Raw genomic sequence first — 230,686 nt, 5'->3', positions numbered from 1 at the left:
TCCGGGAGGCCGATCGCGACCAGCCTGGCGGTGGCGTTTACGTCAATGCCGAGCCGGCGCGCCCGCGCCGTCAAATCGTCCACGTTGCGCCAGTTGCCGGAAACGATTTCCATGAACAATTCGCTGGAAGTCTGCGATTCCGTCTGGAACCGTAAATGGCTGCGCATCAACTGGACGCTGAGCGCGAACCGAGCGCTCTGAAGAAGAAGATGATCGAGGTCGCCGAAATTGGCGTCGAGCGAAAACACGATCAGCGCCCCTACCGTCTTGCCATCCACGACCAACGGCTCCACCGCCGCCGGCAGGTTGAGGTGATGGCCGCCGCAGTTCAGGTACAGCTTGCGCATTTCAAGCCCGGCCTGGTCCGAGATATCGCGAGCAAGACGGAGAAACTGGCGGCTCATGCAATCGTCCATCTCCTCGCGCCAGCGGTCGGTGTCGATGAGGTCCGGCTTGGGCGAACGTCCGGCAACGACCAGGTTGGCAGTCAGATCCACCACGACGATTGCGTTCGGCAGGAAGGTTTCGACCATGGAAGCCGCGGATGCGACGGAACCGTCCGACAGGACCTGGTGCATCAGGGAGGAATGCGCGGCAAGTGCGTTTTGGAGTTGCGCGGCGGCAGCATGTTCCGCCCTTAGCCTGTGGGCCTTGTCCACGGCTATGGCGCCCAGATGGACGATCGTCTGCAGGAATGCGAGATCGGCCGCTGACAGATCGACAACGTCGCGCGACTGCACCGACAAGACCATCGCGCGGTCTTCCATGTCCCGGCAGCCCAGAGGCAAAACCACGACAGTGCGATAACCGCGCTGGATTGCCTCTTCCCGATAGCCCGGAAATTCGATGCTCTCCTGGGCATCGCGAATGATCACCGGATCATTGCGGGTCAACGCGATGAGGGATGGACTTGTCGCCAGCGTCCAGCGGTTGCGATAGGACTTCGTCAACTGGCTAGGATCATGCCGGGTCACGACCACAGCATTGCCATCCGCCTGATCGATGCTCATCACCGCCGCCATCGACCAGGCATCGTGTTGGCATGCCGCATCGACAAGGTGCTGCAGCGTTGTCTCGAGGTCGACGCTGGAATTGATGAGGCTGGTCACGTCGCGCAGGACGCGTGACAGCGGGCGATCCAAAGCGCTCAACAGAACCTCGCTGCTTGCCGGTACTCGATCGTTACATAGCCTTCCTGGTCGATGGCGCGCCACAGTCATATTCGTTACCGGGGGTCATGCCGCCGCCATATGGCCGGCATGGATAGGATCGACCTTGCCGGCTGTTCGCGAAAGGTTTGGCAGGCCTTCAAAGCGACATGATGACCGACTTGGTCTCCGTATAAAGGTTCAGCCCTTCCTGTCCCCGTTCCCTGCCCCAGCCGGATTGCTTGAAGCCGCCGGTGGGTATCGCCGCGTCCACCGAGCCGTGTACGTTGACCCCGATCCGGCCCGCGCGAATTCGCCGTACCATCTTGTGGGCGACGCTCAGGTCCCGCGTCCAGACGCTGCCAGCTAGTCCGAAGATGCTGTCATTCGCCTGCCGCGCGATCTGTTCCAGGTCGTCGTCATCGAAGCTCATGGCGCACAGGACAGGACCGAAAATCTCTTCCTGCACCACCGCCATGTCGGGTCGGGTATCGGTCAGCACCGTCGGCGCAATGAAGTTGCCTTCATTGCCTATCCGCGTGCCGCCAAACGCCACCGTTGCACCGGCGCTCCTGCCCTGCTCGATATAGCTCATGACGCGGTCGCACTGGACCGGGGAAATGACCGGCCCCATCTGGACGCCTTCGCTGAGGCCATGACCAACGCGGATGTTCCCCGCCCGCTGGCCGATCCCATCCACGATCTGGTCGAACACCTTCTTGTGGGCGAACAGCCGCGATCCTGCGGTGCAGACCTGGCCGCTATTGGCAAAAATGCCCTGCGTGACACCGGGAATGGCAACCGACATGTCAGCATCGGGAAAGACGATGACGGGCGACTTCCCTCCCAATTCGAGCGACACTTTCTTCAAATTGCCCGCGGCAGCCTTGACGATGATGCGGCCGACCTCGCTGGAACCCGTAAAGGCAACCTTGTCGATCTGGGGGTGCGAGGCTATCGCTGCGCCCGCCGTAGGTCCAAAACCGGTCACGATATTGATCACGCCGGCGGGAATGCCGGCCTCCTGGACCAGTTCACCGAAGCGCAGCGCCGTCAGCGGCGTCTGCTCCGCCGGCTTGAGCACGATCGTGCAGCCGGTGGCCAGCGCCGGAGCTACCTTCCAGGCCAGCATGAGCAGTGGCGCATTCCACGGAATGATCTGCCCGACGACGCCGACCGGCTCGCGCACCGTGAAGGCATGGTACTTGTCCGGCGCAGAGATCGAAATGGTTTCGCCTGTGATCTTGGTCGCCCAGCCCGCCATGTAGCGGAACATATCCACGCTGAGCGCGACGTCGGAATTCCGGGCATTGGCAAGCGGCTTGCCATTGTTGAGAACCTCCAGTTCGGCCAGTTCATCGGCGTTCTGTTCCAGCAGATCCGCCAGTTTCCAGATGAGACGTCCACGTTCGCTGGGCGTGATGCGGCTCCATGGGCCTTCTTCAAAGGCCCGCCGCGCAGCTTTGACGGCATTGTCGATATCGGCGGCGCCGCCCTCCGGAACCTGTGCAATTATGCGTCCCGTGCCCGGATCATATGTGTCGAAAATCTTCCCGGACTGAGCCGGCACCCATTTTCCATCGATAAGGAGTTTTTTCTCCTGGCGTAAAAAGGAAGCCGCCTTCTCTCCAATTCGGAACTGATCAGCATGTGTGTTCATCGAATTCTCCATAGGTATCGGGAAGCGCCTTGCCCGGATTCGTTCAAGGGCGTCCATCTGAAGCGCCCTCGTTAAAGCTTGTCACTCGATCACGAAGTGGTCGGGTCCGACCGCGCGAGGCTGCCGCTTCGGCGGAATGAAATCGAGCGGCCGCACGGGAGACGGCAATTCCGTCACCGGCTTGCCGATCAAGCGGTGCCTGTCCGCGGCCGGCTCCGGGTTCGGCACCGCTGCCATCAGCTTCTGGGTATAGGGATGTTTCGGATTCCCTATCACCTCGCGGCTGGGCCCGATCTCCACGATCTCGCCAAGATACATGACCGCCACGCGGTGGCTGACACGTTCGACAATGGCCATGTCGTGACTGATGAAGAGGTAGGACAACCGCAGGTCCTCCTGCAACTCAAGCAGCAGGTCGATCACCTGCGCCTTTACCGAAACGTCGAGCGCCGAGACAGCCTCGTCGGCTATAATGACCTTCGGGTCGAGCATCAGGGTCCGCGCAATGCAGATTCTCTGGCGCTGTCCGCCGGAAAACTCGTGCGGAAGACGGGTGATCATCGACGGTTCGAGGCCGACACGCTCCAGAAGATGTTTCGCCTTGTCCAGGGCCTTGGCCCTGGTCGCCAACCCATGGCATAGCAGGGGCTCCGCCAGGATCGCACCGACGTTTTGCTTCGGGTCCAGGGAACTGAAAGGATCCTGGAAGATCATCTGCACATTGCGCCGGAGATCCGAAAGATCGGACCTGTTGTCGCGCCGCACCGTGCGTCCGTCGAAGACCACCTCGCCGGAATCCGGAGGATTGAGAAACAGGATGCTGCGTCCGGTCGTCGACTTGCCGCAGCCGGATTCGCCAACCAGCGACAGCGTTTCTCCAGGCATGATGTCGAAGCTCAGACCCTCGACGGCATGGAGACGCCCCACCTTGCGACGCATCGCCCCGCCACGCACGTCGAACCGGGTCACCAGCTTGCGCACGCTCAAAACCGGCTTCGGCACAGCATCCTTGGCGGGCGCGCGGTAGGAGCGGGCGACGCCTTGCCCCAGGCGGGGGACCGCGTCGATCAGCATCCTCGTATAGTCCTCGCGCGGACGCTCGAAAACGTCCTTTACTGCTCCCGTCTCCACCACGCGTCCCTTGTGCATGACCATGACGCGGTCGGCGATGTTGGCCACTACGCCCATGTCATGCGTGATGAACAGGATCGCGGTGCCGGTATCGCGCTGGACCTCGTTCAGGAGATCGAGGATTTGCGCCTGTATCGTCACGTCGAGCGCTGTTGTCGGCTCGTCGGCGATAAGCAGCTTCGGCGAGCACGCCAATGCGATGGCGATCATGATCCGCTGCCGCATCCCCCCGGAGAACATGTGAGGATAGTCATTGAACCGCCGCCGCGCGTCAGGAATGCGAACGCGGTCGAAAAGCCGGATGCCCTCCTCCCGCGCCTCGGCATCGCTCAAGGGTCGATGCTGGCGCAGCATTTCCTTGATTTGGGTGCTGACCTGCAGAACCGGGTTCAGGCTCATCATCGGTTCTTGGAAGATCATGCTGGCAATGCCGCCACGCACCCGCCGCAATGTCGATGTCGACGCCCCCACCACTTGCTGGCCATCCACGATGACCGAACCGGTCACTTGGGTATTGCCGGAAAGCAGTCCCATGATCGTCATGGAGGTGACGCTCTTGCCGGACCCCGACTCGCCGACAAGCGCCAGCGTCTCGCCAGCATGGATGGCCAGATCGACATCATGCACCACCTGATGCTTGCCGAAAGCGACGTTGAGGCCTTTTACCTCGACCACTGGATCGGATTTCCGTTCACTCATGAGTTTGGCGCCGGTGCAACAGTGAAGCCCGCCTGCGAGCGAGAGCGCTCCGAAGTTGGAGCCCAGGTGAGCATTTCGAGCGCGTACAGCGCATCCAGCGTCTCGCGCGACAGGGGAATGCCCTTCTGGTGCGCCATGGCGATCTTTTCCCGAGGCCGAACGACAACGTGCCCGGACGCCTTCAGTTCAGGCCTGCGGGCGCTGACCATGAGAAGCGCGCAGCCCGGCGTCAGCCCGGCGGCGTCGATCGATTCCAGAACCGCCGTGTCCTCACCGAGGAGCGCCGCCAGGGCATCCCGGCCCCGGCCCGAATAAAGCACACCCTGTGCGTCGGGTTCAGCCAACAGCCAGTCGAAGGTTCCATCCCTGGCGATGATGCCGATAGAGGAGAGATTGTAGTCCATCGCACCGACCAGCGTGGCCGGAACAAGCGACAGCTCGGTCGCCGCCAATATCCGGCACATTTCCCATTTGGCGCCGCCTGCATGCGCGGCGAGAGCATCGATCGCGGCAGGTCCCGTTTCCAGAAATGAAACGCCGGCGGCGTCCAGCATCGTGAGCCCGTTCGATTTCCGGTAGCGGAAGCCATGGGAGGGCCGCGGTCCCGCCTGGCGAATTTCATCCAGAATAGCCGGATCGAGCGCCGCACCTGTTGCGACGAGATGAGCGCCCCGGTCAGCGGTTCCGAACGCGTAGCCCAGCGCCCTGAGCGACCACGGCAGGACGCGAGTCAGTTCGGAATAGGCAACAAACATGCTCGTGCTCACAGGGCGACCTCATTCTCATGCTTGCGAACCCGGGAACCCGGCCTGTCAGGCTCGAGGAATTCCGAAGGCAGCGGCTGGTCTTGGAAGAAAGTCCCCCGCACATAGCGGATGCTGAGCGGCGTCGAGCCCCGAATGCCCAGCGACGCAAGGAAAAACCGTATGAGATCGGCGGGGACGAAATCGCGATGCGCGAGCGGATCGCGTATTTCCGCATAGAGCAGGCCATCCAGATATTGCACCCGCGAAATGGCGTAATGCAAGTCCGGATGGTCGAGGACGACGTCGCCGGCGCGCTCCTTGTCACCACGGCTGACCAGCACCGCCGCCAGCCTCTGGATCAGTCCGATATGATCGATGAAGGATTCGAAACGCTCGTGCGGGTCGATGACCCGCTCGCCGCGCCTTTGTTCGCCATTGTCGATCGAATGGTACCAGAAGTGCTGATGGGTTTCGGCAAGCGTGCGGTCGGCGGTGAGAGCCCAGACGTAGTTCCTGCGCAGGATCTCGCGCAATTCAGCGACCGTCATTGCTGGCTGCAATTGCCGCTTGCGGGCTGCGCCGATCTGGAAATAGGGCGCGATGGCGTCACAAAAGTCCGGTACCACGTCGAGAAGTACGCTGTGGAACTGCTCACTGGTCTCGCCATCCATGACTTCTGCGACGTGCGCAGCAACGTCGCCCCAGCACCGAAACTGTCCTTCGCGCAGGCTTGCCGATATGCGTGTCAGGTTCTCTATGATGGTTTCGTTGGCCACCACGTAGTCCTGCGTCTGTGGGTCGGTCTGCGCATAGATGCGGATGGTGCTCTCTATCGAGCCGCGGACAACTGAAATGCTTCCCGCATCGACCGGCAGGCTTTTTGCGTAGCCAAGAGCCGCCTCGCGTACGGTCACCCATGTGGCGACCCAATGCGGCCAGCGCTGGAGGGCAACGCACATGCCCTGGCCTGAGGAGTTGCCTATTCCAAGCCCGCGCGCGATCGAAATGTCGAGCTGCGCTGCGTCCGGATTGCGCCGCCGCGCCACGGCATTGACGAGATCGATGGAGACGAGCCGCACCAGGTAGATGGCGAAGATATCCGCAAAGAACGGGTGCGCCAGCGGATGCCCCTCGGGAATGCCCGGATAGGAAACCGTGCCATTCCGGCCGCTGCTTTGAAAGCCACCGTTCCGCATGAGATAGGCGATGCCGAGCTCGGGGGCGGGCTGTTCGCCGCGGGACAGTGCTTCGACTACGGCGTCGAAATGCCGGCTGCTGCGATTGGCCGGGGTCCAGCCGACCACATCCGAATCCGTACGCATCTGGCCTTCAGCCTTGATGTCGAACGTTTCAAATTCCCGCTCGATACGCTGTTGGCTGGCAAGATTGACGAAGAGCGCGCCGAACATGTCACGGTCCGCGCCATCGGAGCGGCGTCCGACTTTTTCGATTCCGTCCCATGGATATGCTCGGGCAATATAGGAGAAGGAATGGCCTTCCGCGTCGATCCGGTAGACGAATCTCGCCGCGCCGTCATCGCCGCATTCCGCCGAGATCATCCTTATCTGCCAGCGTTCGCGAACGATCCTGCGCAACAACATGTCGGCAAAACTGACGCGCGAAGCCTTGAAGCAGCGAAGGTTCTCCACACGCATCAGAACATCCGCCGGCCGCATCCATCGCCGCGCTTTCAGGGCACCTTCCCGGCCGGCAAACTCCTGCAGGCGTTGTTCTATGAATGCCGGCAGCGGCGGCTCGATCTGGTTAGACGTCATTTCCCTGTTCCAATCAGCGATCATTGCGGGACGCGGCCTCGTTCATGCTCGACCCGACAAGATAAAATGTAAAAACTGTAAGGGCGACGGCAGCGCCCGGCCCCAGGCTGAGCAGCGGCAGGATCGGCAGGAACATCGAACCGTCGCGTACCATGCCGCCCCAATCCGGAGCCGGCGGAGGAACGCCCAGCCCCAGGAAGCTGAGGCTTGCGGAGGTGAAGATCGCGAAGGCCACATTGATTGCGAACTGCGCCCACACCACGCGCATCGTGTTTGGCATGATATGATGGCGGATGATCCAGAAAGAGCTTGCGCCCGTGGCGCGCGCAGCTTCCACGAAGACCATTTCCCGGACGACGAAGACCTGACCACGAACCAGCCGGGCGACCGTCGGCGCGGTGACGACACCCAGCGTGACCGCCAGGTTGACCACCGATGGCCCGAGCATCGCGGTGATGATCAATGCGAGAACGAGCCCCGGCAAGGCGATGAAAATGTCGATGATCTGGACGAGGACAAAATCGATCCAGCCACGGAAAAATCCGGCGATCAGGCCAATGGGGGCGCCGATCAGCACAGCCACTATGGCCGCCGAAGCGCCTACCTGCAGTGAAACCCTTGTTCCGTAGATGACGCGCGACAGCACGTCCCGGCCAAGTTGATCCGTGCCAAGGATGTTTTCAGCCGAAGGCGGGCCGAGGACGTTTACCGTCGCGGCGGTCGGGTGCAGGGGCGCGATCAAGGGCGCGAACACCGCGATCAAAGTGATGATCACCAGAAGCGTCAGGCCAAGGACCAATCGGAATGGAAGTTTTCTCATTGGATGCTAAGCCGATGTTCGCACGAGCGGATTGACGAGGCTGTAGGTCACGTCCGCCACAAGGTTGAGGATCATCACGCCGACGATGATCACCATTCCAACCGACAGCATGACAGGAAAATCCCGGGACGAGATCGCTTCCACCAGAAGCCGGCCCATGCCCGGCATCGAAAAGACGGTTTCGGTGACGACCGCGCCGCCAACCAGTTGTCCAAGCGAAAGACCGGCATAGGTGATCAAGGGCAATATGCTGTTGGGCAGAATGTGCCGGTAGGAAATGCGCGCCTCGGACAGCCCCTTCGAACGCGCGGCCTGGATGTAGAGGCTGCCTTTCACCGACTGGTATTCGGCTTTATAGACGAGCGTGAAGGAGCTGAAATAAAAGGTCGTAAGCGTGATGACGGGCAGGATCATGTGGATGAGATGCTGCCCGGCGCCCCGTGACCACGGCGACCATCCGGTCGTCGGCAGCCAGCGGAGCTGAACCGAAAAAAGGTAGATCAGCAGCAGTCCGAGAAAGAAATTGGGCACGGTGATGCCGACGATGCTGACGGCGGCGGTGAGCCGGTCCACCAGCTTTTTCATGAACGTCGCCGAATTGATCAGCGTGGCCCCCAGGAATGCGATGAGGATCGCCCAGGATGCCAGCTCAAGCGTTAGAGGAAGGGCATCCGCGATCATTTGCGCGACAGGCTGTTGGGTGGAATAAGACCGGCCCAGGTCGCCCGACAATGCGGCGCTGATCCAGTTCCAGTAACGCGACAGGATGGGCTGGTCGAAGCCTAGCTTCGCGTTGAGTTCGGCGATCGATTGAGGGGATGCGTTCTCCCCCAGCATGATCGCCGCCGGCGTCCCCAGAAAGGACGTCACCGACGTGAACAGCAGAAACGTCAGAACGATAACGTTCGGAACCATGATCGCTATGCGGGAAAGTACAAGCGCAAGCATGCCGGCCTCAGTTCATCGCGAAGGATTGAAGAAACGCCTCCGAGGCGCCCGTCTCGCAAAGCGGGCGGTTGGGGCACATCCGATGGGCGGCGGTCATAATGGCGATCAAGTTCCTCTACCGGTTGCAGGCGGGACCGGGTCCACCCGCGCCAGAAGCCGCGGCGCGGCGCGCCGCGGCAAAGCATGAAGATCAGGCCTGCGTTTTCCAGACGTAACGGAACCGCGGGATCTCGTCCGGCATCGGAGCGAACCCTTTGACGGTGTTGCGCATGGCGTTGAATTCGATGCTGAACCCGACGGGCATGTAAGGCAGATCGGCAGAAATCTGACGCTGGATCTTTTCGTACAATTCCTTGCGGCGCGCCTGATCGGAAATTACCCGCGCTTCATCGATCCATTTGTCCACTTGGTCATTCTTGTAGCCCGTGGAGTTCGCGGTGCCTTTGCTGGAGAAGAGATAGTGGATCAGGCCGTCGGGATCCGCCCGTTGCGTCCAGCGCATCGGCGTGAAGCGTATCTCGCCGGAGACCGCCTTGGCGTAGTAGTCGCTTTGCGGGACCGGCTCGAGCTCAATGTTGAGGCCGATCGCGTCGAGGTCTTCCTTGGCAAGTTCGGCAAAGCGTCGCAGCGTATCGCCGCTTGGCGCCGCAAGCTTGATGGTGGTGCCCTTCAGGCCGGAATCAGCCACGATCTTGCGCGCCTTTTCCGGATCGTATTCGTAGTGCACCAGATCGGTCGGGGTCCACCACAGGCCGTCTGGCGTGAAGCTGTCAGAAATCTTGCCTTGTCCGGCCCATATGATCTGGTTGATACGGTCGCGGTTGAGGCCATGCGCAATGGCCTGGCGCAGTTCCGGCTTGTTATATGGCTCGGCGTCCCACCGCCACTGGTAGGAATACCAGACGCCACCCTTCGACGGCACAAGCTCGATGTCCGGGCTGGCCTTGGAAAGGCGCGTATCCAACGGATCAAGCTGGCTTATGAAATCCAGTTCGCCGATGGCCATGCGCTGAATGCCGACGACGTTCGTCGGAATGTCATGGAACGTGATGCCGTCGAGATATGGCATTCCCTTCTGCCAATAGCTGTCGTTCTTGGTGAGCGCGATGCGTGACCCGCGCACCCATTCGCCGAAAACGAACGGACCGGTCCCGACAGGATTGGAACCGACGTCGCTGCCGTATTTCTTGGCCGCAGCTGGCGAAGCCATCAGCCCTGCGCGGTCGGCAAACAGCGCCAGCAGCGGCGGATAAGGTTCCTTCATGTCGATGGCGACGGTGAATTCGTCCAGCACTTCGACATTCTTGACGCCTTCCAGCAACTTGAGCTGCGATGAGTTGCCTTTCGGATCGAGACGTGCATCAAGGTTCCATTTCACGGCCTCGGCGTTGAACGGTGTGCCGTCATGGAACTTCACGCCTTCCTGCAGCTTCAGGACCACGCGCTTGCCGTCGTCCGAAAACTCCCAGCTTTTCGCCAGGGCAGGCTTCAGGGAGAAGTCCGCCTCGGTCTCGAGAAGCGTATCGAATATCAGGAAAAGGATCTGCCGCTCGGTCCATTGCGACGACTGAAGCGGGTCGAGCGTGCGGACGTCGCTGATGAAGCCGACGTTGAGCGTGCCGCCGGTGACCGGCTGGGTATCTTGAGCCAGCGCTACCGCCGGCAAAGAGGCCACGATTGCGAAGCCGCTGACGGCGGCCATAAATTGCCTTCTATCCATGACAAATCCTCCGTTGGTTCAGTTCCCGATATTATCGGCATTGCCGTTATTGGCCTCCGGGCAAGGACCCGGAGGCTTGCGCGTCATTTGCTCTCGGCTGGCAGCGGCCGGCCGGCCTGATCGACTCCCATGATCCGCATGTCGTTGAACCGATCGCCGATGCGATGGTGCGGACGCCCGCCGCTCGCGGCGCCCAAGGCGATGACGATCTCGTCATGCGCAGGCGCGTCGGGAATGGTGAATTCCACGGTCAGAAAATGAGCGCGGCTTCCCTTCTTCTCAGCGTCCTTGTGGGTCAAGGGAACGGTGAGCGCGGTGCCGGCGCCGGCACGCTTGTTCGTGAACGGGAGAAAGGAATCGCCACCAGCGGCGATGCGGAAGACATTGCCGAAATGCAGCGTGTGGATCAGGCCGGCCGCGTGTTCGACTTCGCCGTCCGTCCCGGTCACCGCGCACTTTCCAAACGCTTCTATCCTGTCCGGACCGCCCATGATCGCCACCAGGCGAGGCACGAGGGCATCCGTGAGAGCCTTGGCGTGCTCCATGATGTGCGGCTGCAGGTCCTCGACGAATGCCGATCCTGCCCAGGGATTGCGGATTACCGCCGCGCAGGCGGCCATGCGAAGCGGAACCGGCGCGACGCGCCCCCCTTCGACAAGCGTGTCCTCGACGAAATCGACGATCTTGCGGATCAGGACCCCAGTCATTTTTCCACTCCGCCGGCTGCGAGTTCGGCAAGCACGCGGTTGGCGATGCGATGGCATTCGACGCCGACAGGAACGCCGCAATAAATCGTGAGATGGGTTATCAACGCGTCCAGCTCGTCACGGGTGACCCCGTTGCGAAGGGCGCCGCGAAAATGCAGTTCCCACTCATGCATGCGGTTGAGCGCGGCAATCATGACGATGTTCAGCATGCTGCGGGTCCTGGCATCCAGCCTGTCGTCACCCCAGGCCGTTCCCCAGCAATATTCTGTGATAAATGACTGAAACCCCTTGGAAAACTCGGTTGCCTTGCTCAGCGAATTTTCAACATATTCGCTGCCGAGCGTCGCCTTGCGCCGCTCCAGCCCACGCTCAAATAGCGTCTCGTTCATTCGTCTTCCCTTCATTTTCAGCGTGGACGCAAAAGGAACTCGCGGACATGGTCGGACACCAGCTTGGATGCCTCGACCAGGACGCTGTGCTTCAGGCCGGCCAGAATGCGTAATTCCGAATCGGGGATCAGCCGGTGCATCGTCTCGGCCATCCGGACATTCGACCCCTGATCGAATTCGCCCGTCATCACCAGCGTTGGCTGTCTGATCTCGGGAAGCCGATCCACCAGTTCGGTCAGGCCGAACACCCGATACGCCTCCAGGTAAGACGGCACGTGGACAGCCTTGAGCTCGGCAATTCGCCGCTCGATCACATCGGGATGGCGCTCGGCGAATTCCTTGGTGAACCAGCGGTCGTGCGCAGCACCAACGACTGCGTCCATACCGCCGTCGCGGATCATCTGCAGGCGCGCCACAACCTTCTCACGTTCGGCGGGGGTGCGCCCCGCAACTGCGGAAAGAAGCACGACGCGCTCAAACCGGTCCGAATAGGAACAGGCCAGTTCTTGCGCGATCAAGCCCCCCAATGAAAAGCCGACCAGATGGGCTTTGCGCACGCCGGCGTCGTCCATCACCCGAACGATATCGGCGGCAAACTTCTCGACGGAATATTCCGAATCGATGTGCGCGGACTGACCATGACCGCGCAGGTCGGAGCGAATAATGTCGAAGCTGCCCTCCAATTGGAGGCTGACGTCCTCCCAGCTTTGCAGGTTGGCGCCGACACCGTGCACCAGCACGAGAGGATGGCCCTTACCGCTTCTCTCATAGGCGATGAGATCGTCTTTGGTGCGCATCGGCGCCATCCCAGGTCCCTCGTTCGAACTCGATTTTTTTGGTATACCGACAGACAGGCATATGGTCAACCGTATTTGAATCGGCTACTTGTGATGAAAGAGTCGAACGCGTAGCTGTCATGGAAGGAACGACGGGAGAGGACGCCGCGATGCATGAATGGACGGACTGGTCGATTGCGGATTCGCCGACATTGCGCGAGCAGACCGTTGTCACGCTGCGCGAGGCGTTGTTCAACGAAGTGTTCAAGCCGGGTGACAAGCTGGTGGAACGGAAGCTCGCCGAGCAGACCGGCGTAAGCCGCACAAGCATTCGGGAAGCGCTGAGCCAGCTTGAGTCCGAAGGGCTTGTGACTCGGGTAGCCGGCAAGGGCATGTTCGTGACCCGCTTGTCGGAACGGGAAGTCCGGCAGATCTACGAGGCCCGCGCAATCCTGGAATCGGCCATGGCGCGCCTGTTTGTCGAACGGGCCAGCCAGGAACAAATGGACGAATTGGCGCGGCGTATTTCGGAAGCAGGCGAAACCGACACCTCCGAGCTTGCCAGGCAGCATGCCGAGAAGCTCGACGCGGTGTGGGACATCATCATGCAAGGCGCAGGCAACGACATCACCAGGCAAATGACCTTTCTCCTGCATGGCCGCGTCACCTATCTGCGCACCGTCACCACCCGCGTCGCCTCGGCTGAACGGCGCAGGAATACGATGGCCTTGCTCCACGGCATTTTCGACGCGCTGCGCGCGCGCGATGCCGACCTCGCCGAAAAGCTCACGCGCGGGTATGTCGAAAGATCCGCGGCTTTCGCGCTGTCGCTGCTGCGGGACTCTGGGCAGAACGCCAAATCCTCATCACGCAAGCAACGGATCGACACATGAACTATGTCAGGCTCGGCAAGAGCAATCTGAAGGTATCCCGGCTATGCCTCGGCGCGATGGGATTCGGATCCGCGGGATGGCGGGCCTGGGTGCTCGATGAGAAGGCGTCGGCGCCGATCGTTGCGCGCGCCCTCGACCACGGCATCAACTTCTTCGACACCTGCGACTTCTATTCGGCTGGCGAGAGTGAACGCATTCTCGGCCAGATACTCGTTCTCAAGCAGCCGCGCGACAGCTTCGTCATCGCCACCAAGGCGGGAAACCCGATGGCCGCGCATTGCAACGGCCGCGGCTACTCCAGAAAGCACCTGTTCAAGGCAATCGACGATTCGTTGGTCCGCCTTGGAACCGATCACGTGGACCTCTTCCAGACGCATATCTGGGACAAGGACACCGACCTCGACGAACTGGTCGATGCCATGGCGGATATCGTGCGCGCCGGAAAGGCGCTCTATGTAGGCGTCACGACGATGCCCGGCTGGACACTCGCAAAATGCCGTGCGGCTGCCAGCGCACGCGACCTTCCGGCATTCATCTCGATGCAATGCGAATACAATCCCGCTCACCGGGAGTGCGAGCGGGAACTGCTTGCCTACTGCCGCCACGATGATGTTGCCCTGATACCGTTCAGCCCGATCGCGCGCGGCTTCCTTGCCGCGGACCGCCGCAATCCCGGCCAGCAGACGGCGCGCACGAAAAGCGACGACTATACGCAGAGATATTACCACCGCGACGGCGACCACGCCGTGCACGAAGCCGTCGCTGCCGTTGCCGCCGACATCGGAAAGACACCGGCGCAGGTGGCTCTCGCCTGGACATTGGCGCGCCCCGGCATTACCGCGCCCATCTTCGGAGCGACCTCGACAGACCATGTCGACGAGGCAGTCGCGGCATTGGACATAGTGCTTACGCCCGAACATATCGACCGCATCGACGGGGCCTACGAGCCACGGCCGCTGAACGCCTCAGGCCACTGAATGAAGCACAATGCTTGCGGTAAGCTGATATGCTTGTGACATTGCACTCGTCCGCGCAGGTTTCAAAGGAGCAAATCCGCCGTGTATGATCTGCGAGTCCATGCTCCGCCGCGCCTGTACACGCAGGTGGCCGATACCATCCGCAACGCCATCGTCGTCGGAGAACTGGCGCCGGGAGAGCGGCTGGTGGAGCGCACGCTTTGCGAGCGCATGGGCGTTTCACGGACGTCGCTCAGGGAAGCGATGCGCGAGCTCGAGAACGAGGGCCTGGTCACGAACCTGCCCAACCGGGGGCTTATCGTCTCTGTCGTCGATCCCAAGATCGCGAAGGACATTTTTGACCTTCGCGAGGCGCTGGAGGCGCTTGTATGCAGGTTGTTTTGCGAGAATGCGACTGACGATCATATCACGCGTTGTCGGGGCGTGTATGACGAGCTGATGGAAACCTATCGCGTCGGTGTGGCGCGCGAAATGATAGCTGCAAAGACTAGATTCTACGACGTCTTGATAGCGGGCGCGAACAATTCCGAGGCGGAACGGATGCTTCGCAGCATCCATATGCGGGCCTCACAGTTGCGCATGATTTCTCTTTCCGATGCAGAGCGGCGAAAGGCATCTCAGGAAGAGCTGGCAGCCCTGCTCGACGCCCTGGTGAACCGCAGGGCATCGGATGCCGAGCGGCTTGCAAAAAAGCATGTACGCAAAGCCGCCCAGTTCGCGCTCGGGATGATCGAACAGCTTGAAAACCAATCCGTCAGCTGATCGGCGGCGCTTGAAAGCGCGAGACGCCGCCCGTCCGCCGCTACCCGCGGCGACGGTGAAGGAGAATTATGTCGTGGCGGGCGGCATCCGTACGCGCTATTTCGAAGCTGGCAGCGGACCGGCCGTGATCCTTCTGCACGGCTCGTCACTGGCGATCGATGCCTGGTCCACCTGGCACAACACCATCCCGGCACTCGCGCATGACTTCCGGGTGCTGGCGCCCGATCTGGTCGGCTTCGGTCTCTCGGATGCGCCGGTGGACGGGAAACACGTTCCCCGCCTCGAAAGGCGGCATCACGTTTCAGCCTTCATCGAAGCGCTCGGCATTACCCGATGCGCGCTCGTCGGCCATTCCGAAGGCGGTTTCATCGCGGCAATGCTCGCCGTTGAAAAGCCGGGTCTGGTCGATAAGGTGGTCGTCGTGAGCAGCGGTGCGACCTCCCCGCGCCTCGGCGGAAATGAGGACCACGCTTGGCAGGCAGCAGCGGCAGCAGCGTATAATGTGCTCGAGGGATGCGACACCGAGGAAGACTTTCTGCGAACCAATGCGAGGCTAAGCACGAAGAATCCGCCGGAGTTCGTGGAGCTGCTAAAAAAGAACTACCGCCTGGCCTGCGAGTCCGGTCAGTTGGAGCGCTTCAAGCAGGCTGCCCGGAAAAAGGACGACACCGAATATACCCAGATCCAGGAGGACCATCTCCTTCCGCATTTGCCCACCATGCAGGCCAAGCTGTTCATAGCCTGGTCAGGCTGCGACGAAACCGTGCCGGTGGCGCGCGGCATCAAGCTGCTGGAACGCGCGCCGCAAGCCGACATGCACATTTTCGCCAATGCCGCTCACATGGTCATGATCGATCGCCCACGCGAATTCAATGGAGTTGTCCGGGACTGGCTTGGCAGCTAGCGCCGGTCAAACCGTCCAGCTTATGACCCACAGCAAGTCGTCCCAAGAGGCCCGCCATGCCGCGGGAGGATGTCCTCGGGCGTGCGCCCTCACTCCCTCGCCACCAGGTAACGCGCTTCCGAGTCATAGAGCAGCCCGCCATAGTGCTGCCCGAGGTCGGACATGCCAGCCGTGGCGCCCACCACCTCCTGACCGCGTGCCGTAGAGCCGCCGGTAATGATGAACGAGGGCGCGCGGCATCCACGGCCATGTTTCGCATAATCCGTTGACGGAAGGCTCAAAGTCCGCGTTCGGCATGTTGCCGCCCGGCAGCGGCACACTCGCGGTCCAGTCGCCCCCCATCTGCGGAAAGATATGTTCGAGGCGATGGGCCGCGCTAGGCCAATTTCCGGAAGGTCGTGATCTTGCCGCCGAAGACATTGAACAGTGGCGTGTCCCCGGTCTCGTCAAGGTCGAAGACGTAGTCGCGCGTAACCGCCGAAGGGTTCCCATTGCCGTCGTCGAACAACAGCCGCACGCCCCAGAACGCATACAGCAAGTCCTGGGGGCGCAGCTTCTCTTTGAAGTAGCGGTTCACGGCCGCGCTCAAACATTCGATCTCGGTCTGGTCGATCTGCACCGCTTCGGCAGCACCCTCTAGGCGCCGCAGTTCGAGGTGCGGCTACGGTCGCGATTTTTGTCTTGATATTTTTATCAAGCTGTGAAATTTTTTTCAATTAAATGCTGGAGGAAGTTTTCCGCACCTCAGAATGCCCTGACAATGGGCATCGGACGGAGAACACGATGGGAGGTTCAATATGCCGGTCCAAGCCGTTTCAACCGAGTGAGCCTTTCCTGCGGGAGACGCCGCGTCCTGGACCTAAAAATCCGGCGTCGTCGTCACACCTTCACAGGCAGGGGAAAGAGTGCATCCGGCTTCAGGCGCTTTTTTCAAAACGACGAGATCAACGCCGCGAGACGCGGCAAAGGTTCCAGAACGTCCGATGACGCGAATAGTGCAGATTTCCGATACCCATCTCAGCCCTGGCAAGCGACACTTCCATGCCAACAGCCAGCCGCTCCTCGACTGGCTGAAGGAAAGCGATGCCGACCTCGTTATCCATACAGGCGACGTCACCGTGGATGGCGCCGATGTCGAGGAGGACATGCGCTATTGCGCCGAGATGATGGACTCCATCGGACTGCCCTATCTCGCCGTGCCGGGCAATCACGACGTGGGCGAGCCCAAGCATCTCTATCAGCCAGTCAACGCAGAACGCCTGGCCCGCTGGCGACGTCATTTCGGGCCGGACTGGTGGCATCGCGACATCGAGGGCTGGCGCCTGATCGGACTCGATTCGATGCTGTTCGGCAGCGACGAGCCGGCCGAAACGGAGCAGATCGCGTGGCTGGAAAACGCCATGCGCGAAGCGTCCGGGCGCCGGATCGGCTGGTTCACCCATCGCCCGCTCTTCATCGGCGAGCCGACCGAAGGCGACGTTGGATACTGGGCGCCCACTCCCGAGCCTCGCGCGCAACTGCTCGACATGGTGCGCCGCTACGACGTGGCCTTCGTGGCCAGCGGCCACCTGCACAAACTCTACGATCGTCAACTCGGCGGCGTCCGGTACCTGTGGGGGCCGTCGTCCGGCTTCCTCGTCGAGGCGCACTTGCAGCCGGAAGGGATGGCCGGAGAAGCCACCTTGGGCGTGCTCGTCTACGACTTTTCCGGGTCCGATTTCACCGTGCGGCCTCATGAAATTCCGGGCCTCACACCCTTTTTCATCGGTGATGTCGTGCATGAGGTCTATCCACCGAGATAGCGCCTCTACCCAATTGTTCGCGAAACGGAGCAACCCCAGTGGCTGCAGTGGAAATAAAGAACCTTTCGAAGTCCTTCGGGCCCCACCGGGTTCTCAAAGACATCAACCTGTCCATCAACGATGGCGAGTTCCTGACGCTTGTCGGTCCCTCCGGCTGCGGAAAATCGACGCTCATCCGCATCATCGCCGGCCTCGAGCCGCAAACCTCGGGCTCGATCCTCGTCGATGGCGCGCCGATCGATCATCTGAGGCCGCATGAGCGGCGCATCGCCATGGTGTTCCAGAGCTACGCGCTCTACCCGCACATGTCCGTCTTCAACAACATGGCCCTGCCCCTGACGATGACCGGGCTTAGCCTCTACGAGCGCCTGCCGCTCGTCCGGCTACTCTCGTCCCGGCGCCGCAAGGTGATGCAGGAGATCGGCAAGCAGGTCAGGGGCATCGCGGCGCAACTTCAGATTGAACCTCTTTTAGAGCGCAAGCCCGCCCAGCTCTCCGGCGGCCAGCGTCAGCGCGTCGCGCTCGGTCGCGCCATGGTGCGCCAGCCCGCCGCTTTCCTGATGGACGAGCCACTTTCTAACCTCGACGCCAAGCTGCGCGTCCACATGCGTAGCGAGCTGGCCGAGCTTCACCAGAGACTCGGCGCGACATTCGTCTACGTCACGCACGACCAGGTCGAGGCGATGACTATGTCAAGCCGGGTCGCCATGATGGAAGGCGGAGACATCCTTCAACTCGGCGCGCCCGACGAACTCTACGACAGGCCGGCCAACGTCCAGGTCGCCCAGTTCATCGGCAGCCCGACGATCAACCTGATTCCCGTGACGGTGGGGGTCGGTGGGCGGCTGGAATTGCTCGGAAAGCCTCTGCCGATCGGCACCGCCCTCCCCGCCGGAGAGAAAGCGACGATCGGCGTCCGCCCGGAAATGATCCTGCCCGGCGCGGTCTCGGGCCAGTCGGCGGACCAGGTCCCGCTTCCGGCGAAGCTGCGGCGCAGCGAGCATCTCGGCTCCGAGAAGATCCTGCATTTCGATGTTCCCTCGCTCCCTGGGATTTTGGTGACCTCGCGCATAGGCGCGGGCGTGCCGGACGGTGAGGTCGAGAACACCGAACTCTTGTTCCATCCCTCGGCCTGCCATGTCTTCGATGCCGCCGGAAACCGCGTGGAACCCCAAGTTTCCCAAGACGCGGCCACCGCCGCCAAGGGAAAGCTGCGCCTCGCAGAGGGAGCGCGCGCATCATGAGCCTGACCGCGGTCCCCGCTCCGCCCGCCCGGCCCGGTGCCCGGCAGGCCTTCATCGAGAGGCTGGTCGCCGGCGGCTTCGCGCTGCCTGCCCTGCTTTTGCTGGTGCTGACGATTCTCGTGCCGCTCGGCGTGCTCGGTTATCTCAGTTTCACCGACTACGAGCTCGGCGAGGTCGATGTCCATTATGTCGGCCTGCAAAACATCACCGACGCGCTGACCGATCCGGAATTCCGCCGCGCACTCAAGAACACGCTCGTCTACGTCGCGATCGTCCTGCCCGGCTCGGTGATCCTGTCGCTGCTCGTCGCCGTCCTCGTTCACCGCCGCAAGCGCACCCGCTCGCTCTACGAAATCATCTACTTCCTGCCTGTGACCTCGACCTTCATCGCCATGGCGACGGTGTGGCAGTTCCTGCTGCACCCCAGCCTCGGCCCGGTGAGCGCGGTGCTGCGCTGGCTCGGCATCGGCGAGGTCGCCTTCCTGAGCAATCCCTCGCTGGCGCTGCCGACGCTTGCCGTGATCGGCATCTGGCAACTGGTCGGCTTCAATATGATCCTGTTTCTGGCCGGCCTCTCGACCATTCCAAAGGACCTCTACGAAGCCGCCGAGATCGACGGCTGCGGCGGCGAAATCGACCGCTTCCTGACGATCACGTGGCCGCTGCTGGGACCGACGACTATGTTCGTCATCGTCACCAGTTCGATCACCGCCTTCAAGGTGTTCGACACGGTGGCGGTGCTGACCCATGGCGGTCCGGTGGGATCGACCGAGGTCCTGCTCTACAAAGTCTACCTCGAAGGCTTCCAGTACTTCCGCATGGCGTATGCGTCGGTCCTCACCTTCATCTTCCTCATTTTCATTCTGGTCTTCTCGATCCTCCAGACCGTCGTCATGGACCGCAGGGTGCATTACTGATGACCGACACAACCATCACTGCTCCCGCGATGGGGGGCACAACAACCACACCAGCTGGCTCCGCCGGCCGACGCTTCGCCTCTCTGTTCATCACTCACGGCATCCTGATCACCGGCGCGGCGTTCATTCTCCTGCCTTTCCTGTGGATGCTGGTGACCTCGATCAAGCCGCCGGAAGAGGTGTTCAACGCCCAGCTCAGGATCTGGCCGAAGCATTTCTACGGCTTCGAGAATTATGCGATGGCGCTGACCAGCGCGCCGCTGCTGCGCTTCGCTCTCAACGGCGTCATAGTGTGCGGCGGCATCCTCATCATCCAGCTTCTGGTCGCCATCCCATGCGCCTACGCGTTGGCCAAGCTGAAGTTCCCGGGCCGCAACCTGCTTTTCGTCCTCGTCCTGCTCGGCCTATGCGTGCCCGAACAGGTGCCGGCGCTGCCGATCTACATCGCGCTGGCGAAGATGGACCTGCTGAATACCTATTTCGCCATGATGGTGCCCTTCTTCCTCTCAGTCTTCGCGATCTTCCTGTTCAGGCAGTTTTTCCGTTCCTTCCCCGACGACATCATTCATGCCGCGCGGCTCGACGGGATGAGCGAGTTCGAGATCGTGTGGCGCATCGTCACGCCCAGCGCCATGCCGGCGATCGCCGCCTTCGCGGTGTTTTCCTTCGTCGCGCACTGGAACGACCTCTACTGGCCGCTAATCGTCATATCCGACGTCAACCTGGCGCCGCCGCCGCTCGGCATGATGTTCTTCTCGGACGCCGAAGCCGGCACCAACTACGGCGCACTGACGGCCGCCGCGACCATCCTGACCGCGCCTCTGCTGCTCGCGTTCCTGTTCGCACGCCGCCGCTTCATCGAGGGCGTCACGATGACCGGCGTGAAATAAAACTGACAACTGGCGCGGCTAGAAGCCCGGTCGCGCCGTTCCCCCACACCTTTCGCGGGGCAAGGCGGCATCATCGCCTCAAGAGCATCGGGCAAATCGCATAACCGGAGGAAAGCCTTAATGAAATTCCTGTCAAAGATCATCGCGGCCTCGGCCGTATTGCTGGGAGCGGCGTCGACAGCGCTGGCCCAGTCTCCCGTGACGCTCGACGTCTACTACGCATTCCCGGCCTTCGCGAAGTTCCATGAGCCGCTGGCCGCGGAATTCATGAAGGAACATCCCGACATCAAGATCCAGTTCCGCGCGCCGGCGGCCAGCTACGACGAAGGCCACCAAGCCATGCTGCGGGCCTCCATCACCAACAACCTGCCCGACGTCTATTATTCGGGCTATCACGTCCTGCATGAATTGGTCGGCAAGCTGAAGGCGCGCAACCAGATATTGGACCTCGGCACGATGATGGACGCTGAGTCGAAGGAATGGCGCGACGCCAACTACGCCGGCAACATTCTCGACCTCGGCCGGGTGGACGGCAAGCTCTACGGACTGGCCTTCAACGCTTCCATGCCGATCATGTTCTACAATGCCGACCTGGTTAAAAAGGCCGGCGGCGATCCCGACAACATGCCTACCGACTGGCCGGGCATTATGGAACTCGCCAAGAAGATCAAGGCCACCGGTTCCGGCATCGCCGGCCTCGCCTACAATATTCATGACTGGCCCGACGAATGGCTCTGGGACGCCATGTTGATGCAAGGTGGGGGCGAGCTGACCAAGGACGGCAAAGTGGCCTTCGGCGACGAGCACGGCCTGAAGGCGCTGGAATATTTCCGCAGCTTCGTCACCGATGCCGGCATGCCGTTGATCGACTGGGATCAGTCGCGCCAGGCCTTTATCGCCGGCCAGATTGGCATCTTCTTCGATACGCCTGCCCGTCTCAGCCAGGATACCGAACTGATCGGCGACCGATTCAAGCTGCGTACCGCGGTCTTCCCGGTCGACGACAAGGAAAAGGGTGGCCTGCCCACAGGCGGCAACGCGGCGGTGATCACTGCCTCCGACCCGGCAAAGCAGAAGGCGGCCTGGGAATTCCTTAAATTCGTCACCGGCCCCAAGGCGCAGGAGCAGGTCGTGAAGATGAGCGGCTACCTCCCGACCAACAAGGCCGCCACCGGGACCGACTATCTCGGCCCGTTCTACGAAGCGAACCCGAATTACGCCACCGTTGCCAAGCAGATGGCACTGTCGCGCCCGTGGCCCGGCTATTCGGCGGGCAACACGGTCCGCATCTGGCGCACCCAGCGCGAGATCATCAGCAAGGTCATGAGCGGCGACGTATCCATCAAGGACGGGCTCGACAGCCTCGTCTCCGAAACACAGGCACTCATGAAATAAGTCGCCATGCCACGCGCGCCGGCCGGCTTCGGCTGGCGCGCCCTTTTTAAGGTGGCGCCGATGTGGCGCCCTTCTTGTGTCAGCCCTCCCTTCACACTGCCGGACCTCCCGATGCTCATTGCACAGATCAGCGATTTTCATATCCGACCCGACGGCCAGATGGCCTATGAGGGTCTCCAGACCAACACCATGACTCGTCGCGCCATCGCGACCGTCGCCGCGCTCGATCCGGCGCCCGATTGCGTCCTCGTCACCGGCGATCTCGCCGATTGCGGTCGCCCGGAAGAGTATGCGCTGGTCGCCGACATGCTGTCGGCCCTGCCCATGCCCGTCTTCGTCATTCCTGGCAACCACGACCGGCGTGAGACAATGCGCGAGGTGATGGCGCCGAAATTCCCCTATCTGAGCCAGTCGCCGGATTTCCTGCATTATACGATCGAGGACCTTCCGGTCCGCCTTATCGGGCTGGACACGGTGCAGCCGGGCGAGGACGGTGGTGCGATCTGCGAGCGGCGCGAAGCCTGGCTCGGTGAGCGTCTCGCCGAGGGCGACGGCCGCCCGACCTTCGTCTTCATGCACCATCCGCCCTTTCCCGTCGGCGTGCACGGCATGGACATCATGATGTGCGTCGTCGGCGACGGCTTCCGCGACATGATCAGGTCCCACGCCGAAATCGAGCGTGTGGCCTGCGGGCACTATCACCGGCCCATCACCACGCGCTTTGCCGGCACGGTCGGCTTCGTCGCGCCGGGCGTCGCGCACCAGGTCGCGCTCGATCTTCGTCCGGGCGAGCCCAATCGCTTCATCTTCGAACCGCCGGCCTTCGCCCTGCACGCCTGGTCGCCGCAGACCGGTGTCGTTTCGCACGTCGTCCCGATCGGCGATTTCGGCCCCGCCCACGATTTCATCACCGATGTCGACTACCCCGGGAAAAACGAGACATGAGCGACTACCGTCAAATCCTGAAAGACGCCGATGCCATCGCACGCAAGGCAGCCGCGACGTTGATGTCGATGCGCGAGGAGCGCCTCGACGTCACGCGCAAGGAAGGGCTGGACATTGTCACCGCCGCCGATCTCGCTTCGGAGCGCATTGTCATCGACGGGCTGCGCGCGCTTACACCGCAAGCTTCCATCCTGTCGGAAGAAGCCGGCACGACGGGAATCTTGGGCGAAAGCCGCTGGATCGTCGACCCGCTCGACGGCACGATAAACTACGCGTCCGGCCTGCCGTGGTTCTCCGTCACCATGGCCTATCAGGAGCAGAGTGTGACGAAGGTCGGCCTGACCGTCGCGCCCGCCGCCGGCTTCGAGGCGCACTACACCAGCGAGGGGATCGCGACCGTCAACGGCAAGACGGCCAATGTGTCGACAACTGCAAGACTGGCCGATGCGGTCATTGCCGTCGTGCTGACGTCGCACTTTTCGGCCGAGGAGGTGGCGCGCACCGCAGAGATCGTGCGGCGGCTCGGCGTCGGCGCGCGCGGCGTGCGCGTTATCGTCTCAGGGGCCTTTGAATATTCGATGGTCGCTGCCGGCCAGCTCGATGCGGCGGTTTCGATCAAGGCCGACGTCGTGTCCTACGCGGCTGCCATGCCGCTGCTACGCGCAGCAGGAGGCAAGGTCACCACGCTTTCAGGTGTCGACTCCACAGACGAGGACACGCAGAAGGTCGGCTCGAACGGGCTCATTCACGACGAACTTCTTGAAGCGCTACGCGGCCTGTGACACCTGGCGCGCAAACCGGAGCGAGCATGCAAGACACATTGATCATATTCGACTGCGACGGCGTGCTGGTCGACAGCGAACCGCTGGCGGCGCTTGCCTACGGGCGGGTCTATTCGAAACACGGCATGGAACTCGACCCGCAGGCGGTCCTGCAATGCGTCGGCATGAAGCAGACCGACATCCTGGAGCGCATCAGACTCACGACCGGCCATCGTCTTGAGGAGCATCAGACCACGGATTTATGGGACGAGGTGAAAGCGCTCTTCACCGAAAGTCTGCAGCCGATGGCGGGCCTGAAGCCCTTCCTTGAACAGCTGTCCAATCCCCGCTGCGTCGCCTCATCCTCCTCGCTGGAGCGGATACATCACAGCCTTTCGGTCACAGGGCTCGCGAGATTCTTCGGCGAGAACATATTCTCATCGTCAATGGTCGCGCGCGGGAAGCCCGCCCCCGACATCTTCCTGTTCGCCGCGGATCAGATGAGTATCGAACCGAAGCACTGCGCGGTTGTCGAGGACTCGCCTTTCGGCGTGCAGGGCGCAGTCGCCGCCGGCATGACGGCGATCGGCTTCATCGGCGGCGGCCACACCTATCCGGGGCATGCCGAGAAACTGCGCGTGGCCGGCGCCCGAACCATCTGCGCCGACTGGGACGAAGTCGCGCGCGAACTCGTTTCTCTGGAGTTGATCGCACCCGTCTCCGTTTAGATTTCAGGCCCAGCGAAAGCCAGGCAGCAGATAATCCGGCACCGCCCTTTCCTGCTCGACACCCTCGAAAGCGCCGCGTCGCCGTGGCTCTCGTAGTAGAAGCGCCTGACAGTCGCATCCTTGATGGTCCGATTCATCCTCTCGACTTGGCCGTGGCGTCAGACGGGAGCGGAGAGTGCGGCGGCGATCCTGTAGTGGCTTCTCGGATCAATGGACTTGAGGTGGGAACGGCGGGACATTGCTGCCCTGGCTCTGCTTCGCACGACGTCAGCCGCACGGAAGACTAGCAGCACCAGCAGCCGAAGTTGGTCCAAAAAGAGGCCGTGCCGTTGACGATCACCGCACCGGCTGAGCCAACGAATCGTCCAATTGCACCGTCGCCGCCACGCCCTGACGAGCGCGAGGCCGCCTTAGATTTCTTTGCTTTCTCTTTTTCACTTGACGCGGTTCTTCGTTTGAAAGCGCACCCGTCACGCAGTCGACCACGTTGAACGCAACAAAGTCCGCTTCCAATTGCTCGGCGAGGCCCGCCGCATCCTCCCTGGGCTTGTCATGGGTGTCGTGCCAGAGCGCGATTCCGATGCGTGCACGCGGTGCGAGTCGCCTCAAGCGCCTCACGACGAACACCGCGTGTTTGAACGAATCGCGGTTGAGGAAGCCCACGACGACTGCGTCGCGAGCTTCAAGCGGAAGTTTCCGGATCCGCGCGGGGAGGAGGTCACGGTGGCTCGCGGCCACGCAATCCGCACCCTCGATCGAAATGACCTGCGCGAGCATCGCAGCGGCCACATCGTCGAGGTCTCCGCGCCCGCCGATACACAGCACTGACTTCCCAGCACCATCCGGGAGATCAGGCGCAAACTCGGCTTGATCCTCATCCTCTTCGCCCGGATCCGCGCTCGCGCCTTCTTTTTCCGCGTGCTCGTCTTCTTCCTCTTCTTCTTCCTCCGCGGCGATCTCGTTGAGGTTGGCCACCAGGGTGCGGGCGTTTTCGGCAAGGTTCGCCAACTGACTTGCCGTCAGTGCGCCCCGAGCCCGGTCCTGTTCACCAAGCAGCAACGCCGGAATCGCAACCGTGCTGTGGAACTCGATCAGGTATTTCTCCTCGAGCATTTCTTCCGCGTTGTCGGTGGCTTCGTCGATATCGTCGGCAAGAAGCCGCTGGTACAGACGCTCCTTCGGGTCAAGCACCGGCTCATCGCCAAACAGGATCTGCAGGAATTCGAACTGGGGCACGTGCCGTCCAAGCACGACAAGGCAGACGGTCAACGGCGTCGACAGCACCAAGCCGACCGGGCCCCATAGCCAAGCCCAGAAAACGGCGGCTACGATGATCGCCAGCGGCGAGAGGCCCGTGTGCGAGCCGTAAAGCCAGGGCTCGACGATGTTGCTGATTACGAGCTCTGCCAAGATGAAGAGAGCGCCAGTCCATACCAGTAAGCTCCAGCCGGGAGCCACTGCGAAGGCAAGAAACAAAGGTATCACCGCCGCGATAACCGGACCGATAAAGGGTACGAAACGCAAGACAACGGCCAACATGCCCCATAGCAGGGCATTGGGAATGCCAAGAAACCAAAGACCTATCGCAAGGGGCACGCCGTAAACGATGTTCACGACCAATTGCATGAGCAGATATTGTCCGACGCGACTGCCTGCATCCTGCAATGCCTGGGTCGTGCGATGGAGATCGCTGTAGCCCACAAGGCGGATGAATCGATCCCGCAATTCTTCACGCTCGAGCAGCATGAAAATCACCACGATGATGACAAGGCCGGTCGTGGCGAGTGGTCCGATCAGCGGCTCGATAATGTTCCTCAGCGTCTCTATCGGACGCTGGGGCGAGAATATCTGAACCAGAAGCGGATCCTGCTGCTTCGTGGTTTGCTCCACATCTGCCTGCCCGCTGGATTGGGATTTGTTTATCTCAGTGTTGACGCGCTCGAACACCTTGCCGAGCCGGCTGATAAGGCCGTCTTCGGATCCTGTTTCTTTCAAAGTCCGAATCTTCTCGAGGATGTTGGATTGGTATGTCGGAATGTCCTGCGCGACCTGGCTCACCTGCGTGGCAACGATCAGGCTGAACAGCGACACGAGGACGAAGGCCGATGCAACCGCGCCAAGCACAGCGATCATTCGCGGCAGCTTCAACTTTCGGAGCAAAGAAACAATCGGCGCCAACGCAAATGTGAGAAGGACCGCTATTGCCAATGGCAGCAGGACCTCCTTGGCGACGTAAAGAATGGCGACGGTAGCAATCATCGCCACGACGGTTGCCAACTTCGATGTCATAAAAGCAGGGGGCATGATGGGACCTATCTGCAATCTCGCGATTTAGAGGACGGCCATGGCCTAACCGCGCAAAGCGTGCGCTGGTCCATATACTGGCACCTCCTCAGCTTCTGGCCAATGACCTGGTTCGTTACACCGCATGTGTGATGATCTCGAACTTTTGCAGGGCATGTAGCCCAAAGGTGTGGATCATCGGAACATCCGCGGCGTCCCTCGCAGGCCCAAAAGATTTCTTTGGCGGCGTGCTTCCTACCCGGCTGGCAATGACCAAGGTCATCACGCATGGCGTGACCGGCGCGTCCGTATTTCGGCCTGGTGACTGGCCAGCGGAATTCGCTGAACGGATCAGCGCTGCGGTTTTGCCGGGTTACAACACGTTCTCCCGAGCCGACACTTTGAAAGCGGCGGATTGTCGGCCGCAGCCGACGCTACCGTGCATTTTCAGCGAGAGGATCCCGACGAGGGTGCCATCACGCGCTACACGGCGGTTACGCGGAAATCCGTTTAGCGATGATCAAGGGAGTGATTGACGAACTCAAAAGCAGGCACCGAAAACCGGTCGAAGCTCGAGTTTGGAAAAGGGCGGCAAGCCGATCGTCGATGGCGAACTCGACTTGGATGCGCTCTCGATGGGGTCGCCGGTTCGACGGCAGACGGCCGTCATATCGGCTTGCCTGGAATCAAGGAACATGGGGGGGAGTCTTTTGTTCGGGAGTTACAGAACCGGATCGATGGGAGCGACTGAAAATGAGACAAGACATTGTGGCTGGCGCGAACTTCCCCGACTACGTTCTTCCCGACCACACCAAGACACCACGGCGGCTGTCGGACCTGCAGGGCGACCAGCTGATGATCGTGATGCTGACGCGTGGGTTCTTCTGTCCGAAAGACCGGCAGCAAATGCTCGAACTGGTGCGGTTTCACTCGCAATTGGTCGTCGGCTACACACAGCTCGTCACGATCACCACGGATGATTGGCATACGACCAACAACTACCGCCAGCAGACCTCCGCGCCCTGGCCCTTTCTTTATGACGAGGAACGGCTCGTGCAGAAGGACCTGGACATCAAGGAATACACCGACACCACGCACGACGTGATGATCCCGCACACGATCGTGCTCGGGCGGGACCTCGAAGTCTTCAAGGTCTACAACGGTTACTATTACTGGGGCCGCCCCTCCACCGCCGAATTGCACGCAGAACTGCGCGAACTGGCGCGAAGGACCTATCGCGACTGGGACATCACCGAACCCGAGCTGCGGGAGAAATGGAAGAAAGGCGATAAATCCGACTTCTACCCCTATGGCGGGAATTCCATCTCCATGGACACACTCATGCTCCAGATGGCCGGCGCGGTCGACCAATATGCCGGTCGGGCAAAGAGAAGCTGAACGGAGGAAGCCAGCATCGCTCGCGGCGGTCTTCTCCCAGTCACGCTTTTTGTCCAGCCGCGCTTGGTAAACGAACCTTTTTCCGATCCGGGCCTGCTACTGGATTTCCGCTTCCGCAACAGGGCCATCCTTTTCTATCTCGGAGAGCTTTCGACGCTTTCGCTGCGCGAAATCCTGCGAATCTCGCACGTCTTCGTGACGCATATGCACATGGATCACTTCGGCGGTTTCGACAGCCTGAGCAGACTGTCGCTTTACAGCGCAAGCCCGGAAGTCCACGGTGAGCAAAATCAGTTGTTTAGAGGAAAGCCGATGGTACCGTTGGCTGGGATCGACACCCTCACCAAGACATCGTTTTCATTATACTTTTTTCGTTAAAAAGCCCAATTTGTATCACAATAGGTAGTACATTCTCGGCGAACTAACGGACCGCAGGCGAGTGTCGGAGCCAGGGCACGATCCTCGCACTATATCGACACCTCGGTGTCCTGCTACCCGCTTCCCTGTGCTGGGCCGAATGCTGATTATCCCACATGAAATTGGTAGGCCCGGAGGGTCACCGTTTTCTACAGGAAGTCAAACGTTAGCGGATGGCTCTCTCGTGTGGTCTAGTGAACCTAAGGACGATGAACGCGACTAATTACAAGCTTCGAGATATCGCCGCCGCAGGTCGCCAGAAACTCCCTGGTAGTGAATGACCGAAATGGGCCGCAAGCGGACTGGCAGCTCCTGCCCTCGCTAATAGGAGGCTGACCTCAATCCAACGAGCATGTTGCTGACAGCTCAGCCTCCGGACGTTGACAGAGCCGGTTTGGGCTCGGCGTTTTCCGGATGATTCTCCCCGTCTGCTCAGCCGCTGCCGAAGATCCGGACCCTTCCGAGCGCCGTAACCGTTATCGACCGCTCAACGCCGTAAAGCTTTTTTCGAAGCGGTCGACGACGTCCTCGATATCGGACATTGCCAAGCAAAGCGGCGGACACATGCGGATGACATTGCGGTACGGTCCCGAGCGGCTGGCGACGAGCCCGTTGCGGCGCGTTTCCTCGAAAATGGCGAGCGTCTCCTCCGGCGCCGGCTCTTTCGTCGCGCCGTCCTTGACGAGTTCGATCGCAAGCATAAGCCCACGGCCCCTGATATCGCCGATGATTGGAAAGCGCTCCTTCATGTCGTTAAGGCGACCCTTGAGCACCGCGCCGACATCCCGGGCGTTCTCCTGGAGTCGTTCCTCTTTTATGACCTTTAGCACGGCTCGGCCGGCCGCGCATGCCACCGGATTGGCGCCATAGGTGTGGAACAGAAATTTATCGGCCATGGATTCAGCGACATCTCGCTTGGCGATGACCGCGCCGAGCGGGATGCCGTTGCCCACACCTTTGGCGACGACGACGATATCGGGCACAATGCCATGGGATTCAAACGCCCAGAAGGCATCGCCGGTTCGGGCGACACCGGATTGCACTTCATCAATGATACAGAGACCGCCGGCCGCGCGGACACGCTCGACAGCGCCGGCAATGTAGCCCGGCGGCATCGGCACGATGCCGCCATAGCCCTGCACCGGCTCGATAATCATGCCGGCCAGCCCGCCGCTGGTTGAACTCGCTATGGCGCGCTCGACCTCGTCGAGATAGGGCTGCAAGCCTTCGCCATGAATGCCGCGATACTGGTTGGGCTCGGCCACGAAAGTGACCCCGCCAAGCTGGGGCACGGGATGGCGAAAACCCGCTATCCCGGTCACCGACTGCGCGCCGAAAGTGGCGCCGTGATAGCTCGAGGCAAGCGCCAGCATGTCGATGTTGCCGGTATGCGAGCGCGCCATCAGCAGCGCAAGATCGATCGCTTCGGCCCCGCTGTTGGTGAAATGTACGACCCAATCGTGACCGGCCGGCATCGTTGCCACCAGTTCCTCCGCGTACTGAGCCGGAACCGGGTGGTAGAACATCGTCGTGCAATGCGTCAGTTCCGCCAGTTGCTCGGTGGCCGCCTTGACCACCTGCGGATGCGCGTGGCCGACCGAGATGCAAAGGTTCATGCCGAGCAGGTCGATGTATTTACGATCCTTCTCGTCCCAGACATACTGGCCCTTGCCGCGCTTGAGGATCAGCGGGTCCTTGTAAGGTACGAACTTGCGCTGCGTGGCCGAATAGAAGCGGTTCCGCCGATCGACGATGGCCTCGGTCGACCAGTCGATGTCCAGGTTGGAATGGACGTGCGGAGCGTTCATGCCGTGTCTCCCGTGTTGCGAACTCCTGGATTGAAAACACGGAATGCGCGGCGCGCACACCGCCAAACCTCCTTATCAGGATAACTGATGGAGTTGATTAGTCATGCGACGAGGGGCGATCGACGGCATAGCAGTCGGCGGGAAGGCCAGGCAGGCGGGTGCTGATCGCGTTGGTCAGCACTTCCGCGGTACGCGTGGCGAAAGCCTCGGGGAGGTTTCCGAGCTCCCGCTCGCGCGCGACCAGAAGGATGTTGCGCGACAGCCCGGTGAACGGCAAGGGATGGACGTCAATCTCCATACCCTCCGCCAGCCCGTCGATGAGCAGGGTCGGCGTCAGGATCGCAAAGCCCATGCCGGCCGCGACCGGCGCCATCACCACGCTGGAGCGGTCACCTTCCATAGCACGCGGGATCTCGATGCGCAGGCGGCTCAGATGCTGGTCGACGCGCAGGCCAACCGGCGTCTCGCGCGAGAAGCGCACGAAGGCGAGCTTCTTGGAGAGCTTGACGATGTCACCGACATCGCCGGCAAAACCCTTTGGCGTCACCAGCAGGAATTTTTCGGTCATCACAGGATAACGTGTCAGTCCCTCAATCTCGAACAGCTCGCCGGAGGTGACGGCGAGGTCGGCGCGGCGGGCCCGCAGCAAGGCGACGTGGTCGGTCGCCAAACCCGCGAACAGGCTGAGCTCGGGAATGCCGAAACCCTTGCGGGCAAGGACCGAAAGCGCCGGCGCCAGCGTTGTCGCGATCGACGCCAGAAGCGCGATGCGCAACAGCGGCAGCGGTGCTGCATTGACGCGCCGCGCGTCGGTGCGCAGGCCCTCGACCTCGGCCAGTATGGCAACGGCGCGGCGATGCAGCGCGATGCCGGCTTTGGTGAGCTCGATCGGCCGCAAATTGCGATCGATCAGGCTGACGCCGAGCGCGCTTTCCAGGTTCTTCAGATGCTGCGAAGCGGCCGATTGCGTCATGCCCAGCATCTGTGCCGCCTGGGTGACGTGCCTGGTCTCGACGATGGCGACGAAAACCTCGATCGATCGGAAAAGGTTGAAATCGAAACTGCCGCTCTTCACCCGCAACTCCGCCCGTGAAGCATCATAAGTTTTCCTAATGTTGCGAAATTTGGGTTGAGCGCAAGTGGTTTAGCGGGAAAAGATCGCGCTGTTCCAATCCAGCGAAGGTATCCCACAAGGTGAATGGCAGCGCACGCATCGTGATCATTGGCGGTGGTGTCATTGGCCTCGGCATAGCCTATCACCTTGCCGAACTGGGCGTGAGCGATGTCGTCCTTCTGGAGCGCCACCAACTGACCAGCGGCACATCCTGGCACGCCGCCGGAATCGTCGGTCCGTTACGCGCCAGCCTCAATCTGACAAGGCTGGCGCAATATGCGACCGAGCTGTTTCCACGCCTCGAGGAACTGACGGGCCAGGCGTCCGGCTACCGCCGCACCGGCGGCCTGTGGCTGGCGCGACGTGCGGAGCGCATGGACGAACTGAAGCGCATCGCGCATTTGGGCGATGTCTGCGGCCTCACCGTTGGGATTGTCGATCAGGCGGGCGTGGCCGAGCACGTGCGCGGCATCGTCACCGATGGCGTCGAGGGCGCGCTGTGGGTCGAGGAAGACGGCCAGGCCAATCCAGTTGATATCTGTGCGGCCTATGCAAAACGGGCCCGCGCCGCCGGTATCCGCATCCTCGAGGGGTTAGCCTGTTCGGGCATCGTGACCCGCAACGGCCGGGTCGTTGGCGTCAAGCTGGCCTCCGGCGCCACCATCGATTGCGAGACCGTCGTCAACTGTGCCGGCGCCTGGGCGCGCGATATCGGCGCGCTCGCCGGCGTTCCTGTGCCGCTGCAGGCCGTCGAGCACATGTATGTCGTGACGGAGCCGATCGCCGGCCTGCAGGATCCGTTTCCCATCCTGCGCGACCTCGACGAAGGCATCTACATCAAGGGTGATTCGGGCAAGCTGGTGCTGGGCGGCTTCGAGCCGAACGCCAAGCTCTTCGACGTTCGCGGACCGGTTGGCGACAGGCCATTCCTCGAACTGCCCGAGGATTGGGAGCAGTTCGAGCCTTTCATGTCGGCCGGACTGAAACTCCTGCCGGCGCTGTCGCAGACCGGCATCAGGCACTTCATGAATGGCCCGGAGAGTTTTACCCCCGACACGCGGCCGCTGATGGGCGAGTCGCCCTATCTGCGCGGCTTCTATGTCGCCGCCGGCTTCAACTCGACAGGCATGATGTCGTCGGCCGGCGCCGGCAAGGCCATGGCCGAATGGATCGTCGACGGCGAGCCCAGCCTCGATCTGTGGGCGCTTGACATCGCCCGCTTCGACCGCGCCGCCGCGGCGCGCTCTTTCGTCGGCGCCAGGATGGAGGAAGCGGTTGCCGACCTCTTCCGCATGCATTGGCCTTACAAGCAGGCCGCCGCCGGGCGCGACGTGCGGCGTTCCGCCTTTCACCGTACGTTCGCCGAAGCGGGTGCTGTGTTCGGCGCGCCGACCGGCTGGGAGCGACCGCTCTGGTTCGGCGGCACGGAGACGCGCGGCTATTCCGTCGGCGCTCAGAAATGGTGGAGCCCGGCCAGGGCCGAAGCCGATCGAATGGCGCAAGGCGTTGGCCTGTTCGAGCTTTCGCCCTTCACCAAGATCGATGTGCGTGGACGCGACGCGATCCAGCTGATGCAAAGCCTGTGCGCGGGGGACGTCGACAGGCCCGAAGGCCGCGCCGTCTATACGCAGATGCTCAACGCACGCGGCGGCATCGAGGCCGATGTGACGGTCACGCGAGTCGACGAGCACGGCTTCCGGGTTATTTCAGGTGCCGCGACCAGACAGAAAGATTTTGACTGGATCGCGCGCCATGCTGAGGATCTTGGTCTCAACGTCTCGGTCTTCGACGCCACGTCCGCAGAGGCCGTTCTCGGGGTCATGGGGCCGAATTCGCGGGCGCTGCTGCAGAGCCTGACCGACGTCGATCTTTCGGACGCAGCCTTCCCGTTCTCGACTTCGCGCCGCATCGACATCGGCACCGCGAATGTGCGGGCGACCCGAGTCAGCTTTGTCGGCGAGCTCGGCTTCGAGCTTTATGTGCCGGTCGAACACGGCGAGAGCCTGCTTGCCATGATCGTCTCAGCGGGCGGCGCCCATGGCCTGACCTTTTGTGGCCACTACGCGCTGGATGGCTGCCGGTTGGAAAAGGGCTATCGCCATTGGGGCCATGATATCGGGCCGAAGGACACGCCGCTGGAGGCGGGCCTGTCCTTCGCGGTGTCCTGGAAGAGGGATGATTTCATCGGCCGCGATGCCCTGCTGAAGCAGAAGGCCGATGGCCTGAAGCGCCGGCTCATGCATTTCGCCGTCGACGGCGACAATCCGCTTCTGCTGCATGACGAACCGATCTATCGCGACGGCAAACTTGCCGGGTTGACGACGTCAGGTGGCCTCGGCGTTCGCACGGGGCTCAGCCTTTGCCTGGGCTACGTTGCCTGTGATCCAGGCGAGACGAAAACGCAGCTGCTTGCCTGCGACTACCAGATCGCGGTGGCCGGTGCGCGCTACAGGCTGCGCCCACTCGACAAGCCACCCTATGACCCAACCGGATCGCGCATGCGCGTAAGCGCGGAGGAAAATTCATGAGACAACAGGCCCGCGTGGTCGTTATCGGCGGCGGCGCCATGGGCGTGTCGCTGCTCTATCACCTGGCCAAGCGCGGCTGGAGCGATGTCATGCTCGTCGAGAGGCAGGAGCTGACAGCAGGCTCGACCTGGCACGCCGCCGGGCTCTGCACGCATTTCGCCCACAATGCGACGATCATGGAGATGCGCGCGCATTCGGTGCGGCTCTATCGCGAAATCCTGACCGCCGAGACCGGGTTGCCGACAGGTTTCCACCCAAGCGGCGCATTGCGCATTACGCGCTCGCCGGAGCGCATGGACGAATTCCGCCATGTGCAGGGGCTTGGCCGGTTCGTCGGCCATGACTTCCACATTCTCAGTCCCGATGAGCTCAAGCAGATCTATCCGCTCTGCCATACCGACGGCATCATAGGCGCGATCTACGAGCCCAATGACGGTCATGTCGATCCGACGCTGGCGACCAACGCAATGGCCAGCGGCGCGCGCTCGCGCGGCGCCGAGATCGTGCGCCACAATCCGGTCCTGGCAATCGAGCGCAAGCCATCGGGCGAGTGGCTGGTCCGCACACAACAGGGTGACATTGTCGCGGAGCATGTGGTGAACGCGGCCGGCACATGGTGCCGCGAGATTGGCGCCATGATGGGGCTCGACCTGCCCGTGGTGCCGATGCTGCACCAATATGTCGTGACCGATACCGTCCCCGAGATTGCCGACCGGATCGCCGCCGGCGCCAAGGAACTGCCGATCATCCGCGATCCGGAAGAAAGCTGGTATCTGCGCCAGGAGCGCGACGGCTTTATCGTCGGCCCCTATGAAAAGTCGGCTCACCCCTGGGCGGTCGATGGCGTGCCACCAGAATTCGGCATGGACTTGCTGCCGCCCGACCTGGATCGGGTCGAGCACATCATCGCGCTGGCGATGGAGCGTGTCCCGGCACTCGCCAATGCCGGCATCAAGACGGTGGTCAACGGGCCGATCACCTTCACGCCGGATGCCAATCCGCTGGTCGGTCCGGCATTCGGCCTCGGCAATGCCTGGCTGCTCACCGGCTCAAGCATGGGCGTGATGGAAGGCGGCGGCGCCGGTCGCTTTCTCGCCGACTGGATCGTCGACGGATCACCGCCAATGGATGCGCTTGCCATCGACCCACGCCGCTTCGGCAATTATGCCGACCGCGACTATCGCATCGACAAGGCGGTGGAAGGGTTCGGCCTGCAATTCGGCATCCACTATCCCAACGAGGAACGCGAGGCCGGCCGCCCGCGCCGCACGACGCCGGCGCTCGAACTTCAGAGAAGCCAGGGGGCAGTGCTGGGCGCCGCCTATGGCTGGGAGCGGCCGAACTGGTTCGCTGCCAACGGCGCCGACCGTGACCCGCCACTGACCTTCCGCAAGCCCGGCTGGTTCGACGCGGTGCGCGGCGAGTGCCGTGACGTGCAGGCCAGCGTCGGCGCCATCGACCTTTCGGCCTTCTCCAAATTCGAGATCGGCGGACCAGGCGCCAGCGCCTTCATGGCTTCGCTCGGCGCCAACCGACCACCGGAACGTCACGGCCGCATCGGGCTCATTCACGCGCTGACGGCAAAGGGCGGCGTGGCGTCGGAATTTACCGTGACCCGACTCGGCGACGATGGGTTCTACTTGACCAGCGCAGCACTTGCGGAGCGACATGACGAAGGTCTGCTACGCTCACGCGCCGCAGCCTTTCCAGGTGTGACGATCGACAACGTCACCGAGAGGCGCGGCGTGCTCGGCGTGATGGGGCCGCGTGCCCGTGACCTCTTGGGAAAGATCTGCGAAGCCGATCTATCGAATGCTGCATTCCCCTGGCTTTCCGCGCAGATTATCCGCGTGGCCGGCATCAAGACGGCAGCGCTCCGGGTCTCTTATGCCGGTGAGCTCGGATGGGAACTGCACGTTCAGTTGGCGCAGTTCGGCAAGCTCTACGAAGCGATCACCAAGGTCGGAACGCAGTTCGACCTGCGTCCGTTCGGCATCTACGCGCTCAACGCGATGCGGTTGGAAAAAGGTTATCGTGCTTGGGGCGCCGACCTGACCACCGAACGTACGCCGCTGGAGGCTGGGCTGGGTGCGCTGGTCAAGACTGACAACCGGACGTTCGTCGGCCGTGAGGCGATGCTGGAGCGCATCGGCGAAAGCGCCTGGTCCATGCTGCTGCTCGAGATCGATGACGACGGCGAGAGGCTGCCGTTCTACGCCCACGCCGTGATGCAGGCGGGGCGCCCGGTCGGGGTCGTTACCTCCGGCAGCCACGGCTTCCGCACCGGCAAGACCGTTGCGCTCGCCTATCTGCGACCCGGTGTTGCGGCTGAAGGCCTGACCGTCTCGATCCTCGGCAGGGAACTGACGGCGCGGGAGCTGAAGAAAGCGCCTTACGATCCGGACAATCTGCGGCTGCGCGGCCTTCAGGCCGATGCGCCGGCCGCCTTCATGCCTGCCTGATCACGGAGACGAAAATGGACAAGGACGCGATGATCGACGCTCCAGCGCCACGAAGCGGGGGCCGAGCGGGAAGGCAAGGCCAGCGCCTGGCCCAGCAGGCGCCGCGGCGTCCCTACATCAGCCGGCGGATCGGCACGTTCAATATCCTCGACGAGGAAGGCCTGAGCCTGATCGAGGCGAATGCCGACCGGCTGCTCAAGGAGGTCGGCATGGAGTTCCATGACGATCCCGAGATCCTCGACATCTTTCGCGATGCAGGCGCCGACGTGCAGGGCACCAGGGTTCGCTTCGAGCCCGGCATGTGCCGCACGATCATCCGCGCCACCGCGCCTTCGCAATTCAAGCAGCACGCTCGCAACCCAGCCAACACGGTGGTGATCGGCGGCGACAACACCGTGCTGTGTCCGTCGTGGGGACCGCCCTTCGTCCACGATCTCGATCGCGGACGGCGCTACGCCACGATCGCGGACTTCCGCGATCTGGTGAAGATCCATCAGATGATCCCGCATCTACATCATTCGGGCGGCGTCGTTTGCGAGCCTGTCGACCTGCCGGCCAACAAGCGTCATCTCGACATGCTCTACACCCACATCCGCCATTCGGACCGTGCCTTCATGGGCGCGTTCATCGGTTCGAGGCGAGCACAGGACGCGGTCGACATGGCCAAGATCGTCTTCGGCGAGGAGTTCGTCGCCAACAACGCTGTGCTCTACAACGTCTCCAACACCAATGCGCCGCTGGTGCTCGACGCCAACATGTCGGGTTCGCTGAAGGTCTGCGCCCGCAACAACCAGCCGGTCGCCTGCACGCCATGGACGCTGGCCGGCGCGATGAGCCCGTGCACGGTCGCCGGCACGCTGGCGCAGGTGCTGGCCGAGGCGCTCGCCTGTCTCAGCCTCGTACAGCTGATCAACCCCGGCGCGCCCTGCCTGATGGGAAGCTTTGCCAGCACGATCTCGATGCAGAGTGGAGCGCCGACATTCGGGACGCCGGAAGCGGGCAAGATGGTGCTCGCCTGCGGGCAGTTGGCGCGTCGCGTCGGCGTTCCGTTCCACACCGTCGGTTCGCTGTCGGCCTCAAAGCTTCCCGACGCACAGGCCGAGCAGGAAGCGACATGGGGCATATTGATGTCGATGTTTGCCGGCGCCAACGTGATCAACCACGCCACCGGCTGGCTCGAGGGCGGACTGGTCACCGGTTTCGAAAAGACGGTCATCGACGCCGATCTCTGCGGCAAGGTCGCCAGCCTGTTCGAAGGCATCGATCTGTCGCTCAATGCGCAGGCGATGGAGGCGATCGAAGCGGTCGGGCCGGGATCGCATTTCCTGGGCAGTGCGCATACGCAGTCCAATTTCCTCTCGGCCTTCTATCGCTCCACCAGCAGCGACAACAATTCCTTCGAGCAATGGAACGAGGACGGCCGGCTCGACGCCGCGCAACGCGCCAACCGGCAATGGAAGAGGCTGCTCGACGACTACCAGGATCCGGGGCTCGATCCGGCGATCGACGAAGCGCTCCGGGCCTTCATCGCCAACCGCAAGACCAGCGAGCCGGACCAGGCTTATTTCTAGAGCAGGCACCGCATCTTTGATGGCCCGTTCGTGAGATGTTGACCGGCCGAATTCCGCGAGAAGATCGTTCCCAAACGGCTTTATCTGGTTCGTCCTTGCACGATACGGTCGATGATCATGGCGCAGAGAAGTATGGCGAAGCCCGCAAGCAGTCCCTGCCCGACAGCTGCGTATTGAAGCGCGTTGAGGACATCTTCTCCCAAACCTTTGGCTCCGATCAGGGAAGCGATGACCACCATTGAAAGGCACATCAAAATGGTCTGGTTTATGCCGGCCATGATCGAAGGCATCGCCAGCGGGAGGTCGACGCGTGTCAGGAGAAACCATCTCGTTGCACCATAGGCTTGCGCGGCCTCTCTAATGGCCGGCGGGACACCCTGCAAGCCGAGCGCGGTCAGGCGCACCACTGGCGGAGTACCGAAAATCAGCGTGGCGATGACGCCGGGCGGCTTGCCGATGCCGAACAATGCGATCACCGGGATCAAATAGACAAATGCCGGCATGGTCTGCATGAAGTCGAGCACCGGCCGCACGGCGGCATAGACGCGCGGTCGGCGTCCGCACCATATCCCAAGCGGGATTCCTATCGCGAGGCAGATAATGGCCGATGTGCCCAACAGGGCGACCGTTTCCAGGCTCTTTTCCCAAAAGCCAAGCACGGCAAGATAGGCGAGCGCAGCCGCGGTGAAGATGGCGACGCGCGGCCCCGCCAGTTGCCAGGCCAGGGCTAGAATGATCGCCATTGTCACTGGCCAGGGCATGCCCGTCAGTCCATAGGCCAAGGCATCGAGCACCAACGATATTGCGCCTGTGATGCCGCCGAAAAAGCCCTCCCCGAGATGCGACACCGCTCCCATCAGGCTGTCCAGACCCGATGACAACGCGGCCTGCCACTCGCGATTCGAGGGCGCGGCAGTCAGCCAGACGGCTGGTGTCGGCGCGGCGAAGCGATAGACCGAAAGCCCATAGGCTGCGATGCAGAAGGCAAGGGCGCATAGCGCCAGCGGATGATTGAGCCCGCGCTGAAGCGTCGGGTTCGAACGCCAGCGCGCGAAGCGCCGCTCCAGCATCCGGTTGGCGAGGAAACCGGCGATCAACCTGGCGAAGAGCAAAGTGACAATGCCGGACCCAATTACAACTGGCGCCTTCGCTTTTGCGGCGTCGGCCCGCATTCTGGCCGTGTTGGCAGCTTTCTCCAGAGCGGCCGCTGATGATTTCAGGCCAGCTGCATTGTCCACCCCCGCTGCCTCGGCGGCCTTTGCCTGTTCCGCGCGCGCCTGTGCCTGCTTGGTGACGCGTTCGGCGCGTGCTTGCTCCCCGGCGCCGAGGTTGCCAGCCGCGCCGACGCCGATCTGAACCACCGCAAGCGTCTCCAGGAAGAAGATGAGCCAGAACAGAAGTGTGATGCCTCGGGCAGCGGCCCACACCGGCCCAAGCAGCGCGGCCGCCAGGTTGAACGGCCAGACGGCACCGGAAGCCCGCCGGATGCGGGCGAACACATCGATATAGTAATCGGGGTTGCGGAGGACGAATTCTCGTACGAGTCCTTCCTCTACCGGTTGGGCGTGCTCTATCGATTGCACAGCGACAGGATCATGGGCGTTCACGGATTTCGCCCTTTCGCAGACCGTGGAGCAGGATCTGCCTGTCGACGATGCCGACGACAGACCCACCGGGATCTGTCACAGCAAGCGGTGCGGCATCCCGTGCCGCGAGTTCGACGAGTTCGGCCAGGGATTCTCGAGAATCCACCCTGCGCAACCGCTCGACGTCCAATTCCGGATGAGACCGGCTCTTGAAACTCTCGACCGACTCCATGATGCGCCCGGCGGTGATCACCTTCAGGCGCGAGATGTCGGCGACGAATTTCGCGACATAGTCGTGCTTCGGAGATGTGACGATCTCCTCGGGCGTGTCGGTCTGGACGATGACGCCATCTTTCATGATCGCGATGCGATCGCCGATCCGGATCGCCTCGTCGAGGTCATGGGTGATGAAGATCACTGTCTTTCCCATCGAGCGCGAGAGGGCCAGGAACTCGTCTTGAAGTTGCCGCCTTATCAAGGGATCGAGCGCGCTGAATGGCTCGTCCATGAGCAGGATCGCTGGATCGGCAGCCAAAGCGCGGGCGAGGCCGACGCGCTGCTGCATGCCGCCTGAGAGCTCATGGCAGTAGCGATCCCCCCAGCCCGACAGGTTCACCTTGGCAAGTGCCGCCTCGGCCGCGTCAAATCTCCGCTGCTTGGTCGCGGCTTGGATCTCCAGCGGGAGCGCGACGTTGTCGCGTACGGTGCGATGCGGAAGCAGACCGAAGCTCTGGAACACCATGGCGATCCTGCGAGACCGCAATGCCCTCAACTCAGCGGGCGACTTGGCCATGACGTTTTCACCGTCGACGAAAATCTCGCCGGCGGACGGCTCGAGCAGGCGGTTTATATGGCGGATCAATGTCGATTTGCCACTGCCCGACAGGCCCATGACGCAGAAGATTTCACCCGGCCGAACCGAAATGTTGACGTTGGCGACGCCCACGACACATCCGAAGCGCCTGGCCACTTCGTCCTTGTCCAGGCGGTCGCGCAAAATCGCCATCATCGCCACTGGCGCGCGGGCGCCAAAGATTTTCCAGACGCCCTTCAAAATGATGGCGGCACCGTGGCTTGCCGCGTCTCCGCGGTCCGCCAGGCCGGGCCCTCCCGGCGCAATGATCGGTGCGGTGTCCACCGGCTACCGCTCCCGTCCGATCACGGATTTGAGCGGCCGGGCAACAGTGCAGGCCGGTTCAGAGCCTGCAATGCCGGCCCTGGCCTTCAATGACCGAACCACTTCGCCACGTCGTCGGGGTGGGCTTTGATCCATTCCTTCGCCACATCGCCTGCCGGCTTCTTGTCGACGATGATTGCATAGGCCCATTTGCTGATGTCGTCCGGATTGAAAGTAATCCGATCCAAAGCGGCGGTCAGTTCCGGTTGCCGCTGGGCCAGCGAACCAGCATAGGCGATGTGCACGGTGGTGTCAGCATATGCCGACGACACTTTCGATTTTTCGAACCATTGAGGATCCTCGCTCGGCTGCAGCATCATGAACTTGGCTGGGTCGTGTTTCGGTTCGGTGAGAAAGGCAAGCTTGTAGCGGGCGAAATTCTGGTGTGGGCCGTAGCAGTAGCCGACCCATGGCTTGTCTGCCTTCGCGGCCCGGTCGAGCGATGCCGCGGCCACCGCTTCGTCGGTCACCTGGAGATCGAAGAAATCGGCGAATCCATAGTCGCGGGCCCGCACCTTTTCGATGTTTGTCGACTGCCAGCCTGACGCGCCGATCCAGATTTCCCCCTTGCCGTCGCCATTGGTATCGAAGATCTTGGCGTTGTCCGGATTGGTGAGATCCGCGACATCCTTGATGCCATATTTGTCGATCGTGACCTGGGTGACGCAGTAGCCTTGCTTGGCTTCGTAGCCGTTCTGCGCGAGTTTCACCGTGCCGGCGCTTTTGACATATTTGTCTACCAGGCCCTGCTGGTTCGGCAGCCAGACATCTGGCCAGATGTCGACCTCCCCTTTGTTGCGATCCATGGCTTCCCAAATGACTGGGACTGCGGTGGTGGTGACGGTGGAAACGTCGAGCCCAAGCTCCTGTTCGGCCGCGTTCTTGATGACGTTCATGACCGCCGTTGCGGTAGCATAGTTTGGATCCGGCATAGTCACGTCTGCACCGAACGCCGACGATACCGGCGCCAACAATAGAACGCCGAGAGATGGTGCAAGAAGTCGGTTTTTCATATCGTTCCCCAGTTGAGTTGCGCTGGTTTTTCTCAGCTTATTGGTCAAGTTAGCGAAACGTGCAGGCAATCCATCCCAAATTGTGCCGCATTAGCAAAAACGATGAAGCGCATAAGGCGGTCGTTGAGATTCCGATACCCGCTCTGTAGGCAGAGGGTGTCTCCATGCTCAGGCCGTCACGTATATGCTCCCTGCCTCGACGGAGACTGGGAACGTCCTCGCGCGAACGGACGGGTTGACCAATGCTGCGCCCGACCTGATGTCGAATTCCCACCCGTGCCAGGCACAGCGAACGATTTCATTCTCACGGTGATAGATGAATTCGGCTCGCTCGACGGGAGCAGTCGTTCCGCATTGCGGTCCCTCACAAAGGGGGGCCCCTCGATGCGGGCATACATTCAGCAGCGCATGGAAACTATCGCCGATCCGGAACACGCCGATCGACAGGCTGCGCACCTTGGCGATGAACGGCGTTCCGACCTGGATCTCGTCGGCGCGACAAATATACGTCTTCTCAGCCATGTCAGGTCGTCACGCTGCAGCAGCGGCTTGCGGGCGGGGAATGCGCTTGTAAACGTCCAGCGCATTCTGGCCGAGCACCTTGCGGCGCCATTCCGGCGGGATGTGCAAAGTGTTGACGTCATCGTAGTCCCAATGGGGGTAGTCGGACGCAAACAGCAGCGTGTGCTCCCCGTCCATGGCCTCCAGGATCGCCCAGAGGTGGTTGACATTCGAAGGCTGCTCCAGCGGTTGGGTGGAGAAACGTATGTTACGCCGGCAATATTCCGACGGCAGCATTTTCAGCCATGGCGTCTCTTTTCGCAGTGCTTTGTAGTCGGCATCCAGGCGCCACAGGACCGACGGGACCCAGGCGACGCCGCACTCGATGATCACGAAGTAGAGGTCCGGCCATTTCTCAAAAACGCCATGGGCAATCATGCTTGCCACATGCGACATGGCCGACATGTGCAGGATCGCATGGGTTTCCCAGAAGAAAGTGGTGGGCGCTGGCGCGACAGCGTTCCAGTTGATGCCGCCATGTCCACCAAGATGTATGGCGAACGGCAAACCGACCTCGGCACAGGCCTCGAAGATCGGGTGATAGAACGGGTCGCCATACGGCCGCACAGAGCCTTGGGAGGCCAGAACTTGCGCCATCCGGGGATGCGCGCCGAGGCGCCGGATCTCCGCCGCCGCAAGGCGCGGGTCTTGCGGTGCGATGATGATGGAGCCCATGAAGCGGCTGTCTTTCGGCAGCCATTCATTGATCTGGTAGTCGTTGTAGGCGCTTACCAGCGCGCTAGCGTAATAGGGATTTGCCAGTGTCGACGCTTCGATGGGCTCGTCGCCAGTTAGGATTGCCACTCCGACATTGTATTTATCGAGGTGCTTCTCCTTCATGATCAGGTAGTTGTCCGCCTCCACCTTCGGTCGCACATCCTTGCGGGAGAAATCCTGCGGATGAAACCAGGGGCGATGGCCGTGCGGAAAAGCGCCGACCGGGCCGGTCTTCTCGCCCTCGATGAACATGTCTTTCCAGACACCGGACAGGTAGGGCTCCAGCACCGTCGCGTTGGACCAATAGTTGTGGCAATCGCAATCGACTATGAACACTTTTCCCTCTCCCTTTGATGCGGCCGTCACAGACCGTGGCTTCTGCACCGAACTTCCGCTTTGATAGTGCTCGGATCAAGCGTATGAACAGCTAGATACGATCGCAAAAATCGATGGCTCGCCTATGCAGTTGGAACAAATAGAGACGTTTCTCGACATCATTGAATCGCGAAACTTCAACCGGTCGGCGGAGCGCCTCGGACTGACGCAATCGACGGTCAGCACCCGTGTCAAGAACCTGGAGGCCGCCGTGGGATCCGAGCTCTTCCATCGCGGCCGCGCCGGTGCCGAGCCGACCGCGGCAGGGCGGCGGTTTGAGGTTTACGCGCGGTCAATGCTGTCGACCTGGTCCCAGGCCCGTCACGACGTGCGCGCCTTTAACAGATTCGAAGGCAGCCTTCGGGTCGCTGCCCAGGTTGGAATGACCCGCTCGATCCTGCCGGGTTGGTTGGAAATGCTGCTGCAAGTCTTGCCGCGGTCCTCGATCCATGTCGAATCCGACTACTCGCCGCAGATGATATCTGATCTGAGCCTGGGAAACCTCGATATTGCTGTTATTTATGCTCCACGCTACCTGCCCGAGATCACATATGACCAACTGATGGTCGAGGAATATACAATGGTCTCGACCAAGGCACGCCGGCTTAGCGATGTAAGCCCGGACAATTACATCCGGCCGGGTTACACCGTTGCGCTCGAGAAGGCTCATGCCGAGGCGTTGCCAAATCTGACTGCGTGCCGGCTTTCGATGGGCTCCGAAACGCTGGCCGACAATATGCTGAGACGCGCAGGCGGCACCTGCTACATGCGCGCCGACGATGCGCGTCGCTTCGCCGCCGAGCAACCCTCCCACATTGTGGAAGGTGCTCCAACTCTGCATCAGCCCGTCTACACCGCAATTCTCGCGCGACGCCGGCATGAGCCAATCATAAAGAAAGGCATTCGCGCGCTTCATCTTGCGGTCATGTCGCTGGAAGGTTGATCGATATTGTCGATCATAGATGCTTGAGGTTCCTCCTGTATCGAACGTAGGCCTGCTGGCATTCTTGGCCCCTTAATGGGAGCCAGATGATGAACGCCCTCGTTTCTTTCGCTCCCTCCTGCCGATCCGACCGCGTCAGCGGACGTCACACGCTGATCTGTCGCGGCATCGTTCAGGAGACGCACGACGTGAAGACCTTCGTCTTTTGTCCAAAGCGCGGGCAGGCCGGCCAGTTCAAAGCCGGGCAGTTTATCACTCTGAACCTCGTGATCGACGGCGCTCCGGCCGTCCGGACTTACTCGATCTCTTCGCCGCCAACCCGGGTGGGAGACGTCAGGATAACCGTCAAGCGCGTCCCCGGCGGCCTCGCTTCCAATTGGCTGCATGACAATCTCGAACAGGGAAGCGAAATAGAGATCGACGGCCCGTCCGGCAGCTTCAACTGGGATGACCTGCGGAGCGACCGGCCGCTTTTCCTCTCCGGCGGCAGCGGCATAACACCGGTGATGTCGATGCTGCGCACGCTCGCCGACAGTGGCTCCGACAAGGATGTCTGCTTCATTCATAGCGCACGCTCGCCGAAGGACATCATCTTCGGTGACGAGCTTGACAACCTGGCACGGGACCATCGCAATTTTCACGTCCATGTCGTCTGCGCCGAAGCTGTGCATAATTGGGCCGGTCCAACTGGATTGGTTGGTGAGTCCATGTTGCTGAAGTTTGCTCCCGACATTAGGGAGCGCACCGTTTATGCCTGTGGGCCCGAGCCTTACATGAACGCAGTCCGGAACGCCCTCAACAGCATCGGCTTGGATCCTGGTCGGTATCATGAGGAGAGCTTTGGCGGCCTGCTGAAGCCTGCACCGGTGTTGCAAACAGCCCAGGCCGCTTCCGTGCGTTTTGCTCGCACAGGTGTCACCCACCAATGCCGTTCGACACAGACCCTGCTCGAAATCGCTCGGAGCGTTGGTCTGTACCTGCCAAGCGCTTGCCAGCAAGGGATTTGTGGGACCTGTCGTGTGCTGAAGGTCAGCGGCGACGTGGAAATGGCTGATTTCGGCGGACTCAGCGCACAGGAGAAGGACGCCGGATATGTGCTCGCCTGCTGCACACATCCCATGGGAGCGGTGTCGATAGACTTGTAACTGCAGGCGCACACCGCGGCCGTGCAAATCACAAAGCAATTCAATACCGATATTGTCGTGGAAGGCACCGAACCGATGACCAATTCGCGTGAGAGATAAGACATAGGCAGCATCGATCTGGTGTTCGACGTCATCGGTGGCGACATCCAGAAGCGGTCTGCAGCCCTGATCCGGGGCGAGGTATGCTGGTGACCGTCGTCGGACCAGCCGAGGCGCAGCCCGCGGATGGGTTGGCGGTCGATTTCGTCGTCGAGTCCGGTCGTGGCCAGTTGAGCGAGATCGTCCAGCAGGTGCGGAACGGACGGCTGCGGACGAACATTGGCAAGGTCGCGATCTCGACGAGGCGATCGCCGCCTCAGGAAAAAATACTGTCAGAGCATTGTCACCCGACAACGCTTCACTCACAACAACGCGTGCATGTCACGACGCGATTCGCGGCCGCCCGGTGGCTGTCGCGACGACGATGGCTTCCACGAAACTGCGCTCGCCTTCGATTGTAGCAGCTCTTATGTCGCGTGCGATCTCGATCCGAGCCTGATCGGCCCCGGCGCGCTCGGCAAGACCTGCCGCCAAGACTCGAATGTGGGCTTCGGCTGCGGCCATCGCCTCGTCCTCGGTGTCATAGTCGTCCAGCCGCTCGCCGGAATTGAGACGGAAAAGCCCGATCTCCGGTTGGCTGACACGCGCTTCCGCTGACATTCGCACCTGCCCAACCACGGCGCCCAACGCATTTGCGACATCGGCGTGTTCGGCAATGCTGCATTCATTGCCGATCAATTGCGGCAGCCCGGCAAAGTGCAGCGAAGCCGACGCCCCGAGGCCGATCACCGGCCGGTCGAGCGCGATCGACAGCCGCGCCATGCCGCCTCGCCCGCCAACCGCCCGCTGAACCAGCGGGTTGGCAACGGAGACGCCGCCCTCCAGCCCGTCCTCGGCAAATACCGATTCAAGAATTACTTCGGCAGAACGCCGGGTGACGGCGGCAAGAACCATCTCGGAAAACGCTTCTGCGCCTTTGGCGACACGATGCCCCTGGCCGTCGCGCTTGCGTGAGAACAATTCGGCGCCCAGTCGAGCCGCGACAGGATCCCAGTTCCCTTGCCGGCCGAGCACATGGGCTGCATCGGATGGCGTGAAGCCGACGATATGCACCAGGCCACGTGCGACGAGGCGATTGAGCGTCGCGACCTGTGACGTCGATACGAGCAACCGGTCGAGCGCGGCGGGAATTGCCGAAATGTCAGCATAGAGCCGCGTCTCGGTAACCGTCAGGCCTGCGGCTAGACGTTCGGGCACGCCTGTGCGCAATGCGAAGCGGCCGTCCAGTCGGCTGGTGTTGGGACTGAGCAATTGCCGCTTGAGACCTTGGTATATGGCATCGCCGTGTTTCACCGCGGCGAGCGCGAGCGGTACCAGCCGCCGGGGCCCGAGCACGATCGTCGAAGCCAACGACTGCTCATGAAGCGAAACTTCCGAATCCCCACCAAGGCCAAAGGTGCGCATGGCGACGGCTTCCACCATGGTTCGCATTCCGCCGACGGTGGCGCCTTCCGGATCGAGCCGCAGGCGGCCGCCGTCCAGGACTGCGATGTCGGTGGTGGTGCCGCCGATGTCGGACACCACCGCATCATCGATGCCGGTCATGTACCGCGCCCCCACCAGGCTTGCCGCTGGTCCTGACAGAATGGTCTCGATTGGCCGAGCGCGGGCGAATTCTGCGGTAATGAGCGCGCCGTCGCCACGCACGACCATGAGCGGAGCGACGATCCCGCGTCTTGCCAGAAAGCTCTCGGTGGCGTCGACAAGGCGATCGATCATCGAGATCAACCGGGCGTTGAGAAGCGTGGTCAGCGCCCGACGCGGGCCGCCGAGTTTCGACGACAATTCATGCGAACAGGTCACCGGGAGCCCGGTGCGCTCGCGGATGACGTCACGTACCGCGATTTCGTGTTCGGGATTGCGAACGGCAAAATAGGAGGCCACGGCGACGCCTGAAACTGTGTCGGCGAGAAACGGCAGCGCAGCCACGAGAGCGTCGAGCACCAGCTCACGCGGATCTCCGTGGACGTCATGTCCGCCCGGGCAAAAGATCACGGGATCGGAGCCGAGGGCTTTTGACAATCCGTTCCGGGCAAGGTCGGCTTCAGTGAAGCCGATCATCACCAGCGCGACCCGCCCGCCCTGCCCTTCGACGAGGGCGTTGGTGGCCAGCGTGGTCGACATCGAGACGAGCTTGATCGCGCTGGGCTCGATGACTGCCTCGGACAAAACAGCGTCTGCGGCGCCGGCGATGCCCTCGGCAAGATCGTGTCGCGTGGTCAGCGACTTGGCCTTGGCCACGATGCCTGTGGATTCCGACCACAGCACGGCATCGGTGTACGTGCCGCCAGTGTCAATGCCCAGATAAAGTGGCGACGGCTGGTGCGCACATGCGTTCATTTTGATCAGTCACCCGACCCAGGTTCCGGCGAAAAATATTTCGCGAGCTTGTCCGCTTCGCCGTCGAACGCCTTGGCGTCGGCGGGTGGATCGCGCTTGATCGCAATATTGGGCCACACAGACGCATACTCGGCGTTCAGCGCGAGCCAATCCTCGAGACCAGGCTCGGTATCGGGAAAAATGGCCTTCGCCGGGCATTCCGGCTCGCAGACGCCGCAGTCGATGCATTCATCGGGATGGATGACGAGCATGTTCTCGCCTTCGTAGAAGCAGTCCACCGGGCAGACTTCCACGCAGTCCATGTATTTGCATTTGATGCAATTGTCGGTGACCACGAATGTCATTCGGTGGCCTTCAGACCAAGCCGTAGGTCATATCGAAGGGAATGCGATGGTCATCGATAGCCCGCACGCCAGCGGTGTTTTCAGCCAGGACGATCGAGGCTTTCCGCTCCTGCTCCGACAGATACGTTCCCCACAGGGTGACCACGCCGTTGTTCACGATCACGTCCGAACTCGAGGGCCACGATTCGGATCGCAAGGCATCGACAATCTCCATCCTGATGCTGCTGTCGTCATGCAAGGCCGGAGCGCGCCACCCTTTCCTGGCAATGACCAGCGCTCGCACCAGATTAGCGCGGCTGACGATCCCAACCACCTGCCGTCGCGCAGCACTGGGGCACGCTTGATCCGATTATGCTCAAGCAGGGTTGCGATCTCGGCGACTGGCGTACTCTCGACCACCGTCGCAACCTGCTGTGTCATGACGTCGATCACATGATCGGAATGAGACTTGACATAGCCTTCCGCCTGAACCGCGTTGTTGGTGAACAAATGAAGCCACCAGGAACAGCCCTGCGGCGCTGTTCCGATCTCCGCCCGGCGGATCAGGTCCCCTTCACTGACGATGCCCAGCAGCGCACCTCGATCAATCACCGGCACGGCGCTGATCCCGTGCGACAGAAGAATACCGGCGACCTCGTCCACCGTACTGTCAGGCCCTACCGCGATGACCGGCGACGTCATGACGTCTTTGGCGATCAGCATTTCGTCCTCCTTCACCGGTCTGCAGGCGGCAGTACCGGCGGCAAGGTCGTTCCTGAGCCTTGCCCGTTGCCAGCATGGAGATGGATCGCGCGACAAAACTCCCTTGCATGGAAAGCGTAAGCTTCCAGATCGGCCGGATCGCCAGCGAACAGCCCCATGTCCTCGGCTTTGTGGAAGAACCAGGGAGCGGGCAAACCAGGATCGAGCGCGTTCACGGCAACAGCCGCAAGCAATGGCAGGCCTTCGTCCGCATCGTCGTCCATCAGTTGTTCGAGTGCACCCCGGATCACGCCTGTTGCTTCCGAACCAACCATGCTCTCGGCCAGTCTTGCATAGGTGATCGGCAGCCGGGTCCGTGCTTGCAGGAGCAGTTCCTCGCGCAGCCGCGTTTTGAGAGCATTGTCATCCACGGGTACGATTGGGATGCCGTCATCTGCGTCAGGGCGATTGGCAGATACCATTCGACCGACGACATGACGCCGAATGTCCGGGCCAGAAAGGATCCTGCCGAAATCGTGTTCAAGCCTGTCCATTATTGTCATTGCCGAGCCCAAGGTGCCCTTCGCGCGATATCGCCAAACAGTCTCCTAGCGTTGAGACCTGCTGGCTGGCACCCAATCTGTCGTTTCGCTACGCACGAGCTTCACTCATCCTTATCTGCAAGACAAACGAAATTTATTGCCGCTTCAGCACAATTATTTTGCACCATGATTCCGATCGCGGTGAGGGGCGCAACCCTTTCCTTTTCGGATTCGATATGCATTTTTTACGGACGCGGCCGTCGCACCCCCAGCGTCCTGGGTTTCAGCAGGCGGCAATTCGCTCCCAAAGCGATCCAGAAGGAGATTTTGAGGATGATCACTGGTGCTCAATGCCGTGCCGCTCGCGCACTGGTCGAATGGACCCGTGAAAAGCTCGCCGGCAATTCAGGCGTGGATGCGCTGGTCATCGAAGAATTCGAGCGCCGGATCAACCTTCCTGACCGAGATATCTGCGACACGCTGCAAACCGCGCTTGAAAGCGCCGGCGCCGTTTTCATTGCCGAGAACGGCGGCGGTATTGGCGTTCGCCTGAAGCTCAACCGCTCGGAAGTCAAGCGGATCGGCGTTCTGGAGAATGAAGGCGGCATTGTCGGAACAGATGCCGTTCCATAAGCAAGACCTTCGGGGCCCAATGAATTCATGGTCGCAGCCCGTCGCTGGACAATCCAGGATCGGCATCGGCTTGATAGTGCACACAAGGGAGATGGCTCTCATGACAGTTATCTGGGACGATCTCACCAAGGAGGAGCAGACGGCACTCAAGCGAATGAACCGCGGACCCTACCCATCTCTATCGAAAGCCTTGGCCGAACGTCTTGTCTTTCTCGGGCTGGCTGAAGAAAGACCCAGCGGGACCGGGATAAACCGGGCCGGAAGAGAGCTGGTGATAAGAACGTTGCTTGGCGCCCGCTCTGACTAGTTTAGGATTGATACCCGCCAAACTGCACCGAGGTGGCTGACTTGACTTCCCGGATTGCTTCACCAACTATGGTCCTATGAACGCCGCAGTCAGAATTCGTCGCGATTTTCTTTTCCGGGTTTGCCCCATAGCGGGAATGTAGCCCCCGGCTCGGCTGCCATGCGTGCCCCGAGCCGAGGGGCGGTGCGATTACCCACATGGGATGGTTCCGCAGGACCTCAAGCCTCCGGAGCATTGGCGTTCCATCAAGATTTTCACGAATTGGCTCGATTCCGGCACCCTCCGTGGCGGCTGGTCCGAGCGGAAGCACGAGTATTCAAATGCAAGACAACACGAAAACGCGGCGCAAGCCGAACATCCGCATCTCACAGTCAGACCATGCGCGTCTGTCGGCGGTTGCGAGCACCGTGGCCGCGCGCAATCCGGAGGCCTCCGATGAACTGCTCGCCGAACTCGAGCGGGCACGTATCGTCGCCGATGATTGGGTCTCCGCCGGCACCGTCCAGATGGGTTCGACGGTGACATTCAAGCCCGATACTGGCAATGCCAAAACAGTCACGCTGGTTTTTCCTGGCGACGCGGACATCTCCGAAGGCAAGGTTTCAGTCCTCACGCCGATCGGCACGGCCCTGATCGGCCTCTCGGCCGGACAGTCGATCATGTGGACAGCGCGCGATGGGCGCCGGCACAAACTGTCGGTGCTTGCCGTAGGCCAACCCGCTGCGGAAGGCGATGCAGTCGATCGGCGCGCACCAGCGTCTTCGGCGATCCCGGCAGACGCCTAGACATGGGCGTTTCCACCCGTCTCCTCAATCACGCAGGCAGCCTGATCGCGGGAGTGTGACCCCTGCGCCGGCCTGTTCTGGTCCGGCACAGGGGTAGCTTCCACATCCGATCAAATGCTTGACGCCGGAACCCTTTCACGGGTCCGTCTTGGAGACGCACCATGCCCACTATCGATAGCTGCCAACTGACCACCAAGGACTTCACGATTCTTGAAGTGATGCAAGAGCGCCATCCCCGCGGCGATGCCTTGTCCGTTGTCCTTCAACGGAAGATTTCGAGCGCAATTGTGATGTTTCGAGAAGACATTCCGCCAACGGTCGTGACGCTCAGCACCCGAGTGACCTATCGTGTAAACGACGGCCCTGCCGAGACCCGCATCGTCGCACATGACGAGATGCGCGGTCTGGTTGGCATGCTTTTGCCGATCACCAACCCGCGCGGCCTGGCGCTGCTTGGTCTGGCCGAAGGTCAGTCCATGTCCATTCCGACCGCGCAGGGCGGCCATGAAACGCTGACTGTGCATGAAGTGGTCTACCAGCCGGAAGCGGCAAGGCGGGAGAGATTGGAGTTGACGGGGGGTGCAGCGCCCGACCCGTGGCGACCGAACGGACCGGTTTTGCGCGTCGCCCATCACTCTGATGAGTCACAACCCAAAGCGGAAAACAGGGTCATGGCGGCTTTCAACGACGGGTTCGACGACCCGGGGCCGTCGGCCGCCTGAGGCCTTGACTATCCAGAACGCTGGGAAAGCGGGTAGACAAGCGTTCCGTCGAGCCTTGCCTCCACACCGTCGGTGAGCTTCGCCGGCTCGACCTTGTCATGGCCCATCAGATGAAAAACGGACTCGCCACGACTGATCAGATAGTCCGCGACGATTCTTCTGTGGCAACGCCACCAAAGCGTTTCCGAGCACATGATGGCGCACCGCTGCTGCCTGCCAAGGGACACAAGCCGCTCCAGGCCGCCATGAAACTCCGCCGACAGCGCGTAGTCGGCGTAGTTGTGAAAACTCTGGTTGATCCAGAATGCATTGAGCGTCGGTGGAATGGGGTGCGCCTTGCCGCGCAGGCCGCCAAGCTCGGCAATATGCTCATATCCGATCGCGAAATCCGCAAGGCTGTCCGGCAGCGTTTCGCTGTTGAATTGCGGATTCGCCCGCGATCGCCGGATGGTCCTTATGTCGACCACGAGGGTAATCTCGCCAACCCGCAACAGGGCGACGAATTCGGCGATCGACCGGGTCGAGTGACCGATGGTGTGGAACGGATAAGGCATGTTCGATCAATCCATGGCGGTGGATTTCTTTCCGGCCGCATGATCAGTGATTTGGAACTGACAGAACACGGTCATTTCACCACCTGCTTCAATCCACGTAGCGCCTCCTGTACGTCGGTTCGCGACGCGCTTGCATCCGGATAGACTGCATAGGCCGGATAGGTGAATTCCGGCGCGCCCTCCACGACCTCCAGCTGCCCGGCCTCGATATGGGGCGCTGCCGCGCCCCTACGGAAATAGCCCATTCCGCCGGCGCGCAGAATGTAGCTCAGCCCAAGCGGACCAAGGCCGACCATTAATCCCGGCTCGCCGAAGGCAGAGGAACTGGCGCCATGTTGGGCCGCAAACAGCGGCCCCCAATCGACATAGACATAGTCCCTTGAGGCGTCCAACTCTGAGTCCCTGTCCGTGCTCCGAACCAAGACGAGCTGCTCCTCCACGAGGAGCTCCACCCTGAAGCCTGGCAGCAGCTTCGGCGCATAGAGCACCGCGATGTCGAGAACGCCAGTCCTGAGCTGCTCGAGGAGCTGGTCCGGCACGCCGACCTGGGCTTGGATGGCGATTTCCGGCCTGGCCTTCTTCATCCAGACCAGCCAATCGAGCAGCAGCGGGTTCCACAGGCTGAGCTCCCCGCCCAGGGCAACGACGCTTGTCCGTCCCGATGGGATGGCGAGCTGGTGGCGTGCTCGTTCCCAGATTTGCACGAATGATTGCGCGAACCGCTCGAACTCCCGGCCCGCCTGCGTCAACTGCGCACCATTGCGATTGCGGACAAAGAGCTGACGTCCGAGCTCTTCCTCCAACGTGCGTATCCGCGCGCTGACAGTGGTCTGGGTGACGTGGAGTCGGTCGGCAGCTCTCAGAAAGCTGCCGGAATGGACGATTTCCAAAAACGTGCGCGCGCGGTCGATGTCCATGCTGGTTCCCGATTAGTGCAATAATCTTGCATCAATACAGCATTTAATTCCGTTTGCCTTCCTGTTTTACGCAGCGCAACGTCCACGTAGGCGAGGGTCTCCGCTGTAACGGATATGGAGCGTGCGATGTCTGATCAGGAGGATGTTTGTCCGGAGACGAGAGAATACGCCTCTCCACCATGCTTTATGCATGAGCTTGTCCCGGGGTACGGCACTGAGCCGGCCGTTCAGGACGCATGGCCCGATGTCTGTCGATGGCGCAAGGCGGAACGCAAGCGTCTAATCGATGAGCGTCTCGCGATCGACGCCGAGGAACGCAATGCGAGGTCTTTACGCATCGCTTCCGTTCTCGACCTGGCCGTCGGTCGGGTGAGCGGGCGGATCGTCAGCGGCTATTGGCCGTTCCGCGGTGAGCCCGACCTCCGCAACTGGGCGATAAAGGTGATCGAGCGCGGCGGGCGGATTGCGCTTCCAGTCGTCATCAAGAAAGGCTGGCCGCTGGAGTTTCGCATCTGGGGGCCGGGAGACCCGCTCGAACGCGGAGTCTGGAATATTCTTGTCCCTCTCATGGACCTGCCGTCCAACCGGATGTGGTCATCGCGCCCGTTGTCGGTTTCGACGAGGCTAACTATCGCCTGGGTTATGGCGGCGGCTTCTTCGACCGGACCCTGGCCGCGGCGCCCAGGCGGCCTCTCGTCGTCGGCGTCGGTTACGCCCGTAGCAGGATCCGAACCATCTATCCGCAGCCGCACGACATTCCGATGGATGTGGTCGTCACGGATGAATGAAAGAGCGCAGGCAAGACCTAGCCCCGTGTGACGGCGGATCGCAGGTGCCGTCCATGGTTGAGGCCGTCTTGCCTGCCGGAAGAGGAGAGCAGGAAGCACATCATGTCCAATCCAGCCTCGACCTTGGATGATCACAAGCCCCGGTTTCTCGTCCGATGGCTGTTCTCGACCAACCACAAGGATATCGGGACGCTTTACCTGCTGTTCTCGATCATGGCAGGCGTCTTCGGTACGGCGCTTTCCGTGTTGATCCGCATGGAGTTGCAGGAACCGGGTTTGCAGATATTTGGCGATCCGGGCGTCTACAATGTCGTCGTCAGTGCCCATGGGCTGGTCATGATCTTTTTCGTGCTCATGCCGGCGCTGATTGGTGGCTTCGGCAACTGGATGGTGCCGATCATGATTGGCGCGCCCGACATGGCTTTCCCCCGCTTGAACAACATCTCGTTCTGGCTGCTGGTGGTGTCATTCATCCTCTTCATCACCTCGATGTTCGTTCCGGGAGCGCCCGGTACGCTCGGCCATGGCGGCGGCTGGACGCTCTATCCGCCTTATTCGACGGAGGGCCAGCCAGGTCCCGCCGTCGACCTCGTTATTCTGTCCATCCACCTTTCGGGGGCCTCCTCGATCCTCGGCGCGATCAACTTCATCACCACCATCTTCAACATGCGCGCACCCGGCATGACCATGCACAAGATGCCTCTGTTCGCTTGGTCGATGCTGGTCACCGCCTTCATGCTTCTCATGTCGCTGCCGGTGCTCGCCGGCGCGGTCACCATGCTGTTGACCGATCGCAACTTCGGGACGACCTTCTTTTCGCCGTCCGGCGGCGGTGATCCGATCCTCTACCAGCATCTGTTCTGGTTCTTCGGCCATCCCGAAGTCTACATCATGATCCTGCCTGGCTTCGGCATCATCAGCCACGTCATCTCGACCTTCGCCAAGAAGCCGATCTTCGGCTATCTCGGCATGGCCTATGCAATGGTGGCAATCGGCGCGATCGGCTTTGTCGTCTGGGCGCATCATATGTATACGACCGGCCTGTCGGTCGACACGCAGCGCTACTTCGCCTTCGCATCGATGGTCATCGCCGTTCCAACCGGCGTGAAGGTGTTTTCGTGGCTGGCGACCATGTGGGGAGGATCGATAGAGTTCAAGACACCCATGATGTGGGCTCTCGGCTTCGTCCTGCTGTTCACCATTGGTGGCGTCACTGGCATCATGGTTGCGAACCCCGGTATCGATCGCGTGTACCACGACACTTATTTCGTGATCGCTCACTTCCACTATGTGCTGTCTTTGGGGGCGGTCTTCGCGATCTTTGCCGGCTTCTACTACTGGTTCCCGAAGATGACCGGCTATATGTACAGCGAAACGCTCGGCAAGCTGCATTTCTGGCTGATGTTCATCGGCGTCAACCTCGTCTTTTTCCCGCAGCATTTTCTGGGCATGGCCGGCATGCCGCGACGTTACGCCGACTATCCCGATGCTTTTGCCGGCTGGAATTTCGTCTCGTCGATCGGTTCCTACATCTCAACGGCCGGGCTTGTCGTCTTCTTCATCGCGGTTGCCGAGGCCTTCAGCCGAAGACGCCAGGCAAGCGCCAATCCTTGGGGCGAAGGGGCGACGACGCTGGAATGGCAGCTGCCATCGCCGCCGCCCTTCCATCAATGGGAGAAGCTGCCGCGCATTGCCTAGTGTTCGCTCCGGTTCCGAACCGGCGCCTGTTTCGACATTCTGTCGGGAGAACGTCATGAACGAAACCACAGATCCAAACAACCAGATCCTGCTCGTGGCGATCATAGCGTTTTATTGGGCATTGCTGGGCAGTTGGGGCCAAACTCTGCCGCGCTCGGGCAACGACAAGGCCAAGCAGGACGATGCGCCGACAGAGCAGCGAACCGGCAGTATCGACGATATATCCTATACGGACACACGCTTGGATGCGATCCGAGAGATCGACCCAACTTTCGACCTTGCCGCGTTTCTGACCGGTGCCAATACGGCTTATGAAGCTATCCTGCGCGCGTATGCGGACAGCGACATCCCAACGTTGAAGCGTCTCGTCGGGCCGGAAGTGCTCGATATCTTCGGACGAGCGATTGCCGGCCGCCGGGATCGGGGGGAGATGCTGCAACTCACCTTCATTGGCACGAAGGAAGCAAAGGTCGTCGACGCTCTTGCGGAGAATAGCACCGCTGAGATTGCCGTTCGCTTCGTTTCCGACGTGGTCAGCGTTACACGCTCGGCCAACGATGCAATCGTCGCCGGCGATCCCCAGCAGATCGTTGAGGTGATCGATACGTGGACGTTCGCCTGTGACACCCAGTCAACAAAGCGCAATTGGATGTTGATCGCCACGGAAGGCGAGTAACGAGTGCATACTCACCCGATGCCTGCCTGACAGCCTTGTCACTATAGATGGGCGGTCAACCCGGAGCGCTCAAGCCGCGCAGAATTTCCAGCTTTTGACAATGTGCATCCACGACTTGTGTATCACGATCAAATCGGCATGACCGGTTCAGTCGATCATTCTCAAGCCGCGAGCGGGTAGCACCGCCAAAGATCCACTCCCTGAACCTGCTGTGGCCTCAGGCGCCGGATATGGTCAGATCCGCATGCATCGCATCGGCCACATCAGCGATTGATCCACCATCAGATCTTTCCGGAAACACGTCAGCCTTCGCCGTTACGCCGTGGCTCGAAAGGAAGGCGACGATATTGTTCAGGCTGTTCCAGGTTTCATCGGTCGCGGCATCCTCGATCGTGATTGCACCAACCCCCTGAGCCATTTGCAAAAATGGCATGGCATCGGTAACCGGACGCTTCGCTTCACGCGTATCCTCCATCCGACAAGAACCTTGTTGCGGAAATTTCCTGGTTGGTCGAGGCGACGAAGACAGGCCGTCCTGCCTGGAGGATCAGGCTACCAGGTGGGTGGAACGATGAAAATTGCCAGAAGAGGCGCCCTCGGGCGACGCTGCAACGATGCCGGCTTGGCCAAGGGGAAAACGTCAACAGACACCCTGCCGCGCAACGCGGCTTCACAACGCGACAACCCTCAATGCCGGAGGTCTACCTGCACAGTTTCAAAAAAGTCGATGATGAACGGAACGATGGTTGTGGTGAGAAGTACGCCGGCCGACGTGATCGTGAATGTCCTCCCTACTCGAACATGATCCGAACGGTGCCTCTTTTGGCAATCAACAGTCTCCGAGCCTCTTGGATCCGCTCAGCCTGTTGTTTGGAATAAGGACCCATTGGCCGAGTCTTTTCATCGCCGCGACGGACCCTGCAGTACCAGCGGCCCCTGTCCGAAAAGATTTCGACCGAGGTCGGCGCCTCATCGGACGCTTCCCTGGCCACACCGGTAGCGAACTTGACGATCTTTGAATGAACGGCGTCCAATCCGTTGGTGGTGCTCGGTTCCTGTTGCATTGTGGACATAAGTCGAACTCCTTTCAGTCACAGCGACGCACCGCTGCGCCATACGGGTTGCACTGTCTATGGATCGCGGTGCCCAAGAGCGCTTGCTACCTTGCCATTTGGCGCTCCATTTCCATCTCCGCCCCTAGACTTTCGATGTCACGGAAGATCGAAGCGACAGCCAGCGTGCGCCCTTCGCGCTTGAAGCGCAGCAGGCAGTCCCTGGCACCGATGTCTCCATCGACAGCAATCTCGTCCCATTGCCCGGCATGGCCGACATAGTTGATAGGAACGTCGTAGTGCTGGCTCCAGAAGAACGGCACGGCCGCGAATTTCTCGCGATGCCCGAGCATGTTCAGGGCCGCGGTTTGCCCCTGCCTCTCTGCAACCACCCAATGCTCGACCCGAATGTTCTCGCCAGTGTGAGGATCCGGCCACCGCGCAATGTCGCCGGCCGCGAATATGTCCGGTGCGCTCGTCTCCAGAAAGGCATTTACGGCGACGCCGCGGTCAAGAGTGAGCCCCGCCCTTTCGGCAAGCCCGGTCCGCGGACGCACGCCGACGCCGGCGACGACGAAATCCGCCGTCAACATGTTGCCACTGCTTAGTTTCACTTTGTTGCCGTCGATGCTGCTCGCGGTGTCCTCGAGATGGAACACGACTCCATGCTCCTCATGGAGTGCGCGGATGAAGTCACCCATTTGCGGACCGAGGACCCGTTCCATGGGTCGTTTATCCGGCGCCACGACATGAACGTCGATATTGCGCGCGCGCAGCGCTGCGGCAACTTCCAAGCCAATGAAACTGGCGCCAAGCACAATGGCGCGGCGCGCAGTCGTGGCTCGCTCGATGATCACCTTGCAATCTGCAAACGAGCGCAGCGTGTGAACATGTGGCTGATCCGCGCCGGGGATGGAGAGGCGCACCGGTTCGGCCCCCGTGGCAAGTAGCAGTCTATCGTAAGGACTCCTGCTTCCATCAGCCAGAATGACCTCGCGAGAACGCAGGTCGATATCGACGGCCTTCGTATCGAGACGCAGGTCGATGTTGTTTTTTGAATAGAATTTCTGGCCGCGCAGCGGAATCCAATCCTCCGGGGCCTTCCCTGCGAGGTAGTCCTTGGAGAGATTCGGCCGGTCGACGGGCGGCGCATGGTCGTCGCTGATCATGACGATGCTGCCCTGGTACTGCTCTCGCCGCAGCATTTCGACCGCCGCGAAACCGGCCGCGCCGCCGCCGACAATGACGACTTTCTCGGGGCCCCCGCCCGCGCTTCCGCCGCGCGGCTTCGGCGCCGTCCGTTTGAGTTTCTCGCCCACGAATATCCGCCCATCGCGCTGTTCCACCGACCAGCAAGCGAGTGGATTGAAGGCAGGCGCTCGCAAGGCTTCGCCTGTGCGCAGATCGAAGCAAGCGTGGTGCCACGGACATCGAATGGAATCCGACACCACAAGACCGTCACCGAGCGGCCCGCCGTAATGTGTGCATGTCGCGCCGATGGCGAAGATCTCGGCCCCGCGGCGCACCAGCAACACCTGCTCGTCGCCGCAATGGCCGACAAGCTTTCCGCCATCCGGAAGGTCGGACAGCGCGATCCCCTGGACCAGATCCGGTCCGTTTGATTTGGTATCAGCTTCAGCCATATTCTCGTCCTTGGCGATCCGTGTCAAAACCGCTCGTGCGGCGAAGCGGCACACTGCTTCGGGGTACCTTCTGCCTGGCTAGTGCGCCTTCAGATTCTCAGCATTATCCGCGCCGACATTCCGACTGCGTCATGTACTGGGCTGAGTGGCTCAGACCGCAGTCTCCCGCTCTCGCGGACATCATGCAAACGAATTTAATCGATAGTTGAGTGCAGTTTTCATGATGGCTTTCCCTCCGCGATTCCACTGCGCACAACTACAAGATCGCCTGCCCAGTCTTTCCCCAGTCGGCAAGAAACGACTTGAGGCCCTTGTCGGTGAGTGGATGTCTGGCGAGGTTTCTGAGTATCGCTGGTGGTACGGTCGCGACATCCGCGCCTGCGATCGCCGCCTGTTTGACATGGAGTGGAGTGCGAATTGAGGACGCCAGGATTTCCGTCGTGAAGGATTTGCCGTTGTCGTAGATCGCACTTCAGGTTCGGGAGCGACTCCGGCTGGCACGGTCATCTGATGAGGCGTTAGCGACTCTCGAAACTGAGCCACATCGGGAATTCCCCGCCAATTTAGATACTTCCGGCCTCGGGCCTGGGGTGATGTCCAGGCAGTTCGGAAATGCCTAGGATTCAGGGGCTCGTCATTCGCCGCTTGGTCGGACAGACCCATTTCTGGTGCGGCACCACGGCGTCTTGCCACGCAATAAGATAGATTGACAATATATCTTATATAGAGGATCACATCGAAGAGCGAACCAAGGCTTCAGCCAGCTTGCGTCGGAGAAAACAGGAGCTTCGGAATGACCGCGAACGGTCGAAGCAAGAGAACAATCGTGGTCGACGGCGTGCCATTGCCCAACATACTCGACGAGGCAATGATCCGCAGTGTAGTCCACGGGTTTTATGACGAAATTCGCCGTGATGACCTTCTCGGTCCCATTTTCCACGATCGGATCGAGCCAGATAAATGGCCGCAGCATCTGGCGAAGATGTGTGACTTCTGGTCCGCTACTCTACTTCGGACATCCCGATACGACGGCAGGCCACTGCCGCCGCACCTGGTCATAGCCGGCCTCGGCGCGGCGCATTTCCGTCGCTGGCTAATATTGTTTCGGACAACGGTGCGTCGCATTTGCCCGGCCGAGGTGGCGACGCTTTTTATGGATCGCGCGCTGCGAATTGCTCACAGTTTCCGTCTCGCGATCGCCTTCAACCGCGGCGAGACCACGATCGGCATCGAACCTATCGTCGAGAGAGACTTGTGATGCACGACCGGTTTGTGAGTGGTTCCTACAATGCACGGCGATCGACAGGGAGCCGTGATTCATGCGGCTGACCAGCTTTTCGGATTATGCATTGCGGATGCTGATGTACACTGCCGCCGCCGGTAGCCGGCTTATAACGATCGAGGAGGTTGCCCGCACCTTCAACGTGTCGAAGACGCATCTGAACAAGGTCGCCAACACCCTGACCCGTGGCGGCTATATGAAGGCAATCCGCGGCCGTTCCGGTGGTCTCATTCTCGGGCGCCGGCCTGAGATGATCCGGATTGGCGATGTCGTGCGGTTAACCGAGCCGGATTTCGCGCTGGTCGAATGTTTCGCGACCGGAAACCGGTGTGTGCTAACCGCCTCCTGCAAGCTTTCAGGCATGTTTGACGAAGCGACAGCCTCCTTCCTGAACGTCCTTGACCGCTACACGCTCGCCGACATCACACTGATGCCCGAAGACTTCCTCGGCGGTCAGATACCACCCGTTCGCACCGGGGCGACACGCAAGACCGTATAGTGTTGCGCGGCTTCGACGCGCGCTGTTTTTGCTCGGATGTGAGATGGGCCATGGCTGAACCAAAGAAGAATGATCAACAGGTCACAAAGGACATTGATTCTGATATCGACCCGGACAACACTCTGCTGCCGATGCTTATCGGTGGGCTTGTCCTGATAGTTATCGGAGCGATCATCGTGATGATGTTTGTGTAGTTTCGCAACGATGGCGTGTGACTTTATCGGCCCGGCTGTTGTCTGGGCGCCTGCAACCCCAATTGCGATTTGGCGGATGGAGAACTGTCGGCCGAGGAGGGGAAGTACAGAGCGCGCGACCGGCGGGCGCTTGGACAGCGCATAGCCGGCGACGATGAGCTGCAGGAGGTATATCGTCGTCTGCGCCAACCCGGCCCCGATGATCCGGCAGAGCCGATCTCCACGGCCGAGATGCGGCGCAAGCGCCTGCTGCTCACCCCGCGGAGACGTACGTCGTCATTGAGTTCAGAACTTGCATTCCGCTTCGTTAAACTACCATTTCGCACTGCTCTTGTTCCGAGCCCCTCATGACGTCGGCGTACCGTTTTGGGTTGAAGTGCAGATAGAGAAACGCTGTGACGGTCACGCAGCCGAGATGCATGATCCATCCGCTGCTGAAGCTCCCGCTCCAGCCATGCAGGAGCGCGGTGGCGAATGGACCAAGCGCGGCGATCAGAAAACCGCCGCCCTGCATCAGCGCAGCCAGCGCGCCCGCCTGCTCCGGCCGCGGCAGATGATCGAGCGCCGTGACGATTGCAAGCGAGAAGCTTCCGCCAAGACCGGCCCCGCATATCCCCACCCACAGAACGGGCGACAGTGCGGGAAAAACCGCAAGTCCGGCAAAGCCCGCCGCCTGCAGCAGCAGCGTCAGCCAGAGCCAGGGACGGCGGTCGATGCCTCGACGCGCCAGGACAGGCAGCACCAGGGCCGAAGCCGCCTGGCAAATGGCCATCACGGCCACAAGGTTGCCGCTGGCGGCACTGCTCCATCCTTGCGCCTGGTAGTAGGGCGCAAGCCAGGCGACCATAGAGGAATAGCCGGAGTTGACCAAGCCGAAGGCCGCCATCAGAACCCAGGTCCGTGGGCGGCGAAGCAGAAAACCGGTCAAGGCGCGATCGGGTCTTGAAGCCTTGGCGTCGGACAGGACGCGGAATGCCGCGCACAGCGCAATGGCGGCGGGAGCCGCGAGCCAGGCAAGGGCTGCCCGCCAGTCGTATCCGTTGTTGACGAGCAGGGGCGCCAGACGTGCGCCGAGCGCCCCACCGCCCATGATCATGCAGGAATAGAGGCCGGTCACGGCGGGTGTGCTGGTCGGGAACTTTGCCTTGATGATCCCCGGAAACGCGGCCTGGATGAAGGCCACCCCCGCCCCGCAAAGTGCCGCCGTCAGGATCAACGACAGGCCGCCGGGCACGACAAGCCTGAGCAGCGAGCCCGCTGTCAGCACCGTTAGCGCCGCGAGCAGGCCCCGGCGCGTTCCGACGGCCGCCTGGATACCCGGTGCAACGAACGCACCGAGGCCCATCAGCAGCATCGGCAACAGCGTCAGCATGGCCAGGCTGCCATAGCCCATCCCGGTGTCGGCCACGATATCGACCAATATCGGTCCCGGCGCCGTCAGAAAGGGACGCAGGTTGATCCCGATTAGCACGACGAGGGCAAGCAGGGTCCATTGCCTGTCGGTTGCAGGCTGCGCGGTCATCGACATTTTCGCGCTGTTCATCTGGCGCCCGCTTGCACCAGCAGGGTTATCATCTGCGCATAGCCGTTCCTGCGCGCGTGCCGCAGCGGTGTCGCCCCGTCCTTGTCGGCGAGATTGACGTTGGCGCCGGCCTCGATCAGCCGCCTCACGATCTCGACATGACGCTGCCCGCCATCGCCGAGGATGATGGCCTCCAGCAACGCGGTCCAGCCGAGCTTGTTGACGTGATCGACATCAATACCGGCATCGATCAGCGCGCCGACGGTCTCGACATGTCCGCGTTCGGCAGCGGGAATGAGCGCGGTACCGCCATAGCGATTGGTGCTCTTCAGGTCGGCGCCGTGCGCAAGCGTCATCTTCAGGATATCGAGATGCCCGCGCGCGCCGGCGTAGAGATATGGACTATCCTGGATATCGTCCTTGGCGTTGACGTCCGCGCCAGCCTCGATGAGAGTCCTGGCAGCGCTGACCTTGTTGCCGTGGGTCGCGACGAGAAGAGCCGTGCGGCCGTTCTCGTCGCGCGCGTCGATCCGGGCTCCCTCGGAAACAAGCATCTTGATCATGGAGACATCGTCATTTGCCGCAGCCGAGTGAAGCCTTGTCTCATTCATGTTCTGCCCCAACGCTATCAATGGAATGCAGGCGACGATGACGCCCAAAAGTCTGCGCTCGATCATCGGCATCAGCCCCCCGACAGGCCAAGGGTGGAAGCCGGGCAGGTTGCCGCGGCGAGCGAAGCTGTCATGCTCCGCCGAGAGGTGGCGAAAGCATCCTGCCTGGGACGGAGCTCCAGGCCGACGAGCAATTCCGCGAGCCTGACAGCCGCCGACACCCCTTCGACGACCGGGACACGGTGAAGGCTCGCCAGTCGCCTCGCCATGTCGGCCATGCCGGCGCAGCCAAGCACGATGGCGTCGGCACGATCGACCCGCAGCGCCTCCTGGATTTCTTCGCTGATGATCGACAAGGCCGCCTCGCCATTAGCTTCCAGCGCCAGGACGGGAACGCCGCTCGCCCGCACGGTGGCGAATGGCGAAAGGCCGTAGCGAACCAGATTGTCCTCGAGAATGGGAACGGAAACCGGCAAGGTGGTAATCACCGTGAAGCGCCTCGCCACGATGCTGGCGACACGGGCGGCAGCCTCGCCTATGCCGATGACCGGCTTGCGCGTCAGCATCCGCGCAGCGTCGAGTCCGGTATCGTCGAAGCAGGCGATGATATAGGCGTCCACGGCGTCACTGCGCTCGGCCCCTTCGATACGGTCGAGAAGACCCGGGACCGCCTTCGCGCCATCGATCGCGCCTTCGATGGAAGCCGGGCCGCTGTCGTTCTGCATGGCGATGATTTCGGTACCCGCCTGCGCGGTTCGCCGCGCCGCGACGGCGATGGATGCCGTCATCGACACGGTCGAATTGGGATTGATGATGCCGATGCGTACCATGCGAAAAATTCCTGAAGCCGCCGCCCGGCCGAACGTGCATCGCTGCCGTTCCGCATCGCTGATGGGACTGTCTCGATATTGAAGCCTATTCGATCAGATCCGTGTCGCGGCTGTGCCGCCAGAACCGGTCCGGGGTCCTGAGCAGATCGCGCAGGCCCAGCCGCTCAATCATCAGTTCCGTCTCCCGTTGCGCAGCATCGAGCACGGCATCCTGATCGACATGAACCGGCTTGCGGTCGCGCAACAGCACGCGTCCGCCGACCAGCACGGTGTGGACGTCGTTGCCGTTGGCAAAATAGGTGACACGGAATTCCGGCATGTTGGCCGGGTAGAGATGCGGGCGCCGCAAGTCGACCAGAATGACATCGGCCTTCTTGCCCGGCTCCAGCGATCCGACCTGATGGTCGAGGCCCAGGACACGCGCGCCGTCGATGGTGCACATCTCCAGCGTCTTGCCCGGCGGAAGCCAACTCGGATCGTGGAAATGGGTGCGATGATAGTGCATGCATTGCTGCATATGACGGAACATGTCCGCGGAGCGGTCCGGCGCCGTCGCATCGGAGCCGATGGCCACCACGACGCCGGCATCGAGAAGTTCCGTGACCGGGCAGCGCGCGAGAATGGCGGCCACGGCGCTCGGATTGTGCACGATGCTCGTGCCGGTTTCGGCGCAGATCGCTATTTCCTCATCAGTCAGGGCGGTCGCATGCGACAGCAGTGTGCGCGGCCCCAGAATGCCGATCTCCCTGGCGATCTTCACGCTGCCCTTGGTATGACCATCCTGGGTGAAGATCAGGCCGCGCTGTTCGGCGATCTGCCTGACCTTGCGCGATTGCGCGATGGCGTCCCCTGCCCCGGGACCATCAAGATGTTCCTGATGCATGGTCGGCGTCAGCAGGGCGAGATGCAGACGATCCTCGTGGGTGCCGTGCCAGCGGTCGGCCAGCTTTTGCGAGGTGGCAAGCTGCTGGTCGAATGACACTGGATAATCGGCACGGCTGGCGCCTTCCCAACGTGCATAGGTCAGGGGGTGCGGCGGGCGCGTGGTGCCGACGGCGACCACGGAGCGCGTGCCGATGCCAAGCACGCCTTCCATATGGGCGTTGCCATAGGCTGGATCGTCGGTGCGCATGACCGAATCGCCGCCGCCCAGCAAGGACACGCCGGTCGTCACGCCGAAACGCAGGCGTTCCAGCGCCGCAAGCTGCGCTTCCGCATGCCAGAATTCCGGCGTCGAACCCACCGTATAGGCACCTTGGCATGCCCTGTACCAGAGGTCGCTGCGGCCGCCGCCCATCGTCTTGATCAGCCCGTGCCCGGCATGGGCGTGGCTGTCGACGAAGCCTGGCATGACGGCCATGCCGCGGGCGTCGATCGTCTCGCGCGCCGGATGGTCCCGCGCCACGTCTTGCGAAGCGCCGACGGCCACGATGCGGTCTCCCTCGATGGCTACGGCGCCATCGGGAATGATCCGCCGATCGGGATCGACAGCGATGACGGTGCCGTTTCTGATCAGAATGTCTGCCATCACAGGCTCGCTTCTCTTTTTTCGCTGCAAAGGATGCGGTCGAGCGAAGGCGCGAGGCGCAGGAGTTCGCGCGTGTATTCGTGAGTGGGCGCGGAGAACAATGTTTCGGTATCCGCGAGTTCGACGATCTCGCCGCCTTTCATCACGGCGACCCGGTCGCACATCTGCCGTATCACCGCGAGGTCGTGGCTGATGAACAGCATCGACAGCCCGGCAAGATCTCGTAGGTCCTTCAACAGGTTGAGAATTTGCGCCTGCACCGACACGTCGAGCGCCGAGGTCGGCTCGTCGCAGATCAGCAGCGATGGCCGGGGGCCGAGCGCCCTCGCAATCGCGATGCGCTGGCGCTGGCCGCCTGAAAAGGCATGGGCGAACCGAGAGCCGGCCTGCGCCGGCAGGCCCACCGCCTCGAGCAATGTCTCGGCGTCCAGGCGCGCTTCCGCCGTGCTGGAGGCAAGCTTGTAGAACAGGATTGGCTCCGCGATCGCCGAATTGATCCGCAGTCTTGGATTGAGGGCCGAATACGGATCCTGGAAGACCATTTGCAGTGACTTGCGCACGGTTTTGTCGCGACGGGCGGCCAATGCCGTGCCCTGAAACTCTATGGTTCCCGAACTCTGCGCCACGAGACCGGCAATGGTGTTGGCGACCGTGGTCTTGCCGCAACCGGACTCGCCGACAAGCCCGAAGATTTCGCCGCGGCGCACCTCGAAGGAGACGTCCTTCACGGCCTTGAAGACCGATGCCTTGCGGCCCGGGATGAACGAGCGCTGGCCGTATTCCACGCAAAGATTGCGTACCGTCAGCGCGGCTTCGCCGTTGCGCCCCGCAGCGGTGCCGGTGTTCTTGGAGCGCACGGCTTCGCGCGCCTCCAGTGTCGTCTTCGTTTCCTCGCTTGGGACCGGCAGACGGTCAAGGCGAATGTCGATCGGCGGAACGGCGGCGATCAGCGTGCGCGCGTAAGGCGCCTTGGGCGCCGTCAGCACATCGCGTGTCAATCCACTCTCGACCACGCAACCGTTCTGCATGATCGTGACCCGGTCGGCAATTTCCGCAACCACGCCCATATTGTGGGTAACCAGCAGGACGCCGACGCGGCGATCATCGGCAAGTTCGCGGATCAACTTGAGGATTTGCGCTTGCACCGACACGTCGAGCGCCGTCGTCGGCTCGTCGGCGACGATCAGCCTTGGGTCGCAGGCAAGTGCGGTGGCGATGACGACACGCTGGCGTTGGCCGCCCGACAATTGATGCGGATAGTTGCCCAGCCGGCGTTCCGGCTCGGGAATGCCGACGGCTCTCATCAATTCGAGCGCACGGGCCCTGGCTTCGCGGCGCCCGATCTTCAGATGCGCCAGCATGCCTTCGCACAACTGGCTTTCCACGGTGAAAAGCGGGTTCAGGCTTGTCATCGGATCCTGAAAGATCGCGCCGACGTCACGGCCTGGAATGATCCCCTTGGTGCGACCGGTTCGGATGTCGATCGACTTGCCCGCTATGGTGATGGTGCCGGAAGCAATCCTGCCGGGAGCCTGCAACAAACCCATCAGCGCATTGCCGACGGTGGTTTTTCCCGCACCGGATTCTCCCACCAGCGCATGTATCTCGCCGGGCCGGATCGTCAGGTCGATGTCGTCGACGGCAGCGAGAATGCTGCCGTTGGCAAGCGGATATTCGACCCGCAGATTCCTGATGTCGAGTGCGTGTGGCGTTGTGTTTTTCATCAGTTCGCCATCAGTTTGGGGTTGAAGCGATCGCGCAGGTAATCGCCGATTATGTTGACTGCCAGAACCAGGACGACCAGCACGACGGCGGGCATAACGGCGATCCACCACAGGCCAGAGAACAGGAACTCGTTGCCGATGCGGATCAGCGTGCCGAGCGAGGGATAAGTGGCCGGCATGCCGGCGCCGAGGAACGACAGGGTCGCCTCGGTCAGGATCGCGCCCGCCAGATTGATGGTGGCGATCACCATGACGGAGCTCATCACGTTGGGCAGGATGTGCCGCATCATGATGCGGCGGGACGGAAGACCGATGACCTTGGCGGCTCGTACATAGTCGCGGGAAATTTCCACCATGCTGGAGGCCCGCACGGTGCGGGCATATTGCACCCATTCGTTGACGGCGATCGCGAAGATCAGGATGACCGGTGCCCAGCTCGAGACCGTATCGGCGCTCAATTGCGCGCGGGCTATGCCGCTGATCAGAAGCGCGACGAGGATCGTCGGAAAGCTCACCAGAACATCGGCGATCCGCATCACGATGCTGTCGATGATACCGCCGAAATAGCCGGCTATCGATCCCAGCGTGACGCCTATGGCAGCGGCCAACAATACCGCCCCGGCGCCGATCAGCATCGATATGCGCAGGCCGAAGAGGATGACCGAGACCAGATCGCGTCCCTGATTGTCGGTGCCCAGCAGGAAGCGCGGATCGCCACCGTCCATGAACACGGGCGGGATTTCCATGTCGATCAGCGAATATGAGGAGACATCGCGCGGATCGATGGGTGCGATCAACGGAGCGAAGATCACCAGCACCAGCATGGTCACCAGGATCAAGCCAGCGATCATGACCGAGATGGGAGGAAGCCTGCGCGACAGAGATACCTGCGTTGCCATCATTTTGTCCTCAGCCGCGGATCGATCAATGCGTAGAGCATGTCGACGACCATGTTGATCACGACGAACAGGAAGCCGACGAACAGCAGATAGGCCGCGAGGACGGGGATGTCCGGATAGCCGACGGCGTTGGTGAAAAGCAGCCCCATGCCCGGCCACTGAAAGACGGTTTCGGTGACAATGGCGAAGGCGATGAGTTGTCCGATCTGCAGCCCGGTGACGGTCACGACCGGCATCAAGGCATTGCGCAGCGCCAGACGGCCGTAGATGTAGCGGCGGGGCAGACCGCGCGCGAAGGCGAAGCGGACATAGTCCGAAGAGAGCACGTCGATCATCTCGGAGCGCACGAGGCGCATGATCAGCGTCAACTGGAACAGCGCCAGTGTGATCGAAGGCAGGATCAGCGATTTGAGGCCGGAGGCCGTCAGGAAGCCTGTCTTCCAGAAGCCGAGATCGACAAGCTCGCCACGCCCCGAGGACGGCAGCCAGCGCAGACTGACGGCGAAGATCAGGATGAGCAGCAGGCCGGTGACGAATGTCGGCATGGATATCCCGACGAGGGTCAGCGACTGGATCAGCCGCGACAGAAAGCCGTTCGGCTTCAGGGCGCAGAGAACCCCCGTCGGGATGCCGATGAACAGCGACAGGAGGGTCGCGACCACGACCAGTTCCAGCGTTGCGGGAAGCCTGGTCAACAGCAGGCTGACGACAGGCTCCTGGTAGCGAAAGCTGGTGCCGAGGTCGCCATGAAGCGCGCGCCCGACGAATTCGAGGAACTGTACGAAAAGTGGCCTGTCGAGTCCGAGAGCGACGCGCAAGGCATCCTTCTCAGCCTGGCTCGCGCCTTCGCGCACCATCGTGGCGACCGGATCGCCGACGAAACGGAACATGATGAAGGCGATGGCGGTTACGGCAACCATCACGAGGATGGCCTGCAACAGCCGCACCGATAGAATCCGGATCATCAGGAAAAACCTTTCAAGAAGCGCGGATCGAGACAGGCGGGGCTTGCGCCACCGCTGGAGCAGCTCGCGATCCACCACGGATAGCAGGCGCTCCAACCGAGTCAGGCGTGTCCGCGAAAGCTCCCTCGCAAGCGCGGGCACGCCTTACCGGCGCATTTTCCTAGTTCATATGCGCGAACCAGGGACGCACATACTCGTCGGGGAATTGCGGCATGTCGACCTTGTCGCTCATCGCCCAGGCGACCGGCTGCTGGTGCAGCGGCAGATAGAGGGCCTCATCATGCGTGATCTTGAAGGCCGCCTTCAGCATATCCACCCGCTTGGCCTCGTCGAGTTCGGTCGATGCCGAACGGGCCAATTGGTCAATCTTGGCGTTGGAAAGCCCGTTGGGGTTGCTGCCGCCATAATTGCCGTCATTGGTCGCCAGCAAGGCTTGCAGCACGCTGTAGCCATCCATCGGCGGTAGCGAGGCCCATCCGAGCATATAGATATCGAGATCGCCCTTATCCATTCGAGGGAAATAGGTCGTCTTGCTTTCGACGTGCACGTCGGCCTCGACGCCGATCTTGGCCCACATCGACGCGATTGCCAGGCAGATCTGTTCGTCGGCGATGTAGCGGTCGTTGGAACAGGCCAGTCCAACCTTGAAGCCGTCGGGATAGCCGGCTTCCGCCAGCATGGATTTCGCCTTCGCGACATCATAGTCCAGCGCTACGTCGATCGACTGATCGTAGCCGGTGACCTGTGGCGCGACCAGTGTGCCGGAGGTGCGCGACTTTCCGCGCATCAAACGCTTCTGGATCGTGTTCAGGTCGACCGCGTGCCAAAGCGCCTGGCGCACTTTCACGTTCAGCAGCGGATTGGGCTTGCCGGGCGCTGCATGAAGCTCCGGCCGGAAGCTGAAGCCGAGAAAGATCTCGCGCAGCGACGGGTTCTCGACAACCTTCAGGCCGGCGGTGTTGGCGACCCGGTCGATGTCCTGCAACGGGACCGGCGCGATCATGTCGAGTTCGCCCGAAAGCAGCGCCGCGACGCGCGTGGCGTTCGAAGCGATCGGGCGGAATTCCACCCCCGTCAGATTGTGCTGCGGCTTGTCCCACCATTCCTTGTTGACGGCGAAGACCGAGCGCGAGTCCGGCTCGTAGCTGACCAGCTTGAACGCGCCGGTGCCATTGGCATGATTGCTGGCGTAGGTGACGACCCCCGTTGAGGCATTGCCGGGCTTGAGGGCATTGTGCTCCTCCATCCATGGCTTGCTCATCATGTAGATGGCGACGAGATCGTTCAGGAGCAGCGGATAGGGTCCGCGCAGGATCAGGTCGACCGTGTAGTCGTCGACCTTCTCGACGCCGGTTACGGCGGAGAGGTTTTCTCGGTTGCGCGCGCCGGGATCGATCTGACGTTGGATGGTGGCGACGACATCGTCGGCATTGAAGGGTTGACCTTCGTGGAACTTGACGCCCTGCCGCAGCTTGAAGCGCCAGCGCGTCGGCGAGACGATCTCCCAGGAGGTCGCAAGCGCAGGCTCGATAGCCATTTCCTTGTTGCGGCGCACCAACCCGTCGAACACCATGTTCTGGACGCTCTGGGTAAAACTGTCGACCTGGGCATTCGGATCGTACGAAATGACGTCGCCGGCCGATGACCAGCGCAGTGTCTGTGCAAGCGAAGGCGCTGTCACCGACATTACCATCGCAAGTCCGGCGAGCAGGACCCTAACGCATTTTCTCATTTTCTTCTCCCATTTGTATACGAAGTTTCCGATCTATTGGATACCATTTATCCCCATTGATATCGTACACACATTGTGCACAATATCAAGGCAGGCATGTTCGATTTCGTTTCTCATGTGCAAAACCGCTCAAGTGACCGTTCCGAAAAGGGATTCCGAATGACCCAGGCCTTGCTGATAGAAAACGGTGTCATCGTCACCATGGATGCGGGGCGCCGGATTTTCTCGAGGGGTCATGTCCTGGTGGAGGATGGCCGGATCGTCACCGCCGGCGACGGCGCGGCCCCCGCCACAGATCAGAAGGTGGCGCGCATCGATGCTTCGGGAATGGTTGTCATGCCGGGTCTCGTCGACACGCACGCGCATGCGGGTCACATGCTGACCAAAGGCCTGGGAGACGATTCCGAAGCCTGGATGACTATCGCGGGGCGTATCTATGCAGAGGCGTCGGATACGGAATTCTGGGCAGCCGAGGCCACATTGTCGGCCCTTGAGCGCATAAAATGCGGAACGACCACCGCTGCCCTGCTGTTTGGCGGCGGGCCGGACATCATGCGCACCGAGGCGCCGGGGGCAGCACGGGCACATCTTGCCGCCATCGCCGAAATGGGAGTGCGCGAGATACTCGCCGTCGGGCCGAACCGGCCGACCTCGTCCCATGTCTATCGGGACCACGCATACGTTCCGTATGTCGAAATCACCATTTCGCCGGAAACCCAGTTGGCAGTGTGCGCGGAAATCATCGATGATTGGGCTGGTCGCGATGGCCGGGTGCGGATTGCGGTCTCTCTCCCGGTATTCACTCGGCGCGAACTTGACGAACAAACGGTATACAATCTGTCCCGCAATGCTCGCGACCTTGCTCGCGCAAAAAACGTGCTGTTCATCCAGGATGGTCATCGCGACGGTTCCATCGCCGCCAATGCGGAACGGCTCGATCTGTTCGACGAGCATTCGCTGCTGGCGCACTGCATCGAACTGACCGAGGCAGACATCGCCGCGCTGAAACGCAGCCACGCCAAGGTGGCGCATAATCCAAGTGCTCTGATGTCGGTTTCGGGCCGTTGTCCGGCGACGGAACTGATGGAAAGGGGTGTCACCGTGTCGCTCGGCACCGACGCGGCGGCGCCCGATCGCTCTTTCGACATGTTCCGCAACATGTTCCAGGCGCACCGCTATCATGCCCGGCACTTCAGGAACGATGCGGTCCTGCCGCCGATGCAATTGCTGGAGATGGCGACCATCGAGGGCGCGCGTGCCCTGTCGATGGAGAACGAAATCGGCTCGCTGGAACCGGGCAAGCGCGCCGACATCATCCTGGTCAACATGCGCCAGCCGCATCTGTGGCCGCCGGCGCACCCCGCGCAGCGGCTGGCACGCTTCGCCAACGGCGCGGATGTTGACACGACGATCGTCGACGGGCGTGTCCTCATGCGTGGACGCCGCCTCGTCGATCACGATGAAGACGCCATTCTGGATCGCGCCGAAGGAGCCTTCCATCTGATGATGAAACGCGCCGGGCTGGCATAGGCCGAGTTCCGGGGCGCAAACAGGGAGACCCAGATGACCGAAGACCTTCTCATTCGCGATGTCAGGCCCTTGGGCGGCGCTGTCACGGACCTCTACATTCGCGACGGTCGGTTCGCGCAAGCAACCAGCGGGAAAGCGGCGCATGAAATCGACGGGCTTGGACAGGTTGCCCTGCCCGGCCTGGTCGAGGCGCACACGCATCTCGATAAGACGCTTGTCGGCATGGACTGGTTTCAGAACCGTGTGGGACCCACGCGCAACGACAGGATCCTGGCCGACAGGAAGGCCAAGCGGGAACTCGGCATCGATGCGCGCAGGCAATCGGCGCGTCAGATCGTGCAGACGCTGGCTTTCGGCGTGACGCATATCCGCAGCCATGTCGATGTGGATACGGAAATCGGCATTACCAACATCGAGGGTGTCGTTGCAACGCGCGAAGCCTTCAAGGGATTGGTCGACGTGCAGGTCGTCGCCTTCCCGCAAAGCGGCATGCTGGGACGCGAAGGCACGCAGGCGCTGATGGAGGACGCATTGAAGGCGGGGGCCGATATTGTCGGCGGCATCGACCCGGCAACGATCGAGCGGGATCCGGTTCGCCACCTGGACGCAATCTTCGCGCTCGCGGATCGATACGGCAAGCCGGTCGACATTCATCTGCACGAACCGGGAGAATTGGGCGCCTTCTGCCTTGAGCTGATCGTCGAACGGACCAAGGCGCTCTCCCTTCAGGGCCGCGTCATGGTGAGCCATGCCTATTGTCTCGGCATGCTGGACACGCATAGGCAGCACACGTTGATCGACGCGCTGGCGGCTGAAGACATCGCCGTCATGACGGTCGGCAGCCCATCCGCGCCGGCGGTTCCGCTGCGCATGATGCGCCAGTCCGGCCTCGTCGTGGCATCCGGTTCCGACGGCATCCAGGGCACCTGGGAGCCATGGGGCAATGGCGACATACTGGAGCGGGCCAAATATCTTGCGCAGCGCAACGGCATGACCAACGATGCCGATCTGGAAGAGACGGCGCGCGTTTGCACCTTTGGCGGCGCGCAAGGTATCGGCCTGACGGATTATGGGCTTTCGCCCGGTTGCCACGGCGATGTCGTGCTGGTTTGCGCGCGGACCCTGGCGGAAGCCGTGGCCCTGACCCCACGGAAGCGCACGGTCATCCGCGGCGGCCGCGTGCTCGTGCGTGACGGTGCGCTGGCCGGAGATCTGCCCGATGTCGCATAGTCGTCGGACGAACCAGCGTGACGACGGACCCGTCCTGCTCACCGCACGATGGGTTGTCGGCCACCGGGACGGGCGCCATGTCCTTCTGGAGAATGGCGAGGTCGTCCATGAGAACGGCAGGATCGTCTTCGTCGGCCATCGCTACGGCGGGCCTGTAAAGCGGCGGATCGATCATGGCAGGGCGCTGATCGGCCCGGGTTTCATCGATCTGGATGCGCTTTCGGACCTGGATACGGGCGTGCTCGGCCTCGATCATCAACCCGGCTGGAAGAAGGGCCGCGTCTGGCCGCGCGACTATGTGGAAGCCGGGCCGGTAGAAATGCTGGCGCGCGAGGAGCTGACGTTTCAAAAACACTATGCCTTCGCGCAACTCATCCGCAACGGCATCACTACTGCATTGCCGATCGCATCGCTGTTTTATCGTGCATGGAACGAGACATCGGACGAATTCGCATCCGCCGCCGAAAGCGCCGCAGAGTTGGGCCTTCGCGTCTATCTCGGGCCTGCCTTTCGCGCCGGCCATTCCGTCATCGAAGCGGATGGCGGCATCGTCGTCGAGGTGGACGAAGAGCGCGGCGCGGAGGGTCTGGACGGGGCCGTTGCCTTTTGCCTGGAGCACGAAGGGGGCTTCGGCGGATTGGTGCGAACCATGCTTGCACCGGACCGTGTCGAGTTCTGGACCGCCGACCTGTTGCGCAGGACCGCCAATGCCGCGCGAGACCTCGGCGTGCCGGTCCGTCTGCATTGCTGCCAGTCTTCATTCGAGATCGAGACAGTGCGTCGCCGGTTCGGCACGACATCCGCCCGCTGGCTCCAGGACATCGGCTTTCTCAGCGAAAGAGCGTTGTTGCCGCATGGCACCCACGCCGACGGCGATGATCTCGAAATCATCGCCGGTTCGGGTGCCACATTGGTGCATTGCCCGCTGGTGATGGCGCGGCATGGCGCGGCGCTCGACAATTTCGCCCGCCTTCGCGGCCAGGGTCTGCGCATCGGCATGGGCACGGACACCTGGCCACCCGACATGGTGCAGAACATGCAGGTCGGCCTGATGCTCGGCCGCGTCATGGCGGGCAATCTGGAGACGCCGAAATCAGCCGATCTCTATGACGCGGCAACGATTGGCGGCGCCGACGCGCTCGGCCGGTCGGACCTGGGACGTTTGCAGGCGGGAGCAGCCGCCGACATCGTCGTGTTCGACCTGTCCGGCAACCATCTGGGACAGGTCCTCGATCCGATCGCCTGCCTGACGACGTCCGCAAGCGGACGCGATGTGCACACGGTCATCATTGACGGGCGCACCGTGATGAGCGCCCGAACCATTCCGGGTTTCGATCTCGATGCAGCCCACCAGCGCGCACAGGCCCAGTTCGAACGGCTTGTCCAGCGTTATCCGCAACGCACCTGGCGACATCCGACGGTCGCCGAGATTTTCCCTCCCAGCTATCGGATGTTCATGGCATGAGGGCTCCAGAAACGACACACAACGATTGGAATAAACCTTGATGGCACGCGAGCCGACGGCATTGGCCCTCGACGCCGGGCCGTTTGCATCTCTAAACTCCGGCTTTGCGGATGCTTTTCTCCTTGTGTGCTTGGATATGAATTTTCAGGATCGGTCATGACAATCAACATTCGCAATAAAAATCCGAAATCCGCCGTATCCAAGTCCGACGCGGTCTATCGCACGTTGAAGCGCGTCATACTCGACCAGGCGCTGACCGCGGGAACAAAGCTGCCTGAGGATTCGATCGGCGAGCGGCTGGGCGTCAGCCGCACCATTGTCAGGCAGGCGCTGGCAAGGCTGAACGGCGAAGGCCTGGTCGAATTGCGCCCGCACAAGGGCGCCTGCGTCGCGCAGCCGAGCCTGGAGGAAGGCCACAATATATTCGAGGTGCGGCGGGCGCTTGAAGCGCTGGTGGTCGACACGCTGATCGGCAAGCTGACGCCGCAAAAGATCAAACAGCTCGAAGCTCATGTCGACGCGGAAGAGATGGCCAAAGCCAACAATGCCGCGTCGTCGATTCAGCTGGCCGGCGAATTTCATGTGCTGCTTGCCTCGCTCACCGGAAACGAACTGTTGCTGCGCTATGTCACGGAACTCGTTTCGCGTTCATCGCTCATCCTGTCGCTCTACGGACGGCCGCATTCGTCCGACTGTGCCGTATCCGAGCATCACGAGATCATTGCCGCCCTGGCCGCGGCTGACCGGAACAAGGCTGCTGCCTTGATGGACCATCATATTGATGCAATCACCACACGTGCACTGCTGAAAGCGAAACCCGAAAATGACTTTCCGGACCTTCTTGCTGCCTATGCGCGGGAGGAAGGGCTATGATTTATTGGATGAATGCCGAAGAGACGAGGAGTGACCCGAAAATGATCAGGACGAAGGTGATGTCAGGTTAAATCCGCCTCCTCATGCGGTCGTGGCGACCAGCACTTCGGTCGGCTGGAACTTCAACACATCGATCAGTCCGATGTCGGAGATGCGCAATTCCGGGATGACGACAAGCGCCAGCAGAGAGTGCTGCATATAGGCATTATTGAGGGCGCAAGCGCGCGTCGATCGACCGGCCGATGGCGTAACCAACGACCTTGCGTGACCAGGCACCAGAATGACCGCGACGTAGACGAAGCCCGCCGCAATCGTCACGTACGTTATGTCGCTCACCAGAGCCGGTTCGGGCCGTCGGGTGTCACGTTCTTCGCCAGGTTCGGGAAGATCGGCAACGCGTGATCGCTGTCCGTAGTGGCGATGAAGCGCCGCCTGATCCTGGGCTGCAGATCGTGCTCGCGCATCAACCGTCTGACCTTCTTATGGTTGATCGCGCGATCCCATCAGCCGGCATCCTTCGGCGATGGAGACACCGCCGGGCCGGTGATCACGGATGTAGTCCCGCTTCTCGGACGTGGTGCGCTTTTCAGAGCCCCCTTTAGAAACTCAATTTCCAAGGCTTGCCGGCCTACCAGCCGCTCCAGCGCTGCGATCCGCGCCTCATAGGTCTGCATCGTGTCGGGCCGCCGCCACGTCTTCGTCGAAGGAGCCGGCCTCGTATTTCTGAACCCAGATGCGGATCAGGTTACGCGGCAGTTCGTGCCGCTTGGCGAGACCATGCAGCGTCTCGCCGGACAGGAACTCCTGCACTACCTGACGTTTGAACTCGATGCTGTGCGTGCGATAAGCCACCATGGGCTTCCATCCTTCGAAAGCCCGGCTTCCAAGTCAATTCTGCTTGTTCATCCTGTCCGGTCCGAGGGGCGCACTCCACACATGGGTCTCATTTAGCCGGTATTTGCACCGTCATGACGCAGAGAAGCTCGAACAGGAGGGTGGCACCGGTTAGCGCGGTGACGCCCGAAGGATCGAGCGGCGGCGAGACTTCGACCAGATCGGCGCCGATGATGTCGACGCCGGCCAGCGCTCGGATCATCTTCTGGGCCTCGCGCGTCGTTATGCCGCCGATCTCCGGGGTGCCAGTGCCGGGGGCAAAAGACGGATCGAGCGCGTCGATGTCGAACGAGACGTAGGTCGGCGCGTCGCCGACGATCGAGCGCGCCTCGGCCATCACCGCGCCCACGCCGCGCTCCATGAATTCCTCGATGAAGATGATCCGGATGCCGGCCTCGCGGGCGAACTCGTAGTTTTCCACATCGGAGATCGCTCCTCGGATGCCGATCTGGACCATGCGCTTGGGATCGAGCAGGCCTTCCTCGACGGCGCGGCGGAACGGCGTGCCGTGATTATAGCGGTTGCCGAAGAACTCGTCATAGGTGTCGGAATGGGCATCGAAGTGAATGAGGCCGGCCGGTTCCTTGGCGATGCCGCGCAGGATGGGCAGCGTGATCAGATGATCGCCGCCGACGACCAGAGACCGGGCGCCGGAGTGGTGGACGTTTTCGAAGAAGGCGCTGATCGTGTCCAGCGAGCCGGGCAGGTCGAGCGGGTTTACAATCACGTCGCCGCAGTCGCCGGCACGCACCTGTTCGAAAGGCGAGACGCCCGTCACATGGTGGACGCGCCGCACCAGGCTGGATTGGTTGCGGATTTCGCGCGGTCCATGGCGCGCGCCCGGCCGGTTGGTGGTGCCGCCGTCGAAGGGGACGCCGATCAGCGCGATGTCGACCTGCTCGGGGGTAGCCATGGGCAGGCGCATGAAGGTTGAAGGGCCGGCAAAACGCGGAACGCTGCCGGAATCGAGTGGCTGGAAATTTGTAATGCTCATGGTCTTGTGTCCTGTTGGCGCATCGGGTCGCTTGACCGCGAGGCGCACTCCGAAGGTGGTGCTATTTCTGTTGAAAGTCGGACCTGTGGGCGTCGCGCCAGGCGTTCTGCTTGCCGGCGCGCTTGGCCGCGAGGCAGAACAGGGCCTCGGCCAGCAGCCGGCCGGCCAGGATGCTGGTGGTGCCGCTGGAAGCATCGAAGTCCGGCGATACCTCCACGAGGTCGAATCCAGCAAAGCCGTCGCGGGCCACTATTCTTACGCCGCGAATGATCTCGCGCGAGGTAAGGCCGCCTGGTTCGGGGCTGTTGGTTGCAGGGGCAAAGGCTGGATCGACGCCGTCGATGTCGAGGCTGATATAGAGGCGCGCGCCGTCGGCGCTGGCGATGGCGCGTGCGCGTTCGGCAACCGTTTCGATGCCGAGGCGCTCGACTTCCTCCATGGAAAACACGGTGATGCCGAGCTTGCGGTAGAGCGGGGTCCATTCGAGCAGGTTGCGGGGGCCGCGCGCGCCGATGACAACGATGCGGCGGGGGGCCACCTTGTCGAGTTCGGCAATGCGCAGCAGGGGCGAGGCGCGGGTGAGGCGGTCGCCGCCGAAGGATTCGCTGAGATCGAGATGGGTGTCGAAGACGATGAGCCCGACCGGGGTGTCGCCGGCATCGGAGACCGCGCGTACCGCCGGATAGCTGATGCCGTGATCGCCGCCGATGGTCAGCGGCACCGCCCCGTTGACCAGCACCGCGGCAAGCCGCGCTTCGAGGCGGGCGTAGCTGGCGGCATTGTCCCCCGGCACTACATCGATGTCGCCGGCATCGGCGACGGTGATATGGGCCAGCATGTCGAGGTCCCAGTCGAAGCTGTAGCTGCCGTAAAGAAGCGAGTATTTGCGGATTTCCTGCGGGGCGCGGCGGGTCGCGCCGCCGCGAAAGGTGGCGATGCCGTCATAGGGCATGCCCACCACCACAGCGTCGGCGGAAAGACCCGCCAGATCGCGCACATAGGGAAATGCCATGAAGGGTGGCACGTCGCCATACATGCGGGGAACACCTGCCGGGCTCAAAGCTTCGCTCATGGTACGGTCCTCCGTCTTGTCGTGTCGATTGTGCCGCTGCCCTACTGGCCGGCGGCGGGCTCGCTCTGGAACAGCATGTTGCGCTGTCTCCAAGTGTCGAGGAATTCACGCAAGCGCGGGCTTTGCGGATCGTTGAAGAGTTTGGCGGGCGGGCCCTGCTCGATCACCTTGCCGCGGTCCATGAAGACGACACGGTCGGCGACCTGGGCGGCAAAGCCCATCTCGTGCGTCACCACCACCATGGTGATGCCCTCGACGGCCAGTTGCTTCATGGTGTCGAGAACCTCGCCGACGAGCTGGGGATCGAGTGCGGAGGTCGGTTCGTCGAACAGGATCACATGCGGCTCCATCGCGACCGCCCGGGCGATGCCGACGCGCTGCTGCTGGCCGCCGGAAAGCTGCGAGGGGTAGCGCTCGGCGAAATCCGCGAGGCCGACCTTGGCCAGCGCACGGCGCCCGCTTTCCTTCGCCTTGGCGGCGGGAGCGCGCTTGGAAAGACGCAATCCCAGCGTCACGTTATCCAGCACTGTCATATGCGGCCATAGGTTGAAGTGCTGGAACACCATGCCGACGTTGCGGCGCACGGAATCGATGTTCTGGTCGCTTTCTCGTACCAGTCCTTCGGCACCGCGCTTGTAGCCGAGCAACCGGCCCTCGATCTCGATCTCGCCGCTCGTATATTCCTCGAGGAAGCTCGCGCAGCGCAGCAACGTGCTCTTGCCCGACCCCGAGGGTCCGATGATGCAGACGACTTCGGAGAGGTTGATGTCGAGCGAGATCCCGGACAGAGCCGCGAATGTGCCGAAATCCTTGGTCAAATTGCGGATCTTAATGACGGGCTCGGTGGTTTCAGTGGCCATCGTTTATTCCCAATTGGTGGTTGAGCGGCCTAGAACCGCACCCGGCGCTCAACATATTTGCCGAGCTGCGCGACTGCCTCGACCAGCAGCCAGTACAGTAGGGCGGCGGCGAGATAAGGTTCAATGACCGCGTAGGTCTCGTTGACGAATTGCGTCGTGTTCTTGGTCAGCTCGGCAACGGTGATGATGGACAGCACCGCGGATTCCTTGATGAGGATGATGATCTGGTTGACCATCGGTGGCGTGATCATGACCAGCATCTGCGGCAGCTTGATATGGCGGATGATCTGCGTGCCTGAGAGCCCGGCCATGCGCGCCGCCTCGATCTGGCCTTTGGAGATCGACTGGAAACCGGAGCGGAAGATTTCGGCGAAATAGGCGGCACCATAGAAGCCGAGGCCGAAAACACCCACCGCTTCGGCACTCAGCCGGAGGCCTATGCTCGGGCCGCCATAATAGAGCACGAACAGCAGGATCAGGATCGGCAGGCCGCGCATGATCTCGATATAGGCCCGAACGGCCCAGCGCAGTGGCGTGAACGGCGTGCTCTCGAGGCAGGCGAGCAACAGGCCGATCGCCAGTCCGAGGGCTGTGGCAAGTGCGCAGATCCAGGCCGTCGTCGCCAGGCCGGCCAGCATCAGTGGTCCGTATTGCACCCATAGGTCGAAGAATTGCGCCATGGCTCAGGCCCTCCGCGCCAGCCGTTGCTCGGCCATGCGGCCGATCAGCGACAGAAGGAAATTGATGACGATATAGATGACGGCGGCGGTGATGTAGATTTCGAACGGGCGATAGGTGGTCGCGACGATCTGCTGGCTTACCCGCATCAGTTCCGTCACAGCGATGACGGAGACCAGCGATGAGTTTTTCAGGATGCTGATGGTCTCATTGACCAGCGACGGGATGACGAGGCGCAATATCTGGGGCACGAGTATATGCTGACGCCCCGCCCATTTGCGTATGCCTACCATGCGCGCCGCCTCCAGTTGCCCTGGTGGAATGGCCAAAAGTCCGCCGCGAAATATCTCGGCCTGGAAGGCGATCGTGTTCAGGGTCAGCGCGAGGATGGCCGCGAGGATGGGCGCTACATTGATGCCGATGAGCGGCAGCAGATAATAGATAATCAGCAACTGCACGAGGATGGGCGTGCCGCGCCACACGCTTTGATAGATGCGCGAAAAGCAGCGCAGCCACGTCTTCTTCGAGGTGACGCCGAAGCACAGGACGAGGCCGAGCGGCATGCCGAGGATGATGGCGACGCCCGACACCAGGATGGTCATGCCCGCGCCCCAGAGCATGATGGGCAGGTTGTTCTGGATGAGGGCGAACATTGCCAAGTCGTCAGACCTTATGGACTTGAGGCCAGGCTTGCAGCCTGTGCGTTTTTAGGCAGGCGAGGCTGGAAAGCCTCACCTTTATCCGGGCGTTGGATGCCGACTCGTCAGCTCTTGGGTTCGGGCAGAGCGTCCGTCGGCAGTTTCATGGTGAAGCCGAACCACTTTTCCTGAAGTTTGGCCATGGTTCCATCGGCGGCGAGCTTGCGGAACTGGTCATCGATGAAGTCGGCAAGCGCCTTGCTGTCGTCGTCCTTGCGGAAGGCCCAGCTGAAATAGGTCGGGTCCCCGAACGTTGTGCGGATGGTTTCGAAGACGTCGCCGCGCTGCGTCTGCAGGTAGAGCAGATTGGGCAGGGAATTCACGACGGCATCCGTGCGCCCGGCAGCGAGATCGGCATAGGCTTCATTGAAGTCGACATAGGTCTGGATGTTGGCGATCGGCGCTAGGCCTTTTGCTTTTAAATTCTCGGAAAAGGCCTCGGTGCCCTTGAGCTGTGCCGAGCCGGCCTGCGTGCCGACATTTTTGCCGCTCAGGTCTTCGGGCGTGTTCAAGGCGGCGTCGCCTTTGCGCTTGACGTAGGAGAACGACGCGTCGGCGATTGGCAGAGACAGCCTGTAGGTATCGTAGCGCTGTTTGTTAACGGTGACGGAGGTTATGATGGCATCGAACTTCTCCGTCTGCAAACCGGGCAGCAAGCCCTGGAACGGCAGGTCGAGCCGGTTCACCTTCACGTCCGGCAGCGCCTTCATGACTTCTTCGAAGAGGTCAACTCCGTAGCCTACGATCTTGCCGTTTTCGACATATTCGAACGGCGGGTAGCGGGCCTCGGACGCGATGGTGATTTCCCCCTTTGCCTTGATCCGATCCAGAAGATCGGCGGCGGTGGCAATGCTCGCCACGGCGAGCGAGAGCGACGCGGCCAACAGCGTCGAAGTGCACAGTTTCAAAGCGGATCGCATAACTTCCTCCAGTTTCGTATGTTCCCGTTTATTATGGATTATTTGGAGTCCGAGGCTTCTGTACGCGCTCAGGAATCTCGCATGCGTGACGAGCCTTAGACCTCCAGGTCGTCAGCCGGCTGCAATGCCGGCCCGATTGTTTGCTTCCCCAGTGGCATGACGGCACGGCACCATCTGGTAGGGCAGCATGGCAGGATTGAATCTTTGATAAACATGGAAGGAATAGACTATACATCGAAGTTGACGATGTAAGGCTGATACCCAACACCGTCTGAGAGGCTCAGGGAGGAGTGTCAGAATGCGTCTGTCGGTTGCCGACATTCGTGCGCTCAGGGTTTTCCGCTCGGTGGTCGAGCATGGCGGATTTACCGGAGCACAGCTTGCTTTGGCGATGAGCCAATCGACGATCAGTTTCCAAATCAACGCGTTGGAGGAACGGCTGGGGTTTTCGCTGTGCCAACGCGGCAGGCGCGGCTTCGAACTGACCGATAGAGGCACCGCGGTCTATGAATATTCCCATTCGCTGACTTCAGCGCTGTCGGCGTTCGAGATGCAACTGGGCGAACTGCGCTCCAAGGCGACGGGTGTGCTGCGCGTCGGGATCGTCGATGCCACCGTTACCGATTCAGCCCTGGGCCTCGATGACGTCATTCATCAGTTTATCAAGAAAGCCAGCGAAGTCGATCTGCGCATCACCATCGGCTCGCCTGAACAGCTTATCGCGGAAACCGCCAAGGGCGGGATCGACTTCGCGATCTCCCCCCGCATCAAATTGCTGCCCGGCTATTCGCAGACCGAGTTCCATTATGAAATCAACTCGCTCTACTGCAGCGAGCGCCACCCGCTGTTTTCCCGCAAGCTGGTGACAAAGGCTGATGTGGAAGCATCGCAGATGGTGGTGCGCCCTTATGCCAACAAGTCGGAATTGCAGCATTTCCCCAACGCGCATGTCGGCGCCTATGCTTCGAATATCGAGGCGCAGGCAATGTATATCCTGAGCGGCCACTTCGTCGGCTATCTGCCGGATCACATGACCGTCACGTTTAGACAGAACAACCGGCTTAAGGCGCTGCTTATTCCCGAGGCGCAGATCCGCTCGCCCTTCGTCATCATCGCGCCAAAGCACAAGAAAGCGTCGCTGTCGCAGAGGATTTTTTTTCAGGAACTGCGCAAAAGGGTGGGGAGTGCCGAAAAATCGGCCGGAAAAGGGCAAGCCGCCGACGCAAAAAACAAGATGCCCAAGGTACGCGGCATGTAAAAACTCCTTTATGCATTGATCCCGAAAAGCGGGAGCCGCTTTTCGGGATCAATGGTCTGGATGCTGGGCTGCGCTTTAAAGGCGCGGCGCCTTGGCGTCGATCCGATAATGCGCTTCGGTTGGAACGCAGCCTTGACCGTTTACCGGAATGAGGTCCTGCGGGCAGGCTGAGAACGCGACGATCAAATCCATTTCCGCGCACATCGACACATAGGAGCCCGGTCCCGCCACCGGTGCCTCGAAGGTGACCGAACCGTCTTCGCCGACGGGAATGTTCATGAACAGGTTGAGCGGCGAAGGGGTTTCGGGTGGCGTCAGCCCGACCGCGCCGAGGGCCGTCGCCAGATTGTCGGTGCAGTTGTCATGGTGCCCGACATGGCCCAACTGCTGGTAGCGATAGCGGTCGCAGGCGGCGATCAGCGTATCGTGCACGCCACCCGACGTGTCCTGTATCAGGGTCAGCATCGGACGCCGCCTGTTGCTGCACAGCGTGTCGCCGTTCTTCGGGTTCACCTTGAGCATGGCTCCACGACTGTGCTCCATCGACATGAATTCCGCGATATCGTCGGCGCAGAAGGCCCAGGTGTCCACCACCTGGGTGCCGTGGGTGTTGATGACGGTGATCACCTGGCCTTGGGCAACGCGCGTCGCCACGCCCTGGCGGGCAGGAATGACGTGAACCTGACCGTTACTTGCGTTTGTTGGCATCGTTGAATTCCTTTCGTTCAGCGTCCGCGCGCTTCGTGTTCGACGAAGATATAGCCGAGAAAGTTCAGGAGTACCTGTGCTGCGAGAAAGCCGGTGATGCCCGAAGGGTCGTAGGCCGGGGCCACCTCGACGAGGTCGATGCCGACGACGTCGCCGCGCTTCACAAGGCCCCGGAGCATTTCCATTACTTCATAATACAGGAAGCCGCCATGGCTAGGCGTGCCAGTGCCCGGCGCAATCGACGGATCGAAACCGTCGATGTCGATCGTCACATAGTAGCGTACGCCTTCCGGAATGGTCGCCAGAACACCTTCGACCCCGAGCTTGCGCGCCTGGCGGACGGAAAGGATCGTCGAGCCGCGTTGGCGCGCATCCTCGTAACCGTCGCGGGCGGTCGAGGAGACGTTGCGGATGCCGATCTGGCTGAGGCCGCTAACATGCGACTGTTCGGCCGCGCGGCGCATCGGATTGCCGTGTCCTTCGCGCACGCCATGACGCACGTCGACAAAGTCGAGATGCGCATCGATCTGCACGATGTGAATGGGGCCATGTTCGCTGAACGCCCTGACGCAGGGAATGTTGATGGCATGGTCGCCGCCCAGAACGACGGGCAGCGCTCCGCGTTCAAGAATCTTGCGGACCGCCATTTCCGTATTCGCGTGGCTGGCCACGGTATCGGTATGCACGATATCTGCGTCGCCTATATCGACGATCCGCACCTTGTCGAGCGGCAGATAGATCTGGTCGTCCTCATGGTCGTAAGCGCCGGCATGACCGAAGGAAAACAGCGTCGAGGCCTCGCGGATGGCGCGGGGGCCGAAACGTGCACCGGAGCGGTACTGGGTCCCCATGTCGAAGGGCACACCCAGCACGGCGACATCCGCGTCGATCTTGTCCCAATCAAGGCAGATCGGCCGTTTACCGAAGGTGCTAAGCCCAACGAAGGGGAGATCGAGCCGCCCACCCTCATACCCGTGTCCAGACATCGAGACTCTCCCTTTCGGATAACCCTCACGCCATCCGGCAGCGACCTTCGATATGAGCCGAAGCGCTTAAGCTGGAGTGAAGCACGACAGGCCTGCGGTCTGTCTGCCTCGTGGCTAGCATGGTCCCGCCACTCCTATCCATCACGAGTATCGGGCGTTCATATCGATTTATCCGGAAATTGGCCGTATTAGGGTTAGAACAAGAGCAGCCCGAAATCGATGGAAGGAAGACTCCCGCTCCGCCGGTGAGCGCTGTCGTTCGAGCTTGCTGTGCCCGAGCAGCACCTGGATGACGCTAATGTCGACATCCTGCTCAAGCAGGTGAGTGGCGAAGCTGTGCCGGAGAGTATGCGGGCTGAGAACGTTCTCACCGCTCCCAAAGCAATATCTCTTGTCAGCCGAGATTTGACGGCCGCGTCTCGCTATTGACGCACAGCTGAAGCAGGCCTACTGGTACATATACCGGACCACTAGACCTCTTCGGATGTAAGGACGGATGGACCTACGAGCGATTCTGACCGACGACGGGAGTGCGCTTGGCGGCGTGCCGAAGCATTCGATGAAGGACTTCGTCGTCCAGAAGATCGCGACATTCATTGCGACCGGCATTCTTGACGTGGGGGACCCGTTGCCAAGCGAGCGTGAACTTGCGGGCGCTTTGTCGGTAAGCCGCGAGACGGTGCGCGGTGCGATCCTAATCCTTTCCACAAAGGGCATCCTTTCCGTCGCCCAAGGCACGCGGACAGTGGTGGCCTCGACGGAAGTCGGGGAACTCGCGGTCCAATCGGCCCGCTATCGCGACATTTCCAGATACAGTCTTGACGACGTGCATGAGGCGCGGTTGCTGATCGAAGATCAGGTGGCGCGGGCCGCGGCTGTCCGGGTTGAAGCCGCGACGCTCGAGACCCTGCAAAAATCGATCGAGGCGCAGGAAGCGGCGATCGACGATCCCGTTCGCTTCCTCATTTGCGATCGCGAATTTCACACGGCCATCTATCGGGCGGGCGGCAATGCCGCGCTGGCGGATATCGCCGCCGATCTCTATTCCTACCTTCTCGACCATCGGCGGCGAGCAGTCGCCCAGCCTTCAAGCATCGCAACGAGCATCGCCGATCACCGTGCCATTCTTGCGGGACTTGAGGCGCGCGATTCCGAGGCGGCCGCAAGGGCCTTCGCGGTCCAAGAAACACGCATCTACACCACGACCAAGCAGCTTTTAACGCAATCCGCTCGAAAGGGATAAGAATAGGGGCGGATTGCCGGGCAACCATGCAGCACAACAGGAGGAGTTCCCATGCTGACAAGACGCCTTTTTGCCACCGCAGCCCTCGCGGGCGTTGTCGCGCTGACCGGCATTGCCGGGACGGCGACCGCCGCTCTCGCCGAATCCAAGGAGTTGGTCTATCTGACTCCAGGCCTTGATCTTGCCTTCTGGCGATACCTCTCCAAGGGCATCGAGAATGTCGCAACCAAGGGAGGCTACACCTATCAGGCGCTGGATTCGGGCAACAATGCCCAGACCCAGCTTAAAAATGCCAAGGACGCGATCGCCCGCGGCGTCGCCGGGATCATCATCTCTCCGACAGACAGTTCAACCGCGCCGGCCGTGCTCGATCTCGCCAAGCAGGCAAACATTCCCGTGGTCATCGCCGACATCGGCACGGACAGCGGCGACTATGTGTCCTTCATCATCTCTGACAATTATCAGGGCGCGAACGGCGTCGGCAAAGCGCTGGCCGAGGCAATGAAGGCCGCCGGCAAGCAGGACGGCAGCGTGGGCATTGTCGGCATCAGCCAGGCCCGCCTCAACGGCCAGGCCCGCACCAAGGGCTTCAAGGACGCGATGACAGAGGCTGGCATCACCAAGGAAGCCGGGCTGCAGCAGATGCAGACCTACACCGCGGACGAAACCTTCAAGTTCACGCAGGATATGACGACCGCGAATCCGGACATGAAGGGCCTCTTCGTCCAGACCGACGGCCCGACGCTGGGCGCCTTGCAGGCAATCAAGGCGGCCCGCCTCACCGGCGACGTGCTGGTCGCCGGTTTCGACGGCGTGCCGGAATTCGTGCCGTTGCTGCAGTCGGGCGAACTGGTCGTTTCGGGCATGCAGCAGCCGTATCTGATGGGCCAGGAATCGGGACGCGCGATGGTCGACCATCTCGGCGGCAAGACTCCCGAAAAGAAAATCCTCGTGCCGATCAAGATCGTGACCAGCAAGAACATCGAGCAGGAGCTTCCAACCATCAAGGAAACGGTCTTCGCCAACGAGATGTAATCGGGGCCTGGCCGACATAGGCCGTCCGGGGGCAACCTCCCCCGGACGCTTTATTCGTACCACTTGGAGTGTGTCCTCGGATGGTAGACAGCAGCAAGATTCCCGAGCCGCTTCTCGTGGCTCGTGGCGTCACCCGCCTGTTTGGGAACGCCTACGCGCTCAGCAACGCGTCGATAGCGCTCTGCCGGTACGAGATCTGCGGATTGCTGGGCGCGAACGGCGCGGGAAAATCGACGCTGTCACGGATCGTTTGCGGACACCTGCCGCCTTCGTCGGGCGAGATACTCTTCAAGGGTGCTCCCTTGACCGTCGGATCCGCGCGCGACGCGCTGCGTTCCGGCATTGCCCTCGTGGCACAGGAAACCAGCCTGGCGCCCGACATGAGCGTGCTGGAGAATATCTTCCTGCCCAGCTACGCGATGCCGGGCCGTCTGTCTTTCAGCCAGTTGCGACACAGGGCGCAGACCATCCTGTCGGAACTTGGCCACGACCACGTACTGCCACTCGACATCGAGGTGCGCCGGCTCTCGGCAGCGCAACGCCAACTCGTCGAAATAGCCAAGGCGCTGGCCCTCAACGCCGATCTTGTCATCTTCGACGAGCCGACGGCCTCCCTCTCGCCGATCGAGGTTGACCGGCTGTTCGAGATCATGGGGCGGCTGAAAAACAGCGGGAAGGCACTCGCCTTCGTGTCGCATCGGCTCGAGGAGGTCTTCGCAGTCACCGATCGCGTCACAATCCTGCGCGAGGGCAAGACCGTGGCCGAAAGCGTGCCCACGGCGGGGCTCACGCAGGCCGACGTCATCCGCCACATGGTGGGACGCGACATCGGAAATGTGTATCGAAAGGCCGTCTCGCGAGTGACCACTAACGAGCAGCCGGTGGCTCTGGAGGTAATTGGGCTCAAAGCCCCGCCTTTCGTGCGTGACGTCTCGTTCACGGTGCGCAGGGGTGAAATTCTCGGCCTCGGCGGGCTTGTCGGAGCTGGACGCTCGGAGAGCGCCGAAGCGATATTCGGACTGCGCCACCGCAGCCGCGGGCGCGTCTTTGTCGGCGGCAAGGAGATTGCCCCCAACAGCCCTATCGCGGCAATCCGCGCCGGTCTCGGAATGGTCGCCGAGGACCGGCGGGCCCAGAACATCGTGCCCGACATGACGGTCGGCGAAAATCTCTTCCTCGCCCAGATGGGCAAGCACAGGGGTTTCGGGCGAGGCCATTCGGCGCGCCGCAAGCAGGCCAGCGAGCTGATTTCGCGTCTCGACCTTCCGACCGACCGCATGGATGCAAACCTTCTGCACTTCTCCGGCGGCATGCAGCAGAAGATCATTATCGCGCGCTGGCTGCTGATCGAGCCCGAAGTGCTCATCCTCGACGAGCCTACGAAAGGCGTCGACATAGGGACACGCCAGGCAATCTACGAACTGCTGCGCGAGGTGGCCGAAAGGGGGATAGCCGTAGTCGTGATCTCCTCGGATTTCCAGGAATTACTGGGGATCTGCGAGCGGGTCGTCGTGGTGAGTGACGGCTATACCATCGCCGACCTGCCCGCCTCGCGACTGAGCGAAGAGAGCCTGACGCTGCTCGCCGCGCCCCGAAGCTCAGCCGAGCGCAACACCGCATTCCTGCGGGATCTCGTCGCCGGCCATGGCGGCACGGCATTCTGGGGGCTGATCGATGACGACCGGTTTGTCTGCCTCGCCCTCGCCGAGGGCACGCCGGATGCAACGATGGGACTCGCGGCCGGGCATGTCTATCTTGCGCACGAGACGGCAATCCCCCTGGCGCTTGGAAGGCGTCAACCCGGCATCGTGACCGAGAATGAGGGCCGCTCTACCTTGCTTGCACCACTGTCCAATCGCCGAGGGCACGATCTGGGATGGATCGGGCTCAGCCTGCCGGCCGACTCCAGGCTGCCGGACGCCGGGGCCCTGTCGGCCCGGATCGCCGGCCTGTTCGATACACCTCAAGACGAAAAGATCGACGCATGAACGCGCCCACACGATCCTTTGCGATGCCTAGATTCGCCAGCACGCTTGAGTTCCGGATGCTCTGCCTCGCCATGGTGCTTGCGGTGATCCTGTCGTTCATCTCGCCGCACTTCTTCACCGAGCGGAACATGTTCAACATACTCGACCAATCGGTGGTGCTTGGCATAGTTGCCGCCGGCATGACCCTGGTGATCCTGACTGGCGGCATCGACCTTTCCGTCGGGTCGGTCGCGGGCGTGACCGGCATCATCCTCGCCCTACTCCTGAAGGAATTCCCCATTCCGGTGGCGATCGCGCTCGCCATAGGTTGCGGCGCCCTGATCGGGCTTTTCTCCGGCGTTCTCATCGCAGTGTTCGGCCTGGCGCCCTTCGTGGTGACGCTCGGGGTCATGGCGATGGGGCGCAGTCTCGCCTACATCGTGTCGGGACAGCGCTCGATTTCGGGACTGCCCATAGGGCTGCAGAATATCGTCTATACGAATCTGTTGGGCATCCCCGCCAACGTCATCTTCCTCATCGCGCTCTACCTCGCCACCTGGGCGTGGCTGACATATTCCAAGGGTGGGCGAACCATCTACGCGGTCGGCTCGAACATCGAAGCCGCCCGGGCGGCCGGCCTTAACACCCTCTTCTACTCGATCTTTCCCTACGTGGCGTCCGGTGCCCTTTCGGCGACGGCGATGACCTTTTCGCTGGCGCAGATCATGTCGGCTGACCCGATCGGGGGGAACCAGCTTGAACTCGACGCCATCGCGGCCGTGGTCATCGGTGGCGCGAGCCTCTACGGCGGACGAGGCACGATATTCGGCACGCTGATGGGGGTTCTGATCATGGTGATGATCCGCAATGGCCTCAACCTGCTCGGCGTCTCGCCGTTCTGGCAGGGGACCGCCATCGGCGCCATCATCATCCTCGCCTTGCTGGCCGAGCGCCTCATCACCTGGAAATCGCGCCGCGTTTGAGACCGGGAGAATCCTATGACACAGTCCGATCCTTCCCGAGCCGTCCGCCTCTACGGCACGGAAGAACTACCGGCAGAGGAGCGGCTACTGAGCGCCGGGCCCCTCAGCGTGCTTTTCGACTGCGCGAACCTGCGCGACTTCCGCATGCATGGCGAAGAGGTGATCCGCGCAATCTCGTTCGTGGTCCGCGACAAGGACTGGGCGACGCTCATTCCGAAGATCACCGACCTGGTCGTCGAAAAGGACGACGATCGCTTTCGTGTGGCCTATCGCGCAAGCGTTGCCAGCAAAGGCGAGACCTTCGGCTATGACGTGGGCATCGCTGGTACCGCGGCAGGCGTTCTGACCTATTCGGCTCGCGGAACCACGCCGACCGGGCTTCTCACGAACCGGACCGGCTTTGTCGTCCTGCATCCCATAGAGGGCATAAGCGGCGCGGCCGCCACGATCACGCACACAAGCGGCGAGAGGGTCGAGACACGGTTTCCTGTGGAGATCGATCCGGTGCAGCCGATGATGGATCTGCGTGAAATCTCGCACCGTACTCCCGGCGGGCTGGAGGTCAGCTGCCTTATGGAGGGCGACGCGTTCGAGATGGAGGACCAGCGGAACTGGACCGACGCCTCCTACAAGACCTATGTTCGTCCCCTCGCTCTGCCCTGGCCATACAGGATCGAGCCCGGCGAGGTCGTCGAACAGAAGATCACCCTGACCGTCAAGGGCTCTCCCAAGGGTCCGTCGCGTCAGGCGGGAGGCATCGCCGCCCTGACGCTCGGCGAGGCGGCGGACGCGATTCCACCTCTCGGCGTCGGATTGCATCCCGATGACGCTTCGGCCGCATTGCGGCATGTCGAGACGCTTGCCCAGCTCGGCGTCGCCCATGTCATCTGCCATTACGATCCGCGGCTCGGCCATGATGCCGAAACGCTGGCGAGGCAGGTCGAGATCGCCATCGCAATGGGCGCCCAACCCTGGCTCGAAGCCGTGGTCGAGCATGCCGACGATGCTGGCGCCGCGGCGGAAATCGACTCCCTGGGCAAGGTGGCCGCGAGGCTCGATCATCGCTTCACGACGGTTCTGGTGTCGCCCGCACCCGATCTTAAATGCACGCTGCCCGGCAGCATCTGGCCGCCAGCGCCGGATGCGGCGAAGCTCTATACGGCCGCGCGCGCGGCCTTCCCCGGATCTCGCATCGGCGGAGGCATGTTCAGCTTCTTCACCGAGCTCAACCGCAAACGTCCCCCGGCCGAGGCGATAGACCTCGTGACATTCACGACGGCGGCGATCTTCCACGCTGGTGACGACCGCTCCTTGATGGAGACGCTCGAATGCCTGCCGCATATTGCCAGGACCGTGCCGGCGATCGCCAAGGGCCGCCCATATTCCGTTGGGCCGTCCGCAATCGGGTTGCGCGACAATCCCTATGGTGAAGCGCCGGTCGCCAATCCCGCCAACATCCGGCAGGCGGTCAATTTCAATGATCCGCGCCAGCGGGGCGTCATGGGAGCGGCCTGGAACCTCGGCTACTTCGCCGCCTTCGCGGAAGGCGGCGCGGCGGCCATCGCGCTCGGCGCCGCGGTCGGCCCGTTCGGCGTCCTCTCCGTGCCGACGTCATTTCCGGAGCCCTGGTTCGAAGGCAAGGGCGAGCTCTATCCTGTCTGGCACATCGTGCGAGGCCTGGCGAAGCTCAAAGGCTACCCGCTCCGTCCGCTGCGATCGTCGGTCCCTGGCGCAGTGCGAGGGATCGCGGCGGTTACCGAAAAAGGCACCGAGCTGTGGTTATGCAACCCCTCGCCCAACGCGCTGGAGGTGCGCCTCCCCGAAGGCTTCGCGCGCGCTGCAATTCTTGAAGCCTCATCTTTCGTCGCGGCATCGCGCCAACCGGATCTGCTCGATCGGCTGACGCATGACGGAACGCAAACCCTGTCGCTCGAAGCCTACGCAGTCGTGCGCGCGCTCAGGCAGGTCTGAAGCGGCATCACAAACCAGTCCCGGAAGAGAACGGAGCATCCATGCATATACTCATCATTGGCGCTGGTGGAATGATCGGCCGCAAACTCGCGGCCGAGCTTTCGCGGACAGCATCGCTTGGAGATCGAAAGATCGACCGGATGACGCTGGCGGACGTGACGAAGCCGCCGGTGCCAACCGGTGACATAGGTTTTGTCGAAGCCATTGCCGCCGATATTTCCGCTCCCGGCGCAGCGCAGGATCTGGCCGCGCGCCGCGCGGATGTGATCTTCCATCTCGCGGCCATCGTGTCCGGCGAAGCGGAACGCGATTTCGAGAAGGGCTATCGCATCAATATGGACGGCACGCGCGCTCTTTTCGAGGCGATCCGGCTGGAAGGAACCCGGCGGAAATATATCCCCAGGCTGGTGTTCACCTCCTCGGTTGCTGTCTATGGCGCGCCTCTGCCCGACCCTATTCCCGACGACTACATCCTTGCCCCGCTGACCAGCTACGGCACCCAGAAGGCGATATCCGAGCTGTTGCTGGCCGACTACTCGCGCCGCGGCTTCCTCGACGGCGTCGGGATACGCCTGCCGACGATCGTCATTCGGCCCGGCACTCCCAACGCGGCAGCCTCGGGCTTCTTCTCCGGCATCCTGCGCGAGCCACTCGCCGGGCAGCGCTCCGTGCTGCCGGTGAAGGAGACCGTCAAGCATTGGCTGGCGAGCCCGCGCTCGGCGGTAGCCTTCCTCATCCATGCCGCGATGCTCGATACATCCGCGCTGGGCGCCCGGCGCACGCTGAACATGCCGGGTGTCGCGGCCACGGTCTCCGACCAGATTGCCGCGCTCCGCCGCGTGGCAGGGGCCGAAGCCGAGGCGTTGATAGACCGCAAGCCGGACGAGGCGATCGAGGCCATTATTGCCGGGTGGCCGAAATCCTTCACGCCCAGGCTGGCCACCAGTCTGGGCTTTGTGGCCGAAAGCACGGTCGACGAACTGATCGCGGTTTACCTGGCGGACGACGCCCCGAAGACCATCCCTTAACCGTTAGGGCATGGTCGCCAAAGTTCCGTGAAAGTTGAAACTGGGAAATTCCGATGCTTCTGGGCTGCATAGGCGATGATTTCACCGGGTCTTCCGACCTGGCCAACACGCTTGCCAAGGGGGGCATGCGCACGGTCCAGTACAACGGCGTTCCCAACACCGCCTCCGACCGCTCGGTTGACGCGGGCGTCGTTGCCCTGAAGACCAGAACGATATCCGCCTCGGAGGCGGTGAAGCAGTCGCTCGCGGCGTTGGAGTGGCTTCGACGCCAAGGCTGCCGCCAATATCTGTTCAAGTACTGCTCGACATTCGACTCGACGCCCGAAGGCAATATCGGTCCCGTGCTGGACGCTCTTGGCGACGCGTTGGGAGCGGCACGCGCGATCGTCTGTCCGGCGTTTCCCGCAACCGGCCGGTCGATCTACCAGGGGCATCTTTTCGTCAACGATCGGCTGTTGAGCGAATCCGGCATGGAGAAGCATCCGCTTACGCCGATGACGGATCCCGATCTGAGACGTTGGCTCGCACGACAGACCAGGCGCGCGATCGGTCATGTCCCCTACAGCGTCGTGGCGGAAGGAAGCGGCCCGATCAGGGATGCTCTGAAGGCGGCATCCGCCAGCGGCTCTCGCTACGTCGTGGTCGACGCCATCCAGGACAAGGACCTTATCGCCATTGGCGAGGCTGCCGAAGCCGATGTTCTGCTCAGCGGCGGTTCGGGAATAGCGCTGGGACTTCCGGCCAACTTTCGTCGGGCCGGGTTGATCGGCACGGCGGCCACGCATTGGAAGGGAATACAGGGGCCAGGGGCCGCGCTTTGCGGTTCGTGCTCGACCATGAGCCGGCGCCAGATTGCCGAGCACCGGAAAAACCATCCGACGCGCATTGTGGAGGTGGATGGGGTCGTGGACGGCACGGCCAATCCTGTTGAATATGCCGAGTGGGCGATCGGCCATCAGCACCACGGCTTGCCACTGGTGTTCTCGTCGGCCGATCCCGAAGCCGTCGCCGCCGCACAGAACCGCTACGGGAAGGAGCGCGTCGCGACGGCGGTTGAAGGTTTTTTCGGCGAACTGGCGCGTCAGCTTTCGGCGCGTGGCGTACGCCGGCTGGTTACGGCGGGCGGCGAGACATCGGGGGCCGTCGTATCAGCGCTCAACATTTCGTCATTCGAGATCGGACCGGAGATCGACCCCGGTGTTCCGGCGTTGAAGGCCCGTGACCCGGATATGGTGCTCGCCCTTAAATCGGGCAATTTCGGTTCGGCCGGGTTCTTCGAAAAGGCAGCCGACGTCCTTACGGGAGGCGTTCTACGATGAGCGATGAAACAAGACTCAGGGATCAGATCTGCAGCATCGCTGCGTCCATGTTCGCGCGCGGCCTCACTGCGGGAAGCTCGGGGAACATCTCCGCCCGCCTCGGCGATGGTCGGCTGCTCGTCACGCCGACAGGATCGTCCTTTGGCGCGCTCGACCCCGCCCGCCTGTCGCTCTTCGACGCTGAGGGACGGTTCCTGGACGGCGACAAGCCGACGAAGGAGATGCCGCTGCATCAGGCGTTCTACGAGACACGCGACGCGCGCACCGGAGCGGTCGTCCATCTTCATTCGACCCATTCTGTCGCGGTTTCGCTTCTGCCCGACATCGATCCCGACAGCGTCTTCAAGCCGCTGACGGCCTATTCGATCATGCGGCTGGGAAAGGTGAAACTGCTGCCCTATATCCGGCCCGGCGATCCGGCGATGGGAGACGCCGTGCGCGGACTCGCTGGGAAACGGTCGGCCGTATTGCTGGCCCACCACGGACCCGTCGTCGCCGGCAAGGATCTCGAAGCCGCCGCCTACGCGATGGAGGAACTTGAGGAAACGGCCAAGCTCACGCTTCTCACCCAGGGCTTGCGGCCCAGGATCCTCGCGGCTCCGCAAATTCGCGAGTTGGTGGAACACTTTGACGTGGAGTGGGACGACTGATGCAACTTTCGGCCAATCTGGGATTTCTCTTTCGTGACCTAGCGCTTCCGGATGCGATCCGCTCGGCCAAGCGGCGCGGTTTCGCGGCGGTCGAGATGCATTGGCCGTACGATACCGACGCATCGGTGGTCGCGGCGCTGCTCGCCGAAACCGGTCTTCCGCTGCTTGGCATCAACACGGCCCGGGGGGATGTCGGGGCGGGCGATTTCGGCCTCTCCGCGCTGCCGGGCCGTGAAACGGAAGCGCGCGCGGCTATCGACCAGGCGATTGAATGGGCAGCCGTAACAGGCTGTCGCAACATCCATGTGATGGCAGGAAAGGCAATCGGTGACGAAGCCTTCGCGACGTTCACCGGCAACTTGCGGTACGCTTCGAAGGCGGCGGCACGGCACAACATCGGCATATTGATCGAGCCTCTGAACCCGCGCGATGCGCCGGGCTATCTCCTCTCCGACCTTTCCACCGCATTGCGTGTGATCGATGCGACAGACGGTGCGGTAAAGGTAATGTTCGACTGCTATCACATGCAGATCATTCAAGGCGATTTGCTTAACTCGGTAAGGCAATTTTCCGACAAGATCGGCCATATCCAATTCGCCGCCGTACCGGATCGTAGCGAGCCCGATCACGGCGAGGTGGACTATGGCTGGCTCCTGCGCGCAATCGCGGACGCCGGCTATGATGGCGCATTCGGCGCCGAATATCGCCCCACTACCGATTCCTTTGCTTGGATGAAGCGTTTCGACCACTAAATGTTTGATCCCGGGCTTTGATGGGGAATCCCTGGCCGGCGAGAATTCCCTTGCCGAGGAACTTAGCAGGGGAAGCGGTTCGGTCCGTGTGGGGGACATTGACGCTCGACTACGCGCCGGCAATCGCCATGACTTTGGGCTGGCTGGCCAATGCGAATGCAGCGAATGAGCGCTGCACCCGTTCCAAATCGAGGCCGTCGGCAATGATGACCAGCCGCGATCTGGGTGCGCCTGACCGTCCTTCTTTCACAACAGGTAGAGACATCATGACAAAGCGAACATTTCTCGTCACCGGCGTGTGGGACGCTGCCGCCATCGACACCAGGCGCCGAATATCAGGTTTCGCTTATATGACAAAAATCCCACCACCTTTCGGCAGCGGACGAGCTTGGCGTGAAGGCCATCGCGAAATGGAAGAGCAGCCCGCCTCGAGGCCATTGGCAGGAGGCGGGCGTGAGGATTAAATATTCGCTTGTGCTAATATAAAAATGACGTAACGTAATGTCCGGCATCTTGAGGATGCGCAACCGTGGGGGAGTACGATGAGAGTTGCTATATTTTGCGCGGCTATCACGATCGCTGCGACTGGTGGCACCATTGCCAAGGAAAAGAAAGTGGTGGTCGGTGATGCTGCGGCCCTGTGCTCTACGAAGCATTCGACCAAGAAGCCGGTGAGAGATCTGGACTGCGGTTTGACTGGCACGGCCAAAATGCCGGATGGAGCAACCCCGGAAAAGCCGCGCCTCGGATACGACACCGATCCGTGGATGGTCATTGGCTTTTAAAGCTGGCTGCAGATAGCCGCCAACTTGCGGCGTGGCCGATGGTGGCCAGGTACTTGGAATGACACTCGTATCAAATTCCAGCACGACCAAACGAATTACCGCAATCCACCAGCAATCCCCAATTGCCGTGAGCCCATCGGGCGCTTGGCGAATTGGGATGTGGTTTCGGCACGACTACCTGCCGACGAAGTAGCTATCTGCGTGCCGATTGTCGCTGATTATCTATGGAATTTTTTTACTTTTGTTTTCAGTATGTTGCGTCGCAGATTGACGTATTTTCGGCGGCGTTTAAGCGGGGGTCAGTAATGATCGGGTGGTGGGCCGAACTCGACAATCCTGCCACGATGCATGACAGAGAACCGCTCGCCAAAATGGGCGACGACGGCAACATGGCATGGTGCACCGGCTGCATACGATCTGAGGCGTCACGTTTGCACTCACAAAAAGCTCCATCTCGGCCCTGCGATATTCATGGATGAGGCGTACGTGTGATGGTTGTGGTAAGGGAATGACGCTTTCTTTTCATGGAGATTGCGATGAGGGAGAGAACGATTGAAAGCGGCCTCAGCCCGCAAATGCAGGAGGCCATTCCGATAATTCGACGCGTTTTCAGACAACATGCGCCGAGGCGGCTTGAGCTTGAGCTTACTGCTGGAAAAGAGTGGTATAATCATTCCCGCTGGTCCTGCATCATTCCGGCAATGCGGTTGATATTAGGACGAAAAAGCTGGCGGATCGCGGGACCGGTATGTTGTCAATCCTTTTAGGATACTTTTTGCAGCAGGAACTTAACTCTGAACTTGGCAAGGCCAAGTATTTAGTCCTGGTGAACGATCAAGGGCCTATGTTTCCGCATATTCACGTTCAGTATAATCCAGGGGCCAGAATGAGCACACCTGGGGACTATGACGGCAAGCGACGGCGAGAGGTCTAGCCGCCCAAAGGAACTCATTTGCGTGCTTGGTTGCCTTTTGCACGCTAGCGCGGACAAAAGCCTCGCCGCGCTCTTGCGCCATGCCGTGGAAGGCATCCTTCAATCCACCGCGGGATGCAAAAGCCGTTTGATGCGCCGGTACCATCCGCCCAAATTACTCGAAGAAATAAGTAAAGCCCCCGTCGGAGGCTCCGACGGTCACCTTCGTCATCTTTTCACCGTCAAGCGACCGGTTGAGCACGCCGCGGCTTAATTCCGGCAGAAGCGTGTTGGTTAAGATGGCATCGATCATCCGCCCGCCGGATTCGATTTCCGTGCAGCGTGCCCTGACCAGATCGATGACGCCGTCGCCGATCACCAGTTCCGCGCCACTGGTTGCACGCAGCCGGTGAGCGATCCTGGCGAACTGATGACGGGTGATCGCCTCGATCATCGAATCCGACAGCGGGTAGTAAGGAATGGTTACCACCCGTCCAAGAAACGCCGCCGGAAAAACCTTCAGCAACGGCCGGCGCAAGGCCGTATCCAGATCTTCGAGGCCGGTCCGAACCGTGCCGTTCCTCGTCCGGTCCATGATGACTTCGGAGCCGACGTTCGAGGTGAGCAGGATCAATGTGTTCTTGAAATCGATGCGCCGCCCTTCGCTGTCGTCCATCATGCCCTTGTCGAAAACCTGGAAGAAGATTTCGTGGACGTCCGGATGCGCCTTCTCGACCTCGTCGAGCAGGATCACCGAATAGGGTTTGCGCCGAACCGCCTCTGTCAGGATGCCACCCTTGCCGTAGCCGACATAGCCGGGGGGCGCTCCCTTTAAAGTCGAGACAGTATGCGCCTCCTGAAACTCCGACATGTTGATCGAGATCAGGTTCTGTTCGCCACCATAAAGCGTCTCCGCCAAGGCCAGCGCGGTTTCGGTCTTGCCGACGCCGGAGGGGCCACAAAGCAGGAACACCCCCACCGGCTTTTCCGGCGCGCCGAGCCCGGCGCGGCTGGTCTGCACACGCTTGGCGATCATCTCCATGGCATGCTCTTGGCCAACCACGCGCTCGCACAGAGTGGCCGCGAGCCGGAGGGCTTTTTCGGTCTGGCTCGACAGCATGCGCCCCGTGGGGATGCCGGTCCAGTCCTGGACCACCGCGGCCACGGCATTTCGATCAACCGAGGGCAGGATCAGCGGCGCCTCGCCTTGCGCCTCGGCCAGTTCAGCCATGCGTTCGCGCAACCGGGTAAGATCGGCGACCGGATCAGGTGGAAGTCCATCGGCAACAGCCGTTTTCACTTTGGGATCGGATGCCTTGTCCTTGGGCGTTTGGATCTCAGGCAACTCAGACTCAGAGGCGTTGGCATCCGCTGGCGTTTCCATCGCATCGAGCGGCATACCGTCGCCGCGCAGCCGGGCACGCAATTCGAGTATCTCGGCAACTAAAACTCTTTCGCGGTCCCAACGTTGTTGCGCGGCAGCCAGCGCGACCCCTGTTTCGGCAAGTCCGGTGTCGACCCGTGCCTGCCGTTCGGTCACCTCGATCCCGATCGCCGCCTCACGATCGATGATGCCGTGCTCGACCTCCAGCGCCTGGCGCCGCCGTATGATATCCTCGAGCTCGGCCGGCGTGGCATGCTGCGAGATTGCGACCCGGGCGCAAGCGGTGTCGAGAAGGCTTACCGCCTTGTCGGGTAGTTGCCGCGCCGGGATATAGCGGTGTGACAGGCCCACTGCCGCCTCGATCGCCTCATCCAGTATCTGCACCCGGTGGTGCTGCTCGAGAGCTCCGGCCACCCCGCGCAACATGAGAACGGCCACAGCTTCGGAAGGCTCGTCGATCTTTACCACCTGAAACCGACGGGTCAGCGCCGGGTCTTTTTCTATGTGCTGCTTGTATTCAGCCCAGGTCGTTGCCGCGACGGTACGCAGTTCACCGCGTGCCAGCGCCGGCTTCAGGAGATTGGCCGCGTCGCCGGTTCCAGCAGGGCCGCCTGCGCCGATCAAGGTGTGAGCTTCATCGATAAAAAGGATAACCGGTGTTTCGGACGACTGCACCTCGTCGATTACAGCCTTAAGCCGTTTTTCGAACTCGCCCTTTACGCTTGCCCCGGCCTGCATCAAACCGACATCGAGCATGCGCACGCTGACGCCCTGTAGCATCGGTGGTACATCGCCCTGGGCAATACGCAAGGCGAAGCCCTCGACGACCGCGGTCTTGCCTACCCCGGCTTCGCCCGTCAGGATCGGGTTGTTCTGCCGCCGCCGCATCAGGACATCAACGATCTGCCTGATCTCGGGGTCGCGGCCGACGACGGGATCGATCTTGCCGTCGCGGGCGCGCTGGGTCAGGTCGGTGGCGTATTTCGCCAGCGCCGAATCCCCACCCGGAGCCCGCCGTGGCATCTCCGTTGCGGAGACCGTGGTCGAGGTGCCAGCTTCGAGTGAGCCCTCCATGACATCGGCGAACCGCGCGATCACCGCGTCGGCGTCGATCTCGTCGAATGCGCCGCTGATCTTCGACAGCAGGCCTTCTAGGACCGGGGTCTTCAGGCAAGCGAGCAGAATATGCGCGCTGCGGACTTCCTCGACGCTGAACTCAAGCGTCGCCAAGTTCCAGGCCTCCTGGATGGCATGAAAGATGTGGTCGGAAAATTCCTCGATCGATGTGGCGCCGTATGGCAGCTTGTCCACGGCGCGGGTCATATCGGCCGTGAGCCGGCTGGCATCCACTCCCGCATCGGCGATGATCATTTGCACGTCCGAGCGATCGGAAAGCACCAGTTGCTCGATGAAGTGGACGAGTTCGACGTAAGGGTTGCCGCGCAGCTTGGCGGTGTCCGCGGCTGCCTTGAAGGCGCGCACGCCGACAGGATTGAGCTTGCCAACCAGTTCCTTACGCTTGAAGCTCTGTGACGACCGGCGCTGTTCCATCGAACCTGCTCCTGCAATCTGCCAGTCGACAACCTGCCACATAAGCCGTCGCTTGACAAAGCGCCCGATGGACGGCGTCGCCAAGGCCGTTCGCGGGGCCGTCAGCCTTTGGAAGCCCAGACCACTGGCGGCAGAAGAATTTCGCGCATCCATGTGGTGCATTTTACCGACTGGGTTCGGCAGTCTCGCCAAGCCATCCCATAGCGAATACGCGGTGGTCAGCTTTCGTTAGTTTTTAAGCAGCGGCTTTAATTGGCGTACGGCACGTCAGTGTGGTAACCTTGGGTCAGGTGCCGTTGAGGGCCGGTCGCTGGGGGTCTGTGTGATTGATGTCGCACTTTGGCTTACTCCGCTCGACGGTGAAAATCCGTCAGGGGAGGATTTGCGCAACGACCCGGCCTTCCATGAGCTGGAGCGACTGACGGAACAGCAGAAGAAAGTCGAGTTCCAAGGCAGCAAAAACACTGAAGTCGACGTTCCGATAGACTGGCCTACCGTGCTTACCAGGGCTGAAGAGCTGCGGTCTCACGGCCGGGACCTGCGCCTTCTCGTCATTGTTACGCGTGGACTGGCCAACGAGCATCGGTTGGCCGGCCTGGCTGCCGGCCTGACCCTCATCGCGCAAACCGTCGATCAGCATTGGACGACCATGCATCCGGCCCTGCGGCCCGGTGCCACGCCGCGCGAAGCAGCCTTGCGCCGCATCAATGCGCTTACCGACCTTCAGAACAGCCAGGACGGTCTACTCAAAGATTTGCGGAAAATGACATTCTTTGCGCCGCGCGCCATTGGGCCGATCCTGGGCGCGGATCTGGAGAAGGGTTCGCTTGACGAGCGGGTCATGCTGCAGGAGGCTGCTTCGGGACTGAATGCGGCCGAGAAGGCGAAGCTGGCAAGCGAGCACAGCCAACTGGTGAACCGGGTGCGCAGCGCATGCGCGGCGCTGATTGATCAGGCCGGGCCAGAAATGACGTTGCTCATAGCCGACGCCCGCGCCGCGATCGCCGCTCTCGAGAGCGTCGAAGCCGCCTTTAACTCCCGCCTCGAAGGCGCTGGCGCCACGCTTCCCGAGTTAAAGCGGTTTCTGCAGCGTCTGCTGACGACCCTCGAACGAAACGCGACCGGTGCCACTGCCGCGAACGGCCTCGCAAAGCCGGTCGCGACGCCAGCAGAACCGGCAGCACGTGTTCGCAACGGCGATGGAGCCGATACGATGGCAAGCGTGGCAAGCTACGCAGAATCCGGCGACAGCGGCCTGCCCGACCGGATCTCCTCGCGCGACGATGTCGTCAAATGCCTCGATCTCGTCGTCGCCTTCTATGACAGCACCGAACCGTCCAGCCCGATCCCGCACCTGGCGCGGCGCGTGCGCCGAATGGTGCATATGGATTTCGTTGAACTGATGGAAGATCTCGCCCCGTCGGGACTGAAGGAATTTCGGCTTCTTGCCGGCGTTCCCGATGTCAAGAAGACGGCACAGAAAGATGAAAGGTAAGACACATGCCAGCCGAAAGCAAAGCCAAGGTCATCGAACGAAATCGCGCGCCACGGGTGCAGATCGCCTATGACGTGGAAACCTACGGCAGCCCGACGACGATCGAACTGCCGTTTGTCATGGGCGTGATGGCCGACCTTTCCGGTGCTTCGCAAACCAAGGAAGCGTCAAAGTCGGTTCTGGACCGCTCCTTCGTCGAGACCGACGCGAACCGCTTCCCCAAGTTCATGGAGGCGCTCGGACCCCGCGTCAAAGCGCGGGTGAAGAACACGCTGCCGCAGGCCGAAGGCCAAGAGCGCGACGAGGAACTGGCGCTCGATCTCACCTTCACCAAAATGGGCGATTTCGCCCCCGACAAGATCGCCGAGCAGGTTCCGCAACTGGCCGAGATCCTCAAGATGCGTCGTCAGCTCGAGGAATTGCTGGGCTTCATGGATGGCCGCGTAGACGCCGAAAAGCGTATCGCGCAGTTGCTGAACAACGAGCCACTTCTTGGCAAGATCGCCAGCCAGGCGCTGACTGACGACGACAAGGCGGGAGAATAAACCATGGCCGAACAGCAAAAGACCGCCACCCTCGCCGCCGAGGCTGAAGCCATAGACCTTGGAGAATTCAGTGGACTCCTCGAGAAGGATTTCAAGGTCAAGAAAGACGACAGCGAGAAGCTGCAGCAACTCGTGCGCAATCTCGCGCTCGCAGCGCAGTCCCGTTCCGACACCACAACCATCTCGTCCAATGCCATCAAGTCGATCAAGTCGCTGATCGCCGGTATAGACAAGATGCTGACGGCTCAGGTCAACGAGATCCTGCACGCACCGGAAGTGCGCGAAATGGAAGGCACATGGCGCGGCCTGTGGTACCTCGTCAACAACACCGAGACCGACCAGAAGCTTAAAATCCGGGTGATGAACATCTCCAAGGAGCAGCTGGCCGACACGCTCGAAGACTACGAAGGCCAGATGTGGGATCAGAGTCCGATCTTCAAGAAAGTCTACACAGACGAATATTCGATGCTTGGCGGTGAGCCGATCGGCTGCGTGATCGGCGCCTACGAATTTTCCAACCACCCGCGCGATGTCGGTCTGCTACGCAACATCTCCGGCATCTGCGCTTCTGCGCACACGCCTTTTATCGCGGCCGCCTCGCCTCGACTGTTTCGTATGGATAGCTGGCAGGAATTGCCGAACCCTCAGGATTTGCAGCAGATCGTTTCCAACCCGGCCTATGCCTCCTGGCAGTCGCTGCGCGAAAGCGAGGATGCTCGCTACATCGGGCTGACCATGCCCCGCGTCCTGGCCCGGCTGCCATATGGCACGGACACCGTTCCGGTGAAGGGCTTCACCTTCGAGGAAGAGGTGCAGGGCGATCACAACAAGTATGTCTGGATGAACGCCGCCTTCCCGATGGGCGTCAACATCAACCGCAGCCACAAGCTGTTTGGCTGGGGTACCCAGATCCGCGGCGTCGAGAACGGCGGAACGGTGCTTAATTTGCCGGTGCACAGCTTCCCGACCGATGATGGGTCGATAGCGATGAAATGCCCTACGGAAGTCGCCATTGATGACCGGCGTGAGGCGGAACTCGCCAAGCTTGGCCTGATGCCGATCCTGCACCGGAAGAACACGGATCTTGCGGCTTTCATCGGTGCCCATTCGTTACAGGACGACGAAACGCGCGCCGGCCGACTGGTGGACCCCGATGCGCAGTCTAATGAGCGGCTGAGCGCCAACCTGCCCTACTTGTTCCCGGTTTCGCGCTTTGCGCACTATCTCAAAGCCATAGCGCGAGACAAGGTCGGGTCGTTTAAGGAACGCTCCGACATGCAGATCTGGTTGACCGAGTGGATCAACCGCTACGTGCTGGCCAACCCGGCCTTTGCCGACGACAAGGCGCGCGCCAAGCGCCCGCTCGCCGCCGCCGAGGTCCAAGTGGACAGCGTGGAGGGGCGGCCGGGCTACTACAACGCCCGCTTCTATCTGCGCCCGCATTACCAGTTGGAGGGCATCAATGCCTCGCTTCGACTGGTGTCGGAACTGCCGTCCGTTAAGACTTGATTGCAGCAACAACAATCTTTTTTTTGACAATGGTGGAGAGAGACAATGCCAGTAAAGATTGATGGTTTTCTGAAGGTTCCCGATATCAAGGGCCCCAGCACCCGCGACGGCCACGATGATGAGATCGAAATCCATGGCGTCGACTACAAGATGGTCGCACCCTATGACCCGAATTCGCTCTCACGTCGGGGGCGCGTGTCCATGGGCATGATCAAGTTCATCAAACACTACGACAAATCTTCGCCTTATCTCAAGAAAGCCTTGTTCGAGAACAAGGCCCTCGATGAAGTGGTGTTCTCGGCACGTCGGACGATCGATGGCGAGACTAAGGATTATCTGGTCGTCACCCTCACCGACGCCTCGATCATGGAATACGACATGTCGCAGGCCGAGGATGAGGAAGACCTGATCCAGGAAGAGGTCAGCTTCGCCTACAAGAAGATCAAGTTCGTCTATGACGGCAATGATGAAGCCGAAATGGATGTCTATGTCGGCAAGTGAGGGTGGGCGACCCGACGCTGGCAAGCAGCACAGTACCGGCAGCTTGCGGGCAAAAAGCGAGGCCGTCCAGCCGTCGCTTTGGGATCGCCTCGTCAATGACCTGCCTGGTCTGACCTCGGAGATAGACGGGCTGCGCCATGTCTTGCTCGACGAGCTTGGCGCCGACCGTGTCGACGCCCTCGTTGGCGCCAGCGCGCGGGCCATCGACGCTGATGCCGAACTCACAGCCGAGCAAAAACGGCGTCTGCATCGATTGGCCTTTCAGACCCAGCATCGGGTCGAGATCGAAAGTCGCGGCGTTGTGGTGTCAGCCCGCGTGCTCAGAGAAGCAGTGCGGCGTGACGTCGAGGCGCTCTTCAACACCGAGCGCTTCGAGGCCACGCCGCTCCTGTCCGATCTGGAAAATGAACAGGTATCGGACAACCCACCGTCGCTCGCAGATTTCCCGGAGGTGCGCCGGAGCGTGGTCAATTACGGCGTCCCCTCCTTCTCGGGCAGGTCTTCGCGCGACTTTGATCGCGATGTGCTGGCGCGTGAGATCCGTGCGGTGCTCGCCACCTTCGAGCCCCGCTTCAAGGAAAGCGCAACAAAGGTCACAGTGACGCTTGGCGACAAGACCGCCGGCCTCAAGATCGAGATTGACGGTGTGCTGATCATAACCCCGACACCGGAACGCATGCGCCTGCGCACTACGATCAATCTCGATAACGGCGCGGCGCGGACCGAAATCAGGGACGCCTGAGATGGATCGGGTCTTCGTCGAATATTACGAGGAGGAGTTGACCCACATCCGCGGCCTTGCGGCCGAATTTGCCGATATGCATCCAGCGGTCGCGCGCAACCTTTCCCTCGACACGGTCCCCTGTCCGGACCCCTATGTTGAGCGGCTGCTGGATGGCGTGGCTTTCCTCGCGGCGCGCACCCGGCTAAAGGTCGACGCCGAGCGTTCGCGATTTTCGCGCAGTGTGCTCGACGTTCTTTATCCCGATCTGGTCACCCCGGCGCCGGCAACGGCGATGGCGGTGCTCAAACCAGGCCAGCAGGTCCAGACCATGCTCGACGGCCACGTCGTCAGGCGCAACACCCGGCTGGTTTCCAGCCTGCGGCCCGGCCTTTCGACGCGCTGCACTTTCTCGACCGCGCAAGAGACGACCCTGTGGCCGATAGCAATCACTTCGGTCAGCTATTTTCAGGACCGCAGCGCGTTGGCGGCGGCCGGGATGGCCACGGTCGGCGGTGTGCGCGGCGAGGCGGCGCTCCGCATCACGCTGGCCCCGACCGGAAAAGGCAAGCTCCACGAATTGACGCTCGACCGGCTCGATATTTATTTTGCCGGGCGAACCAAGGCGCCGCTGCTATTCGACGCGATCTTCGGCACTTGCTCAAGCGTTGGCGCACGCGCTGAGGGCAAGAGCAACCCGTTGTCGCCCTTGCCAGCGCCCGAAATGGTTGGCATCAGCGACGACGAAGCCTTGATGCCGCGTACCCGCCCGACATTCGAAGGATATCGCCTCCTGCGAGAATACTTCATAATGCCCGAGCGCTTCCACTATGTGCGGGTTTCGGGGCTACAGCCTGTCGTGCGTCGATGCGACGGAGGGCTTGAGATCGTCTTCCAATTCAGGCGTCCGGTGCCAGAGTTGGCCGATCTGACATCGGCCGACTTCGAACTTTTCGCAACGCCGATCATCAATCTTTTCGAACGTGAGTGCAACGTCGTCGAGATCGATGCGCGTAAGACACGCCAGGTTTTGCATGCAGACCGCACGAGGGCGCGCGACTTTGAAATCTATCGGATCATTCGTGTTGAGGACGCCGACACCGAAGGCAACGACGCCGAAATTCCGGAACTGTTCAGCCTGGGGCAGAACAGCGGCAGTGGGTGGGTCTACTCAACCGAGCGGCGCCCTCGGCGCGCGACCGAAGACGAACGGCGCGACGGTCTAACGCGCACGTCATACACCGGCGACGACGTTTTCCTGGCCGTATCGCGACCGCTCGCAAGCCCGGCGTACCGACCTCTGAAGCGTCTCGACGTCGTAGCACTGTGCACCAATCGTGACCTGCCGATCCTCGATGACAATCCCACATTGACGCTTGAGGCCGGCGACCCGGTCGAAATCGTCAGGCTCCTTGGAGCCCTGCGTCCACCGCAGCCGGCGATCCCCGCAGCACTGCCCACAGGGGCCGAGGGTGAATCGCGCGCCGACGATCTCGCCTGGCGGCTGGTGGCACAGCTCATGCTCAACTTCCTCAGCCTTGCCAAGGAGGGCCGCGGCGTCGATCCGTTGCATGCGCTTCTCGATATCTATGCCGACCGAGGCGATCCCAGCCTTGCTCGCAATGTACATTCGATCATCCGCATCGACTCGCGGCCCGTCGTGGAGCGGCTTCAGATCGATGGGCCGATGTGCTTCGGACGCGGCACCGAGGTGACGTTGCATGTCGATGAATCCATCCTGGCTGGCCAAAGCACTTTGCTGCTTTCGGCTTTGCTGGCGCGGCTGTTCGCCCGATATGCCGGAATAAACGGTTTCGTGCGGACCCGCACGCGGCTGCTGCAGAAGCAGGAGGATGTGCCATGGCCGATGACGCCCGGCAATCGCTCCCTGATCTAGACAAGCCCAGCCCAAACCCCGCTGAAGGTCTGTCCGAAGGGTTCGACTTTTTCGAATTGCTGCGCCGTCTCGAACAGCAAAATGCCGTGTTCGGCCATTCCGGCCGTCCGGACCGTGAGCCGGCAAGGCTTGGCCAGCATGTGCGCCTCGCCTTCTCGGCCAGGGACCTGGTCCATTTCCGCGAAGCCGACAACGGCAAGCCGGCCCGGGTCACGATTGCAAATCTGGGTCTCTTGGGCCCCGAGGGTCCAATGCCGCTGCATCTGACGCGCTGGGTGCTCGACCGGCTGTCGCAGCGGTGGTTCGCCGGGGCCAACGCACAGCTGACCAGCGACACTACTTTCGTCGATTTCGTCAACATTCTGCAGCACCGCATGATCGCCCTTTACTATCGGGCGTGGGCGGATGCGAATCCGGCCGTTCAGGTTGAACGCGCGGTCGGTGGCCGGGTTCGCGCCATGCTTGCGGCCATGGCCGGTATCGGACTTCCCGGCACCCGAAACATCGATCTCGACATGGTGAAGCTTCGCCAGGCGGCTTCGCTCGCCAGCCAGGTCGAGGGCCCGGAACGACTGACACTGTTCCTGGCGGAAGCCTTCAAGGTGCCGGTAAAGATCAAGGAATTCGTCGCCGCCTGGACAATGATACCAGCAGGCCTCCAGACCCGCCTCGCAAAATCCTTTGCTGTGCTCGGTCGGGGGGCGACGATCGGCCCACGCGTTTTCACCCGCCAAAGCAGGATCGAACTGCGGGTCGGCCCTTTGAAGTATGATGATTTCAAGACATTCCTGCCGGGCAGCCAGCGGCTCAAACTGTTCCAGCACGCGGTTCGCGACATGGTCGGAGAATCTCTCGATGTCGATCTGCGTATCGTGCTTGCGCGTGAAGCAGTGCCGCCGCCCCGTATTGGAGCGGTGCAGCTCGGCCGAACCGCCTGGCTTGCGCGACCCGCTGAACGGGGAGATGCTGATGATATGCGGCTGCGCACAATCGTCGGATGGCGGCCGGAAATGGCGGGGGGCGCGGCATGAGTCTGCTGCTAACGCTAGAGCAAGGGCCACGCACCCAGGCGGTGCGGCAAACTCGCCTGGACGAAGGTGAGCTGGTGATCGGCCGCAGCGCCGATGCAGGCTGGCAGATCGATGATCCCGACATGTTCGTTTCACGCGCTCACTGCAAAATCTCTGGCGGGCGAGATGGATATTTCGTCACCGACACATCGAGCAGCGGTTTGTTCATAAACGATTCCGATAGCCCGCTTGGTCCAGGCAAGTCCGCACGCCTTCAAAGCGGCATGCGGCTCAGGCTGGGCGATTACGTCGTCTGTGTCGACCTGCAGATCGCGGCCGCTCAAGCGCCCGCAGTCATCCAGCCGGTACCAGAACGTCTGCCAGCGGCATCGCGGGCGCCGGTAAGCATCGGCCGCGATGACTTCTTTTCCGCCAAGGTCGAAGAAGCGCCGCAACGGCCTCGACCTGCTGATCTGCCGAACCCATTCGAGCAGCCGATCCCAGGGGCGTTCGAGCGCGCGTCTTCCGGCCAGCGCAACTCGCCTGCTTTCGACGACCCGTTCAGCCTCGATCCGGTTTCAACGCCGGTGTCAAAAAGCGCCGCCGCTTATGTTGAGCAGGGCGGGGTGGCCAGCCGGGCGGATCCATTCAGCTTCGACCGGCCCCCCTCTTCCAGCCACGGAGGCGAATCCGCAGCGGGAAAGCTGTCCGACTTCAACGATGATTTTGGTTTCGGACCGGTCTCCTCGCCCAGTTCGACAAATAACTCGGCCTCGACCGGCCAGCGCGAGCGCATTGCCCAACGGCCACCATCCGCCAATCCCTGGGATATTCCCGCGCAACCGGCCGATGTCCTGCCTCCAGCGCGCATGGGTGCTGCTTCCAAACCTGCCCGCCCGCCGGCAAGCGCGCAGCCCGCCGAGATGGCGCTCCGCGCCGCCTTCTTGCGCGGCATGGGCGTCGAGGAAGCCGATTTCCCCGGGCGCGACAGCATCGTGGAAATGGAGAAGTTCGGCCGCGAATACCGGCTGATGATGGAAGGGCTGATGCAGCTTCTGCGCAAGCGGGCCGAGGAGAAAGGAAATGCTCGCGTCGCCCAGACAATGGTCGGTGCCTCCGAAGTCAATCCGCTCAAATTTCTGCCGTCGGTCGACGACGCCATCGTGACGCTGATCGCCGAGCGCAGCCCCGGATTTCTCGCCGGGGAGGCGGCCATCGCCGATGCAGTTCGCGATCTCGCGCAACATCACGTGCGCGCTTGGCGAGGCATACAGGCCGCTTTGCGACGGATGATCGATCGTTTCGATCCCGCAGCGATCGAGGACGAGCTGAAATCGAATTCGGCGATCGGCACCCTGCTTTCGGGCGGGCGCGGCGCCAAGCTGTGGGAGCTCTATCAAAAACGCCATCGCGAAATCGCCGAAAGCGCGGAAAAGAGCTTCCTTGGCGAGATCGGCACCGATTTTCGAGATGCATATGAGGAGGAGTAAGCCATGATCGACCGACGTGAATTGATGATTGCCCTGGGCGCGACCGGGCTGGTTGCAGCGTGCCAGAGCGGTCCGCCAAAGCCGTCGGTGATCACCGTCAACGTGACCGGCGCGGCCGGCATGAATCCGGGGCCAGGTGGCGGCGACCGGCCGGTGACGGTCCTCGTGATGCGGTTAAAAAGCACCGGTAAATTCAATTCCGCCGACTATTTTGCGCTGCAGGGGGATGCCGGCAGCGCACTCGCAGGAGATCTTATCGGTTCCGACCAGATCGCCGTCGGGCCCGGAAAATCCGCATCCAAGACCATCACGGTCGAGCCGGACGCGACGGCTCTGGGCTTCGTTGCACTGATCCGCGAACCTGGCGGCAGGAACTGGCGGACAACCAAGTCGGTGTCGCCGGGATCAAAGTTCACCATCAATGTCACGTTGGGCAGCGGCGGCATCTCCGCCTAGCGGCCAAGGTAAGGGAGCTCAATGCAGAGAGTAGCGGCATGAGCGATGCAAACAGGGTGCTATGGTCCGAAGGACTTTTCCTGCGAACCCAGCATTTCCAGCAGCAGGATCGTTTCTTCGAGGCGACGGTGCGCGGCGCGTTGCAGGCCGGACAACTGCATACGTTCGGCTTTCGACAGCTGACGCTGGACCAGGCATTGCTGGAAGCCGGCCAGATCGCGATCCTGTCGGCCCGGGGCATCTTCCCGGATGGGACACCTTTTTCCATTCCGGATTTGATGGACGCACCGCGACCGCTGCCGGTCACCCCCGAGACGAGCGCAGGGCCGGTGCTGGTCGCCTTGCCGCTGGAGCCTCCCGGTGGTGTCGGCTTCGATCCGGCACACGCCGCCGCCTCTGGAGCGCGATATCATGGGCGGATTGTTTCGGTGCGCGACGCTGTCCAGGGCGGTTCGGATCCTGAAGAAATCGAAATCGCCCGTCCGCAGGCGCTGCTGCTTGCACCTGGCAAGTCGGTTGGTGGCTACACCGCCTTGCCGATAGCCGACCTCAACGGAGTTCGAGCCGATGGCGGCGTCTCTCTGGACGAGAGCTTCCTGCCACCGGCACTGGTTACCGGCGCGGTGGCCTGGTATCGGCAATTGCTTCTGGAAGTTGTCACCGGCCTCGACCAGATCGCCGAGGCGCATGGCAAGATGGTCATGGGCGGGCCTGGGCGCAGCGTCGAAGACCTGTTGATGCTCAACCTCGCCAATGCGGCGCGTCCGCGACTGGCTCACATGCTGGCGCAGGATGTCTTCCATCCGGCCGAGCTTTACCTGGAACTCGCCGGGCTCGCTGGTTCGATGGCAACTTACGGATCGAGCGCGCGGCGGCTGGGCGAGTTGCCCGCTTACGATCACATGGCGCCCGGCCCTGCCTATTCGGCGCTGGCGGATGCGCTGCGCTCGCTCATTCTCAGCCTTCGCTACATCGAGCCGAAATCGCGTGCGCTGCCCGTCATGCGGCACTCGACCAATGTCTGGAAAATTCGCATCGACAACCCAAAGCTGCTGGTGGCCAGCCGCATCGTCATCCGGGTCGGCTCGGAGCTGTCGGAGGATGCCCTGCGCAAGATCTTCGTCAATCAGGCGACCGTCGGCTCGGCCGACGAGTTCGAGGGCCTGTGGAAATCGCGCTTGCCCGGCATTCCGCTAAAACCGCTTCATTCCCAGCCACGCGAAATCCCTTACGACGGCGATCGACTGTGCCTCGAATTGGATCAGAAAAGCGAACACTGGGCCTCGCTGCTCGACGCACCAGGCTTCGTCATCGGTGTTTCGGGCGTGTTGCCAAGCGAGCCGCAGGTGGACTGCTATTCGGTGAACAGGTGAGATCATGAGCCGCGATGATCCTTTCGGACTGTCGGAGGATCGCGAACGCACTCGCATACGATTGAGCGGCGCGCCGATGCCAAGGCCCATGGCGCCACTTTCGCCGGGCGCACTGGTAAAACGCTCTCGCACCCACCCGAACGCGCTTGTCAACGCCTTTGCGCCCTTGCTCGAGTTCGCCCCCGAGCTCGAAAGCGCAATGCCGCCAGACAATCCGGAAGTCTTGCGCACCCGTTTGCTCGAAGAACTGGTTCGGGCACGCGACACGGCTATGTCGACGGGGTCCTCGATGGAGCGAGCCGACCAGGCAGCCTGGGTGGTGGCTGCGTTGCTCGACGATCTGGCCCTGAACACGCCTTGGGGCGGGGCCAGCGCCTGGCCGCGGCAGCCGCTCGTCGTCATGCTGCGCGGCGATGTCGATGCCGGCACGCAATTCTTCACGCGACTCGACGAACTGGAACGACATCCTAACCGGGACCGAGAATTGCTTGAACTGCAGTACCATTGCCTGGCGCTCGGCTTCCGTGGCAAATATCGCGTGCCCGGCCGCTCAGGCGACCGCTCGCTCAATGCGGTTCGCGTGGCGGCGGCCCGCTTCCTGCGCAATGCCGACGCCGAAGGCGCGCCTTTAGCGCCAAACTGGAAAGGTGTCATCGCCTCCGACCAGCCGCAGCGCTTCATCGTGCCGATCTGGGTCATGGCGCTCGGTGCTGCGGTTGCAGCCGCGGCGATCCATATCGGGCTGTCAATGGGACTGAGCAGCCAGGCGGTCGAGCTTTCCGCACTTGTTCGTGCCCTGCCACCGCCTGCCCGCGGCGACATCACCCGCGCGTCGCCCAAAGTCGACGCCCCGCCACCGCAACAAGTGGATTTTGCGCTGTTGCCGGAATTCCAGGCGGGGGCGCCGGCCGAGCTCAAATCTGCTCTCAGCGGCACCGAGAGTGTTTCACTGGCCAAGCTGATCATCCAGGCCTCCAACCCCGAACTATTCCAGTCATCGCGGCCACAACTGACCGATGGTTTCGAACCCTTGATCGGTTCGATCGCCAAGGTGATCCTCGCCAATCAGGAGCTGATCGGAAACATCACGGTGGTCGGCCATACTGACAGCGTTCCTTTGCAAAAGACCAACCCGCTGTCGACCAACCAGCGCCTATCCGAGGCTCGCGCCCGGACGATTGCCGACATGCTGGTTCAAAACGGAGTGCCGCAGGATCGCGTCCATTCGGAGGGCCGGGCAGCCACCGATCCTGTGGCCAGCGACAGCACGCGCGAGGGGCGAGCCTTGAATCGCCGCGTCGAGGTGCTCGTCGAAAAGAGGCTGTGAGATGTTCATCCTGCGCTTCCTCTGGGCGGTCCTGACATCGCGCTGGCTGTGGACGCTGATCGGCCTGACGCTGCTATCCCTGGTTATCTGGATCTTCGGTCCGATCGTCAGGGTTGGTCCCTACGACCCCTTCGCCTCCGAAAATGTGCGCATCGTCATCATCGCGCTGCTGGTCATCTTCTGGCTGGTCTGGCTGATCGTTGCCCAGCGCCGGGCGATCCGCGCCAACCGCATGTTCGTCGCCGAGATTGCCGCGCCAGCGGTGGAAAAGCCGCTCAGCCCAGGCGAAGAGAACGTCGCCGCCGTGGGCGCCAAGTTCGCCGAGGTGATGACCGAACTGAGGCGCCGCAAGCTGGGCGGGCGCAAGTTCCTGCGCGAGATGCCCTGGTATGTGATCGTCGGGCCGCCGGCCACCGGCAAGACCACCGCCTTGCGGCAGTCCGGACTGAATTTTCCGATCGACCTCACAGACGACTTGCAGGGGGTCGGTGGCACGCGCAACTGCGACTGGTTCTTTTCCGAAAACGCGGTTCTAATCGACACCGCCGGCCGCTATGTCCAGCAGGAGAGCCAGCCGGATGTCGACGCGGCCGAATGGCTCGGTTTCCTCGACCTCTTGAAGAAACATCGCGGCCGCCGTGCGCTGAACGGCGTAATCGTCGCGCTTTCGATCGACGTCCTTTCGGAGGGCGACGAGGCCATCAAGGCGCACGGGCGCAAGATCCGCCGCCGGTTGGCCGAGCTCAACGACCGGCTTGAAATCCGCCTGCCGGTCTATCTGATGCTGACCAAGGCCGACCTGATCAAGGGCTTCGAGCCGTTCTTCGGCGGCCTGTCGACCGCCTCGCGCGAACAGGTGTGGGGGACGACCTTCGCGCTGGATGCGCGCGTCGATGGCAAGACCATCGAACGAGAAATCGCGACGCTGGCGACCGAACTCGAGCGGCGCTTGGTGACGCGCCTGGAGGACGAGGACAAACTCGCCGCCCGTGCCGAAATCTTCAGGTTTCCCGCCCAACTGGCAAGCTTGTCCGAACCGATACAGGTGCTGGTCGAAGCCATGTTCGGCGAAAGCCGGTATGAGGAGGCTGCCTGGCTGCGCGGCCTCTACCTGACATCGGCGACGCAGGAAGGAGCGCCTATCGACCGGCTGACCGCCGCGCTGTCTTCCTCCTTCGGTCTTCCGCCGCGGCGCGCCCTGCCCGCATCTCGGGTCGAGAAACGCAGCTTCTTCCTGAAGAACCTTCTCACTGAAGTCATCTTCAAGGAAGCAGGCCTCGGTACATTCGACCCGCTGGCGCAACGCCGCCGCGCCTGGATCTGGCGCGGCGCCGCTGCCGCATGCTCTGCGGCGGCGTTGCTGGCAGGCGGCCTGTTCACCTGGTCCTATTTTGACAACCGCCATGCGATCTCGGCGCAGGCAGGCCAGTTTGAAGCGCTGCAAACACCACTGACCTCCGCTGCCGCAACCCCGGCATCGGTGGAGCAGCCTGTCATGGACGGCGCGCTCGAGGCGATGGACGCGGTCGCAAATGCCCGGACAGCACCGCCGGGCGCTGCCCACGATCTGCTTGGCCCATCGGCCTCGGCGGAACTGGTCAGGGCACAGGCCGACACTTATGACCACGCCCTCCGCAACGTGCTCGAGCCCCGGATGGTGGCCCTGCTCGAGGCGACGATGTGGCGCCAGATCCGCGATCCCGACTTCATGCTCGGTGCGCTCAAGACCTATCGCATGATGACGGGCCTGTCGCAGATGGATCCAGACTACGCCCAGAACTGGTGGGTGAACAGTCTGCCCGAATTCGCGGCCGCGGCGCCATTTCCGACAGCCGACGCCGAAGAGCATCAGCTTGCCGCGATCCGCCGGATGACGGTCGACGAAAGCTACGTCGCGCCGGACCAGGCCCTGGTTGCCGAAGCTCTGAAAACGGTCTGCACGATTTCGTTGCCGGCGCGTGGCTACAAGCAGTTGTTGGCCGATCCGGCAGTGGCCGGGCTGAAGGAGTGGATACCGGCCAATTTCGCCGGCCCAAACGGCGGCAAGGTGTTTGCACGGCGTTCGGGCAAGACACTACGCGTCGGCATTTCGGGCGCTTTCACCTATTCCGGCTTTCACGACGTCATTCTCGACCGCATCGACGATGTCGCCGCCCAGGCGGCGCTCGATCGTGCGGTTTTCGCCGGCGGTTGCTCGGAAAATGCCGAGACATCCGTCTCGGCGCTGTCCGAGGATATTCTGAAGCTCTACTACGACGACTACATCGCGCAATGGGACAGCTTCCTGCGCGACATGAGGCTTGCACCATTGACCGATCTCAATGTCGCCGGCGAAAACCTGAAAGACCTCTCAAGTGCGGATTCAGCGCTGAAGCGGCTGCTTACGGCGGTCGTTCAGGAGACAGAACTGACCCGTTCCGACGAAGCGCCTGCCGACGACAAGGCGGCAGCCAAGGGCACCTCGAAGCTGCTCGGCAAGCTGGGTAAGCTTGGCAAGCTGGCGACATCGGGTGCGAAACTACTTCCCCGCGCCGGATCCGCCAGTGAGGTGGACCTGACCGGCAATCTGGTGGCCGAACATTTCAAACCGCTGAAGAGCACCATCGCAGAGGTCGACGGCCAGCCACCGGCGCTGGATGCTGCCGTTGTCGCACTGACCGCGCTTTCGAACGTCCTGCAAACGGTCACCGCGAACCCCAATCCACAGGATGCCATCAAGAAACAGGGAGGCCTTGCCGAACTGACGGGCGCGGTGGCAAGGCAGGCCCAGATCCTGCCCGATCCCATCAACAGCTGGTTGGGCGGGATAGCCGGCGACACCAGCAATTTGACTCAGAAGGCGGTCACTTCGGAACTCAACGCCATCTGGCGGGCCGACATACTGCCTTTCTGCCAGGCGGCGCTGAACAATCGCTATCCCTTCAGCGAAGCCAGTGCGGTCGACGTCAACGTGCGCGATTTCGCCCGCCTGTTCGGGCCCGCCGGGCTGATCGACGGTTTCATCAACGACCACCTGATCAATTATGTCGACACGACCGGCGAGCCTTGGAAGTGGCGCGCCGATTTCGGCCTCGACCCTTCGGCGCTGGCGGCGTTCGAGCAGGCCAGGCACATCCGCGACGATCTTTTCCCCGGGGGTGCCGGACCGGTGATGAGCTTCACGCTCGAACCGAAGGATCTGTCTCCCAACCTCACGCGCGTCACGCTCAATCTCGATGGCCAGAGCCTCGTCTACTACAACAACGCAACGCGGCCGCAACCGATGACCTGGCCCGGCAAGGACGGCACCGGGGTCATTTCGCTCGCCTTCCAGCCGATCGACGGATCGCCCGAAATCATGCTCAACGAGACCGGCAGCTGGGCGTGGCTGAGGATGTTGCGCAGCGGCCGATTCACCGGAACCTCGCTTTCGGATGTCTACAGTCTGCGCCTGGGCACGAAAGGCATGTACGCCGATTTCGAGCTCAAGGCCGCCAGCGTCGAAAATCCGTACAATCTGGAAATGTTCAAGAAGTTCACATGTCCGCCGCAGATATGATCCTGCCTGGCTTTTACGGCAAAATGCCCGCCACCGGCGATTTCGTGACACGGCGGCTGCCGGGGGAGTTTGTGCGCGTCTGGGACCGCTGGCTGGCGCAGCACATCGTTCCGCTGATCGGCTCCGAATTTTGGCCAAGCCCAAGCACAACCGCGCTGCGCTTCCTGGCAGGCCCGGCTTCCTTCGGCGCATCGGCAGGCATCATTTTGCAGAGTGCCGACAGAGTTGGCAGGCAGTTTCCTTTGAGCGTAGTTGCGCAGCTTGCTGAGGCTCCCGTTCGGCTGGCCGATGCCGAGGCGTGGTTTTCCAGCATCGAACAGGCGGCCTTCGCCGCCCAGCGTGGCGACCTGACGCCCGACGGACTGGATGCCGCGCTGGGCGCCCTGCCCGTGCTGACTGTCGAGCCGGGCGACGAGGTCATCAGCGGCATGGTGATATGGACCACCCGTTCGGATATTTTCGACATCGATCCGCAATCGCCGCAAGCGACGCTGGAACAGATCTTTGCCGCCAGTTGGGAGACTAGCTGATGCAGATATTGCCAAGACAGTTGAAGGCTCGCTGTTTCACCACCGCGTAAGGATGCGTGGTTCAAATGTGGATATTGTCCAACGAGACGCCATTTGCCGCCCAGGAAAGCTGGACGCGTGACGAGCGCGGACATGAGGTCTGGCTGATCGCGATCAAGGCGTCGTTCGAGATCGATCCTGACGGCAAACAGCGGCTCCTGAAGGATCAGACGCCGGTGAATCTGGCACCCGTTCACGGTGCGGATCCGAACGAGCTTCTCGACGAGACGGACCTCAATCTGGAGAAGAAGCATACGGACGTTTTGGTCGAAGGACACGTCTATACGCCCGGCGGGCGTCCAGCCATTGAGAGCGCGGCGCGCATAAAAATCGGCGACGTGGACAAGACCGTCAATGTCGTGGGCGACCGTGTGTTCATGCCGGGCGCGGTGTCGGTGCGGATGAGCCGGGCGGAACCATTCACGAAAATGCCTATCAGCTGGCGCCGGACCTACGGCGGCACGGATATGGAAGCATCGACGCCGAACTGGGACCAGCGCAATCCGGTCGGCACCGGCTTTGCTGTCGATCCACAGCGGCTGATCAGCAAGACCGGACCCAACTTTGAGTATCCAGATGCTCCCTATCGCGACCACAGAAGCGGTAGACCGGCAGGTTTTGGGCCAGTGGCACGACACTGGCAGCCGCGCATAAAGTATGCCGGCACTTATGGTGACGAGTGGGAGAAAACGCGCGACCCGCTTCTGCCCCGCGATTTCAGCCGCATGTATTACCAGTGCGCCCCGGAGGACCAGCAGACCAGGACACCGCTCATCGGCTATGAAGATGTGCGGCTAGGTAACTTCACCGGGAATGGCTTCCTGCAGTTTCTGCTACCGCGCATCACCTTCGACATGACCACCGAGTTCTACAACCGCCCGGATCGCAAAAACGGCGAAGCCGTCATTCACACGCTACGCATCAAGCCCGATCTCAGGCAGTTCTCGATCACCTGGATGTCGACCCTGCCGGTGCCTTATGACGAGGAGCGGCTGAAGATGACCACCATCGAAGTCAGAGCGCGCACGGGCGTTTCCCGGTCCGTGACCGCGACGGGTGTGTGGCTGTCGGAAGACGTCGAATGATGGCAAGGAGCGGCACCATCGTCGTTGTCGGCGTAGGGGCACGCACGCCGCTCGGCTTCGATGCGACGTCCAGTGCGGCGGCGGTGCGCGCCGGCATCTCGGCCATTCAGGACCATCCGTACATGATCGATCGTTTCGGCGAGCGGATGAAGGTTACGCGTGACGCCGGCGTCGATACGAGCCTTGTCGGTACCGCGCGCGCGGTCGAGATCGCGGTTCCCTCTGCATTGGACGCCCTGCGGCCGTTGCTCGGATCGACGCAGCAGGCCTCGGTTGCGCTCACCCTCTCCACGGGCGAGCCTCGCCCGGGTCAGCCGGAGGGCTTCGCGGCGGAGGTAAATGCGAAGCTGCGAAAGCAGCTGGCCGAGCATATCGTCCTGGAGGGTGGCGGATCGACGGCCGGCGGCCATGCGGGCGGGCTGCTTGCCATCTACCACGCCTGCAAATTGCTGCGGGACGGGAGGGCGAAATTCTGCCTGGCTGGCGGCGTCGACACCTATCTGGAGCCGGAAACTCTGGAGTGGCTGGACGAAAACGAACAGCTGCATTCCGAGAACAACATTTATGGCTTTTGCCCTGGCGAGGCGGCTGGGTTCTGCCTGCTTTGCACGATCGGCACGGCAAGAGCCTATGGGCTGCAGCCGCTGCTTGAGATTGTCGCGACATCGACGGCTGGCGAGGAAAACAGGATCAAAACCGAAACAGTCGTGCTTGGCGAAGGGCTTGGCGCGGCGTTCCGTTTCCTGTTCGAGGAGGCGCCTATCGATCCGGTCGACCGGATAATCTGCGACATGAACGGCGAACGCTATCGTGGCAATGAGTACGGGTTCGCCGTGCTGCGCAATTCCGGACGTTTCAAAGATGCGGCCGATTTCGAAACGCCGGCCGATTGCTGGGGCGATGTCGGCGCCGCTTCGGGACCATTGTTCGTCAGTCTTGTCACGGAGGCCGAGGCGCGAGGATATCAGAAGGGGCCGCTGTCTCTGCTCTGGGCGAGTTCCGAGAATGGCGCCCGGGCGGCAGTGCTGCTCGGCGGACCGAGAAGGTCGAGCTGATGCCCAGCCATATCGTCGTCAACGGGCTGGGGCTAACCTACAAGGGAACGATCGGCCTTTCCATCGCGACCATTCCAGACGTCTGTAAAACACCGAGCCCAGGCGGCCCGATCCCGCTGCCCTACCCGAACATCGCCAATCAGGGGACGCTGAAAGACGGCACGACGACGGTTCTCGCCAAAGGCGGCAAGATGATTGCGGTCAAGGGCTCGCAATATGGGATGAGTTCAGGTGACGAGCCCGGCACAGTGGGCGGAGTCAAATCCAACGTGTTCAAGAAGGCCACTGACTGGATCACCTACTCGTTCGACGTAAAGATGGACGGGAAGAATGCCTGCCGCCACACTGATAAGAAGTTTCACAACGACAAAAACACAGTGGACTTGGCCGGCAATGTCGACCCGATGTTCGCAGTCGGCAATGCTGGAGACAATGCGCTGAAGATCGAGTGCAAGGATGCGCCTAAGAGCAGCGACACGAAATACACCACATGCGAAAAGATGGAGATTTGCGCGAAGTGCAAAGCGATAAATGAAGAGTGCGCAAGGACTCGAAACGCGGAGGCGCCACAACGCTCATCGGCGGGCGTCAGAAGACGGACAGACGCACAGCGCGCTACGGCGCGGCTGGATTCACTTGTAACCATTGAAGACCTAAGGGACGACATCAAAAGTGGGAAGGCGAAGGCGGTCCCGCATGACGGACTTACAAAAAAATGCAAAAAGGAGGTTATGGACAAGGTTAACAATGACATGGTCGGTATCGATATCGATCACTCAGTCGATCTGCAGATCGGTGGCCATCCGACTTCGAGCGCCAATTTGAGAGTAATGTCGAGGGGTCCAAACCGAAGCATGGGCTCACAACTCAAAGAGATGGACAACTCGCATACGGGCGTGGCACCAGACTGCTGTGCCGGAGGGAGTTAAAGGCGATGAGCAAGAATTCAAACATCATTTCGCTGGCAGACCGTCTGCTCGAACTAATGCGTGAATACTACCTGTTGGCGGTTGACAGGGAGTATCCTGGAAAACGCGGCGAACCGGCAAGCGAGGAGCAGATAGCGAAAACAGAAAGTATTCTGGGGCGTCAGTTGCCGGCGGACTTTCGGACGTTTCTGTCCAACTACAATGGATGGTCAAGGTTCGAAGGCGCGGGAAAGATCCTGTCCACAGAGGATCATGGCACTCCGTGGGAAGCGGATATCATTGAAAGTTGGACGAGCATTTGGGAATCGGACGACGATGACCCGTTCAAATCAGATCATTTGCTGGTCGTGGCCGGCGACGGGCTTCCCTATTTCATTGTTCTCGTTCCGAACAGGGAAGACCCGAACGGAGATCCAGTCTTTATCGAATATGAGTACATGAAAATAAATGCGACGTTTAAGACGTTTGAAGAGTACTTGACATATAGAATAGAGGTGACGGAGTCATCAATCGACGAGAAACGCAATGGTCGCGAGGAGGATTGATCGATCGTTCAGCTTCCGCCACCACTGCAGAAATCCTTTTACCACGATGGCGTTGAGCCAGCGATTTGCAAGGTTTTGCTCGACCTAACTGTTTACCTGACAGGGCCTAGCGTCGCGGAACTCGATCATCTTGTTGCGGTGTTTCTTTCCCTTGTGCCTAAGGGATCAGTGCGTATGTACAAGCTCGCCGAGCTCGCGGACTGGAGGAGCACGGATCAACCGGAAACGACAGCCAGCGTGAAGGTCGCGATGGCGGCAGGTCGCTGGCTCCCCTACCTGGAGCCGGCGCGGAAGCGCATACGCGAGGGGCGCGGGTTCGAACTCAGGCTATGGGACGGGCGCGGAATCGAAGATCCGGCTGGAAGCTACAGTCTCTCCCTGTACGGAGTGCATTTCCGCGATCGTGAGGTTATGAGTTGCGCGCGCTTTCTGTTCCCCGTCGGCTTCGACGTCGAGAGGATGGTCGAGGCTTCACGCGATATCGCTGCCCGGGTTCGACTCAAGTCAGGCCACGGGGGGCTGACGTTCGCTTACAACCCGACATACAAGGCGGTTGCGTTTGAAGAGATCTATTATCTGGCCCGGCGATTCTGGGGCATCGATGTCGAAGATCTCGAGGCGACGTTGACGGCACGCTCGCCCGGACTAAAGACGGTCAGTTGGATTACAATGCTAGGGGGCGCACTCGACTTACACCCCGAACTGTCGCAGCGGCTGAAGGAATACTCCCAAAAGAGCCGTCTCGATCTTACCGATCATCACTATGGGTCCGTCGTGGTAATCGGATCGCAGCCTGTTGTTGGAGACGTCAATCGGCCGGGCAGCATTCCGAAAGAATATTTCCAGACTTCCCGCATCCTTGAGCCGGCCTTCATTCAGGATCATCCGGATTTTTACACCGACTTTTTTGTTGACCCCAACACGATGAACTGGATCAGGCGTTTCATCGATCCTGCCGGCTGGCGCTGAGATCCAAGTCAAACCGGCCTTAGCTTGGCCCCCCACGCCTTCACTTTGTCCGCGAACGGCACGCGCGCAACATCATCTCCAAAATGCTCTTCGAAGGCCGGCCCGACATGGCTTGGTTCGGTCGTGAACAGATCCGCTTCGCGCGCCTCGGGGAGAAGCTCTAAAAGCGCGGCACCAGCCGCCACCGAAAGCGCCGGGGTACGCATCTGGCGGATCAACCAGCACAGGACGGTCCGGTCGCCGAGCATGCCTGATCCGCGCACGGCGATGGCGGCGGTTTCGGAGTTCTTCAGCAGCCCGCCCATCCAGGCGCGGACGTCCTGTTCCGGTCCGGCCTTGACGACCGCGCGGAGCGCGGCCAGCGCGTCGGGTCCGCCACCGGCTGCGACCTTCCGGAGTTCAGGGCTGGCGATATCGCCCTCGCCGAGTTCCGTCAGCGACCAAGCCGCCCAGAAACGCGGGGGCTCCTCCCGATCGGAGAGCGCGTTCCGCAACTCGTGAGCCAGATCGGCGCGCTTCAATTTGCCGGCAAGCCGCAGGCTGGTAGCCCGAACGCGCGTATCCGGATCGCGCACAAGTCTTGCCAGCATCTGCTTCGGGTCGACGCCATGCCCGAGGCAGGCCGAGATGCCGAGAAATCGCTTGAAAGCATCCGGCGCCCCGATCCAGTCCCGCACCAGTGAGGCGATGGTTACAGGCTTGTGCCACGCCAACGCACCGACTAATCCACGAGCGTCGTCCTGGCTTTGGCGGCCGAACTCGACCGCCTCGGCCACGCGGCGGTCGTCGTTCTGCTCGATCGCCATCCATCCATAGAGGAACAATTCGCCCTTTTCTGGGAAATCCTCATACGCCGCCACTACAAACGGCCAAGCGGCCGGTCCGGCGATACGCAGACCATCCAGGTTGGCTTCCAAGCGCCGGTCGACGCCGGCGACCACATGAAGATCCGGCGGATCATCCTCCATAAGCGTGTCGCGCTGCGCCCAGAAGAATGCGACCTGCTCGGCGTGCTGCCTGACGACATCCGGTACTATTCGCCGCTGCTCCGGCGCGCCTTCTGGTTTCTTTCCGGTTGCCGCCAACATCAGTTGAGATCGATCGAGCCGCCGCGGATGCGATTGGCGGCGCTCGCCTGGCTGGTGACATAGGTGCCCCGAATGGTAATGCGGCCATCTTTTTCCATGAGGATCGTCGCCTTGCCGCAGCGTAGTTCGATGCGCTCTTCCCCAATGATGCGAATGCGCTCGCCGTCGCGCACGACCTGCGGCGCGGCGGTCTTGCGCGCCGGCTCTACGATGCGGCCGACGATCAGCGGTTTGATGGGGTCGCCCTCCTGAAAGAGCAAAGCCACCTCCGAGCCGACCATATCGGACGTCAGTCCGGTCAGGCTGCGCGCGGGCAAGGCTGTCTCTTCCGGGTTGCCGGGGAACACCACCAGCGGCGACGCGGCATCGTCGAAACCGAGAAAGATGCCGATCACCACACCATCAATGCGTTCGCGAACGTCACTCATCGCTGCCCCTTAATTCTCCGCAATCTTCGAGCCCTTCATCGTGATGTCGCTCGACGCCTTGATGCTGATCTTGCCCGACCCCTTGACCGAAATGTCCTTGCCTTCGATTGCGATCGTGCCGTCTTTCTTCATCATGATCTTTGCCGATCCAGTCTGGATCAGGATCTCGTCCCCTGCGTCTATCACCAGCTTCTTGCCTACCTTGATCGAGCTATTCCCGCTAATGCTGATCGCACTATCCTTTGCGACGCTCAGTGAATGCGCCCCTCCAACGCTCGTGGAATCATCGGCCGCGATGCTGGCGCTGCGCGCCGCGCCGACGCTGAAAGTCTGTGCGCTACCGACGGTGACGCTTTGATCGGCGCCAACATTGACGGTTTGCGCCGCCGCAATCGTCCAGCTGTCGCTCGCACCTATGCTGTGGTCCTGCGCTGCCCCAACCGTCACAGACCGTGTCGCGCCGATCGTGTTGGTCTGCGGCCCGCCGACGCTTCTGGTCTCCGATGCTCCGACTGTATCGACACGCGCAGCGCCGACACTCACCGTCTGTACAATCCCCACTGTCTGAGAATGATTGGCGTCGATGTTTTCCGTCGAGTTCGACACGACATGGATGGTTTCGTTGGCCATGACTGTCAGCGAGCGGTTGGCGCCCACTGTCTCGGTGTCGTTCGAGCCGATGTTGGTGGTCTGGTCGACGCCGATCTTGACCGTCTTGTTGTTGCCGACGTCCTCGTCGAGGTTGTGGCCGACGGAGTGTTTGGCGTCGTGGTCAATGCGGTCGGACTGATCGTGCTGGACCAGCTTTGTGCGGTCATGCTTGATCAGAAGGTTGTGATCCTTCTGCGCCTGGAAATTGACCAGTTCGGAGCCGGCCTTATCCTCGAACATCAGTTCGTTGTAGCCGCCACCGCCTTTGGAAGAATCCGACTTCCAGCCCGATTGTGTGGCGTTGCCAGGCAGGCCGTAGGGCGGCATCTGCGAGGCATTGTAGACCCGGCCGGTGATGATCGGCAGGTCCGGGTCGCCTTCGATGAAGTCGACGATGACCTCCTGGCCGATGCGCGGTATCTGGATGAACCCCCAGCCACTGCCGGCCCAACTCTGCGACACCCGTACGAAACAGGAACTGTTCTGGTCCTTCTTGCCGACGCGGTCCCAATGAAACTGGACCTTCACCCGCGCATATTTGTCGGTGAATATCTCCTCGCCGGATGGACCGACCACCGTCGCCGTCTGCGGGCCGCGCATGATCGGTCGTGGCGTGGTCCGCGGCGGGCGATAGGGCAAGGCTGTCGGCGCCACACCGAGGACCACTTTGAAACTCTCGCTTTCGACGTCGGCCTGGGCTCTATAGCCGGGGTCAAACAGCCTGTATTCGGCGCTGACCACCAGATATTCCTGGTTCTGGTCTTCGCGCGGAAAACCGTCCAGCTTGAACGTGCAGCCGGAATACAAGCCGCGCACGGTGCCGGCCGCGGCGATGCGCTGGTGCAAGGCCTGGATCTCCTCGCGCCGGATCGAAGCCAGGCTGTCGCCCCGGCTTACTTCGAGATGCGCGCCCGGCTGGCGGTAGTTCTCACCCGCGGACAGTTTGTGACTGAACGGCTGGGCCGACTTGGCCATGAGGTCGGCGCCCGGCTTCTTGAAATCATAATCGGTGTGGGCATAGGCGCCTGGGCGCACCGAGCTGCCCGGTATCCATTCGGTGATGTATTCGACGTCGCGCCGGGAGCCCTGACCTTCAAAGTTATAGAGCACTTTCTCGTAGCCCGGCGCAGGCTTCAGCTTGCTCATCGCATCGGCCAGGACAAGCGTATGCTTGCCGTCATCGTGCTCGAAGAAATAGAAGATACCTTCGTGCTCCAGCAGCCGCTGCACAAAGTCCAGATCGGTCTCGTCGTATTGCACGCAGTATTCACGCGCCGGATAGGACCCTTGCAGGCGTAGATCGAATTCGGAAATACCGTATTTCTTGAAGACATCCTTGACGATATCGACGACGCTCTTGTTCTGGAAAATATAGCAATCTGTGGTGTTGCCGAGAAACCAGAGCCACGGCCTCATGACGGCCTCGTAGTAGGCTAGCCGGTCCTCCATGCGGGTGAGCCGAAACTCCGACACGATTCCACTGAGCCAGCGCTTTGGATCGGATTCACCTTCGATCGAGACAGGCCCGCCCAGCATCTTCAACGGGTCGATATCGGAGTCTTTGCTCACGAACCCGACCGTGTAGGCAAAGCAACGGCTGATCTCATCGCGTCCGACAAGATGCGTGAAGGTCAGCAAGTCGGAGCCAACCGGTGTGCGGACAACGGTGGCACGTTCATTCGGCATGGGTCGAGCCCCCTCCTGGACGCGGCCGCCAATGTGATGGATTTGAAGTTCCCGCTATATCAACGGTGTCATTAGCGGTGTTACGTTCAGGAACTTTCCAAATCCGCCACGCCAGGCCATGTTTAGCCTACCACATGTTTTCCCGCTGACCAAAGAGGACAGGCGGGCGACAGAATCTTACCCGCCTTCTCGTCGGCTTGAAACGCCGCTGTCCTGTTTTGCCTGCAAGCTGCTAGAATGTTGGAGTATCGATCAACGATCGACGGCGATCTTGGATGTACATCAGTCTGCGGATCAACAATGTCGACGCCCTGCTCGCTGGCACCTCGACCAGCTACGTGGCGCGTGATAGCGGCTTCGAAATCGGGCGCGATGCTTGTGACTGGACCTTGCCCGACCCCGACAAGTTCATCTCGGGTCGGCACTGCGAGGTTCGATACGAGGCGGGCGCGTTCTGGCTGCACGACATCTCGCGCAACGGGACCTTCATCAATGGATCGAGCCAGCGCATGAGCGGCCCGCATCGGTTGGTCGATGGCGACCGGATGCTGATCGGCCGCTATGTCGTCTTGGTATCGGTCGAAGAAGAGCGCGCCACGGCAGACCACCCCAGCCGCGATTCGACACAGCGGGAAACGCCGGTCGCGACAGGCCGGCCGCTGGAATTCGGAGATGGGCCTTTCTTCGAGCCCGCGCAGCAACGGTCCGCACAGCGCATTTCCGCGCCGACATTCTCGTCGCCTGCCCTTCCCTCAACCAGGGACGAGGTGCTGCGGGAGATCGCGATCGCAGCCGGCATTTCGCCGGAATTGCTTCAATCGCGCGACCCCCATGAAGTTGCCGCCGAAATCGGCGCGGTCTTGCGGGACGTGGTCGAGGAGCTGACCCTGCTGCTGAAAGCACGCGCGGCCGCGAAAATGTTGGCCAAAAGCACACAGCGAACGATGATCAGCGCCGCCGACAACAATCCGATGAAGTTCGTTCCAGGAACCGACGACATCCTGGAAATCATGTTCGCCCGGCGCAGGACCGGCTATCTTGATGCCAGGCGCAGCATCGAAGATGCATTCCGCGATCTCAAGACTCACGAGTTTGCCACTTATACCGCGATGCAAACCGCGCTCTCCCGGCTGCTTGACGACCTGTCGCCCGAGGCGATCGGCAGGAAACTCCCGCCTACCTCGTTTACGAAGAAGAAGAGCCAAGCCTGGGACGTCTATGTCGCGACATGGCGGACCATGGAGGAGGCACATGAAAACGGCATGCTTGATATATTCCTGGCCTATTTCAGCGAGGCCTACGCCAAGGCCGGCAAGCAGAAATAGGAGGTCCCAGGAAGGCACGGCCCCGGGAAACGTATGGCCAAAAAGCATATGGCCAAAAATGCATGGCACGGCAGTCGGCGAAGAAAAGTCTCGCTGACGCCCGGCGTCCGGTTCCAATCGACGATTTCTGAGATTACGATCGCATAAGACAGTTCGCCAAGCGGGTAAGACTCATTGAGCTGAGGGTCTGCGGCAAATGTCATGTCACTGCGTGATAGCATCTTCTAGCCATTGCCACGGCCGGCAGCGGCTGCCTTTCCTTTACCTGGCCGGAAACCGTTCTGCGCCCATCTCACCTCATCGCCGGCGCCCCGCCTGCACGGACGATCTGCGATGAGTTCGAAGGACGACCCCTTCGGCCCGGCGGGCAAGACGGTCATTCGCGCAAATCCGCGGAGCAAGCAAAAATCGACGCTAATTCCCGAGCTGCCCGTCGCGGACAGAGGCCAGTCCTCTCCAATCAAGGATTCGACGGTGTTCGATCCAGGCGGCGGGTGGTCGCCAGGCTGGGCATCCGGAACCGTGATTTATCAAGGTGGCCCCGGCGATGTTGGTGCGCCGACAGGCTCTGCTGGGACTGCGCCGAGGACAGGCATCGAGCAGGAAAGCCTATTCAACGCCGGGAGCGGCATCAAATACGCCGCGGCAAACCCCATTCTCGCCGCGGCGGCACCTTTGCTGATGCTGCTCGGACAGTTCAGGCTCTTGCCCGTTGAAAGACAGGCGGCGCCATTGGCGCAACATGTCACGGAGGCGATTGAGAAATTCGACCGGATAGTTAAGAAGTCAGGCGTTGCCGAAGAGGATGCCCGGATTGCGAAATTCGCCCTCTGCGAAACCGCCGACGATCTCATCGGTAACCTGCCGTGGCCCAGGACTGACGCCTGGGCGCCACACGGGATGCTGCGGCAATTCTTTCACCTCGAGCCCACCGGCACCGGCTTCTACGAAGCGCTGAACAAGATCCTGGCCAGTCCCGAAAAACACTACGATCTGCTCGAACTGATGCATGCCTGCCTGTCGCTGGGTTTCGAAGGCCAGTATCGAGGCGTGACGCGACAAGACAACAATCTCGAACGCGTTCGTCGCGACGTCTACGAGACGCTTCGCTATTTCAGGCCGCGTTCCGGTGGAGACATCTCGCCGCATTGGCAGGGCCTAGCGGCGACGATGGCGCAGTCCTCCGCCCGCCTGCCGCTTTGGGTCGTCGCGGCAGCGGCGACCGCGTTGCTGACAGCGGCGTTCTTCGCATTGCGGGTCTTCATCACCAATGAAGGCGAGGCGGTCGCGGGTGAATTGCTGGCGCTCGACCCATCAACACCAGTCGTCATAGAACGCGCCAGCGTGGCGCCGTTGGCTGAGCCGGCGAAAGTCACCCCACCAGCGGCCACCGCGCAGATTGATCGTATTCGTGCGGCATTGGCCAAGGATCTCGAAGGCGGCGGGCTGACCATCGGCACCAAGGGCGACTTCATCGTCGTGGAGATCAACAATCTCCTGCTGTTCCGGTCCGGCAGGGCCGAGGCGAGGCCGGAATTCCAGCCCATTGCCACCGACATCGCCGCGGCTCTGGAACACGAGCCTGGACCAATCCGGATCGTCGGCCACACGGACAATGTGAAACCACGAAAGTCGAGCGCGTTCAAATCCAACTTCGACCTTTCCGTCGCCCGGGCGAAGGCAGTCGAAGTGTTGATGGCAGTGAAATTCACCGATCCCTCGCGACTGACGGTCGAGGGTAAGGGCGAGGACGAGCCAATCGCCGACAATGCGACACCGGATGGCCGCGCCAAGAACCGCCGTGTCGATGTGATGATCCCCAGGGAGGAAACACTGTGAGCACGGCCCGCTGGAACCACCCATGACGCGTTGGCTGTTGCGGATATTCAGCGTGATCGCGCTGGCCGGCTTCGCCGCGGCACTGTGGTTTGCCGGGCCATTGATCCGCTTCGCCGACACCCGGCCGCTCGGACCTGGGTGGCTGCGCGCGACGATCATTGGTGTGATCCTCGCGCTGCTGGCGCTTTTTTACGCGCTGCGTTTCTGGAAAGCGAGGAAGGCGCAAAAAGCGCTTGAAGCCGTCGTTGCGCACAATGACGACCGCGATGACGGTTCTCGGGTGCTCGAAGCGCGGATGAATGAGGCCGTGGCGGCGCTCAAACGGTCGAGCGGCAAGCGCAACTTTCTCTATGAGATCCCCTGGTACGTTGTCATCGGCCCGCCGGGTGCCGGCAAGACGACGGCTCTGGTCAATTCAGGCCTGAATTTTCCGCTTGCCGGTTCGGGGGACGCCCAACCGGTGGCCGGTGTTGGCGGAACACGTGCCTGCGACTGGTGGTTTACCGATCAGGCCGTGCTGATCGACACCGCAGGTCGTTATACGACGCAGGACTCCAATCCCGAGATTGACAAGAAGAGCTGGCTCGCATTCCTGTCACTGCTCAAGAGGTACCGCACCAGACAACCGATAAACGGCGTCATCCTGGCCATCAGCCTTGCCGATGTGATGAGCTTCGATGATCAGCAGCTTGATGCCCACATCGTCGAGATACGCAGCCGCCTGAGAGAAATTCACGAGACGCTGAAGATCCAGTTTCCCGTCTATCTGCTTTTCACCAAGGCCGATCTGGTTTCAGGGTTCACGGATTATTTCGGCGGTTTCGACGAGGCGCGCAGACGCAAGGTATGGGGCACGACATTCCAGACGGCGGAGCGCGATAGGAACATGGCCGCCGCGGCTCCTGCCGAACTCGATGGGCTGGCGGAACGACTGGCGGACGAGATGGCCGACCGCCTCCAGGAAGAGGCTGATCCGGTCACGCGCATCTCCATCTTCGGCTTTCCGGCTCAGTTCGGCGCGCTGAGGGGGCGCATAACCAGTTTTGTCGCCGGTCTATTCGACCCGTCCCGCAGCCAGGTGAACGCCAGCCTGCGTGGACTCTATTTTTCGTCAGGCACGCAAGAGGGAACGCCCATCGATCAGGTGCTGGGCGCAATCGGCCGCAATTTCGGGGGCAATTCCCGCCCGCATCTTTCCGGAACCGGCAAAAGCTTCTTTTTGCATGATCTGCTGACGGACGTCATTTTTGCCGAATCGGGATGGGTTTCGTATGACAAATCAGCTGCGAGGCGGGCGGCGGTGGCCAGATTTGGCGGCCTCGGTACGATAGCGCTGATCGCTGCTGCCGCACTCGGTACGCTCGCTCTGAGCTTCGCGGCCAACCGCTCGCTGATCGCGTCCGCAATGGTTGCTATGGGCCAGTATCGCGCGACGGCGGAAACGCTGCTCAAGGCGGCCACGGTTACCGATGTGGACCTTGAAAACGTCATCGGCCCGCTCGACCAGTTGCGCGACCTGCCGGCCGGGTTCGAAGCCGCTGAGCTAGCGACACCGATCGGGGAGACGTTCGGCCTCAGTCAGCGGGAAAGACTTCTTTCCGCGTCCCGGACCGCTTATCGGAAAGGCCTGGAACGCATGTTGCGCTCGCGCCTGCTGATCCAGGCCGAGCGAACGATCCAAGCCAAGATGGGCGATCCCGCCGCACTCTACGAGCCGTTGAAAATCTACCTCATGCTTGGTGGCAAGGCGCCGAAGGTCGATGACGCGCTGATCGTTTCCTGGATGAAGCAAGATTGGGAACAGAACCGATACCCGGGCGAAAACAACCGCGAGGGACGAGCGCACCTCGAAAAGCACCTGCGCGCCATGCTCGCCTTGGACGACGCCTATGACCCCGTTTTCGAACTGAACCAGCCCCTTGTTGAAGCCGCACAACGCTCTCTCGAGCGCATGAGCCTTGCCGATCGAGCGACCGCTTTGATCAAGTCGGCGATCTACGCGGCGGCGCTGGATGACTTCTCCGTTTCCCAGCAAGGTGGTCCCGAAGCCCAACTGCTGTTCGAACGTATCGATGGCAGCGAGCTGGCGGACCTTCGTGTTCCCGGTCTCTACACCAGTTCCGGCTTCAACAGGTTCTACCTTGCCCAACTCTCGCGCATTGCGCAGATGCTCGTCGACGAGCAGTGGGTTCTCGGTGGTGGCGGAGAGCAAGGCGACATCGATCAGCAATTGCTCAGGCTCGGCCCCGAACTTCTCGATCGCTACGGCAAGGCGTTCGCCGTCGCGTGGAACAGCGTTCTCGACCAGTTGAAATTCAAGGCGATGCTGACAGACAAGCCGCACTACACCGCGCTTTCAGCCGCTGCCTCCCCCAATTCGCCGATAAAGCGGCTGTTTTCGGCGATCGCCAACGAGACGGCGCTGACACGGGACCCAGGTGACGGTCCTGGCGCCGAGACAGAATCCGCGGCTCAAAACCAGCAACGCAGCGCCGCAGAATTAGCCAAGGGCTTAGCCCGTATCGGCATACACATAGCCAACGGCAAATCGCAAATCCGCGCCGGCGCACAGCCCGCTGACGTACAGAACTTGAATCCGGGCGCGAACATTGAAGCGCGATTCAAATCATTCCAGGTCCTGGTGAACGGGCCCGCCGGACATCGCCCGATCGACGCACTAACCCAGAACTTCAGCGACATCTATCAAAGCCTGCGACTGGCCACCGAAGTTCCTTCGCAGGTGGAGCGGCTCAACGGTAATCTGCAGCTACAGATTGCCACCCTTCGCGCCAATGTCTCGCGTCTGCCCAAGCAACTTGGCCGGATGGTCAACACGACGGCAGATGAGTTCGAAGGTAACGTCGCCGAAACCTCGGTGACAAACTTGAACCAGATACTCGACCAGACGGTCACAGCCCCCTGCGAGGCAGCGATCAACGGCCGTTACCCCTTCGACGGGAGCAGCACCGAGGACGTCGCCATGGCCGATTTCGCGAAGCTGTTCGCCCCAGGCGGACTGATGGACCGGTTCTTTGCACAAAATCTGGCCTCGCTGATCGACATGACCGGCCAGGACTGGCGTTGGAAACAGGATACGCGCTTTGGACGCAACTTGTCGAAATCGACCTTGAAGGACTTCCAGTTGGCTGCGGAAATCCGCATTGCCTTTTTTCCATCGGGCGCTTCAGTACCCTCCGTCAGCGTCACATTCACACCCTTCTCGCTGCATGGCGATGCCGACATGGCCGTACTCGATATCGATGGCCAGACCGTTCAGAGCAACCAAACCGGAAATGGGCCGAGCACGGTGACGTGGCCTACCGGTACGGCTATCCCATCCGCGAGCCTCAGCCTGACGCCAGAAATGCCGGGTCGCCAGTCCGCCATCACCTTCGAAGGGCCGTGGGCCTTGAAGCGGCTTCTGAACAAGGCGGCTATCACGGGCAACGAGGGCAGCATGCAGGCCCGTTTCGTGATCGGCGGGCGCGACGTGACCTACACGATCCAGACAGGGTCCGGCACCAACCCCTTCCTGCTCCCTGCTCTTTCCGGATTCACCTGTCCCAAGGCGTTCTGAGATTGAGATGATCCTGGGCAGTAAGCCGCAGAAGCGCAAAACCAGGCACACACATATTTTAGTTTTCGATACTTTAATGTTTGAGCCTGTGGCAAAGTGGCACGAACGCGCCCGAAGGCGCGTCGCGGAGGACGCTGGGTGAAGCGTTTGGTGGCAAATTGAACAATGTCGCCCTTCCCATTGAAAGCTTCGGCGTGAGCCACAGAGGCTGTGTGCGGGAGCTCAATGAAGACAACTACCTGGTCGAGCCCCAGGCTGGCCTGTGGTTGGTCGCCGACGGGATGGGTGGTCACGACGCCGGAGAAGTCGCTTCGGCCAGTATCGTCAATCATCTGGCAACGATCGGGATTGCCAGCTCCGCACCGGATCTTCGGGCGCGCTTCGAAGACAGGCTGAGCAGGGCTAATGCCGAGATCCGCCGCATCTCCCAGTCTCGCGGGATAACGATCGGCTCAACTTTTGCCGCCCTGCTTGCCATAGACGGGCGGTTCGCCTGCCTCTGGGCTGGTGACAGCCGCGTCTATCTGATCCGCGAGGCCTCGATCTCGCAAATATCGAAGGACCATACCGAGGTTCAGGAACTCATCGATAAAGGCATGCTCACCGAAGCCGAAGCGCTCACCTGGCCGCGCCGCAATGTCATCACGCAGGCAGTCGGCGTCAGCGACGAGATTGTCATCGATTTCCAGCAAGGTGAAATCCTGCCGGGGGACATCTTTGTGCTGAGCACCGATGGCCTGACGGCGCATGTCACCGATGCCGAGATCGAGGCTGCGACAGTGTCCGCGACACCTCAGTCGGCGTGTGAAAACCTGCTGGAAACGGTTCTGGCGCGTGGCGGAACAGACAATGTGACCATCGTGCTTGTCAGGGTCGCGGGCGGATACGATAGCCAGTCGCCCCGTCCAGCTGCGTACAAAGCGCGGGGGCGGGGCTGATGAGCGCCGACGACAAGACGCGGATATCGCCAGGCGCGGCCAACACTGCCGTGGGCACGCAACTGAGCGGTATCTACGAACTTGACGAGCGGATCGCATTCGGGGGCATGGGCGAAGTCTACCGGGGCCACAACATCCAGACCGGCGACCATGTCGCGATCAAGATCGTTTTGCCGGAATTCGCGCGCGACCAAACGATCTTGTCCCTGTTTCGCAAAGAGGCAACTATCCTGAACCACCTGTCGCATGACGCGGTGGTGCGTTATCACGTCTTCACGATCGATCCGGGGATCGGTCGTCCCTACCTCGCCATGGAATTCGTCGACGGAGCGTCGTTGTTCGACATCATGCGACGTGGGGCGATGCCGACGGGAGAGGTACGAAAGCTGTGCCATCGCCTCGCTTCCGGTCTAAGCGCCGTGCACCAGGCCGGAGCAATACACCGCGACCTCTCGCCGGATAACATTATTCTGCCGGGGGACCGGGTTGACCGTGCGAAGATCATCGATTTCGGCATCGCACGCTCGGCGACGGTGGGCGGAGAGACCCTGATAGGCGGAAGGTTCGCGGGAAAGTACAACTATGTTTCGCCCGAACAACTCGGGCTCTACAGCGGCGACGTCAGAGAGCAGTCCGACATCTACAGCCTTGGGCTGGTATTGGTTGCCGCCTTGCGCGGCAAGCCGGTCGATATGAGCGGCTCGCAGTTCGAAGTCATCGAAAAGCGCCGGACCGTGCCTAATCTCTCCGATATCGATGACGATTTTCGCGGCATTGTCGAAGCCATGCTTCAACCGGATCCGCGAGACCGGCCCGTCAGCATGGCCGAAATCGCCAGGATGACACGTGACGACAACGAGGAGACAATCCCGCCGACTTCCCTCGCGCCCCGCGCTCGGCCGGGTTTGCCGCCGATAGGGCAAGCCGCTGCTCCAGCCAGCAAGAATGAGGTCGAGCGGCACGACGACGCAGACGCGACGGGTTCAGGTAGGCCGCGCTTCGTCCAGCATGTGCGGCCCGCGCATTTGTCTGGACCGCCGCGCCCGGCCCCCCTCGGCGCTGCACGTACCGCCACAGCCGAGGCGCCTGGCAAATCCACAAGGACCCGAACGATCGCGCTCTGTGCCTTGGCGGCGCTAGCCGTGGCCTCTGGAGGCGGCCTTTATCTGGGCGGCGTCATGACGCCTGCGACGCCGACTGTCGGCAAGACGTCGCTTTCCGCGGCAGAGCCAGCAAAGCCCGCGCCCCAAACGTCACAGCCCGCCGCTACGCAGAATGCGGCGAACGCGCCCGAGCCGCCAAAGGTTGTTCCGCCGGCGCAGCCGGAAACGCAGGCCGGCACACCGCCCGCCGAGGATAAGCCACATGCTGTGGCAGCTCAAAGACTGCCGTCGGCCAAGCCCGTCGACATACCTCTACGAACCGAGGCGCCGCCGAAGCCAATCGCGACGAACGCGCCGCCGCCCGAAAGGGCATCGCCGGCAATCCAGCCCGACACGACGGCCGGCGATAGGCAAAAGCCGACTTCGCCCGCTACGACCGCTCCAACCCCGCCAGAAGCCGAAACGGTCCAAACTCCGCCGCCGGCTGAGACGGAGGTTGTCGAGACCAAAAAGCCCGAACCACGGGCCAGCCCGCCGGCGGCCCCAATCCCGGAACTGAAATCGAATGCAGGTCCAGCGGTGGATGCCAACGCCAACAGCCAGATTTCTGCGTTGCCGACAGGCAAGCAGCCGAACCAACGCGTTGTAGCGTTGAACGTGCCCAAACCAGCGATCCCCCCGGCGGTCGACGATATCGCTCAACGCGTCGCCTGGGTTCGCGCCTTCGGCGGCGGCGACTGTTTCTATGCCGCCGTCACATCTGCTACCGACAAGGCCGCGGCAATCGAAGGATTTGGCACGGCCGTCCAGCCATTCGAACGCATGCTCGGCGATTTCCAGGCAAAATTCCATGTCGAGCCAGACATCAGCGTCCGCCTCATTGAGCCAAGCCAATGCGAGGTAACCAATTTTCTGCGCTTTCTGGGACAGACCGCGGCCGACCAGCCGCAGCTTGTTCTCGACCGAACATCCGTGCCGAACGGTACGCCGATTAGCGGTACATTGGTAACGCGCAGAGGACTCATCTCCAGCGTTCTGCTGATCGACCACAAAGGCATGGTGTTCAATCTCGACGACCGCATCGTCACCGGGTCGGACAAGGCGACCTTCAGGATCCCGATTGGTCTCGGCGCGGCCGATAAGGCTGCTGGAAAGTCCGTGCCGCAGATAATACTGGTGATCACGGGCCCTCGCGACATTCAGTCGGCTGCCTTCTCCGATCCCACGCCAGCTTCGGCGCTGTTGCCCAAAATCATCGAGGAAGTCGAGACCGACGGATCTCGGTTCTCAGCCACTGCCAAGTATTTCCGGCTCGGCGGATAGCGTGGGCCTAGCATGGAACGCCGCCGCTGGTGTTTGACCACTTGGTCTGCCCTGCCCGAAAAGCAGCAGGTCCGGTTCCAGCCCTATCTGCCCCGAGGGCGCGCATGAAACTCGCGATCATTTTGGGCGCTCCCCTCGCCCTGCTGTTGTCCAGCCAAGCGCGAGCCGAGTTCACGGTCTGCAATCAGACACTCGATGTCGTCAATCTCGCCGTCGGCCAGAAGGTCGACAATGCGGACCAGACCGATGGATGGTGGACCATCGGCGCAAACCAATGCGTGAACGTTATCCGGGAGGAACTGACCAACCGCTACGTCTACATCTATGCAACTGACGTGTTTGGTCATGCCATCCTCGCCGGATTGACCGAAATGTGCATCGAACGGCGACGTTTCTCGATCCGCGGCAGTGACGAATGCTGGCAGCGCGGCCACATCACCGCCCGGTTTCTGGAAGTCGACACCCTCGAACAGGTGCGGTGGACCTTCTTCCTGACCGCAAGCAATCCGTGACACACCATATCGACACGAGCTTCAGACAGAAGAAGCAGGCGCGCGCCGCCCTTCGCAGGCGCACGCTATGTCGTAGATTGATGGTGGGTTTGACCTCGGCTGTGCTGCTTTGCGTGGCCGCCGGTTTTTACCTGACCGCGGACTATTGGTCATTCGGCGACGAAGACGAGGAGTTGCATGCGGTCGAGGGGGCGGACGATGTGCCGGCCGACGCATCCGTCTACGTGCCAGCGCTGATCGATCTGGCGGGGGACCCGATGTGGATCACCCTTGCGCCAGATGCCGGCGCCGCAACCAAAGGCCGAGTGGTCCCGCGTCCGGCAGAACTCGATCAGGCCGACGTTTCTCCCCAGCTCGAAGTCCTGTCAGACGTCATGCTGAGCGCCAGCGAAAAATTCATGACGACGATACCGTCGACGCAGGAGGATTTCGCATTCTTCCAAGCGCAACGAAAAACCGCTGCCGCGCCATCGGGCGATCTGGAGAACGATCTTCAACCCTCGCCTCCCGCCAGGGAACTTGAAGCGGCTTCCGGTCAGAAAGCCGACAGCGACGATCCCGAAGCCGGATGGGGTGAGACGATCGATGCAGGCGATGCAGCCCTGCCGGCATTCCAGAAGACCGAGATCGAGAACAACACGAGCGTCGTAGCCGTCACCAATGAGTACCAGCGATTCGCGGCGACCGAAGACACGTTCGTAAAGGTTCTCAATGATCGCAGTCTGGACAGCGTAGCGTTGGATGCGCACTTCTCCGCGCAGGATGCCAAGCTGGCAGGCGAGGCCCTGAGCGCGCTTTTCCACCGGGACGGCCTGGCAGCGGGTTACGTCGTTGCGATGCGAGGGTTCAGGCCGACGCGCGACACGAGCGCAATGTCCCTGATGCAGGTTTCGATCTACGCCAAGAACCTGTTCGTCGGCACGCTGACGCGCAACGGCGCGGGCGCCTTCGTGTCGGGTGTTGATCCCTGGGTTCGCGAAGATCTGTTCAACTATTCGGGCGCACAGGAAGAAGGTACGCATAAACGACAGTATCGTCTGCTCGACGCCATCTATTCGACGGCAGCCCGCAACAATGTTCCAACCGGCGTGATCGGCGAGGCGATCATGTATCTTTCGAGAGGACAGGATCTGGACGCCTTTGCAAGCGAGGACCAGCGTCTGGTGATGATCTATTCACAGACGCCCAGGGGCAAGGACGAGGGCGCGGGACGGGTTCTGTATGTGGGCGTGCAGGGGAGCGAGAAAAGCCTCGACTGTTTTGTCTTCCAGCAAAGCGACGGCCAGTTTGCGTGTGTTACAGGTGACGATCAGGTACGCTCGCTGACAGTCACCAACGGCATGGTCACGCCGGTGAATGGCGTCATGACCTCCACCTTCGGACCACGAAAGCACCCCATTCTGGGGACCGTGCGCATCCATAAGGGCGTCGATTGGGCGGCACCCGTCGGCACGCCGATCGCAGCCGCCTTCGATGGCGAGATCACCTTCCAGGGCGATGGGGGAAGCTACGGCAATCTGGTCAAGATCTTGCACAAAAACGGTCGCGAGACGCGTTATGCGCACATGCAGAAATTTGCAATCGAAGCCGGCGTCGGCACCAAGGTCAAGGCAGGCGACGTCATCGGCTATATCGGCACCACCGGATTATCGACCGGCCCTCACCTGCATTTCGAGCTTTACCAAAACGGCGAGGCGATCGACCCCTTGGGCACGGTTACCGCGGTCGCATCGAACGATTCCGCGGTCGAAACGCTCACCGAGCGCATCGTTCACGTCGAAAGTGGCGGTAGTGCTCGCGCCAAGAATCCTAATTCTTCCGCGACGGGCGCCGGCCAGTTCATAACCAAGACCTGGATCAGGATGATGAATACCTACCGCCCGGAGCTTGCACGCACGCTGTCGACCGACGACCTACTCGCCCTGCGCTACGACGCCACGATCTCGCGAGAGATGGTGCGCAACCTGGCGCGCGAAGGCGAGGCCTACCTGCGCCAGCGCGGCCACCAAATCACGGCCGGCCGGCTCTATCTCTGTCATTTCCTTGGAATGGAAGGCGCGCATCAGGTTCTGTCGGCATCAGGTTCGGCGCAGCTGAGCGCTGTCCTGGGGTCGGCCGTCATCCAGGCCAACCCGTTCCTCACCGGCAAGACAGCCAGCTACGTGGTGGACTGGGCCGAAAGAAAAATGGGCCAGAAGCTGACTCATCTGGCAACCGACGCCGGGTCACAGACAACGACCACCGAAATCCGTCAGACGTCGCCGGAGTTCGAAAAATACAAACAGGCCATCACTGCTCTCATGGGCTCGATCCCAAATACGCTCTGAGCGTCAGGTCTGGCATGAGTTTCTTGCGCAGAAGGGTTCCCCCTCGGTTTGCCGCGCAGTTTCGACGGTTATTGCGTTTTTATCCGCATTTCCACGCGGCGGTTGGCAGGATCGTACGGGTTGGCGTTGCGAGGGTTCTTCTCGCCCATGCCGACGGCGTTGATGCGCGCGGCCTCGACACCGCTGGCCGTCAGGAAAGCTGCCACCGATTTCGCTCTTCGTTGTGACAGACCTTCGTTGTAGCGCAGCGTGCCCGTCGCATCGGTGTAGCCTTCGACGACGAAGTTGAACGTGCTCAGCCGGTTGTCTTTCAAAGCCTTGGCGAACTCTTCGAGCTCAGCGCGCGCGGTTGCGTCGAGTTGGGCCGAATCCAGCCCGAAATTGATCAGCATGTCGAGGTTGGATCTGCCTTCCTGCTGCCCATTGGTGTTGCTCTTGTTGCACTCCTCTTCGGAACCGACACAAATTCCTCGAGATTTGCCAAGATCGGCTGCGCCGGCAAAAAACTTCACGATGTCTTCTGATTTCCGAGCCGGATCGGCGGAAGCATGGTTCGAGAAAAACACGACCGCCAACACAAAGGCTGAACGACTCCACTGCATAGCGCTCCTCCTGTTTGAGTATCCGATTTTGATCGACCGCGAACATATCAAATTCCAGCGCAATTGTCTGTGGCCAAACGTTGGAGGTGCGATCATCGCGACTGTTTTGGCCGTGGCACGGCTTGAGACTTGACCCGCGCCGTGCCTGAGGCTTGAGTGGCCAAAGTTCCTCGATGAAAGCGCGGCGTTCATGGCCCATGGGCTCCGATTCAAAACGGCACGGGATCTTTTCGCAGCTTGTCCCGCTATCACCAGGGACATGCGCACTCCTCCGACCGAACAGCACTCGATCGCGTTTTGCCGCGACCTCCTCGCCGGGCGCATTCCTGAGGAAGCGATTACATTTTGCGCCTACCTGCTTCCCGAGCGGGCCGCAGTCTGGTGGGCCCACGAATGCCTAAGCCATCTGAGCGACCTCTTCGATGAGACCGATCACCGGTTGCTCGGTCTTGTCCGCGACTGGGTGAGCGAACCCGACAGCCCCCGCCATCGAACAGACGTCAGAGCCGCCGCGGCAAAATCGCCAACAACCCCGGTCGGCTGGATTATCCTAGCTGCGGGATCGCGTGAAGATCGGTCAGCCGTGGCCGCGATGCCGGCACTGGATTTGCAGCATTCTCCTGCTGCCTATGCAATCAATGCCGGAATTCTGGCCGGTCTGGCACGCGTGGCGCTCGTGGACCGTTTCTCGGTGCTGTCGGCGTTCGTCGAAATCGGTATCCAGATGGCCGAGATCGAGGCCCTCCACCAGTCAACGGATGCATCTTAGGGGCACTCGCCCACACGACCGGCACCCACAGAACTGGAGGACGCCCTCCGTCCCGCCTACTTGCAACCCCCTTGAGCCCATTTGGCGAGCGCCACCTTGAAGCGTGTCCCAAGCGGATGCTGCAAGCGCAGAACGGAGACATCGTTGGCGGCGAAATTCTTCGCCTGATCACACAGTCGGGTCTCGTTCCACTCATGGCAGCCGTCGCAGTGCTTGCCCTGCCATACCGAATTGTCGAGGCCCTCCACCGGACTGAAGCGTGGCTCGCCTTTTATGAGCTCCGCAATACTCTTCCCATCGATTTCGGGGTCGCCGAAATCGATCGGAACGTCGAAAAAGATCGGGTCGTCAGAGGCGAGTTTTGGGATTTTCTGACGGAGCACATTGAGTGCGAGTTGGGCGTCATTGGCGGAGCTCGACGGATTAGCAGTGGCATTGCGCGTATCCGAGTCGCCTTGCGGTCCGGGAACGCCCGCCTCACCGACGATCAGCGGTGCGTTGAGATCAACCTTGTGCAGGACGACCTCGGTGGTCAGCGAGACGTTGCTCCAGGGGCGCTGCTTGCTAGCGGTTGCCTTGAACACATCGGCGGTAACACGGTTCATCGCCTCAGTGATGGACACATTTGTCTCGCCAATGTGCGCAAGCAACGCCGAGGTGAACGGCGAATGTTTGCCGGATCCGTCGTAGGCGACCTGATTTGGACTGGTGGCGAACGCGACAAGCGTACCGGCACCGCCATTCTCGATCGAGATTTCCGCAAGGCCGCTTTTTGCTCCCCTGACGCCGGCGGTCTTTGCCAGCACCTCGGCTAGAGGATTGTCGCGACAGGCGTCGAGGAAAATAAGCCTTATGCTGGTCTCGCGAGACATCTGTCGCAGAACGAAATCGACAGGCACCGCCTCGAAGTCGAGCGAAGTCTCGTCCTCCAGGGCGGCATCGATCGGAAGAAGATAGTTGCTGCCTGAAACCTGCAAGCCATGGCCCGCATAGAAGAAAAGCGCGATGTCCGCCCCGCGCACCTGCTTTGCGAACTGCGCTATTGTCGTCTGGGTCTGCAACTTGGTCAGATCGAAGCCGGAAACGACTTCAAAACCAAGATCTTTCAGGCTTTCGGCGATGGCTTTGGCGTCGCGCACCGGATTGGCGAGTGCCGGGGCGTGCAGATATTGGGAGTTGCCAAGTACCAGCGCTGTACGGCGCTCGGCATCGGCTGCCGTCAAAGTGAAAAGCAGCGCAACTGCCGCGAGCCCGATTGCGCGCAGAAGGCTACTGCGACGGGCGATCAGATCGAAACCCACCGGGACAACAGATCCTTCCTCAGTTGACGAGCTTGGTGGCGGAAAACTCGATCCGCCGATTGAGCGCCTTGTTCTTCGGCGTGTCGTTGCCGGCGACTGGGCGTTCCTCGCCGTAGCCGGTCGCCGTAATCTGCGTGCGCGGAATGCCCGCTCCAACAATGGCGTCGGCCACTGCCTGGGCCCTGCGCTCCGATAAGCGCTTGTTCTCTGCAACCGGTCCATCGGCATCGGTGTGTCCGGAAACTTCGACCTTTAGGCCTGGGCATTTGCTGACGACACCGACGACCTCAGCGAGGAGCGGGCGGCTTTGGGCATCGAGCCGCGCGCTCGCGGGGCGAAAATAGATCGCCCCGGTACGGGACAGCACCGCAAACCTGTTGAGGCATTCCTCATCGTTGAAGTTGGTCTTCGTCGCATCGGTGGCGACGGGCCCGACCTCGGTGCTTGCCGCAACGGTCTGGGCGGGGGGCGGCTTGCTTCCGTCGGCCGTGAACACGAAATCGAACGACACCGATGCGGTAGGAACAATGTTGGTCACACTGGCCGCCTGTTGGAGTTTGTCGACATTGGGCAATAGACCGAAGTCTTCCACATGCACCGCGACAGGGGCCTCCGAGGCGACCGACACCATGGTGTCGCTGACCATGGTCACCACGACATTGGCCTCAAGATCCTTGTCGACCCCATGCAGGTTGAGACGGAATGGAAGAACCGCCTTCATACGTCGCTTGGTGGCGAGGTCGGCAAATGCCGCCGGATCCACTTTCGCTGTCAGTTCGGCGGTTGGAAACTTGTAGGTCTCAAAGAAGAGGAACCGCATCCGGACATTGCGCAGGTCGACCCCGGTATCGACTGAGTTGAGGTCAAAGGAGACCTTGGCGTCGCCGGTCGAAGTGAGGCTGCCGGAAATATTCCTGATCTTGTTGGTTTCGACGATCGTGTTCTTCTTGACCGACTGATAGGTGAGGACCGAAGCGGTCGGATCGAGCGCCCAGTTCGTCTGCGCGTTCGCCGTTCCCAGTCCGGGCAAAAACAACACGAACAACGAAACGATCAAGCCAAGCGTCTTCGCGGCGACTCTGCTTCTTGACCGTGCTTTGCGCCAGACTCCGAGAACTTCGAACATGGCTCCCCCTGCCTACGACAACAGAACCCCGTATCGACATCACGACCATGCGGTGTCTCCACAGAGCATAGAGCACTTGCTGCCAATTGGCGAGCATCCCGGTTGGTGTGCTTGGCCAGCCCGCGATCCCGGCATCGCGATACCGCACCTTGCCTGAGTGCGGGGGGATTTGAAGGTCCTGCTATTCCCATCCCAGACACGTCAGGAACTCAGCGCGGGCGCGGATGATCCGCGGATCGAGGAACCGCTAGAAAGCTATCTTAAGTCCGAGCTTGGCGCCAATAGTTGAGCTATCCGACGACGCCTTACCACGGACTTCGCCGTTGACGGTCGTCAACTCCGAGACTTTCAGGTTGAACCCCGCCGATAGCGCCACGGAAAAATCCGCATCGTCGAAGGCGATCGTCCTGGTACCGATCTCGGTCGTGTTCTTGTAACCGAAACGCTGCTGCAATTCGCCACGCGCATAGGGGCTGAACACCATACCGTTGCTCAGCGTGTAATCGCCATAAATGCCAGGCTCGAACTTGATGGCGCCAAATGAAAGCCGGCTCTTGCCGAACTGATTGCCACCGCTGTCAGTGTAGGGATCGCCGCGGAATGAAACACCAAGCAGGCCGCCACGCAGATCGAAACGGGTGCGTTCGCCCAGCGCGAAGATGTGGCCGACAGATCCCGTGACCGCGTAGCCCTCGGTGTCATAGCTGCCGGTGGTGTCAAGCACCCCGTTCATCACGTCGCTTCGGCCGAAGAAACCGGAGGCCGAGACCAGCGCGTAATTGTAGTCCTTGCGCAACAGTGCGTAGCCGCCGAACAGTCCGGCCTTGTTGTTACCTTCCCCTATGGCATCAAATCCCTGGAAGGCCCCGAGATTGACGTCAGTCGAGGCGTAGCCGGCGAATACACCGATGTTCAGGCCATACTCATTGTCGAACTGGAAATGCTTGGCGGCATTGAAGTCCAGGCTGATGGCGGCCGAAAAATCATTGGCATCGAAGCTCGGGCCCGGGCCATTCAAGCCGCCGCCACTGATGTTATAGCCGTCATGCTCGGTATGAGCGAACTGGCCGGAAGCAAAGACCCCGAAGCTCGAAGAAACCGGTACCATTCCAGGTCCGGATGCAGGCGAAAGGTGGAGGTCAGCATCGATCGCGTCGCGATTTATGCCGTAGAGAGCGTCGAGTGCCACCTCGACCGCGCCCGCGTTGGTCGCGCTGGTCGGCGCCGCCGCAATACCGAAACTGGCCGGCGTGGCACGCAGGAACAAGCCGCCATTCGGGCCGTTCACGATCTCATAGCTGAAAAGCGAACCCGGCGTGCCGGAAATGCTTCCGAGACGGAAGGTGCCGGCAACCGGTCCGCTGGCCGAGACGATGATCGGGATATTGGTCACTTGGGCGAATTGGGGGGTGCCCAGCAGATTGATAATAATGGTGCTGGTGCCGGCAGCCGAAAACGCATTGGCAACGAGTTGATCCGACCGTAGCGTCTGTTGGTTGATGTCGAGGCTGATGGTGGCGCTGTTGAGGGCGAGGCCGCCGAGCGTCAACACGTCATCGGCGACACCGTCCATCATGTTGATCAGGGAATTTGTCGCGATGATCGAACCGGGCATAGTGACGTTGCCGTTGATGAACAGCGTTGAACCGTTACCGAGGTTGAGTTGGTTTATGCCCTGCGTGCCACCGCTGAAGCGAAGGGTCGAATGGTCGGCCGAAAAATTGTCGAAGCCGGCAAAGTTCTGGCTCTGCCGCCGGCGGCAAGGTCGGTGTCGACGACTGTGCCGTTGGCACCTGTACCGCTGAATAGCACCCCGTCGCTAAGGATGAGCGGCTCGACGGCGCCGATATGATCGATGGTTAGCGTGTTGGGTCCAAGGCCGGTAATGTCACCCTCGATCGTGCCACCCGACAGATGGATATGTTCGGCGTCGATGCCGCCCTTTATGTCGCCGCCGACGACCGAGACGCTGTCGAAGCCTAGGCCGCCGGTGATGTTGCCGCCTGTCGTGGCGCCTATGGTTCCGCCGTTGATGTTGACGGTGTCGTCGCCGTCATTGCCGAATATGCTGCCGCCGATGCTGGCGTTGCCAGCGACCATTATCGTGTCGTTTCCGGCAGCTCCGTCGAGGTCGAGGTCGACCGCGGCACTGCCGCTGACGCTGACCCGGTCATTGCCAGCCCCGGCATCCAGGGCATCAACTGTGCCTCCCGCAATGATGATGGTGTCATTGCCATCGCCCCCGGAGAGAACGCCGGCGGTCGGCGCGCTGAAAAAAATTCCCTCCTCGGTAGTGAGCATGCCGATCGATAACAGGTCGTCACCTCTGCCGCCGGTCACATTGCCAACCTGTGTACCGTCACCGAATATCACGGCTCTGTCGGCACCATCTCCAAGGTCAATGTCCTGAATACTGCCGCTCTGGATGACGACCAGGTCATCCCCGGCCCCAGTATTGAGATTGGCCGCGACGGTTGGGGCGTACGGAACCCCCAAGAAATCCCCATAGAACATCTCAAACCGGTCGTTGCCGCCGAGGAGTTCGATTGTACCGTCCGCCGGCTGTAAGGAGGTCGACCCTCCCGCAGGCAGGCCGCCTACACCGGGTGTTGTCGCCGCTTTATCGGTCAGGAGGCCGCCAAAAATTCTCACGACGTCGTCGCCATTGCCGTCGTAGTCGTTGACGATGACTTCCGACGAGTTCTCAAACCCGCTAAATCGGGTGGTGAATACGCCATCGACGTCCTGAAAATCCCCGGTCGTCGTGCAGTTCACGGTAACCGATGTCGCCTGGAAGGGAGTGCCGCCGCCGTTTGCAGTAGCGGAGCAGGCCGCCGCGCCAGAGACTTGGAACGTGGACGCCGCCGCTAAGGCGAGCAACGAGACTCCCGTCAATTGATAGGCCTCGCGCGACACTCTCATTCGACCCCACCTTACGAGAAATCGATACCGTCACAAATCAAGGCAATTAAATAGATCAACGATCCATCTCATGGGATCGTTGACTGCTTAACCGGCACTGTACGCGTCGCGTTGCTGGGCGGCAATGGTTTGGCGTTCGTTCTCAGGAGACTATAAGGCTATCTGTGGCGACAAGGACACTATCGTAAACTTAAATGAGCCTGTCAAAAGCAGTGGCCAAACTTCAAAGGCATCTTTAAAGATCAGAATAGGCCGCCGAAACAGTCAGATCTCCCGCATGTGCAATCTTGCGATGGTAGCTTGCCCATATTTCGCCACCACACTGCTCAACCCAGCGGTGACAGAACGAGAAGTCGGTAGGGAGGTCCAGTTCCGGCGTCACAATCTTCGCAAACGGCGTCAGGAAATTCTCGAACTGAGCGGTGTACTTGCTCTTTCTGTAACGAGACCGGTCCATCGTCTCGGGTAACTTCTCGATTATGGCCGTCACGCAGTCGCGGGAGACCAGAAAGATGCCCGTGCCGCATGACGTTACCCGGACAAAGCCTTCTTGCTCTTGCCGAGGTTCGACGACGGTTCCGATGAACTCCAGGCTTTGCGCAAAGGCTTTGTCGAAGGGCAGTGTCGAGAGGGAATGGAGTTTGCGCAGATCGATCCGGCGCCGCGGATACAGGGTGCCGACGACTTGCTTGTCCAGCGCCAGCATCGCCGCGATAAGATCAGGTGAAAAGCCCATGTCACTGTCGATCATCAGAATGTGACTGCAATCCGGTTTATTGTAGTAGAAATTCGTGAGCAGATAGTTCCGCGAAAATGGAATATCCGTGTACTCGATTTCCGACAGCGTGAAGGCGTAGTTGGACAGGCTCTTATGAGTTAAGGCCGCGAACAGGCTGCGAACGAACACGCTTTTGTAGGCTGCTCCATAAACCGGCAGCGCAAGATTGATCTTGGTCGGCATCTTGTCCTCCACAGTCCAATGACTGATCGCATACAAATCCCTTTTCCCTATCTTTGACAGGATTCTTGGTATAAATTTTGGTGACCTTCGCCGGTATGGGGCAGGCGCTCAGGCTGATTGCGGTTGCGTCGTGGTGCGTTGGGAAGTTGCTGGACCAAGATTGAGGCAGGCCGGAGCGAGCGTGCTGACATGACCCACTGCAACGGACTTCTGTTTCGTGTCCCACTGTTTCTCATTTTCCTGCTTCTTGGCTCAGCTGGTGCTCGCGCCGCGGTCGAGCCGACCGCGGCGCCGCAGCCACGCAACCGGCTAGCGATCGTAATCGGGAATTCGAACTATCAAAGCAGCCGACTTGAGCATCTCCCCAATGCCGCAAATGATGCCGCAAAGCTCTCAGAGAGCTTGAAGCGGCTAAATTTTGAGGTCCTGACGGGCACCGATCTTTCGACCCAAGATTTTTCCAGAATCTTTCGAGAAGCTGATGCAAGGCTGCCTACCGTCAGCGCAGTTTTGATTATCTACGCCGGTCATGGCGTGCAGTTGAACGGCGAAAACTACCTGCTCCCGGTCGATACGCCCGATCCTGAAAGCCTGGAAAAACTCACCGCCACGGCCATCAAGCTGAATGATGTGATCGCGCGGTTCGCGCGCCGCGACCGCCAGACGTTCATATTCCTGGACGCGTGCCGCAACAATCCGCGCGGTGCCGGTGCCGGCAATGGTCTGGCGCAAGTTGAAGTCGGTGAAAACACGTTCGTTGCCTTTGCCACCCAGCCAGGCAATGTCACGGCCGATGGCGGCGGCGAAAACAGCCCGTTCACCATTGCGCTGCTGAAGAATCTCGAGATCCCCGGGCTCAGCATTTCGGATATGATGATCCGCGTCCGCAACGAAACCGAAGCGTTGACGGTTGGCCGTCAAGTGCCGTGGGATCAATCGAACCTGCGTGAGCAGTTCTATTTCACGGAGCAACAGGTACTCGATCCGGGACAGTTGAGCGCAAGCCTTTCACGCATCCTTGCGGACCCCGCGGCAAAGAAGAGATTGCAAGTCGAACTTGCCTCCAATGACCTGCAGACCGCCGTGCTAATCGTCGGACAGACGTTGCGGTCGGTCGAGATTCCGGCACCGTCCGCCAGTTCACCGGAGCCGGTTGGCACACAGGTCGCCAATCTGTCTCCGACCGAAAGGGTTGAGGACGCTCGCCAAAGCGTCGTCTCCGGTCTCGAAACGCTCATTGTCGGCGCATCCATGGGCGAGGCGGACAAAGACAAGACAGCCGATCTTGCGCGCAACGTTCAGACCGAACTTCGTCGCTTGGGTTGCTACCGGATGCAGGTCGATGGGGATTGGGGTACGGGTTCAATCCGTGCTCTCACCGATTTTTACAAGAACACCAAGCAAGTCGCAGCGACGACTGAGCCGAGCGTCGGACTGCTGGGCGATCTCTTTTTGCGCTCAGGCAGAATCTGCAAGCAGCCGGTCATCGTGAAGCCCAAGCCGGCTAAAGTAGCCTCGGACGCCGTCACCTCGCGTACTAGTTCCAGCGGCAAGGCTCCGAAACGCTCGCAGGCCGCCCCGAGAGGCCTCGCGCCTCCCCCACCAGATATCAGTGGCGGCATAGGGATTGGTGGTGTGTTTTAGCTGCGGCAACGGTCGCGCCGGTTCCGTTGGGCTCCCAGGTCAGCTGAGGCAAGGAGTTGCAGGAGCCAGGACCGCAGATCTTGGGCGATCTAGGTGGACGCTTTGGCCAGTGAGACAAGCGGCTTCTTTCCACCCGGTACGCCCAGCGGGGCCAAGGGTAGCCAAGGGCGAACAAACGTGCCATCTCCGCGAACCTGCGGCCGATGGAGCACTGGCCTGTTATTGATCGTTGCTGGTTCAATGGTTTGCGAACGTCCTTCCGCTCAGCCCGCATGGTTTTTCGCTTTGCCAAGGAGCAAAATCAGCTACGCGCGAGCGTCTTCTCCGACAATTAACGTGCGGCGGGCAGCTTTTTCGGACACGGAATCGGCCGGCGGAGATGTTCTTAAGAAGCAACCGATCGCTCGATACCGTGAACTAAACAGAAGTCCGACTGAATGCTCTGACCGTGTTCATGATTTTGTCCATTTGATCTTCAACGTGTGCTAATGATTATCAGGTGTGTTGCCGCGTTTCGAAATCCGGCTCCAATACCACGTCGCTGCTCGGGACACTATTGTCGTTGCCGAACAGCAACAGGGGCCAAAGTTCCTCGCATCGTGATTCATGTCAAACCCATTTAACGTTTGCCTTTGGGTAAGCTGAGATCATACATTAGCTGGAGATGATGCATTCCTAAAGTCCTAGTAGCTGAGATCATAGATTCCTAATTATTTGATTTGTGGAGATCGGCACCATGGCTGCGCGCGGAAGCGGGGAAGCTGCGGGCGAGCCCTTCCCGGAAGAGAGCGAACCGGCCGAAGCCTCGCCCGATCTCACCTATTCGATGTCGGCGGGGCTGGTGGCGCGGCTGAAGGCGCTGAATGTTGCGCTCGCGGTCACCTCCTACCAGTCCGGCCTGTTCTATCTCATCGGCCGCAATCCGATGACCGGCGGGCTCAACGTTCACCAGACGCCGATTCTACGGCCGATGGGACTGGCCAGTGCTTCCGACGGGACGCTCATGCTAGTGGCAGGCTTCCATCTCGTACGCTTCGTCAACGCGCTGGAACCGCACCAGCGGGCCAATGAGATCTTTGACGCCTGCTACGTGCCGCGCACAGTACACGTGACCGGGGAACTCGACGCGCATGACGTCGGCATAGGGGCGGCCGGCCGACCCGTATTCGTCAACACGCGCTTCAACTGCCTTGCTGCCCTGTCAGACCGCTATAGCTTCGAGGAAGTGTGGCGGCCGCCTTTCGTCTCGGCGCTAGTCGACGAGGACCGCTGCCACCTGAATGGCCTAGCGATGCACGAGAGCGAACCCGCCTACGTCACGGCTGTCAGCCGCTCAGACACGATCGACGGCTGGCGCGACCGGCGCGCCGACGGCGGCATCGTGATCGATGTCAGGACCAGCATGATCGTGTGCGAGGGACTCTCTATGCCGCATTCGCCCCGGCTCCATCGCGGTGCACTGTGGCTGCTCAACTCTGGCACTGGCGAGCTCGGATGCGTGGAGCTGCCGAAGAATGGCGGCATGGGCCGCTTCGAGCCAGTCGCGTTCTGCCCCGGTTTCCTGCGCGGACTGGCTTTTTGCGGCCGCTACGCTTTCGTCGGTCTCTCCAAGCCGCGCTACAAGCGCTTCGAGGGGCTGGCGCTCGACGCTCGCCTCGCCACGGCCGATTCTGAGCCGTGGTGCGGCATCCAGGTCATCGACCTGGAAAAGGGAAACTGCGTCGACTGGTTCCGGATCGACGGCCAGGTGGCCGAACTCTATGACCTTGCCCTGATCCCAGGATTCGCATGCCCAATGGCGGTGAGCCCGGGCTCAGCCGACGCGGCGACCGTCGTCAGCCATGCGCCGGATGGGGGGCTGCCGCAATTGCCATCGAAGGATTCTTTTGCCGCGGCTGTCGTGCCAGCCCCGGCCACCCAATGACCAAGGCTGCCACGCAGCGGGGGGCGATCATGAGCCAGCCGACGAAACTGGGAAATACTGACAGGCCGGCGCTCAGTCTGCGCGACCGATTGGTGCTTGGTAGCGTGCTCGCGACCAGCGCGTTCTTGGGCGGCTACCGTGGATACGTCCGCCGCGCCTCTGCCTCCTGCACTCTTCTCAACGGCACGTACGCCTGCAGTGGCATTCTCACGGCTGAACAGGCGCTCCCCGACGAACCACAGCCCCTGACAGTGACTACAGTTCCTGGCTTCGGCATCGACACCAGACCCTCCAGCGGCGGGAGCGGCGGCAACGCCTTCACGCTGACCGGCACGGGCGGACTCGCGTTCACCGACAACTATTCATCCACTATTGCTGGCCAACTTTATGGTATCGACGCCAGCAACAATGGGAATGGCGCGCTGTCGATCACGACGACCGGCACAGTTATCGGCACAACAGGCGTCGGCATCAGCGCATTCAACAGCTCGGATGGCACCGATCTGACAATCAAAACGGCCCAGGTAACCGGCGGTACGAGTGGCATAGAGTTTATAAACAACGGGACCGGCATCCTGTCCATCTCGACCACCGGTGCGGTGACGGGGACGAGCGGTAATGGCATCGGCGGCTTCAGTAGTGGCACCGACTTAAGGATCAGCGCGGCGGAGGTGACGGGTGGTTTCGCCGGTGTTCGAGTATACAATTTCGGGAGTGGAGAGCTGTATATCGCCGCCACCGGCACAGTAAAGGGACTTACGTATAATGGCGTTTTCGCTAGCAACAATGGAACCAATCTTACGATAAAAGCTGTGGATGTGACGGGCGGATACTCCGGCATCGTCGCCCTTAACAATGGAAGCGGTGCGCTTTCGATCACTGCCACTGGTGCTGTGAGCGGCGAGGGAAAGGGCGATGGATCTTGCGATTGCAGACCTGGGGCAGACGGCATCTACGCCAACAACGATGGAACCAATCTGACGATCAACGCCGTAGACGTGAGCGGTGCATCCTCCGGTATCGTCGCCCTTAACAATGGAAGCGGCGCGCTCTCTGTTACCACTACCGGCGTGGTGAGCGGCGCGGGTGCTGTAGGGTACCCGTTCATCTCATATGGAAGCGGGGGATACGGCATTGTCGCAATCAACAGCGGAAGCGGCCCTCTGTCGATCAACGCCACCGATTCAGTGACAGGCACGACAAATATCGGGATTCTAGCCGACAACAACTCCGGTACAGATCTCACGATCAGCGCTGTGAACGTGAGCGGTGGCATAGATGCCATCCGCGCTCTCAACGGAGGCACTGGTTCATTGTTGATCACCGCCACTGGCATTGTGACAGGCAATGGCGGCGCGGGCATTTACGCGCGCAACGAATCCGCCGTCACCAGTTCGACGACCACGGTGACGGTGGGAAGCGGCGCGACAGTAAGCGGAACCACGGTCGGCATCGAGCTTGTGTCCGGCACCGGCCTCGCCGCGAGCGCGAATAACGCCGGTTCAATCGCAGGCGCAACGGGTATTCTCGCGAACACGGCGGCCTCGGTCACGATCTCCAACACAGGCTCAATCACCGGCACTGCCGGCACTGCGATTGATCTGACCACGAGTGGCCCCAACACTATCAACCAGATGGGCGGTATAATCAGCGGCAATATCCTGCTTTCGGGAGGCAGGCCGGACGTAGTCAACGTAACGGGCGGCAGGATCACGGGCTCGGTGTTTGGTCTTGGTGGTGGCAACACTTTCAACGTGCGCGGCGGTACACTCGATGGTTCGATCTTCGCAGGCAGCCAGAACGACACAGTGATCATTTCGGGGACCGCAAACATCCAGGGTAATGCCGCGATCGGGCCTGATGCAGTCGGACTTGAAGACGGCGATGACACATTCACGATGACTGGCGGTCACCTCGGCAGCGCCGTGAGCGGCGGCAACGGCAATGACATTTTGAGCGTCGACGGCGGCATAATCGACTCCTTCGTCGCGGGGAATGATGGTGCCGACCAGATCACCGTCTCGGGCGGCTCTATCGGCGGCGATGTCATTGGGGGCAGCGGCATCGACCAGGTCGCGATGTCAGGCGGTTCAATCGCCGGTGATATCGACGCCGAAAGGGTGACTCTGACTGGCGGCGCAATCGGTGGCAATATCACCGGTCTGTCGAGTCTCGTCATCAACGATCCGCTTTCATCAGCGCCAATCAGCCTGCGCGACGGAGTCGTCTTCAGCGGAACCAACGCCGTTGCCTCCATTATCGATACTGACCTCTCTGCGGGCGGCACGAAGACCCAGTTGTTTGAAGGATTCGACAGCGTCACCGTCGACCCGTCGACAATCAAATTCGGCACGGGCATGAACTTTATCAACTTGCTCAATTTGGTGGATGGCTCCACGCTCATCATCAATGGCAACGCCGGTCTGAGCGGTACGGCCAACGTGGTTGGGTCGACCATCACCATGCTCGATGGCGTTGCCGATGACATATTCACGCTTGGCGGTCTTGCGCTCAACAATGCCCAGCTAGGGCTCGATATCAATCAGCAGACGGTCCAGGCGGACAAGATCGTCACTGGCACGTTTTCGGCAATCGGCGCCAACACCATCATCGTCAATCTGCTGGGCACGCCGCAATTCGCCCAGGCGACCGATATCCCGATCATCGTCTCGGCCAGCGGGCCGGTTACCGGGACCTTCAATGTCGTGGGCATTCCCGGCACGCCGGGTTCGCTTTTTACCTATCAGCTCGTAACTGGCCCAGGCGGCTTGTTCCTGCGTGCCACGCCGGCCAATTTCGGCATTGCCGCGGCGCCCACCAGCGCCACCAATGCCGGCGCGGTCGAGGTGGCAATCGACGCTCTCTATGGCATAAACCGCGACGCGCTCGATGCGGACCTTCATCTTTCGCCCGCAACCGGCTCTGGAATGGTGCCGGTTTCGTCTAGCTTCGGCGTCTTTGCCTCCGGCCAGTTCGCTCATACCGAGCATGACGGCTACAACATCAGCGGCGGTGGTTTGAATGGCCTCGGCCCGAGCTTCGATGCCAACGATTTTTCGGCTGCCATCAGCCTGGATTTCAATGCCGCCAAACACTTCCAGTTCGACAATGAGTATGGCCTCAACATCGGCGTTTTCGCCGGCTACGCCTCGACCGATGTCAGCCTCGGAGCGTTCAAAGCATTTGATGCCATCGGCGAAGGCACCAACAAGGCCGGCATGTTCGGCGGCTACGCGCTGTTTCGTAAGGACTACAACTACGCGCTGGTCTCCGCCTCCGGCTTCTTCGGCGCAAGCGAGGTGACGAACGGCGTCCTCGGCACCACTGGCAGCTATGACACCAAGGGCTACGCGGTCACGGGATCGGTCGGCCATATCTTCACTCTGGGCGAGCGTACCCGATTTGACCTGCGTGGCGGACTGCTTGGCGTTTCGTTCCGCGGCGACCCCTATACCGACAGCGGCGGCAACGAGTTCGGCAAGAGCCAGCTTTCCTTTAGCGCAATCAAGTTCGAGCCCGGCATCTATGGCGATTACACACTAAGCAACGGTATGGTGTTCAGCCCCTATGCGCGGGGTGAATTGCAACAGCGTTTCGGCTACAAGAACACGACCGAAATCGGTGCCCGGAAGATCGACTTCGACGATGCGGATTTTTCCGTGGCGATATCCGCGGGGTTCAACCTGAAGATATCGGAGTTGACCACCGTCAACGGCGAAGTCCGTGGCAAAGCGTCGTCCGACAGTTCCACCATCGGCGGCAAGCTCGGAATAAAGATTGCCTTCTAGCTAGTCGCTCATTGGCACCAGGGCGGCTTGTGCTTCGTGCGGCGACCAGTGCCCCAAAGATGCTAAGCTCGGCGATTCCGAGCCCAGCAATGAACATTGTTTTTCCGACGCAAACCGCTACTATAAGCGGCCATCAAACCGGTACTGCCGTTTCATCAATGCTTAGAATTTCGGGAACTCTTCTCAATGGCGGGTCAACCCGTGTGCGGGTTGAGGTTCGTCCCGATTTTGGCGGGGCCATATTCGACACGGTGCTCAACAGCCGAGTCTCGAAACATGGGATCGTGTCTCGCCGCAACGACCCTTGACGGGCTTGTTCGAGAACTGCAGCGGCAATTCCCCACATGTACATACACGTTACTGGCGGAATGCGGACGGTCCGCCGCCAAGCTGAATTGATGGCGGAGCGGCGGCTTTCGAACCGGACGCAGTTCCTGAAGGTATATCGTCAAGCCCAGCATATTAGGGAGATGGACGAATGGGCCTCAACATCCCCGCGCTACTCGATCGCAAACCACCGAGGCGTTCGAACAGACAATACACCGAGCCCGCGGACGAGGGGCTACGGTTAGCAACCATCTGGATGACCGCGCCCGCGATATTCCATCCCATTTGGGAGTCATCACCAGCAAACCGAAGTGCAGCGCGCTGGAAAGTTGGGGTGCGCATGTCGGCCCGGAACCAGATGCAACTCAGGGCCCGCATTGGCACGTCGACTACACCCCACCAATCGGGCGCAGGCCTTAATTGAGGCGCTGCTGGAAGAGCGGCTCAATGCGCTCGCCGTCGCGTAGCGCAGCTCCTGCTGTCGTTGAGCCGAACAACCATAGCCGAGATTAAGTTGCTCATGGGCATTGCCGGGAGGACAGGGCAACCGATACGCTATTTGTGACCGCGAAATCCTGGCGCACCTTGCTCCTCCACGCCGACTGATTCAAACGAAAGGTTCCATTGGTCTCGGCTATCACGAGAACATCAAAAATGATTGGCAGGTTTTGGGGGCTCTCTATCGTAGTCCAAAATGGAAGCGATTCTCCTTAGTTTGATCATCGCCTCATCGATCATTCGCCAGGATTGGTGCCCCTCTACCGCGCTCCTGGCGCTCGCCAGCTCACCTCTTACGATCTGCATGATCTCCTGTGCGGCTTCCTTCTTGTCCATATGCGACTCCTGCGAACTAACGAAGGTGGTCTTGGGCGCTATCATGCCACGACCGAGGGCACGTCGACAAACCTCGTGCCATCAGGCTGGATCGAGTGTGTACCATTAGAGGGCATCCGCTCCGCCTCGCGCCAGGGATACTTTCAGGCGACGCCAAAACTATGGACTTTGGAGATCGTCGGCTCGTCGCCGAGGCCGGCCCCCGGGCAATCCTCTCCCGTGCTTCGGTAGCTCTTCTCGTTACGTCTCACTCGGGCATGCGGGTTGTCCCCGAATTGGACCGGCTCATCATCGAGCGCGGCCGGCCGAGGATGATCGTCAGCGACAATGGCAGCGAGTTTACCTCGAACGCTATCCTCTCCTGGGCGGATCAGAACCGCGTCGAATGGCATTACATTGCGTCCGGCAAGCCGATGCAGAATGGCTTCATCGAGAGCTTCAACGGCCGACTGCGCGATGAACTGCTCAAACGAGACCCGATGGTACCGTTGGCTGGGATCGAACCAGCGACCTCCGGATCCACAATCCGGCGCTCTAACCAGCTGAGCTACAACGGCACGTCTGCCTGAGCGGGATCGGCGGAACATAGTCCCCTCGAGCGCTCTGTCGTTCGGCGATGCGTCCTTACGGGCTTATGGATTTTAATTCAAGGCTTTTGCAAAGCAAAGGTCACTTGCCCACATGGAAGCGGACCTGCGGACAAGAAAAAGGCCGGCGGGAGGAGGTGCCGGCCTTTTCCTGTTACGAGCCAGCGGGAGGAGGTGCTGGCTGGTCACCCCGGAGGCGGAGGGAGGAGGTTCCGCCGACCGGGTATTCGTTGATGGCTGCCATCATACACACGATCATTTCGAAGAAAATGCGACCTTTTGTTACATCTTCTGATCATGCGCAAATATTAGGCGGCCTTGATGTCCTTCATCGCCTTCTCGAAAACGGTCTTGATCGGCTTGGAGACATCCTCGGCCGCCTTGGAGGCGACGGTCTGGAACTCCTTGGCCTGCTCGACGGTCATTTCGACGCGCTTGCGCAGGAACGCGGTCTGCAGCTCCACGACTTCCGACAGCGATTTGGCGCCGATCAGCGCCTCGAGATGCGAAAAGCCCGCTTCGGCATTGGCGCGCAGTGCGGCAACGGTCTTGAGCGACAGGTCGCTGGAAACGGTCTTGGCGGACTCGTATGTGGATTCCAGGGCCTTCTGGGTCTCCTCGGCGCCAGTCTTGAGCTTGGCGTAAGCCTCCTTCGACTGCTCGACGCCCTTCTCGGCGAAAGCGCGGATCTGGTCGGTGGCCTTGGAAGCGTCAAAGCTCGGGAATTCAACGTTTTCGATGGTCTCGGCAGTCTTGGTCCTGGACATTTTCCATCCTTTTCAGCGGTAGCGGCTTTGACGGAAAGCCGTCTCGTTCATGTATGATGGCAATATAAAGGCAATTTTTGTGCATTGCAATATCTTTGTTGCACTGCACCATAGATTCCGTTTCGGCCGTTAACCAAGAGCCGAAATTCAGGCCTATGCACGTTCTGGCTTGTGGACCTTCGCGCCGCCGGCTTTTATTAACAAAGCGTTAACTGCAAAAATGCCCGCTGCATGAGGATTTCGCCAGCGCATGCCGTCCGAATATTCCTTTCTCGACGTCGCCGTGCTCGACGCGGTCCGCCAGCGCTTCGCCGCCGGCGACGCGATCGCGATCCTGTCGGCGAATCTGGAGCAGGTGATCTGGGCCAATGGACCGGGTGCCGCGGTGTTCGGCTATCCCGACATCGAAAGCATCATCGGCGCCGAGGCACGGCTGCCGCTGATCGCCCGCCGCCAGATCATGGCAACCAGTGGATTTCCCGACATCGGCAGCGACCGCACCATCACGGTCAGGCTGGCGACCGGCATGACCAGCCGCGCCATCGGCTTCCTTGCAAGCGCTGTGACGCTGCCCGACGGCGAGAACGCCATCATGCTGGCGGTGCCGGCGACCCAGACCGGCTCGCGCAGTGCGGCCGAAATCGCCGGCAGGGCCATCAGCGGCTTCACGGAAGATGGTCATTTCATCGCCTTCATCGACGCCAGCGGCAATGTCGAAGCGGCATCGGAGAGCTTTTCGCAGCTCGGCATCGAGCCCGCGACGCTGGCCGCGCTGGTGGCCGACGTCGCGAATGAGAGCGACCGCATCGTCAAGCGCCTGGTTCCGGGCGGCGGCACATCCTATCCGGCGGGCCTCGCCCGACTGACGCCTGAGCGACATTTGCTGGTGGTGATCGACGAAAACAGGCTCGACGACCGTGCGCTGGCGGAGGGGACTCCAGCGGCCGAGCGTTCCGAAGGACGTAACCGCTCACAGGCCGTCGCCAAGGATATCTCGGAACCGGCAGCGCGAATCGCTGCCGAAGCGGCCGTGCAGGAACCGGCGGCGGCAGAACCCGGACAACCGGCGGCAAACGGTACGCGGGCACAGCACGACCATTGGTATTTCAATGCCGGCGAGGACGGGAGGCATGCGCGCGGCCCAGCCGCGCCGGACGCCGAAGCTGCACTTTCGCCGGCTGCCGCCGAAGGTCCAGCCGAGGACGCGAAGCACGATGCCCAGGCTCCAGTTGTTCCGGCAGCCCCGGCCGCCAGGACCGTGGACCGCACGGCGGCGCCGCTGCGTTTCGTCTGGCGAACCGACGCCGAGGGCAGGTTCAGCGCGCTGTCGCCGGAATTCGCCGACGTCGTCGGCAAGCCGGCCGCGGACGTCATCGGCAGGCGCTTCAGGGACGTCGCGGCGGCCTTCGGGCTGGATGCGTCCGGCGAGATCGCCGGCCTCCTGGAGCGGCGCGACACCTGGTCCGGCCGTTCCGTGCTGTGGCCGGTCGTCGGCACGGACCTGAAGATCCCCGTCGACCTGGCGGCCCTGCCCGTCTATGGCCGCAGCCGTGCCTTCGAGGGCTTCCGCGGTTTCGGCGTCGCCCGCGCCGGCGACGCCGTCGTCGACCCTGAAGCGATCGGCATGGCGCTGGTGCCCAACAGCGAGGCACCCCCGGCGTCGGAACCGGTCGAACCCGCACCTGAGGAACCGAAGACCGAGGAGTTGAAGCCATCGGACCCGTTCCGGGGCGAGGTGCCGGCGCTGACCATCGTGCCGAAGCCTGAACGCCGCTTTGCCGACAAGGTGATCCGTCTGGCCGAACATCGCCAGCCGGCTAACGACAAGGGTCTGTCGACCCTGGAACGCAGCGCCTTCCGCGAGATCGGCGAGCGGCTGAAGAAGGAAAGCAGCCCGGCCGAGCCGGAGGCTGAAAGACCGGGTCCGGACGATGCCGGGCAACCGGAGGCGGCAACGCCGGCGGGGCCGTCCGAGAAACCAGCGGACGCCCGCAAAAACCTTGCGCCAAAGGGCGAAGCCGCACCGGCTGAGCCGTCCGAAACCGATGTCGATGCCGAGGATGCAGAGGATCTCGCCCGGCTTGATGGCGAACGGCCGGACAAAACGGCTGACGAGGAGCCCGCCGACACGGTGGCCGGAGTGACGGGTTCGCTGCTCGACTATGCCGAGCGGAGCGAGGAACCAGCGCCGATCGCCGACAACAATGACGAGACCCCGGCTTCCGAACCGGCGGCGGCGCGGACGGAACGGGAGAGCGAAGAGCCCGTCGCGGCGGCAGGCGAACCGGCCGTCGCCGGCACCAACGATGACATTGCCGACGACGAGAGCATGACATCGGCCGATTTTCGCGATGCCGAGGACAGTGAGGACTGGGTCGGGGACGAGGAAGCGTCCGCGTCCGATGAGCAGGCCGCGACCGCCGAGGGGGCCGCCGGCACAAGCGACGCGGTGGAGGCTCCGGTCGAGCGGCCACGCCTCAAAGTGCCTCCGCTCAAGCTCGAAGGGTTCGTGCCGTCGGCCTTTGCGGTCGGGGACGAGAGCAAGGCTCCCGACACCTCGCTCCTGAGCAAGCTGCCCGTGCCGCTGCTCATCCATTCCGGGGATGAACTTCATTACGCCAACGAGGAGTTTCTCGTCCTGACAGGCTATGAGACGCTCGATGAACTGGCGGACGCCGGCGGGCTGGGCGCGCTGTTTGCCGATCCCTATGGCCATGACGGCGCCGCCGAGGGCGCGGACCGGGCGTTGCGGCTGAAGACGCATGGCGGGCAGGAATTTCCAATCGAGGCTATCCTGCGTTCGGTGCCGTGGCGCGACGGCAAGGCGCTGATGCTGGTGGTGCGCCGTTCGGGCGAGGATGAGGCACCGGCGGCACTGCATGCGGCCGGCGACGAGCAGACGCAGCCCGATATTTCCGAGCTCAAGGCGCGCATCGCCGAGATGCGCACCATCATCGATACCGCCACCGACGGCGTCGTGCTGATCGGCCGTGACGGCGCGATCCGTTCCATAAGCCGTCCAGCCGAGGCGCTGTTCGGCTTCGATAGCGACGACGTGACCGGCAAGCCGTTCGCCTCGCTGTTTGCCATCGAAAGCCAGCGCGCGGCGCGCGATTATCTCGACGGCCTGTCCGAGCCCGGCGTGGCGAGCGTCCTGAACGACGGCCGCGAAGTCATCGGCCGCGAGGCGCAGGGCCGCTTCATTCCGCTGTTCATGACCATCGGCCGGCTGCCCAACGACAGCGGGTTTTGCGCGGTGGTGCGCGACATCACGCAGTGGAAGAGGGCCGAGGAGGACCTGACCCAGGCGCGTGCGGTGGCCGAGCGCGCCTCCTCGCAGAAGACGGATTTCCTCGCCCGCATCAGCCACGAGATCCGCACGCCGCTCAATGCCATCATCGGCTTTTCCGAACTGATGGTGGACGAGAAATTCGGGCCGGTGGCCAATGACCGCTACCGCGATTACCTGCGCGATATCAACCGATCGGGCAATCATGTGCTCGATCTCGTCAACGACCTTCTCGATATCTCCAAGATCGAGGCCGGCCAGCAGGAAATGGCCTATGAAGCGGTGTCGCTCAACGACACACTGGCCGAGACGGTGGCGATGATGCAGCCGCAGGCCAACCGCGAGCGCGTCATCATTCGCTCCAGCTTCGCGTCGCGACTGCCGGAAGTGGTGGCGGACCTGCGCAGCGTGCGCCAGATTGCCCTCAACATCCTGTCGAACGCCATCCGTTATACCCAGGCCGGCGGCCAGGTGATCGTCTCGACCGCCTATGAGACATCAGGCGATGTCGTCATGCGCGTGCGCGACACCGGCATCGGTATGAGCCAAGCCGAGATCGAGCAGGCGTTGAAGCCCTTCAAACAGATCAATGCATTGAAACGGGGGCGCGGCGACGGCACCGGTCTCGGCCTGCCGTTGACCAAGGCGATGGTTGAAGCGAACCGCGCCCGTTTTATCATCACCTCGACGCCTGGCGAAGGAACCCTGGTCGAGATCGCGTTCCCGTCGACGCGCGTGCTTGCGGAATAGGCAAGCTCCCGTCCATCCAACCGCCTGAAAAAGAAAAGGCGCCCAACAGGACGCCTTGAAAGATGGGATTTGCTGTCACAACGGGGGCTTGAGCGAATTCAGATCCTCCGGGGGCTGAGGAACGGGATTTCTCCCTCAAGTTACGTGCGACTATCGACGCCGGGCCTTAACAAGTCCTTACCAGGTCCCGAAAAAATTTACGAATGTGTACCACTCGTGAAATCTAGGTAAATTCGCGCGGCAGATTTGATTAACCATGCCGGGCGGGGCGGTCACTCGGCCAATTGCGGCAGGTTTCTGAACAGCTCGAGCGCCTCGGGATTGGCGAGCGCCTCCTTGTTCTTGATGGCGCGGCCATGCACGACGTCGCGCACCGCAAGCTCGGTGATCTTGCCCGATTTGGTGCGAGGAATGTCTGACACGGCGATGATCCTGGCCGGCACGTGGCGCGGGCTGGCGCCGGCGCGGATTTTCGCCCGGATGCGCTTCTCCAGATCCTCGTCGAGCTGAACGCCGGCGGCCAGCCGCACGAACAGCACCACGCGCACGTCATTGTCGAAATCCTGACCGATACAGAGCGCCTCCAGGATTTCCGGCATCTGCTCGACCTGATTGTAGATCTCCGCCGTACCAATGCGCACACCACCCGGATTGAGCGTCGCGTCGGAGCGGCCATGGATGATCATGCCGCCATGAGCGGTCCACTCGGCGAAGTCGCCATGGCACCAGACATTGTCGAAACGCTCGAAATAGGCAGCCCGGTATTTCTTGCCCTCGGGGTCGTTCCAGAAGCCGATCGGCATTGCCGGGAACGCCTTGGTGCAGACCAGTTCGCCTTTCTCCTGCCTGACCGGCTTGCCGTCGTCGTCCCAGACGTCGACAGCAAGGCCGAGGCCTGGTCCCTGGATCTCGCCGGTCCATACCGGTTCAGTCGGGACGCCGAGGACGAAGCAGGAAACGATGTCGGTGCCGCCGGAGACCGATGCCAGATGCACATTCTTCTTGATCCCGTCGTAGACGAAGCGGAAATCCTCGGGCGACAGCGGCGAGCCCGTCGAGGAGATGGCGCGCACGGTTGACAGATCATGGCTTTGGATCGGCTTGAGGCCGGCCTTGCGTACCGAATCGATGAATTTCGCCGAGGTGCCGAAGAAGGTCATCTTCTCGGCGTCGGCGAAGTCGAACAGCGCATTGCCGTTGGGGTAGAAGGGCGAGCCGTCATAGAGCAGCAGCGTCGCGCCCGAAGCGAGGCCCGACACCAGCCAGTTCCACATCATCCAGCCGCAGGTGGTGAAGTAGAAGAAGCGGTCGCCGTCGAGCAGGCCTGCGTGCAGGCGATGTTCCTTGAGGTGCTGGATCAGCGTTCCGCCGGCCGAATGGACGATGCATTTGGGGATACCGGTCGTTCCGGACGAGAACAGGATGTAGAGCGGATGCGCGAACGGCAGCCGCTCGAAGGTGACCTGCCTGACCGCGAAGGGCGACAGCGCCTCTTCCATCGCCACGGCCTTATCGATCGTATCAGCGACATCGGCCGAGGTGCCGAGATAGTCAACGACCACCACCTTGCGGACAGTGCCCAGCTTTGCGGCCACCGCCGCGATCTTGTCGGCGACCTCGATCGCCTTGCCGTTGTACCAGTAACCATCGGGGACGATGAAGACGACGGGTTCGATCTGCCCGAACCGGTCGAGAACGCCCTGCTCGCCGAAATCCGGTGAGCAGGACGACCACACCGCGCCGATAGAGGCGGTCGCGAGCATGGCGGCGACCGTTTCCGGCATGTTGGGCATCATCGCAGCGATACGATCGCCCTTCTTGACCTTGAGCGACAGGAAGAGCTGCTGGAAGCGCGAGGTGAGCGCATGCAATTCGTTCCAGGACAGCCGGCGCTCGACCTTGTCCTCGCCGCGAAACACGATCGCCTCTCCTGCTCCGGTCTTCTTCAGGAGGTTCTCGGCGAAATTCACCATCGCGTCGGGAAAGAAGGCCGCTCCCGGCATCTTCTCGCCATCGACGAGCACACGCTCGCTTCCGGCGCTGGCCTTGTCGCCGACGATGCCGCAAAAATCCCAGACCAGGCTCCAGAACGCTTCGCGGTCCGCCACCGACCAACGGTGAAGGTCGGCATAGGAGCTCAGAGGCATGCCGCTTTTTGCAGCGGCGGCCTTCATGAAGGCGGTCAGCGGCGCAGCGTCAATCTGGTCCTGCGTCGGGGTCCAGAGTGGTACTTCGGCAGCCATGATGGGTCCTCCCAGGATCGCCACCGCTTATGCATATTGCGCCACAGCAGAGCAAGATTTTGTTCGGCCGAGGCGTCCAGATGTGCGCAAATGCCATCGCCGGGCCATAAAGACTTGAAATGCCTCGACCCTAAGTCGTAGTGACGACTAGAAGTCGTAGTGACGACTGGAAGTCGTGGTGACGACCGGGTTTACACCCGCCGGACGATTTTTGTCGGAACGAAAGCATACGGGGCGATATGCCATCATCTTTGATCCGACGCGGAACATGGGCGATCGGCGCTGCCGTGATCGTCATCGCGCTGGTGGTCGCCGCCCTGCCGCTGATCGCTTCGACGCGTATCGTGCGCGATCGTATCGCCTGGGAATTGAGTGCCTGGAGCGGTTTCCGGGTTGCCATCGAAGGCTCGCCGCGCATCGAGGTCTGGCCGAACTTCCGGGCGATCCTGACGGATGTGACGCTTTCGAAGTGGACCGACGTCGACGCACCACCGGTCGTCGAGGCCGAACGGGTCGAGGTCGACCTCTCGGCCATGGCGGCGCTGCGCGGCGACGTGGTGTTTTCCACGGCGCGGCTGGTGCGGCCGACGATCAGGGTCCAGCGCACGGCGAGCGGCCTGTTCCTGCCCACCGCTCCGACCGGCGGCCGCATCGCACGCGCCATCGACGTGGCGCGCGGCGTGGTCGGTGCGGACCCCGCCAAACCCGATCTTGACAAGCTACCGGCCGACACTTTCGGCACGGTGGAGTTCAGGGACGGCCGCATGGTGGCGTCCGTCAACGGCAAGGACGAAGAGGTGCTGAGTAGCCTGAGCGGCCAGGCGACATGGGCGGCGATGAACAGCAATGCGACGCTCTCGGCGACCGGCATCTGGCGCGGCGAAAGCGTCGCCGTGGATGCCGGATCGCCGAAGCCGCTGGTGTTGTTTGCCGGCGGCATGGCGCCGCTCACCCTGTCGTTCAAGGCGGCGCCCGCCACCTTCTCCTTCGACGGCACGGCCAGCATGTCCGAAAACGCCTATTTCGACGGCCAGGCCAAGTTTTCAGCGCCCTCGTTGCGGCGTGTGCTCGAATGGTCGCAGGCCGATATCGCGCCGGGCGCCGCGATCGGCTCCGTCAGCATCTCGAGCAAGGTGACCGCGACGGCGGGGCGCGTCAAATTCGAGAACACCGCACTCTCCCTCGACAATAACCCAGGCATGGGTGCGCTGGACCTGTCGCTTGGCGACGCACAGCCGGTGATCTCCGGCACGCTCGCCTTCGACACGCTCGATCTGAGGTCGTTCCTGTCCGCCTTCACGCCGCTCGGGCCGGCAAGCGGGGCAGGTCCGAGCGAAGTCGACACGAATTTCGCCGACCGGGTCAATCTCGACCTCAGGCTGTCGGCGGCGCACGCCACGGCAGGCTCCATCCAGCTTGCCGACGTCGCCGCCACGGCGCAGGTCAAGGATGGCCTGTCCGTTTTCGACATTTCCGATGCCTCGGCCTTTGGCGGCAACATCCAGAGCAGCCTTCGCTTCGACCGCAAGCCCGAGGGCAGCCAGGTCGAGATCCGGCTGCTGGCTTCCGATATCGATGGCGGCGCTTTCGGCACGGCGGCCGGGATGACGCGGCTGGTGCCGGTCGGCACGGGGACCGTGTCCGTCATCCTCAAAGGGCCCGGCAGGACCTGGGACTCGATCTTCGAAACCGCCGACGGCTCGGTTTCGGCGACCTTCGGGCCAGGCGCGCTCAGCAAGTTCAACCTGCCGGCCTTTCTCAAGCATACCGAACAGGGCGGCTTCTTCGCACTTGACGACGTCTCGGACGGGACACTGCCGATCGATGGCGCCGAACTGAAGGCCACCATCTCGAAAGGCGTGGCGAGGCTGGACAAGGCCGAGGCCAATTCGGCGAAGTACAAGATCTGGCTTTCCGGCATCGCCTCCTATGCGGGACGGGGGCTGGCGCTGTCCGGCGGTGTCATCCAGCCGGATCAGGTCGCCACGCAGGCAAACGGCCAGCAAGGCCCCAAGCAATCGTCCTTCTTCGTTGGGGGGACATGGAGCACGCCGTTCATTTCGCCGATCAACCGCGGCGTGTCGGGCGAATAAGCAGTCTTTCGGCCTCTTTGTTCAAAGATGATCTCGACAAACGGAACCGTTTGTCCGCGAAAACCGGTGCCCACTTTTCGGGATCATGCTCAGCCGCGTTGCGCGGCCTGCTCGTCGCGCTGGCGCTGCACCTCGCGACGCTTGTTGGCAAGCGAAGCGACGATGACGCCGACCGCGACGACCGCGATCAGAATGGTGCAGGCGGCGTTGATCTCCGGCGTCACGCCGAGACGAACCTGGCTGTAGATCTTCATCGGCAGCGTGGTCGCACCCGGCCCCGAGGTGAAGCTGGCGATGACCAGGTCATCGAGCGAGAGCGTGAAGGCAAGCATCCACCCCGACACGATCGCGGGCAGGATGACGGGCAGCGTGATCTGGAAGAATGTCTTGACCGGCGGCGCGCCGAGATCCATCGCCGCCTCCTCGAGCGAGCGGTCGAAAGACACAAGGCGCGACTGCACGACGACGGCGACGAAGCACATCGTCAAGGTGGTGTGTGCGAGTGTGACGGTGAGGAAGCCCCGGTCGAGGCCGACAGCGACGAAGAGCAGCAACAGCGACAGGCCGGTGATGACTTCGGGCATGACCAAAGGCGCGAACACCATGCCGGAGAACAGCACCCTGCCCCGGAAACGCGTGTAGCGTGTCAGTGTCAGCGCCGCCAACGTGCCGAGCACGGTCGCCGCCGTGGCCGAAATGACGCCGACGCGCGCCGTCACCCAGGTGGCGTCCATGAGGCCCTGATTGTGGAACAGCGACACGTACCATTTGGTCGAAAAGCCGCCCCAGACGGTGACCAGCTTGGATTCGTTGAAGGAGAACACGATGAGCAGCACGATCGGCAGATAGAGGAAGGCGAAACCGAGCACGATCGAGGTGATGTTGAAGCGGCTCCAGCTGCTGTTCATTTGTCCTGCTCCTGCGCCTTCGCCTGGGCCTGCTGGAAGATCATGATCGGGACCGTCAGCAACAGCAGCAGGATGACGGCGACAGCTGAAGAGACCGGCCAGTCGCGATTGGCGAAGAACTCGTTCCACAACGTCTTGCCGATCATCAGCGTCTGCGAACCGCCAAGCAGATCGGGAATAACGAATTCGCCGACCGCCGGAATGAACACCAGCAGGCAGCCGGCGATGACGCCGGGCAATGACAGCGGGAACGTGATCTTCCAGAATGCACTGGTCGGCGGACAACCAAGGTCCTTGGCCGCCTCGATCAGCGAATAATCCATTTTTTCCAGCGACGAATAGAGCGGCAGCACCATGAACGGCAGGTAGGAGTAGACGATGCCGATGAAAATCGCCGTATAGGTGTTGAGGATGACCAGCGGCTGGTTGATCAGATGCAGCGACAGAAGCAACTGATTGAGCAGCCCCTCGGGCTTCAGGATGCCGATCCAGGCATAGACCCGGATCAGGAACGAGGTCCAGAACGGCAGGATGACCAGCATCAGCAAGGTCGGGCGGATCGTCGCCGGCGCGCGGGCCATGCCGTAGGCTATGGGATAGCCGACGATCAGCGTCAGAACGGTCGAGATCGCCGCGATGATCAAGCTGGTGACATAGGCGTTGAAGTAGAGCGCGTCCTGCGTCAGCCAGGCATAGTTGTCGAAGTTGAGATCGCGAAAGCCCGCGAAGAAGCCGGAGACGCCATCGCTGAAATCAAGCACCGGCGTATAGGGCGGCATGGCGATCGCCGTCTGCGACAACGAGATCTTGAAGACGATGATGAAGGGGACGAGGAAGAAGAACAGCAGCCAGAGATAGGGAATGAAGATGACGAGACGGTTGACGAAGCCGGCGCCCAGCCGCGCCAGCAACGGTTTTGCCGCGGCCGGTAGGGCGGCGTCGGTGGCGGCGATGTCGGACATGTCAGCCCCCTACCGCGTCAGTACGACGCCGGCATCCGGCCGAAAAGAGACCCAGGCGCGGTCGTTCCAGGTCAGCGGGTCCTCGGTGATGCGCGCCGCGTTCAAGGCGCTTGCCCGCACGAGCTGCCCGTCGTCCAGCCGGACGTGATAGACCGTCATGTCGCCGAGATAGGCGATGTCGTAAACTTCGCCCTCCAGCGCATTGACGCCATCGGCCGGCTTCTTGGACGACACCTTGATCTTCTCCGGCCTGATCGCGAAGACGATATCGGCGCCCGCGGCGGCGGCATTGCCGGCATTCTCGACGAGGATCTGGGCGCCGGTCGCTCCGGTGATGCGCGCCGTCTTGTCCGTCCGTTCGGCAACCTTGCCCTCGAACATGTTCACGTTGCCGACGAAATGCGCGACGAAGCGCGACGCCGGGGCCTCGTAGACTTCCGCCGGCGTCGCGACCTGCATGACCTCGCCCTTGTCCATGATGGCGATACGGTCGGCCATGGTCATGGCCTCTTCCTGGTCGTGGGTGACAACGACGAAGGTGAGGCCGAGTTCCTGCTGAAGGTCCATCAGTTCGAACTGCGTCTCCTCGCGCAGCTTCTTGTCGAGCGCGCCGAGCGGCTCGTCGAGCAGCAGCACCTTCGGCCGCTTGGCGACCGAACGGGCGAGCGCGACACGTTGGCGCTGGCCGCCGGAGAGCTGGTGCGGCTTGCGCTTGGCGAACTGCTCGAGCTTGACCAGCTTGAGCATCTCGGCGACGCGCTTTTCGACGTCTGGCTTGGCCATCCCTTCCTGCTTGAGGCCGAAGGCGATGTTGTTCTCCACCGTCATATGCGGAAACAGGGCATAGGACTGGAACATCATGTTGACCGGCCGGCGATAAGGCGGGATGCCGCGCAGATCCTGGCCGTCGAGCAGGATGCGGCCGGCCGTCGGCTCCTCGAAGCCGGCGAGCATCCTGAGCAGCGTCGATTTTCCGCAACCGGAGGCGCCGAGCAGGGCGAAGAACTCGCGCTCGAATATGGTCAGCGAGAGATTGTTGACGGCGGTGAAGTCGCCGAACTTCTTGGAGACGTTGTCGAACTGAATGTATGGCTTGGCGTTCGGATCGTTCCAAGGCGCGAAATCCCTGCGGATGCTGCCAAGCGATTTCATGTGCCACTCCGCTGCTGTTTTGCCCCATCGAAAAGAAGGAGACCCGGCAGGGTGACTGCCGGGCCTCCTCGGACTGACTACTGACCGGTGACGATTTTGGTCCAGGTGCGCGTAATGACGCGCTGGGTCTTGGGATCGTAGGGCGAGATCGTAAAGAGCTTCTGCAAGGTCGCGGCGTCCGGGTAGACAGCGGGATCCTCCAGAAGCGCCTTGTCGACGAATTGTTGGGAAGCCTTGTTGCCGTTGGCATAGAGCACGGCGTTCGACGATTTGGCGATCACCTCCGGCTTCATCATATAGTTCAGGAACTCATGCGCCTCGGCGACATGCGGCGCATCGGCAGGGATTGCCATCTGGTCGAACCACATTTCGGCGCCTTCCTTCGGCACGGCGTAGCCGATCTCGACGCCCTGCTTGGCCTCCTCGGCGCGGTTGCGCGCCTGGAACACGTCGCCCGACCAGCCAACCGCCAGACAGATATCGCCATTGGCCAGAGCGTTGATGTATTCGGAGGAATGGAACTTCCTGATGTAGGGCCTGATCTTCATCATCAATTCCTCGGCCTTGGCAAAATCGTCCGGCGACGTGGTCTCAGGATTGATGCCGAGATATTTGAAGGCGGTCGGGAAGATGTCGGTCGGCGAATCCAGGACATAGACGCCGCAATCCTTCAGCTTGGCCAGCTTTTCCGGATTGAAGAACACGTCCCAGCTGTCGATCTTGTCGGTGCCGAGCGCTGCCTGCACTTTCTTGATGTTGTAGCCGAGGCCGACCGTGCCCCACATGTAATTGATCGAATATTCATTGCCCGGATCGTATTTGGCGGTCCGTTCCGAAACCGTGTCCCACATGTTGGAGAGGTTCGGCAGTTTCGACTTGTCGAGCTTCTGGAACACGCCGGCCTGGATCTGGCGGGCAAGGAAATTGCCGCTCGGGACGACGACGTCATAGCCGCTGCCGCCGGCAAGCAATTTGGTTTCCAGGATCTCATTGGAATCAAACGTGTCGTAGACCACCTTGATGCCGGTCTGCTTGGTGAAATCGTCGATGACCGAGGGGTCGATATAGTCCGACCAGTTGAAGACATTGACGACGCGGTCCTCGGCGTGGCCGCCGAGCGTAAAGAGCGCCAGAAATGCCGAAGTCGCCGAAAGCCAGAGCGCTTTGCGGATCATGTTATTCTCCTTTGTGAGTGTTCCATCGCCGGCGCGTCGCGGTATCCGCGCGGCCGGGCATTTGCTTCAGACTATTGAGCTTTCCAGGAGGCGACAAGCGCCAATTGCCGCGCCGCCGGCTGTCGCAAGCGATGCTCGCGCGCCACTGTCCTGGGCTGGAAGGAGTCGCCGCATCGTCAGAAGCTTTCGCCGCCGCGCAGGCAGAAATACTGGAATATGATCCGGTCTCGATCGGGTCGCCGGGGAGACTTGGCAAGATAAGCCTGTCTTGTTGTTGCCGTGGTCCCAGCCTGCCCGCGCGGCAGCGAACTTGTCAATGGCAAAGCTAGGGCGCCGCATCAATTCGGCGACGGCACGCCGGTGACCCCTGCCCTGACTGGCCGCGTCTGTCGCTTGAACTCCAGTCCGATATGGACGAGCAGCGCCGTGACCACCACCGCGCCGCCGACGATGGTGCGGCCCGACGGGACCTCGGAGTGGATCAGCCACACCCATATCGGCCCGAGGATCGGCTCAAAGGTGCCTAGCAGCGCGGCAACGGCGGCCGGGATCAGCCGCGCGCCGGTGGCGAAGAAGGCGAGGCCAAGACCCAGATTGACCACCCCGAACACGAAGAGAAAACCCATGTCGATGCCCGATACGGCGAAGGTCGAAGCCTGCGAGGCGGCAAAACCCGCCGCCAGGATCGTGCCGAGGCAGGTCGCCGGCGTCATGCGCACGCTGGAAAAGCGCCGGGTGATGACCGTGGCGATCGAGAACATGACGGCGATCAGCAGCGCCAGCCCGTCGCCCATGGGCGAAACGGCGCCATCCAGCGATTCCGACACCATGATGGCGACACCGGCGATGACGGCGGCAATCGCCAGCCAGGTCGCGACCGCCACTCTTTCGCGAAAGAGCGCCCAGGCAAACAGCGCCGCAAGCAGCGGCACGCCGGCCTGCATCAATAGGATGTTGGCGACGGTGGTGTAGGCAAGCGCCACGACAAAAGAGGTCGACGCGGTGGCGAAGCAGAAGCCCACGGCAAGGCCGGGCAGGCCCATGCCGCGAAACGACCTCAGCATGCCGCGCCAGCCGTCACGCCAGACCATGAAGCAGAGCAGGAAGGCGGCCGCCCACACGGAACGCCAGAACACCACCGTCCAGCTGTCGCCGGCGGTGATGAAGCGGGCGATCGTGCCGCCGAAACTCCACATCAATGCCGACAGGAACACGAGCAGGAAGCCGATGCGCTCCTCCCGCTGCGGGACGGTCGATGAACGAGCGATCGGCGATGATGCTGTGTCGGTCATGGGTACGACTGTCGATGTTTGAGAACGGCACAATGCGCAAGGGACGACAAAAACGTACCTCATTCGCGTAACGCAAAGGCGCGGGCCCGGCGTGATCCAGAGACCGCCGGCGATTGTGGCAAGTCCGCCTTGCGAAGCGTCACTGGAAATCGAAGGCGCTCAGGCCTGTCACCATCTCGTCGAGGCCAAGCGGGCGCGTCACCGGCGGCTCGGCGCGCGTCAGGCAGCCGACGCGCTCGCAAAGCCGGCAGGCGGGCCCGACCGGCGTCGCCGCTACCGCGCCAGCTCCGCCTTTTCCGGCCGTCGGGCCGGGAAGTGCCGCACCGTAGACGATGTCGTCGCGAAAGCCGATGTCGCACCCCAGCAGCAGCGCAGTACGGCGCGGCCGCTCGGAGAACGCGCCTTGCGGCCCTTCCAGCGTGCGGGCGATGCAGAGGAACTCGGCGCCGTCGGGCATTTCCACCGCTTCCACGAAAATCTGGCCGGGCTGGCTGAAGGCGACGTGCACGGGAAGCTTGGGACAAGCGCCACCGAAGCGGCTTTGCGGAAAGCCCAGGCTGCCGGCTTTGCGGAAGCGATTGCCGGCATTGTCGATCTCCAGCATGAAGAACGGCACGGCCGAGGCGCCTTGCCGCTGCAGCGTGGTCAGCCGGTTGGCCGCCTGCTCGAAGGAAACGCCGAAGCGCGAGCGCAGCACGTCGATATCGTAGCGGGCACGAACGGCCGCCGCGTGGAAAGCCTGGTAAGGCATCATCAGCGCATGCGCCGCGTAGCGCCCGAGTTCGAACCGGGCGAGGCGGCGGGCCTCATCTGTGGACAGTTTCAACGCCTGGATCTCGCCGGCTATCGCGACGGTCATGCGGATCAGGCATGCCTCCATCGCCATTTCGCGTAACTGGTCGAACGGCGACAGGCGCTCGGACAGGAACAGGCGCTGCGAATGGCGATCGTAGCGGCGGCGCCAGTTCGGCATGGTGGCGACCGGCAGCACCTTGACGACGATGCCGTATTCGCGCTTCAGCCAGCCCTTCAGCGCAGCAGACAAATCATCGCCGGGATCGAGCACCGAAGTGAATGCTTCCGCCTCTTCCTCGATATGCGCAAAATGGTTCGGCCGACGCTCGAAAATCTCATGCACCTCGTCGATCGGCAGGCGGGCGCTGGAAAGCGCCGTCACCCGCCCCTCGCGCGCAAGAAGCTCGTTGAGATCGGACAGGCGCTCGGCCTGTTCGCGATAGGCACGGAACAGTTTTATCACGGCCGCGGAGGCATTGGGCGCGGCTTCGGCAAGCTCGATCAGTTCCTGGTCTCCCGGCAATTCGCCAGCCAGCAGCGGATCGGCAAACACTTCCCTCAAGGCCGCGACAGAGCCGCCCGCTTCGCCCTGCAGCTCATGCGGATCGACCTTGTAGACGGACGCCAGCTTCAGGATCAACTGCACCGTCAGCGGCCGCTGGTTGCGCTCGATCAGGTTGAGATAGGATGGCGAGATGCCCAGGCCTCCGGCCATTGCCGTCTGGGTCAGGCCCTTGGCGTTACGGATGCGGCGGATACGCGGCCCGGCAAATATCTTCTGGTCGGCCATACGGCTCCTTGACAGGAATTTACATTGCAGTCGCTGCTACGCTTCCATGCGACTTTTTACAATAATCACAAATTTACCTCGCCCGTCTGTCAAACACAATACAGATTTTCCCTTATTCAAGGCCTGATTCTTCGATTTGCATGGCTCTTTTCGCCTCGCACTGTAAATTCCGTCACATCCAAACGCGGCGAGGAATGCCGCCGAGCCGCAAAGAAACAATCCTCCGGAGTAGAGCATGACTGATTTTTACAACCTCGTCCCCTCGGCCCCCGAGGGCCGCTTCGATGGCATCGAACGTCCCTATTCGCCGGAGGATGTGACGCGACTGCGCGGCTCGGTGCAGATCCGCCAGAGCCTGGCGGAAATGGGCGCCAACCGGCTGTGGAAGCTCATCCACGAGGAGGACTTCGTCAACGCGCTCGGCGCCATGTCCGGCAACCAGGCCATGCAGCAGGTGCGCGCCGGGCTGAAGGCGATCTACCTGTCTGGCTGGCAGGTCGCCGCCGACGCCAACACCGCCTCGGCCATGTATCCGGACCAGTCGCTCTACCCGGCCAACGCTGCCCCCGAACTCGTCAAGCGCATCAACCGCACCTTGCAGCGCGCCGACCAGATCGAGACCTCCGAAGGCAAGGGGCTTTCGGTCGATACCTGGTTCGCACCTGTTGTCGCCGATGCCGAAGCCGGCTTCGGTGGGCCGCTCAACGCTTTCGAGATCATGAAGGCGTTCATCGAGGCAGGTGCCGCCGGCGTCCATTACGAGGATCAATTGGCGTCGGAAAAGAAGTGCGGCCATCTCGGCGGCAAGGTCCTGATCCCTACCGCGGCCCACATCCGCAACCTCAATGCCGCACGCCTGGCTGCCGACGTGATGGGCACGCCCACCCTGGTCGTGGCGCGCACGGACGCGGAAGCGGCGAAGCTGCTCACCTCCGACATCGACGAGCGCGACCAGCCCTTCGTCGACTACGACGCCGGCCGCACGGTGGAAGGCTTCTACCAGGTGAGGAACGGTATCGAGCCCTGCATCGCGCGCGCCGTCGCCTACGCTCCCCACGCCGACCTGATCTGGTGCGAAACCTCGAAGCCCGACCTGGCGCAGGCGAGGAGATTTGCCGAGGGCGTGCACAGGCATCACCCCGGCAAGCTGCTGGCCTATAATTGCTCGCCTTCGTTCAACTGGAAGAAGAACCTCGACGACGCCACGATCGCCAGGTTCCAGAAAGAGCTCGGCGCCATGGGCTACAAGTTCCAGTTCATCACGCTGGCCGGTTTCCACCAGCTCAATTACGGCATGTTCGAACTCGCCCGCGGCTACAAGGAGCGGCAGATGGCAGCCTATTCGGAGTTGCAGGAAGCCGAGTTCGCGGCGGAGGCCAACGGCTACACCGCGACCAAGCACCAACGCGAGGTCGGCACCGGCTATTTCGATGCCGTGTCGATGGCGATCACCGGCGGACGGTCATCGACCACGGCCATGCATGAATCGACCGAGCACGCCCAGTTCAAACCGGCTGCGGAATAGCAAACCAGGGATCTCGGCAAACGCCCAAGGGCATACAGCAAGGAGAAGACCAATGGCATCGATAAGCCGCGTCAAGGAACGGGCCGAAGAGCAGTCGACCACGATGAGCATCGACCAGCAAGCGACGATCCGCATGCTGGCCAACGATCTGCACCGGCTCAACCAGTCGGTGATGAAGGCGGTGGAAGCCGGCGTCTCGGTCGAGCTGGTGCGCTCGGCACGACACCATGGCGGCGACGGCAATTGGGGGGACCTGTTGATCCCGGTCATCGTCACGCAGCAAAGCCATGGCTGATCGAAGATCGCGCAGGCCCGCCTCTCACCTGCGCCGTGTATGCGCAGGTGAATTTTATTTTCATGCAACCAAGGAATGGACAGAGCAGTACAGTACTGTTGCTTGAATTGACTGCTGCGGGAATGCTTTCCCCAGCTTTTTATTTCGGCTTGACAGGGACCGCGATCTCACGCCAATTGTCGCCTGATTTCAACTCTGCATTGAAATGGGACGAGTTTCTTGGCTGACTTGGGTGCCCAGTGAAGCGTGACGACGAAAGCGCGAGACATCCGAATCTGGTGAGCCGGGATTCAGCCACGGAGACGATCCGTCAGACCTCGCAGGTGCTCGTTGTCGGCAAGTCGCCGATCAATCGGGTGGTGATTTCCAAGATCGTCGAGCGGTCCGGGCTCAAGCCGATCTCGGAATCACCCGACATGGCGGCGAAGACCTTGCGCTTGCTGGTCCTGGCCGTGATTGTCCTGGACGGCGGCGCCGATAACAGGGACTGCGACACTCTGATGCCCGGCATCGAGATGTTGCGGCGGGCTTCGGGTAAATCGCTCCCGCCCGTGGTACTGCTTTCAACCAAGAACGGCACGCCGGAGAGCCTTGGCCTTTCAAACGTCGTCGACGCGGTGGTGGCCAAACCGATTACGCCCGAGCGCTTGCAGCCGGTGATTGATCGGCTGGTCAACCGCTGAAGGCGGCAAGCAAGCCTATCCGGCGAGGCTTTCGATCAGTTCGGGCAGTTGTCCGAGATCGGAGATCTGCCGGAAGCGCGGTTCGGCAATGGGCGCTTCGACATGTTCAAGCACCCAGGTCAATTCATGCGGCACATGAACGCCCCAGCCGCCGGCCTCGATGGCCGGCACCACATCGGACTTCAGCGAATTGCCGACCATCATGCTCCTGGCCGGGCCGTCGCCATGGCGACTGAAAACGCGCGCATAAGTAGCCGCGTTCTTGTCGCTGACGATCTCGATCGCGTCGAACAGATCGCCGAGGCCGGACCCGGCCAGCTTGCGTTCCTGGTCGAACAAATCACCCTTGGTGATCAGCACGAGGCGATAGGCGCCGGCGAGCCGTTCCACCGTCTCGCGCGCATGCGGCAAGACCTCGATCGGGTGGCTCAGCATCTCGCGGCCGGCGCCGAGGATCTCCGATATGACCGAAGCCGGGACGCGGGCTTGCGTGACCTCGATCGCCGTCTCGATCATCGACAGCGTGAAGCCCTTGATGCCGAAACCGTAGACGGCAAGATTGCGTCTCTCCGCCTCCAGCAGCCGTGCCGAGATATGTTCCTCTTCGCCGTGATCGGCAAGCATGGCGGCAAAGCGCTTCTCGGTCATGCGGAAGAACTGTTCGTTCTGCCACAGCGTATCGTCGGCATCGAAGCCTATGGTGGTCAGTTCGCCGGTCTTCTGCATCGACGCCTTCTCGTGTGTGAACGAGGCTGAACCTAATCTCGCAGCCGCGATTTTCAACCGCAACGGCCAATGCCGGCTGCTCCCCTTCCCTTCGGTCGCCGGGCACAGCTATACTCCTAAATCCGCAACCCAATCTGGTGAATGATGCCGCCTGCAAAAAAGGAAGTCCGTCCGTCGAACCGCGGAGGGCGCGCCCGCACGCCTGCCTTCGTGAAAAACCTGCGTGGTGTGAAGAACTGGAAGGAAGTCAGCGAATGGCTGGAATGGCGCGGCATCGAAGACATCGAATGCATTACACCTGACCAGGCCGGCGTTGCCCGCGGCAAGATGATGCCGTCAAAGAAATTCACCTCCAACACCTCGCTGGCGCTGCCTTCAGCCGTATTCATGACCACCATCTCAGGCGGCTATCCCGAAGACGGCAACGGCTTCCATTATCCGGAGGACGACGGCGACCTCAAGCTCATGCCGGACCTGTCGACGCTGACGGTGGTGCCTTGGGAGGAAGACCCGACGGCGGCCGTCATCTGCGACCTCGTCCACCAGGACGGCCGTTCGGTGGAATTCACGCCGCGCAACGTGTTGAAGCGTGTTCTGGCCGCCTATGACAGGCGCGGGCTGAAACCGGTGGTGGCGCCCGAGATCGAATTCTATCTGGTGCGCAAAAACCCGGATCCGGATTACCCGCTGACGCCGCCCGTCGGCCGTTCGGGGCGGGCGATCGGCGGCGGCGCCGGTTATTCGATCGCCGGCGTCAACGAGTTCGACGAGCTGATCGACGACATCTATCATTTTTCCGAAAGCCAGGGCCTGGAGATCGACACGCTCATCCATGAAGAGGGCGCCGGCCAGCTCGAGATCAATTTGCGCCACGGCGATCCCGTCGAACTCGCCGACCAGGTGTTCATGTTCAAGCGCACTATTCGCGAGGCGGCGCTGAAACACGAAATCTACGCCACCTTCATGGCCAAGCCGATCCAGGGTCAGCCGGGCTCCGCCATGCACATCCATCAGTCGATCATCGACAAGAAGACGGGCAAGAACATCTTCTCGGCCGAGGACGGCTCGGAAACCGAGGACTTCTTCCATTTCATCGGGGGCATGCAGAAGCATGTGCCGAACGCGCTGGTCATGTTTGCGCCCTACGTCAATTCCTACCGCCGGCTGACGCAGTCCGCCTCGGCTCCGGTCAACAACAAATGGGGCTACGATAATCGCACAACGGCATTCCGCGTGCCGCGCTCGGATCCGGCGGCGCGCCGCGTCGAAAACCGCATCCCCTCCTCCGACGCCAATCCCTATCTGGCAATGGCCGCTTCGCTCGCCTGCGGGCTGATCGGCATCACCAACAAGATCAAGGCCGAACCTCCGGTGCTGACCACCGCCAATGCCGACGAGATCGACCTGCCGCGTAGCCTGCTCGAAGCCGTCGACCTGTTCGAGGGCGACGAGGAACTCTGCGCGCTTTTGGGCAAGTCCTTCGCCGCGACCTATGCGGCGATCAAGCGGGCGGAATTCGAGACGTTCATGGAAGTGATCAGTCCTTGGGAGAGGGAGTATTTGTTGCTCAATGTGTAGGGGAGTAGGGGAGTAGGGGAGTAGGGATGAATGGCCGAAAAGACAGGCTCTTACAAGGACTTGCTTGTTTGGCAGCAGGCAATGGATCTTGCTGTGGCAGTTTACAGCTCCACAAAATCATGGCCCAAGGAGGAACTTTATGGATTGACCAGCCAAGTCCGCCGTTCCGCAAGCTCGGTGCCGGCAAATATAGCTGAGGGGTATGGTAGAGAAATTCGAGGATCCTACCAACAGTTTCTTCGCATCGCCCAGGGATCATTGAAGGAGCTGGAAACTCAACTTCTGATCGCTGAGCGGACTGGCATCGCCTCGCAGGCGGCGACAGCGTCGTTGTTGGCCAGCACCGAAAGTGTGGGGAAGCTCTTGCGGCTTTTGATCCGCAAATTGTCCCCGGAATAGCCTCCCCTACTCCCCTACTCCCCTACTCCGTGAGCATCATGCCCTACCAATCCCCGATCTCCCCCGGCCGTTCCTGGTACGAGGACACGGCCGGCCCGCGACCCGAGTATCCGGCGCTGGACGGTGACCGGAGCTGCGACGTCGTTATCGTCGGGGGCGGTTTCACCGGCTTGTCGGCGGCGGTGCATCTGGCCAAGGCGGGCACCAATGTGGTTTTGATCGAGGCGTATCGCTTCGGAGACGGCGCTTCCGGGCGCAATGGCGGCCAGCTCGGCACCGGGCAGCGCGCCTGGGCCGAGGAATTGGAGGCCGAGTACGGGTTTTCCCGCGCCAAGGCACTGTTCGACCTCGCCGAGGAGGCGAAGGCGCATCTGCTCGAATTCGCCGCCGCCAACCAGATCGATATCGACTACATGCCGGGCCAGCTCTCGGTTGCGCACAAGCCGCGCTATGTCGACGACTACAAGGCGCATGCCGAGATCATGGCCAGCCGCTTCTCCTATCCGCACATTTCGTTCATGGACGCGACGGAAACTGCGCAGCGGCTGGGCTCGACAGCCTATTTCGGCGGGACGCGCGACACCGGCACCGGCCATATCCATCCGATGAAACTGGTGATCGGCACGGCGCGGGCGGCGGCACAGGCCGGCGCACGATTGTTCGAAGCGACGCCGTCGACCGGCATTGTTTCGAGCGGCGGCACGGTGAAGGTTTCGACAGCCAGGGGGACGATCACAGCGCAGAAATGCCTGATCGCGGTCAATGCCTATGGCGGCACGCTCGAACCGGTGAGTGCCGCGCACATCATGCCGATCGGCTCGTTCATCGGCGCGACCGTGCCGCTTGGAGCGGATTCGAACGTGCTGCCGGGCGGCGAGGCCGTCGATGATTCCCGCTTCGTCGTGCGCTACTTCCGCAAGTCGAGGGATGGCCGGCTGCTGTTCGGCGGACGCGAGGTCTACGGCGTCAACGACCCCAAGGACATCCATGTCCATATCCGCCGCCAGATCGCGGAACTCTATCCCGCACTGAGGGACGTCGAAATCACGCATGGCTGGGGCGGCTATGTCGGCATCACGGTGCCGAGAAAGCCGTTCGTGCGCGAAGTCATGCCGAATGTGATCTCGGCCGGCGGCTATTCCGGCCACGGCGTCATGCTGTCGAACTTCTTCGGCAAGCTCTATGCCGAAACGGTAGCCGGCAACCGCGACCGGCTAAAGCTGATCGAGGATTTGAAGATTCCGCCGTTCCCCGGTGGCCGGCGCTTGCGCGCGCCGCTGCTTTTCCTGGCGCTCAACTGGTTCGCGTTGCGCGACAGGATTTAACAATTGTTGAGTAATATCATGGGGGCCGCGACATCCAAGCGTTGCAGAATCTTCAGCAATGGCGCACTGATGCCACAATCGCGGGCAAAAAGTGCAATCTCTAGGCGAATATAGACGGGGATTTTCTGCGGGCCCGCCCGCTGTTTGATTTGGGACCGGTGCGACCGACGCACGCATTGCGGTGTTTGATCGAAGAACATCGGCCCCTTATGGAGGTGGCAAGAGTGAGAGAGCCCTTCAGTTTCGGTGCTCCGGAACGTCGGCGCTTTGCCATGCAGTTCGGCTACGACATGCGCCCGTCATTCTGGCAGGAAGTCCGTTCGAACTCGCATCTGGTGATTGCCGCGGTCGGCACGGCCGCGCTGCTCGGCGTGGCCGCGGTGGCACTGTGGCTGGCGTTGCCGGCGAACGAGCGGCAAGCGGTTGCCAATCCAGAGCAAGCCATTCCGGCCGTTCCGGTGAAGACGACGAAGATCGCGCCAGCGGGGATCACGGCGGCCGCGGCGGCGGTGCCGCAAGCGGCGCGAAAGTCCGACCAGGTCTCGCCGACCGTGGCTGTCTCGGAAGCCGCCATTCCGGCGCTCGCGGCGAACGACCCGCGCTGGACCGCGTCCCAATCGAAGACCGCACCGGCTGCTTCCGGCCAGTCGGCGAGCAAGGCCGGGCAGACGCCTGACAAGCCGGCGGCGGCGGCATTCGCGCAACCCGCTGCCGACACCGGCGCCGCCACCGAGCTCGCCAAGGTCGCCGCACCGGCCCCGGCGGCGGGCAGCAGTCCCGATGGCGCGCAGACCGCCGCCATTCCGGCCGCGCAACCACAAGTAGCGTCGCAGCAATCTGCCGCGCAGCATGACGACAGCAAGGCCGAACCGCGCAAAGCGGCCGCGGCTGGCACCGGGCGCATCCTCAGGGCCGTGACTATGCGTAGCGGCCCGAAGAAGAATGCGGCCGCCATCGTCACGGTGCCCGCCAAGACCTCGGTGCAAGTGATGAGCTGCAAGCGTTGGTGCCAGATCGTCTACAACGGCAAGACAGGCTGGGTCTACAAAACCTACATCAAGACCGGCGCCTGACGCACCAGCGCCACGATTAAGGCAGGCACGGCCGAGCCGATCTTTGGCGCAGCGATGACGGTGTGCGTCAGATGCAGCGCCCGCCGTCGACCTCCAGCGCAACGCCAGTAATGAAGACGGCCTCGTCGGATGCCAGCCACAGTGCCGCATTGGCGATGTCGAGCGGGGTCGAAAGCCGACCGAGGGGGATCGAGGCGCGGAATTTCTCGCGGATTTCAGGTGTATCGGCGCCCATGAATTTTTCCAGCATGCCGGTCTCGCCGGCCACCGGACACAGGCAGTTGACGCGGATGTTCTTCGGCGCGAGTTCCACCGCCATCGACTTGGTGGCGGTGATCGCCCAGCCCTTGGAGGCGTTGTACCAGGTGAGGCCGGGCCGAGGGCGCAGGCCAGCGGTGGAGGCCGTGGTCAGGATGACGCCCCCGCCTTGCCGCTCCATGATCGGCACGACGGCAAGGGCAGCATGATAGATGGCCTTCATGTTGACCGATGTGATCAGGTCGAACGTCGCCTCGTCGACTTCGAGCATGTCGCCATTGCGATGGGTGAACCCGGCATTGTTGACCATGATGTCGATACGTCCGAAGGCGCTTTTGGCGGCATGGACCATCTCGTCGAATTCGGAGCGCTGCGAAACGTCGGTCTGGGTCCAGATCGCCGCCTCGCCGATCTCGCCGGCTACGCGTTCGGCGCCCTTGGCATTGAGGTCGGCCACGACGATCCTGGCGCCCTCCTCGGCGAAGCGACGGGCAATGCCCTCGCCGAAACCCGAAGCGGCCCCGGTGACGATGGCGACCTTGTCCTTCAGACGCATGTTTTTCCGCTCCCTGGGTTCATCGCGTGGCTTTTACCGTGGGCTGCCGGCATCATGGCCTGTGCCACGACAGGCAAAGCGCTGATTCTCCCTTAGCTTTCGTCACATTCACGTCCTATGCTGCAACTGCGAAGGCTTGGCGGAGTTGTCGTTTGCCGACAAGCCTTCGCTTGGTGCCAGTGTCAAGCGCACATCTGGACCGACGCAAATATGTAGCGATCGGTCGTCGATGTGACACCATGGCACTGGAAAATTTAAATCGATTAGAATATATCGGCCGCGTACTCGCGACCGGCGTCAAAGCGGATAGACCATGACCAGCCAGATCATCCCCGTCGACCCTTTCGACTTCATCATTTTCGGTGGCACCGGCGACCTGTCGGAACGCAAACTTCTTCCGTCGCTCTACTATCGCCAGCGCGACCATCAATTTTCCGAGCCAACCCGCATCATCGGCACGTCGCGTTCGAAGATGAGTGATGACGAATTTCGGGCTTTCGCCAAGCAGGCTATTTCCGACCACGTCAAGGCGGCCGATATCGATCCCAAGGAGCTCAAAACCTTCCTGGCGCGGCTTTCCTATGTCCCGGCCGATGCCACGAGCGGCGCGGGGTTCGACAGGCTGAAGAAGGCGATCGGCGACAGCGACTGCATCCGCGCCTTCTATCTGGCGGTGGCGCCGGCGCTGTTCGGCGACATCTCGCACAAGCTGAAAGAACACGATCTGATCACGCCGAATTCGCGCATCGTGCTGGAGAAACCGATCGGCCGCGACCTCGCTTCGGCGCAAACGCTCAACGATCTGGTCGGCGACGATTTCCACGAAAGCCAGATCTTCCGCATCGACCATTATCTCGGCAAGGAAACGGTGCAGAACCTGATGGCGCTGCGTTTTGCCAATGCGCTCTACGAGCCGCTGTGGAATTCCGCCCATATCGACCACGTGCAGATCACCGTCGCCGAGACCGTCGGCCTGGAAGATCGTGTCACCTATTACGACAAGGCCGGCGCGCTGCGCGACATGGTGCAGAACCATATGCTGCAACTGCTCTGCCTGGTGGCCATGGAAGCGCCATCGTCGATGGACGCCGACGCCGTGCGTGACGAGAAGCTGAAGGTGCTGCGCGCGCTCAAGCGCATCAACGGCAACGAGGCGCCGAAGCACACGGTGCGTGGACAATACCGCGCCGGCGCTTCCGCAGGCGGGCCGGTGAAAGGCTATGTCGAGGAGCTCGGCAAGGACAGCAACACCGAAACCTTCGTCGCGATCAAGGCCGAGATCGGCAACTGGCGCTGGGCAGGCGTTCCGTTCTACCTCAGGACCGGCAAGCGGCTGGCAACCCGGGTCTCGGAGATCGTCATCGAGTTCAAGCCGATCCCGCATTCGATCTTCGGCGGCGACAGCGCCGGGCCGATCTTCGCCAACCAGCTGGTCATCCGGCTGCAGCCCGACGAAGGCGTCAAACAATTCATCATGATCAAGGACCCGGGTCCGGGCGGCATGCGGCTGCGGCAGATTTCGCTCGACATGAGCTTCGCGCAGTCCTTCGACGGCCGCGCGCCGGACGCTTATGAACGGCTGATCATGGATGTCGTGCGCGGCAACCAGACGCTGTTCATGCGCCGCGACGAGGTCGAGGCCGCGTGGAGGTGGATCGACCCGATCCAGAACGCCTGGGAAAGCGCCAGGCAGGAGGCGCAGGGCTATACGGCGGGCACCTGGGGACCTTCGGCCTCGATAGCGCTGATCGAACGTGACGGGCGGACATGGCACGAGAGCAATTGAACAGCGCCAGCTACAACTGGAATGGCTTTTCCGACCGCGCGGAACTGGCGGCTGCGCTGGCCGGCCGCGTCGCCGACCGGCTGGCAAAGGCAATCGCGGCGCGCGGCACGGCGTTACTGGCCGTTTCCGGCGGCACGACGCCGGCAAAATTCTTTGCTGCCCTGTCGGGAATACCGATCGCCTGGGACAAGGTAACGGTGACGCTGATCGACGAGCGCTTCGTGCCGGCCTCCTCGCCGCGTTCCAATGCCGGACTGGTGGCCGCCAATCTGTTGCAGAACGCGGCTGCGGCGGCACGGTTCGTGCCGCTCTATCACGAAGCCGTCAGCATCGAGGATGCCGCGGCATCGGACAATGCGGCGCTCCAGTCCCTGCCCTGGCCGCTCGACGTCGCCGTGCTCGGCATGGGACCTGACGGCCATACCGCCTCATTCTTTCCCGACGCCGACGATCTGGCGAAATTGCTCGACCCGTCCTCGCACAGGATCGTGCTGCCGGTTCATGCGGCAAGCGCCGGCGAGCCGCGGCTGACCCTGTCGCTGGCGCGCATCGTCGATGCCGGCTTCCTGGCGCTGCACATAGAGGGCGAGGACAAACGCACCGCCTTCGACGGCGCGGTGGCACCCGGTCCGCGAAAGCCGATCCGCGCCGTGCTCGACGCCGCCCCCAGGCCTGTAGAGGTTTTCTGGGCACCCTAACTCTAGACTTATCTGGTCCCGGCAAACGGCGGGAGGATGTTTCCGGGACCTCGCTTGAAAGGACCGAACGCCATGACCGCAAGACGCGATATCGAAGCCATCACGGAGCGCATCCGCCAACGCTCCAAGCCGGGCCGCGAGCGCTATCTCGGCCGCATCGCCAGCGCATCGAACCAGACCGCCAACCGGGCGGTGCTGTCCTGCGGCAATCTTGCCCATGGCTTTGCCGTGTGCAGCCCCTCGGAGAAAGTGGCGCTGGGTGCCGACAAGGTGCCGAACCTCGGTATCATCACCTCCTACAACGACATGCTGTCGGCGCATCAGCCCTTCGAGACATTCCCGGCGCTGATCAAGGAAGCGGCGCGGGAGGCCGGCGGCATCGCCCAGGTTGCCGGCGGCGTGCCGGCGATGTGCGACGGTGTCACCCAGGGGCAGCCGGGCATGGAGCTTTCGCTGTTCTCGCGCGATGTCATCGCCATGGCGGCCGCGATCGGCCTGTCGCACAATATGTTCGACGCCGCCGTTTATCTGGGCGTCTGCGACAAGATCGTGCCCGGGCTGGTGATCGCGGCACTGACCTTCGGCCATCTGCCGGCGGTGTTCATTCCGGCCGGGCCGATGACGACAGGCCTGCCCAACGATGAAAAGGCCAGGGTTCGCCAGCTCTATGCCGAGGGCAAGGCAGGCCGCGCCGAACTGCTGGAAGCCGAGTCGAAGTCCTATCATGGACCGGGGACCTGCACCTTCTACGGCACGGCCAACTCCAACCAGATGTTGATGGAGATCATGGGCCTGCACACGCCAGGCGCTTCCTTCGTCAATCCGGGCACGCCGCTGCGAGATGCCTTGACCCGCGAGGCGACGAAGCGGGCCTTGGCGATCACCGCGCTTGGCAACGCCTATACGCCGGTCGGGCGGATGATCGACGAGCGTTCCATCGTCAACGGCGTGGTTGGCCTGCACGCGACCGGCGGCTCGACCAACCATACCATTCATCTGATCGCCATGGCCGCAGCCGCTGGGATCGCGCTGACCTGGCAGGATATTTCCGACCTCTCGGAAGCGGTGCCGCTCCTGGCGCGCGTCTATCCCAACGGGCTTGCGGATGTGAACCATTTCCATGCCGCCGGCGGGCTCGGCTTCCTCATTCGCGAGCTGCTCGACGAAGGCGTGCTGCATGAAGATGTGCAGACGGTATGGGGCGAAGGCCTGCGGCCCTACGCAGTCGAGGCAAAGCTCGGTGCCGACGGCAGCGTCGTGCGCGAAGCCGCCCCGCGCGCGAGTGGCGACGCGAAGGTCCTGGCGCCGTTCAAGAAAGCCTTTCAGCCGACGGGCGGCCTCAAAGTGCTGGCCGGCAATCTCGGCCATGCCGTCATCAAGACGTCCGCGGTGAAGCCGGAACGGCGCCTCATCGAAGCGCCGGCCAAAGTGTTCGACAGCCAGCAAGGGCTGAACGAAGCCTTCAAGGCCGGCACGCTCACCGGCGACTTCATCGCCGTCATCCGCTTCCAGGGGCCGAAGGCCAACGGCATGCCGGAACTGCACAAGCTGACCACCGTGCTCGGCATCCTGCAGGATCGCGGCCAGCGCGTCGCACTGGTCACGGACGGGCGCATGTCCGGCGCCTCCGGCAAGGTGCCGGCGGCGATCCATGTCACGCCGGAAGCGGTCGAGGACGGCCCGATCGCCAGGATCCACGACGGCGACATCATCCGGCTGGATGCGGATGCCGGCACGCTTGAAGTGCTGGTACCGGCAGCGGAATTCGCGCTGCGTCGGACGGCGGAAGCCGATCTCATCGGCAATGAGTTCGGCTTCGGCCGTGAGCTCTTCGCCGGGTTCCGTCAGCTGGTGGGTCGAGCCGACCATGGGGCCAGCGCGTTTGGAACCGACGCAGCGGAATTCGCACTGCAATGAAAAGGGACGGCTCCTGGCCGCCGTAGCTGAAATGTGGATTACTTGCTTGTCGCGGGGATCGTCGTCAAAGCCGGTTATTTTGTTGCGAAGATTAGGATTTCTGAGATCGGACGTGGCCGAAAGGGCAAAGCACAAGGCTTTCCGTAAATAACTCGCCCCACTGTGCTTCTCGAATGCAACTGCTCTCCGCTGGCGGCGTACGCTAGCTGTTCATGATTCCTCCGAATCACCACAAAATCTCAATTTTTCGTCAGCTCGCCATATGGGCAAATTCGCGAAGCTGCCGAAACTACGACATGCAAGCCGAAACTCCTCGGTGACGCCAGCTATGCGACGGCCTTCGCCACCATGTCCGGATGCTGACCGATCACGCGCACATAGGCGATAGCGAAATCCGGCGCGGTTGCCCGCGCCTGCTCCCAATCGCGTAGCGTGCCGACCGGAACCCGGAAGCGGCTGGCGAACTCGGACTGCGACAGGCCAAGCCCGGTCCTCGTCTTGCGGATCAGGCGGGCGCGCTGGCCCCGGTCCATCGCCCCAGCCGTCACGTCGAAGTCATCGGCGTCAGCCGGGTCAGCAGGTAGCGAGATATGCTCGTTCTTCACCCTTGTTGCTCCTTCTCACTGAGATGAAGCGGGGCTGTTCACCCCGCCAGACGAAGACGCCGGTGAACAGCTTCTCCCCGACGATGCCGACCACCTTGAACCGTTCCTCGCCGTCGATCTCTCGGATGGAGGGGATAATGAGATGGTTGTCGTCCTCAAAAATCCGATCGCCAAAGGCCAGCGGTAATTTGTGCTTTTCGCGATTCGCCGCATCCTTGGCAGAGTCGAACCTGTCCTGCGTCATGGGCTACAATCATACGGGATTTCCGTATAGATCGCAAATCCCTTTTCACTCGTGAAATGTCGAGGGTTTTAGGAGCGCGACAAACCCACAGAGGAAAGGCGCTTAAACCGCTCGGTATGGTAACTGGAGCCGCTGGGTAAACCTTCGCTCGGCCGGCTAAAGCGCCGGCGATTTCGGGCAGCACATTCATCGCATCTCGGCCATGGTCGAGCTTTCAGCACGGCCGGAATGTCGTAGGTGTCGTTGATTGACTTGACGGTCCGCCAATCGAGACCGGCCTGGTAGGCCGGCTCGTGGGCCGCCCCTTCTGTTGCTGACAACCAAACCCTACTGAACCGTGATCTCGGCCCGTTCGCCAGCCTTGACTGTCACCGGCATCTCCTTGTCATGACCCTCATCCGACATATGCCGGACGACGACATAATCGCCGGCGGGGATCGTCTGCTGCCAGTTGTCGCCGTAGTTGAAGCCGAGCGATTTGCGCTTGCCATCGATGTCCTTTTTCGACGAAAACACCTCAATCGAATAAGCGCCGGGCGCCGATATTGCGAGCACGCCCGCATCGAGCACGACCTTCACGTCCTGGCTGTCGCCGGGCTTGATGCTGAAAGGCTGCTCGACGACGGCGAGATCGAGCGTTGTCACCGCCACATAGTCGTCGGGCGGCAGCCAGAACTTGCTGTCGGCCCCATAGGAGTGCTCGACGCTGTCGCGGCTGCCGTCGATCTTCTTCTTCGCCTTGACGATCTCAAAGCCGATGGCCGAATTGTCGGCCTTCTCGCCGCCAGACGTATAGTAGGCATTGAGCATGGCCTGGCCGACGCCGACCACGACGTCCTTTTCTACGGTCTGCCCGGCGGCGAGCTGGATTGTTTCCGTCACCGTGCCGGCACCGATCTGCACCGTCACCTTCTGTTCGCCCGCCGGCACGATGGCCTGGGTGTCGCCGTAATGGGTGGTGCTGCCACCGGGATAGGCGAAATCGACGCGGGCTTCGCTGCTGATCTCGGCACCCTGGCTGGCATGCGGGTGAATGATCAATGTGCCGGCGTTCAGGATAAAGAGCGGTTTTTGGACCTGGCCGGCCTCGATCTTGACCTTCTGCTCGACCTTGGCTTCGTCGTCGCGCGCGACGACGATATAGTCGCCGGGATCGAGTTTGCCGCTATAGCTGCCATATTCGGTGGTGACGGACTCGCCGCGCGAGCCGTCGGGGTTGGCTTTGTAAATCTCCCAGGCATTGCCGTCGGTGATCGGCTCGCCGCCTTCGGCCATCACCACGGTCGGCTGGAAATTGAAAGCAGGCCTTGCAGGCTCCGGCGCAGGCGCTGGCGCTGGCGCCGGTTCGGTTGCCGGCGCCGGCGCGGGGGGCGGTGACGGCGCCGGTGCGGCGACGGTTTCGACCAAAGCTTGCCGCAGCGCCTTCTCGTCGGACGCCTGGATGTACTTGCCGCCGGTGTTGTCGGCGAGGCAAGCGATCTGCTTGCCTTCGTCGGCCGTAAGGCCAAAGCCGACAACGTCGGCTGTGAAATCGACGCCGGACGATTCGAGTTCCTTGCCAAGCGCGCAAGGATCGCCGCCACAGGTCTCGAGCCCGTCGGTGATGAGAATGACGGTCGCCTTGTCCTCGGTGTATTTCAGCGCTTCGGCCGCCTGCTTGACGGCTGATGTCAGCGGCGTCTTGCCGAGGAATTTCATGCTGTCGGCCGCGGCCGAAATCGCGCTCGCCGAGCCGGCCTGCGGCGGTACGATCAGCTGGATATCCTCGCAACTGCCTTTCTTGCGATGGCCATAGGCCATGAAACCGAGTTCATCGTCGGCGGGAACCGATTGCAGCACGCTTCTCAGCGACTCACGGGCGATTTCCAGCTTGGGCCTGCCGTCGATCTGCGCCCACATCGACCCTGAAGCGTCGAGGATGATGATGAGCTTGTTCGCGGCAAAGCCGAATGTCGTCATCGACAAAAGGAGAAACGCCGCAGCGACGCTCCGTGCAAGTCCCGCCATCAAAATCTCCTGAGTAGCCGCCCCGTCCGCCGGCTGAAGCTATTTGAGCCCACCCTGGGACACAAGCCCGGACGCGGCTCGTCCGCGGCTTAGTAGGTGGTGCGGCGCTCTTCGGAAGGCGGGCGGCCAAACTGCAGCCGGTAGCTCTGGGCAAAATAGGAATGCGAGGTGAAGCCGGTGGCGATCGCCACATCGAGGATCGGCATGTTGGTCTGGCGCAACAATTCGCGCGCCCGCTCCAACCGCAGCCGCATGTAGTAGCGGCCGGGCGTGACGTTGAGGTGGCGCAGGAACAAACGCTCCACCTGACGCACCGAAAGGCCGGCCGATTTGGCGAGCTGCACCGCCGAGAGCGGCTCGTCGAGATGGTCGGCCATCAGCTCGACGATGCGCCTGAGCTTCTCCGACTTGCCGGTGAGATCGCGCTCCGGCCCGACGCGCTGGCGGTCGCCGGCCGAGCGGATGCGCTCGTGCTGGAACTGGTTGGCGACGCCATTGGCGAGGTTCGAGCCGAAGTCGCCGCGCACGATCTCCAGCATCAGGTCGATCGAGGTGGTGCCGCCGGCGCAGGTGTAGCGCTTGCGGTCGATCTCGAAGACGTTGCCAGTGCAGTTGATGTCGGGAAAGCGCTCGACGAAGCCGGCGCGGTTCTCCCAATGGATGGTGCAGCGATAGCCGTCGAGCTGGCCGGCCTCGGCCAGCAAATAGGATCCGACCGACAGCGCGCCGAGCGCATTGCCGCGCCGGCCCCAGCTGCGCAGCGCCGCCAGAACCTTGCTCTTGCCGGGAAACTCCGTGGTCAGCCCGACCGAGACGAAGAGGATGTCGACCGGCGGAAGGTCGGCAACCGCATAGTCGATCTTGAGCGGCAAGCCGTTGGACGCCATCACCGGATCGCCATCGGCCGATACCGTCGTCCAGCCGTAGAAATCGCGGCCGAGCAGCCGGTTCGCCGAACGGAACGTGTCGATCGCGGCGGCCAGCGAGAACATGGAGAACTTGTCGACCAGCAGGAATGCGAATTGCCGGCCGCCTTGAACGGGATCATTCATGACCGGCCGTTCCAAGGGAATAGTTGGGTTCGGCAAAGCTGCTGCTTTCTGGTGGTCAGAAGGAGGGCCGTTTCAACCCGGCCGCAAGGTAGGCGGAGGCTAACGTATTGGCCATCAGCATGGCAATGGTCATCGGCCCGACGCCGCCGGGCACGGGCGTGATGGCGCCGGCGGCCTTCGCCGCTTCGGCATAGGCGACGTCGCCGACGAGGCGGGATTTGCCCTCCCCCTTCTCCGGGGCCGGGATGCGATTGATGCCGACGTCGATGACGGTTGCGCCGGGCTTCACCCAATCGCCCCTGATCATCTCCGGCCGGCCAACGGCGGCGACGAGAATGTCGGCGGTGCGGGCCAGCCCCGGCAGATCCTTCGTGCGGCTGTGCGCGATGGTGACGGTGCAATTGGCGGCGAGCAGGAGATTGGCCATCGGCTTGCCGACGATGTTGGAACGGCCGACGACGACGGCATTGAGGCCCGACAGATCCTTGCCGCGCACGCGCTCGATCAGGAGCATCGAGCCGGCGGGCGTGCAGGGAACGAAAGCGGTGTCGAGTTCGCCGGTGCCGAGCTTGCCGACATTGATGAAATGGAAGCCGTCGACATCCTTCTGCGGCGCGATCGCCTGGATGACCTTGCCGGCGTCGATGTGGGCGGGAAGCGGAAGCTGCACCAGGATGCCGTTGATGGCGGGATCGGCGTTGAGGTCGGCGATGATCTTGAGCAGCGCCTCCTGGGAGGTGTCCGCCGGCAGCGTGTGCTGGACCGAATGAAAGCCGCATTCCTTGGCGGTGCGGGATTTGGAGGCGACGTAGACCTGGCTCGCCGGATCCTCGCCGACGATAACCACGGCGAGGCCGGGCTGGATCTTGCCCTTGGCGACAAGCTCCGCGGTCAAGGTCTTCACCGTCCGCACCACGTCTTCGGCAACGCTTTTGCCGTCAATCACTTCGGCCATATGAATCACCCCTCGATACGTTCCGCCAAACCGGCCGCGTCTGAAAATGCGGCGCTTTGGATCCTTTTCTCAATCGTGTGCCGAAGCCTGCATGACCCGGCCAGCCGGGCTGCGTCTCCGGCAAGACACCGCGCGGCATTTTGACGAAAATTCGAACACGCAATCCCGTCAAAGCGCCGTCCGATGCCGTTTACGCGAAACCGGCCCGCTTTTGTTCGACACAGGAGACTATCTTGTGGCTCAGAAATAGCGGCGGCCGGCGCGGCTCTCGGTAAGCTCGCGAACAGCCTCGCGAAATTCGCGCAGGCTGGCGCGAATTTCCTCGATCGACGCCTGCTCGGCGCCCTTCTCGGCGGCGGCGGGCTGCTCCAGCGGCGCGGCGGGATAGGCCGACGGCTGAGCCGGAGCGGGTGCGGCCGGGTAGGGCATGGGCGCGCCATAGGGCGCCGCGGCCTGGGGATGGCCTGCCGCCGACCGCGTCTGCCAAGGCTGCATGTGCGGATAGACCAAGGGCTGCGCATAGGGATGGGACGAGGCCGGATACATCGCCTGCTGCGGCACCAGGGGCGACCGCAATGGCGGTCCCATGGGCCGCGTATAGCCGGCGTCCGCGTCTGGCTGAAAAGATGGCCGCGGATAGTCTGGAGCTGGCGGGCGATGTCCAAAGGCGGAATCCGGAGCCGGATAGTCGGGAAATGCCGGAGTGCTCGCCGGCCGGCCCTCTTCGGCGACAGCGGCCGATGCAGATGCACCGGGAAACGCATAGTCCTGCGCCTCGGTGCCGGGCTTGCGGGACACGGCTTTGCGCAGCCTCGACATCAGCAAGCCGATCCGGCTTGGACCCTCGGTGGCAGCGGCTCCGGGCTGCGCGGCAAGCGGCGGCACTGATGCTGGTGGCGGCGGCGGTGATTGCGGCGGCGATGCTTGCGGTATCGGCGGCGCCGGCGGAGGCGGCGCCCGGAATGCCTGGTCATCGAGCGGCGCCCGGCGCTCCTCTATCTTGCGGTCACGGCGGGATCGTGACCCGGCGGTCTCACGCAGGCTTTCATAGGCGCCGCGCATGGCGCCGAGACCGACGCCGGAGGCAAAGCCCAGCAGCAGGCCGGCAAGCGCCACCACGGCGCGCGACGGCCCGTTCGGCTCCAGCGGAATGGAGGCGGGCGAGATGACGCTCATATTGGCGGTGTTGATATTCTTCTGCTCGCCGGTCTCCTTGGCGCGCAGAAGATATTGCTCATAGACCGAGCGCTTGGCCGAGGCCTCGCGTTCCAGTTCGCGCATCGAGACAAGGTCGCTGTTGACGTCGCCGCTGCGCACCTTCATCTGCGCCAGGCGGGAAGCAAGGTCCTGTTCGAGCTGGACCGAGCGTTTCAGGTCAACCTGCAGCGACGACGCGATGCGGCTGAGTTCGGCGACGATGCGTTCGCGCGCGCCGGTGAGCTGGGCCTCGAGCGCCTGGCGCTCGGGATGGCGCGGTCCGAGCCGGACCGCTGCCCGATCAGCCTCCTGTTTGAGCGTTGCGTATTGCGAGCGCAGATCGCTCATGGAGTTGGAGTTGATCTCTTCAGGCAAGGTGCCGCTGAGCACCGAATTCACGTTGACCTGACGTGCCGAGGCCGCGCGGGCGTTCAGCTCCAGCGTGCGGGCGCGGGCAACGGAAAGCTGCTCGTTGAGCTTGAGCATCTGGTCGTCGCTGATCAGATGGCCCTGCGCGTCGACAAGATCATGGGTGGCCCTGAAATCCTCGACCTTGCGCTCGGCGGCTTCGACGCCCTTGCGCATCTCGTCGAGTTTCGCCGTCAGTTCGTTGTTGGCCCGGCCGGCAGTGTCGGACTGGATTTCACCCGAAGTCTGCAGGAAAACCTTCGTCATCGTTTCCGCGATGAGCGCCGATTTCTGGGCGTCCTGCGTGGTGACGCCGATGGTGATCACGGAGGTCTTGCCGCCGCGCTCGACCGAAACGCTCTCGGCCAGGTTGACGATGGCAAGGGAAAGGCGGCGGGATTGGTCGACACCGCCCGGTCCGTCCTGGCGCAACAGGATCGAGCGGATCAGCGACATGACGCCCAGGCCGCCATTGCCTTGGCCGTTGAACTCGGGGTCGTCGACCAGGTCGAGCTCCTGGACAACCTTGTTCAACACGGTGCCGGAGGTCAGCAACTTGATCTGGTTCTCGACGTTGACGAGCGCCGCGTCGGGCATGACCACCGCCTGGGTGAGATCGCGATCCGTAAGCTTCAGGTCGCGCGGGTCGACGATCAGTTCGGTGGTGGACTCGTATTTCTTCGGCGTCGACAGGGCAATCGCAACGCCGAGCGCCGCGCCCAGTACCGTCGTGGTGATGATCAGCGCTTTGGACCTGGCGACGCCGCGAACCACCTGCATCGGATCGATCAGGGGCTTCCATTGCTGGCTGTCGGCATCCTCGCCAGGAGATGTTCCCGCTTCGCTCGCGCTCAGCGGTTCGGATGTGCTGCGCGGGGAATCAACGCTCGAGGCGATCTCAGGAACCGTCTCTTCATACGGCATCGCCGAGTCCGAACCGCCGATACCGGCCCCATCGTGCGAACGCGAAATGCCGGCGGACGCCGGAGCCGGCTCGCCGCCCGGCTGCAAGCGTTGCGTTGCGGTGGATGCGGAAGGCGCCGGATTCATCTTCGCCTCGCGCTGCGAACGCGCCAGGCGATGACGTGTGGCGGCATCCTCGCGCCATGACGGATTTGCCCGATCCCCTAGCGAGACCAGCGATGCCTCGTCCTCACCGCGCACGGCTTGGCCAAGCGCCAGCAAGGATCGCTCGCGCCTCCAGTCCTCACGATTTTCCCTGTCGCCCATTGTCGCGGAGCTTACTTTCAGCCGCCAGACAGCGGCAGTCGGCCATTTGTTAAGCCACGCTAAACAAGCATAGAAAACAAAAGGTTAATTTTAGGCGGCCGAAAGCATTGCTTGATGCCGGCTGCTTGGAATTTCAGCAGATGCAGGAAGATTTCAGAAGGGCACGTTAAACTTTGCCGCCTATGCCTTTCCCTGACCTATGACTGAGGCCAGCGACATACCGCAGAGGCGGCCCCTCGCCCGGATCGGCACCTTCGTGGCCGAAAGACGGGGGATGGTTCGCGACTATTTTTCAGCGATCAGCGGCGCCGGCGGGCGGCTGGTGTTTTCACTCGCCTACTTCATCGCCTTGGCCAATACGCTTTCCATCGCCGAGTTCGGCATGTTCGCCACCGCCTCGGCCGCCGGAGTGATGCTGTCGCGGCTTCTGGCCTTCGGCTTCATCTCGGCACTCTACCGCACCGCCACCATCCGCCCCAACCTGATTGGCACCTTCACCGCAGGCTTCCTGCTGCTGGGCATCGTCTCGTTGCCGCTGCTCGCTGCGGCCTCCTACATCGTCTACCTGATCTTCTTTGCCAGCACCGTGCCGCTGCCGGTGTTCGCGGCAATCGTCTTTGCCGAGGCGCTTCTGTGGCGGCCGGTGGAGGTGGCGCTGATCGTCAACAACGGTCTCGGCAAATTCGGCCGTGCCGCCGTGCTGGCGATCCTGGCGACGGCGTTGCGGGCGGCCGGCGCGGTGCTGTTCATGTTCTGGGCGCAACACAGCGTCTGGGTGTGGTCCTGGTTCTATATCGGCGCGAACGCGGCCTCGCTGCTGGTCGCGTTCGGCCTCTTCTATCCGCGCCAGCGGCTGCGGCTGCGCGGCGAGCTCTATCTCAGGCGGCTCGCCGATTCGATCTACGTCGCCGGCGCCGAGGTGTTGTTCTACCTGCAGATGGAGTTCGACAAGCTTCTGGTGCTGGCGATCGGCGGGCCGCACCTGGCCGGCATCTATGCCATCATCATGCGGCTGGTCGACCTGACGGCGATCCCGATCCGCACCTTCTCCATGATGCTGGTGCAGCGCATGATGCGTGCCCCGGAGCTCTTGTCACGGCTGGCGGTCAAGAGCGGCATCGAAGGCGGCGTGTTCGCGGTCTCGACGCTGGCGCTGCTGGTGCTTGCCGTGGTGCTGCATTTCTTCCCCGGGGCGCTCGGCAAGAACGTCTCGGAGGCCGCTCCCCTTGTGGCGCTTGCGATCGGCGTTCCGGGACTGCGCAATCTGGTCGAATACCAGGCGGAGCTTCTGTTCGCGCGCGGCCAGACGCTGGTGCGGGCGATCAATCTCGGCCTGCTCGCCGCTCTCAAGGCGCTGCTGCTGACCTATGTGCTGGTAACCATTGCCGACACATCGAACCTGGTGCTGTCGCTCAACGTCGTCTTCCTGCTGCTCTATCTCGCGTCGATGCTGCTGACCTATTCGGCGCTACGCAAGCCGGCGAAGGCGATCTGATCCTTCATCCGGGCAGTCTTTCCGAGAACCGGTTCGCTTTTCAGGATCAGGATCGGTCGAGCCCGATCAGCCGGCGGATGCGGCCGGTATCGGTGCCGATGAAGGACTGCATGCCGATCGCCACCTGTTCGGGCGCCATGGCGGCAACGAAGCGACGGAATTCATCATCCGACAGCGCCTCACCGGTCCAGTGGACGCGGCAGAATTCTTCCGAGCCATGGAAGTGACCGGCGCCGTCCAGCAGATCGTCGACATAGCGGCCATAGATCATGCATTCGGAGAATTTGCGCGCCGAGCCGACGACCTCGACCCAGTTTCGGCCATGCACCTCCTCGATCCGACTGCACATGGCCAGCACGGTGTCGCGGCGCCAGGCGATCAGCGTCGAAATGTAATCGTGAACCGAATTCCTCGACGGATCGATGCCGAGCGCGGAGCCGGCATTGCGCGACCATGTGCGATGCTCGTCATGACCGTCCTGCGCAAGCACGCCGTCACGGCGGAACAGCCGCGCCTTGCCGTCGCGCCAGAACGCGCCGCAATCGAAGGGCTTCAGGAAGGCGACGTCGGAATCGCAGAAGACCAGGACGTCCTGGCATCCGTGCGCCGCAACTGCAATGCGGCGCAGTTGCTGCACGTGCCAGCCGCGCAGCGGCTGCGTCTTCAGGCTGAGCCAGACGCGCCGCCGGAACAGGCTAAGCGGATCGTCGAAGACATGCAGCCAGCGCGGCAGCAACTCACGTTCGTCGACGACGGATCGGTTGGCGCTCTCCAACCGGCGAAACAATTTAACGTCCCGGGCTTCGACCAGAATGTAATGATGCGCGACGCCCGTGACGTGGCGGTCGAGGGTTTCGCAGAGCAGGCGGCAACGCTCGAAATCCGGCGCATAGCTTGCCGTCACCATGGCTGCCGTCGGCGTTGCCCGAAGCAGTCCGGGTTCGGCGATCGCGCCCGGAACGAACCTCTCGTTCAACGGACGTCTCCGGCTTGGGGCCGGAACAATTTCTGTTTGAGGACCCGCCACAGGAACAAGGGGTTGCCGACCACATAGCGGCGCCAGAGCCGTCCCGGCTCGACCGCCAGGCGAAACAGCCACTCCAGCCTGAGGCGCCGTATCCACAAGGGCGCGCGCGGCACGGCGCCGCTGAGAAAATCCAGCAGCGCGCCGACCGCGACCGGCAGCGTGCAGTGGCGCTCGTCGATGTGCCGTTCGATCCACAATTCCTGGCGCGGCACGCCCATGGCGACCAGCAGCATATCAGGCCGCAGCGCCGCGATGCGTTCGATGATTTCCGGCTCCTGCGCAGCGGAGAAGTAGCCGTCATGGATGACCACGAATCTGTGCTGGACGGCAATCGCCGCGAGCTTCTTCGACGCGGCCTCGGCATTGACGCGCGTCGCGCCGAGCAGCCCCACGGTCAGCGGCCGGGTCACCGACCGCAGAAAGGCCGGTACGAAGTCGGTGCCGTTGAGATTGTCCGGGAACGGCGCGCCATAGAGAAGCTGCGCTGCGAGATCGACGCCGATGCCGTCCGGCAGGATGAGAAAATCGTCGAGCGCCTGGGCGAACACCGGATCGGTGTAGGCGAGATTGGCGTTATGGGCGTTGAGGAAGCTGACCTTGGTGAAGCGTCGTTCCGCGATCAGCCGCGTCAGCAGGGCGATCGCGTCGTCCCAGCGAATGGCGAGCACGGAGATGCCGAAGATCGTCTTCAATGTGTCGGGCCCGAATGCGGCGCGGGCGGCGTGCATGTTCATGCAAACGCCTCCTGCATGACCGGACCGAGCTTCTCCAGGCCAAGCCGGATGGCGGCGTCGAGCGCCTTGAGCTGCCGGCGGTGGAACGCGCTGCCGTCAACGTCGCTTATGTCGGCCGCCGCGGTCTCCAGCGCCTTGGCAAACGCGACCGGATCGTCGGTGACCGCGCAATTGACCGGGCGATGGTCAATGCCGCGCAGCGCGTGGCTGGTGGCGACGGCGGGCAGGCCTAGCTCGAACGTTTCGATCGTCTTCAGCTGCACGCCGCTGCCGGCGGTGCTGATGAGCGGGATGACGGCGCCGCCGCGTATGAAAGCCTGGGCGTCCGGCACGCGTCCGACGAAAGCGACGCCGGGATGCGTCGAGGCGATGTCAGACGGCATGCTGCCGGCGATCCTGATGCGGAAGTCCGGGCGCAGATGCGGTACCACCTTGTCCAGGAACCAGCCGAGCCCGATGCGGTTCGGCTGCCAAGTCCAGGTGCCGATCAGCGCGGCGTCGCACTCAATCTTGCGCCGGCCGTTACGCGCCGGTGGCGTGGCGCCCGTCACCAGCGGCAGCACCGCCGAGCGGTCGTCGGAGGCCACGCCAAGTGCCGAACGGTCTTCCTCGGCCAGCGTGAAGACGAAACGCGCGCGGCGGCACAGACGCTCTTCCACGCTCTCGAGCAGCCTTGCCTCGCGGCGGAACAACAGGCGCTGGAAGATGCCCGGGGCGGCAGCGGCATTTTCCCGCGCCGAAAGATGCTCGACATTGTGGGCGACGAAGATCGAAGGCCGCTCGTCGAAGAGTTTTTCGAAGGCGCCGGCGAACTGCACGGAATTAAGCACATAGCCGTCGAAGGGGCCGGCGCGCTCGATGGCGGCGAGGACTTCGGCATCGGAGACCGCACGCAACTTGGCCGACGCGAAGGTGAGGCCCGAAAGCACCGCCTTGCCCACCCAGGCAAGCTTTTGTAGCGCTGAAGCATTTTCGGTGCGCACGTCGACGGCACCCAGCACGATGGTGTTTTCAGGATCGGCCGCGGCTTTCCCCGGCCAGATGAAGCCGATGACGGTGACGCGCGCGCCGGCGCGCCGCAAGGCAGCGATGATTGCAGCATTGGCGATCTCGTAGCCCGATGCGAGAGCGCCATCGGGCACGATCGATGTGGCGAACAGCAGATGCATCTCACCTATCCTGTGGTGCAGCCGGTAGCAAAGCGCGGTGAACCCTTGATTAAACGCGCGCGCATCGACGGCCCAAAACCCCCGCCTGAAGGGCCACTCCGTGAAAGGTGATTAACGAAACGTTATCGTCGTGGTGCTAACAGAACTCGACCCACCATGCGGCTGACACGGATGATCCCTTTGCAATCGGACGGTTCGGTATCGATCGCGGGACGATCCCCCCGGCTTGACACGGAGGCCGTCGAAGCCGTCGTCACCTTGCCGACCTTCAAGCGGCCGGACCAGGTCCTGCAAACGCTGGCGTCGCTGCGGGCGCAGCAGACCGGCAGGCGCTTTGCCGTCATCGTCATGGAGAATGAGGCCGAGGCGCGTGCCGGCGCCCAGGCGTCGCTGCCGCTGTTCGAGCGCGGCGACATACCGGGCATGGTGATCATCGCGCATCAGCGCGGCAATTGCAGCGCCTACAATGCCGGCTGGCAGACGGCGATCCTGCATTTCCCGAATTTCAGGCACCTGCTGGTCATCGACGATGACGAGATAGCCGATCCGCACTGGCTGGAACGGATGTGCGCGGCGGCCGAGAGCCTTGGCGCCGATGTTGTCGGCGGTCCGCAAGTGCCCGACTTCGCCGATCCCGCCCATGCGCGCTGGGCCAAGCATCCGGTCTTCGCGCCGCCCTACCGCAAGACGGGCCTCGTGCCGGCGCTCTATTCGTCCGGCAATCTCCTGGTCGGGCGCAACGTGCTTACCGCCATGGGGCCGCCGTTCCTCGACCTGAGATTCAATTTCATGGGCGGCGGCGATTCCGACTTCCTGAGCCGGGCGGCGCAGCGCGGCTTCGTGCTTGGCTGGTGCGCCGAGGCCAGGGTGACCGAGACCGTCCCGGCCCGTCGGGTCGAGGCCGACTGGATCCGCGCCCGCAGCCTGCGCAACGGCGTGATCTCGACGCTGGTCGAAAAGAAGAAACGCGCCGGCACCCCGCTGGCCGGCGTCAGGGTGTTGCTGAGGAGCCTGGCCCTGCTTGCCGCCTCGCCATTTCGCGGGGCCGCCAGGCTGGCACGGACAGGATCGCCCGCGGCCGCAATCTACCCTGTCCATGTGGCGCTGGGCCGCGTGCTGGCCGAATTCGGATATGCCAATGAGCAATACCGCCAGCCTGAAAAGAACTGAGCGCGCGCCGCTCAGCGCCGCGTTCACACGCGACGGCGTGGCAACCGCGATCGCGGCGCTGCTGTTCACCGTCATCCTGGTGTCCTTCCGCCCGTTCCAGCCCGCGGGCGCGGAACTCACCGGCGAAGGCGGCGACATCGTCAACCAGCTCGGCTTCGGCTCGCTCGGCGCCGTTTCCATCTTTTCGCTGATGGCTTTCGCCGATCCGCGCATCGTGCGCTCGCTGCTCAGCCCTTCCTGGGTGCTGATGCTGGGCTTCTTCTTTCTGTCGGTGGTGCTGGCGACAGACCCGCCCTCGGCGATGCGCGCCGCCTCCTTCACCATGATCGGCATCCTGACGATGGCGACGATCCTCGTGCTGCCGCGCGACGCGGACGCCTTCTCGAAGGTCATCATCTTCACCGCGGTGGCGGTCATGGGCCTTTCCTATCTCGGCCTCATCGCCTTTCCGCACGAGGCAATGCACACGGCCGATTCGCAGGAACCCGAACATGCCGGCCTGTGGCGCGGCGTCTTCACCCACAAGAACATCGCCGGCCCGGTCATGGCCTGCTTCAGTTTCGCCGGCCTCTATCTCTTCCGGCGCGGGCAGCGGTTCTGGGGCGCCGGAATTTTCTTCGCGGCGATGGTGTTCATGCTGCACACCGGATCCAAGACCACGGCCGGCCTGGTGCCGTTCTCGATCCTGATCGTCATGTTTCCAAGCATCGTCGGCATGCGGCTCGGCACGCCGATCCTGTTCGCGCTGGCGATCGTCGCTACCGCGGTCGGCACGCTGGGCATCGTTTTCCTGCCGCCGGTGAAACAGCTGGCGGCGATCTATTTCCCCGGCCTGACCTATACCGGGCGCACCACGCTCTGGGAGTTCGCCGGCGAGATGCTGGCGAAGAAACCGTGGACCGGCTACGGCTATGAGAGCTTCTGGGGAACGCCGCTGCTGCTCAACCAGGATCAGCCCTTCGACCGGCCGTGGGATATCAGGACTATCGTGCATGGCCATGACGGTTATCTCGATATCGCGGTGCTGATGGGCATTCCGGCCCTTTGCGTGGCGGTCTACACTTTCCTGATCGCCCCTTTGCGCGACTACATGCGCATTCCCTTGCGCAAGGAAAACATCTATCTCGGCGACTTCTTCATGATGGTGGTGCTGTTCGCCGCGCTCAACGCCTTCCTCGAAAGCTTCTTCTTTCATCGCGGCGATCCGGTGTGGCTGTTCTTCGTGCTCGGTGTGCTTGGGCTCAGACAAGTTTCGCTGCGCCCGGTCGCGCTGCGCAACGCCGGTCGTGGCGCGCGATTGGGCCACTCCACCTGACAGGGCTTCCCCGTTGATCCGCGAGCGTTTATGTGAAGCCTTTCCTCGGAGGGCTTTCGATGACGATCAGGCTTGTTCTCGCCGGCTGCGGCAATATGGGTTACGCCATGCTCTCGGGCTGGCTGAAATCCGGCAAGCTTGCACCGTCGGCCGTTTTCGTGGTTGAGCCCAATGCCGACCTGCGCCAGCGCGCGGCCGCACTGGGATGCGGAACGTCTGCCGACCCCACCGATATTCCGGCCGGTGCCGTGCCTGATCTCATCGTCATCGCCGTGAAGCCCCAGGTGATCCGCGACGTCACCGCCGCTTACAAACGTTTCGGCGAAGGGCGCACCACCTTCGTCAGCATTGCCGCGGGCACGCCGGTCGCCACCTTCGAGGAAATCCTGGGCGACCGCGCGCCTGTTGTGCGCTGCATGCCCAACACGCCTGCTTCCATTGGCAAGGGCATGATGGTGGTGTTTTCCAATCCGCTGGTTTCCGACGACACCAAGCGTTTCGTCGCCGACCTCTTGTCGGCCAGCGGCGAAGTGGCCACCATCGACGAGGAGGGACTGATGGATGCGGTGACCGCCGTGTCGGGATCGGGGCCGGCCTATATCTTCCATTTCATCGAAGCGCTGACCGTCGCCGCCGAGAAGGCGGGCCTGCCGGCGGCGACCGCCAGGCTGCTCGCCATGCAGACCGTCTATGGTGCCGCCTCCCTCGCCGCCGAAAGCGGCGAGGAGCCGGGCCTGCTGCGCCAGCAGGTGACCAGCCCGAACGGCACGACGGCGGCGGCGCTTGGTGTGCTGATGGGCGAGGACCGGTTGACCAATCTCCTCACGCAAGCGGTGGAAGCGGCGCGGCTGCGGTCGATCGAACTGGGGAAGTAGAGCAGACTCCCTAGGCCAGATCGGTATGCGAGAAGTCGTTGCCTTTGTAGAGCAGAGCAGAGCCACGACTCTTTGCGCATGCATAGGACAGGCAATCGGCCAGGTTGAGTTGGGCGGGATGCCCGCGTCCTTTTCCATAGTCTGAAAAAGCTTGGACCGCGAGCTTGGCGTCGCCGGCGTCGATCGGAACGATTTCGATTTCGGACTCGCGCAGAAAAGCCTCTATCGCCACTTCAGCGACAAGCGGCTCAACGGCCAGCATAGTTGAAAGCCGCATAGCCGCTTCGAGCACCACCAACGCGGAAGTAATTTTGCGAGGTGCTACCGCGATGCGGTTGCTCCACTCGCCAGCATCTCCCTCTCCCGAAAGAATTGCGACGACCACCGAGGTGTCGACAAACATCAAGAGTGGCCCCACATCTCATCGATCTCATCCTTGTCTACGGGCCGGCCGCCATGACCAGCTCTGGCTTTGAGTTCATCAGCGATGGCAGCCAGCCGCTGCGCCAACGGAGCGCGTCCACTTTCCCGTTTCAGTTCAGACTCAAGAGCTTCGATCACCGCCTCGGTCATCGAAATCTTGCGTTTGGCGGCGAGCCGCTGTGCCAGCTCACGTGCACGCGGGTCCCTGATCTGGAGGTTCATTGGTCGATCCTCAGCGTCATCTGCCATTACAATATAGTGCATCTGTCATGACAGCGCCACAACGGGCTTATTTTTCGTACAGCATCTCATCCTGCAGCCGGCGCAGAGCGAACAGTCTCGTCGCCCGGTCGGGTGCGGCGTTGTCGGCCGTCAACAGCTCGCCTTTCCTCACCGGTTTCAGCACCTTGCCGCCCTCGAGTAGGCCGACCGGCACGGCACGCCGGGCGCGAGCGTCTTCGACGGTCATCGTCCAGGAGCGATAGCAGGTCTCGCCGATCGCATCGAAGGTTTCGCCGGCGAGCAGATCCCGCTTGGCGACGGCGCATACCTCGGCGACCGGCCTTGGCAGCGGCACCATGTCGGGCTTGCCGAAGAGCACGATGCGGGCTGCGGTCAGCGGGACTTCCAGCGAGGTCAAATGGTAGGGCCGGAACAGGCTGTAATAGGGACCGTGGCCGATATGCAGGTCGTCCATGCGCTCGACGATGCGCGGGTGGGTCGCCTCGACGATGACGAAGACACCGGGTGCGACACCCTTGCCGACCGTGTAGTCGACAACGCCCTTTTTCGTGAGCAGCCCGCCATGCTCGCGCGGAATGAGCACCTTGACGAGGTCGTCGCGGTCGGCCTTCGGGCCGTGCATGCCGGGCACATCGGGCACCAGCCCGGTGGCGTTGGCGATGGCGCACATCTCGACCATGGTTTTCGAACCGTCGACGAACTCGACCAGCATGCGCGGGTTCATGTTGCGGCGGATCGCTTCCTCGCGATAGTCGTCGGGCACGGCATCGTGGTTAAGCGGGTTGTTCTTGCCCTTGCCGGCCGAGACGATGGTCAGGCCCAGTGCGGAGGCGAACTCGATCAGCTCCATGCAGCTCGAGGGCTCGTCTCCGGCGCCGACCGAATAGACGACGCCGAGGCGATCTGCCTGCTGCTTGAGATAGCAGCCGATGGTGACGTCGGCCTCGACATTCATCATCACCAGATGCTTGCCATGCTGCATCGCCATCAGGTCGAAGTCGGCGGCGACGCCGGGCTTGCCGGTGGCGTCGATGACGACGTCGATCAGCGGATTGGTGACCAGCATCTCGTTGGAGGTGATGGCGATCTTTCCCGACTCGATCGCCGCGGTGACTTTCGAAGTGGTATCGGCTTCGACGGCCATCGCTTCGTCACCATAGGCGATGCGGATCGCTTCGCGTGCCGTGTGCGGACGTCTTGTCGAGACCGCGCAGACCGAAATGCCGGGCATCAGCATGCCTTGCGTGACCAGATCGGTGCCCATTTCGCCCGAACCGATGACGCCGATGCGTACCGGGCGGCCCTCGGCGGCACGGCTGGCGAGATCGCGGGCGAGCCCGGTCAAGGCGACATTGGTCATGCGGAGATGTCCACAGCTTCCTGGTTCGCGTCGGATTAGCAGGGAATAGCTCCTCCTTGCCAACGAAACTGGCCTCGGCCCGTCAATTTCCCATGAAATCGCGCAGGACAGATGCGCTCGCCACGGTTCGGTTGGCCCAAAGACTGGGCTCCGAACTCGGCGACAAAGACCTGACGACTGCCAGTCCGCTGTGCCGGCGGTTTCTCCTGATAGGAATTTTTTCTTGACTGGGTGAGGGCAACTATGCTACATATTTGCCCATGGTGCTGAGTTGCGCCAAGGGCCCGCCGCACAGGCGGGTTTTTCCGTTCAATGGTCCGTCAAGAGCGCACAGGCGAAGGCTCCGTCAGCCCGGATGCCTTGGGTTCAAAGACTTGCCAATTGACATTGCCTTGAACTGCCTCAATAAAACATTCGTTCGCCAGCGGAGGCAAATGTTCATCCCGCATCACCGAGCGGGACGCATTCCGCCTCGCGGGCAGAACGGGGAGTGCCTTTGCGCCGAGGTTGGCGGCAAAGGCGTTGGAGGTCAACGGAGCATCATTTCGAACCCGGGGGTCGGGCTCGGTGCTCCAGGGGAGGACAAATGGATACTATTCTTGCGGGCCTCAAAGGGGCCATCGACACGCTCGGCGCAACAGTGCTGCTGCCGATCGTCATTTTCATCATAGCCGTCGTTCTGGGCGCAAAGGTCAGCAAGGCTTTTCGCGCCGCGGTCACCATCGGCGTCGCCTTCATCGGCATCAATCTCGTGCTTGGCCTGATGTTCACGTCGATCGGCGACGTCGCCAAGGCCATCGTCACCAACACCGGCATTCATCGCGACATCATCGATGTCGGCTGGCCGTCGGCGGCCGCCATCGCCTTCGGCTCGTCGGTCGGCCTGTGGGTCATCCCCGTCGGCATCCTGGTCAACATCGTGCTGTTGCTGACGCGCATGACGCGCACGCTCAATGTCGACGTCTGGAACTTCTGGCACTTCGCCTTTGTCGGCTCGCTGGTCGTGGCGGCGACCGACAATCTGGCCTACGGCATCGCCATCGCGGCGTTGGTCGCGGCGCTGTCGCTGCTGTTCGCCGACTGGTCGGCGCGCGCGGTGCAGCAGTTCTATGGCGTGCCCGGCATTTCGGTGCCGCACCTGGCCTCCGCGCAGATCCTGCCGATCGCCATCATCCTGAACTGGATCATGGACCGTATTCCCGGCATCAACCGCATCAACATCAACACCGAGACCATCGAGCGCCGGTTCGGCGTGTTCGGCGAACCTGTCGTGCTCGGCTTGATCATCGGTCTCGTGCTCGGTGCCATCGCCTTCTACAATGCGGGCGATCTCGGCACGGTGCTCGCCAAGGTGCTTGGCACCGGCATGACCCTGGCAGCCGTCATGCTGCTTTTGCCGCGCATGGTGAAGATCCTGATGGAGGGCCTGATCCCGGTCTCCGACGCGGCGCAGGAATTCGTGCGCAAGCGCACCGGCGACCGCGAGCTTCTGGTCGGCCTGGACTCCGCCATCCTGATCGGGCATCCCGCCGCGATCTCGTCGTCGCTGATCCTGGTGCCTATCGCGATCATCCTGTCGGTGATCCTGCCGGGCAACCGCGTCATCCTGTTCGCCGACCTGGCGGTCATTCCCTTCATCGTCGCCATGACCGCCCCTCTGGTCAAAGGCAATGTGTTCCGCATGGTGGTGATCGGCACGGTGACGCTGGCGATCGGTTTCTACGTCGCCAACGCGCTGGCGCCGCTGTTCACAAGTGCGGCCGTCGCGTCGGGCTTCAAGCTGCCGGCAGACGCGCTGCAGATCACCTCGGTCGTCGACGGCTTCCTGTGGGTGCCCTATGTGATCATCGAGGCGATCCAGGGACTTGGCCTTGCCGGCATCGTCGTGATCGCCGTGGTCATCGCGGCATTGTTCGTCCTCTATCGCCGCAACACGCTCGGCTGGGAACGGGCAGCGGGCGCCGAGGACGAGCCGGCCGAAGGCACGGCCTGAGCCTCATCACGCCTGACGTTTGAAATGATCGTGCGCCCTCCCCGGGCGCATGATTTTATCGACGGAGCAAAAACATGTCTGACGGACTCATGCAGCTTCTGGACCCCGAAGCGATCGTGCTCGGATCCGATGCCTCGACCAATGAGCAGATCATCCGCATCCTGGCCGGCCGGCTCGAGACGCTCGGCTATGTCAGAAGTTCCTACGCCGACGCGGTCGTGCGCCGCGAGTTGACCATCCCGACAGGACTGCCGCTGGAGCGCGCCGACAATGTCGCGGTGCCGCACACCGATCCCGAACATGTCCTGAAGCCCGGGATCGCTTTGGGCACATTGAAGCACCCCGTCGTCTTCGCCAACATGGAAGACCCCGACGAGAAGCTGCCGGTCGGCTTCGTCTTCCTGCTTGCCATCAATGACAAGGACAAGCAGATTGAAGCGCTGCAGGCCGTTATGGCCACCATCCAGAATCCAGATGCATTGGACGGCCTGAGGTCGGCCACGACGCTAGACGACGTTCGGGCCGTGCTCGGCTGAACAAGGAGAAGCAAGAGATGTCCAGACAGAAAACAATTCTCTTTGCCTGCGGCACGGGCATAGCCACCTCAACCGCGGTCAACGTCGCCGTCACCGAGGCGATGAAGCAGCGCGGCCTGACCTTCAACGCCCAGCAGGCCAAGGCGACCGAAGTGCCGGGGCTGGCCGACAGCGTCGACTTCATCGTCGCCACGACGCCGATCTCGGCTTCGGTGACCAAGCCGGTCATCAAGGGCCTCGCCTTCCTCACCGGCATCGGCAAGGACAAGGTGCTCGACGAGATCGAGGCGCAACTGCGCAAGTAGGCCGCGGCACGCGCTCGGTTTCAGGTCACCCTGACGTAGCTCGTCATGCCCGACTTCTGATGCTCGATGATGTGGCAGTGCAGCAGCCAGTCGCCGGGGTTGTCGGCGACGAAGCCGAGGCTCACCTTCTCGTTGGGCTGAATGAGATAGGTGTCTGAAATCAGCGGCTGCACGGGCCGAGTCGAGGATGACAGCACTTTGAAGCTCATGCCGTGCAAATGCATCGGATGCGATTGCGGCGTCAGGTTCTCCATGTCGATGACATAGCTCCTGCCAAGCTTCAATTCGGCCAGCGGCGCGGTCGGATCCGGCGTGTCACCCGGCCACGGCACCTTGTTGATGGCCCAGAAACTGTAGCCGAGCGAACCGCATATGCCGTCGCTCGCAATGTTCTCGGCCGTAGCGCTGAGCGCCAGCGAAATATGCTGGGCAGCGGAGAGATCGACCTCCGCCACCGGATTGGCCTCCAGCGGCGCGACATCACGAATGTCGCGCTTCAGCGAGCTGCCAGCCGCACGCAAGGTAGCCAGCACCTTGGGCTTGGTGCCCCTGACGTCCCGCAGGCTCACGACCGCGCCCTCCGCGTCAGGCATGCGGATGGCGAGTTCCATGCGCTGTCCCGGGCCAAGCAGCAAGGCATCGGGCGAAAAACGCTGCGGCACCGGATTGCCATCCAGCGCGATCACCGTCGCCTCCGCGCCGTCGACGCGAAAGGCATGGATGCGCGTCACGTCGGTGATGGCGACGCGCAGCCGCACCAGCCCGCCGGCTGGCGCGTCATAGTGCGGCTGGTCGAGCCAGTTGGCCGTGCGCACCGTGCCATAGGTGCCGGTTCTCGCGGCATCCCGCGGCCGGAACTGATCGATGAACTGGCCATCGTCGCCGAGGCGCCAGTCGCGCAGATTCAGGACGATTTCGGCATCGAATTTCGGATCACCGGGATTTTCGACCACGATGACGCCGGTCAGGCCGTGCCCCATCTGCTCCAGCGTGTTGCAATGCGGGTGGTACCAGAAGGTGCCGGCATCGGGCGGCGTGAAGGCGTAGTCGAAATGATCGCCGCTATAGACATAGGGCTGGACCAGGAACGGAACGCCGTCCATCCTGTTGGGGACCCGAACGCCGTGCCAATGGATCGTCGTCGGGTCGTCGATGGCGTTGACGAGCCGGGCGGCGAAGGGCTCGCCCTTTTTCATCCTCAGCACAGGCGGCATCCCGGCGCTGCCATAGGTCAGCACGTCCCGGGTCGGACCGATCTCCACCAGCCTGGCCTGGATCTTGGCCGTCCGCAGTACCACCGGCTCGGGCGTGGCGGCGGCCCAGCCGCCAAGCCTCCCCATCGCGACGAGCCCGCCCGCACCGGCAAACGCTGCCGATTTCAGAAGTCGACGGCGTGTGATCAAGGTCATGCTGCGCTCCAGCGGGAAAGCCCTCGGAATCGCCGACTTGAATCACGATCGGGCGACCAGCGCAAATCCCGATATCGGCATTTGCGTTCCGATGAAGCCGCAACCAGCGCCGTCTGCGCGGACGGCGCTTCGCCCTGCGACTCTGATCGGGACGACGGCCGCGCCAGATCATGCTTCAAGGCACTGACCGGAGCGGACTCGCCCGGGTCGCCAATGCCGATGTTTTCAACCGTCCGATCGGGCGGGTGGGGGGCGGAAGGGCGCCAAGCGGTCGCCCGCTATGGGCAGGCGCTCGTCGCGGAGGAAAGCAAGCAGGCCGATTTGCTCCCGCCATGAAAGCGCGACGAGAACCAACCTTGCGCGAAATCTCGGATTCAGGTGCCCGATGCGCCTTTTTTTTGCCCATTCGTGCCGCAAGGGCTTAAGAATGGGATGGATGGCGCTGAAAATGTCGGGCAGTCTGGTGCTGCGAGAGAGGATTGAACTCTCGACCTCTCCCTTACCAAGGGAGTGCTCTACCACTGAGCTACCGCAGCCGCTGATGGCGGGGCTTCTGCCATATCGAACCGGCAAGCGCAAGGCCAAGTGCAAAGCATCTGTGAAAGCCTTTGCCGGATACGTTTTGATGACATGGCCGCGCCACAATGTTGGTTATGCCTGAATAGCGGGCTGGCCGGCCGCCGGCTAGGACGGGACGATGAACGACAAGACAATTCCACCGAAAAAGGGCGGCACCGGCCGCAAGGACCGCCTGGCCGAGCAGCTGCGCGCGAATCTGCTGAAACGCAAGGCGCAGTCGCGCTCGCGGCGCGCCGGCGACGCTGACAAACAGCGCACCGGCGACGCCGGCAAGCGGCCGGACGGGGTCGGCGCGGCGAAGGAAATACAAAAAGATTAACTCAAATCCGCCACTCTTGGGTCGGGTGCCAGGAAATCCTATTTCTTGAACCAGCTTGGCCGATGGTCTAGACGGGCCGATACTCAAACGATTGAAACCGGCTTTCAGGGCCGAGGGGATAGTCTTCATGGATCGCATCAGAATTGTCGGCGGCAACAAGCTCGCCGGAAGCATTCCGATCTCGGGCGCGAAAAACGCCGCCCTGCCGCTGATGATCGCGTCGCTTCTGACAGACGACACGCTGACGCTCGAAAACGTGCCGCATCTGGCCGATGTCGAGCAGCTGATCCGCATCCTGGGCAATCACGGCGTCGATTATTCGGTCAACGGACGCCGCGAAAAGCAGAATGAAGGCTATTCGCGCACCATCAATTTTTCCGCCCGCAACATCGTCGACACGACGGCCCCCTACGAGCTGGTGTCGAAGATGCGCGCTTCGTTCTGGGTCATCGGCCCGCTGCTGGCCCGCATGGGCGAGGCCAAGGTGTCGCTTCCGGGCGGTTGCGCCATCGGCACGCGGCCGGTCGACCTGTTCCTGGAAGGCCTGCAGGCGCTGGGCGCCGACATCGACGTCGACACCGGCTACGTTATCGCCAAGACCAGGAACGGCCGCCTCGTCGGCAACCGTTACGTCTTTCCGAAAGTGTCGGTCGGCGCCACCCATGTGCTGATGATGGCGGCGTCGCTCGCCAAGGGCGAGACGGTGCTTGAGAACGCCGCCTGCGAGCCCGAGATCGTCAACCTCGCCGAATGCCTCAATGCCATGGGCGCCAGGATTTCCGGCGCCGGCACGCCAACCATCACCATCGACGGCGTCGAGGCGCTGTCGGGCGCGCGCGTGCGCGTCATCCCGGACCGGATCGAGACCGGAACCTATGCCATGGCCGTCGCCATGACCGGCGGCGACGTCGTGCTCGAGGGCGCGCGTCCCGATTTGCTACAGACCGCGCTGGACGTGATCTCGCAGACGGGCGCCGAGATCACGCCGACCAATTCCGGCATCCGCGTCAAGCGCAACGGCAACGGCATTTCACCGGTCGACGTGACGACGGCGCCCTTCCCGGCCTTCCCCACCGATCTGCAGGCGCAGTTCATGGGCCTGATGACCATGGCCAAGGGCAAGTCGCGCATCACCGAGACGATCTTCGAAAACCGCTTCATGCATGTGCAGGAACTCGCGCGCCTGGGCGCCCACATCACACTTTCGGGCCAGACGGCGATCGTCGACGGCGTGCCGAAATTGAAGGGCGCGCCTGTCATGGCGACCGACCTTCGCGCTTCCGTTTCGCTGGTCATCGCCGGCCTTGCGGCCGAAGGCGAAACCACGGTCAACCGCGTTTATCATCTCGACCGCGGCTTCGAGCGGCTGGAGGAAAAGCTGTCCAATTGCGGCGCCGTGATCGAACGGATCTCGGCTTAGACCGATCCCCGCCCGCCTCACGGCTGCGCGGACCGGAACGACCTCCGGATTCCTGCTTGAGCATGATCTTTTCCGAAAAGCGGTTTCCACTTTTCGGGATCATGCTCTAACAGAAGGCTGAACAGTCAATTTTCAGGTGCGAAATCCGCATGACCGGCCTTAAGCTTATCGCCCTCGACGACCAGGACCTGAGCATCGTCTCCGCCCATGTCCAGGACGCCGTGATGAAAGTCTCGGACCTTGAATACCTTCCCGCGGCCAAGCGTTTCGTGCTGACCATGAACCGTTTCGTCTGGGAGGCCAAATCGGGCTTCTTTCGCCAGCACAACGAACGGCGCCAGGCCGTGCTGCATTTCGATCGGGTTCTGGGCGCCAAGACCAGCGGCATAGCCCGCGACAAGCCGGCCGAAGTGCTGTCGCTGCTGGCGATCAGCTTCATCGAGATCAGCAAGCCGGCCGGCATAGTCGAGCTGATCTTTTCGGGAGGCGGCGCGATCATGCTCGATGTCGAATGCATCGAGGCCCGCCTTGCCGATGTCGGCGGCGCGTGGGAAGCCACGTCGCGTCCCGTGCACAGGGCTTGAGCGATGGCCATCACGCTTCGTCAGTCCGACGCCGATTTCGAACAGCGTTTCGCCGCTTTCCTCACCACCAAGAGGGAAGTGTCGGCCGATGTCGACGCGGCCGTGCGCCAGATCATCGCGCGCGTGCGCGCCGACGGCGACGCCGCCCTCGTCGATTTTACCAGACGCTTCGACCGGGCCGACCTCAGGGAACTTGGCATTGCCGTGTCGAAGGACGAGATCGCCCGCGCCTATGCCGCTTGCGACCACCAGACGATCGAGGCGCTCGAATTCGCGCGCGACCGCATCCGCGCCTATCACGAGCGGCAGCGGCCGAAGGACGACCGCTTTACCGATGCCGCGGGCGTCGAGCTCGGCTGGCGCTGGACCGCGGTCGAGGCGGTCGGGCTTTACGTGCCGGGCGGCACTGCGAGCTATCCCAGTTCGGTGCTGATGAACGCCATCCCGGCCAAGGTCGCCGGCGTGGAGCGCATCGTCATGGTGGTGCCGGCACCCGGCGGCGTCATCAATCCGCTTGTGCTGGTGGCGGCCGACCTTGCCGGCGTGCCGGAAATCTATCGCATCGGCGGCGCCCAGGCGATCGCTGCCCTGGCCTATGGCACCGAGACGATCAAGCCGGTCGCCAAGATTGTCGGCCCTGGCAATGCCTATGTCGCGGCGGCCAAGCGCCAGGTGTTCGGCACCGTCGGCATCGACATGATCGCCGGCCCCTCGGAAGTGCTGGTCGTGGCCGACGGCGACAATGATCCCGACTGGATCGCCGCCGATCTCCTGGCCCAGGCCGAACATGACGCGTCGGCGCAGTCGATCCTGATCACCGACGATCCGGCCTTTGGCAAGGCGGTGGAGGAGGCGGTCGAACGGCAGCTGCCAAACCTGCCACGGGCGGAGACGGCAGCGGCGAGTTGGCGCGATTTCGGCGCGGTGATCGAGGTTGCGGCGATCGAGGCAGCGCTGCCGCTGGTCGACCGTATCGCGGCCGAGCATGTCGAACTGGCAATCGACGATGCCGAGGGCTTCCTGTCGCGGATGCACAATGCCGGTGCCGTGTTTCTCGGCCGCCATACGCCGGAAGCCATCGGCGACTATGTCGGTGGTTCCAACCACGTGCTGCCGACGGCGCGCTCGGCGCGTTTCTCGTCAGGCCTTTCGGTACTCGATTTCGTCAAGCGCACCTCGATCCTGAAGCTCGGGCCCGAGCAATTGCGCGCGCTGGCGCCCGCCGCGATCGCGCTGGCCAAGGCGGAAGGGCTCGACGCGCATGGACGCTCCGTCGCTATCCGGCTGAACATGTAGGCGCCATGTCGGGCTCCGATCAAACCCGGGCGAGGCTGATCGATGTCGAACTCGATGAATCGATCGGCCGTTCGACGCCCGACGTCGAGCACGAACGCGCGGTGGCGATCTTCGACCTGATCGAGGAGAACAGTTTTCAACCGGTCAATGACAGCGGCGCCGGCCCCTACCGGCTGAAGCTGTCGCTGGCCGAGTCCCGCCTGGTTTTCGCCGTGACGCGCGACGACGGTTCCGCCGTGGTGACCCATATCCTGTCGCTGACGCCGCTCAGGCGCATCGTCAAGGACTACTACATGATCTGCGAAAGCTATTACGACGCCATTCGCTCCTCGACGCCGAGCCATATCGAGGCGATCGACATGGGTCGCCGCGGCCTGCACAACGAGGGTTCGCAGACGTTGATGGACCGGCTCGCCGGCAAGATCGACATCGATTTCGACACGGCGCGCCGGCTGTTCACGCTGGTCTGCGTGCTCCATTGGCGGGGTTAACCCCTGACCGCCGGCGCGCAGCCCCGTTCGATCCTGTTCCTGTGCGGCATGAATGCCGTGCGCTCGCCGATGGCCGAACTGTTGGCGCGGCGCATGCTGCCGGCCAGCACCTTCGTCGCCTCGGCGGGCGTGCGCAGCGGCGAGCGTGACCCGTTCGTCGATGCCGTGCTTGCCGAGGAAGGCCTGTCGCTGGGCGAGCGCCACCCAAGGACGATGGACGAGCTGGAAGACGACTATTTCGATCTCATCGTCACGCTCGCGCCGGAGGCGCACCATGCCGCGCTGGAGCTCACCCGCTCGCTCGCCGTCGAGGTCGAATACTGGCCGACGCCGGATCCTACCGGCGCCAGCGGCACGCGCGAGCAGATCATCGCGGCCTATCGCGATGTGCGTGAACGGCTGAAGTTGCGCATAGGCCGACGTTTTTTGCTTCCGGAAGCAAAAAACGCGACGGATTAAGCGTGTTCACAAGCCGACGATTATCATATAGGTTCCGCCGAATTTCCGGCTAGAGTCGGATGCGGTTGGGTCTCTTCGACCTGACAGCTTCCGACTCTAGATCAAAGAAGTAGAGCATGATGTCGTCCGAAAACCGCCTCATACTTTTCGGCATCATGCTCTAAACGCCGGGAAACCATCCAAGCAAAGGTATCGAATGCCGAAGGAAGAAGTCCTCGAGTTTCCGGGTGTCGTCACGGAACTGCTGCCCAACGCCATGTTCCGAGTGAAACTCGAAAACGAACACGAAATCATAGCCCATACGGCCGGCCGCATGCGCAAGAACCGTATCCGCGTGCTGACCGGCGACAAGGTCCTGGTCGAGATGACGCCCTACGACCTGACCAAGGGCCGCATCACCTATCGTTTCAAGTAAGATCAAGGCCGACTGGTCCGCGATGAGCATTTTGCTGAAGCTGGTGCTTGCCTCGGGTTCGCCGCGCCGCATTGAACTCCTGCAGCAGGCCGGCATCGAACCGGACCGCATATTGCCTGCCGACATCGACGAGACGCCGCTGCGTGCCGAGCATCCGCGCTCGCTGGCCAAAAGGCTGTCGAAGGAAAAGGCCGAAAAGGCATTCGCCTCGCTGAAGTCGGAAACCGACTACGCGCCGGCCTTGGTGCTGGCCGCCGACACGGTGGTCGCTGTCGGGCGGCGCATCCTGCCCAAGGCCGAGACGCTCGACGATGCCGCCAACTGCCTCGGATTGCTGTCGGGGCGTTCGCACCGGGTCTATTCCGGCATCTGCCTGATCACGCCCGGCGGCAAACTGCGCCAGCGGCTGGTCGAGACGCGGGTGCGGTTCAAGCGGCTGCCGCGCGAGGAGATCGACGCCTATGTCGCGTCGGGAGAATGGCGCGGCAAGGCCGGCGGCTATGCCGTACAGGGGCTTGCGGGCGCTTTCGTCGTCAAGCTGGTCGGCTCCTACACCAATGTCGTCGGCTTGCCGCTTTACGAGACCGTAGCGTTGCTTTCGGGCGAAGGCTTCAAGGTCCATCAAAACTGGTCCTCGGCGCGGCCATGAGCGCGGACGACAAGGTGACGCCGCTGCGGCCAAAGCGCCCCTGCCCCGAATGCGGCAAGCCTTCGGCGCGCGAGACCTACCCGTTCTGCTCCAAGCGCTGCAAGGACATCGACCTCAACCGCTGGCTGAAGGGCGCCTATGTCATCAAAGCCCGCGACGACGAGGAAGAACCCGACGCCGACGAGCCAAAATAAGCTAAGAGCGACGCTTGGTCAGGCGGCTTGGATCTTGCGGCTCACGCGTGCCCAGGCCGGCAGCCAGTCGCCGTGAGCGGCAAGAAGCTCGTCCACCAGTGACCATATCTGGTCGAGATCGAGCTCGGCTGCCGTGTGCGGATCCATCATCGCCGCATGGTAGATGTGTTCCCGGTTCTCGCTCGTCAGCGCCCGCACCGTCAGTTCCTGCACGTTGATGTTGGTGCGGATCAGCGCCGTCAATTGCGGCGGCAGGTCGCCGATGTAAGTCGGCTGGATGCCGGAGGCGTCGACCAGGCACGGCACCTCGGCGGCGCACTCGCGGGGCAGCGGGGTGATGCAGCCATTGTTGCGAACATTGCCGTAGATCACCGACGGCTCGCCGGTCCAGACCGAATTCATGATCGAGGAGGCATATTCCTTCGATTGCTCGACCTCGATGCGCTCGGCCGAACGATAGGCTTCCGCCTGCCCCTGCCAACGCTCGATCTGCTCGATGCAGCGCTTGGGATATTCATCCAGCGGGATACCGTATTTCTCGATCAGGTCGGGACGGCCGCTCTTGATGAAATAGGGCGTGTATTCGGCGAAATGCTCCGAGCTTTCGGTGACGAAATAACCGAGCCGGGTCAGCATCTCGTAACGCACCTTGTTGGGGCAGCGCGGATTCCAGCCGGGCTTGGGCGCACGCCCTTCGCGATAGGCGCGCAGGAGATCCGGGTAGAGGTCGCGGTAGGAGCCGTCGGCCTGGCGGTGCTCGAACTTCAGGTAGAAGGCCATGTGGTTGATGCCGGCGGAGCGATAGCGGATGTCCTCGTAGGGAAGATCGAGATCGTGCGCCAGTTCCATCGCGGTGCCCTGCACCGAGTGGCAGAGGCCGACCTGCCTGATCTCTGGATATCTCTCCGAGATCGCCCAGGTGTTGATCGCCATCGGATTGACGTATTGCAGCATGATCGCATCGGGGCAGACGGCGAGCATGTCCTCGCAGATCTTCCACAGATGCGGCACGGTCCTCAAGCCTCGCATGATGCCGCCGACGCCGAGCGTGTCGGCTATGGTCTGGCGCAGGCCATATTTCTTCGGCACTTCAAAGTCGGTGACGGTGCAGGGCTCGTAGCCGCCGATCTGGAAGGCGACGACGACGAAATCGGCGCCGGCCAGCGCCTTGCGCTGGTCGGAATAGGTCTCCGCTTTCGCCTTCACGCCGAGCGACGCAATCAGCTTGTTGACGACGACGGCACTCTCTTCCAGCCGCTGCGGATCGATGTCCATCAGCGCGATCGTCGCGCCCGAAAGCGCCGGCCGCTGCAGCACGTCACCGACGATGTTCTTCATGAACACGGTCGAGCCGGCGCCGATGAAAGTGATCCTGGGATGTCTTGCCACGCTAAACCTCCGGCATGTGTTCAGGCCACGTCGAAAGCGGCCCGGACGAGCCGTTCGGTGTAGGCGGTCTTGGGATTGGTGAGGACCTCGTCGACAGGTCCCTGTTCGACGATCTTGCCGTGCTGCATGACGATGACGCGGTGGCACAGAGCGCGAACCACCTTGAGATCGTGCGAGATGAAGAGATAACTCAGGCCGCGCTCGTCCTGCAGCCTGCGCAAGAGATCGATGATCTGCGCCTGGACGGAGAGGTCCAGCGCCGATGTCGGCTCGTCGAGCAGGATGAATTCCGGTTCCAACGCGATGGCTCGGGCGATGGCGACGCGCTGCCGCTGTCCGCCGGAGAACTCGTGCGGAAATCGCGAAAGGATGTCGCCCGGCATGCCGGCGCTGACCAGCGCCTCGCGCACCCGCTCGACCCGCTCGCGCCGCGTCGCTCCGATGCCGTTGACGATCAGCCCTTCCTCGATGATCTGCCCGATCGTCATGCGCGGGTTGAGCGAGGAGAACGGATCCTGGAAGACGACCTGCATGCGCGATCGCAGCGGCCGCATCTCGGCCCGTGACAGCCCATGGATCGGCTGGCCGTCGAAACGGATCTCGCCGCGCTTGGCATCGATCAACCTGAGCAGGCACTGGCCGAATGTGGTCTTGCCGGAGCCGGATTCGCCGACCAGTCCCAGTGTTTCGTGGCGGCAAAGCTTGAGATCGAGATCGTCGACGGCGACCAGCTCGCGCCAGTCGGGTTTGAGGAAGGTGCCGTGACGCAGCATGAAGCAGACGCGCACCCCGTTCGCTTCGAGGATGGTGCCGGAGCCCTCCGGCAGCGGTTGTGGCCGCCCGCGCGGTTCGGAGGCGAGCAGTCGTTGCGTATAGGGATGCTGGGGATCGGAGAACAGACGTTCGGTGACGTTATGCTCCCGCATCTCGCCATGCTGCATGACATAGACGTAGTCGGAGAATTTGCGCACGACCGTGAGGTCATGGGTGATCAGGATCACCGCCATGCGCAGCTCTTTCTGCAGATTGCGGATCAGGTTCAGGATCTGTGCCTGGACGGTGACGTCGAGCGCCGTCGTCGGTTCGTCGGCGATCAGCACGTCGGGATCGTTGGCCAGCGCCATGGCGATCATCACGCGCTGGCGCTGGCCGCCCGAGAGCTGATGCGGATATTGCTTGAGCCGCGCGACGGGATCCGGGATCTGGACATGCTGCAGGAGTTCGAGCGCCCGTGCCCAGGCTTGCCGCCGGCCGACCTTGCGATGAACCCTGATCGCCTCGACGATCTGGCTGCCGATCGTATAGATCGGATTGAGCGAGCTCATCGGCTCCTGGAAGATCATCGAGATGCGGTTGCCGCGCAGCTTGCGCCGGGCGCTTTCGGGGAACTTCAGGATGTTCTGCCCATCATAACAGACGGTCGATCTCGGTGAAACGGTGGCGCGCCGGGACAGCAATCCCATGACGGTGCGCGCCGTCACCGATTTGCCGGAACCGGATTCGCCGACGATGGCGATCGTCTCGCCGCGATAGAGCTGGAACGAGACGTCCTTGACCGCCTCGACGGTGCCGTGCTCGACCTTGAAGGCGACCTCGATGTTGCGGGCATCGATCACGGGTTCTCCCTGGCGTCCGTCATGGTCGTGCCGGACGGAAGGTGCGAAGGGTTCGGCGAGCGCGAGCGTCATCCCAGCCACCTCAATAAGGATCGACGGCGTCGCGCAGGCCGTCGCCCAGCGCGTTGAAGGCAAAGACGGTGACCAGCACGAAGCCGACCGGCGACAGGATCCACGGATAGGTGCCTATGACGGAGTAGGTCGCGGTGTCCTGCAGCATCAGCCCCCAGGAGATCAGTGGCGGCTTCACCGCAAAGCCGAGAAAACCGAGGAAGGATTCGAGCAGCACAACGGTCGGGATCGCCAACGTCACCGCGACGATCACATGGCTCATCACATTGGGGAAAATGTGCTGCATGATGATGCGCCGGTCGGTGGCGCCCACCGCCATGGCGGCGCGTACGTATTCAATGCGCGCAAGCGCCAGCGTCTTGCCGCGCACCTCGCGCGACATCTGCGCCCAGCCCAGCGCCGACATGACGATGATGACGAAGGCGAGGAAGACGTTGGTGGGCGCGGTGACCGGGATCAGCGTCGTCAGCGCCAGATAGAGCGGCAGCTGCGGGAAGGCCAGCACGAGTTCGACGAAGCGCTGCATCCAGACATCGAACCGACCGCCGAAATAGCCGGAAGCCATGCCGACCGTAGTGCCGATGACGGTGATGATGAAGACCACCGTCAGCGCGATCATCAGCGAGACGCGCGAGCCATGGATGGCGCGCGAGAGCACGTCGCGTCCGAACTTGTCGGTGCCGAGGAAATGCACCGGCTGGCCGTCCATCGAACCGAAGAAATGCCGGTTCGCCGCAATGAGCCCGAAGAGCCTGTAGGGCGCGCCCTCGACGAAAAGGCCGAGCAATCTTGGATGATCATAGTCGGGACCGACGATGGGCTGAAAGGTGACCGGATCGAGATCCGCCGAATCCGCCAGCGCATAGACCCTGGGCCGGGCGACGAAATCGCCGTCCCTGTCGTGGAAAGCAGGCAGTTGCGGCGGCGCGAAGGCGACATCGGTCACCTTCGGGTCCATCGGCGCCAGGAACTCGGCGAATACCGCCATGAGGATCAGCAGCACGACGAGCCAGAACCCCGCCATGCCGGTCCAGGAGCGCTTCAGCCGGCGCCAGACGAGCGCGGTGTAGCTCTCGTTGCCGTGCGCGGGTCTCTCGACGGGTCCTTCAGCCGGCAGCGGCGGTGGCGATGTATCGCGGGCCAACATCTAGCTCTCCCCGAACTGGCGCACGCGCGGATCGAGCAGGACCAGCAACATGTCGGCGATGATGTTGCCGACGATCAGCGTCGCCGACAGCACCATCATGAAAGTGGCGGTGACATAGACGTCGCCGACCGCCATCGAGCCGACGATCGCCGGGCCGACGGTCGGCAGCGCGAAGATGATCGCCGTCTCGATTTCGCCGGTCAGCATGTAAGGCAGCACCACGCCCTGATACATGACCAGCGGATGCAGCGCATTGGGCACGGCGTGTCGCATGACGACGGCGCTGCCGGTCAACCCCTTGGCCTTGGCCGTCTCGACATATTGGGCGTTCAGCGTGTCGAGCAGATTACCGCGCATGACGCGCATGTTGTAGGCGAGCCCGCCGAAGGTGGCGATCGCAACCACCGGCCAGACATGCTTGACCAGATCGAGGAACTTGGCCCACGACCATGGCGCGCCGCCATATTGCGGCGAGAAGAAGCTGCCTATCTCCGAGACGTTGAACTGGAAGACCAGGAGATAGACGATGATCAGCGCCATCAGGAAGCGCGGCACCGTCATGCCGAGGAAGGAGATGGCCGAAAGTGTCGAGTCGATCCAGGTGTATTGCCGGGTCGCCGCCCATATGCCGAAGGTGATGCCGAGCACCGAGGCGAGCAGATGGCACACAAGCGCCAGGATGAGGGTGCGCGGCAGGCGCTCGCCCACAACGTCGGCCACCGGCTTGTTGTAGTAGAGGCTGTAGCCGAAATCGCCGCGGGTGACGATGCCGCCGATCCAGTTGAGATACTGGACGGGCAGCGGCTTATCGAGGCCATGTTCGATCCGGTAGGCGTTGGCCTGCGCGTCGGCTTCGGCGAAGGAGGCGCCTCCCTGGTTGATCAGCTGCGAGCGGATGTAGTCGGCATAATCGCCGGGCGGTGCCTGGATGATGGCGAAGGTGACGAGGCTCAGTATGGCAAGGACCGGGATTGCCGACGCTATGCGCATGAGCAGAAATCGCAGCATGGACGGTCCGCTTCCTCGTCTTGCCGATCGCGTCCTTTTGGTGCGTTCGGAGGTTGCCTTTGTCCGGCCGCGCCAGCGGCGCGGCCGGAGGTCTCAGTCAGGGGAGGTAAACTTACATCGGGCCCTTGTCTCCAGGCTTGCCGGGCAGCTCTTCCGGGAACAATTCGTATTTCGCCTGCTTGTCGGCCGCCACGAAGACCCGCTCGCGGATGATCGAATCCTCTGCCCAGTTGAACATGTAGATCGGCGTGCCCCTTGGAACGTTGGAGAAGCGCTTATTGACGATCAGCGCACCGGGATATTCCGTCAGGCCGACATTGTAGACGTGCTCCGTCGAAATCTTCTGGAAGTCTCTCATCAGGGCGGCGCGCTGGTCATTGTCCTCAGACGTGACAAATTTGTTGACGATGTCGACGAGATCCTTCTCGAAAGGCATCAGGTCGACCTCGCCGCTTTCAGGTGCGCGGTGATCCCAGCTGGTCTTGGGGCCGACGGGAGCGAGCTGCACGGTGTTCTGCACGATGGAGGTCAACTCCTGGTCGTTGCGCCGGATCAGCCAGTCGAAGCGCCCGGAATATTGCGAGGCATCGCGCTGCGTGCCGTTGAGACCGTTGAGCACGATCCGCAGCCCGAGCTTCTCCATCTGGGCGACAACGCCTTCGGCGAGGCTCTTGTCGGTGCCGTAGTCATTGTTGACCAGCATGACGATCTCGACATTCTTGCCGCCGGCCGTGCCGGCCGGGAAGTTCACGAAACCGTCGCCATCGGTATCCTTGAGTCCGGCCTTGGCGAGTTCGGCCTTGGCGCCCTCGAGGTCGAAGGGATAGTAGACCGTCGACTTGCGGTCATAGAAGCTGGTGCCGGAGGACAAGCCGCCGGGGTAGATGGCGGTGAACGGCCCCTTGACCAGGGAGTTGCCCAGCGCCTTGCGGTCGAGCGCCATGGTAACGGCCTTGCGGAAATCCTCATTGCGGTTCAGCTCGCGAATCGCCTGACCGCGCTCGTCCGGGTTGCCCCAGCCATTAGCGGAAAAATTGAGGCGCAGATTATAGCCGATCAGCCGTGGACCGAACGCCAGGCGTGCAGGCGCATTCGCCTCCGCGGCCCGCTTCAGCGAGGCGACGAAGTTCTCCGGCTGCTCCAGATTGGAGAAATCGCCCGAGCCGGCCACCGCCTGGACATCGCGGTCGGCCCAGGTGGACAGCTTGTAATGTAATTCGTTGAGGTAGGGCAGCTGATTGCCCTTCTCATCGACCTTCCAATAATAGGGATTGCGGCGCATGACGATGATGTCGTCTGGCCGGTATTCAACCGGCACCCAGGCGCCCATGACCGGCATGTTCATATATTCCGGCGGGAAGGCGTTCTTGAACTGGTCGTAGGTGTTCTTCGAATATTTCGGATGCTGCGGCTTCGATATGTGCGCGGGGCCAGGACAGAAAGTGCCGTAGGCCATCGCGTAGAGATACTGTTTCGGGAAGGCTTCCTTGAAGGTCCACTCGACGGTGTAGTCGTCGACCTTCTTGAGCGTGGTGCCGACGCCGAACGTTTCCTGGGTGGCACCATTGAGCGGCGAGACATTGGGATCGACGACCTCGTCGTCCCAGTAGAACATGACGTCGTCTGAGTTGAAGGGCGCGCCGTCGGACCATTTGGCACCCTCGACGAGGTGCATGGTGAGCTTGTGGCCATCCGCCGACCAGTCCCAGCTTTTGGCGAGGTTGGGCAGCGGTTCGGTGTCCTTGGCCTCGACCTGGAACAGCGGCGCGGTGCGCGTCAGGCATTCGGACAGGCCGATATCGATGCCGCCCCATCCCTGCGTCTGACCGGCGCCGTAGTTCCAGCCTTCCGGCCGCCCGCCGATAACGTGGCGCATTGTATCGCCGTAGACGCCGATGCCATCAGGCATGTTGCCCGTCTTGAAAACCAAGGGCTCCTTCGGCAGCCTGTCTTTCACCGGCGGCAGCTTGCCGGCCTTGACGTATTTCTCGGTCACCCAGTCCGGCTCGTGATAGTCGGGCAGCGCCTTGAACTCCAGGATGGAGTCGCGCGGCACATAAGTGATCTTGCCTTCGGCCGGAAACGCCGCCGGTACCGGCGGGACCGTCGGCTCGGAGGCGAAAGCGTTAAGCGCCGGGACGGAAACGCCCAGCGCCAGTCCCGCGACCATGCCAATGCTGCGTAGGTTCCTCATTGTCTCCTCCCTCGTGTTCGGACGTTTTGTTTTGCTGCTGCTCGTCTTCTGCCCGGACGGCGACCGCGGCGGACCTGTCTCCCGCAGGCCCGTCGCCGCCACCTGGGTTTTCAGCCGGCCTGCTTCAGCGCGGCCTTTTCGGCGCGCAACTCCTCGATCGAGCGGACGCTGCGCCAAGCGGCGCCCGCCCATTCGCGGGTCTTGACCCTGGATTTCGACAACCTCTCTTTTGCCGCCGGAACCGCATGCGCAAATTGCGGCAGCCAGGCCGCTTGGGCGACGACCATTTCGTCGACCATCTGCCAGACCTCCTCCGGTGTCGATACCGCACCAACCAGCGGGTCATGCAGCACGGCAAGCTTGAGCAGGTCGATGTCGCCGGATATGGCGGCATGCACCGACATGCGCTGGACATTGATCGAGGATATGCAGGTCGCGGCACATGCTTCCGGCAAGGTGATGCCGGCCGCCATGTTGATGCCGAAGCGGTCGACGAAGCCGGGCGATTCGACGATGGCGTCCTGCGGCAAATTGGTGATGACACCGTCATTCTTGACGTTGAAGTGGCCGCGATAGACGCGGTTGGTCTCCAGCGCCTCCAAGATGTGGCTGGCATGCTCGTTGGAGCGTTTTGACGGATCGATCGGCTTCGACGCCGCTTCGAGGAATTGCGGATATTCCGTCTCGAACCAGTTGCGGGTCTCGGTGGAATAACGGAGATAGCCGCCCGTCTCGCCATGGATCCAGTCGGACATGTCGATCCAGCGGGTGATCTCGTCCGGGCGCTTGCGGTACCAGGGAAGATACTCGGACAAATGGCCGTTGCTTTCGGTCGAATAAACGCCGAAGCGCTTCAACACGTCTATGCGCAGTTTCTCCTGCCTGGAATAGACCGGATGCGCCTCGAAGGCGGCGACCAGCTCGTCCTTGCCGATTTCGCGACCGTTCAGGCGCAACTCGATGAACCAGGTCTGGTGGTTTATGCCGGAACAGACATAGTCGAGCTCCCGAGGCGACTTCGCGCCCAGCACCTCGGCGATCTGCTCGGCGCCGTGCTGGACGCCGTGGCACAGCCCGACCGTGTCGACCTTGCCGTACTCGATCGCCGCCCAGGTGTTCATCGCCATCGGGTTGGCATAGTTGAGGAATTTCGCATCGGTCTCGGCGACCTCGCGTATATCCTTGCAGAAATCGAGGATCACCGGGATGTTGCGCTGGCCATAGAGGATGCCGCCGGCGCAGATCGTGTCGCCGACGCATTGGTCGATGCCGTATTTCAAGGGGATCCTGATATCGTCGGCATAGGCTTCGAGGCCACCGACCCGCACACAGCTGATGACATAACGAGCGCCCTCGAGCGCCTTGCGGCGGTCTGTCGTCGCCGTCACCTTGGTCGGCAATTTGTTGGCCTCGACGATCCGGTCGAGGATCGCCTTGATCATCTGGAGATTGTGCTCGCTGACATCGGTCAGCGCGAATTCGATACCCTTGAATTCCGGCACGCACAGTATGTCGGTGAACAGTTTCTTGGTGAAGCCGACGCTGCCGGCGCCGATAATAGCGATTTTGAAACTCATCACCTTCACCTCGATCCGATCGGATGCTAGGCAAGGAGCAGCAAGGGAGGATATGGCCACACGCCAAGGCGCGCGTGCCAATCGAGCCGAATTCCGGCTTTTCTCCTCCCGCCCGCTCCTCGACCGCGGGTTCTTCACGTTCTTCGGGGATGGATTATGCGCTTATTCGCGAGCGCGGCCAGAGAAGGATTATGCTTTCAAGGGTAATTTTGTGCTGCGGGATCTGATCGCCAACGGACAGTCGATGCGCACGATCTCGCTGCCGCGCGGTCGCCAGCGCCTGCATGCCATGCCGACGAGCACCGGCTACGAAGTGCGCGAAGGCGAAATCTATGATTGGGACGGGCGCAAGCGCGGCCAGACGCCATTCACCGTGCTCCAGCACACGATCAACGGAAGCGGCCGGCTTCGCTATGAGAACCGCGACTATCGCCTGCAGCAGAACGACACGCTGCTGGTGCTGGTGCCGCACAACCACCGCTACTGGCTGGCCAAGGACGAGCGCTGGGAATATTTCTGGATCTCGATGAATGGCGAGGAGGCGCTGCGCATCCACAAATCGATCCTCGACGTCTCGGGTCCGGTGTTCCGGCTGCAGCCGGAGACGATCGATCATCTCGCCGATTGCAGCCTGCGTCTCATCAACGGGGCCGCTGCGCCGGGGGCGGCTTCAGCGATCGCCTATGAGGCGGCGATGGCGCTCTACGACGATGTCTTCGGCTCGCACGCCTTTGCGGAGAAGCAGAGCGCCATGCAGCCGGTCATCGACCACATCAACGCCAATCTCGACAGGCCGCTGCCGGTAGCGGACCTCGTCCAGATCAGCGGCCTCAGCCGGGCGCACTTCTCGCGCTGCTTCGCCGAGAGCGAAGGCATCCCGCCCGCGGAGTTCGTACTGCAGCAGCGGCTGCAACGCGCCGCCAAGCTTTTGACCAAGGCTGACTTCCTGCCCGTGAAGGAAGTCGCCATCCTGTGCGGCTTCGAGGACGCGAACTATTTCTCGAAGGTCTTCCGCCGCTGTTACGGCATTAGCCCGGGCCAGTTCCGCACCACCGGCATGTATGCCAGCATGAGGGTTCCGGCCAGGCGCGACATCAGGGTGTCCGACGACGAGACCTGACCCCGTCGCCGTCCAGCGCAGCCTTGCATGACATGCACTACGCCGCTTGCCGGCTGCCGCCGTCCAGCCATTGGAGATCGGCAGGTGAAAGCGCGATGTCGAGGGCGCGCAAGCTGTCGTCCAGTTCGCCCAGCGTGCGCGGGCCGATCAACGGCACCGATGGGAAAGGCTGGTTGAGCACATAGGCGAGCGCAATATGGATCGGGCTCTTGCCCAGCCGCGCGGCAAGTTCGATCGCCCGGTCGCGGCGGCCGAAATTGCGCTCCGAGTACCAGACCCGCACCAGTTCTTCATTGTCGCGCCGGTCGCGCCCGGCGCGTTCGGTGAAGAAGCCGCGCCCTTGGCTCGACCAGGCGAAATTCGGCATCTGCCGGGCGGTCAGCCAGGCCTTCCAGTCATCGGTGGAGGAGGTCACGCAACCGGCCCAGATCGGCTCCAGCATTTCAGCCAGCGAGAAGTTGTTGGAGAGCGCGCCGGGCTTTTGCTTGCCGGTGCGCTCGGCATAGGCGATCGCCTCGTCCATGCGCTGCATCGTCCAGTTCGAGCCGCCGAACGGGCCACGGATGCGGCCTGCCTTGACCTCGCGGTCCATCGCATCGACGAATTCTCCGACGGGCACGTCCGGATTGTCGCGATGCATGAAATAGATATCGACATGGTCGGTCTGCAGGCGGTCGAGCGACTGGTCGAGCTGCTTGCCGATCACGTCGGGATAGCAGAGCGGGGAATGCGCACCCTTGGCGATGACCACCGATTGCTCGCGCACGCCACGGTTCTTCAGCCATTGTCCAAGCAGCGTCTCGGTGTAGCCGCCACCATAGACATAGCCGGTGTCGAACAGATTGCCGCCTGCCTCGAAGAAGGCATCGAGCAGGATCGACCCCGAGGAGAAGGTGCGGAAGTCCTCGAAACCGAGCGCCACGACCGAGGCCGGCTTCGACAGGCCCGGAATGCCGCGCTTGGCGATCGCCGTGCCGCCGGGGCGCAAAGGCCGGCCGGAGATGGTGTTGGTGCGCAGCGGGGCCTTTTCGATCTCGTATTCCAGCCCCACGGCCGCGCGCCATCTGTCGAGCACGCGCAGTGTGCCGAGGCTGTCGGCCCAGGCCATGCCCGGCCAGGCGAATTCCTGCCGCCCGGAGAGGATGGCGTCGCCGGCGGCGTCGACCTCGAAGGAATACACGTGACGCTTTTCGTTCACGCTGATGGTTTCGCGCACGCCGTCCGCGCCGATCACATCGATCCGGCCGAGGCCGACATCGCGGTCGCCGCCGGCGAACCAGAAATCCGGCACTTCGATGCGGCCCCTGGTGCCGAAAATCCTGAGCACATTGTCCTGGTTGAGGGAGATGCTGCAGGAGACCTCGGCGACGATGCCGCCCGGGAAATGCAGCAGCGCGGAGGCCCATTCGTCGACGCCGGACTGGCCAAGATGGGCAACGCCGGTCACCTTGTCCGGCTCGAGGAACGGCTTGCCGGCCGCGGCGCCGGCAATCAGCCGCGCCATCGAGACGGGATAGCCGCCGACGTCCAGGATGCCGCCGCCGGCGAGGTCGTTGGCATAAAGCCGGTGCTGCGGCATGAAATCAGGCATGGCAAAACCGAAGCTCGACTTGATCATCCTGATCTCGCCGATGACGCCGGATTTGATCAGTTCCACCAGCTTCAGCGTCTGCGGGTGCAGCCGGTACATGAAGGCCTCGCCGAGAAAGGTGCCGGCCTTGCGCGCCGCATGCATCATGGCGTCGGCCTCGAAGGCGGTCAGCGCCAGCGGCTTTTCGCACAGCACATGCTTTCCCGCGTCCGCCGCCCGGATCGCCCATTGCGCGTGGCCCGGGTGCGGGACCGAAATGTAGATCGCGTCGATTTCCGCGTCAGTGAGCAACGCTTCGTAGCCCTCGAGAATGCGCGCGCCGGGAAAGCTCTGCGCCAAACTCGGCTTGCCCGGATCGCGCGCACCGATGGCGACCAGCTTTCCGTTGCGGGAGCCGGCGACGCCGCCGGCGAAGGCCTTGGCGATGCTGCCCGGGCCGAGAATGCCCCAGCGGATGGGCGTGGTTGCAGTCATTGTCATTCTCCTTGCGGGATGGGAAAGGGCAGCCGATCAGCGCAGCCGCAGCCCTTTTTCGTCGAACAGGTAGGATTTGCGGATGGATACGATGATCTCTGATGTCTCGGGGACCTTGGCCGCGTCGCGCTGGATCACCACGTCCTCCCCATTGGCCGTTCTGGCGTAGAGAAAGCTCGTACCGCCCAGGTGCTCGACCACATCGATGGTGACGGCAAGATCGGCGTCGCCTTCTCCGGCGCTGCCAAAATGTTCGGGTCGCACGCCAACGATGACCTTGCTGCCGATTGCGGACGCGGCGCCCTTCAACGGCTGCGTGATGCGGGTCTTCTCCTGGCCAGCGAGTTCCACCACGACCCCGCGCGCATCGCAGCCGACGACGCGGCCCTCGATGAAATTCATCTTCGGCGAGCCGACGAAACCGGCCACGAACTGATTGTCGGGATTGTCATAAAGATCGAGCGGGCGGCCGATCTGCTCGACATGGCCGCCGCGCAGCACGACGATCCGGTCGGCGAGCGTCATCGCCTCGGTCTGGTCGTGCGTGACATAGATCATGGTGGTGCCGAGCTCCTTGTGCAGGCGCGAGATCTCGACCCGCATCTGGACGCGCAGTTCGGCGTCGAGGTTGGACAGCGGCTCGTCGAACAGGAACACCTGCGGCTCGCGCACGATGGCGCGGCCGATGGCAACGCGCTGGCGCTGGCCGCCGGAGAGTTTCTTCGGACGGCGCTCCATCAATTCGCTGATGCGCAGGATCTCGGCCGCCCGTTTCACCCTGCGGTCGGTGTCGGCCTTCGGATTGCCGGTCATACGCAGGCCGAAGGAGAGATTCTGCTCCACGTTCATATGCGGATAGAGCGCGTAGGACTGGAACACCATGGCTATGCCGCGGTCGGCCGGCTCGACATCGTTGACCACCTTGCCGCCGATGGCGATCTCGCCATCGCTGATATCCTCCAGCCCGGCGATCATCCTGAGCAGCGTGGACTTGCCGCAGCCAGACGGACCGACGAACACGACGAACTCGCCATCCCTGATGTCGATGTTGGCGCCATGGACGACCTCGAAAACGCCGAAGCGCTTGACGACATTCGTGAGCGTGACGGTTGCCATGCCTACCCTTACTTGACCGCGCCGGCGGCGATGCCGGCAATGAAATGGCGTTGCAGCAGCACGAACACGATCAGCATCGGCACCGTCAGCATTACCGCGCCCGCCATGATGCCGCCCCACGACACTTTGGTGAGGCCGATCAGCGTGCCGAGCGCCACCGGTGCGGTCATCGCGCCGGGCTGGCTGTTGATCAAAAGCGGCCAGAGATAATTGTTCCAGGACGCCAGGAACAGGATGATGCAAAGGGCGGCCAGCATCGGCCGCGCCAGCGGCAGCGCGATGAAGACGAAGATGCGCCACTCCTTCACGCCTTCGACGCGGGCGGCATCGAACAGGTCATCGGGCATCATGGAAAAGCTCTGGCGCATGAACAGCACGCCCAGCGAATTGAACAGCGGCGGCACGATCAGCGCCACCCAGGTATTGGCGAGCGTGAAATCGCGCGCCACCATGATGAATTGCGGGATCAGCACCACCGCATAGGGAAGCGTGATGGTGCCCAGGATGATGGCGACGACCAAGCCCTTGCCGACGAACCGGTAACGCGCCAGCGCCCAGCCGGCCATCGACGTCAGCAGCACCGACAGAAAAGTGTAGGTGACCGCCACCGAGACGGAGATGAAAATCGCGCCGACAAAGTCGGTGTCGCGCTGCAGGTTGTTGAAATTGTCCACGAAATTGCCGTGCGGCAGCAACTCGATGCCGGGGCTGAAGATGCCGTTGTCCGGCATGGTCGAGAACACGACCATCATCCATAGCGGAAACAGCCAGATCAGCGCCAGTGGCGTGAGGAAAAGATGCAGCAAGAGGCTGCGCTTCAGCCTGGCCGAGGCGAGCGAGCTCATTTCGGTTCCCTCGTCAGCCACAGTTGCACCAGCGTGATGGCGATCGCCAGCCCCGCCATGGTGTAGGCGACGGCCGAGGCATAGCCGAAATTGAGCGACCGGAAGCCCTGGCGATAGAGCAGCAGGCCGAGCGTCTCGGTGCCGCCGCCCGGTCCGCCGCGTTCGGTGATCAGGAACGGCTCGGTGAACAGCTGCATGGTGCCGATGATCGACAGCACGGTGCAGAACACGATGACCGGCTTCAACAGCGGCAAGGTGATGAAGAAGAACTGCTTGAGCTTGCTGACCCGGTCGAGCGTCGCCGCCTCGTAGACGTCCTCGGGGATGGACTGCATGCCGGCCAGAAGGATGATGGCGTTGTAGCCGGCCCAGCGCCAGGTGACCGCGATCATGATCAGCGCCATGGCCGGCGTGACATTGGAGAACCAGTCGATCTTGGGCAGCCCAACGCTGTTCAGGAGCTTGTTGATGATGCCGAAATCGAGGTTGAACATCAGCCGGAACACCGCGGAATAGGCGACCTCGCCGACCACCACGGGAGCGAAGAAGGCGAAGCGGTAAAGTCCCCTCGCCTTCAGGAGCGGCGAATTCAAAAGCACGGCCATCACCATGGCCAGCGCGATCATCACCGGCACCTGGATGACGAGGATGAGCAGTGTGTTCTTCAGCGCATTGAAGAAGGCCGGATCGCCGATCAGCCGGCCCCAGTTGAAGCCAGGCGCAAAGCGCCAGGGCACGGTGCGCGTCGCCTGGAACGAGATCAGGAACGAAGAGATGATCGGCCATACCCAGAAGACGGAGAAGATCAGCAAATAGGGCGCGAGGAAACGATAGGCCGTGGCGTTGCGGTTGCGCATCGTGCTCCTCCTCCTCTCGTCGGCGTTTCAAGCTGTGGTCCCGCGCGCAGCGGCAACCGGTTAGTCGGGACATGCGACATTTCACACGTCCCGCGAGGAAGCCCCGCGGGCCGAGGTCGGGTCCGGGCGGCGCATGCCCGCCCGGACCCCGTCTGGGAGGTTATGACTTGACCGGCAGTCCGGTCGCCGCCGCGATCTGGCCGGCGGCATCGTCGAGTGCCGCCTTGGCATCGGGATAGCCGCCGGCGAGATATTTGGTCTGCACCGCGCGCATGATGATTTCGGCATCGCTCTGGAACTGCGTGCCGCGGCTGGGGACGATCTTGGGCAGAGTGGCGAGGATGTCCTTCCACACCGCCTGGCCGCCCCAATAGGGCAGGCCTTCAGAGACGTAGGGGTCGTTCAGCGCCGACACCAGCGAGGGAACGAGGCCGAACTCCTTCAGCATGGTGATCTGGCCCTCATTGGTTTCGAGCGTGTATTTCAGGTACTCGTAAGCCGCTTCCTTGTTCTTCGACCCCGAAGTGATGGCCAGCGACGAGCCGCCGAGATTGGCGGCGCGTGGCCCGTCGGCGGTAAGGCTCGGCATCAGGTAGACGCCCCATTTGCCGTTTTCGCCGGCCGATTCGGTGCGGATTGTGCCTTCATACCAGCCGCCATAGACCTGGGTGGCGACGGTGCCGGCGGTGTTGTTGGTGATCTTTGTGCCCCAGTCGGCCGACGAGATGACGCCGGCGTCCTTCATCTCCTTGATCTTGGCCAGCGTATCGATGCATTTCGGCTGGTTCACCGTGATCGACTGGCCATCCTCGGAGAAATAGCCGCAGCCCTGTTCATTGGAGATCATGCGGAAGAATTCGGTGTCGCCGTTGAAGTCGGCGTTGGTCATGGTGACGCCGGGATTGGCGGCCTGGATCTTCTTGCCGGCGGCAATGAAATCGTCCCAGGTCTTGATCGACGCCGGATCGACGCCGGCCTTTTGGTAGAAGTCGCGGCGGTAGAAGGCGGCGACCGGGCCGGAATCCCACGGCATCGCATAGGCCTTGTCGCCGACCTCGAGCTCGGTGCGCTTGAAATCGGGGAATTTCGCCTGGTCCTCGGCGCTGTAGCCCAGCGTGTGCAGGTCGACAAAGCAATCGGGAAATTGGCTCCAGTAATTCTCGGCCTCGCCGTTCTCGATGGTGACGACGTCAGGCAGGCCGACGCCACCGGCGGCGCATCCGGCGATCGATTTGTCATAGGTCGGCTGGTTGCCGAGATCCTGGACGGTGACCTTGATGTCAGGATGCAGCTTGTTGAACCCGGCAATCGTCGCCTTCAGCGACGAGGCGGCGATGTTCCAGCTCCAGATGGTGATTTCGCCCGATTGCGCGAAGGCCGGGGCTGAGCCCAAGGCAAGCGCGAGCGCGGCGCAGGACAGTGTGATGCGCATTGAAATCCTCCCATTTCATTTGCTCTCTCTGCGAGCCGGGCTAGACTATGCGGCGCGGAAGGCTTGTCCCCGACAAAGGGAATACGAAATTGGCGGAAAGTAAGATGCCGGACCGGCCGTTTTACCAGCCTGGCGCCAGCAGCGTGGAAGGAATGCCGCTGCTGTTGCAGATGTTCCACACCGCACCCCTGGTGATGCTCAAGCCGCATTGGCATGCGCAGGTCGAGGTAAACTTCATCGTGCGCGGCAGCGTGCATTACCGCATGAACGACCACGAAATCTCGCTTTCGGCCGGTGAGATGTGCCTGTTCTGGGGCGGACTGCCGCACCAGATGGACGATTTGAGCGACGACGCCATCTATGCCGGCGCGCATCTGCCGCTGGTGCATTTCTTCCGGCTGCATCTGCCGGCTGACATACGTCACCGGCTGATGACGGGTGCCACGCTGGTGACCAGCGCCACCGATCAGTCCGACAACGATAATTTCGACCGCTGGAACCGCTACGCCCGCTCCGGCGACCCGGCCAGGGCGGAGCACGCCGTCAACGAACTGTTGCTGCGGCTGGAGCGGGTACGGTTCGAGCCCTACAGGCTGGTGCCGGAAAATGCGGCCGGACAGGAAGCGGGCAGTCCGTTCGACCAGCAGTCGTCGCGCAATGTCGGGCGCATGTGCGATTTCATCGCCGAGAACTTCCTCTACGACATCGATTGCATGAACATAGCGGCGGCCGCCGACCTCCATCCCAAATACGCCATGAGCATCTTCAAGAAATCGACCGGCATGACACTCAACGAGTATGTCAACCTGTTGCGGCTGAGCTATGCGCAGGCGCTGCTCATGCACCAGGACGCCAATGTGCTCAGGGTCGCGATGGATTCGGGCTTCGGTTCGCTCAGCGCCTTCAACAAGTCGTTCCGGAAGCTCGCCGGCATGACACCTACGGATTTTCGCAAGGGATTGGCGGGCGCCAGATAGCGGCGGCGTGGCGCGGAAACCAGCGCATCGGGCGGCACTTCTTTTCCTGCCGGAAATCCACATCTGGGCGCTGGACAGGCCGGATTCCCATGCTATAACCCACGCGCTTTCAAGGGACGCCCACGGCGCTTCCATGAAATCCGGAGCGCGAGTTTTCGTTAGCCGGAACAGGCCCAGATAGCTCAGTTGGTAGAGCAGCGGACTGAAAATCCGCGTGTCGGTGGTTCGAATCCGCCTCTGGGCACCATTTCCCCCTGGTCCGTTCCGGACACATAGGTTACGGTTTATACCGGAGACATGGGTAACACTTTTGGCCCGAAGGGGTTTTGGAGT

193 protein-coding genes, 3 tRNA genes and 9 pseudogenes (1 of these 205 cut by a window edge) are annotated in these 230,686 nt (G+C 62.0%); 107 read left to right on the top strand and 98 right to left on the bottom strand.

Features of this window, described 5'->3' with window-relative positions; genetic code table 11:
* From FJ428_RS19760 to FJ428_RS19710, 11 genes are all read right to left on the bottom strand, one after another.
* Window positions 1–1,220, bottom strand: the 5' portion of a protein-coding gene (locus FJ428_RS19760) for a helix-turn-helix domain-containing protein (protein ID WP_140498493.1). The gene continues 655 nt to the left of window position 1, outside the view; only the first 1,220 of its 1,875 coding nucleotides appear in the window; the start codon lies at window positions 1,218–1,220; the stop codon falls past the left edge of the window.
* 88 nt (window positions 1,221–1,308) lie between these two features.
* Window positions 1,309–2,865: an aldehyde dehydrogenase family protein gene (locus tag FJ428_RS19755; RefSeq protein ID WP_281405512.1), complete on the bottom strand. Its 1,557-nt coding sequence runs from the start codon at window positions 2,863–2,865 to the stop codon at window positions 1,309–1,311.
* 24 nt (window positions 2,866–2,889) lie between these two features.
* Window positions 2,890–4,638 (bottom strand): ABC transporter ATP-binding protein, encoded by a 1,749-nt coding sequence (locus FJ428_RS19750; RefSeq protein WP_140498494.1) that lies wholly within the window; start codon window positions 4,636–4,638, stop codon window positions 2,890–2,892.
* Entirely contained in the window at window positions 4,635–5,393 is a 759-nt protein-coding gene (locus tag FJ428_RS19745; protein ID WP_140625448.1) for a hypothetical protein, read from the bottom strand. The genes FJ428_RS19750 and FJ428_RS19745 overlap by 4 nt, the downstream gene beginning before the upstream one ends.
* 8 nt (window positions 5,394–5,401) lie before the next feature.
* The gene (locus tag FJ428_RS19740; protein WP_140558050.1) at window positions 5,402–7,159 is read right to left on the bottom strand and encodes a hypothetical protein; all 1,758 of its coding nucleotides are present in this window, start codon (window positions 7,157–7,159) and stop codon (window positions 5,402–5,404) included.
* 13 nt (window positions 7,160–7,172) lie between these two features.
* Window positions 7,173–7,913, bottom strand: a complete 741-nt coding sequence (locus FJ428_RS19735) for an ABC transporter permease (protein ID WP_224519143.1) — start codon at window positions 7,911–7,913, stop codon at window positions 7,173–7,175.
* A 72-nt stretch (window positions 7,914–7,985) separates the two neighbouring features.
* Window positions 7,986–8,927 (bottom strand): ABC transporter permease, encoded by a 942-nt coding sequence (locus tag FJ428_RS19730; RefSeq protein ID WP_140513435.1) that lies wholly within the window; start codon window positions 8,925–8,927, stop codon window positions 7,986–7,988.
* 190 nt (window positions 8,928–9,117) lie between these two features.
* Window positions 9,118–10,629: an ABC transporter substrate-binding protein gene (locus FJ428_RS19725; RefSeq protein WP_181167345.1), complete on the bottom strand. Its 1,512-nt coding sequence runs from the start codon at window positions 10,627–10,629 to the stop codon at window positions 9,118–9,120.
* A gap of 101 nt (window positions 10,630–10,730) precedes the next feature.
* Entirely contained in the window at window positions 10,731–11,354 is a 624-nt protein-coding gene (locus FJ428_RS19720) for an amino acid synthesis family protein (protein ID WP_140879984.1), read from the bottom strand.
* Window positions 11,351–11,743 (bottom strand): carboxymuconolactone decarboxylase family protein, encoded by a 393-nt coding sequence (locus tag FJ428_RS19715; protein ID WP_140498501.1) that lies wholly within the window; start codon window positions 11,741–11,743, stop codon window positions 11,351–11,353. The genes FJ428_RS19720 and FJ428_RS19715 overlap by 4 nt, the downstream gene beginning before the upstream one ends.
* A gap of 17 nt (window positions 11,744–11,760) precedes the next feature.
* The gene (locus FJ428_RS19710; protein WP_181165367.1) at window positions 11,761–12,540 is read right to left on the bottom strand and encodes an alpha/beta hydrolase; all 780 of its coding nucleotides are present in this window, start codon (window positions 12,538–12,540) and stop codon (window positions 11,761–11,763) included.
* 149 nt (window positions 12,541–12,689) lie between these two features.
* Here FJ428_RS19710 and FJ428_RS19705 point away from each other — a divergent pair, with 149 nt between their 5' ends.
* The 4 genes from FJ428_RS19705 to FJ428_RS19690 all read left to right on the top strand — a co-directional run bounded on the left by FJ428_RS19705 (window position 12,690) and on the right by FJ428_RS19690 (window position 16,055).
* Window positions 12,690–13,412 carry a GntR family transcriptional regulator gene (locus FJ428_RS19705; protein WP_181165366.1) on the top strand — a complete coding sequence of 241 codons (723 nt, stop codon included), beginning with the start codon at window positions 12,690–12,692 and terminating at the stop codon, window positions 13,410–13,412.
* Complete coding sequence (locus tag FJ428_RS19700) at window positions 13,409–14,389, top strand: aldo/keto reductase (protein ID WP_140879983.1); 981 nt, start codon at window positions 13,409–13,411, stop codon at window positions 14,387–14,389. The genes FJ428_RS19705 and FJ428_RS19700 overlap by 4 nt, the downstream gene beginning before the upstream one ends.
* Before the next feature lie 81 nt (window positions 14,390–14,470).
* On the top strand, window positions 14,471–15,151 hold the full coding sequence (locus tag FJ428_RS19695; protein WP_140498504.1) for a GntR family transcriptional regulator: 681 nt from the start codon (window positions 14,471–14,473) through the stop codon (window positions 15,149–15,151).
* Between the two features lie 73 nt (window positions 15,152–15,224).
* Complete coding sequence (locus FJ428_RS19690; protein ID WP_181167344.1) at window positions 15,225–16,055, top strand: alpha/beta hydrolase; 831 nt, start codon at window positions 15,225–15,227, stop codon at window positions 16,053–16,055.
* Window positions 16,056–16,147: 92 nt separating this feature from the next.
* Here FJ428_RS19690 and FJ428_RS30705 read toward each other — a convergent pair.
* Window positions 16,148–16,692, bottom strand: a pseudogene (locus tag FJ428_RS30705) (glycerol-3-phosphate dehydrogenase); the annotation flags it as partial.
* A 358-nt stretch (window positions 16,693–17,050) separates the two neighbouring features.
* Here FJ428_RS30705 and FJ428_RS19680 point away from each other — a divergent pair.
* The 8 genes from FJ428_RS19680 (at window position 17,051) to FJ428_RS19645 (ending at window position 24,737) form a co-directional block, all read left to right on the top strand.
* Window positions 17,051–17,857, top strand: coding sequence for a metallophosphoesterase (locus FJ428_RS19680; protein WP_181167343.1), 807 nt, complete (start codon window positions 17,051–17,053; stop codon window positions 17,855–17,857).
* Between the two features lie 38 nt (window positions 17,858–17,895).
* On the top strand, window positions 17,896–19,101 hold the full coding sequence (locus FJ428_RS19675; protein ID WP_140879982.1) for an ABC transporter ATP-binding protein: 1,206 nt from the start codon (window positions 17,896–17,898) through the stop codon (window positions 19,099–19,101).
* A complete protein-coding gene (locus FJ428_RS19670) occupies window positions 19,098–20,018 on the top strand; it encodes a sugar ABC transporter permease (RefSeq protein ID WP_140498510.1) in 921 nt (306 codons plus the stop codon). The genes FJ428_RS19675 and FJ428_RS19670 overlap by 4 nt, the downstream gene beginning before the upstream one ends.
* 29 nt (window positions 20,019–20,047) lie before the next feature.
* On the top strand, window positions 20,048–20,908 hold the full coding sequence (locus tag FJ428_RS19665; RefSeq protein ID WP_140498557.1) for a carbohydrate ABC transporter permease: 861 nt from the start codon (window positions 20,048–20,050) through the stop codon (window positions 20,906–20,908).
* Between the two features lie 120 nt (window positions 20,909–21,028).
* Complete coding sequence (locus tag FJ428_RS19660) at window positions 21,029–22,303, top strand: ABC transporter substrate-binding protein (RefSeq protein ID WP_140498511.1); 1,275 nt, start codon at window positions 21,029–21,031, stop codon at window positions 22,301–22,303.
* A 111-nt stretch (window positions 22,304–22,414) separates the two neighbouring features.
* On the top strand, window positions 22,415–23,248 hold the full coding sequence (locus FJ428_RS19655; protein ID WP_140558059.1) for a phosphodiesterase: 834 nt from the start codon (window positions 22,415–22,417) through the stop codon (window positions 23,246–23,248).
* The gene (locus FJ428_RS19650) at window positions 23,245–24,030 is read left to right on the top strand and encodes an inositol monophosphatase (protein WP_140567204.1); all 786 of its coding nucleotides are present in this window, start codon (window positions 23,245–23,247) and stop codon (window positions 24,028–24,030) included. Before FJ428_RS19655 ends, FJ428_RS19650 begins: the two co-directional genes overlap by 4 nt.
* Before the next feature lie 26 nt (window positions 24,031–24,056).
* Window positions 24,057–24,737: an HAD family phosphatase gene (locus tag FJ428_RS19645; RefSeq protein WP_140567202.1), complete on the top strand. Its 681-nt coding sequence runs from the start codon at window positions 24,057–24,059 to the stop codon at window positions 24,735–24,737.
* Window positions 24,738–25,073: 336 nt separating this feature from the next.
* Here FJ428_RS19645 and FJ428_RS19635 read toward each other — a convergent pair.
* Window positions 25,074–27,020, bottom strand: a pseudogene (locus FJ428_RS19635) (AI-2E family transporter); the annotation flags it as partial.
* A 753-nt stretch (window positions 27,021–27,773) separates the two neighbouring features.
* On the opposite strand from FJ428_RS19635, the gene FJ428_RS19625 reads away from it, so the two are divergent.
* Together FJ428_RS19625 and FJ428_RS19620 are read left to right on the top strand one after the other, a co-directional pair.
* Window positions 27,774–28,418, top strand: coding sequence for a redoxin domain-containing protein (locus tag FJ428_RS19625; RefSeq protein WP_140567197.1), 645 nt, complete (start codon window positions 27,774–27,776; stop codon window positions 28,416–28,418).
* A 63-nt stretch (window positions 28,419–28,481) separates the two neighbouring features.
* Window positions 28,482–28,796, top strand: a complete 315-nt coding sequence (locus FJ428_RS19620) for an MBL fold metallo-hydrolase (RefSeq protein WP_224519140.1) — start codon at window positions 28,482–28,484, stop codon at window positions 28,794–28,796.
* A 515-nt stretch (window positions 28,797–29,311) separates the two neighbouring features.
* Here FJ428_RS19620 and FJ428_RS19615 read toward each other — a convergent pair.
* Both FJ428_RS19615 and FJ428_RS19610 read right to left on the bottom strand, forming a co-directional pair.
* Window positions 29,312–30,643: an aspartate aminotransferase family protein gene (locus FJ428_RS19615; RefSeq protein ID WP_140879980.1), complete on the bottom strand. Its 1,332-nt coding sequence runs from the start codon at window positions 30,641–30,643 to the stop codon at window positions 29,312–29,314.
* Window positions 30,644–30,740: 97 nt separating this feature from the next.
* Window positions 30,741–31,718 (bottom strand): LysR family transcriptional regulator, encoded by a 978-nt coding sequence (locus FJ428_RS19610; protein ID WP_140500683.1) that lies wholly within the window; start codon window positions 31,716–31,718, stop codon window positions 30,741–30,743.
* A 119-nt stretch (window positions 31,719–31,837) separates the two neighbouring features.
* On the opposite strand from FJ428_RS19610, the gene FJ428_RS19605 reads away from it, so the two are divergent.
* Genes FJ428_RS19605 through FJ428_RS19595 form a run of 3 tightly spaced genes read left to right on the top strand, consistent with a single transcriptional unit; the run spans window position 31,838 to window position 38,318 of the window.
* Complete coding sequence (locus FJ428_RS19605) at window positions 31,838–34,285, top strand: FAD-dependent oxidoreductase (RefSeq protein WP_140879979.1); 2,448 nt, start codon at window positions 31,838–31,840, stop codon at window positions 34,283–34,285.
* Window positions 34,282–36,747 carry an FAD-dependent oxidoreductase gene (locus FJ428_RS19600; RefSeq protein WP_140649343.1) on the top strand — a complete coding sequence of 822 codons (2,466 nt, stop codon included), beginning with the start codon at window positions 34,282–34,284 and terminating at the stop codon, window positions 36,745–36,747. Before FJ428_RS19605 ends, FJ428_RS19600 begins: the two co-directional genes overlap by 4 nt.
* 14 nt (window positions 36,748–36,761) lie before the next feature.
* The gene (locus FJ428_RS19595) at window positions 36,762–38,318 is read left to right on the top strand and encodes a trimethylamine methyltransferase family protein (protein WP_224519141.1); all 1,557 of its coding nucleotides are present in this window, start codon (window positions 36,762–36,764) and stop codon (window positions 38,316–38,318) included.
* 80 nt (window positions 38,319–38,398) lie between these two features.
* On the opposite strand, the gene FJ428_RS19590 is transcribed toward FJ428_RS19595, so the two are convergent.
* The 5 genes from FJ428_RS19590 to FJ428_RS19570 form a co-directional block, all read right to left on the bottom strand.
* Window positions 38,399–39,925 (bottom strand): ABC transporter permease subunit, encoded by a 1,527-nt coding sequence (locus FJ428_RS19590; RefSeq protein WP_210242251.1) that lies wholly within the window; start codon window positions 39,923–39,925, stop codon window positions 38,399–38,401.
* Window positions 39,912–41,003 carry a betaine/proline/choline family ABC transporter ATP-binding protein gene (locus FJ428_RS19585; protein WP_224519145.1) on the bottom strand — a complete coding sequence of 364 codons (1,092 nt, stop codon included), beginning with the start codon at window positions 41,001–41,003 and terminating at the stop codon, window positions 39,912–39,914. Before FJ428_RS19585 ends, FJ428_RS19590 begins: the two co-directional genes overlap by 14 nt.
* Before the next feature lie 125 nt (window positions 41,004–41,128).
* Window positions 41,129–42,142, bottom strand: coding sequence for a glycine betaine ABC transporter substrate-binding protein (locus FJ428_RS19580; RefSeq protein ID WP_140818982.1), 1,014 nt, complete (start codon window positions 42,140–42,142; stop codon window positions 41,129–41,131).
* A 120-nt stretch (window positions 42,143–42,262) separates the two neighbouring features.
* A complete protein-coding gene (locus tag FJ428_RS19575) occupies window positions 42,263–42,616 on the bottom strand; it encodes a Rieske (2Fe-2S) protein (RefSeq protein WP_140500687.1) in 354 nt (117 codons plus the stop codon).
* Between the two features lie 9 nt (window positions 42,617–42,625).
* Complete coding sequence (locus FJ428_RS19570) at window positions 42,626–43,708, bottom strand: amidohydrolase family protein (RefSeq protein WP_140558747.1); 1,083 nt, start codon at window positions 43,706–43,708, stop codon at window positions 42,626–42,628.
* Between the two features lie 124 nt (window positions 43,709–43,832).
* On the opposite strand from FJ428_RS19570, the gene FJ428_RS19565 reads away from it, so the two are divergent.
* The 3 genes and pseudogenes from FJ428_RS19565 to FJ428_RS30700 all read left to right on the top strand — a co-directional run.
* Window positions 43,833–44,690 (top strand): LysR family transcriptional regulator, encoded by an 858-nt coding sequence (locus FJ428_RS19565; protein WP_140649345.1) that lies wholly within the window; start codon window positions 43,833–43,835, stop codon window positions 44,688–44,690.
* Between the two features lie 89 nt (window positions 44,691–44,779).
* Window positions 44,780–45,835, top strand: a complete 1,056-nt coding sequence (locus FJ428_RS19560) for a hybrid-cluster NAD(P)-dependent oxidoreductase (RefSeq protein ID WP_181167341.1) — start codon at window positions 44,780–44,782, stop codon at window positions 45,833–45,835.
* 99 nt (window positions 45,836–45,934) lie between these two features.
* A pseudogene (locus FJ428_RS30700) lies at window positions 45,935–46,187 on the top strand (zinc-binding dehydrogenase); the annotation flags it as partial.
* A 68-nt stretch (window positions 46,188–46,255) separates the two neighbouring features.
* On the opposite strand, the gene FJ428_RS19550 reads toward FJ428_RS30700, so the two are convergent.
* The 5 genes from FJ428_RS19550 to FJ428_RS19530 are packed head-to-tail and all read right to left on the bottom strand — an operon-like array spanning window position 46,256 to window position 49,853.
* Window positions 46,256–48,274: a hydantoinase/oxoprolinase family protein gene (locus tag FJ428_RS19550; protein ID WP_140879977.1), complete on the bottom strand. Its 2,019-nt coding sequence runs from the start codon at window positions 48,272–48,274 to the stop codon at window positions 46,256–46,258.
* A gap of 5 nt (window positions 48,275–48,279) precedes the next feature.
* Window positions 48,280–48,618 (bottom strand): ferredoxin FdxA, encoded by a 339-nt coding sequence (fdxA, locus tag FJ428_RS19545; protein WP_140500691.1) that lies wholly within the window; start codon window positions 48,616–48,618, stop codon window positions 48,280–48,282.
* A gap of 10 nt (window positions 48,619–48,628) precedes the next feature.
* Entirely contained in the window at window positions 48,629–48,832 is a 204-nt protein-coding gene (locus FJ428_RS19540; RefSeq protein ID WP_140879976.1) for a BON domain-containing protein, read from the bottom strand.
* Window positions 48,778–49,320 carry a CBS domain-containing protein gene (locus FJ428_RS19535; protein ID WP_140879975.1) on the bottom strand — a complete coding sequence of 181 codons (543 nt, stop codon included), beginning with the start codon at window positions 49,318–49,320 and terminating at the stop codon, window positions 48,778–48,780. Before FJ428_RS19535 ends, FJ428_RS19540 begins: the two co-directional genes overlap by 55 nt.
* 11 nt (window positions 49,321–49,331) lie before the next feature.
* Complete coding sequence (locus tag FJ428_RS19530; protein ID WP_140518337.1) at window positions 49,332–49,853, bottom strand: hypothetical protein; 522 nt, start codon at window positions 49,851–49,853, stop codon at window positions 49,332–49,334.
* Between the two features lie 174 nt (window positions 49,854–50,027).
* On the opposite strand from FJ428_RS19530, the gene FJ428_RS19525 reads away from it, so the two are divergent.
* The 4 genes from FJ428_RS19525 to FJ428_RS19510 all read left to right on the top strand — a co-directional run bounded on the left by FJ428_RS19525 (window position 50,028) and on the right by FJ428_RS19510 (window position 52,288).
* A complete protein-coding gene (locus FJ428_RS19525; protein WP_224519094.1) occupies window positions 50,028–50,474 on the top strand; it encodes a hypothetical protein in 447 nt (148 codons plus the stop codon).
* Window positions 50,475–50,574: 100 nt separating this feature from the next.
* Window positions 50,575–50,781: a hypothetical protein gene (locus FJ428_RS19520; RefSeq protein WP_140500693.1), complete on the top strand. Its 207-nt coding sequence runs from the start codon at window positions 50,575–50,577 to the stop codon at window positions 50,779–50,781.
* Window positions 50,782–51,101: 320 nt separating this feature from the next.
* Window positions 51,102–51,566 carry a nucleoside diphosphate kinase regulator gene (rnk, locus tag FJ428_RS19515; RefSeq protein ID WP_140518336.1) on the top strand — a complete coding sequence of 155 codons (465 nt, stop codon included), beginning with the start codon at window positions 51,102–51,104 and terminating at the stop codon, window positions 51,564–51,566.
* 161 nt (window positions 51,567–51,727) lie between these two features.
* Entirely contained in the window at window positions 51,728–52,288 is a 561-nt protein-coding gene (locus FJ428_RS19510) for a nucleoside-diphosphate kinase (protein WP_140518335.1), read from the top strand.
* A gap of 8 nt (window positions 52,289–52,296) precedes the next feature.
* Here FJ428_RS19510 and FJ428_RS19505 read toward each other — a convergent pair whose 3' ends face one another.
* Window positions 52,297–52,842, bottom strand: coding sequence for a DUF488 domain-containing protein (locus FJ428_RS19505; RefSeq protein ID WP_140879974.1), 546 nt, complete (start codon window positions 52,840–52,842; stop codon window positions 52,297–52,299).
* Window positions 52,843–52,913: 71 nt separating this feature from the next.
* The gene (locus tag FJ428_RS19500; RefSeq protein WP_140518333.1) at window positions 52,914–53,759 is read right to left on the bottom strand and encodes a LysR family transcriptional regulator; all 846 of its coding nucleotides are present in this window, start codon (window positions 53,757–53,759) and stop codon (window positions 52,914–52,916) included.
* A gap of 126 nt (window positions 53,760–53,885) precedes the next feature.
* Here FJ428_RS19500 and FJ428_RS19495 point away from each other — a divergent pair.
* The 3 genes and pseudogenes from FJ428_RS19495 to FJ428_RS19485 all read left to right on the top strand — a co-directional run bounded on the left by FJ428_RS19495 (window position 53,886) and on the right by FJ428_RS19485 (window position 56,921).
* Window positions 53,886–54,547, top strand: a pseudogene (locus FJ428_RS19495) (5-formyltetrahydrofolate cyclo-ligase).
* Between the two features lie 102 nt (window positions 54,548–54,649).
* Window positions 54,650–56,245, top strand: a complete 1,596-nt coding sequence (gene ctaD, locus FJ428_RS19490) for a cytochrome c oxidase subunit I (RefSeq protein WP_140560707.1) — start codon at window positions 54,650–54,652, stop codon at window positions 56,243–56,245.
* Between the two features lie 55 nt (window positions 56,246–56,300).
* Entirely contained in the window at window positions 56,301–56,921 is a 621-nt protein-coding gene (locus FJ428_RS19485) for a Tim44/TimA family putative adaptor protein (RefSeq protein WP_140560706.1), read from the top strand.
* A gap of 217 nt (window positions 56,922–57,138) precedes the next feature.
* On the opposite strand, the gene FJ428_RS19480 is transcribed toward FJ428_RS19485, so the two are convergent.
* The 3 genes and pseudogenes from FJ428_RS19480 to FJ428_RS19470 all read right to left on the bottom strand — a co-directional run.
* Window positions 57,139–57,396, bottom strand: coding sequence for a hypothetical protein (locus tag FJ428_RS19480; protein WP_140560705.1), 258 nt, complete (start codon window positions 57,394–57,396; stop codon window positions 57,139–57,141).
* A 684-nt stretch (window positions 57,397–58,080) separates the two neighbouring features.
* The gene (locus FJ428_RS19475; protein ID WP_140560704.1) at window positions 58,081–59,616 is read right to left on the bottom strand and encodes an FAD-dependent oxidoreductase; all 1,536 of its coding nucleotides are present in this window, start codon (window positions 59,614–59,616) and stop codon (window positions 58,081–58,083) included.
* 256 nt (window positions 59,617–59,872) lie between these two features.
* Window positions 59,873–60,082: pseudogene (locus tag FJ428_RS19470) on the bottom strand (transaldolase family protein); the annotation flags it as partial.
* A 327-nt stretch (window positions 60,083–60,409) separates the two neighbouring features.
* On the opposite strand from FJ428_RS19470, the gene FJ428_RS19465 reads away from it, so the two are divergent.
* From FJ428_RS19465 to FJ428_RS30325, 3 genes are all read left to right on the top strand, one after another.
* A complete protein-coding gene (locus FJ428_RS19465; RefSeq protein WP_140567969.1) occupies window positions 60,410–60,874 on the top strand; it encodes a group III truncated hemoglobin in 465 nt (154 codons plus the stop codon).
* A gap of 61 nt (window positions 60,875–60,935) precedes the next feature.
* The gene (locus tag FJ428_RS19460) at window positions 60,936–61,397 is read left to right on the top strand and encodes an Rrf2 family transcriptional regulator (protein ID WP_140518192.1); all 462 of its coding nucleotides are present in this window, start codon (window positions 60,936–60,938) and stop codon (window positions 61,395–61,397) included.
* A 50-nt stretch (window positions 61,398–61,447) separates the two neighbouring features.
* On the top strand, window positions 61,448–61,591 hold the full coding sequence (locus FJ428_RS30325) for a hypothetical protein (RefSeq protein WP_181165452.1): 144 nt from the start codon (window positions 61,448–61,450) through the stop codon (window positions 61,589–61,591).
* Window positions 61,592–61,898: 307 nt separating this feature from the next.
* Here the strand turns inward: FJ428_RS30325 and FJ428_RS19455 are convergent, their stop codons facing one another.
* From FJ428_RS19455 to FJ428_RS19420, 8 genes are all read right to left on the bottom strand, one after another.
* A complete protein-coding gene (locus tag FJ428_RS19455) occupies window positions 61,899–63,134 on the bottom strand; it encodes a cyanate transporter (protein WP_224519095.1) in 1,236 nt (411 codons plus the stop codon).
* A complete protein-coding gene (locus tag FJ428_RS19450; RefSeq protein WP_140622679.1) occupies window positions 63,131–63,790 on the bottom strand; it encodes an ankyrin repeat domain-containing protein in 660 nt (219 codons plus the stop codon). Before FJ428_RS19450 ends, FJ428_RS19455 begins: the two co-directional genes overlap by 4 nt.
* 5 nt (window positions 63,791–63,795) lie before the next feature.
* Window positions 63,796–64,554 carry an aspartate/glutamate racemase family protein gene (locus tag FJ428_RS19445; protein WP_140622677.1) on the bottom strand — a complete coding sequence of 253 codons (759 nt, stop codon included), beginning with the start codon at window positions 64,552–64,554 and terminating at the stop codon, window positions 63,796–63,798.
* 85 nt (window positions 64,555–64,639) lie between these two features.
* Entirely contained in the window at window positions 64,640–66,082 is a 1,443-nt protein-coding gene (locus FJ428_RS19440; protein WP_140622675.1) for an amidohydrolase family protein, read from the bottom strand.
* Window positions 66,082–67,806, bottom strand: coding sequence for an ABC transporter ATP-binding protein (locus tag FJ428_RS19435; protein ID WP_140879973.1), 1,725 nt, complete (start codon window positions 67,804–67,806; stop codon window positions 66,082–66,084). Before FJ428_RS19435 ends, FJ428_RS19440 begins: the two co-directional genes overlap by 1 nt.
* A complete protein-coding gene (locus FJ428_RS19430) occupies window positions 67,806–68,705 on the bottom strand; it encodes an ABC transporter permease (protein WP_140518197.1) in 900 nt (299 codons plus the stop codon). Before FJ428_RS19430 ends, FJ428_RS19435 begins: the two co-directional genes overlap by 1 nt.
* Window positions 68,705–69,670 (bottom strand): ABC transporter permease, encoded by a 966-nt coding sequence (locus FJ428_RS19425; RefSeq protein ID WP_140500709.1) that lies wholly within the window; start codon window positions 69,668–69,670, stop codon window positions 68,705–68,707. Before FJ428_RS19425 ends, FJ428_RS19430 begins: the two co-directional genes overlap by 1 nt.
* A 160-nt stretch (window positions 69,671–69,830) precedes the next feature.
* Entirely contained in the window at window positions 69,831–71,402 is a 1,572-nt protein-coding gene (locus FJ428_RS19420) for an ABC transporter substrate-binding protein (protein ID WP_140763908.1), read from the bottom strand.
* 159 nt (window positions 71,403–71,561) lie between these two features.
* On the opposite strand from FJ428_RS19420, the gene FJ428_RS19415 reads away from it, so the two are divergent.
* The 4 genes from FJ428_RS19415 to FJ428_RS19400 all read left to right on the top strand — a co-directional run bounded on the left by FJ428_RS19415 (window position 71,562) and on the right by FJ428_RS19400 (window position 76,500).
* Window positions 71,562–72,932: an amidohydrolase family protein gene (locus FJ428_RS19415; protein WP_140763911.1), complete on the top strand. Its 1,371-nt coding sequence runs from the start codon at window positions 71,562–71,564 to the stop codon at window positions 72,930–72,932.
* Window positions 72,933–72,965: 33 nt separating this feature from the next.
* Complete coding sequence (locus FJ428_RS19410) at window positions 72,966–74,162, top strand: amidohydrolase (protein WP_140567944.1); 1,197 nt, start codon at window positions 72,966–72,968, stop codon at window positions 74,160–74,162.
* Window positions 74,152–75,627 (top strand): amidohydrolase family protein, encoded by a 1,476-nt coding sequence (locus tag FJ428_RS19405; protein WP_140558788.1) that lies wholly within the window; start codon window positions 74,152–74,154, stop codon window positions 75,625–75,627. The genes FJ428_RS19410 and FJ428_RS19405 overlap by 11 nt, the downstream gene beginning before the upstream one ends.
* A gap of 156 nt (window positions 75,628–75,783) precedes the next feature.
* Window positions 75,784–76,500: a GntR family transcriptional regulator gene (locus tag FJ428_RS19400; protein WP_140500714.1), complete on the top strand. Its 717-nt coding sequence runs from the start codon at window positions 75,784–75,786 to the stop codon at window positions 76,498–76,500.
* An 81-nt stretch (window positions 76,501–76,581) separates the two neighbouring features.
* Here the strand turns inward: FJ428_RS19400 and FJ428_RS30695 are convergent.
* The 9 genes and pseudogenes from FJ428_RS30695 to FJ428_RS19355 form a co-directional block, all read right to left on the bottom strand.
* A pseudogene (locus FJ428_RS30695) lies at window positions 76,582–76,719 on the bottom strand (adenine deaminase C-terminal domain-containing protein); the annotation flags it as partial.
* Window positions 76,720–76,832: 113 nt separating this feature from the next.
* Window positions 76,833–76,991 carry an IS3 family transposase gene (locus tag FJ428_RS19390; protein ID WP_224519104.1) on the bottom strand — a complete coding sequence of 53 codons (159 nt, stop codon included), beginning with the start codon at window positions 76,989–76,991 and terminating at the stop codon, window positions 76,833–76,835.
* A 169-nt stretch (window positions 76,992–77,160) separates the two neighbouring features.
* Entirely contained in the window at window positions 77,161–77,355 is a 195-nt protein-coding gene (locus tag FJ428_RS30690) for a transposase (protein ID WP_224519096.1), read from the bottom strand.
* An 88-nt stretch (window positions 77,356–77,443) separates the two neighbouring features.
* On the bottom strand, window positions 77,444–78,388 hold the full coding sequence (gene speB, locus FJ428_RS19380; protein ID WP_140879970.1) for an agmatinase: 945 nt from the start codon (window positions 78,386–78,388) through the stop codon (window positions 77,444–77,446).
* 61 nt (window positions 78,389–78,449) lie between these two features.
* The gene (locus FJ428_RS19375; RefSeq protein ID WP_140649842.1) at window positions 78,450–79,460 is read right to left on the bottom strand and encodes an agmatinase family protein; all 1,011 of its coding nucleotides are present in this window, start codon (window positions 79,458–79,460) and stop codon (window positions 78,450–78,452) included.
* 41 nt (window positions 79,461–79,501) lie between these two features.
* On the bottom strand, window positions 79,502–80,320 hold the full coding sequence (locus FJ428_RS19370; RefSeq protein WP_140557328.1) for an amino acid ABC transporter ATP-binding protein: 819 nt from the start codon (window positions 80,318–80,320) through the stop codon (window positions 79,502–79,504).
* A gap of 29 nt (window positions 80,321–80,349) precedes the next feature.
* The gene (locus FJ428_RS19365; RefSeq protein ID WP_140498320.1) at window positions 80,350–81,000 is read right to left on the bottom strand and encodes an amino acid ABC transporter permease; all 651 of its coding nucleotides are present in this window, start codon (window positions 80,998–81,000) and stop codon (window positions 80,350–80,352) included.
* Window positions 81,001–81,003: 3 nt separating this feature from the next.
* Window positions 81,004–81,651 (bottom strand): amino acid ABC transporter permease, encoded by a 648-nt coding sequence (locus tag FJ428_RS19360; RefSeq protein ID WP_140632261.1) that lies wholly within the window; start codon window positions 81,649–81,651, stop codon window positions 81,004–81,006.
* Window positions 81,652–81,761: 110 nt separating this feature from the next.
* A complete protein-coding gene (locus FJ428_RS19355) occupies window positions 81,762–82,616 on the bottom strand; it encodes a transporter substrate-binding domain-containing protein (protein ID WP_140649844.1) in 855 nt (284 codons plus the stop codon).
* 298 nt (window positions 82,617–82,914) lie between these two features.
* On the opposite strand from FJ428_RS19355, the gene FJ428_RS19350 reads away from it, so the two are divergent.
* The gene (locus FJ428_RS19350) at window positions 82,915–83,874 is read left to right on the top strand and encodes a LysR family transcriptional regulator (RefSeq protein ID WP_140498323.1); all 960 of its coding nucleotides are present in this window, start codon (window positions 82,915–82,917) and stop codon (window positions 83,872–83,874) included.
* 75 nt (window positions 83,875–83,949) lie between these two features.
* Here the strand turns inward: FJ428_RS19350 and FJ428_RS19345 are convergent, their stop codons facing one another.
* The 3 genes and pseudogenes from FJ428_RS19345 to FJ428_RS30685 all read right to left on the bottom strand — a co-directional run.
* Window positions 83,950–84,582: an urea carboxylase-associated family protein gene (locus FJ428_RS19345; protein WP_140515081.1), complete on the bottom strand. Its 633-nt coding sequence runs from the start codon at window positions 84,580–84,582 to the stop codon at window positions 83,950–83,952.
* Window positions 84,583–84,599: 17 nt separating this feature from the next.
* Window positions 84,600–85,568: an agmatinase gene (gene speB, locus FJ428_RS19340; protein WP_140515080.1), complete on the bottom strand. Its 969-nt coding sequence runs from the start codon at window positions 85,566–85,568 to the stop codon at window positions 84,600–84,602.
* A gap of 261 nt (window positions 85,569–85,829) precedes the next feature.
* Window positions 85,830–85,967: pseudogene (locus tag FJ428_RS30685) on the bottom strand (tyrosine-type recombinase/integrase); the annotation flags it as partial.
* A 97-nt stretch (window positions 85,968–86,064) separates the two neighbouring features.
* On the opposite strand from FJ428_RS30685, the gene FJ428_RS19330 reads away from it, so the two are divergent.
* The 11 genes from FJ428_RS19330 (at window position 86,065) to FJ428_RS19280 (ending at window position 97,301) form a co-directional block, all read left to right on the top strand.
* Window positions 86,065–86,811, top strand: coding sequence for an FCD domain-containing protein (locus FJ428_RS19330; protein ID WP_140879969.1), 747 nt, complete (start codon window positions 86,065–86,067; stop codon window positions 86,809–86,811).
* A gap of 51 nt (window positions 86,812–86,862) precedes the next feature.
* Window positions 86,863–87,846: a substrate-binding domain-containing protein gene (locus FJ428_RS19325; protein ID WP_140498327.1), complete on the top strand. Its 984-nt coding sequence runs from the start codon at window positions 86,863–86,865 to the stop codon at window positions 87,844–87,846.
* 80 nt (window positions 87,847–87,926) lie between these two features.
* The gene (locus tag FJ428_RS19320; protein ID WP_140879968.1) at window positions 87,927–89,834 is read left to right on the top strand and encodes a sugar ABC transporter ATP-binding protein; all 1,908 of its coding nucleotides are present in this window, start codon (window positions 87,927–87,929) and stop codon (window positions 89,832–89,834) included.
* 23 nt (window positions 89,835–89,857) lie between these two features.
* The gene (locus FJ428_RS19315) at window positions 89,858–90,796 is read left to right on the top strand and encodes an ABC transporter permease (RefSeq protein ID WP_224519097.1); all 939 of its coding nucleotides are present in this window, start codon (window positions 89,858–89,860) and stop codon (window positions 90,794–90,796) included.
* Window positions 90,797–90,811: 15 nt separating this feature from the next.
* Complete coding sequence (locus FJ428_RS19310) at window positions 90,812–92,767, top strand: hypothetical protein (protein WP_140879966.1); 1,956 nt, start codon at window positions 90,812–90,814, stop codon at window positions 92,765–92,767.
* A gap of 41 nt (window positions 92,768–92,808) precedes the next feature.
* A complete protein-coding gene (denD, locus tag FJ428_RS19305; protein WP_140649853.1) occupies window positions 92,809–93,795 on the top strand; it encodes a D-erythronate dehydrogenase in 987 nt (328 codons plus the stop codon).
* A 53-nt stretch (window positions 93,796–93,848) separates the two neighbouring features.
* Window positions 93,849–95,114, top strand: a complete 1,266-nt coding sequence (otnK, locus tag FJ428_RS19300) for a 3-oxo-tetronate kinase (protein WP_140879965.1) — start codon at window positions 93,849–93,851, stop codon at window positions 95,112–95,114.
* Window positions 95,111–95,764, top strand: coding sequence for a 3-oxo-tetronate 4-phosphate decarboxylase (otnC, locus tag FJ428_RS19295; protein ID WP_140879964.1), 654 nt, complete (start codon window positions 95,111–95,113; stop codon window positions 95,762–95,764). Before otnK ends, otnC begins: the two co-directional genes overlap by 4 nt.
* A complete protein-coding gene (locus FJ428_RS19290; RefSeq protein ID WP_140879963.1) occupies window positions 95,764–96,516 on the top strand; it encodes a TIM barrel protein in 753 nt (250 codons plus the stop codon). The genes otnC and FJ428_RS19290 overlap by 1 nt, the downstream gene beginning before the upstream one ends.
* A 98-nt stretch (window positions 96,517–96,614) precedes the next feature.
* Window positions 96,615–96,980 (top strand): hypothetical protein, encoded by a 366-nt coding sequence (locus tag FJ428_RS19285; protein WP_140879962.1) that lies wholly within the window; start codon window positions 96,615–96,617, stop codon window positions 96,978–96,980.
* A 78-nt stretch (window positions 96,981–97,058) separates the two neighbouring features.
* Window positions 97,059–97,301, top strand: a complete 243-nt coding sequence (locus FJ428_RS19280) for a hypothetical protein (protein WP_140632222.1) — start codon at window positions 97,059–97,061, stop codon at window positions 97,299–97,301.
* Between the two features lie 1,088 nt (window positions 97,302–98,389).
* Here the strand turns inward: FJ428_RS19280 and tssH are convergent.
* Window positions 98,390–101,149 (bottom strand): type VI secretion system ATPase TssH, encoded by a 2,760-nt coding sequence (tssH, locus tag FJ428_RS19275; protein ID WP_140880008.1) that lies wholly within the window; start codon window positions 101,147–101,149, stop codon window positions 98,390–98,392.
* Between the two features lie 322 nt (window positions 101,150–101,471).
* Between tssH and tssA the strand changes: the two genes are divergently transcribed.
* From tssA to FJ428_RS19185, 18 genes are all read left to right on the top strand, one after another.
* Window positions 101,472–102,644: a type VI secretion system protein TssA gene (gene tssA, locus FJ428_RS19270; RefSeq protein ID WP_140685155.1), complete on the top strand. Its 1,173-nt coding sequence runs from the start codon at window positions 101,472–101,474 to the stop codon at window positions 102,642–102,644.
* A gap of 5 nt (window positions 102,645–102,649) precedes the next feature.
* A complete protein-coding gene (gene tssB, locus FJ428_RS19265) occupies window positions 102,650–103,189 on the top strand; it encodes a type VI secretion system contractile sheath small subunit (protein ID WP_140498287.1) in 540 nt (179 codons plus the stop codon).
* A 3-nt stretch (window positions 103,190–103,192) separates the two neighbouring features.
* Window positions 103,193–104,698, top strand: a complete 1,506-nt coding sequence (gene tssC / locus FJ428_RS19260; protein ID WP_140498288.1) for a type VI secretion system contractile sheath large subunit — start codon at window positions 103,193–103,195, stop codon at window positions 104,696–104,698.
* Between the two features lie 45 nt (window positions 104,699–104,743).
* Window positions 104,744–105,199 (top strand): Hcp family type VI secretion system effector, encoded by a 456-nt coding sequence (locus FJ428_RS19255; RefSeq protein ID WP_115143971.1) that lies wholly within the window; start codon window positions 104,744–104,746, stop codon window positions 105,197–105,199.
* Window positions 105,186–105,941 (top strand): type VI secretion system baseplate subunit TssE, encoded by a 756-nt coding sequence (tssE, locus tag FJ428_RS19250; protein WP_140880007.1) that lies wholly within the window; start codon window positions 105,186–105,188, stop codon window positions 105,939–105,941. Before FJ428_RS19255 ends, tssE begins: the two co-directional genes overlap by 14 nt.
* 1 nt (window position 105,942) lies before the next feature.
* Entirely contained in the window at window positions 105,943–107,817 is a 1,875-nt protein-coding gene (gene tssF / locus FJ428_RS19245; RefSeq protein WP_140879961.1) for a type VI secretion system baseplate subunit TssF, read from the top strand.
* Entirely contained in the window at window positions 107,781–108,848 is a 1,068-nt protein-coding gene (tssG, locus tag FJ428_RS19240; RefSeq protein WP_140879960.1) for a type VI secretion system baseplate subunit TssG, read from the top strand. The genes tssF and tssG overlap by 37 nt, the downstream gene beginning before the upstream one ends.
* Entirely contained in the window at window positions 108,845–110,317 is a 1,473-nt protein-coding gene (gene tagH, locus FJ428_RS19235) for a type VI secretion system-associated FHA domain protein TagH (RefSeq protein WP_140880006.1), read from the top strand. Before tssG ends, tagH (FJ428_RS19235) begins: the two co-directional genes overlap by 4 nt.
* Before the next feature lie 3 nt (window positions 110,318–110,320).
* Window positions 110,321–110,773, top strand: a complete 453-nt coding sequence (gene tssJ / locus FJ428_RS19230) for a type VI secretion system lipoprotein TssJ (RefSeq protein ID WP_140879959.1) — start codon at window positions 110,321–110,323, stop codon at window positions 110,771–110,773.
* A 38-nt stretch (window positions 110,774–110,811) separates the two neighbouring features.
* A complete protein-coding gene (tssK, locus tag FJ428_RS19225) occupies window positions 110,812–112,146 on the top strand; it encodes a type VI secretion system baseplate subunit TssK (RefSeq protein ID WP_140818526.1) in 1,335 nt (444 codons plus the stop codon).
* Window positions 112,147–112,150: 4 nt separating this feature from the next.
* Window positions 112,151–113,473, top strand: a complete 1,323-nt coding sequence (gene icmH / locus FJ428_RS19220; RefSeq protein WP_140879958.1) for a type IVB secretion system protein IcmH/DotU — start codon at window positions 112,151–112,153, stop codon at window positions 113,471–113,473.
* Window position 113,474: 1 nt separating this feature from the next.
* Window positions 113,475–117,011: a type VI secretion system membrane subunit TssM gene (gene tssM / locus FJ428_RS19215; protein WP_140879957.1), complete on the top strand. Its 3,537-nt coding sequence runs from the start codon at window positions 113,475–113,477 to the stop codon at window positions 117,009–117,011.
* A complete protein-coding gene (tagF, locus tag FJ428_RS19210; protein ID WP_140498295.1) occupies window positions 117,008–117,541 on the top strand; it encodes a type VI secretion system-associated protein TagF in 534 nt (177 codons plus the stop codon). The genes tssM (FJ428_RS19215) and tagF overlap by 4 nt, the downstream gene beginning before the upstream one ends.
* A 65-nt stretch (window positions 117,542–117,606) precedes the next feature.
* Window positions 117,607–118,665 carry a DUF2169 domain-containing protein gene (locus FJ428_RS19205; RefSeq protein WP_140498296.1) on the top strand — a complete coding sequence of 353 codons (1,059 nt, stop codon included), beginning with the start codon at window positions 117,607–117,609 and terminating at the stop codon, window positions 118,663–118,665.
* Window positions 118,662–119,720 carry a beta-ketoacyl synthase N-terminal-like domain-containing protein gene (locus FJ428_RS19200; protein WP_224519098.1) on the top strand — a complete coding sequence of 353 codons (1,059 nt, stop codon included), beginning with the start codon at window positions 118,662–118,664 and terminating at the stop codon, window positions 119,718–119,720. Before FJ428_RS19205 ends, FJ428_RS19200 begins: the two co-directional genes overlap by 4 nt.
* Window positions 119,720–120,649 carry a DUF4150 domain-containing protein gene (locus FJ428_RS30680; protein ID WP_224519099.1) on the top strand — a complete coding sequence of 310 codons (930 nt, stop codon included), beginning with the start codon at window positions 119,720–119,722 and terminating at the stop codon, window positions 120,647–120,649. The genes FJ428_RS19200 and FJ428_RS30680 overlap by 1 nt, the downstream gene beginning before the upstream one ends.
* Before the next feature lie 5 nt (window positions 120,650–120,654).
* Window positions 120,655–121,194: an SMI1/KNR4 family protein gene (locus tag FJ428_RS19190; RefSeq protein ID WP_140498297.1), complete on the top strand. Its 540-nt coding sequence runs from the start codon at window positions 120,655–120,657 to the stop codon at window positions 121,192–121,194.
* A 174-nt stretch (window positions 121,195–121,368) separates the two neighbouring features.
* Window positions 121,369–122,163, top strand: coding sequence for a type VI immunity family protein (locus FJ428_RS19185; RefSeq protein ID WP_140498298.1), 795 nt, complete (start codon window positions 121,369–121,371; stop codon window positions 122,161–122,163).
* 8 nt (window positions 122,164–122,171) lie between these two features.
* Here FJ428_RS19185 and FJ428_RS19180 read toward each other — a convergent pair whose 3' ends face one another.
* The 3 genes from FJ428_RS19180 to tssI form a co-directional block, all read right to left on the bottom strand.
* Window positions 122,172–123,131 carry a HEAT repeat domain-containing protein gene (locus tag FJ428_RS19180; RefSeq protein ID WP_246675784.1) on the bottom strand — a complete coding sequence of 320 codons (960 nt, stop codon included), beginning with the start codon at window positions 123,129–123,131 and terminating at the stop codon, window positions 122,172–122,174.
* Window positions 123,132–123,250: 119 nt separating this feature from the next.
* A complete protein-coding gene (locus FJ428_RS19175) occupies window positions 123,251–123,679 on the bottom strand; it encodes a DUF6484 domain-containing protein (RefSeq protein ID WP_140498300.1) in 429 nt (142 codons plus the stop codon).
* A gap of 9 nt (window positions 123,680–123,688) precedes the next feature.
* Entirely contained in the window at window positions 123,689–126,016 is a 2,328-nt protein-coding gene (gene tssI, locus FJ428_RS19170) for a type VI secretion system tip protein TssI/VgrG (RefSeq protein ID WP_140879955.1), read from the bottom strand.
* A gap of 275 nt (window positions 126,017–126,291) precedes the next feature.
* On the opposite strand from tssI, the pseudogene FJ428_RS30955 reads away from it, so the two are divergent.
* From FJ428_RS30955 to FJ428_RS19135, 8 genes and pseudogenes are all read left to right on the top strand, one after another.
* A pseudogene (locus FJ428_RS30955) lies at window positions 126,292–126,561 on the top strand (FHA domain-containing protein); the annotation flags it as partial.
* Window positions 126,562–127,341, top strand: coding sequence for a type VI secretion system-associated FHA domain protein TagH (tagH, locus tag FJ428_RS19165; RefSeq protein WP_318012495.1), 780 nt, complete (start codon window positions 126,562–126,564; stop codon window positions 127,339–127,341).
* Window positions 127,342–127,674: 333 nt separating this feature from the next.
* Window positions 127,675–129,180, top strand: coding sequence for a type VI secretion system protein TssL, long form (gene tssL / locus FJ428_RS19160; protein ID WP_140879954.1), 1,506 nt, complete (start codon window positions 127,675–127,677; stop codon window positions 129,178–129,180).
* 22 nt (window positions 129,181–129,202) lie between these two features.
* Window positions 129,203–132,757 (top strand): type VI secretion system membrane subunit TssM, encoded by a 3,555-nt coding sequence (tssM, locus tag FJ428_RS19155; RefSeq protein WP_140879953.1) that lies wholly within the window; start codon window positions 129,203–129,205, stop codon window positions 132,755–132,757.
* 158 nt (window positions 132,758–132,915) lie between these two features.
* Entirely contained in the window at window positions 132,916–133,695 is a 780-nt protein-coding gene (locus FJ428_RS19150) for a protein phosphatase 2C domain-containing protein (RefSeq protein WP_140685146.1), read from the top strand.
* Window positions 133,695–136,121, top strand: coding sequence for a serine/threonine-protein kinase (locus tag FJ428_RS19145; RefSeq protein ID WP_140685145.1), 2,427 nt, complete (start codon window positions 133,695–133,697; stop codon window positions 136,119–136,121). The genes FJ428_RS19150 and FJ428_RS19145 overlap by 1 nt, the downstream gene beginning before the upstream one ends.
* Before the next feature lie 104 nt (window positions 136,122–136,225).
* The gene (locus FJ428_RS19140; RefSeq protein ID WP_181165311.1) at window positions 136,226–136,633 is read left to right on the top strand and encodes a DUF1036 domain-containing protein; all 408 of its coding nucleotides are present in this window, start codon (window positions 136,226–136,228) and stop codon (window positions 136,631–136,633) included.
* Complete coding sequence (locus tag FJ428_RS19135; protein ID WP_140685144.1) at window positions 136,630–138,960, top strand: M23 family metallopeptidase; 2,331 nt, start codon at window positions 136,630–136,632, stop codon at window positions 138,958–138,960. Before FJ428_RS19140 ends, FJ428_RS19135 begins: the two co-directional genes overlap by 4 nt.
* 68 nt (window positions 138,961–139,028) lie before the next feature.
* On the opposite strand, the gene FJ428_RS19130 is transcribed toward FJ428_RS19135, so the two are convergent.
* The gene (locus FJ428_RS19130) at window positions 139,029–139,562 is read right to left on the bottom strand and encodes an OmpA family protein (RefSeq protein ID WP_140498307.1); all 534 of its coding nucleotides are present in this window, start codon (window positions 139,560–139,562) and stop codon (window positions 139,029–139,031) included.
* Between the two features lie 259 nt (window positions 139,563–139,821).
* Here FJ428_RS19130 and FJ428_RS19125 point away from each other — a divergent pair, with 259 nt between their 5' ends.
* A complete protein-coding gene (locus FJ428_RS19125) occupies window positions 139,822–140,331 on the top strand; it encodes a hypothetical protein (RefSeq protein WP_224519101.1) in 510 nt (169 codons plus the stop codon).
* Window positions 140,332–140,387: 56 nt separating this feature from the next.
* Here the strand turns inward: FJ428_RS19125 and FJ428_RS19120 are convergent, their stop codons facing one another.
* The 5 genes from FJ428_RS19120 to FJ428_RS19105 all read right to left on the bottom strand — a co-directional run bounded on the left by FJ428_RS19120 (window position 140,388) and on the right by FJ428_RS19105 (window position 146,641).
* A complete protein-coding gene (locus tag FJ428_RS19120) occupies window positions 140,388–141,632 on the bottom strand; it encodes a caspase domain-containing protein (protein WP_140515089.1) in 1,245 nt (414 codons plus the stop codon).
* Window positions 141,633–141,651: 19 nt separating this feature from the next.
* Window positions 141,652–142,758 (bottom strand): OmpA family protein, encoded by a 1,107-nt coding sequence (locus tag FJ428_RS19115; RefSeq protein WP_140566538.1) that lies wholly within the window; start codon window positions 142,756–142,758, stop codon window positions 141,652–141,654.
* A gap of 247 nt (window positions 142,759–143,005) precedes the next feature.
* Window positions 143,006–144,373, bottom strand: a complete 1,368-nt coding sequence (locus FJ428_RS30320; protein WP_181167338.1) for an autotransporter outer membrane beta-barrel domain-containing protein — start codon at window positions 144,371–144,373, stop codon at window positions 143,006–143,008.
* Between the two features lie 53 nt (window positions 144,374–144,426).
* Entirely contained in the window at window positions 144,427–145,680 is a 1,254-nt protein-coding gene (locus FJ428_RS30315) for a hypothetical protein (RefSeq protein ID WP_181167337.1), read from the bottom strand.
* A 235-nt stretch (window positions 145,681–145,915) separates the two neighbouring features.
* Window positions 145,916–146,641, bottom strand: coding sequence for a hypothetical protein (locus tag FJ428_RS19105; protein WP_140879952.1), 726 nt, complete (start codon window positions 146,639–146,641; stop codon window positions 145,916–145,918).
* A gap of 189 nt (window positions 146,642–146,830) precedes the next feature.
* Between FJ428_RS19105 and FJ428_RS19100 the strand changes: the two genes are divergently transcribed.
* The 3 genes from FJ428_RS19100 (at window position 146,831) to FJ428_RS30310 (ending at window position 153,997) form a co-directional block, all read left to right on the top strand.
* Window positions 146,831–148,285, top strand: a complete 1,455-nt coding sequence (locus tag FJ428_RS19100; protein WP_140879951.1) for a caspase family protein — start codon at window positions 146,831–146,833, stop codon at window positions 148,283–148,285.
* Between the two features lie 736 nt (window positions 148,286–149,021).
* The gene (locus FJ428_RS19095; RefSeq protein WP_210242250.1) at window positions 149,022–150,209 is read left to right on the top strand and encodes a TIGR03032 family protein; all 1,188 of its coding nucleotides are present in this window, start codon (window positions 149,022–149,024) and stop codon (window positions 150,207–150,209) included.
* Window positions 150,210–150,238: 29 nt separating this feature from the next.
* Window positions 150,239–153,997, top strand: coding sequence for an autotransporter outer membrane beta-barrel domain-containing protein (locus tag FJ428_RS30310; protein WP_181167336.1), 3,759 nt, complete (start codon window positions 150,239–150,241; stop codon window positions 153,995–153,997).
* Between the two features lie 975 nt (window positions 153,998–154,972).
* Here the strand turns inward: FJ428_RS30310 and FJ428_RS19085 are convergent.
* The 3 genes from FJ428_RS19085 to FJ428_RS19070 form a co-directional block, all read right to left on the bottom strand.
* Window positions 154,973–155,158 carry a hypothetical protein gene (locus tag FJ428_RS19085; RefSeq protein WP_140879950.1) on the bottom strand — a complete coding sequence of 62 codons (186 nt, stop codon included), beginning with the start codon at window positions 155,156–155,158 and terminating at the stop codon, window positions 154,973–154,975.
* A 480-nt stretch (window positions 155,159–155,638) separates the two neighbouring features.
* Window positions 155,639–155,715 (bottom strand) — tRNA-His (locus FJ428_RS19075).
* A gap of 338 nt (window positions 155,716–156,053) precedes the next feature.
* A complete protein-coding gene (locus FJ428_RS19070) occupies window positions 156,054–156,512 on the bottom strand; it encodes a phasin (protein WP_140498518.1) in 459 nt (152 codons plus the stop codon).
* Window positions 156,513–156,762: 250 nt separating this feature from the next.
* Here FJ428_RS19070 and FJ428_RS19065 point away from each other — a divergent pair, with 250 nt between their 5' ends.
* Entirely contained in the window at window positions 156,763–160,551 is a 3,789-nt protein-coding gene (locus FJ428_RS19065; protein ID WP_140879949.1) for a histidine kinase dimerization/phospho-acceptor domain-containing protein, read from the top strand.
* 272 nt (window positions 160,552–160,823) lie between these two features.
* Here FJ428_RS19065 and FJ428_RS19060 read toward each other — a convergent pair whose 3' ends face one another.
* Window positions 160,824–162,794, bottom strand: a complete 1,971-nt coding sequence (locus FJ428_RS19060) for an acetoacetate--CoA ligase (protein WP_140879948.1) — start codon at window positions 162,792–162,794, stop codon at window positions 160,824–160,826.
* A 239-nt stretch (window positions 162,795–163,033) separates the two neighbouring features.
* Here FJ428_RS19060 and FJ428_RS19055 point away from each other — a divergent pair, with 239 nt between their 5' ends.
* Window positions 163,034–164,887 (top strand): AsmA family protein, encoded by a 1,854-nt coding sequence (locus FJ428_RS19055; protein ID WP_140879947.1) that lies wholly within the window; start codon window positions 163,034–163,036, stop codon window positions 164,885–164,887.
* 89 nt (window positions 164,888–164,976) lie between these two features.
* Here FJ428_RS19055 and FJ428_RS19050 read toward each other — a convergent pair whose 3' ends face one another.
* The 6 genes from FJ428_RS19050 to FJ428_RS19025 form a co-directional block, all read right to left on the bottom strand.
* Complete coding sequence (locus FJ428_RS19050) at window positions 164,977–165,795, bottom strand: ABC transporter permease subunit (protein ID WP_140513402.1); 819 nt, start codon at window positions 165,793–165,795, stop codon at window positions 164,977–164,979.
* On the bottom strand, window positions 165,792–166,757 hold the full coding sequence (locus FJ428_RS19045) for an ABC transporter permease subunit (RefSeq protein ID WP_140498523.1): 966 nt from the start codon (window positions 166,755–166,757) through the stop codon (window positions 165,792–165,794). The genes FJ428_RS19050 and FJ428_RS19045 overlap by 4 nt, the downstream gene beginning before the upstream one ends.
* A 9-nt stretch (window positions 166,758–166,766) precedes the next feature.
* Window positions 166,767–167,909, bottom strand: a complete 1,143-nt coding sequence (locus tag FJ428_RS19040; RefSeq protein ID WP_140513400.1) for an ABC transporter ATP-binding protein — start codon at window positions 167,907–167,909, stop codon at window positions 166,767–166,769.
* A 77-nt stretch (window positions 167,910–167,986) separates the two neighbouring features.
* Window positions 167,987–169,084, bottom strand: a complete 1,098-nt coding sequence (locus FJ428_RS19035) for a polyamine ABC transporter substrate-binding protein (protein ID WP_140558069.1) — start codon at window positions 169,082–169,084, stop codon at window positions 167,987–167,989.
* A 338-nt stretch (window positions 169,085–169,422) separates the two neighbouring features.
* A complete protein-coding gene (locus FJ428_RS19030; RefSeq protein WP_140525264.1) occupies window positions 169,423–170,376 on the bottom strand; it encodes a DMT family transporter in 954 nt (317 codons plus the stop codon).
* Window positions 170,377–170,515: 139 nt separating this feature from the next.
* Entirely contained in the window at window positions 170,516–171,961 is a 1,446-nt protein-coding gene (locus tag FJ428_RS19025; RefSeq protein WP_140625418.1) for an XRE family transcriptional regulator, read from the bottom strand.
* A gap of 235 nt (window positions 171,962–172,196) precedes the next feature.
* On the opposite strand from FJ428_RS19025, the gene aceA reads away from it, so the two are divergent.
* The 3 genes from aceA to FJ428_RS19010 all read left to right on the top strand — a co-directional run bounded on the left by aceA (window position 172,197) and on the right by FJ428_RS19010 (window position 174,464).
* Window positions 172,197–173,486: an isocitrate lyase gene (aceA, locus tag FJ428_RS19020; RefSeq protein ID WP_140498528.1), complete on the top strand. Its 1,290-nt coding sequence runs from the start codon at window positions 172,197–172,199 to the stop codon at window positions 173,484–173,486.
* Between the two features lie 52 nt (window positions 173,487–173,538).
* Window positions 173,539–173,781: a hypothetical protein gene (locus FJ428_RS19015; RefSeq protein ID WP_140498529.1), complete on the top strand. Its 243-nt coding sequence runs from the start codon at window positions 173,539–173,541 to the stop codon at window positions 173,779–173,781.
* Between the two features lie 239 nt (window positions 173,782–174,020).
* Complete coding sequence (locus FJ428_RS19010) at window positions 174,021–174,464, top strand: response regulator (protein WP_140498530.1); 444 nt, start codon at window positions 174,021–174,023, stop codon at window positions 174,462–174,464.
* Between the two features lie 15 nt (window positions 174,465–174,479).
* Here FJ428_RS19010 and FJ428_RS19005 read toward each other — a convergent pair whose 3' ends face one another.
* Window positions 174,480–175,190 carry an HAD family hydrolase gene (locus tag FJ428_RS19005; RefSeq protein WP_140498531.1) on the bottom strand — a complete coding sequence of 237 codons (711 nt, stop codon included), beginning with the start codon at window positions 175,188–175,190 and terminating at the stop codon, window positions 174,480–174,482.
* A gap of 141 nt (window positions 175,191–175,331) precedes the next feature.
* Between FJ428_RS19005 and FJ428_RS19000 the strand changes: the two genes are divergently transcribed.
* From FJ428_RS19000 to FJ428_RS18985, 4 genes are all read left to right on the top strand, one after another.
* Window positions 175,332–176,768, top strand: coding sequence for a glutamine synthetase family protein (locus tag FJ428_RS19000; RefSeq protein WP_181165364.1), 1,437 nt, complete (start codon window positions 175,332–175,334; stop codon window positions 176,766–176,768).
* A gap of 30 nt (window positions 176,769–176,798) precedes the next feature.
* Window positions 176,799–177,167, top strand: coding sequence for a four helix bundle protein (locus FJ428_RS18995; RefSeq protein ID WP_140561378.1), 369 nt, complete (start codon window positions 176,799–176,801; stop codon window positions 177,165–177,167).
* Between the two features lie 38 nt (window positions 177,168–177,205).
* The gene (locus tag FJ428_RS18990) at window positions 177,206–178,492 is read left to right on the top strand and encodes an FAD-binding oxidoreductase (protein ID WP_140650834.1); all 1,287 of its coding nucleotides are present in this window, start codon (window positions 177,206–177,208) and stop codon (window positions 178,490–178,492) included.
* Window positions 178,493–178,716: 224 nt separating this feature from the next.
* Window positions 178,717–179,565, top strand: coding sequence for an SH3 domain-containing protein (locus FJ428_RS18985; RefSeq protein ID WP_224519102.1), 849 nt, complete (start codon window positions 178,717–178,719; stop codon window positions 179,563–179,565).
* Between the two features lie 67 nt (window positions 179,566–179,632).
* Here the strand turns inward: FJ428_RS18985 and FJ428_RS18980 are convergent, their stop codons facing one another.
* A complete protein-coding gene (locus FJ428_RS18980) occupies window positions 179,633–180,379 on the bottom strand; it encodes an SDR family oxidoreductase (protein WP_140513390.1) in 747 nt (248 codons plus the stop codon).
* Between the two features lie 313 nt (window positions 180,380–180,692).
* Here FJ428_RS18980 and zwf point away from each other — a divergent pair, with 313 nt between their 5' ends.
* From zwf to edd, 3 genes are all read left to right on the top strand, one after another.
* Window positions 180,693–182,165 (top strand): glucose-6-phosphate dehydrogenase, encoded by a 1,473-nt coding sequence (zwf, locus tag FJ428_RS18975; RefSeq protein ID WP_140501096.1) that lies wholly within the window; start codon window positions 180,693–180,695, stop codon window positions 182,163–182,165.
* Window positions 182,147–182,863: a 6-phosphogluconolactonase gene (pgl, locus tag FJ428_RS18970; protein ID WP_140501094.1), complete on the top strand. Its 717-nt coding sequence runs from the start codon at window positions 182,147–182,149 to the stop codon at window positions 182,861–182,863. Before zwf ends, pgl begins: the two co-directional genes overlap by 19 nt.
* A gap of 72 nt (window positions 182,864–182,935) precedes the next feature.
* Window positions 182,936–184,780 (top strand): phosphogluconate dehydratase, encoded by a 1,845-nt coding sequence (gene edd / locus FJ428_RS18965; protein WP_140525577.1) that lies wholly within the window; start codon window positions 182,936–182,938, stop codon window positions 184,778–184,780.
* A gap of 326 nt (window positions 184,781–185,106) precedes the next feature.
* On the opposite strand, the gene FJ428_RS18960 is transcribed toward edd, so the two are convergent.
* From FJ428_RS18960 to FJ428_RS18930, 7 genes and pseudogenes are all read right to left on the bottom strand, one after another.
* Window positions 185,107–185,385: a helix-turn-helix domain-containing protein gene (locus FJ428_RS18960; RefSeq protein WP_140501090.1), complete on the bottom strand. Its 279-nt coding sequence runs from the start codon at window positions 185,383–185,385 to the stop codon at window positions 185,107–185,109.
* Window positions 185,354–185,629, bottom strand: a complete 276-nt coding sequence (locus FJ428_RS18955) for a BrnT family toxin (protein ID WP_140501088.1) — start codon at window positions 185,627–185,629, stop codon at window positions 185,354–185,356. Before FJ428_RS18955 ends, FJ428_RS18960 begins: the two co-directional genes overlap by 32 nt.
* A pseudogene (locus tag FJ428_RS30675) lies at window positions 185,541–185,916 on the bottom strand (hypothetical protein); the annotation flags it as partial. The gene FJ428_RS18955 and the pseudogene FJ428_RS30675, both read right to left, overlap by 89 nt.
* A 40-nt stretch (window positions 185,917–185,956) precedes the next feature.
* Window positions 185,957–187,636: a VWA domain-containing protein gene (locus tag FJ428_RS18945; protein ID WP_140513380.1), complete on the bottom strand. Its 1,680-nt coding sequence runs from the start codon at window positions 187,634–187,636 to the stop codon at window positions 185,957–185,959.
* Between the two features lie 89 nt (window positions 187,637–187,725).
* On the bottom strand, window positions 187,726–188,688 hold the full coding sequence (locus FJ428_RS18940; protein ID WP_140501084.1) for a GlxA family transcriptional regulator: 963 nt from the start codon (window positions 188,686–188,688) through the stop codon (window positions 187,726–187,728).
* Between the two features lie 55 nt (window positions 188,689–188,743).
* A complete protein-coding gene (gene folD, locus FJ428_RS18935) occupies window positions 188,744–189,643 on the bottom strand; it encodes a bifunctional methylenetetrahydrofolate dehydrogenase/methenyltetrahydrofolate cyclohydrolase FolD (protein WP_140501082.1) in 900 nt (299 codons plus the stop codon).
* A 240-nt stretch (window positions 189,644–189,883) separates the two neighbouring features.
* Window positions 189,884–192,478 (bottom strand): GumC family protein, encoded by a 2,595-nt coding sequence (locus FJ428_RS18930; RefSeq protein WP_140525576.1) that lies wholly within the window; start codon window positions 192,476–192,478, stop codon window positions 189,884–189,886.
* A gap of 199 nt (window positions 192,479–192,677) precedes the next feature.
* On the opposite strand from FJ428_RS18930, the gene FJ428_RS18925 reads away from it, so the two are divergent.
* The gene (locus FJ428_RS18925; protein WP_140525575.1) at window positions 192,678–193,973 is read left to right on the top strand and encodes a lipopolysaccharide biosynthesis protein; all 1,296 of its coding nucleotides are present in this window, start codon (window positions 192,678–192,680) and stop codon (window positions 193,971–193,973) included.
* 46 nt (window positions 193,974–194,019) lie between these two features.
* Here the strand turns inward: FJ428_RS18925 and FJ428_RS18920 are convergent, their stop codons facing one another.
* The 3 genes from FJ428_RS18920 to FJ428_RS18910 are packed head-to-tail and all read right to left on the bottom strand — an operon-like array spanning window position 194,020 to window position 196,903.
* On the bottom strand, window positions 194,020–194,949 hold the full coding sequence (locus tag FJ428_RS18920) for a DUF6492 family protein (protein ID WP_140879946.1): 930 nt from the start codon (window positions 194,947–194,949) through the stop codon (window positions 194,020–194,022).
* Window positions 194,946–195,734, bottom strand: coding sequence for a WecB/TagA/CpsF family glycosyltransferase (locus FJ428_RS18915; protein WP_140525573.1), 789 nt, complete (start codon window positions 195,732–195,734; stop codon window positions 194,946–194,948). Before FJ428_RS18915 ends, FJ428_RS18920 begins: the two co-directional genes overlap by 4 nt.
* Window positions 195,731–196,903 carry a glycosyltransferase family 4 protein gene (locus FJ428_RS18910; protein ID WP_140879945.1) on the bottom strand — a complete coding sequence of 391 codons (1,173 nt, stop codon included), beginning with the start codon at window positions 196,901–196,903 and terminating at the stop codon, window positions 195,731–195,733. The genes FJ428_RS18915 and FJ428_RS18910 overlap by 4 nt, the downstream gene beginning before the upstream one ends.
* A gap of 171 nt (window positions 196,904–197,074) precedes the next feature.
* On the opposite strand from FJ428_RS18910, the gene FJ428_RS18905 reads away from it, so the two are divergent.
* Genes FJ428_RS18905 through proC form a run of 3 tightly spaced genes read left to right on the top strand, consistent with a single transcriptional unit; the run spans window position 197,075 to window position 200,263 of the window.
* A complete protein-coding gene (locus FJ428_RS18905; RefSeq protein WP_140625621.1) occupies window positions 197,075–198,073 on the top strand; it encodes a glycosyltransferase in 999 nt (332 codons plus the stop codon).
* Window positions 198,042–199,388: an O-antigen ligase gene (locus FJ428_RS18900; protein ID WP_140879944.1), complete on the top strand. Its 1,347-nt coding sequence runs from the start codon at window positions 198,042–198,044 to the stop codon at window positions 199,386–199,388. The genes FJ428_RS18905 and FJ428_RS18900 overlap by 32 nt, the downstream gene beginning before the upstream one ends.
* Before the next feature lie 59 nt (window positions 199,389–199,447).
* A complete protein-coding gene (gene proC / locus FJ428_RS18895) occupies window positions 199,448–200,263 on the top strand; it encodes a pyrroline-5-carboxylate reductase (RefSeq protein WP_140879943.1) in 816 nt (271 codons plus the stop codon).
* Window positions 200,264–200,273: 10 nt separating this feature from the next.
* On the opposite strand, the gene FJ428_RS18890 is transcribed toward proC, so the two are convergent.
* From FJ428_RS18890 to FJ428_RS18880, 3 genes are all read right to left on the bottom strand, one after another.
* Window positions 200,274–200,666: a type II toxin-antitoxin system VapC family toxin gene (locus tag FJ428_RS18890; protein WP_140501065.1), complete on the bottom strand. Its 393-nt coding sequence runs from the start codon at window positions 200,664–200,666 to the stop codon at window positions 200,274–200,276.
* On the bottom strand, window positions 200,666–200,908 hold the full coding sequence (locus tag FJ428_RS18885) for a type II toxin-antitoxin system VapB family antitoxin (RefSeq protein ID WP_140501063.1): 243 nt from the start codon (window positions 200,906–200,908) through the stop codon (window positions 200,666–200,668). The genes FJ428_RS18890 and FJ428_RS18885 overlap by 1 nt, the downstream gene beginning before the upstream one ends.
* Before the next feature lie 67 nt (window positions 200,909–200,975).
* Window positions 200,976–202,289 carry an NAD(P)H-dependent oxidoreductase gene (locus FJ428_RS18880; RefSeq protein ID WP_140625618.1) on the bottom strand — a complete coding sequence of 438 codons (1,314 nt, stop codon included), beginning with the start codon at window positions 202,287–202,289 and terminating at the stop codon, window positions 200,976–200,978.
* Between the two features lie 586 nt (window positions 202,290–202,875).
* Between FJ428_RS18880 and FJ428_RS18875 the strand changes: the two genes are divergently transcribed.
* The 3 genes from FJ428_RS18875 to FJ428_RS18865 all read left to right on the top strand — a co-directional run bounded on the left by FJ428_RS18875 (window position 202,876) and on the right by FJ428_RS18865 (window position 205,123).
* Window positions 202,876–204,282: a PTS transporter subunit IIC gene (locus FJ428_RS18875; protein WP_140562198.1), complete on the top strand. Its 1,407-nt coding sequence runs from the start codon at window positions 202,876–202,878 to the stop codon at window positions 204,280–204,282.
* 74 nt (window positions 204,283–204,356) lie between these two features.
* The gene (locus FJ428_RS18870) at window positions 204,357–204,818 is read left to right on the top strand and encodes a PTS sugar transporter subunit IIA (RefSeq protein WP_140562200.1); all 462 of its coding nucleotides are present in this window, start codon (window positions 204,357–204,359) and stop codon (window positions 204,816–204,818) included.
* A gap of 17 nt (window positions 204,819–204,835) precedes the next feature.
* Window positions 204,836–205,123 carry a PTS sugar transporter subunit IIB gene (locus FJ428_RS18865; protein WP_140513359.1) on the top strand — a complete coding sequence of 96 codons (288 nt, stop codon included), beginning with the start codon at window positions 204,836–204,838 and terminating at the stop codon, window positions 205,121–205,123.
* A 20-nt stretch (window positions 205,124–205,143) separates the two neighbouring features.
* On the opposite strand, the gene FJ428_RS18860 is transcribed toward FJ428_RS18865, so the two are convergent.
* Both FJ428_RS18860 and FJ428_RS18855 read right to left on the bottom strand, forming a co-directional pair.
* Entirely contained in the window at window positions 205,144–206,532 is a 1,389-nt protein-coding gene (locus tag FJ428_RS18860) for a multicopper oxidase family protein (protein ID WP_140879942.1), read from the bottom strand.
* A gap of 461 nt (window positions 206,533–206,993) precedes the next feature.
* Window positions 206,994–207,068: transfer RNA gene (locus FJ428_RS18855), tRNA-Thr, on the bottom strand.
* A gap of 161 nt (window positions 207,069–207,229) precedes the next feature.
* Here FJ428_RS18855 and FJ428_RS18850 point away from each other — a divergent pair.
* From FJ428_RS18850 to yacG, 9 genes are all read left to right on the top strand, one after another.
* Window positions 207,230–207,430, top strand: coding sequence for a hypothetical protein (locus FJ428_RS18850; protein ID WP_140879941.1), 201 nt, complete (start codon window positions 207,230–207,232; stop codon window positions 207,428–207,430).
* 127 nt (window positions 207,431–207,557) lie between these two features.
* Window positions 207,558–208,850, top strand: a complete 1,293-nt coding sequence (murA, locus tag FJ428_RS18845) for a UDP-N-acetylglucosamine 1-carboxyvinyltransferase (RefSeq protein ID WP_140879940.1) — start codon at window positions 207,558–207,560, stop codon at window positions 208,848–208,850.
* Window positions 208,851–208,999: 149 nt separating this feature from the next.
* Complete coding sequence (locus FJ428_RS18840) at window positions 209,000–209,434, top strand: DUF2948 family protein (RefSeq protein ID WP_140513351.1); 435 nt, start codon at window positions 209,000–209,002, stop codon at window positions 209,432–209,434.
* 3 nt (window positions 209,435–209,437) lie between these two features.
* Window positions 209,438–210,730, top strand: a complete 1,293-nt coding sequence (gene hisD, locus FJ428_RS18835) for a histidinol dehydrogenase (protein ID WP_140879939.1) — start codon at window positions 209,438–209,440, stop codon at window positions 210,728–210,730.
* 5 nt (window positions 210,731–210,735) lie between these two features.
* Entirely contained in the window at window positions 210,736–211,221 is a 486-nt protein-coding gene (locus tag FJ428_RS18830) for a UPF0262 family protein (RefSeq protein WP_140501043.1), read from the top strand.
* A gap of 48 nt (window positions 211,222–211,269) precedes the next feature.
* On the top strand, window positions 211,270–211,680 hold the full coding sequence (locus FJ428_RS18825; RefSeq protein ID WP_140501041.1) for a low molecular weight phosphatase family protein: 411 nt from the start codon (window positions 211,270–211,272) through the stop codon (window positions 211,678–211,680).
* Window positions 211,681–211,876: 196 nt separating this feature from the next.
* Window positions 211,877–212,095 carry a translation initiation factor IF-1 gene (infA, locus tag FJ428_RS18820; protein ID WP_006200926.1) on the top strand — a complete coding sequence of 73 codons (219 nt, stop codon included), beginning with the start codon at window positions 211,877–211,879 and terminating at the stop codon, window positions 212,093–212,095.
* A 22-nt stretch (window positions 212,096–212,117) separates the two neighbouring features.
* Window positions 212,118–212,744: a Maf-like protein gene (locus tag FJ428_RS18815; RefSeq protein ID WP_140501039.1), complete on the top strand. Its 627-nt coding sequence runs from the start codon at window positions 212,118–212,120 to the stop codon at window positions 212,742–212,744.
* A complete protein-coding gene (yacG, locus tag FJ428_RS18810) occupies window positions 212,741–212,938 on the top strand; it encodes a DNA gyrase inhibitor YacG (RefSeq protein ID WP_140562204.1) in 198 nt (65 codons plus the stop codon). The genes FJ428_RS18815 and yacG overlap by 4 nt, the downstream gene beginning before the upstream one ends.
* 18 nt (window positions 212,939–212,956) lie before the next feature.
* On the opposite strand, the gene FJ428_RS18805 is transcribed toward yacG, so the two are convergent.
* The 6 genes from FJ428_RS18805 to FJ428_RS18780 all read right to left on the bottom strand — a co-directional run bounded on the left by FJ428_RS18805 (window position 212,957) and on the right by FJ428_RS18780 (window position 221,941).
* On the bottom strand, window positions 212,957–214,327 hold the full coding sequence (locus tag FJ428_RS18805; protein ID WP_140879938.1) for an alpha-glucosidase/alpha-galactosidase: 1,371 nt from the start codon (window positions 214,325–214,327) through the stop codon (window positions 212,957–212,959).
* 20 nt (window positions 214,328–214,347) lie between these two features.
* Entirely contained in the window at window positions 214,348–216,015 is a 1,668-nt protein-coding gene (locus tag FJ428_RS18800) for an ABC transporter ATP-binding protein (RefSeq protein WP_140501033.1), read from the bottom strand.
* A gap of 10 nt (window positions 216,016–216,025) precedes the next feature.
* Window positions 216,026–217,162 carry an ABC transporter permease gene (locus tag FJ428_RS18795; protein WP_140501031.1) on the bottom strand — a complete coding sequence of 379 codons (1,137 nt, stop codon included), beginning with the start codon at window positions 217,160–217,162 and terminating at the stop codon, window positions 216,026–216,028.
* Window positions 217,163–218,170 (bottom strand): ABC transporter permease, encoded by a 1,008-nt coding sequence (locus FJ428_RS18790; RefSeq protein WP_140513339.1) that lies wholly within the window; start codon window positions 218,168–218,170, stop codon window positions 217,163–217,165.
* Between the two features lie 112 nt (window positions 218,171–218,282).
* The gene (locus FJ428_RS18785) at window positions 218,283–220,364 is read right to left on the bottom strand and encodes an ABC transporter substrate-binding protein (protein WP_140879937.1); all 2,082 of its coding nucleotides are present in this window, start codon (window positions 220,362–220,364) and stop codon (window positions 218,283–218,285) included.
* A gap of 110 nt (window positions 220,365–220,474) precedes the next feature.
* Entirely contained in the window at window positions 220,475–221,941 is a 1,467-nt protein-coding gene (locus FJ428_RS18780; protein ID WP_140666536.1) for an alpha-glucosidase/alpha-galactosidase, read from the bottom strand.
* Between the two features lie 244 nt (window positions 221,942–222,185).
* On the opposite strand from FJ428_RS18780, the gene FJ428_RS18775 reads away from it, so the two are divergent.
* Entirely contained in the window at window positions 222,186–223,061 is an 876-nt protein-coding gene (locus tag FJ428_RS18775) for an AraC family transcriptional regulator (RefSeq protein WP_140501110.1), read from the top strand.
* 37 nt (window positions 223,062–223,098) lie between these two features.
* Here the strand turns inward: FJ428_RS18775 and FJ428_RS18770 are convergent, their stop codons facing one another.
* The 5 genes from FJ428_RS18770 to FJ428_RS18750 all read right to left on the bottom strand — a co-directional run bounded on the left by FJ428_RS18770 (window position 223,099) and on the right by FJ428_RS18750 (window position 229,376).
* Complete coding sequence (locus FJ428_RS18770; protein ID WP_140672511.1) at window positions 223,099–225,126, bottom strand: aldo/keto reductase; 2,028 nt, start codon at window positions 225,124–225,126, stop codon at window positions 223,099–223,101.
* A gap of 36 nt (window positions 225,127–225,162) precedes the next feature.
* A complete protein-coding gene (ugpC, locus tag FJ428_RS18765) occupies window positions 225,163–226,242 on the bottom strand; it encodes a sn-glycerol-3-phosphate ABC transporter ATP-binding protein UgpC (RefSeq protein ID WP_140672512.1) in 1,080 nt (359 codons plus the stop codon).
* Between the two features lie 8 nt (window positions 226,243–226,250).
* A complete protein-coding gene (locus FJ428_RS18760; protein ID WP_140879936.1) occupies window positions 226,251–227,087 on the bottom strand; it encodes a carbohydrate ABC transporter permease in 837 nt (278 codons plus the stop codon).
* Complete coding sequence (locus tag FJ428_RS18755) at window positions 227,084–227,944, bottom strand: sugar ABC transporter permease (RefSeq protein WP_140501017.1); 861 nt, start codon at window positions 227,942–227,944, stop codon at window positions 227,084–227,086. Before FJ428_RS18755 ends, FJ428_RS18760 begins: the two co-directional genes overlap by 4 nt.
* A gap of 160 nt (window positions 227,945–228,104) precedes the next feature.
* Window positions 228,105–229,376, bottom strand: coding sequence for an extracellular solute-binding protein (locus FJ428_RS18750; RefSeq protein ID WP_140879935.1), 1,272 nt, complete (start codon window positions 229,374–229,376; stop codon window positions 228,105–228,107).
* A gap of 104 nt (window positions 229,377–229,480) precedes the next feature.
* On the opposite strand from FJ428_RS18750, the gene FJ428_RS18745 reads away from it, so the two are divergent.
* Window positions 229,481–230,353, top strand: coding sequence for a helix-turn-helix domain-containing protein (locus FJ428_RS18745; RefSeq protein ID WP_140501013.1), 873 nt, complete (start codon window positions 229,481–229,483; stop codon window positions 230,351–230,353).
* A gap of 171 nt (window positions 230,354–230,524) precedes the next feature.
* Window positions 230,525–230,600, top strand: a tRNA-Phe gene (locus tag FJ428_RS18740).
* Window positions 230,601–230,686 lie beyond the last annotated feature (86 nt).

The sequence above is a fragment of the Mesorhizobium sp. B2-8-1 genome (genome assembly GCF_006440955.1).
In the GTDB taxonomy this organism is placed as follows: Bacteria; Pseudomonadota; Alphaproteobacteria; order Rhizobiales; family Rhizobiaceae; genus Mesorhizobium.
The sequence above is the reverse complement of the archived record's forward strand: the minus strand, read 5'-3'. Positions and strand labels throughout refer to the sequence as shown.

Bases quoted from the DNA above. Each gene is read 5' to 3' on its own strand.
- FJ428_RS19755 (WP_281405512.1), bottom strand. From the start codon at position 2,865: ATGGACGCCCTTGAACGAATCCGGGCAAGGCGCTTCCCGATACCTATG.
- FJ428_RS19750 (WP_140498494.1), bottom strand. From the start codon at position 4,638: ATGAGTGAACGGAAATCCGATCCAGTGGTCGAGGTAAAAGGCCTCAAC.
- FJ428_RS19745 (WP_140625448.1), bottom strand. From the start codon at position 5,393: ATGTTTGTTGCCTATTCCGAACTGACTCGCGTCCTGCCGTGGTCGCTC.
- FJ428_RS19740 (WP_140558050.1), bottom strand. From the start codon at position 7,159: ATGACGTCTAACCAGATCGAGCCGCCGCTGCCGGCATTCATAGAACAA.
- FJ428_RS19730 (WP_140513435.1), bottom strand. From the start codon at position 8,927: ATGCTTGCGCTTGTACTTTCCCGCATAGCGATCATGGTTCCGAACGTT.
- FJ428_RS19725 (WP_181167345.1), bottom strand. From the start codon at position 10,629: ATGGCCGCCGTCAGCGGCTTCGCAATCGTGGCCTCTTTGCCGGCGGTA.
- FJ428_RS19720 (WP_140879984.1), bottom strand. From the start codon at position 11,354: ATGACTGGGGTCCTGATCCGCAAGATCGTCGATTTCGTCGAGGACACG.
- FJ428_RS19715 (WP_140498501.1), bottom strand. From the start codon at position 11,743: ATGAACGAGACGCTATTTGAGCGTGGGCTGGAGCGGCGCAAGGCGACG.
- FJ428_RS19710 (WP_181165367.1), bottom strand. From the start codon at position 12,540: ATGCGCACCAAAGACGATCTCATCGCCTATGAGAGAAGCGGTAAGGGC.
- FJ428_RS19705 (WP_181165366.1), top strand. From the start codon at position 12,690: ATGCATGAATGGACGGACTGGTCGATTGCGGATTCGCCGACATTGCGC.
- FJ428_RS19700 (WP_140879983.1), top strand. From the start codon at position 13,409: ATGAACTATGTCAGGCTCGGCAAGAGCAATCTGAAGGTATCCCGGCTA.
- FJ428_RS19670 (WP_140498510.1), top strand. From the start codon at position 19,098: ATGAGCCTGACCGCGGTCCCCGCTCCGCCCGCCCGGCCCGGTGCCCGG.
- FJ428_RS19665 (WP_140498557.1), top strand. From the start codon at position 20,048: ATGGGGGGCACAACAACCACACCAGCTGGCTCCGCCGGCCGACGCTTC.
- FJ428_RS19660 (WP_140498511.1), top strand. From the start codon at position 21,029: ATGAAATTCCTGTCAAAGATCATCGCGGCCTCGGCCGTATTGCTGGGA.
- FJ428_RS19655 (WP_140558059.1), top strand. From the start codon at position 22,415: ATGCTCATTGCACAGATCAGCGATTTTCATATCCGACCCGACGGCCAG.
- FJ428_RS19650 (WP_140567204.1), top strand. From the start codon at position 23,245: ATGAGCGACTACCGTCAAATCCTGAAAGACGCCGATGCCATCGCACGC.
- FJ428_RS19645 (WP_140567202.1), top strand. From the start codon at position 24,057: ATGCAAGACACATTGATCATATTCGACTGCGACGGCGTGCTGGTCGAC.
- FJ428_RS19625 (WP_140567197.1), top strand. From the start codon at position 27,774: ATGAGACAAGACATTGTGGCTGGCGCGAACTTCCCCGACTACGTTCTT.
- FJ428_RS19615 (WP_140879980.1), bottom strand. From the start codon at position 30,643: ATGAACGCTCCGCACGTCCATTCCAACCTGGACATCGACTGGTCGACC.
- FJ428_RS19600 (WP_140649343.1), top strand. From the start codon at position 34,282: ATGAGACAACAGGCCCGCGTGGTCGTTATCGGCGGCGGCGCCATGGGC.
- FJ428_RS19595 (WP_224519141.1), top strand. From the start codon at position 36,762: ATGGACAAGGACGCGATGATCGACGCTCCAGCGCCACGAAGCGGGGGC.
- FJ428_RS19575 (WP_140500687.1), bottom strand. From the start codon at position 42,616: ATGGCTGAGAAGACGTATATTTGTCGCGCCGACGAGATCCAGGTCGGA.
- FJ428_RS19565 (WP_140649345.1), top strand. From the start codon at position 43,833: ATGCAGTTGGAACAAATAGAGACGTTTCTCGACATCATTGAATCGCGA.
- FJ428_RS19560 (WP_181167341.1), top strand. From the start codon at position 44,780: ATGAACGCCCTCGTTTCTTTCGCTCCCTCCTGCCGATCCGACCGCGTC.
- FJ428_RS19550 (WP_140879977.1), bottom strand. From the start codon at position 48,274: ATGAACGCATGTGCGCACCAGCCGTCGCCACTTTATCTGGGCATTGAC.
- fdxA (WP_140500691.1), bottom strand. From the start codon at position 48,618: ATGACATTCGTGGTCACCGACAATTGCATCAAATGCAAATACATGGAC.
- FJ428_RS19540 (WP_140879976.1), bottom strand. From the start codon at position 48,832: ATGGAGATTGTCGATGCCTTGCGATCCGAATCGTGGCCCTCGAGTTCG.
- FJ428_RS19535 (WP_140879975.1), bottom strand. From the start codon at position 49,320: ATGCTGATCGCCAAAGACGTCATGACGTCGCCGGTCATCGCGGTAGGG.
- FJ428_RS19530 (WP_140518337.1), bottom strand. From the start codon at position 49,853: ATGGACAGGCTTGAACACGATTTCGGCAGGATCCTTTCTGGCCCGGAC.
- FJ428_RS19525 (WP_224519094.1), top strand. From the start codon at position 50,028: ATGATTCCGATCGCGGTGAGGGGCGCAACCCTTTCCTTTTCGGATTCG.
- FJ428_RS19520 (WP_140500693.1), top strand. From the start codon at position 50,575: ATGACAGTTATCTGGGACGATCTCACCAAGGAGGAGCAGACGGCACTC.
- rnk (WP_140518336.1), top strand. From the start codon at position 51,102: ATGCAAGACAACACGAAAACGCGGCGCAAGCCGAACATCCGCATCTCA.
- FJ428_RS19510 (WP_140518335.1), top strand. From the start codon at position 51,728: ATGCCCACTATCGATAGCTGCCAACTGACCACCAAGGACTTCACGATT.
- FJ428_RS19505 (WP_140879974.1), bottom strand. From the start codon at position 52,842: ATGCCTTATCCGTTCCACACCATCGGTCACTCGACCCGGTCGATCGCC.
- FJ428_RS19500 (WP_140518333.1), bottom strand. From the start codon at position 53,759: ATGGACATCGACCGCGCGCGCACGTTTTTGGAAATCGTCCATTCCGGC.
- ctaD (WP_140560707.1), top strand. From the start codon at position 54,650: ATGTCCAATCCAGCCTCGACCTTGGATGATCACAAGCCCCGGTTTCTC.
- FJ428_RS19485 (WP_140560706.1), top strand. From the start codon at position 56,301: ATGAACGAAACCACAGATCCAAACAACCAGATCCTGCTCGTGGCGATC.
- FJ428_RS19480 (WP_140560705.1), bottom strand. From the start codon at position 57,396: ATGGAGGATACGCGTGAAGCGAAGCGTCCGGTTACCGATGCCATGCCA.
- FJ428_RS19475 (WP_140560704.1), bottom strand. From the start codon at position 59,616: ATGGCTGAAGCTGATACCAAATCAAACGGACCGGATCTGGTCCAGGGG.
- FJ428_RS19465 (WP_140567969.1), top strand. From the start codon at position 60,410: ATGACCGCGAACGGTCGAAGCAAGAGAACAATCGTGGTCGACGGCGTG.
- FJ428_RS19460 (WP_140518192.1), top strand. From the start codon at position 60,936: ATGCGGCTGACCAGCTTTTCGGATTATGCATTGCGGATGCTGATGTAC.
- FJ428_RS30325 (WP_181165452.1), top strand. From the start codon at position 61,448: ATGGCTGAACCAAAGAAGAATGATCAACAGGTCACAAAGGACATTGAT.
- FJ428_RS19455 (WP_224519095.1), bottom strand. From the start codon at position 63,134: ATGAACAGCGCGAAAATGTCGATGACCGCGCAGCCTGCAACCGACAGG.
- FJ428_RS19450 (WP_140622679.1), bottom strand. From the start codon at position 63,790: ATGATCGAGCGCAGACTTTTGGGCGTCATCGTCGCCTGCATTCCATTG.
- FJ428_RS19445 (WP_140622677.1), bottom strand. From the start codon at position 64,554: ATGGTACGCATCGGCATCATCAATCCCAATTCGACCGTGTCGATGACG.
- FJ428_RS19440 (WP_140622675.1), bottom strand. From the start codon at position 66,082: ATGGCAGACATTCTGATCAGAAACGGCACCGTCATCGCTGTCGATCCC.
- FJ428_RS19435 (WP_140879973.1), bottom strand. From the start codon at position 67,806: ATGAAAAACACAACGCCACACGCACTCGACATCAGGAATCTGCGGGTC.
- FJ428_RS19430 (WP_140518197.1), bottom strand. From the start codon at position 68,705: ATGGCAACGCAGGTATCTCTGTCGCGCAGGCTTCCTCCCATCTCGGTC.
- FJ428_RS19425 (WP_140500709.1), bottom strand. From the start codon at position 69,670: ATGATCCGGATTCTATCGGTGCGGCTGTTGCAGGCCATCCTCGTGATG.
- FJ428_RS19420 (WP_140763908.1), bottom strand. From the start codon at position 71,402: ATGAGAAAATGCGTTAGGGTCCTGCTCGCCGGACTTGCGATGGTAATG.
- FJ428_RS19415 (WP_140763911.1), top strand. From the start codon at position 71,562: ATGACCCAGGCCTTGCTGATAGAAAACGGTGTCATCGTCACCATGGAT.
- FJ428_RS19410 (WP_140567944.1), top strand. From the start codon at position 72,966: ATGACCGAAGACCTTCTCATTCGCGATGTCAGGCCCTTGGGCGGCGCT.
- FJ428_RS19405 (WP_140558788.1), top strand. From the start codon at position 74,152: ATGTCGCATAGTCGTCGGACGAACCAGCGTGACGACGGACCCGTCCTG.
- FJ428_RS19400 (WP_140500714.1), top strand. From the start codon at position 75,784: ATGACAATCAACATTCGCAATAAAAATCCGAAATCCGCCGTATCCAAG.
- FJ428_RS30690 (WP_224519096.1), bottom strand. From the start codon at position 77,355: ATGGTGGCTTATCGCACGCACAGCATCGAGTTCAAACGTCAGGTAGTG.
- speB (WP_140879970.1), bottom strand. From the start codon at position 78,388: ATGAGCATTACAAATTTCCAGCCACTCGATTCCGGCAGCGTTCCGCGT.
- FJ428_RS19375 (WP_140649842.1), bottom strand. From the start codon at position 79,460: ATGAGCGAAGCTTTGAGCCCGGCAGGTGTTCCCCGCATGTATGGCGAC.
- FJ428_RS19370 (WP_140557328.1), bottom strand. From the start codon at position 80,320: ATGGCCACTGAAACCACCGAGCCCGTCATTAAGATCCGCAATTTGACC.
- FJ428_RS19365 (WP_140498320.1), bottom strand. From the start codon at position 81,000: ATGGCGCAATTCTTCGACCTATGGGTGCAATACGGACCACTGATGCTG.
- FJ428_RS19360 (WP_140632261.1), bottom strand. From the start codon at position 81,651: ATGTTCGCCCTCATCCAGAACAACCTGCCCATCATGCTCTGGGGCGCG.
- FJ428_RS19355 (WP_140649844.1), bottom strand. From the start codon at position 82,616: ATGCGATCCGCTTTGAAACTGTGCACTTCGACGCTGTTGGCCGCGTCG.
- FJ428_RS19350 (WP_140498323.1), top strand. From the start codon at position 82,915: ATGCGTCTGTCGGTTGCCGACATTCGTGCGCTCAGGGTTTTCCGCTCG.
- FJ428_RS19345 (WP_140515081.1), bottom strand. From the start codon at position 84,582: ATGCCAACAAACGCAAGTAACGGTCAGGTTCACGTCATTCCTGCCCGC.
- speB (WP_140515080.1), bottom strand. From the start codon at position 85,568: ATGTCTGGACACGGGTATGAGGGTGGGCGGCTCGATCTCCCCTTCGTT.
- FJ428_RS19330 (WP_140879969.1), top strand. From the start codon at position 86,065: ATGGACCTACGAGCGATTCTGACCGACGACGGGAGTGCGCTTGGCGGC.
- FJ428_RS19325 (WP_140498327.1), top strand. From the start codon at position 86,863: ATGCTGACAAGACGCCTTTTTGCCACCGCAGCCCTCGCGGGCGTTGTC.
- FJ428_RS19320 (WP_140879968.1), top strand. From the start codon at position 87,927: ATGGTAGACAGCAGCAAGATTCCCGAGCCGCTTCTCGTGGCTCGTGGC.
- FJ428_RS19315 (WP_224519097.1), top strand. From the start codon at position 89,858: ATGCCTAGATTCGCCAGCACGCTTGAGTTCCGGATGCTCTGCCTCGCC.
- FJ428_RS19310 (WP_140879966.1), top strand. From the start codon at position 90,812: ATGACACAGTCCGATCCTTCCCGAGCCGTCCGCCTCTACGGCACGGAA.
- denD (WP_140649853.1), top strand. From the start codon at position 92,809: ATGCATATACTCATCATTGGCGCTGGTGGAATGATCGGCCGCAAACTC.
- otnK (WP_140879965.1), top strand. From the start codon at position 93,849: ATGCTTCTGGGCTGCATAGGCGATGATTTCACCGGGTCTTCCGACCTG.
- otnC (WP_140879964.1), top strand. From the start codon at position 95,111: ATGAGCGATGAAACAAGACTCAGGGATCAGATCTGCAGCATCGCTGCG.
- FJ428_RS19290 (WP_140879963.1), top strand. From the start codon at position 95,764: ATGCAACTTTCGGCCAATCTGGGATTTCTCTTTCGTGACCTAGCGCTT.
- FJ428_RS19280 (WP_140632222.1), top strand. From the start codon at position 97,059: ATGAGAGTTGCTATATTTTGCGCGGCTATCACGATCGCTGCGACTGGT.
- tssH (WP_140880008.1), bottom strand. From the start codon at position 101,149: ATGGAACAGCGCCGGTCGTCACAGAGCTTCAAGCGTAAGGAACTGGTT.
- tssB (WP_140498287.1), top strand. From the start codon at position 102,650: ATGCCAGCCGAAAGCAAAGCCAAGGTCATCGAACGAAATCGCGCGCCA.
- tssC (WP_140498288.1), top strand. From the start codon at position 103,193: ATGGCCGAACAGCAAAAGACCGCCACCCTCGCCGCCGAGGCTGAAGCC.
- FJ428_RS19255 (WP_115143971.1), top strand. From the start codon at position 104,744: ATGCCAGTAAAGATTGATGGTTTTCTGAAGGTTCCCGATATCAAGGGC.
- tssE (WP_140880007.1), top strand. From the start codon at position 105,186: ATGTCGGCAAGTGAGGGTGGGCGACCCGACGCTGGCAAGCAGCACAGT.
- tssF (WP_140879961.1), top strand. From the start codon at position 105,943: ATGGATCGGGTCTTCGTCGAATATTACGAGGAGGAGTTGACCCACATC.
- tssG (WP_140879960.1), top strand. From the start codon at position 107,781: ATGGCCGATGACGCCCGGCAATCGCTCCCTGATCTAGACAAGCCCAGC.
- tagH (WP_140880006.1), top strand. From the start codon at position 108,845: ATGAGTCTGCTGCTAACGCTAGAGCAAGGGCCACGCACCCAGGCGGTG.
- tssJ (WP_140879959.1), top strand. From the start codon at position 110,321: ATGATCGACCGACGTGAATTGATGATTGCCCTGGGCGCGACCGGGCTG.
- tssK (WP_140818526.1), top strand. From the start codon at position 110,812: ATGAGCGATGCAAACAGGGTGCTATGGTCCGAAGGACTTTTCCTGCGA.
- icmH (WP_140879958.1), top strand. From the start codon at position 112,151: ATGAGCCGCGATGATCCTTTCGGACTGTCGGAGGATCGCGAACGCACT.
- tssM (WP_140879957.1), top strand. From the start codon at position 113,475: ATGTTCATCCTGCGCTTCCTCTGGGCGGTCCTGACATCGCGCTGGCTG.
- tagF (WP_140498295.1), top strand. From the start codon at position 117,008: ATGATCCTGCCTGGCTTTTACGGCAAAATGCCCGCCACCGGCGATTTC.
- FJ428_RS19205 (WP_140498296.1), top strand. From the start codon at position 117,607: ATGTGGATATTGTCCAACGAGACGCCATTTGCCGCCCAGGAAAGCTGG.
- FJ428_RS19200 (WP_224519098.1), top strand. From the start codon at position 118,662: ATGATGGCAAGGAGCGGCACCATCGTCGTTGTCGGCGTAGGGGCACGC.
- FJ428_RS30680 (WP_224519099.1), top strand. From the start codon at position 119,720: ATGCCCAGCCATATCGTCGTCAACGGGCTGGGGCTAACCTACAAGGGA.
- FJ428_RS19190 (WP_140498297.1), top strand. From the start codon at position 120,655: ATGAGCAAGAATTCAAACATCATTTCGCTGGCAGACCGTCTGCTCGAA.
- FJ428_RS19185 (WP_140498298.1), top strand. From the start codon at position 121,369: ATGTACAAGCTCGCCGAGCTCGCGGACTGGAGGAGCACGGATCAACCG.
- FJ428_RS19180 (WP_246675784.1), bottom strand. From the start codon at position 123,131: ATGGAGGATGATCCGCCGGATCTTCATGTGGTCGCCGGCGTCGACCGG.
- FJ428_RS19175 (WP_140498300.1), bottom strand. From the start codon at position 123,679: ATGAGTGACGTTCGCGAACGCATTGATGGTGTGGTGATCGGCATCTTT.
- tssI (WP_140879955.1), bottom strand. From the start codon at position 126,016: ATGCCGAATGAACGTGCCACCGTTGTCCGCACACCGGTTGGCTCCGAC.
- tagH (WP_318012495.1), top strand. From the start codon at position 126,562: ATGCTGATCGGCCGCTATGTCGTCTTGGTATCGGTCGAAGAAGAGCGC.
- tssL (WP_140879954.1), top strand. From the start codon at position 127,675: ATGAGTTCGAAGGACGACCCCTTCGGCCCGGCGGGCAAGACGGTCATT.
- tssM (WP_140879953.1), top strand. From the start codon at position 129,203: ATGACGCGTTGGCTGTTGCGGATATTCAGCGTGATCGCGCTGGCCGGC.
- FJ428_RS19145 (WP_140685145.1), top strand. From the start codon at position 133,695: ATGAGCGCCGACGACAAGACGCGGATATCGCCAGGCGCGGCCAACACT.
- FJ428_RS19140 (WP_181165311.1), top strand. From the start codon at position 136,226: ATGAAACTCGCGATCATTTTGGGCGCTCCCCTCGCCCTGCTGTTGTCC.
- FJ428_RS19130 (WP_140498307.1), bottom strand. From the start codon at position 139,562: ATGCAGTGGAGTCGTTCAGCCTTTGTGTTGGCGGTCGTGTTTTTCTCG.
- FJ428_RS19125 (WP_224519101.1), top strand. From the start codon at position 139,822: ATGCGCACTCCTCCGACCGAACAGCACTCGATCGCGTTTTGCCGCGAC.
- FJ428_RS19115 (WP_140566538.1), bottom strand. From the start codon at position 142,758: ATGTTCGAAGTTCTCGGAGTCTGGCGCAAAGCACGGTCAAGAAGCAGA.
- FJ428_RS30320 (WP_181167338.1), bottom strand. From the start codon at position 144,373: ATGCCCGGTTCGATCATCGCGACAAATTCCCTGATCAACATGATGGAC.
- FJ428_RS30315 (WP_181167337.1), bottom strand. From the start codon at position 145,680: ATGAGAGTGTCGCGCGAGGCCTATCAATTGACGGGAGTCTCGTTGCTC.
- FJ428_RS19105 (WP_140879952.1), bottom strand. From the start codon at position 146,641: ATGCCGACCAAGATCAATCTTGCGCTGCCGGTTTATGGAGCAGCCTAC.
- FJ428_RS19100 (WP_140879951.1), top strand. From the start codon at position 146,831: ATGACCCACTGCAACGGACTTCTGTTTCGTGTCCCACTGTTTCTCATT.
- FJ428_RS19095 (WP_210242250.1), top strand. From the start codon at position 149,022: ATGGCTGCGCGCGGAAGCGGGGAAGCTGCGGGCGAGCCCTTCCCGGAA.
- FJ428_RS30310 (WP_181167336.1), top strand. From the start codon at position 150,239: ATGAGCCAGCCGACGAAACTGGGAAATACTGACAGGCCGGCGCTCAGT.
- FJ428_RS19085 (WP_140879950.1), bottom strand. From the start codon at position 155,158: ATGGACAAGAAGGAAGCCGCACAGGAGATCATGCAGATCGTAAGAGGT.
- FJ428_RS19070 (WP_140498518.1), bottom strand. From the start codon at position 156,512: ATGTCCAGGACCAAGACTGCCGAGACCATCGAAAACGTTGAATTCCCG.
- FJ428_RS19065 (WP_140879949.1), top strand. From the start codon at position 156,763: ATGCCGTCCGAATATTCCTTTCTCGACGTCGCCGTGCTCGACGCGGTC.
- FJ428_RS19060 (WP_140879948.1), bottom strand. From the start codon at position 162,794: ATGGCTGCCGAAGTACCACTCTGGACCCCGACGCAGGACCAGATTGAC.
- FJ428_RS19055 (WP_140879947.1), top strand. From the start codon at position 163,034: ATGCCATCATCTTTGATCCGACGCGGAACATGGGCGATCGGCGCTGCC.
- FJ428_RS19050 (WP_140513402.1), bottom strand. From the start codon at position 165,795: ATGAACAGCAGCTGGAGCCGCTTCAACATCACCTCGATCGTGCTCGGT.
- FJ428_RS19045 (WP_140498523.1), bottom strand. From the start codon at position 166,757: ATGTCCGACATCGCCGCCACCGACGCCGCCCTACCGGCCGCGGCAAAA.
- FJ428_RS19040 (WP_140513400.1), bottom strand. From the start codon at position 167,909: ATGAAATCGCTTGGCAGCATCCGCAGGGATTTCGCGCCTTGGAACGAT.
- FJ428_RS19035 (WP_140558069.1), bottom strand. From the start codon at position 169,084: ATGATCCGCAAAGCGCTCTGGCTTTCGGCGACTTCGGCATTTCTGGCG.
- FJ428_RS19030 (WP_140525264.1), bottom strand. From the start codon at position 170,376: ATGACCGACACAGCATCATCGCCGATCGCTCGTTCATCGACCGTCCCG.
- FJ428_RS19025 (WP_140625418.1), bottom strand. From the start codon at position 171,961: ATGGCCGACCAGAAGATATTTGCCGGGCCGCGTATCCGCCGCATCCGT.
- aceA (WP_140498528.1), top strand. From the start codon at position 172,197: ATGACTGATTTTTACAACCTCGTCCCCTCGGCCCCCGAGGGCCGCTTC.
- FJ428_RS19015 (WP_140498529.1), top strand. From the start codon at position 173,539: ATGGCATCGATAAGCCGCGTCAAGGAACGGGCCGAAGAGCAGTCGACC.
- FJ428_RS19005 (WP_140498531.1), bottom strand. From the start codon at position 175,190: ATGCAGAAGACCGGCGAACTGACCACCATAGGCTTCGATGCCGACGAT.
- FJ428_RS19000 (WP_181165364.1), top strand. From the start codon at position 175,332: ATGATGCCGCCTGCAAAAAAGGAAGTCCGTCCGTCGAACCGCGGAGGG.
- FJ428_RS18995 (WP_140561378.1), top strand. From the start codon at position 176,799: ATGGCCGAAAAGACAGGCTCTTACAAGGACTTGCTTGTTTGGCAGCAG.
- FJ428_RS18990 (WP_140650834.1), top strand. From the start codon at position 177,206: ATGCCCTACCAATCCCCGATCTCCCCCGGCCGTTCCTGGTACGAGGAC.
- FJ428_RS18980 (WP_140513390.1), bottom strand. From the start codon at position 180,379: ATGCGTCTGAAGGACAAGGTCGCCATCGTCACCGGGGCCGCTTCGGGT.
- zwf (WP_140501096.1), top strand. From the start codon at position 180,693: ATGACCAGCCAGATCATCCCCGTCGACCCTTTCGACTTCATCATTTTC.
- pgl (WP_140501094.1), top strand. From the start codon at position 182,147: ATGGCACGAGAGCAATTGAACAGCGCCAGCTACAACTGGAATGGCTTT.
- edd (WP_140525577.1), top strand. From the start codon at position 182,936: ATGACCGCAAGACGCGATATCGAAGCCATCACGGAGCGCATCCGCCAA.
- FJ428_RS18955 (WP_140501088.1), bottom strand. From the start codon at position 185,629: ATGACGCAGGACAGGTTCGACTCTGCCAAGGATGCGGCGAATCGCGAA.
- FJ428_RS18945 (WP_140513380.1), bottom strand. From the start codon at position 187,636: ATGGCGGGACTTGCACGGAGCGTCGCTGCGGCGTTTCTCCTTTTGTCG.
- FJ428_RS18940 (WP_140501084.1), bottom strand. From the start codon at position 188,688: ATGAATGATCCCGTTCAAGGCGGCCGGCAATTCGCATTCCTGCTGGTC.
- folD (WP_140501082.1), bottom strand. From the start codon at position 189,643: ATGGCCGAAGTGATTGACGGCAAAAGCGTTGCCGAAGACGTGGTGCGG.
- FJ428_RS18930 (WP_140525576.1), bottom strand. From the start codon at position 192,478: ATGGGCGACAGGGAAAATCGTGAGGACTGGAGGCGCGAGCGATCCTTG.
- FJ428_RS18925 (WP_140525575.1), top strand. From the start codon at position 192,678: ATGACTGAGGCCAGCGACATACCGCAGAGGCGGCCCCTCGCCCGGATC.
- FJ428_RS18915 (WP_140525573.1), bottom strand. From the start codon at position 195,734: ATGAACATGCACGCCGCCCGCGCCGCATTCGGGCCCGACACATTGAAG.
- FJ428_RS18910 (WP_140879945.1), bottom strand. From the start codon at position 196,903: ATGCATCTGCTGTTCGCCACATCGATCGTGCCCGATGGCGCTCTCGCA.
- FJ428_RS18905 (WP_140625621.1), top strand. From the start codon at position 197,075: ATGATCCCTTTGCAATCGGACGGTTCGGTATCGATCGCGGGACGATCC.
- FJ428_RS18900 (WP_140879944.1), top strand. From the start codon at position 198,042: ATGAGCAATACCGCCAGCCTGAAAAGAACTGAGCGCGCGCCGCTCAGC.
- proC (WP_140879943.1), top strand. From the start codon at position 199,448: ATGACGATCAGGCTTGTTCTCGCCGGCTGCGGCAATATGGGTTACGCC.
- FJ428_RS18890 (WP_140501065.1), bottom strand. From the start codon at position 200,666: ATGTTTGTCGACACCTCGGTGGTCGTCGCAATTCTTTCGGGAGAGGGA.
- FJ428_RS18885 (WP_140501063.1), bottom strand. From the start codon at position 200,908: ATGAACCTCCAGATCAGGGACCCGCGTGCACGTGAGCTGGCACAGCGG.
- FJ428_RS18880 (WP_140625618.1), bottom strand. From the start codon at position 202,289: ATGACCAATGTCGCCTTGACCGGGCTCGCCCGCGATCTCGCCAGCCGT.
- FJ428_RS18875 (WP_140562198.1), top strand. From the start codon at position 202,876: ATGGATACTATTCTTGCGGGCCTCAAAGGGGCCATCGACACGCTCGGC.
- FJ428_RS18870 (WP_140562200.1), top strand. From the start codon at position 204,357: ATGTCTGACGGACTCATGCAGCTTCTGGACCCCGAAGCGATCGTGCTC.
- FJ428_RS18865 (WP_140513359.1), top strand. From the start codon at position 204,836: ATGTCCAGACAGAAAACAATTCTCTTTGCCTGCGGCACGGGCATAGCC.
- FJ428_RS18860 (WP_140879942.1), bottom strand. From the start codon at position 206,532: ATGACCTTGATCACACGCCGTCGACTTCTGAAATCGGCAGCGTTTGCC.
- FJ428_RS18850 (WP_140879941.1), top strand. From the start codon at position 207,230: ATGAACGACAAGACAATTCCACCGAAAAAGGGCGGCACCGGCCGCAAG.
- murA (WP_140879940.1), top strand. From the start codon at position 207,558: ATGGATCGCATCAGAATTGTCGGCGGCAACAAGCTCGCCGGAAGCATT.
- FJ428_RS18840 (WP_140513351.1), top strand. From the start codon at position 209,000: ATGACCGGCCTTAAGCTTATCGCCCTCGACGACCAGGACCTGAGCATC.
- hisD (WP_140879939.1), top strand. From the start codon at position 209,438: ATGGCCATCACGCTTCGTCAGTCCGACGCCGATTTCGAACAGCGTTTC.
- FJ428_RS18830 (WP_140501043.1), top strand. From the start codon at position 210,736: ATGTCGGGCTCCGATCAAACCCGGGCGAGGCTGATCGATGTCGAACTC.
- FJ428_RS18825 (WP_140501041.1), top strand. From the start codon at position 211,270: ATGAATGCCGTGCGCTCGCCGATGGCCGAACTGTTGGCGCGGCGCATG.
- infA (WP_006200926.1), top strand. From the start codon at position 211,877: ATGCCGAAGGAAGAAGTCCTCGAGTTTCCGGGTGTCGTCACGGAACTG.
- FJ428_RS18815 (WP_140501039.1), top strand. From the start codon at position 212,118: ATGAGCATTTTGCTGAAGCTGGTGCTTGCCTCGGGTTCGCCGCGCCGC.
- yacG (WP_140562204.1), top strand. From the start codon at position 212,741: ATGAGCGCGGACGACAAGGTGACGCCGCTGCGGCCAAAGCGCCCCTGC.
- FJ428_RS18800 (WP_140501033.1), bottom strand. From the start codon at position 216,015: ATGACGCTCGCGCTCGCCGAACCCTTCGCACCTTCCGTCCGGCACGAC.
- FJ428_RS18795 (WP_140501031.1), bottom strand. From the start codon at position 217,162: ATGTTGGCCCGCGATACATCGCCACCGCCGCTGCCGGCTGAAGGACCC.
- FJ428_RS18790 (WP_140513339.1), bottom strand. From the start codon at position 218,170: ATGCTGCGATTTCTGCTCATGCGCATAGCGTCGGCAATCCCGGTCCTT.
- FJ428_RS18785 (WP_140879937.1), bottom strand. From the start codon at position 220,364: ATGAGGAACCTACGCAGCATTGGCATGGTCGCGGGACTGGCGCTGGGC.
- FJ428_RS18780 (WP_140666536.1), bottom strand. From the start codon at position 221,941: ATGAGTTTCAAAATCGCTATTATCGGCGCCGGCAGCGTCGGCTTCACC.
- FJ428_RS18775 (WP_140501110.1), top strand. From the start codon at position 222,186: ATGCGCACGATCTCGCTGCCGCGCGGTCGCCAGCGCCTGCATGCCATG.
- FJ428_RS18770 (WP_140672511.1), bottom strand. From the start codon at position 225,126: ATGACTGCAACCACGCCCATCCGCTGGGGCATTCTCGGCCCGGGCAGC.
- ugpC (WP_140672512.1), bottom strand. From the start codon at position 226,242: ATGGCAACCGTCACGCTCACGAATGTCGTCAAGCGCTTCGGCGTTTTC.
- FJ428_RS18760 (WP_140879936.1), bottom strand. From the start codon at position 227,087: ATGAGCTCGCTCGCCTCGGCCAGGCTGAAGCGCAGCCTCTTGCTGCAT.
- FJ428_RS18755 (WP_140501017.1), bottom strand. From the start codon at position 227,944: ATGCGCAACCGCAACGCCACGGCCTATCGTTTCCTCGCGCCCTATTTG.
- FJ428_RS18750 (WP_140879935.1), bottom strand. From the start codon at position 229,376: ATGCGCATCACACTGTCCTGCGCCGCGCTCGCGCTTGCCTTGGGCTCA.
- FJ428_RS18745 (WP_140501013.1), top strand. From the start codon at position 229,481: ATGCCGGACCGGCCGTTTTACCAGCCTGGCGCCAGCAGCGTGGAAGGA.